This is a genomic window from Streptomyces sp. SAI-127, from assembly GCF_029894425.1.
Taxonomy (GTDB): domain Bacteria; phylum Actinomycetota; class Actinomycetes; order Streptomycetales; family Streptomycetaceae; genus Streptomyces.
This window is the reverse complement of sequence record NZ_JARXYJ010000001.1, coordinates 5,822,640-6,053,325: the sequence shown is the minus strand read 5'-3', so window position 1 is coordinate 6,053,325 and position 230,686 is coordinate 5,822,640. Positions and strand designations below refer to the sequence as shown.

The following is a 230,686-nucleotide window of genomic DNA, read 5'->3' as shown; positions in this document are numbered from 1 at the left end:
CAGGTCGGCGCGGATACGGCGGCCGGAGCGGCGGGAGGCGGCGGCGGGCGGCATGAGCAGGACGCCGGCGCCGCCGTCCTTGAGGCGGGCGAGTGCGTGCTGGACCCAGGCGAGCTCGGACTCGGTGCGGGCCGGGAAGCCGTACTCCCAGCGGGGGTCGTAGGCGAGCTCGTCGTGGCCCCAGTTGCGCTCGTTGAACGGCGGGTGGCACAGGACGGCGTCGGCGCGCAGCCCCGGGTGGGCGTCGGCGCGCAGGCTGTCGCCGACCGCCCCGCGCACGGTGGACCAGGTCTGCAGGGCGAGCCGGAGCGTGGTGAGCGCGGCGAGTTCGGGGGCGCTGTCCTGGGCGTGGAGCTCCTGGTCGGGGCGGGTCGCGGCGGCCCGCAGAAGGGCGCCGGTGCCGCAGGCCGGGTCCAGGACGGTGCGGGCGGGGCCGGCGAGGTCGGCCATGAGAGCGGCCAGGTCGGCGGGGGTGAGCGTGTACTGGCGCGGGTTGGCGTCGAGGTGCCGGCCGAGCAGGAACTCGAAGGTCTGCCGGGCACCCAGCTCGGCGGCCAGCTCGGCGACGCCCCGCAGGAGGGGGGCGGAGGGGAGGAGTTCCGGGACGGTGGGGAGGCGAACGGCGGGGTGGGTGTTCACGGCGGCGGGGGTGTTCACGGCGGAGGGGGTGTGAACACCGGAGGCGGGGGGCGCTGGATTCACGACATCCGGGGCGTCTACGGCGTTCGGGGCGTTCACGGTGTTCACGGCGTCCAGGGTGTTCACAGCGGGCGGGGTGCTCATGGCCGCCTCGGGTCCGAATCGCGGTGTGAACACCTCCCGCAGCGCCCCCGGCAGCATCTCCGAGAGCCGCTCGTCGGAGCCGGCGCCCACCTCCAGCCAGACCGTCGGGCGATCGTGGATCAGCAGCAGGAGGCAGCCCGCGTGGGTGAGTGCGGTGACCGGGCCCTCAGGATGGCCGGAGAGCTGCTGCCAGACGCGTTCCCGCAAGGGGACCTCAGCGAGCTTTCCCTGCTTGCGCAGCCAGGACTCGACCTCGGCGAGCGCGAAGGACGGGCTGGTCTCGGTGCCGCCGACAGGTCTCGGGAAGTCGGCGTGCCGACGGCGCCAGTTGCTGACGGCCGCGCGGCCCACGCCGGCCAGCCGTGCGATACCTGCGGCGGTCACCTCAGTCGCGTTGTCCTGCACCCGCACGCTCCCCTCGTCGTACCGCACCAGCACTGCGCCACGCGTGTGACGCCGAGCATACCGATGTATGCAAGATCTACCCATTCACGGCCGTGTACACGAGGAGAGCTGTGAATCATGTTGACTCGGTTCACAGGCTCTGCTCTCATTGACCCAGCGAACGAGCGACCGCCGAGCAGCGGGGGTCGTCGCGTCGGGAGGGGGAGACAGCCATGGGCATGAAGGGCAAGGTCGCGCTGGGCGCCGTCGTGGGAGTCGTCGTCATCGGAGTCGTGTCGGCGAACGCCGGGGACAACGGGGACGGCGGCACCTCCGGCGGCACCGGCAAGGACTCTTCGGCGTCCGCGGAGCGCGAGGCCGGGGGCAATGAGGGCACCAAGGACACCGAGGACACCAAGGACACCAAGGACACCGACAAGGCCGCGGTCGCCGAGAAGAAGGCCGCGTTCGCGGGGGACGGCGACTTCCAGGTCGGTTCGGACATCAAGCCCGGCACGTATCGCACCACCGGCAACAGCGACGGCATGTGCTACTGGGAGCGGGCCAAGGACGCCTCGGGCGAGATGGACTCGCTGCTGGCCAACGACAATGTCACCGGCACCAGTTACGTCACCGTCAAGGCCACCGACAAGCTCTTCAAGTCGAGCGACTGCAACGACTGGGAGGCCGTCGACGAGAAGGCGAAGGGCTCCCCCGCCGCCCGGATGTCCGGCGACGGCGGAATGTTCGCGGTCGGCGCCGACATCGCCCCGGGCACCTACAAGTCCACCGGGAATACCGACGACTCCTGCTACTGGGAGCGCACCAAGGACGCCGAGCACGGCATCGAGTCGATCCTCGCGAACGACAACGTCAACGGCACGGCCGTCGTCAGGCTCAGCTCCTCGGACGCCTACTTCAAGACGACCGGCTGCAAGGACTGGAAGAAGACCGGCTGACCCGGCCGGACCGCTTCCGCCTCCGTTCACTCACCACGAGCGGCGCGACCCACGCACGGCGCGCCCCGCACCATCACCTCACCGCATCCCCACCAAGGAATCACCATGCGTCGTACCGCACTTGCCGCTCTCTGCATCGCCGCCGCGGCCACCGCAGGACTCACCGGCTGCCAGCCGGGACAGGACAAGGCGGACAGCAGGACGAGCACGTCCAGCGCATCCGCCGAGCGGGGCAAGTCGGCCGCGAAGAAGGAACCGTTCGCCGGGCTGACCGGCGGCGACATAGCCGACCGGGCCACAAAGGCCACGACCGGCGCCTCTTCGCTGCGAATGAAGGGCGCCATCCCCGACGACGAGAGCGGCGGCACCATCAGCCTCGACGTCCTGCTGAACAAGAAGGGCGAGTGCGCCGGCACCATCGGCATGGGCGGCAAGGGCAAGGCCGAGCTGATCAAGACCGGCGACATCGTGTACATGAAGTTCAACGAGGCGCTCCTGCGTGAGCAGAGCGAGGGCGAGTCGAAGGCGGACACCGACGCGGCCGTGGCCATGCTGGCCGGCAAGTGGACCAAGACGAAGGCGACGGGTCAGGACGCCAAGGAGTTCGAGGACTTCTGCGACCTGGGCGCGGTGCTCGACGGCGCCGAGGACAGCAACTCCGACGCGAGCCGCGGCAGCACGGCCACCGTCGACGGGGCGCCCGCGATCACCCTGCACGAGAAGGACGGCAAGGACCGCTACACGCTGTATGTCGCCACCGAGGGCAAGCCGTATCTGCTGCGGATCGACAGCACGGCCGGAGCGGACCAGGGGTCCGTCACCTTCAGCGACTTCGACGAACCGGTCCCGGCGAAGAAGCCGGCCGGCGAGATCCTGGACCTCGACGCCCTGGGCGGCTGAGCCACCGGAAGCGCACGCCGCACTGGGACACACCAGGACGCAGCAGGATGCGGCACGCTCAAAGGGCGTGCCGCATCCACACGTTGGGCTCGACGTACACCGCGTACCCGCGCTCCGGCTCGCACCGCACCGGCACCAGCGCCCCGGGCACCTCGATGTCGCCCTGGGTGTCGAAGGGCAGTCCGGTCCAGCGGCGCCACTGCTCCACCGAGCCGGACACCGTCATGGAGGCCGGTGCCACCGCGTGGACGACGCCGCCGACACGGGCGTGGACGCGCAGCCAGGGGTCGTACGGCAGACCGTCGGGTCGTACCCGGTAGGCGTACTCCTGGATCGGCGTATGCGGTTCCAGGTGCTTGGCGCTGGGGCGGACCGGCGCGACGACCTCGCTGAAGCCGTGGGCGCGGGCGTTGTCACGCATCGCCGAGAGCATCCGGCCGGAGAGGCCGTGGCCCTGGAGGCGCGGGGCGACGACGACCGAGATCGCGCTGACCGTGTCGGGCCGTACGCCATGACGCAGATCCTCGAACGCCCACACCAGCATCTCGTCCCAGCCCCGGGCGGGCAGTTCCCCGCGGTCCTCGGCATGGAGGGCAAAGGGGACGCTGTGGGCGTGCGCGACGATCTCGCCCCGCTCGTCCTCGGCGAACAGCACATGCTCGGGGAGTTCGGCGGAGATCCGTCCGTAGTGGGCGTTGCCCACGAGGTCCTCGGTCACGAACTCCGGCCAGCTGTTGGCCATGCCGAGAACGCGCTCCCGCATCTCGGGACGCTCGGCGAGACTCGACACCTTCAGCTCCATGCGATCACCGTAGGCGCGGTCCCGCCCACCGGAAAGCGCATTTCCCGCCCGCCCGCGAGCCCTGAGGGCTACGACCGTCGCGAGGGTTCAGTCCGCGTGGAACCGCGGCGGCGCCGCCGTCGGATTGCCGCCGGCCGGAAGCTTCTGGCCGGGGCAGCCCGAGAGGACCTTCTCCATCGCGGACTTCTCGGCGGCCGTGACCCACAGGTCGTACTTCTTCTTCACGGCGACCTGGGCGGCCACATACGTGCACCGGTACCCCTTGTTCGGCGGCAGCCAGGTCGCCGTGTCACCGTCCCCCTTGGAACGGTTGGTGCTCGCGTCGACGGCGAGGAGGTTGAGGGGGTCGTTGGCGAGAGCTATCCGCTTGCTGGGCTCCCAGTACTTTGCCCCCTTCTGCCAGGCGTCGGAAAGCGCGACCACGTGGTCGATGTCGACCTGGCTGCGACCGCGCCGGTAGGTCACCTCCTTGCCCGAGTACGGGTCCGACTCGAGCACGCCGTAGGACACCTTGCAGTCCCCGCGGGTGAACTTCACGTCCTCCAGATCGCGTTTGAGTATGTCGTCGCGGGTGTCGCAGTCGTTCGAGTCCGTGTCCGCCCACGCGGTGCCGAACCTGTCGCGCCCGTAACCCGTTTTGGGCGCCCGCCCCTTCACGGTGAGCGACTCGGCGGCGGTGAGGGCCGCGCCCGAACCACCCGCGCCCCCGGTCTCCTCCGGCCCGCCGGAACCTGTGGTCGTCTCCGCCTTGCACCCGGCCACGGCGAACACCAGCACGACGGCGGCCGCGGCCCCGCCCCTCAGACGCATCACGTGCGCCCCTCCCCTTGCAACCCGGTCCGGCCCCCGCAGGGAGCGCTTTCCCCCGTACGGCGTCGCGCACACCGTAAACGAGCGGGCGCACCGCGGCATTCAGGAGGTCCAGACCACGGCCCTTCCGGGTGGGCAATGCGGACATATCAGCCGTATCGTCGTTTCTGAGTCACCTCCGGAAGGAGCTCTGGATGGGCATCTTCGACAGGTTCAAGAGCAACCGCCAGGCGCAGGACAAGACCAAGGAAATGTCCGACGTGGCGGAACGGAAGGCCAACGAGCGGACGGGCAACAAGTACGAGAGCCAGGTCGACGACGCACAGCAGAAGATCGAAGGGTCGCTCGGCATGGATCGCGACAGGCCCGAGCAACCGTAAGGCCGAAGACCCATGGAGGACCGTCCGCGGAGGTTCGCCTCCCGCGGGCGGCTTCACTTCACAGGCCACGGCAGCACCCTGAGCTCGGGCCATTCCTCCTTCCAGCGCGCGGCCTTCGCCTCGTAGACCTCTCTCGGAGCGAGCACGGGGTTGGGGCGGACCACGAGGTTGAACACGTCGGACAGCCCGTGGGGTGCGTAGACGCGCCACGTCCCGTCGGGTTCGAGCCGCACGCCCAGACAGCAAGTCGTCGCGGCGAAGCGGTCGATGGCGGACTCGGTGGAGTCGTACGGCGGGCAGGGCACTCCGAACTTCCGCTCGTACCAGAGGTGCACCCGGGCCTCGTTGCGGATCTCCACCTCGGCTTGCAAGCCTGCGAACACTTCCTGTCCCGCCTTGATGACGGCGTCCTCGGCCGCCCAGGAGAGATCGGTGTCGTCGAAGTAGAAGACGTCGTAGTCCCTGATGCCCCGGGTCGGGGGTCTGCCGGTGGCCACGTTCCACACGGTCTGGAACAGGCAGCCCGCCGTCACGTACCAGCCCGGCAGGTCAAGCGTCGCCGTCCTGGCCATCACCTCGGTCAGGGTCTCGTTCCGGCCGAGCGCGGAACGGAACGCGTCCAGTTGCTCCTCAAGCGGAAGTTGTCCGAACATCCGTCCTGACTATCACGGTCAGACCTTGCCGATGCCCAGGGTCGTCTCCGACGGAAGCAGCCCGGAGGACAGCACCGCGACCCAGAAGTCGCCGAGCAGATCCGCGAGCCGGGCCGTGTCGGCCGCCCCCAGCAACTGCCAGGGTGCGGCGGCGAGTTGGTCGGTGTGGCGTTCCACGCGGTGACGCAGGTCGCGGCCGGCTTCCGTGGCCTCGCCGGTCTCGTCGAGCAGGCCACGGGCCGTCAGGCGCCCGCGCGCGGCCTCCCATTCCGTCGCGCTCCAGCCTCGGCTCCCGAAGCGTTCCACGGACGCGGCGCCGATCGCGGCGAAGGAGACGAGCGACTCGACCGGGTCGAGGCCTGCCACGAGCAGGGCCGCTATGTGGCCGTCGCCGCGGTGCTCGCGCAGGATCGTCGCCGCCTGCCACAGCTGGAGATGAGGGGCCTCGGGCCACTCCAGCGCGACGTTGGCCGCGGCGAGCGGACGGCCCGCGGTGTTCACCGCCTCGGCCGCGCGCCGGGCGAGGCCGGCGGCCTCCACCAACTCGGGGCTGTCGACGCGGTCACCGAATATCGCGCGGTAGGCCCGGTCGATCCCCCGCAGCCTCGCCGCCAGCACCGCGCCGGGCTCGGCGGCCGCCCACGCGGAGTCGATGTGCTCGGCGACCATGCGGGGGCTGAAGCTGTAGAAGGCGGACGCCACCTGCTCGGCGCCGACCGGCCCCAACGGTGCAGCGCGCAGGGGGAAGTAGCTCGGCCAGCGCTCCTTCGTGACGTAGCCGAGCGCTGCCGCCTCCTCGAAGACCTCCGGCGCGTAGTAGAGCACCGCGTGCAGGGGTTCCAGCAGGTGCCAGAGCTGGCGCACGCGGGCCGGCTCCACAGCCTGCCCCGCCCCGCCGGTCTCCACCTCGGTCCCGCCGTCGTGCTTCGACATGACATGCCTCCCCGTCGTCAGCGAAGTCCCCTCGAACCCTCCAGGGAACTTGACACTGACTAGATTGCCCCGGCAGCCCGAACTTGTCAATGCCTAGATCGGGCGTACGCTCTGTCCATGGCATCCGCGGAAACCGACAGGCCGAACCACCCCGACAAGCAGCACCGCCCCTACCACCACGGCGATCTCCGCCGCGCGATCCTCACCGCCGCCCTCGACGTCATCACCGCCGACGGTCCCGCCGGGCTGAGCCTGCGCGATCTGGCGCGCCGCGCCGGTGTCTCGCACGCGGCGCCGGCCCACCACTTCAGGGACCGCACCGGGCTCCTGACGGCGATCGCCGCCGAAGGCTTCGCGCTGCTCGCGGCCGCCCTCAACGACGCCTCGGACCTCAAGGACGCGGGCGTGCGCTATGTGCGCTTCGCCCGCGAACACCCGGCCCACTTCCAGGTGATGTTCGCGCCCGGACTGCTGCGCGCCGACGACCTCGAGCTCACCACGGCCCGCGCCCTGGCCACCGACGCCCTGCGCGCCTCGGTCTCAGGCGTTCACGCCGAGGACTTCGGCATCGACAGCCGCCTCGCGGGGGTCGCCGCCTGGTCCCTCGCCCACGGCTTCGCCACCCTGCTCCTCAGCCACAACCTGGACGGCCCGGTCGGCGGCCGTGACCCCGAGGAGGTGTTCCGTACCCTCGCGACCACCTTGTTCCGCACGCCCTGAGCACACCGAGTGGCCCGACCGCGCCTCACATCGCCGAAGCCACTCGGTCACGGTCCCCCGCCGTCACGACCCCAGGATCGACGTGAGGAACTCGCCCACCCAGCCGAGCAACTCCCGCCCGACCAGCGGCTTTCCGCCCACCTTCGCCGTCTTCGGGCGTGGCACCAGCACCTGGTGCGCGGCCGGCTTGATGACCGTGCCCGGGTAGAGCCGCTTGACCCGCAACTCCTGCGATTCCCGCAACTCCACCGGCGCGAAGCGGATGTTGGTGCCCTGGAGGACGATCTCGCCGACGCCACACGCGCGTGCGAGCATCCGGAGCCCCGCCACCAGCAGCAGGTTCTCCACCGGCTCGGGCAACTTGCCGTAGCGGTCGACGAGTTCCTCCCGCACGGCCTTGACGTCCTCCTCGGTGTTCACCGAGGCGATGGCGCGGTAGGCCTGCAGACGCAGCCGCTCGCCCGGCGCGTAGTCGTGCGGGACGTGCGCGTCGACCGGGAGCTCGATCTTGACCTCCAGCGGCGGCTCCTCCTCGACACCGCCCTCCAGAGAGGCCCGGTAGTCCGCCACGGCCTCGCCGACCATCCGGACGTACAGATCGAAACCGACGCCCGCGATGTGCCCGGACTGTTCGCCGCCGAGGAGGTTGCCCGCGCCGCGGATCTCCAGGTCCTTCATCGCGACGTACATGCCCGCGCCCATCTCGGTGTGCTGGGCGATGGTGGCGAGCCGCTCGTGCGCGGTCTCGGTCAGCGGCTTCTCCGGCGGGTACAGGAAGTAGGCGTAGCCCCGCTCGCGGCCGCGCCCCACCCGGCCGCGCAGCTGGTGCAGCTGGGACAGGCCGAAGTTGTCGCCGCGCTCCACGATCAATGTGTTCGCGTTCGAGATGTCGATGCCCGACTCGACGATCGTGGTCGACACCAGCACGTCGAACTTCTTCTCCCAGAAGTCGACGACGACCTGCTCGAGGGCCTGCTCCGACATCTGGCCGTGGGCGGTCGCGATGCGCGCCTCGGGGACGATCTCGCGCAGGCGCGAAGCCGCCCGGTCGATCGACTCGACGCGGTTGTGGATGTAGAAGACCTGGCCCTCGCGCAGCAGTTCACGACGGATGGCCGCGCCGATCTGCTTCTCCTCGTACGGCCCGACGAAGGTGAGCACCGGGTGGCGCTCCTCCGGGGGTGTGGTGATCGTCGACATCTCGCGGATGCCGGTGACCGCCATCTCCAGGGTGCGCGGGATGGGGGTCGCGGACATGGTCAGCACGTCGACGTTCGCGCGGAGCTTCTTCAGCTGCTCCTTGTGCTCGACGCCGAAGCGCTGCTCCTCGTCGACGACGACCAGGCCGAGGTTCTTGAACTTGGTCTCCGAGGAGAACAGGCGGTGGGTGCCGATGACGACGTCCACCGAACCCTCGCGCAGCCCCTCCAGGACGGCCTTCGCCTCGGTGTCGGTCTGGAAGCGGCTGAGCGCCTTCACGACCACCGGGAACTGCGAATACCGCTCGGAGAACGTCCCGAAGTGCTGCTGCACCAGCAGGGTCGTCGGTACGAGGACGGCCACCTGCTTGCCGTCCTGTACGGCCTTGAAGGCGGCCCTGACCGCGATCTCGGTCTTGCCGTATCCGACGTCGCCGCAGACCAGGCGGTCCATGGGGATCGACTTCTCCATGTCCTCCTTGACCTCGGCGATGGTGGTCAGCTGGTCGGGCGTCTCGGCGTACGGGAAGGCGTCCTCCAGCTCGCGCTGCCACGGGGTGTCCGGGCCGAAGGTGTGCCCGGGGGCCGCCATGCGCGCGCTGTACAGCCTGATCAGGTCGGCGGCGATCTCCTTGACGGCCTTCTTCGCGCGCGCCTTGGTCTTGGTCCAGTCGGCGCCGCCGAGGCGGTGCAGGGTGGGGGCCTCGCCGCCGACGTACTTGGTGATCTGCTCAAGCTGGTCGGTGGGGATGTAGAGCCGGTCGCCGGGCTGGCCGCGCTTGGCGGGGGCGTACTCGACGACGAGGTACTCGCGCGTGGCGCCCTGCACGGTCCGCTGGACCATCTCGATGTAGCGGCCGACGCCGTGTTGTTCGTGGACGATGTAGTCGCCCGTCTCCAGGGTGAGCGGGTCGATCGTCTTGCGGCGCCGGGCGGGCATCCGGGCGCCGTCCTTGCCGGCCGCCTTCTGGCCGGTCAGGTCGGTCTCGGTCAGCACGGCGAGTCTCAGCGCCGGGTCGACGAAGCCGTACTCGATCGAGCCGCACGCCACGTGCACGACGGACGGGCTCAAGGACGCGAGCTCCGCGTCCAGGCGGGCCGCGATGCCCTCGCCGCCGAGCACCTCGACGGTACGGGCCGCGGGGCCGTGCGCCTCGGTCACGAAGACCGCGCGCCAGCCGTCGGCGAGCCAGCCCTTGGTGTCGGCGAGGGCCTTGGCGGTGTCGCCGCGGTAGGTCTCGGGGGCGTGCATGCCCAGCTGGAGGGTGTCCGCCTCCAGTTCGAGATCCGCCGCGAACGGCGACACCGACCACCACATCATGTCCAGCTCGCGCGCGCGGTCGCGGACGTCGGCGATGGACCACAGGGAGGCCGCGCCGACGTCGATGGGCGCCTCGCCGCCGCCCGCGGTGGCCGCCCAGGACGCCTGGAGGAACTCCTGCGAGGTGGCCACGAGGTCGGACGCACGCGTGCGGACCCGCTCCGGGTCGCACACGACGGCCATGGCGCCCTTGGGCAGGACGTCGATCAGGAGCTCCATGTCGTCGACGAGGACGGGGGCCAGGGACTCCATGCCCTCCACGGCGATCCCCTCGCCGATCCTGCCGAGCAGTTCGCCGAGCTCGGGGTGCTCCTCGGCGAGGGCACGCGCGCGGGCACGTACGTCGTCCGTCAGGAGCAGTTCGCGGCAGGGCGGGGCCCACAGGCCGTGTTCGGCGACTTCCAGGGAGCGCTGGTCGGCGACCTTGAAGTAGCGGATCTCCTCGACGTCGTCGCCCCAGAACTCGACGCGCAAGGGGTGTTCCTCGGTGGGCGGGAAGACGTCGAGGATGCCGCCTCGTACGGCGAACTCGCCGCGCTTCTCGACGAGCTCCACACGCGCGTACGCGGCGGCGGCGAGAGCCTCCACGATGGTGTTCAGGTCGGCGGTCTGCCCCGTGCGCAGGGCGACCGGTTCCAGGTCGCCGAGGCCCTTGACCTGCGGCTGGAGCACGGACCGTACAGGTGCGACGACCACGGAGACCGGACCGGTCTCGGGGTCGTCGGGGCGGGGGTGGGCGAGACGCCGCAGGACGGCCAGACGGCGGCCGACGGTGTCGCTGCGGGGGCTGAGACGCTCGTGCGGGAGGGTCTCCCAGGACGGGTACTCCACGACCCCCTCCGACGGGAGCAGGGAGCGCAGGGCCGCAGCCAGGTCCTCCGCCTCGCGGCCCGTCGCCGTCACCGCGAGCACGGGCCGGCCGGCCTCCCGCGCGAGGGCGGCGACCGCGAAGGGACGGGCCGCCGGTGGGCCGACCAGGTCGACGTGCATGCGGTTGCCGTCCTGGGCCGCCGTGATCGCTTCCGCGAGGGCGGGGTCCTTGACGACGGCGTCGAGCAGACCGTGCAAGCTCATTCTGGGCGGCTTTCGTCCGGGGGGTTTCTGGGAGGTGGGCAACGCGAAGGGCCCGACACAACGAAGGGCCGGGGGGTCTCCAGCCTACGACGGCCTCGGCCCGGCCGTCGGAGCCTGTGGACAACCCCGCCCCGCCCGCGGCCACCCTGTGGACAGCGAAGAGCCCGCAAGCCGCTCCCTGTGGACAACGAAAAACCCGGCGCCGAGAAGTCCCCCTGACTTCTCGGCGCCGGGCGTTCCCCCGTCCCCAGGGTGGTTATTCGGTCGCGATCGCCTTCAGGACGTTCATCCGGCCCGCCCGGAACGCCGGGATCAGGGCGGCGAACAGGCCCACGAAGGCCGATCCGACGAAGACGCCGATGATCGTCGGCCAGGGGATCTCCAGGACCTTCAGGCCCTCCAGGGCGAGGAGCTTCTGGGCGGTCGCGCCCCAGCCCATGCCGAGGCCCAGGCCGAGCAGTGCGCCGAAGAGCGCGATGACCACCGACTCCATGCGGATCATCCGCCGCAGCTGGCGCCGCGAGAGGCCGATCGCCCGCATGAGGCCGATCTCCCGGGTCCGCTCGACCACCGAGAGCGCCAGGGTGTTCACGACACCCAGGATCGCGACGATGATCGCGAGGGCCAGCAGGCCGTAGATCATGTTCAGGAGCTGCCCGATCTGGTCCTTGAACGCTTCCTTGTAGTCGGTCTGGTCGCGCACGGTGTACTGCGGATAGTCGTGCAGCGCCGACTTCAGCGACTTGTACGCGGCGTCCTGCTGCCCGTCCTTGGCGTTGGCGAAGACCAACTGGTCGAGCGGCATCTTGTCGGCCGGCACGTACTTGGCGAGCGTGGCGATCGAGATGTACTTCGAACCCGCGTCGATGACGACGTCACTGCTGGTGATCGCCCGGACCGTCAACTCGGCGGTGGCGCCGTCCTTGAAGGCGACCTTGATCTTCGAACCCAGGTGGATGCCGTGCGCCTTGGCGAACTTCTCGTGCACGGACATCGAGTCGGGCCGGTAGGCGTCGGCGAGCTTCCCCGCGACGGTCTTGGTCTGCAGGTCGGTCGCGTAGGACGGGTCGGCCGCCGTGATGTCGGTGTCCTTGAGCGTCTTGCCGTCGGGGGTCGTGTAGTCGGCCTCCGTGATCCTGTACTCGGTGACCCGCTCGAGGCCGGGCGTGTCCTTGACGGCCTTCACCGCGGCCGGCGTGACCAGCTGCCCGCTGTCGGACTGGATGATGAAGTCCGTACCGACCGTCTTGTCGAGCTCGTCCGTGGCCGAAGCGACCATGGACGAACCGACGACCGACAGACAGGCGACCAGCGCGAGGCCGATCATCAGGGCGGCGGCCGTGGCTCCCGTACGACGCGGGTTGCGCAGGGCGTTGCGCTCGGCCATGCGGCCGACCGGGCCGAACACCCTGAGGACGACCGCGCCCAGGACGCGCACCACACCGCCCGCGAGGAGCGGGCCGATCACGACGAAGCCGATCAGGGTGAGCACCACGCCGAGGCCGAGCCACAGGGAGCCCTCCTTGGCCTTGTCCGCCTGGGTGACCAGGTAGAGCGCGTAGCCGCCGCCACCGGTCAGGAGCGTGCCCAGCAGGACCCGTACGCGGCCCGCCCTGGCGTCGGCGGGGGCGCCCGCGTCCCGGAGGGCGGCCATGGGCGAGACCTTGCCCGCGCGGCGGGCCGGCAGCCAGGCGGCCAGCACGGTGACGACCACGCCGAGGAGCAGTCCGACCACCGGGGTCGTCCAGGCGATCGTCAGATCGCTGGTCGACAGGTGTATGCCCAGGGAGCCCATGAGTTTCATCAGGCCGACCGCGAGGCCGACGCCGGCGCCGACCCCGAGCACCGAACCGGTCACGCCCAGCAGCAGCGCCTCGACCAGCACGGAACGGTTGACCTGCTTGCGGCTGGACCCGATGGCCCGCATCAGGCCGATCTCACGGGTCCGCTGCGCGACGAGCATCGAGAAGGTGTTGATGATCAGGAAGATGCCGACGAGGAAGGCGATCCCGGCGAAGCCGAGCATCGCGTACTTCATGACGTTCATGAAGCCCTCGACGTCCTTCTGGTTGGCGTCGGCGGTCTCCTTGGCCGTCTGCACCTTGTAGGCGCCGCCGAGCTCGGCGGCGACGTTCTTCTTGAGCTGTGCGTCGGTGACCCCGGACGCGGCCGTGACGTTGACGTTCGTGAACACGCCCGTCTCGCCGACCAGCGTCTCCTGGGCGGTCTTCGTGTCCAGGTAGAAGATCGCGGCACCGGGGTTGGTGACCTCGAACTCGGCGACGCCGGAGATCTTCGCGGTGTGCGTGCCGACCGCGCTGATCACGCCGATCTCGTCACCGAGCTTCAGGTGGTGCTTGTCGACGGTGTCCTTGTCGACCATGACCTGGCCGGAGTTCTTCGGCGCCGTACCGGAGGTGATCTCCATGGTGCGGGCGTCGTTGCGGTTCCAGTTGCCGACGATGGTCGGGCCGCCGCCGGACGGCGAGAGGCTGTCCTTGTCGGCGTCCACGACGGTCACCGAGGTCGAGAAGACGGTCCCCTCCGCCGTCTTCACGCCCTGCGCCTCGCGCACCTTGCCGAGCACGGAGGCCGGCATGACCGGCGGCTTGCCGTTGTCCGAGGTCGTCTCACCGCTGTCGGAGGCGCCCTTGGCGCTCACCGTCACATCCGAGGACGTGGCCGCGAAGAGCTTGTCGAAGGTGGTGTTCATCGTGTCGGTGAACACCAGCGTCCCGCAGACGAAGGCGACCGACAGCAGGACCGCCACGGCCGACAGGGCCATGCGTCCCTTGTGCGCGAAGAAGTTGCGCATGGAGGTCTTCATGACGGTCATGACGTACGCCCCCGGGCGTCGAAGTCCTTCATGCGGTCCAGGACGGCCTCCGCGGTGGGCTTGTACATCTCGTCGACGATCCGGCCGTCGGCGAGGTACAGCACACGGTCCGCGTACGAGGCGGCCACCGGGTCGTGCGTGACCATCACGATGGTCTGCCCGAGCTCGTCGACGGACTTGCGCAGGAAGCCCAGGACCTCGGCACCCGCGCGCGAGTCGAGGTTTCCGGTCGGCTCGTCACCGAAGATGATCTCGGGACGCGCGGCCAGGGCACGGGCCACGGCGACCCGCTGCTGCTGTCCGCCGGAGAGCTGGGTGGGCCGGTGCCTGAGTCGGTCGGAAAGTCCAACTGTGTCCACCACGCGTGCGAGCCACTGCTTGTCGGGCTTGCGCCCGGCGATGTCCATGGGCAGCGTGATGTTCTCGAGCGCATTGAGCGTCGGCAGCAGGTTGAACGCCTGGAAGATGAATCCGACCCGGTCCCGGCGCAGCTGTGTGAGCTTCTTGTCCTTCAGGCCGGTGATCTCGGTGTCGTCAAGGTAGATCTGACCGCTCGTCACGGTGTCGAGACCGGCGAGGCAGTGCATGAGGGTGGACTTGCCGGACCCCGAGGGGCCCATGATCGCGGTGAACTGCCCGCGAGCGATGTCCACGTCCACATGGTCAAGGGCGACGACACGGGTCTCACCGGACCCGTACGCCTTGACGACCTGCCGCGCCCGCGCGGCAACGGCCGTACGCCCTCCAGTGCCCCCGTGCCTGGTGATGGTTACAGCCGATGTCACGGTATGTCTCCTATGTCGGTCAGTGATTCAACAGCCGATCTGTAGGGCGATCGGTTCGTTGCTTGGGTACGGCGTTCAGTCTGGTGCCGCGAGACGGTCCGGCGCGCTGGTGCTCAGCACCCTCTTCTACGGGGGAAAACCCCACCCCCGCCGATCCGGTCGTCCCCTCCCCCACCGCTCCCCAGCGGCGTAAAGCCAGGTTAAGGACGGACCATCGCCCTTCTCCTCCTCCGGGGGTACGAACCCTCCCCGAGCCGTAGTACGGAGGGACCCCTAGGGGCAGTCCACCGCCAGGTGGAGGCGATCTAGGGGATCGGCTCCACCCTCCGGTGCAGTGAGGCTGCACCCTGCCGCCGCGTGAGGGTCAAGTGGGAGAGTGGTCGCCGGCAGATAGGTGCAGGGGGAAGGAATCCGCGTGGACGACACGAAGCCGGCGATACGGGAGCCCGCGCGGAACGTCTCCACGAACCGGCGCGGGGCTGTCGTAGCGGCCCTGATGCTGGCGATGGCCCTTGCGGCCCTGGACGCCACCATCGTCTCCACGGCGGTCCCGCAGATCGTCGGCGACCTGGGCGGCTTCTCGGTCTTCTCCTGGCTGTTCTCCGGCTATCTGCTGGCCGTGACGGTGACGCTGCCGGTCTACGGCAAGCTCTCCGACACCTTCGGGCGCAAGCCGGTGCTGATCGCGGGCTCGGTGGTGTTCCTGCTCGGCTCGCTGCTGTGCGCGGTGGCGTGGAACATGGGGGCGCTGATCGCGTTCCGGATCATCCAGGGGCTGGGCGGCGGCGCTCTGCAGGGCACGGTCCAGACGCTCGCCGCCGATCTGTATCCGCTCGAGGAGCGCCCGAAGATCCAGGCCAAGCTGTCCACGGTGTGGGCGGTGGCGGCGGTCGCGGGACCGGGCATCGGCGGGGTGCTCGCCGCGTACGCGGACTGGCGGTGGATCTTCCTGGTCAACCTGCCGATCGGCGCGGTGGCGCTGTGGCTGATCGTCCGTCACCTGCACGAGCCGCAGCGCGCCGAGAAGACCTCCACGCGCGCGCGTGTCGACTGGGCGGGCGCGCTCGCGGTGTTCGCGTGCGGGGGCGTGCTGCTGACGGCGGTCGTGCAGGGCGGGGTGGCCTGGGCGTGGCTGTCGTGGCCGTCACTGGGCCTGTTCGGCACGGGACTCGCCCTGGTGGCCGCCGTGGTCCTGATCGAACGCCGGGCGGCGGAGCCGATCATCCCCGGCTGGGTGTGGCGCCGCCGCACGATCGCCGCGGTGAACCTGGCCCTGGGCGCCCTGGGACTCCTCATGGTCGCCCCTACGGTCTTCCTGCCGACGTACGCCCAGTCGGTGCTCGGTCTCACCCCGGTAACCGCCGGGTTCGTGCTGTCCGTATGGACGTTGAGCTGGCCGGTGTCGGCGGCCCTGAGCCAGCACGTGTACCGGCGCATCGGCTTCCGCAACACGGCGATGCTCGGCATCGGTACGGCGGCCCTGATCCTGTTCGCCTTCCCCTTCCTCCCCTACCCGGGCGCGGCCTGGCAGCCGACCCTGCTGATGCTGCTCCTGGGCGCCGCGCTGGGTCTGTTCCAACTCCCCCTGATCGTCGGGGTCCAGTCGACGGTCGGCTGGGCGGAACGCGGCACGACCACGGCGTCCGTCCTCTTCTGCCGTCAGACCGGCCAGACGGTGGGCGCGGCGGTCTTCGGCGCGGTGGCCAACGGCGTGCTGGCCACACGCCTGGGCGGCGCGAGCGACCTCGACTCCGTCACGCGCGCGTTGGACGCCGGAACGGCCCCGGAGACGACCCGCGCGGCCATCGCGGACGCGGTGCACACGGTGTACGTGGGGGCGGGGTGCGCGGCGGCCCTGGCGTTCGTGGTGCTGCTGGTGCTCGCGCCGCGACGGTTTCCGGTGCTCGAGGAGCAGTGAGCGAGCCGTCGGCCAGCGACTGACGCGCACCGGAAGTGAGGGCCCGTGCACGCTCCGGTGAGATGAAAAGTCTGAGTTAACGGGGGTAACACCGCAGGTCAGAGAAGTAAGCGCATACCGACCGATCAGTTTGTCGAAAAGGCTGTACAACTCCGAACCGCCGAGTAACGTGCGGGGCTCCGCTCCCCCGTCCACCCCCCAACTCCCTGCGGTCCGCCACGTCGGGCCCGAGCCTCGCAAGGAGCACCGGGTGTCTTACGACCCGTCACAGCCGTATTCCACCTACCCCTGGCAGCCACCCCCCTCGCCGCCCGAACCGGTCACCCGGGACGTGGGCCACCGCTCCCCGCTCGGCCACCACAGCGATCTGCGGATCCTGCGCAGCGCCTACCGCTGGCAGCGGCGCACCGCCACGCTCACCGCACTCGGGTACTTCACGCTCTTCCTGGTGCTGTCCGCGTACGCGCCGTCCTTCATGGCGAGCAGCGTCACCGACGGACTGCCCACCGGCCTGCTCCTCGCGCTGCTCCAACTGCCCGTCACCTGGCTGGCGATCGGCGTGTACGAGCACACCGCGCGCCGCTACGTCGACCCGCTCGCGGACCGCATCCGCAAGCAGTCCGAGGTGGACGCCAGGCGCGGGGCGGGCGCCCGATGACCGGCTTCAGCGACTCCGCGCAGGCGATGAGCCTGGTGGCGTTCTCCGCCGTCGCCACCATCACCCTCCTGCTGTGCGTGATGACCGGCCCGGACCGCGACGACCTCGACGAGTTCTACACCGGCTACAGCTCCCTGTCCGCCATGCGCAACGGCCTCGCCATCGCGGGCGACTACATCTCCGCCGCGACCGTCCTCGGCACCGGCGGGGTCATCGCGCTCTACGGCTACGACGGCATCGTCCTCGCGCTGAGCACGGTCCTGTCGCTGATGCTGCTGATGTTCCTGCTGGCCGAACCCCTGCGCAACGCGGGCCGGTTCACCATGGGCGACGCGCTCGCACGCCGGATGCCGGGCCGTGCGGTGCGCATCGCCGCGTGCCTGGTCACCCTCGCCGCGCTGATGCCGCTGATGCTGGTACAGCTCGCCGGCACCGGCCAACTGCTGGCGTTCATCCTCGGATTCTCCGGCGACTCCCTGAAGACGGGCTTCATCATCGGCCTGGGCATCCTGATGATCAGCTACGCGGCCATCGGCGGCATGAAGGGCACCGCCCTCATCCAGATCCTGAAGATCGTCATGCTCCTCGGATCCGGCGCCGTGGTCGCCGTACTGGTCATGAACCGGTTCGACTGGAACCTCGCGGCGCTGTTCGACACGGCGGCCCGGCAGAGCGGGGTGGGGCCTGACTACCTGCGCTCCGGCCTGGAGTTCGCGGGTGGGCCGTACCCGCGCCTCGACATGATCATCTCGCAGCTCGCGGTCGTCATCGGCGGGGCGTGTCTGCCGCACGTCACCATGCGCATGTACACCGCGTCCAGCGCACGTCAGGTGCGCCGTTCGATGTCCTGGGCGGTGTCGTCGGTGGCCGTGTTCGTCCTGGTCATCACGGTCGTCGGGGTCGGGGCGACGGCGATGATCGGACGGACGGTGATCGCGGAGGCGGATCCGCAGGGCAACACGGCGTATCTGCTGGGCTCCCGGGCGGTGTTCGGGCCCGAGGTGTCGACCGGAGAGACGTTTCTCTTCACCACGGTCACCACGGCGCTCTTCCTCACCCTCCTCGCCTCCGTCGCCGGCATGATCCTCGCCTGCGCCAACTCCCTTGCGCATGACGTGTTCGCGGCGCGGGCACGGTCGATGCCGGCGCACCGCGAGATTCTGCTGGCCCGGGTGTCCGCGCTGGCGGTCGGCGTCCCCACGATCTTCCTCGCGACGCTTATCCAGCACCGGAGTCTGCAGCCGCTGGTGATCCTGTCCTTCTGCGTCGGCGCGTCCGCGTTGGCGCCGGCGCTCGTGTACAGCCTGTTCTGGCGGCGCTACACGCGGACGGGGCTGCTCTGCACGCTGATCGGCGGCACGCTGACGGTGCTCTTGCTGATGCCGGGCACGAATCTCGTGTCGGGGTCGCCTGTGTCCGCGTTTCCCGAAGCCGACTTCAACTGGCTGCCGTTCACGACGACCGGGTTGGTGTCCATTCCGGCGGGCTTCCTGTTCGGGTGGCTGGGGACGGTGATTTCCGGGCGGCGGAAGGCGGAGGAGCAGCGGCGGCAGTACGAGGCGGTGGAGGGGTGGATTTTGGCGGGGGCCGTGCGGAGGGGGTGAGCCGGGGGCGGTCGTGTGTCGGGTGCGGGTCGGTGGGGGTGAGCCGGGGGCGGTCGTATGTCGGGTGCGGGTCGGTGAGGGTGAGCCGGGGGCGGTCGTATGTCGGGTGCGGGTCGGTGAGGGTGAGCCGGGGGCGGTCGTATGTCGGGTGCGGGTCGGTGGGGGCTGGTCGTATGTCGGGTGCGGGTCGGTGGGGGCTGGTCGCGCAGTTCCCCGCGCCCCTGGGTGGGTGCAGGCGGCCGGCATCAGGCCTGCGCCCCTGGTCGGCTGCCGTGACAGCCCAGCTGTCCTGGCTGGCGCGGCTGCCCCGGCCGCCCGGCTGCCCTGGCCGTCCCACTGCCCCTGCTGCCTTGACCGCCCCAGCTGGCCTGGCCATCCCTCTGTCCTGGCTAGCCCAGCTGCCCTGACCGGCCCTGACTGCCTTGACTGCCCCGGCCGTCCCGCTGCCCTGGCTGCCCCGGCTGCCCCGGCTGGCCCAGCTGCCACGGCTACCTTGACCGCCCCAGCTGCCCTGACTGTCCCGGCCGCGCCGGCTGCGCTGGCCGTCCCACTGGCCTGTCCTGGCCGCCCCGTTTGCCCCTTACTGCCGACTGCCCGGCTGTCACTCCGTTGCCGCTCTCCCTGTGAGTGCTGTCAGGCTGCTGCGTACGTGGTCCATCTGTGCCTGGACCTCGTCGCGGTGCTCCGCGTGCTTGCACAGCACCCGCTCCGTCTCACCGGCGATCCGCTCCTCCTGGATCCGCGCCTCCGCGACGATCTCCGCCGCACGCGCGCGTGCGTCCTCCTCGCGCTGTCCCACCGAGGCCTCCGCCGCCGCGAACTCCCGCTTCGCGTCCGACAGCGCCGCCTCCGCCCGCGCCGCCCGTTCGGCGACCCGCGCCTCCGCCTCGGCCGCCCGCTTCTCCTCGGCCCGCTCCACCTCGGCCCATCGCTCCGCATGCTCCTTGGCCTGCTCGGCGAGCATCCCGATGGTGCGCTGCCGTACGTCGCGCAACGCGGCGAGCGCTTCCCCGCGCCCCGCTTTCACCTCACGCCGGGCGGCGACACGGATCTCGTCGGCCTCGGCGCGCGCGACGAGCAGCCGCTGACGGGCGCGTTCGTCGACCTCGGCGCGCACGGCGTCGGCGTGCGCCTGCGCGGCATCCTGTACGCCGTCGGCGTACGCCTGAGCCTCGTCCGCGAGGCGCTGCGCCTCCTGTCGCGCCCTGTCCCGGACGTCCGCGGCCTCCTCCTGCCCCAGTTCGAAGAGCCGCCGCGCACCCTCGCCGAGTGCCTCGTACGCCTGAGGCGTCAGCCCCGCCACGACCTCCCGCAGACACACCAACTCCGCCTCCATCTCCCTGGCGAGCACGGTGAGACGGGCGGCCCGTTCCCAGGCGGCGTCACGGTCCCGGGACAGGGCGGCGGCGTACGCGTCGACCTGTTCGGGACGGTAGCCGCGCCCTCGTACGGCCACGAACCCCTGCGGCGACACCGGTGCGCTGCTCATCCTGGAACCCCTCTCCGCCGAAACAACACGAACGGACACGAAATGATGATTTCGCGCACATCTTGATGTATCGGACAGAAATGTTCATAACGCGACACTCCGCGTACAGGCCCGGTAGGTCCCGGTCATGACGGTCGTCAGTCACACACATGTGAAAGGGCCGGGCCCGGTCACACGACCGGCCCGGCCCTCCACGCACACGTGCGGATCAGCGGCGGGGCGTCACAGCAGCCCGTCCCACATCTGCTCCAGCAGCACCGACCACCAGCTCTCCGGCGAACCCAGCGCCGCCGGATCGAGCGAGGCCAGCTGGGCCTGGAAGTCGACGGTCCATCGACCCGCCTGCTCCTGGTTCAGACCGAAGCGGAGCCGCCACATCCGGCCGAGCAGCGCCAGGCAGCGCTGGAACTCGGGCAGGCCCGTGTTCACGAACTGCGGCGGTACGGGAGCACCGCCGGGGCCCGCCTCGACGGGTACGGCGACGATGTTCGCCGTCCCGTACTGCACGCAGATCGCCTTGCCGAAGTCGCTGCCCATGACGAGGTACGAGCCCGCGTCGGAGGCCGGCTGCACTCCGCGCTCGGCCGCCAGCTCCGCCAGCGTCGGCACGGGACGCCCCGGCTGGGCCTGCGCCCAGAAGAACGGGCCCATGTCCAACGGCAACCCCGCCACGACCAGCGAGTGCGCGACGACCGGCGGTACGCCCTGGCGGGACACCGCGGCCTGCTCGAACCTGAAGATGCCGGGGCCGAAAGCCCCCGCCAGCTCCTGCGCCACGCCCTCCGGCGGGATCGGCGGTGCGGCCTGGACGGGCGGCAACGGCGCGCGCACCGGCGCGGGGCGGGCCGGCCCGTCCGCCACCTGGTGCAACTCGCCCTGGTGCGCCAGGAGTTGCTGCATGCCCTGCTGTCGGCTCGCGTGATCCGTGCCGTACGGGGCGATGCTCGCGATCCGCGCCTGCGGCCACTGCTCCCGGATCATCCGCGCGCAGTACGCCCCCGGCAACTCGCACGACTCCAACTCGGTGTGCAGCTCCAGCACTTGATCCGGGGGCACGTTCATGCCGCGCAGCTCGTGGAAGATCTGCCACTCGGGGTGCGGCGTCCCCGGCGCCGACCGCCGGATCAACTGCTGCTCCGACCCGTCCTGCGCACGGTAGCGAAGGACGGCCTGATACCCGGGCCCGACGGTGGGCTGCGCCTGCTGGGGGTAGCCGTAGGCCGGAGGCTGACCGGGGCCGGACTGGCCGGGCGAGGACTGACCCGGCGCGGGCTGGCCTGACATCGGCTGCCCGGACAGAGAGTGCCCCGGCGCGGGCTGTCCCGGTGCGGTTTGTCCCGGTGTGGGTTGTCCCAGCAATGGTTGCCCGGACAGAGACGGTCCCGGCGCAGGCTGTCCCGGCGCAGGCTGTCCCGGCGCGGGCTGTCCCGGCGCGGGCTGTCCCGACATCGGCTGCCCGGACAAAGGCTGCCCGGGTGCGGGCTGTCCCGGCGCCGGCTGTCCCGACAACGGCTGCCCGGGCGGAGGCACCGGGCCCGGGGACGGTACGGCACCCGGAGGCGGGGGCGGCATCGTGCCGGGCGGCATCGGCTGCGGAGCGCCCGGAGCCGCTCCAGGGGCGCCGGGGATCCCAGAAGCCCCTGGAGCACTGGGAGATCCCTGGGGTCCGGGGGTGCCAGGAGAGCGGGGGGCTTGCGGCGGCGGAGGAATGCCGGGGCCGCCCGCCGGGGGCGAGGACAACATGGTTTCCGCGTGGTGCAAGGCCCCAGGCGGGGTCCGCGGAACACCGGGGGCACCAGGAGGCTGCGGCGCGCCGGGAGCACCCGGCACACCCGAAGCCTGCGGACCACCCGGAGCACCCGACCAACCCGGCGCACCCGAAGCCTGCGGTCCACCCGGAGCACCGGGCGGCTGCGGAGCACCAGACCCACCCGGCACACCCGAAGCCTGCGGACCACCCGGAGCACCGGGCGGCTGCGGAGCACCCGACCCACCCGGTACACCCGGAAACTGCGATGAACCCGGGCCACCGGAAACCTGCGGCACGCCCGGAGCGCCGGACCCCGGTGCACCCGGGAACCCCGGACCGCCGGACGGATTCGGCGTACCCGGAGCCCCAGGTGGAGGCGGAGTCGGCGCACCGCCAGAGGGCACCGCCAGCGGACTGTGCGCCCGGAGGCTGCGGTGCTCCCGATCCCGAAGGCCCCTCGACACCCGGTGCCGACACGAACTGGGTGGGCACATACCCGCCCCCCGGCGCACCAGGAGCGGGCGGCGGAGCCGAGCTCCCCGGCTGCGCACCGGGCACCCCGGGAGGACCCGGCGGAGGCGGCGGGGTCGGTCCCCCGGCCTGCGCCCCCCGCGAGGGAGGTGCCAACTTGCTGGTGGCGACATCGGCGATGTCCCCGGCGCTCGGCGCGGGCCCCGGAGCACCGGGAGCGCCAGGCACACCCGGCGGCTGAGGCGCCCCAGCACCACCACCGGGCACCTGCGGATATCCGTACGAGGACGCCCCCGGCGGAGGCGGAGGACCAGCCGCACCGGAAGCACCCGACCCCTGCGGATTGCCGTACGAAGAGGCACTCGGCGCAGGCGCAGGACCAGCCACACCCGACCCACCCGACCCCTGCGGATACCCGTACGAAGACGCCCCCGGCGCAGACGGAGGCGGAGGCGTGACACCAGCCTCCGGGCCACCCGCAGCAGCCGCACCCGAAGCGCCGGCCCCCTGCGGATACCCGTACGAAGACGCCCCCGGCGCAGACGGAGGCGGAGGCGTGACACCAGCCTCCGCGCCACCCGCAGCAGCCGCACCCGAAGCGCCGGCCCCCTGCGGATAACCGTACGAAGACGGACCCGGCGGCATGGCCCCCCGCCCACCCCCCGAAATCCGCGCAGTCCTTGAGTCCAAGACCTCCGAGGTTTCCGAGGCTTCCGAGTCCTCCGAGACCTCCTGGACGTCCACGCCCTCCGAGACCTCCGCGACCTCCGAGCCCTCCAAGGCCGACGAAGCCCCCTCCTCCGTATCGCTACCGCTACCCCCACCGCTCACCGGCGCCGAGAACACCGTCTCCGGCAACGCCACGGAGAGGTCCTCACCCCCGTTGGTGTCGGTCCCGGTCCACGGCCTCGCCCCCGAAGGCACCCCCGGCGCGGCACCCGAATCAGCCCTCGACCCGACATCCGCACCCGCACCCGCAGGCCCACCGTCCCGAGCCCCGGCAGAAGCCCCCTCCCCGGCGCCACCGATCCCCAACTTGTCCGCCGCGTCCTGCAACCACTCCGGCGGCGTCAGAAGAAACGACGTCTGGTTCAGATCGACCCGGGACGCCGCGGACGCGCCCCCCGCATCCTCGACTCCGTCCTCCCGGCCGTACGTCTCCTCGTAGCGGCGGATCACCTCGCCCACCGGCAGCGAGGGCCACAGCGTGGCCTCCCCGCTGTCCCGGGCGATCACCAGCCGCTGCGCACCGCCGTCCGAACGCGGTCCCTCCGCACGGTCCTCGGCCCACACCACGAACCCGAGGTCGAACTCCCGCACCCGCACCTCACGGTGCTGATACGACGGCACATCCCCGTTGATCCACTCTTCCGCGCGCTCCTGCGCCTGCGCGAACGTCACCATCGGTCAGTTCACTCCCCCACCGAGGACACCGGAACGGACCGCGCGAAACCGCCGTCCACCATCAGGTTCGCCACCGTCTCCAACTCCGGCGGATTACCGGCCAGTCGGGACAGGAACACATCGAAGTCCGCACCGCAGGGCAGCAACAGCCGCTGCACGCGCTCCGCCGGCGGCAGCGAGGGATCGACATCCCGCGCGTCGTCGTAGGCGCAGAACCAGACCGAGCCGGTCCCCTCGCCCCTCACCTTCACAGCCAGCAGACCGCCCTGGACGAAGCCGACACCGAGGTAGTCCTTCGTCAGATGGTCGCGCAGACACTTGTTGACGTACACGAGGTCGTTGACCGCCGCCTCGTCCCGCACCGTGAAGAACGGCTGGTCGACCAGGAGGCCCAACTCCGCGTCCAGCGCGGCCCCCACCGGCGCCGATCCGCCCGCCGCCTTCAGGAACGACCGGTACGCGCCCGGCAGCCGGTACCCGAGATCCTCCTCGACCCCCTGCACCTGCGACTCCGTCACCGCCACCGACGACTTCGGGAGCCCGAAATGCGCCGGACGCGTCTCCTGCAACGGCCGCGTCCCCCGCTTGTTCTGGTCGACACGTGTCGTCGCGATCCCGCCGTGATGCCGCAGCAGCGCCTTCACCTCGACCGGGATCAGCTCGAGCCGTCGCGAACCCACCACGTGGTGCCACGTCCAGCCGTGCGGCGTCGCCACCGCAGGCACCGTGTCCCACAGCTCGTGACCGGTCGCCGACAGTGCCGCGTTCGCCGACACGTAGTCCGTCAGCCGCAGTTCGTCGACCCCGAAACCCTCCGGCGGCTCCGCGATCTCGGCGGCGGCCCGCGCGTAGGGCGAAAAGTCGGGGTAGCCATGCTCGTCCACCCGCACCCCTCTGGGATGACGCGTGGCCCGGACCGGATCCGGGAAATGCACGACCTGCCCGGCATAGGCCGCGTTCGGCGGCGCGGCTTGTTGCCCGAGCCGACCTGTCGTCATGGCGAAAGCCCCCTGCGGCGCTCTGGTACGACCCGCGGCGGCCCCTTGGTCAAAGCAGGGCCGCCACGCGCCGTATCGACTGTCTCGTCCGTCTCCACGCGTCAACCGCGCGCATCGCGGCAACCACTTGGATCGCGGTGCCGACAGCCTATGCGGTACGACGACACCGGTCACCGGGCACCGGTCAGCCCCCCTCCGCTTCCGTGACCAGGCGTCACCCCGCTGTGACGGCCCGCCCGAACCCGGGCGTGTCGCACCGCCCCAGCTTCCGCACCAGCCCCGCTGTTTGGCAGTCTGTGACATCCGGGGGGATGCTCGGGAGGGGATGACGATCATGAACACGACGCAGACGGGACCGCACACAGGACCGCACACGGGCACGACGACCGGCGCGAACGGCAGCCCGCACGCCGGCCTCAACGGCGATCCCCGCATCGGCTGGAGCAGCGCCGAGAGACCCCACGCGCCCGCTCTCCGGCACCGCCGCGACGGCATACTGCCCACGGTCGCCGCCGCCCTCTCCGTCCGTGGCGCCACGCTCACCTCCACCGCGGCCCGCGGCGATCAGGTCCCGCCGCTGCACCCGCTCGTCCAGGACTTCCTCGACACCCTCGGCAGCGACCGGCGCGACCGCTTCACCGGCCGCTGCGCCGAGACCATGCTCATATCGCGGCACATCGCCGCCGCCGACGCCGCCCGCAGCAAGCGCGCCGGCCGCAAACCGATGACCAACGGCGAGGCCCGCCGCGCTCTCAAGCAGGCCAAGCTCACCGCCCGCCGCATCCGCGAGGACGGCGACCCGCTGCACGGCAGCTTCGCCGCCCCCTGCCGCGCCTGCACCGCTCTGAGCGCCCACTTCGGCGTACGCATCGTCGACCCGACGGCGAACGGCGGCTGACACCCCCCACCAGTACGACCCGTACCACCCGTACGACGGCGCCGCCGTGCACCACGGCGCCCACCCATGACCTCGACGAACGCGAAGGGCAGATGCACCCCGACCGCACCGGCACCACCCGTTTCCCCGTCCCCGTCGACGCCGTTCTGCGCGCCGCCGGCTGGCAGCCCGGACGCTGGGACATAAAGCAGGCCGAGATCTGGGCCGACGCCCTGCGCGACCACACCTCACCGGCCGGACACCGGCACGCCGTGTTCCCGGCCGCGGTCGAGGCCTGGGCCGAGTTCGGCGGACTGCATCTGACCCCCACCGGCCCCGGCCGCCAGGTCGCCCCCGCCCACCTCCACCTCGACCCGCTGCACGGTCTCCACATGGCCCGCACCCTCGCCGACCTCGGCCGCGCCCTCGGCACCGAGGTATGCCCGCTCGGCGCCGAGACCGACTCCCAGGCCATCCTCTGCATCGACACCGAGGGCCGCGTCTACGTCCTCGACCACACCGGCGACTGGTACCTCGGCCCCGACATCGACCAGGCCCTCGCCGGGCTCGTCTCCGGCATCGAACCGACCCGGCTCATCGCGGGCTGAGCCCCAGGGCCCAGAGGCCCCAGGTCCCAGGCCCCAGGCCTCAGATCCCCACGACGGTCACGCCGCCGGAATCACCGCCGACACCCGGAAACCCCCCGCCTCCGTCGGCCCCGACACGAACACCCCGCCCAGCGCGGAGACCCGCTCCTTCATCCCCACCAGGCCGTTGCCCCCCGACGGCAGTCGCGCCGACGCGAGCGACGGCACCTCCGGCGGCGGTTCGTTCTCCACCTGCATCGCGATCTCCGACGCCCGGTGTGCCAGCCGTACGTGCGTCTTGGCGCCCGCCGCGTGCTTGTGGACGTTCGTCAGCGCCTCCTGCACCACCCGGAACGCCGTCTGCTCGATCTGTGCGGCATACGACCGCACGTCACCCTCCACCGACAGATCCACGGCCATCCCCGCCGCGGCCGACTGCCCGATCAACGTCTCCAGATCGTCCAGACAGGGCCCGTCGGCCTCCTCCACGGCCCGCGAGGCCGCCACGGCCGCCGCCACCCCCACCGCGACGAGTGGCACCGCGGCCCGATCCTGCCTCCCGAAGCCGTCCCCGCTGCGCAGCACCCCGAGCATCTCCCGCAGTTCGGTGAGCGCCTGCCGTCCCATGTCTCCCACCAGCGCGGCGTTCTTGACGGCCTTCTCGGGATCCTTCCGGGCGACGGCCTGAAGCGCGGCCGCGTGCACCACCATCAGGCTCACCCGATGGGCCACGACGTCATGCATCTCGCGAGCGATACGGGTCCGCTCCTCGTTGCGCGCCCACTCGGCCCGCTCCTCGGCCCGCTCGGCGAGCAGCTGGAGCTCCCGTTCCAGATCGTCGGCCCGCTCCCGCAGGCTCTCCATGAGCCGGCGCCGAGCGCCCACGTACAGCCCGAGCAGCAGCGGCGGCGCGGTCATCCCGATGGCCGTGGTGATCGACGCGAAGGGGACGAACCAGTCCCCCAGGTCCAGTTCACCGTGCGCCATGTCCTGGCGTACCCGAACGAACATCACGATCAGCATCCCGACCAGTGACATCCCCGCCAGCGAGCCGATGATCCGGCGCGGCAGCTCGGACGCGGCGAGCGTGTACAGGCCGACGATGCCCATGAGGTAGCCCATCTGGGCGGGCGTGATGGCGATCGAGACGAGTACGACGGCGATCGGCCACTTGCGCCGGACGACCAGCACCGACCCCGCCAGCACACCGAAGACGATCCCCGCGGCCATCGGGATCCCGGCGTCCTCCGCGAAGCGGATCCCCTCGAACGCACACTCCACCGCGGACGCCGACGCCAGGCCCACGTCCAGTACCGCACTACGCCACCGTGCCCACCACCACGGCCCCGTCTGAGCCGCGGTGGTGTCTTCCCCCGTCGTGGTCATGCCTCCAGCCTACGTTCGGCGGTGGGAGGTTTTCCGGTGCATTTCGCCGACTGGCCTACACCACCTTGAGTGACCGATCGACCACGAAACCGCCCGATATCCTCGGCATCGGCGTTCGAAGGGGCGCCGATCTGTACCGTCGCGTCGAAGGCGCCCGGTACGGCATAGTAGGAGCCGCCACTCGGCGACCTGACTGAATGTCCGGTTTCGCCGACATTCCCCCGTGGTGTAATTGGCAGCACTGTGGCTTTTGGTGCCATCTGTCCGGGTTCGAGTCCTGGCGGGGGAGCCGCACCCTGTTCGGGCCCTGACAGCACTGTCAGGGCCCACTCTCATGTCCCCCAAGAAACGCCCCGGTATCCTGCGGATGTCACCCCACCCCCTCCACAGCCGAAGGGCATCCCGTGAGCGCCATTCGCCCGGCAGCCGTCGTCGTTCTCGCAGCGGGTGAGGGCACCCGTATGAAGTCGGCCACACCCAAGGTCCTGCACGAGATCTGTGGCCGCACCCTCGTCGGGCATGTGCTCGCCGCCGCCCGCGAGTTGGACCCCGAGAACCTCGTCGTGGTCGTGGGGCACGCCCGGGAGCAGGTCACCGCTCACCTCGCCGGCACCGACGCCGACGTACGAACGGCCGTGCAGGCGCAGCAGAACGGCACCGGGCACGCCGTACGCATGGCGCTGGAGGAGCTCGGTGGCCGCATCGACGGGACCGTCGTCGTCGTGTGCGGGGACACCCCTCTGCTGACCGGCGAGACCCTCAACACCCTTGCCGCCACGCACTCCACGGACGGGAACGCGGTCACCGTGCTGACCGCCGAGGTACCGGACGCGACCGGGTACGGGCGGATCGTGCGGGACCCGGTGTCCGGTGCGGTGACCGAAATCGTCGAGCACAAGGACGCCTCCGAGGCGCAGCGGGCCGTCCGTGAGATCAACTCGGGCGTCTTCGCCTTCGACGGGCAGCTCCTCGCCGACGCGCTGGGCAAGGTGCGGACCGACAACTCCCAGGGTGAGGAGTACCTCACCGACGTTCTCGGGATTCTCCGCGAGGCCGGACACCGCGTCGGCGCTTCCGTCGCCGTCGATCACCGCGAGATCGCCGGGATCAACAACCGTGTGCAGCTCTCCGAGGCGCGGCGGATCCTCAACGACCGGCTGCTGACCCGCGCCATGCTCTCCGGCGTCACCGTCGTCGACCCGGCCACCACCTGGGTCGACGTCGACGTCACCTTCGGCCAGGACTCCGTCGTCCACCCGGGCACGCAGCTGCACGGCTCCACGCACGTCGGCGAGGGCGCCGAGGTCGGTCCCCACAGCCGGCTCACGGACACACATGTCGGAGCGGGGGCCCGCGTCGACAACACCGTCGCCTACAGCGCCCACATCGGCGACCACGCGAGCGTGGGACCGTTCGCCTATCTCCGCCCCGGCACCCGGCTGGGCGCGAAGGGCAAGATCGGGACGTACGTCGAGACGAAGAACGCGAACATCGGGGAGGGGACGAAGGTCCCGCATCTCTCCTATGTCGGTGACGCGACGATCGGCGAGTACACGAACATCGGTGCCGCGAGCGTGTTCGTGAACTACGACGGCAAGGACAAGCACCACACGACGGTCGGGTCGCACTGCCGCACTGGTTCGGACAACATGTTTGTGGCGCCTGTCACGGTCGGGGACGGCGCGTACACCGCCGCGGGGTCGGTGATCACGAAGGATGTGCCGCCCGGTTCGCTGGCCGTGGCCCGTGGCCAGCAGCGGAATATCGAGGGCTGGGTGGCCCGGAAGCGTCCGGGGAGCGCGGCGGCGAAGGCGGCCGAGGCGGCTTCCCGGGAGGGCGCGAGCGAGGACTGACCGGAAACAGGTGCGCCGAAGTCGTCGTACCGTGATAACTGCACACCCAGTTGAAACACCTCTGAGGAGACAGCTGTGACCGGGATCAAGACGACCGGCGAGAAGAAGATGATGTTCTTCTCCGGCCGCGCCCACCCCGAGCTTGCCAAGGAGGTCGCCGAGCAGCTGGGTGTCGGGGTTGTCCCGACCAAGGCCTTCGACTTCGCGAACGGCGAGATCTACGTCCGCTACCAGGAGTCGGCGCGCGGTGCGGACTGCTTCGTGATCCAGAGCCACACGGCTCCGATCAACCAGTGGATCATGGAGCAGCTGATCATGATCGACGCGCTGAAGCGTGCGTCGGCCCGCTCCATCACGGTCATCGTGCCGTTCTACGGTTACGCGCGGCAGGACAAGAAGCACCGCGGTCGTGAACCGATCTCGGCGCGACTGATCGCGGACCTGATGAAGACGGCGGGTGCGGACCGCCTGCTCACCGTCGATCTGCACACGGACCAGATCCAGGGCTTCTTCGACGGGCCGGTCGACCACCTCTTCGCCCTTCCGCTGCTGGCGGACTACGTGGGCCGGAAGGTCGACCGGGCCAAGCTGACGGTCGTGTCCCCGGACGCGGGCCGGGTACGGGTCGCGGACCGCTGGTGCGACCGGCTGGGTGCGCCGCTGGCGATCGTGCACAAGCGGCGTGACAAGGACGTGGCGAACCAGGTGACCGTCCACGAGGTCGTGGGTGAGGTCAAGGGCCGGGTGTGTGTCCTGGTCGACGACATGATCGACACGGGCGGCACGATCTGCGCCGCCGCGGAAGCGCTGTTCGCGCACGGCGCGGAGGACGTCATCGTGACGGCCACCCACGGTGTGCTGTCCGGACCGGCCGCGGACCGGCTGAAGAACTCCCGGGTGAGCGAGTTCGTGTTCACGAACACCCTGCCGACGCCGGGTGAGCTGGGTACGGACCTGGACAAGCTGACGGTCCTGTCGATCGCGCCGACGATCGCGAGCGCGGTGCGTGAGGTGTTCGAGGACGGTTCGGTGACGAGCCTGTTCGACGAGCAGTAAGGGTTCTGCGGAAGATCCTTTTGGGTCTGGCCTCCCTCTCCGAGTAGACTGCCCCAGTTGCTCGGCGAGGGAGGCCGTACCTGTTCACACAGGTGTCGGCTGTCCGTTATCGACGCGCTCTTCGTAGCAGGCCGATTGTTTGGCCGGGTGACCACCTTCCCCAACTGTCCTACGAGGAGTGACCATGGCCGACGTCAAGCTCGCCGCCGAGACCCGTACCGAGTTCGGCAAGGGTGCCGCCCGCCGTATCCGCCGTGACAGCAAGGTTCCCGCCGTGGTCTACGGCCACGGTGCCGAGCCGGTGCACATCACGCTGCCGGGCCACGAGCTTCAGCTCGCCCTGCGTACCCCGAACGTCCTGATCACCCTGGACATCGAGGGCAAGACCCAGCTGGCGATCCCGAAGGCCGTGCAGCGTGACGCCATCAAGGGCTTCCTGGAGCACGTCGACCTGCTCGTGGTGACGCGCGGCGAGAAGGTCAACGTCGAGGTCTACGTCCACACCGAGGGCGAGCTCGCGCCGGGCGCCTACCTGCTCGAGCACGTGCTGAGCACGCTGAACGTCGAGGCCGAGGCCACGCACATCCCGGAGTCGGTCACCGTCTCCATCGCGGGCCTGGAGGCCGGCGACTCCATCCTCGCCAAGGACATCCCGCTGCCCGAGGGCACCACGCTGGTGACCGACGAGGACGCGGTCGTCCTCCAGGTCCTGGCCGCCCAGGCCGAGGAGGCCCCCGCGGAGGGCGAGGCCGAGGCCACCGAGGCCTGATCGTCTCCGTAACACCGGCTGTCGGCCGCCGCTCCCTCCGGGGGCGGCGGTCGGTGCGTATCACCCAGACCGGGTATCACGGAGACCGCGTATCAAGGAGACATGGACGTGATGACCGATGCCAACGGGCCCTGGCTGATCGTGGGGCTGGGCAATCCGGGGCCGGAGTACGCGAGCAACCGGCACAACGTCGGCTTCATGGTGGCCGATCTGCTGGCCGAGCGGGTCGGGGGCCGGTTCAAGCGGGCCGGGAGGGCGCAGGCTCAGGTCGTGGAGGGGCGGATCGGGCCGCCGGGGCCGGGGAACCGGCGGGTGGTCCTGGCGAAGCCGATGTCGTTCATGAACATGTCCGGCGGTCCGGTGAACGCGCTCAAGGACTTCTACAAGGTGCCGGTCTCCAACATCGTGGCCATCCATGACGAGCTGGACATCGACTACGGCACCCTGCGGCTGAAGCTGGGCGGCGGGGACAACGGTCACAACGGGCTGAAGTCGATGACCAAGGCGTTCGGGTCGGAGTATCACCGGGTGCGGTTCGGGATCGGGCGGCCTCCGGGCCGGATGCAGGTCGCGGACTTCGTGCTGAAGGACTTCTCGTCGAGCGAGCGCAAGGAGCTCGACTACTTCGTGGACCGGGCGGCCGACGCGGTGGAGGCTCTGGTGATCGAGGGTCTCGAGCGGGCGCAAAGCACGTACAACTCCTGACTTGTCCGTCCGGTGGCCGGGGCGGAGTTGACCACGCGCGGGGCCATGGCCAATGATCCCGGCCATGCCTGCCACAGCCCTCACCTCCCGCCAGGCCTCGGTCGCCGCGCTGCGGTTCGGACGGCTCGCGTCGATGGGGGTGGTCGTGGTGCTGATCCTGATCGCGGGGGTGTGGGCGTCCTGGGGCAGCGCGCAGTACGTGATGCTGACCAAGGGGCGGGAGCGCGGCACGATCGAGGTGGCGCGGTGTGCGCAGGACGTGTGCAGCGGCCCGTACACGCCGATGTCGCACGGCTCGCAGGCGCGGGGCCGGGTCGTCATCGAGAAGACGGTGGCCGTGAAGAAGAGTCGGACCTACACGGTGGTGGTGAAGCCCGGCAGTGCCGATGTCGTACGGTCCGGGCCGGCCGGGGTGCTGTACGCGTGGGTGCCGATGGGCGGGGCGCTGCTGCTCGCGTCGGTGGTCGTGGCGGGCGGGCTGCGCCGGACACGGCTCGCGTGGGTGCTGGCGGGGTCGGGGATCGCGCTGCTGACGGCGGCTTTCGTGACCATCTGACAGCTTTCGCCGTTCTCCGCTTCTGTGGAGAGCGGGAGTGTTGTCTGTTCGTGATTGACCAGAGGTCAGTCACAGCTGGATGCTGAGCCACACCCTCCACATCTTCCCGTTTGACTCTCGAAGATGGACTACTGCCCCATGCGTATCCTCACCCGCGTCAGCGCCGTGTGCGCCGTCGCCTCGGCGGCCTTTCTGGTCGCTCCGGTCGCCCACGCCACCACTCCCGGTGACAACGGAACCGTGAAGATCCACGACGCCACCACGGGCGAAGAGCTCCGTAAGAACGAGCCGCACGTCTGCACCTTCTACCTCGACGCCTTCGGATTCGACGCCGTCCAGGAGGTCGACTGGCACATCGAGGCCTGGGCCCCGACGGCCGACGTGAAGGGCGAGACCGTGAAGTCCGGCGAGATCGCCCTGGACGCCGAGGGTCACGGCCGCACGGACGACCTGTCGCTGCCCGACGGGCACTACAAGCTGTTCTGGAACTTCGAGGGCGAGAACGGCGCCGCCAAGCACAAGGTGTTCTGGACGGACTGCGAGGACGAGGAAGGCGGCGGCGGTACGACGGCCACGCCCACCGCGTCGGCCTCCGGCACTCCCGGGTCGGGCGCATCCGCCTCCCCCAGCGCCGAGCCCAGCGATTCCGCTGAGGCCGGGGCCTCCTCGTCGGCCTCTCCCTCCGCTTCCGCTTCCGCGCAGGGTTCCACGGGTGACCTCGCGGAGACCGGGAACGGCGCTCCTGTGGGCCTGCTCTCGGGTGTCTCGGCGGCGCTGCTGGCGGCCGGCGCCTACCTCGTCGTCAGGCGGCGCCGGGCCTGACGTAGAACCGAAAAGCGGTGCCCCCGAGCCGGCCGGCTCGGGGGCACCGCTGTGTGCACGGGCTCAGCCGGTGTTGCGCAGGCCCGCGGCCACGCCGTTGACCGTGAGGAGCAGGGCGCGGGCGAGCAGCGGGTCGGGCTCTTCGCCCGCGGCCGCCGCGTCGCGCTGGCGCTTGAGCAGCGTCACCTGGAGATACGAGATCGGGTCCAGGTAGGCGTCGCGGATGGCGAAGGTCTGCTTGAGGACCGGGGTGGCGTCGAGGAGTTCGTCCTCGCCGGTGATCTTCAGGACCTCGCGGACGGTCAGCTCGTGCTCGGCCTCGATGTCGGCGAAGACGTGCTGGAGCTCGGCGGGGACGAGGGTCTCGACGTAGTGGCGCGCGATGCGCAGGTCGGTCTTCGCGAGCGTCATCTCGACGTTGGAGATGAAGTTCCGGAAGAAGTGCCACTGCTCGTGCATCTCGTCGAGCACAGTGTCCAGGCCTGCCTCGCGCAGCGCCTTCAGGCCGGAGCCGACGCCGAACCAGCCGGGGACGATCTGCCGGGACTGGGTCCAGCCGAACACCCACGGGATGGCGCGCAGTCCGTCGAGGGAGACGCCCGAGCCGGGGCGGCGGGAGGGCCGTGAGCCGAGGTGCAGGTCGGCGAGCTGGTCCACCGGCGTCGACGCGAGGAAGTACGTCGGCAGGTCCGGGTCCTCGACGAGCCTGCGGTACGCGGCGTGCGCGGCGTCGGAGACCACGTCCATCGCGGCGTCCCAGCGGGCCAGCGCCTCGTCGGACTGGCGGGGGGCGGTGTGCAGGGCGGACGCCTGGAGCGTGGCCGCGACCGTGAGTTCCAGGTTCTCCCGGGCCAGCGACGGCACGAGGTACTTGTCGGAGATGACCTCGCCCTGCTCGGTGACCTTGATCTCGCCCTCCAGGGTGCCCCAGGGCTGGGCGAGGATGGCGTCGTGGGAGGGGCCGCCACCGCGGCCGACGGTGCCGCCGCGGCCGTGGAACAGCCTCAGCCGCACCCCATGGCGGTGCGCCACGTCACGCAGCCGACGCTGCGCCCGGTGGATCTCCCACTGGCTGGTGGTGATGCCGCCGAACTTCGAGGAGTCGGAGTAGCCGAGCATGACCTCCTGGACGTCCCCGCGCAGGGCCACGAGCCTGCGGTACGACGGGTCGGAGAGCATGTCCTCCAGGATGGTGTCGGCGGCCTTGAGCTCGTCGGTGGTCTCCAGGAGCGGCACGATGCCGATCTTCGCCCAGCCGGCGTGCAGGTCGAGCAGGCCGGCCTCACGGGCGAGGACGGCGGCCGCGAAGACGTCGTCGGCGCCCTGGCACATCGAGATGATGTACGACTCGATGACCTCGGGTCCGAAGACCGCAAGGGCCCGCTTCACGGTCTGGAAGACACCGAGGGTCTTCTCGCCGGCCGCGTCGACCGGTGCCGGGGTGGGCGCGAGGGGCCTGCGGGAGCGCAGCTCCTTCGCGAGCAGCTTGGCGCGGTACTCGCGGGGCATGTCCACATAGCGCCAGGACTCCTCGCCGAGCCGGTCGAAGAGCTGGCCGAGGGCGTGGTGGTGGGCGTCGGCGTGCTCGCGGACGTCCATGGTGGCGAGCTGGAGGCCGAAGGCGGACAGGGTGCGGATGGTGCGGTCCATCCGGCCGTCGGCGAACAGGCCGCCGCGGTGTTCCCTGAGCGAGGTCTGGATCAGGGTCAGGTCGCTCAGGAGCTCGCTGGTGCCGAGGTAGTCGCGTCCGTCCTCGTGCGGGATGCCCTTGGCCAGGCGGGTCTTGGTGTTCTCCAGCTTCTGCCGGATGCAGGTGGCCTTGAGGCGGTACGGCTCCTCGGCGTTGAGGCGCTTGTAGCGGGGGCTGATCTCCGGCAGGCGCTCCAGGTCGGCCTTCAGGGACTCCAGGAGCTCCTCGGTGGCGCCGGTGTAGCGGATGGAGTTCGACAGGAAGCCGCGCAGCTCGTCGATGAGCTCCAGGGCGTCGTTGATGCCGTGCTCGTGCTGGAGGATCAGGACGTCCCAGGTGACCTGGGGCGTGACGTTGGGGTTGCCGTCGCGGTCGCCGCCGATCCAGGTGCCGAAGGTGAGGGGGCGGGTGGCGTCGGGGATCCGGACGCCGACGCGCTCCAGCTCGGCCGTCAGGTCCTCCAGGACGTCGCCGACGGCGCCGGCGTGCAGCTCGTCGAGGTAGTAGATGGCGTTGCGGGCCTCGTCGGCGGGCTCGGGGCGGACGACACGCAGTTCGTCGGTCTGCCAGACGAGGTCGATGTTCTCGGCCAGACGGGTGTCGTAGCGGCGGCGGTCCGCCTCGATGACCGGTGTCTCCAGGAGGGCGGCGATCCGGCGGAGCTTGTTCAGCACCGAGCGGCGCGCGGCCTCGGTCGGGTGGGCGGTGAAGACCGGGCGGACGTTGAGGTTGGCGACGCTCTGACGCAGGTGCTCGGGGTCGGCGTCCTTGAGGCGGTCGGCCGTACGGGCGAGGAGACCGCCCTCGGCGGCGCGCCTGGCCCGCAGTTCGCGGCCGCGGTGGACCTGCTCGGTGACGTTGGCCAGGTGGAAGTAGGTGGAGAAGGCGCGCACCAGCTTGGCGGCGGTCTCCAGTTCGATGCCGCGCAGCAGCTCGGCGGCGGCCTCACCGTCCTCACGGGTGAGGCGGCGCACCTTCTCGACGAGTTCCAGCAGCTCGGGGCCCTCCTGGCGGACGAGGGTCTCGCCCAGGAGGTCGCCCAGCCGGCGGATGTCGGCGCGCAGCTCACTACTGGTCGACGTGGCGCTCGTAGTCAGGTCGTCGGCACTGCTCACAGGTGCGGCTCCTTGCAGTGTTGAAGCTCGTCCGGGAGGGGAACCCGGAGTGCGGTCCTGCGGCAGCCGCCGCATACGGGCCGGACATCCGGGAAGAAATCAGAGCGGACCGCGCTGTCCGACCGACTCCAAGGATAGGTGTCCATGCGGACGCGCAGACTCTCGGGCTCTTGCCGCCGGGCGCCGCGCTGCCATACTTACGACGCCGTAGGTTACGGAACCGTAGGGATCGTCGTAACGGAACCCGGAAAGGATTCCCGCAGCCCGGCACCTGTCTCCAATCCTCGAAACCCCACAGGGGACGCCCATGACCACGCGCTCCGATGTGATCGCAGACGCCCCGAAGGCGACCGACGGCTCGACACCCCCTTCCGCGACGCTGGGCGGTGAGCAGAAGCGCTCACTCGAACAGATCACGCTGCTCCTCTTCATCACCGTCCCGTTCCTCGCTCTGCTCGCGGCGGTGCCGCTGGCCTGGGGCTGGGGTGTGAGCTGGCTCGATCTGAGCCTTCTGGTCTTCTTCTACTACCTCGGCTGCCACGGCATCACGATCGGTTTCCACCGCTACTTCACGCACGGCTCCTTCAAGGCCAAACGGCCGCTGAGGATCGCGCTGGCGATCATGGGGTCGCTGGCGGTCGAGGGGCCGCTGGTGCGGTGGGTGGCCGACCACCGCAAGCACCACAAGTTCTCCGACGCCGAGGGCGACCCCCACTCGCCGTGGCGGTTCGGGGAGACGGTCCCGGCGCTGATGAAGGGCCTGTGGTGGGCCCACATCGCCTGGATGTTCGACGAGGAGCAGACGCCGCAGGAGAAGTACGCGCCTGATCTGGTCAAGGACCCGGCGATCCGGGCGATCTCGCGCCAGTTCATCTTCTGGACGATGCTCTCGCTGGCGCTGCCCGCCGTGATCGGCGGTCTGGTGACGATGTCCTGGTGGGGCGCGTTCACCGGGTTCTTCTGGGGCTCGCTGGTCCGGGTCTGCCTGCTGCACCACGTGACCTGGTCGATCAACTCGATCTGCCACGCGGTCGGCAAGCGGCCCTTCAAGTCGCGGGACCGCTCGGGCAACGTGTGGTGGCTGGCCGTGCTGTCCTGCGGTGAGTCCTGGCACAACCTGCACCACGCCGACCCGACCTCGGCGCGGCACGGGGTGATGCGCGGCCAGGTGGACTCCTCGGCGCGGATCATCCGCTGGTTCGAGATGCTCGGCTGGGCGTACGACGTGCGCTGGCCGTCACGCTCGCGTATCGATTCCCGCCGGAACACGGACGGGGACGGCTCCCGGCGCAAGAAGGAGGCCGCCGAGGCGGCATGATGGACGCCGTGGCGACCGACTCCAGCAGTACCCCGAGCAACGAAGCGAAGCCGCGGCGTGCCCGGCGCACCCGGATGACGGGCGCCGAGCGGCGCGCCCAGTTGCTGGAGATCGGTCGCACGCTCTTCGCCTCGAAGGGCTTCGAGGCCACGTCGGTGGAGGAGATCGCGGCGAAGGCGGGCGTCTCGAAGCCGGTGGTGTACGAGCACTTCGGCGGCAAGGAGGGCCTGTACGCGGTGGTGGTGGACCGTGAGATGCGGCGCCTGCTGGACATGGTGACGAGTTCCCTGACCGCCGGCCACCCCCGCGAACTGTGCGAACAGGCGGCCTTCGCTCTCCTCGACTACATCGAGGAGTACACCGACGGCTTCCGCATCCTGGTCCGTGACTCCCCGATCCCCCAGTCCACCGGCTCCTTCGCCTCGCTGATCTCGGACATCGCCACGCAGGTCGAGGACATCCTGGGCCGCGAGTTCAAGAGGCGCGGCTTCGATCCCAAGCTGGCCCCGCTGTACGCCCAGGCGCTGGTCGGCATGGTCGCCCTGACCGGCCAGTGGTGGCTGGACGTGCGCCGCCCGAAGAAGGCGGAGGTGGCGGCGCATCTGGTGAACCTGGCCTGGCACGGCCTGGACGGGCTGGAGGCGAAGCCGCGCCTGATAGGACGCAGAAAGAGCTGAGCCGGCGCGGCCGGTCGCGACGAACCCGCGACCGGCCACGCGGCCCCCGCCCTACGGCGGTCAGCGCACCACGGTCCCGAACGCGACACCCGCCGCGGGCAGGCCGCCCGAGCCCGGCGCGTAAGTGACCGCACTCTCCGCACCGCCGTCGGTCACGTTCCCCCACGGCACCGCGTAGGCGCTCCCGTACGTACCCGGCCCCTTGGGCATGCCCACGTACAGGTGCGTGCCCCCGGCGAAGATGGCGGAGCCCATGAGCTGCCCCGCACCGGACGTCCCCGGCACCCCCGCCCTGCCGGGCTCGACGACCACCTCGGTGTCGCCGGGCGCCCCGATCGGCGTGAAGACGGTCACGGATCCCGCGTCGGCGGCGGTACCGATGTTCTCGCCCGGGACACCGACCGCGATCAGCGTGTTCTTGGTCGAGGCGACGGCACCGGGCGCGAGGGAGACCGCGGAGACCTGCTCGCCGAAGCGGTCGTTGGCCTCGGGGTCGCCGCTCACGTTCGTCGAGCCCTGGTTGAACTCGGGAAGCTCGCTGACGGCACCGGCGGCGGTGATGCGCAGGTTCACCACCCGGCCGGTGTCCGCGTCGGTGCTGTTGTCCTCGCCGGGCGAGCCGATCGCGAGGATCGAGTCGGTCGCGGCGGTGGAGGCGGAGGCCGTGGGCCGGTAGGAGGCCATCGCGAGGGAGAAGCCGAACTTGTCTCCGGCCTCCGAGGCGCCGCTGATCTCGGGCGCGGTGCCGTCCTGGTCGACGCCCGCCAGCGGGGTCGGGATGCCGTCCGCGCTCAGCGTGTGGCTGAGGATCTCCAGGCCGCCGGAGTCGTCGTCGGTGCCGATGGCCTCGTACGGCGTGCCGATCGCGAGGTGCTGCGGCGAGGCGGCGACCGTGGTGCCGAAGCGGTCCTCGGCCTCGACCGTGCCGTGCACGCCGACCGCGCCCTGGTTGATCGCCCGGTTGGTGCTGCCTCGCAGGTAGAAGCTGCTGCCCGCGTTGGCGAGGCCGTCGAGGTCCTCGCCGGGGACGCCGATGACGAGGTAGGGATCGCCGGCCGTGGTGACTCCGGCGGCGAGCGCGTGGCCCATGCGGTCGCCGGCCTCGGAGGCGGACGCGAGGATGGCGCCGGCGCCCTCGCCCTGCACCAGGGAGAGTTCGGCGGGGCCCTTGGTGAGGCCATCGGCAGAGCCGTAGAGCACCTGGACCAGGCCTGCGTCGGCAGCGGTGCCGACGTCCTCGGCCGGGGTGCCGACGACCAGGTCGGTGTAGCCGTCGAGGTTGTGGTCGACCACCGCGAGCGCGGAGCCGAACTGGTCGTTCGCCTCGGCGCCGCCGCCCACACCCGCGGTGTTCTGGGAGAGGGCGAGGGTGCCCTTTCCGCCGCCGAGGACGACGTGGACCACGCCGGCCTTGGTGACGGTGCCGACGGTGGCCTGCGGGTCGGCGATCGCGGTGTCACGTACGCCGTCGCCGTTGAAGTCGGTGACACGGGCGGCCTGGACGCGGGTGGTGACCCAGTCGCGGATGTCGTCGAGGCGCGTGCCGACGGCGCCGGTGCGGGTCTCCGTGGAGTTGAAGCAACCGCCTTGCCAGGAACGGCTGTTGACACCGGCGAGCTGCGGGCTGCCGTTGACGGTACGGAACAGGGGACCGCCGGTGTCGCCCGCGCAGATCGCGTCGCCGTTCTTGCCGGTGACGGCGAGGGTGTCCACGCCGACGGTGTCGAGCGTGAAGTCGCCCTGGTGCATGCGCAGCGGCGCCCATTCGGTGGCGGTGCGACCGTATCCGGTGCTGACGAGGCTCTCGCCGGTGACCGGCATACCGGAGGCGACCGTGGCCGGGGTGATGCCGGTGACGGGGCGGTTCAGCCGGGCGAGGACCAGGTCACGGTCGGTGCGGGGGACGAGTTCGACGACCGTGCGGGACTGCCCTGTGCTGGTGGTGGTGTCGGTACGGCCGACGACGGCGGTGGTGGCCAGGGCCGGCTTGCCCGCGCGGACCTGGAAGCTGCTGGAGGGATCGTCGGCGAAACAGCTCGCGGCGGTCAGCACCCAGTAGGGGTCGACCAGGGCGCCCGAGCAGCGGCGGGCGCCGTCGCCGATGTCGAGGCGGGTGGTGAAGGCGTACGCGCCGTCGGCGGCGGGGTCGCCCACGACGGCGTGCGCGGCGGGCGCGAGGCCGGTGACGCCGATCGCGGCGGACGCGACGATCAGGGCGCCGGTGAGCGCTGTACGGGGTCTGCGGTGTGCCACGGTGAGGTTGTCCTAGCGTGTCGGGGCCGGCGTACGCGGACGGGGGTCGTGCCGTCAGGACGTACGGCGGTGGCGTACAGGAGAAGGGCGGACCGGCCGGGTCAGCCCGTGACCCGGAGTTCGAGCAGGATGGTCGGCGCGTCGCCGACGCCCTCGCCGACGCCCTTGAACTCGCCCTTGGCGACGTCGACGACCTGGCTCTGGCCCTCCGCGCTCAGTTCGGCGCGCACGGCACGGGTCTCGGTGGCGAGGGCGTACACCTCGGGGATCTCCAGGGTGAGCCAGCCGGTGGTGGCGGTGGCGCGGAAGCAGAACTTGCCGTCGCCGCTCTTGCGGGTCCAGACCTCGATCTGGTCGGTGGCGGCCGCGTCGCAGGTGGCGAGGGTGATGCGGCCGTCGCCGCGCTTGAGGGTGATGCCCTGCTCGGCGAGGATCTTCGCGGCGCCGGGGTAGTTGAAGTCCTCCACGGCGACCGGGGGGACGTCGTCGGCCGCGGCCCGGACGGCGGTGGCCGGGGCGGCGACGGCGTAGGCGGCCGCACCGACGAGGGCCGCGGCACCGGCGAGACCGGCGCACAGCAGCCTGCGGGTTCTCGATATCACAGCGATTTCCTTCTGACGAATGCGCGAAATAGCGCGCGGCAGGACACGTCCAGGGAAAAGGAAAAGAAAAGTGATATACGCCACTCGCCATGCGGAGCGAACGACGAAAGCCCCCTCATCCCCCTCCGGTCGCGTCAACGACCGCTTCCCCGTTGCGATTAGCGAACATAACAAAGCACAGACCAAAAACAAAACGTTCACAAAGCAGAGGCAAAGCGTATGCTCTCCCGGTCGAGATCCGACCCCCGGCCAGGGGAATGGCCGGGAAGCGGAAGGTTGCTTCTCAATTGAGAAATAGACTGCTCGGCAGGGGGAGACGGCTGACCACGGCCGTGGGTCTCTCCCTGCTGCCGGCCCTGTTGGCAGGGCTCCTGTCCGCCGCGCCCGCCGTGGCCGTGGACGATCCCGTCGAACCCGAGCCGACCGGTCTGGAGCACATACCGGCCACCGACCGCGGCAAGGTCGTCGAGCTGTGGAAGACCGGCGGCCCGGGTGTCCGCGCGGCCGCGGAGGTGGCGCTGACCGGGAGCGACGCGGAGGTGCGGCGATTCCTGGACCAGGATCGGGCGATCGCGCAGCTCAGCGACGACCGGGTCGCCACCGTGCAGATCCTGTCGATGGGCGGCCGGGCGGTGCGCGCGGCGGCCGAGACCGCGCTCTCAGGCCCTGCCGAACAGCTGACGGCGTTCCTCAAGGACGGCTGGAAGCAGCCGCTGGAGGAGGACCAGCGGGTCGAGGCCGCGCGGATCGTCGCCTTCGGGGGCCGAGAGGTGCAGGCCAAGGGACGGGCGGCACTGAACGGGACCATCGAGGACGTCCGGACGTTCCTCGACCAGGGCCAGTACGCGGCCCGCGACAACGACGACCGCGTGGCCGTCGTCCAGATCATCAGTACCGGCGGCCAGGCCACCCGCGAGGCGGGCCGGGCGGCGCTGGACGGCACGATGGACGACATCCGGGAGTTCCTCGCCGTCGGCCAGCACATCGCGCGCGCCCGTGACCAGGAACAGGCCACCATCACCCAGCTCGCGGAGCAGGCGACGGAGGCCGGCCGGCAGGCCGCCGAGGAGACCGAGGCCGCCAAGGACGCCTCGGCGAAGGCGATCGCGGCGACCAAGCTCGCCAAGGAGGCCGCCGAGAAGGCCGCGCAGGAGACCGAGGCCGCCAAGGACGACGCCCAGCGGGCCTCCAGCGCCGCCGGCCGGGCGGCGGACGCGGCCCGGGGTGCGGCCCGCGCCGCCGAGCAGGCCATCGCCTCCGCGCGCGCCGCCAACACCTCGGCGCGCATCGCCGCGAACGCCGCCGCGCAGGCGGCCTCGGCAGCCGCCGCTGCCGCCCAGGCCGCGTCGAGCGCGCGCTCGGCGGCTGCGGACGCGGCGACCGACGCGACCAAGGCGGACGCCGCCAACAAGGCCGCGGCGAAGGCCCGGGACGCGGCCAAGGGTGCGAAGAAGGCCGCCGAGGCGGCGAATCACGCGGGCGTGGCCGCCACCGAGGCCGGCAAGGCGGCCAAGGCCGCCCTCAGCGCCGGCGCCAACGCGGACGCGGCCGCTGCTGCGGCGACGGCCGCGAGCGGATACGCGGGCGTCTCCGACGCCCAGGCCCAGCGGGCCCGGGACGCCGCCGCAGACGCACGCCGGCACGCGGCGAACGCGACCGCCGCCGCCAACCGGGCCGAGGCGCTCGCCGCACGCTCCGCGCAGGCCGCCTACGAGGCGCGGGACGCGGCCAACTCGGCCGCCGTGCACGCCGAGAACGCGGCCACCGCCGCCGAGGAGGCCGCCAAACACGCGGGCGACGCCGCCAAGGCCGCCGAGGAGTCCACCAAGCACGCCAACGCCGCCACCGAGGCGGCGAACGCGGCGACCGCGGCCGTGGCCAAGGCCCGTACGACGTTCGACCTGGCCCGCGAGGTGGAGGCGGCCGAACTCGCCGCCCGCAGCGCGCAGTCGACAGCCCGCGCCGAGTACCTGAAGAGGCTGACCGAGGAACGCGAGGCGCGCGAGCGGGCCAAGGCCGAGGAGGCCAGGGCCAAGGACGCCGAGGCCGCCGCCCTCGCCGAGGAGGCCGCGACCCCCGGCGTGGACGTGGCCGAGGCCGCCGCCAAGGGCCGCAAGGTGGCCCTGCACATCGCGGACACCCGCGGCCCATGGAGCGTGACGGCCGCCGAGGTCGCGCTGTCCTCTGCCGACGCGGAGGTCGTGGCGTATCTGCGGACCGGCCTGGAGCGGGCGCAGGAACAGGACGAGCGGGGCCGGGTCGACCAGCTGGCCACCGACGCTGACTCCGCGGGCGTGCGCACGGCCGCCGAGACGGCGCTGGACGGCGACACCGCCGCGATCCGCGCGTTCCTGGCCACCGGCCAGCACCGGGCCGCCGCGAACGACTACCGGGTGGAGATCACCAAGCTCCTCGACGGAGCAGGCCCCGGCGTCAAGAAGGACGGGGAGGCCGCACTGGACTCCGACTCCACCGACCGTATGCGGGAGTTCCTGACCACGGGCTACTTCACCGCCCGTACGAACGACGAGCGCGTACGGGCCGTGCAGCTGATGGAGAGCGGGGGGCCCGAGCTGTCGGCGGCCGCCGAGGTCGCGCTCGCCGGACCGCCGGACGTGCTGCACGCGTTCATCCAGGCCGGGCAGTACTCCGCCCTGCGCGCAGACCGGCTGACGGCCACCCATGTGGCCCGGGTGCAGGGGCTGATCGCGGGCGCGGCCCGGGTGGCGTGGACCGCCCAGGAGAACGCGGCGCTCGCCCAGAAGGTCGCCGCCGAGGCCCGCAAGGCCTCCGAGAAGGCCGCCGAGTACGCCCAGCAGGCGAAGGACTCGGCCGCGCAGGCCGGGGTGTACGCGGATCAGGCGCGCGCTTCGGCCGCGGCGGCCGAGAAGTCGGCGGCGGACGCGGCGGCCTCGGCCCGTACGGCCCGCGCGGCCGAGGCGGACGCCCACGCGGCGGCCCGCCGCGCCTCCAACTCCGCGGCACAGGCGACGGCTTCGGCCACGGCGGCGCAGGGGTCGGCCGGTGCCGCGTGGCAGGCGGCGAACGAGGCACGGGCCTCCGCGAACGCGGCCGGGAAGTCCGCCGAGGAGGCGCAGAAGGCCTCCGACGAGGCGATCCTCATCACCGCGATCAAGATCTGGCAGGAGGCCGAGGCCGACCGCAAGGACGCCGAGTACCGAAAGGACGCGGCCGAACTCCAGGAGCTGGAGGACGCGTTCGCGGACATGGCGGCCGAGGAGGACAGCGACTGGTGGGACTACGTCTCCGGCGCCGGTCACCTGGTCCTGGACGCGGCAGGCGTGGTCCCGGGCTTCGGCGAGGCCTTCGACCTGATCAACTGCGGCTGGTACGGAGCCGAGGGCGACGCCTGGAACTCCGGTCTGTCCTGCGCGGCAGCGATCCCGATCGTCGGCTGGGGCGCGACCGGCACGAAGTGGGGCAAGGCCGGGTACTCGGCGGTCGAGGCGTTCGCGAAGTCGATGCGGGCGAACGGGCAGGTGCCGCACATCTGGGCGATCCCGCGGGGCGCCGCCAACGCGCCGCACGTCAAGACGCCCGCCAGGAACGCCGCGAAGCACTGGAGTGACCACAAGGCGGAGTTCCCCGAGCTGGGCTCGGCCCGTGAGTACGTCGAGATGGCCCACGGCATGCGGTCGATGAACAAGACGCCTCCGCCCCCCGGCTACCGCATCTGGGACCGCAACAACGGGGGTTACGTGATCTATGAGAAGAACACCAACACCCTGGCCGTGTACACCCCTGACGGCCTGCCCATGTCGATGAACCGTCCGGGGCCGAGGAGCCCGAGCAACCCCCGGGGCTTCGACCCGAACATCTACCGTGACCTGGATGACTACCTCAACCGACAGGGCACGGAACGCTGATCCCGAGCCGATGTGGGAGGAAAGGAGCAAGCGATGCCGTCCGAACCGGGAAGCCCGCCGGGCCCCGAGTGGGAGACCGTCTGCCGCGTCTGCGGTTACGACGACGGGGTGGAGCCCTTCTGGGAAGCGGGCTGGCCCAATGAGGGCGCCATCTGCCCGTGCTGCGGCAATGAGCCCAGCATGAGCGACGTCAGCGTGATGGGCCTGCGCAACCTGCGTGGCTACTGGCTCGGCCGGGGCGCCTGCTGGGATTCGCCGAGTTCCCGCCCGAAAGACTGGGACATCCTGGAGCAGGTGAAGCACATCCCGGCCGAGTGGCGCTGACTCGTCACCGGGCCCGTACGACGGCCCGTGCACCCCGAGGGTGCACGGGCCGTCCGTTTGCGTACCGTCAGTGCTTGAAGGTGTCCTTGGTCTTCTCCTTGGCCTGGCGCGCGTCGCCCTTGGACTGCCCCATGCGGCCCTCGGCCTCCATGCGCTCGTTGCCGACCGCACGGCCCATGGCCTCCTTGGCCTTGCCCTTGGCCTGTTCCTTCTTGGCCTTGCCCTTCTGGTCCTTTGCCACCGGTCTCACTCCCAGCGATAGCCGACTCCGCTGTCATCACAGCGGGTGACCCGGCCCGCCCCGGTCAAACAAGGAACTCCAGCCGGTTGCCTACGGGGTCGTACGAGTAGAAGCGCCGGCGTCCCGGCAGGGCGGAGTCCCAGCGGACCGTCGCGCCGTGCGCCTCCAGCCGGGCGGCGTACGCCGCGATGTCCGTGACTTCCAGCCCCGGGTGGGCCTTCTTCGCCGGTCTGAAGTCGTTCTCGATCCCCAGGTGCAGCTCCACGGCCCCCGCCCGGAACCAGCACCCGCCCCGCGCCGCGAGCACCGGCGGCTTGGGGATCTCGGTCATGCCGAGGACGTCGACGTAGTAGGCGCGCAGCAGGTCCTCGGAGCCGGGCGGCGCGGCGAGCTGCACATGGTCCACGGCCGCGAGCATCAGCGCTCCTTGCGGGCGACGGCGAAGATGCGGCGGAAGGGGAACGGCGTGCCGTGGGGCCCCGCCGGATACGCCTCGCGCAGGGCCGTCCGGTAGGCGGCCAGGAACTCCTCCCTGGCCGGTGGGTCGTCGGCGAGGGCGGTCAGGACCGGCCGCAGACCGGTCCCCTTGACCCAGTCCAGGACCGGGTCCTGGCCCTGCAACAGGTGCACGTACGTCGTCTCCCACGCGTCCACCTCGCAGCCCAGGTCGGCCAGCGCCGCCAGATAGGCCTGGGGCGCGAGGACGGCGTCGTCGTGGCGCAGTGTCTCCGCGAGGCCCATGGACCCGGCGAGTTCGCGCATCAGCCGGTGGCTCGGGGAGCCGAAGTTGCCGGGCACCTGGAAGGCGAAGGTGCCGCCCGGTGCGAGACCGGCGATCCAGTCGGCGAAACGCTCCACGTGCCCCGGCACCCACTGCAGCGTCGCATTGCTGACGATGAGGTCGTACGGCTGTGCGGGCGCCCAGGTGCGCACGTCCGCGTGGGCGAAGTCGAGGTGCCCGCCGCCGGACGTGGGGCCCGCGTACTCGACCTGCGCCTTGTCGAGCATCTCGGCCGAGTTGTCGTAGCCGGTGATCCGGGCCGTGGGCCAGCGTGCGGCGAGCACCGCCGTCATGTTGCCGGGGCCGCAGCCCAGGTCGGCGATCAGGGGCGGGTCCCCCGGGAGGTCCGGGACGCGGGCGAGGAGGTCGGTGAAGGGGCGGGCGCGGTGGTCCGCGTGGCGGAGGTACTGGGTGGGGTCCCAGGTGGGGGTCGTCATGTCCCTCACTTTCCCCGTCCATATATCTTGATGTCAAGAGACTTGACATCAAGAGACTTCACGTCGACACAACCACTACACTGATCGTCATGGAGGACGAGGTCGATCGGCTGGTCGCTGCGTGGCGCCGGGAGCGCCCTGACCTCGACGTGGAACCGCTCGAGGTGCTCAGCCGGGTGAGCAGGCTGGCCCGGCACCTGGACCGCGCACGCCGGCTGGCCTTCGCCGAGCACAGCCTGGAGCCCTGGGAGTTCGACGTGCTGACCGCGCTCAGGCGCGCGGGGACGCCGTATCAGCTCTCCCCCGGACAGCTGCTGACACAGACACTGGTCACCTCGGGCACGATGACCAACCGCATCGACCGCCTGGCCAAGAAGGGCCTGGTGGAGCGGCTGCCCGACCCGAGCGACCGGCGAGGGGTGCTGGTCAGGCTCACGGAGGACGGCAAGGACCGCGCGGACCAGGCCCTCGCCGGACTGCTGGAGCAGGAACGCGCGATCCTCGCCGAGCTCTCCCGCGCCCAGCGCGGGGAACTGGCCGGGCTGCTACGCCAGCTGACCGCCCCGTTCGACAACATCCCCGGCTAGGTCGACCGGTCCCACGCCCGCGCGGCGCGCCAGGGCGACGGCGGCCAGGGTGGAGTGGACGCCCAGTTTGCCCAGGACGTTCTGCATATGTGTGCGCACGGTGTGCGGGGAGAGGAACAGTCTCTCCGCGACCGCCTTGCGGCCGAGCCCGGCCACCATGCAGCGCAGCACCTCCCGCTCGCGCGGGGTGAGGGACTCCACCAGCTGCTCGCTCTCGGTGCGGTGCTTACGGGCCGCGGTGAGCTCCCTGAGCACGCCGGTGAGCAGGGCGGGCGGCAGATGGGTCTCCTCCCGCAGCACCCCCCGGATGACGGTGAGCAGCCGGGACAGCGAGCAGTCCTTGGCGACCCAGCCCGAGGCGCCGGCCTGCAGGGCCAGCGCGGCCCGCCGCGGGTCGTCCTTCTCCGCGAGCACGACGATACGGACCGCCGGCTGTCCCGTACGGACCCCGGCGACCAGCGATATGCCGTCGACCAGCCCTTCTTCGTTGCCGTCCGGTACGGAGACGGCGGGCCTGATGCCCTGGACGTTGCCGCCCAGATCTGCGTCGACGAGCAGCACGTCGAAACGGCGGCCCTCGGCGGCCGCGCGCTCCAGACTGCGCAGCGCGGCGGGACCGCTGCCGGCCGCGGAGACCTCCACGTCGGGCTCGGCCGCCAGCGCGGCGGCGAGCGACTCGGCGAAGATGCGATGGTCATCGACGACCAGGACTCGGATACGAACCACGAAACCCCCTTCCCCAAGCTCTCGAAGAGCAGGGGATACCCATCGTCATCGTCTGAGGACGACTCGGGAGACGACACCGCCGCGGGTACGACTCACGAAGCACGATGGCCGCACGGCCGTCGCCGTGCAAGAACTGCTACCCCCACTTCGGGCGCCGTACCCGACTGTCTCGCCCCCTGATCAGCACCGGCCCCCACCGGTGCTGTTCATCAGGGTACGGCCGGGGGGCAGGAGCGGAAGGTTATTTGCAGAACTGGCTGTCCGGTGCGTTTATGGTGAGCCGCATGTTTCGTCTGGAGACAGAAGTCGACAAAGCCCGACGCGATCTGCTGCGCTCCCGGCTGCGGGAGACGAACACGGCGGCCTCCCCGATCCTGCGCGCACTGCGCGGAACCCCAGGTGAACGGGAACTTCCGCTCCATGTCTGGGCGTTGGACGACTCCGGTGCCCTCGCGGGCGGACTGGTCGGCCACACCTGGACGAGCTGGCTGCACGTGACCTATCTGTGGGTCGACGAACGGCACCGCGGCGCGGGTCTGGGTTCGCAGTTGCTCGCACGGGCGGAGCGCATGGCCCGTCGCGGCCGGGGCTGCACCTCCGTACGTCTGGAGACATGGGACTTCCAGGCACCGGAGTTCTACAAAAGAAAGGGATACGAGGTGGTGTGCGTGATCCCGGACTATCCGCCGGGGATCACGGAGTACACGCTGACCAAGCGCCTCACCGCCTGAACCGCCAGGAGCCCGGCTCGTCCGCCGGCGCCAGACCCAGCTCCCCGGCGATGCCGGCCGCGCGGCGATGGGAGACGTCGGGGTAGTGACCGGGGTGGACCTCGACGAAGCCGTGCGCATCGGCCGACGCCGTGCGCAGGGCCTCGCGGAGCGTGTGTTCCTGCTCCGCCAGCCGGGTCCGTTCCTCCCGCTGCCGTACGACGATCGCGCCCCGGCGGGCCGTGGCCGCCACGATGCCGAGCGCGAGCAGCGCGAACGCGCCCACGCCCATGACGGTCCCGGTCGCGTCCGCGTCGCCGGGGGTACGGGGGCGCAGCACGCCCGCCGGGTCCGCGAGCACCGTGATGGTCTGGCCGACGGCGAAGGTGCCGGACCGGGCCTGGAGGGCGGGGCCCCGGACCCTGGTGCCGTCACGGCGCGCGAGTGCGTAGTCGTAGGTGTCGACCTCCCGCCCCGGGTTCGGGTCGAGCCACTCCCGTACGACGGTGGCGGTGATCCGCTCGCCCCGCCGCTCCAGGGTGAGGTCGTCGCGGGCCAGGTCGGCGAAGTACACCGCCACCAGGGAGGCACCGACCACGACCAGCGCCGCGGAAACACCCGTCTCGTCCGCGGCGAGCTTCGTCAGCAGCACGGCGAGGAGCACGCCGTGCGCGATCCACAGGGGCACCAGGAGACCGGAGCCATGGTGGCCCGCCAGGAGGAAGAAGCCGACGATCGCGGCCAGCGCATAACAGCCGATGCCGATCGCCGACAGGATGCGATGGCGCCCTCGACTCACGCTCCGACGTTACTGGGGCGTATGTCAGGGAGGAGCCCGGCTTTCCCCAAGTTCGGATCAAGCCGGGCAAAACAGCGGTCAGCCGGTCTCAGACCAGGCGCCGCGCCCCTGCCGAGGGCACCGCTTCGAACACCCGCGGAGCGGTGAACTCCGCTGCGGCGAAGGCCTCTTGGACCGCCTTGGTGAGGGGCTCCACGTCGGCCGCCTCCGCCAGCACGATCGCCGAGCCGCCGAAGCCGCCGCCGGTCATCCGGGCGCCCAGGGCACCCGAGGCGAGGGCGGTGTCGACCACCAGGTCCAGCTCCGGGCAGGAGATGCGGAAGTCGTCGCGCAGCGAGGCGTGGCCGGCGACCAGCACGGGGCCGATCGCGCGGGTCTCGCCCGACTCCAGCAGGGCGACGGTCTTCTCGACCCGCTCGTCCTCGGTGACGATGTGGCGGACCAGGCGGACCGCTTCCTCGTCGTCGCCGAGCCTCTCGAGGGCCGCGTCGAGTTCGCCGTAGGGGATGTCCCGCAGCGCGTCCACGCCCAGCAGCGCCGCACCCCGCTCGCAGCCCGCGCGGCGCTTGCCGTACTCGCCCTCGCTGTGCGAGTGCTTGACCCGGGTGTCGACGACGAGCAGCACCATGCCCTCGGCGGCGAGGTCGAAGGGGATCTGCTTCTGGGAGAGGTCCCGGGTGTCGAGGAACAGGGCGTGGCCGGCCTCGCAGCAGGCGGACGCGGTCTGGTCCATGATCCCGGTGGGGGCGCCGACGTAGACGTTCTCGGCGCGCTGGCACAGGCGGGCCAGCTGCCAGCGCTGGAGACCGAGGTCGTACAGGTCGTTCAGGGCGAGCGCGACGACGACCTCCAGGGCCGCCGAGGAGGACAGGCCCGCGCCCGCCGGGACCGTCGAGGCGAGGTGGACGTCCGCGCCGGTGACCGGATGTCCGGCCTCGCGCAGCGCCCAGACGACACCGGCCGGGTACGCGGTCCAGTTCCTGTCACTCTCCGGTGCGAGGTCGTCGAGGCGCAGCTCCACGACCCCGCCCTCGACATCCGAGGAGTGCAGGCGCAGGACGCCGTCCGTGCGCCGGGAGACGGCCGCGACCGCGGTGTGCGGCAGCGCGAAGGGCATCACGAAGCCGTCGTTGTAGTCGGTGTGCTCACCGATGAGGTTGACGCGGCCCGGCGCCGACCAGACACCTTCGGGCTCGGTTCCGTAGAGCTCGGCGAAACCGTCCCGGACCTGCTGTGCCGCCACTACTGCTCCCTAGCCGTGCTGATGTTCTGAGCGAACTCCCACGCGTCCGCGACGATCCCCGCGAGATCCGCGCGGGACGGGTTCCAGCCCAGCTTCTCGCGGGCGGTGGCGGCGGAGGCGACCAGGGTGGCCGGGTCGCCGCCGCGGCGCGGGGCCACGACCTCGGGGATCGGGTGGCCGGTGACCTGGCGGACCGTCTCGATGACCTGGCGGACGGAGAAACCCTCGCCGTTGCCGAGGTTGCAGATGAGGTGCTCGCCCGCGGTGGCGGCCTTGATGGCGAGGAGGTGGGCCTCGGCCAGGTCGGCGACATGGATGTAATCGCGGACGCAGGTGCCGTCCGGGGTCGGGTAGTCCTCGCCGAAGACGGAGATCGCCTCCCGCTTGCCCTGGGCGACCTGGAGGATCAGCGGGATGAGGTGCGACTCGGGGTCGTGCCGCTCGCCCTGCTTGCCGTACGCGCCGGCCACGTTGAAGTACCGCAGGGACACGGCACCCAGCCCGTGCGCGTTCGCCTCGCTGGTGATCATGAAGTCGACGGCGAGCTTGGAGGCGCCGTACGGGTTGGTGGGCCTGGTCGGCGCCGACTCGACGATGGGCACCTCCTCGGGCTCCCCGTACGTGGCGGCGGTGGAGGAGAAGACGAGTCGGCGCACGCCGGCCTCGCGCATGGCGCCGAGCAGCGCCATGGTGCCGCCGACGTTGTTGTCCCAGTACTTCTCGGGCTTCACGACCGACTCGCCGACCTGCGAGGAGGCGGCGAAGTGCAGGACGCCGTCGAAGGAGGAGTCCAGCCACTTGGCCGCGTCGCGGATGTCGCCCTCGATGAAGGCGGCTCCGGCTGGGACGCCCTCGCGGAAGCCGGTGGAGAGGTTGTCGAGGACGACGACCTCGTGCCCCGCCTCCAGCAGGTGCTGGGCCACGACACTGCCGACATACCCCGCGCCACCTGTCACCAGGTACTTCATGAACTCGCTACCTCTCGCAGTCGCTGTGCCGCGGCCTCCGGTCGGATGTCATTGATGAAGACGTTCATGCCCGACTCGGAACCCGCGAGGAACTTCAGCTTGCCGGACGTACGGCGAATGGTGAAAAGCTCCAGGTGCAGCGCGAAGTCGTCACGCTGGACGCCCTCGAACTCCTCGAGCTGGCCGAACGGCGCCTGGTGCCAGGCGGCGATGTACGGCGTCGGAGACTCGCTCTCCCCGAATATCCGGTCGAAGCGCCTCAAGAGTTCCAGATACACCTGGGGAAACTCTGTGCGGGCGTCCTCGTCGAGGCCGAGCAGATCCGGAACCCGGCGCTTCGGGTAGAGGTGCACCTCGTACGGCCAGTGCGCCGCGTAGGGCACGAAGGCGACCCAGTGCTCGGCCTCCAGGACGACCCGCTCGTCGGCGAGTTCGCGCTCCAGGACGGCGTCGAAGAGGTTCTGGCCTCCGGTCGCCTCCTTGTGGGTGGCGAGAGAACGCAGCATCAGGGCGGTGCGCGGCGTGGTGAACGGGTAGGCGTAGATCTGGCCATGCGGGTGACCCAGGGTCACACCGATCTCCGCACCCCGGTTCTCGAAACAGAAGACCTGCTCTACGGAGGGCAGATGCGACAGCTCCGACGTCCTGTCGGTCCATGCGTCCAGGACGAGCCGCGCCTGCTCCTCCGTGAGGTCGGCGAAGGACGCGTTGTGGTCCGAGGTGAAGCAGACGACCTCACAGCGCCCCGAGTCGCCCGCCAGCGAGGGGAAACGGTTCTCGAAGACCACGGCGTCGTACCACGAGTCCGGGATCTCACTCAGCCGCTCACCCTGCGAGGGGCACAGCGGGCACTCGTTCGCGGGCGGGTGGTAGATGCGCCCCTGTCGGTGCGAGGCGATGGCCACGGAGTCGCCGAGCAGCGGATCCCGACGAACCTCGGACGTGGTGACAGTCCGGTCCAGCGGACGCCGGTCCACGGCGTCGCGGACGGTGTCGTCGCGCAGGTCGTAGTAGATGAGCTCGCGACCGTCGGCCAGCCGGGTCGAGGTCTTCTTCACCGCTGGACTCCTTCACTCAAACATAACTAAACACAAGTAACCATAACCCCCCACCCACGTCAACATCAGAATCAAACAAAGCGCATCAGTCGAGGTGTTCACTTGTTGACTATGCAAACCCCCACAAAAAGCGCATACCTGGCAGCCGAGCTCCGGCTCCCCACCAACTGGCTCGACTACACGATCCTGGGGATCTACTTCGTCGTCGTCCTCGGCATCGGTTTCGCGGCCCGCCGCTCGGTCAAGACGAGCCTCGACTTCTTCCTGTCGGGCCGCTCGCTGCCGGCCTGGATCACCGGTCTCGCCTTCATCTCGGCCAACCTGGCCGCCACGGAGATCCTGGGGATGGCCGCCAACAGCGCGCAGTACGGCGCCTACACGGTCCACTGGTACTGGATCGGCGCCATCCCGGCCATGGTCTTCCTGGGCCTGGTGATGATGCCCTTCTACTACGGCAGCAAGGTGCGCTCGGTCCCCGAGATGCTGCTTCTGCGCTTCGACAAGTGGGCACACCTGCTCAGTTCGGCCCTGTTCGCCTTCGCGGCCATCCTGATCGCGGGCGTGAACCTCTACGCCCTGGCGATCGTGGTCGAGGCCCTGCTGGGCTGGCCGCAGTGGGTGGCGATCGTGGTGGCGGGCGCCTTCGTCCTCGCGTACATCACCCTCGGCGGCCTCTCCTCCGCGATCTACAACGAGGTCCTCCAGTTCTTCGTGATCCTGGCGGCCCTCATTCCGCTCTCCGTGCTGGGCCTGAAGAAGGTGGGCGGCTGGGACGGCCTGACCGACAGGCTGACGGCGGAGCACGGGGCGAACTTCACGACGGCCTGGGGCGGCACGGGCATCGGCAGCGCGAACCCGCTGGGCGCGAACTGGCTGACGATCGTCCTGGGCCTCGGCTTCGTCCTGTCCTTCGGCTACTGGACGACGAACTTCGCGGAGGTCCAGCGAGCGCTGTCGGCGAAGAACCTGAGCGCGGCCCAGCGCACCCCGCTGATCGCGGCTTTCCCGAAGATCTTCATCGTGTTCCTGGTGATGATCCCGGGCCTGACGGCCGCGGCTCTGATCCCCGGCTTCGGCACCTCCGACTCGGGCTACCAGTACAACGACGCCATCCCCTATCTGATGGAACAGCTCCTGCCGAACGGAGTCCTGGGCATCGCGGTCACCGGCCTCCTGGCCGCCTTCATGGCGGGCATGGCGGCGAACGTCTCGTCCTTCAACACGGTGTTCACCAACGACATCTGGGCCCGCTACGTGGAGAGGGGCCGTGACGACGGGTACTACGTCCGCTTCGGCCGCCTGATCACGGTGATCGGCGTCTGCGCGTCCGTCGGCACGGCGTTCCTGGCGTCCTCGTTCTCGAACATCATGAGCTACCTCCAGACGCTGTTCTCCTTCTTCAACGTGCCGATGTTCGTCGTCTTCATCGTCGGCATGTTCTGGAAGCGCGCGTCCGTGAAGTCGGGCTTCTGGGGACTGCTCGCCGGCACGGTGGCGGCGATGGTGAACTACTTCTGGATCTACAAGCAGGGCATCATCGACATCCCCTCCGACCAGGGCGCCAACTTCGTCTCCGCGATCGTGGGCTTCGTGGCCGGTGCGGTGGTCATGGTCGCCGTGTCGCTCTTCACGGCCCCCAAGCCCGCCGAGGAACTCCAGGGCCTCGTCTACGGCACGACGTCCCCCGGCATGTCCGAGCCCCCCGCCGCCGGCGACGACGCCTGGTACCGCAGGCCTGCCCTGCTGGGCTGGGGCGCGATCGTCCTCGCGGCCGCCTGCTACATCCCGTTCTCGTTCTGACCGCGGGAGAATTGAGGAACCATGTCCGAGCCCCACGGCTACTCCGAACACGACGTCCAGCGGGAAGTCACCGAACTCCAGGCCAAGTCGGCCACCGCGGCCCGCATCTTCGACCTGCGCCGCATCATCGGCGGCCTGTTCGTCCTCTACGGCATCATCGTCACGATCGCCGGCATCAACCCCTCCGACTCCTCCCTCGACAAGTCGGAGGGCATCAACATCAACCTCTGGACCGGCCTCGGGATGCTGCTCCTGGGCGTCTTCTTCCTGGTCTGGCTGAAGATGCGCCCGACTCCGCCGCCGGTACCGGAGGTGACACCGGGGGAGGAGCCGACCGAGTAGGGACAGCGCTACGGAGGTGCCGGGTCGGATTGTCGGGCGGGGGCGGGTGCGCTACGCGCGCCCCCGCCGGGCCGCACAGGCCTCCGCAGGCATTCAGGGGCGCGGGGAACTGCGCACAACGCCCGCCCCCACCCAACCCGCACCGGCCGCCGCAGGCATCACGGCCCAACCGCCGGAGGCCCTCCCACCGGTCCCGCCCGGTCCAGCAACCCCGTCCGAGCCGCCAGCGCCGCCGCCTCCAGCCGGGACCCCACCCCCAGCTTCATCAGCACGCGCTGCACGTGGGTACGGGCGGTGGACGGCGCTATCCCCATGCCCGCCGCGATCAGCCGTGTGTCCTCGCCGTCGGCCACCCGCACCAGCACCTCCACCTCCCTGGGTGTCAGCATCTGCAGCAGCCGCTGCCCCTCGTCGTCCGGCTGGGCAGCAGGGTTCAGCAGCTCACTGAACGCCCCCTGAAGCAGCTGCGGAGCAACCGCCGCCTCCCCCGCCCGGGCTTTCATGATCGCCCGCTCGACCCCCTCGATCCGCTCGTCGTGCCGCACATAACCGGAGGCCCCCGCGGCGAACGCGGCGGCGATCCCCCGAGGGCTGGGCACCGGGCCCAGCACCAGCACCGCCACCTGCGGCCGCTCCCGCTTGATCCGCACGACCGGGTCGAACATCCCCGGCTCGGCCGGCGTGGCCGTCCCCAGCAGACACACCTCGGGCGCCCGGCTGATCACCAGCTCCGCCGCCCCCGCGGCAGGCGCCGCCGCCGCGAGCACCCGGTGCCCGCGCAGTTTCAGCGCCGAGGCCAGCGCCTCGGCGAGCAATCGGTGGTCGTCGACCACCATGAGCCGAACTCCCATCGAGCAACCCCCCAGTCCCCCCATGGATCCGCGTGAAGGCCCCACTATGGATGCCCACTGATCCGCACGGACAGAGGCACTCTCCCAGCACCCCCGCCCTTCATGCCCCCGGAAGCTACACGCTAGTTCGACGTTGCGCTTCCCCTACCGGTGAGAAGTGTCCCGGAAGAGCTTAATTCCTGGCTTTCCTGTCATTCGAGGATGATGTGCCGCACCTTCACGCGTCCTCGGCCAGCTCCAGCCACCGCATCTCCAGTTCCTCCCGCTCCCCGGCGAGATCCCGCAGCTCGGCGTCGAGGGAGGCCACCTTCGCGAAGTCGGTGGCGTTGTCGGCGATCCGAGCGTGCAGCTTGGTCTCCCTCTCGGAGAGCTTGTCGAGCTGCCGCTCGATCTTCTGGAGCTCCTTCTTGGCGGTCCGCTGATCCGCGGAGCTCTTCTCGGCCACCGGCTTCACCACCACCGGCGCCGAGGCCGCGGCCGCCTCCTCCATCCGCTGCCGCCGCTCCAGGTACTCGTCGATTCCGCGCGGCAGCATCCGCAGGGTGGCGTCCCCGAGCAGCGCGAAGACCCGGTCGGTGGTGCGCTCGACGAAGAACCGGTCGTGGGAGATGACGACCATGGAGCCGGGCCAGCCGTCGAGGACGTCCTCGAGCTGGGTCAGGGTCTCGATGTCGAGGTCGTTGGTGGGCTCGTCGAGGAAGAGGACGTTGGGCTCGTCCATCAGCAGCCGCAGCAGCTGCAGCCGCCGCCGCTCACCGCCAGAGAGGTCCCCGACCGGCGTCCACTGCTTCTCCTTGTTGAAGCCGAACGTCTCGCACAGCTGCCCGGCGGTCATCTCGCGCCCCTTGCCGAGGTCGACGCGCTCCCGCACCTGCTGGACGGCCTCCAGCACCCGCAGCGCGGGGTTGAGTTCGGCGACCTCCTGCGAGAGATAGGCGAGCTTGACGGTCCGGCCGACCACGACCCGCCCGCCCACGGGCTGGGTCTCGCCTTCCGTCCACGCGGCCTCGGCCATGGCCCGCAGCAGGGACGTCTTCCCCGCGCCGTTGACCCCGACGAGACCGATCCGGTCACCCGGACCGAGCTGCCAGGTCACATGCTTCAGCAGCACCTTCGGCCCGGCCTGGACGGTCACGTCCTCCAGCTCGAACACCGTCTTGCCCAGCCGCGACGAGGCGAACTTCATCAGCTCGCTGCTGTCCCGCGGCGGCGGCACGTCCTTGATGAGCTCGTTGGCGGCCTCGACCCGGAAACGCGGCTTGGACGTCCGCGCGGGGGCGCCGCGCCTGAGCCACGCCAGCTCCTTGCGGACGAGGTTCTGCCGCTTGGTCTCCTCGGTGGCGGCGATCCGCTCACGCTCGGCACGCGCGAAGACGTAGTCGGAGTACCCGCCCTCGTACTCGAAGACGTCGCCCTTCTGCACATCCCACATGCGCGTGCAGACCTGGTCGAGGAACCACCGGTCGTGGGTGACGCACACGAGCGCCGAGCGCCGCTCGCGCAGGTGCTTCGCCAGCCAGGAGATGCCCTCGACGTCGAGGTGGTTGGTGGGCTCGTCGAGGACGATCAGGTCCTGTTCCTCGATGAGCAGCTTGGCGAGGGCGATACGGCGGCGCTCGCCACCGGAGAGCGGCGCGATGACGGTGTCGAGGCCCTGCGGGAAGCCGGGCAGGTCGAGCCCGCCGAACAGTCCGGTCAGCACATCGCGGACCTTGGCGTTGCCTGCCCACTCGTGGTCGGCCATGTCCCGGATGACCTCGTGCCGCACGGTGGCCGTCGGGTCGAGGGAGTCGTGCTGCGTGAGGACGCCCAGCCGCAGTCCGCCGGAGTGCGTGACGCGCCCGGTGTCGGCGTCCTCCAGCTTGGCGAGCATGCGGATCAGAGTGGTCTTGCCGTCGCCGTTGCGGCCCACGACGCCGATGCGATCGCCCTCGGAGACGCCGAGCGAGACACCGTCCAGCAGGGCACGGGTGCCGTACACCTTGCTGACGTTCTCGACATTGACCAGATTGACGGCCATTTCTCTCCTGCCCAGGGGGATCGATCGACCCTCCAGGGTAGTCCGGCGCACGACATCCCCTCGCCGCGCGGCTCTCCTGCCGGATCAGACCACCGTCGCACCCGGCGCGGGGCCCGACGCGACGCGCACCGTCCGGCACGTGCCGGAGGCGCGCAGTGCGTCCGCGATCTTCGCCGCCGACCCGGTGTCACGGGCGAGGAAGGCCGTGGTCGGGCCCGAGCCGGAGACGAGTCCGGCGAGGGCGCCCGCGGCGCTGCCGGCCGCGAGGGTGTCGGCGAGCTCCGGGAAGAGCGAGAGGGCGGCGGGCTGGAGGTCGTTGGAGACGGCGGCGGCGAGCGCGTGCGGGTCGCCCCCGGCCAGCGCGTCGAGCAGGTCCTCGGAGGCGACGGGCTCGGGGACGTCGAGGCCCTCGGTGAGCCGGTCGAACTCACGGAAGACGGCCGGGGTCGACAGCCCGCGTTCCGCCATCGCGAACACCCATGAGAAGCCGCCGCCGACCTCGAGGGTGCGCAGTTTCTCCCCGCGGCCCGTCCCGAGCGCGGCCCCGCCCACCAGGCTGAACGGCACGTCACTGCCCAACTCGGCGCAGATCTCGAGAAGTTCCTCACGGGAGGCACCCGTCCCCCACAGCGCGTCGCAGGCCAGCAGCGCACCGGCCCCGTCCGCGCTGCCGCCCGCCATGCCGCCGGCCACGGGGATGTCCTTGGCGATGTGCAGGTGCACGGCGTGGTCGAGCCCGCGGCGCTCCGCGAGGGCGATCGCCGCGCGGGCCGCGAGATTCGTACGGTCGAGGGGGACCTCGGCGGCGTCGGGTCCCGCGCAGGTGATGCGGAGCTCCTCGGCGGGCGTCACGGTCACCTCGTCGTAGAGGCCGACCGCGAGGAAGACGTTGGCCAGGTCGTGGAAGCCGTCGGGGCGGGCGGCGCCCACCGCGAGCTGGACGTTGACCTTGGCGGGGACGCGGACGGTGACGCTCACTGCTGACCGCGCTCCTTCGGGGGTTCGGGGGTCGTCCCCCGAGATGACGCAGCCTCGGCGATGCGCGCGAACTCCTCGACGGTGAGCGACTCACCGCGGGCCTGGGGCGAGACCCCGGCCGCCACGAGGGCCGTCTCGGCGGCCGCGGCCGAACCCGCCCATCCGGCGAGCGCGGCCCGCAGCGTCTTGCGGCGCTGGGCGAAAGCGGCGTCGACGACCGTGAACACCTCGCGCCTGGACGCGGTGGTCTTGATCGGCTCGGTCCTGCGGGTCAGCGCGACGAGCCCGCTGTCCACGTTCGGTGCGGGCCAGAAGACGGTGCGGCCGATCGATCCGGCCCGCTTGACCTCGGCGTACCAGTTGGCCTTCACGGACGGGACGCCGTACACCTTCGAACCGGGCGGTGCCGCGAGCCGGTCGGCGACCTCCGCCTGGACCATGACGAGGGTGCGTTCGATGCTCGGGAAGGTGTCGAGCATGTGCAGCAGCACGGGTACGGCGACGTTGTACGGCAGGTTCGCGACCAGTGCCGTCGGCGCGGGGCCGGGGAGCTCGGTGATGTGCATCGCGTCCGAGTGCACGACGGCGAAGCGGCCGGCCCGGTCCGGCATGCGGGCGGCGATCGTCGCCGGCAGTGCGGAGGCGAGTACGTCGTCGATCTCCACGGCGGTGACGCGGTCCGCCGCTTCCAGCAGCGCCAGGGTGAGCGAGCCGAGCCCGGGCCCCACCTCCACCACCACGTCGTCGGGGCGGACGCCCGCGGTCCTGACGATACGGCGGACCGTGTTCGCGTCGATCACGAAGTTCTGGCCGCGCTGTTTGGTGGGGCGCACCCCTAGGACGGCCGCGAGTTCACGGATGTCGGCGGGGCCGAGGAGGGCGTCTGGGGAGGGGCTGCTGCTCACGGCCCCAAGGGTACGGGGCCGTGGCTGCCGCACTCACCCGTGCAGGCGAGCTCCGCAGTGCGGCCACGGGCTCGCCCCGCGCCGCACGTACAACTTCTTCGCGCGGAACGTCTGCTCCGCCGCAGGCGCGTCCTGCGGTCGTCCCGAGCCGCCCAGCCCCCGCCAGGTCCTGGTGTCGAACTGGTACAGCCCGCCGTACGTCCCCGAGGAATCCACCGCGTTCGGCCGCCCCCCGGACTCGCACACCGCGAGCCCCTGCCAGTTCAGATGGTCCGCTCCCCGCACGGACGTGGGCATCGGCTTCGTGCCCACCCTGACCGTCTGTACCCGGGGCTCCCGCACCAGCTCGACCCTGATCCGCCGCGGCTTCTGCCGGACGCCGTTGACGGTTCGCAGGGAGTACGTGATCCGTCGCACCCCCGGCACCCCCGCCTGCTCCACGACCTCCGTGCCCTTGAAGAGGGAGGAGTCCTCGCTCCGCTCCTCCCGGAACGGGATCTGCTCCTCGCGCACTTCCTTCGTCCCGGTGATCCGCAGCACCGTGACGGTCTGCCCGTCGCGCGGGAAACTCCCCGGCGCCACCGACGTGGTGTCCATGCCGCTCAGCGTGACCCCGGCCGCCTCGACGGCCTCGCCCACGGTCGCCGCGTTGGTACGGATCGTCCGCGCCCGGCCGTCCGCCATGATCGTCACGGACCGCTCGGTCCGCACATCCAGCGCGAGTCCCTCCCGCCCGATCGGCCGGGAGCGCGAGGTGGACACGTACGCGCCCTCCGCGCGTACCCCCAGCTGTTCGAGCGCCCCGTCCACCGTCCGTGCCGTGGTCCACACCTCACGCCGGTGCCCGTCGAGCGTGAGCCGTACGGGACGCCCGTAGCGCACCGCGACCTCGTCCCCGCTGGCGAGCTGTTCGCCGGGGGCGGGCGCGATGACGTCGTGCGCTCCCACCGCGACTCCCTCCTCCGCGAGCAGTTCGGTCACGTCGTCCGCGAAGGTGTGCAGGGTCCGCGGCCTGCCGTCGACGCTGAGCTCGATCGCCTTGTCCTTGGCGACGAACGCGGTGGTGCCGCCCGCCAGGAACGCGACCACCAGCGCCTGCGGAAGCAGTCGGCGCATCGCGTTGTCCGGGCGCTCCGCGTACCGCGCCCTGCGCCGGCGCGCGGCCCGGCCCACTTCGTCACGCGGGAACGGCATGGGTACCGGGCCCGGTACCTCGTACGCGGGCCGGTACGTGTCCTCGTACGGCAGCGTCCGCGCCGGGTCCGGCGCTCCGTACAGCCCGTATGCGAGCGTCTCCGCGGTGTGCGGATCGGCCGGGGTCGGGCCGTACGGCTCGTAGGGCCCGTACGTCTCGTAGGTCTCGTAGTGCGAGTTGCTCACGCCGACACGCTCCAGGGGCCGAGGGGTCCAGAGGGGTCCGGATCGGGCCCACAGAACCTAGCGGAGCGTTCGTCACTCTCCAAAGTGACACGACTACCCGGAGTTACGTTCGATGGGGTCAGTACCCGAAGGCGCGTGCGGTGTTGGCGGCGAGTGCCGTGGCCAACGCGTCCTCGTCGATACCGCGCACGGCGGCCATGGCGCGCACCGTGACCGGAATGAGATAAGGGGCGTTGGGCCGTCCGCGGTACGGCACCGGCGTCAGGAAGGGCGCGTCGGTCTCCACGAGCAGGAGCTCGAGCGGCGCCACGGCCACCGCGTCCCGCAGGTTCTGGGCGTTCTTGAACGTGACGTTCCCGGCGAAGGACATGAAGTATCCGGCGCCGGCGCAGATCTGGGCCATCTCGGCGTCACCGGAGTAGCAGTGGAAGACGGTGCGCTCGGGAGCACCCTCTTCCTTCAGCACGCGCAGGACGTCCGCGTGGGCGTCGCGGTCGTGGATGACGAGCGCCTTGCCGTGCCGCTTGGCCATCTCGATGTGGGCGCGGAAGGACGCCTCCTGCGCCTCCTTGCCCTCGGGCCCGGTGCGGAAGTGGTCGAGGCCCGTCTCGCCGACGCCCTTGACCTGCGGGAGCCCGGCCAGGCGGTCGATCTCCGCGAGCGCCTCGTCGAGCGCCGGCATGCCCCCCGCCTGGCGCGCCCCCTGCCGGGACCACCCGTCGGGGTCGCCGTGGACGATCCGGGGTGCCTCGTTGGGGTGCAGGGCGACAGTGGCATGGACGGCGTCGTACCGGTCCGCCGTCTCGGCCGCCCAGCGGGAGCCCCGTACGTCGCAGCCGACCTGGACGACCGTGGTCACCCCGACCGACGCGGCTTTCGCGAGCCCCTCCTCCACGGTCCCGTCCTGCATGTCCAGGTGGGTGTGGGAGTCGGCGACCGGCACCCGGAGGGGCTCCGGGAGCGGCGGCGCCGCGTTCTTCTCGCGCGGGCTGTTCGAAGGCATGCCCCGATCCTACGAAAGGGGCATGCCCACCCGGCTGCCGGAGGCGGTCAGCTCGCCTTGCGCTGGAACACGTGCAGCAGGTCGGCCAGGTGCCAGTGGTGCTCTTCGCCCGACTCCTCGCCCCCGGCCGCCGGCGCCTCCACGGGCCCGGCGGGGGGCGTGCGGTGCTGCTGGTTCGCCGCGTCACGGGCGGATGCGACCCGGCCGGGCCGCATGATCCGTACGACGTGGTGGTCGCAGTTCGCGCACGCGGGCCTGGAGAGCGGAGAGGGCACGACCTGTCCGTCCACCACGTACTGCACGAATTCCCGGCCGTCGCCGTCGATGTGGTGCTCTATCTCGTACGACTGCTCCCACCCGTGCCCGCAGCGCATGCAGGCGAAGGAATAGGACTCGTTGACGACAGCTGTCGCACCGGGGTGCCCTGCGATCTCGCTCATGCCAGCTCCTGGGTGTCCGCTGGTTCGAAGGACGGGTACGTCCCTCACCCCAGTGGACGCCTCCCCGGACCCGAACGCGACGACCCTGTCGACTGTTGGAGGCGATTTGGGCGTTCCTTGCCAAACCGCCCCGCGAGGCCGCGCGGAGCTTTGCATTCCGAGACACCGCTTTGCCGGCACATGGGGCGCACGCTCAGAAGTCATGCGCCCTGCTCAGAGCGGGTGTGACCCACCTCATGCGGCGCGTCAGGAAGGGGCGTTCTTCGCCGCGACCACCGCATCGAAAACAACCCTCTTGGGGACCCCCGCCTCGACGGCCACCGCGGCGATCGCCTCCTTGCGCCGCTCGCCCGCCTCCTCCCGCACCCGCACCCTCCGCACGAGCTCGGCGTCGTCGACCTCCTCGGCCCCCTTGTCGGGCGCCCCCTCGACCACGACGGTGATCTCCCCCCGGACCCCTTCCGCGGCCCACTCGGCGAGAAAGCCCAGCGTCCCCCGCTTGACCTCCTCGTACGTCTTCGTCAACTCCCGGCACACCGCCGCCCGCCGCTCCGCCCCGAACGCCTCGGCCATCGCCGCGAGCGTGTCGTCGAGCCGATGAGGAGCCTCGAAGTACACCAGCGTGCGCCGCTCACCGGCGACCTCCCGCAGCCGCGAGAGCCGCTCACCGCCCTTGCGCGGCAGGAACCCCTCGAAGCAGAACCGGTCGACGGGCAGCCCGGACAGCGCGAGCGCGGTGAGGACGGCGGAGGGTCCCGGTACGGCCGTGACGCGGACGTCCTTCTCGACCGCCGCGGCGACCAGCCGGTACCCGGGGTCGGACACCGACGGCATCCCCGCGTCGGTGACGAGCAACACACGTGCGCCGCCGAGGAGTTCGTCGACGAGTTCGGGCGTACGGGCGGCCTCGTTGCCCTCGAAGTACGACACGATACGGCCCTTGGGCGTCACGCCCAGCCCCTGTGTCAGCCGCCGCAGCCGCCGGGTGTCCTCGGCCGCGACCACGTCGGCCCCGGCGAGTTCCGCCGCGAGCCGGGGAGGGGCGTCCGCGATGTCGCCGATGGGGGTGCCCGCCAAGACAAGGGTTCCAGTCACACCCCCATCCTCCCAGGGGCGCCCCGAACCGGACGCATCCGCCCATGCACGGGACTCACACAGCGCCGTTCCTTACGATGGCGCGGTGACCAGTACCGCGTCCTCCACGGACACCCGGCAGGACCAGGCCCCCCAGGACCGGCGGCCGTCGTGGCAGCAGAGGCTGCGCCGTTTCGGCTACACGGCCGAGGCCAGAAGCGACGTGCGCGAGCGCCTGGTGCCGCCCTTCGTCGCGCCCAGTCCGCGGATGTGGCAGGCCCTGGGCGTGCCCCGGGTGCTCGCCGAGCGGATCGCGCGCTGGTCGGGCTGGCTCGGGCCGCTGCTGGTGACGCTGGTGGCGGGGCTGATGCGGTTCTGGAACCTGGGCAGCCCGAAGAAGGTGATATTCGACGAGACGTACTACGCCAAGGACGCGTGGGCGCTCGTCCACCGCGGCTTCGAGCTCAGCTGGGACAAGAACGCCGACAGCCTGATCCTCAACTCCAACGGGAACGTTCCGCTCCCGACGAACGCCGCCTATGTCGTGCACCCGCCGGTCGGCAAGTACGTCATCGGACTCGGCGAGCTGATGTTCGGGTTCAACCCGTTCGGCTGGCGGTTCATGACGGCGTTGCTGGGGACGCTGTCGGTGCTGATCGTGTGCCGGGTGGGCCGCCGCATCTTCCGCTCCACGTTCCTGGGCTGCCTGGCGGGCGCGCTGATGACCGTGGACGGCCTGGCCTTCGTGATGGCACGGACCGCGCTGCTCGACGGTGTGCTGATGTTCTTCGTGCTGGCCGCGTTCGCCTGCCTGGTCATCGACCGTGACCGGGCCCGGGAGAAACTCGCCGCCGCGCTGCCGGTCGACTCCTACGGCCTCGTGCGCCCCGACGCGCACGTCGGGGACACCCTGCGCCTGGGGTGGCGCCCCTACCGCTGGCTGGCGGGCCTGCTCCTGGGTCTGGCCATCGGCACCAAGTGGAACGGCCTGTTCTTCCTCATCGCCTTCGGGATCATGACGGTCCTGTGGGACGTCGGCTCCCGCAGGGTCGCGGGCGCGCGCCGCCCCCACGAGGCGGTCCTCAAGTACGACCTCGGCATCGCGTTCCTGGCCATGGTGCCGGTAGCGGTCGTCACCTACGTCACCTCGTGGATCGGCTGGATCCTCTCCCCCGCGGACGGCTCCGGCGGCTACTACCGCAACTGGGCCGCGAACGACGGCAGGGGCGGCAGCTGGACCTTCCTGCCCGACTGGTGGCGCAGCCTGGTCCACTACGAGCACGAGGTCTACAAGTTCAACGTCGGCCTGTCCTCGCCGCACACGTACATGTCCAACCCGTGGAGCTGGATCGTCGACGGCCGCCCGGTGTCGTACTTCTACGAGTCCCCCGCGCCCGGCACCGACGGCTGCCCGGCCGACGCGGGCGAGAAGTGCGCCCGCGAGGTCCTGGCGATCGGCACGCCGCTGCTGTGGTGGGCCGCCTGCTTCGCGATCCTCTACGTCCTGTGGCGCTGGTTCTTCCGCCGCGACTGGCGCGCGGGCGCCATCGCCTGCGGTATCGCGGCCGGTTATCTCCCCTGGTTCAACTACCAGGAACGCACGATCTTCTTCTTCTACACGATCGTCTTCCTCCCCTTCCTCTGCCTGGCCGTCGCGATGCTCATCGGCGCCCTCGTCGGTCCTCCGGGCTCCCGGGACACCCGCCGGGTCGCGGGCGCCACGGCGGCCGGAGTGCTGGTCCTCCTGATCGCCTGGAACTTCATCTACTTCTGGCCGCTGTACACCGGCACGAGCATCCCGATCGACGACTGGCGGTCGCGGATGTGGCTGGATACATGGGTCTAGACGGCCGATATTCACGTATGTGATTGAGCACCTGCTTCAGGGAATCAGGAAACTCTTACCCCGCCTGTCACACCTCCCGCTTAGAGTTCCCACAACAACGGGGTAATCGGGGAGGGGGCCAGACCATGGCCAAGGGGGTGAAGGTCGCTGTCGTCAGCACGGTGTTCGCCGTGATGGTCGGCGGGGCCGGGTACGGGGCGTACAACTTCGTGTCGGCGATGAGCGACGACGGGAGCGGCGGGGTCGGGGACGCCAAGCGGAGCGGGCCGCCCACCGAGGACGAGATCACCGAGACGTCGAAGGACTTCTTCGCCGCCTGGGAGAAGGGCGACGCGGCGAGCGCGGCCGCCTTCACGAACAACAACGCGGCGGCCGAGGTGCTGCTGGCCGCCTACGGCGCGGACGCGCACATCGGCGCTGTGCGGATCACGCCCGGCAAGGCGACCGGCGCCACCGTGCCGTACAGCGTGAAGGCGACCGTCTCCTACGACGGGAAGTCGAAGCCGCTGGCGTACCGGAGCAAGCTGACCGTCGTACGGGGGGTGACCACCGGGAAGGCGCTGGTGGACTGGCAGCCCTCCCTGGTCTATCCGAAGCTCCAGCGGGACGACCGGCTGGTCACCGGCGAGTCCGCGAACCCGGCCATCGAGGCGGTGGCCCGCGACGGCAGCGTGCTGACCAAGGAGAAGTACCCCTCGCTGGGCCCGGTCCTGGACGCCCTGCGCGAGAAGTACGGGACCGAGGCCGGCGGCACCCCCGGCATCGAGCTGGTCATCAAGCACCCGGACCAGACCCCCGACACCTCGCTGCTGACCCTCGCCGAGGGCAAGGCGGGCAAGCTGGAGACCACGATCAGCGCGAGCGCGCAGGCGGCCGCCGAGAAGGCCGTGAAGCTGTACGGGCAGTCGTCGGTCGTCGCCGTCAAGCCGAGCACCGGTGAGGTGCTGGCCGTGGCCAACAACCGCACGGACGCCTTCAACGCGGCCTTCGAGGGCACCAAGGCCCCCGGCTCCACCATGAAGATCATCACCGCCGCGATGCTCATCGACAACGGCGTGACCTCGATGAACGGCCCGGCGCCCTGCCCGCCCGACGCCGTGTGGCAGGGACAGACCTTCAAGAACCTCACCGGCATGCAGCCCAACGAGGGCGCCTCGCTGGCCAACAGCTTCATGCGGTCCTGCAACACCGCCTTCATCAAGCTGATCGACGAGAAGCCGCTCACCGACGAGTCGCTGACGCTGGAGGCCCAGAACCGGTTCGGGATCGGCGAGGACTGGAAGACCGGCATCGTCTCCTTCGACGGGAAGGTGCCCGCCGTCAGCGGTCCGGACCGCGCGGCGAACGCGATCGGCCAGGGCCAGGTCCAGATGAACCCGCTGAACATGGCCTCGGTGACGGCCACCGCGATCACCGGCGCCTTCCGCCAGCCCTACCTGGTCTCGCCGAAGCTCGACGACCGCGAGCTGGCCACCGCGAAGGGGCTGCCGTACAACACCGCCTCCCAGCTGAAGCAGATGATGCGGCTCACCGCGACCCAGGGCACGGGGGCCAAGGCGATGGCGGGGCTCGGCGGCGACATCGGCGCGAAGACCGGTTCCGCGGAGGTCGACGGGCAGCAGGTGTCCAACAGCTGGTTCACCGGTTTCCGCAACGACATGGCCGCGGCGGCGATGACCGAGGAGGGCGGCCACGGCGGCGACGCGGCGGGCCCGATTGTCGCAGCTGTGCTACGAGCGGCAGGCTGACGTCACCCGTGCGGGACAGGGACTCTAGGCTGTGGCCGTCGTTGGGATGGATGAGGGCAACGGGGACCCTGGGAACTGGCGGAGGAAACGGAAGCCGTGGGTAGCAGAAGGCGCGTCGCCGAGCGACGGAAGACCAAGCCCGCCGTGATCGGCGGGATGATCGCCGTGGTCGTCGCCGGCGCCGGCCTCGGCGTCTACGCGCTCTACGGTGCCGGGGCCGCGGCCGACGACCGGACGCAGAACACGTCCGCGTCCTCCGCGGACCAGAAGCCGAAGGTCAAGACCGGACCGCTGTCGGCGACCGAGGTCACCACCACCGCGACCACCTTCCTGACCTCCTGGCAGCAGGGCAAGGTGAGCACGGCCGCCGCCGCGACGAGCGACAGCGCGGCCGCCACCACCCTCCTCACCGGCTACACCAAGGACGCCCACATCACCGGCGTCACCCTCACCCCGGGCACCCGCACCGGCGACAAGGTGCCCTTCTCCGTGAAGGCGACGGTGACGTACAAGGGCACCAGCAAGCCGCTGACGTACGGCAGTTCGCTGACCGTCGTCCGCGACACCGCCACCGGCAAGCCCCGGGTCGACTGGACCGCCTCGGTCGTCCACCCCGATCTGAAGGACGGCGACACCCTGGTCACCGGCGAGTCCGGGACCCCGCCGATCAAGGCGGTCGACCGGGACGGCGGTGAGATCACCGAGGCCAAGTACCCGTCGCTCGGCACGGTGCTGGACGGCCTGCGCGAGAAGTACGGCAAGAAGGCCGGCGGCAAGGCGGGCATCGAGCTGCGGGTGATCCGCGGGAAGGGCTCCAAGTCCTCCGACAAGACGCTGGTGGAGCTCAGCAAGGGCACGCCGGGCACCGTGAGGACGACCCTGAACCCGACGCTCCAGGCGGCGGCCGAGGCGCAGGTCGCCAAGCGGGCGCGGTCCTCCGTGGTCGTGCTGCGGCCGTCGACCGGCGAGATCCTCGCGGTGGCGAACGCGAGCCACGGCTTCAACACCGCCTTCCAGGGTTCCCTCGCCCCGGGCTCCACGATGAAGGTCATCACCTCCTCGCTGCTGATCGACAAGGACCTCGCGTCGGCGGACAAGCCGCACCCGTGCCCGAAGTACTTCACGTACGGCGGCTGGAAGTTCCAGAACGACGACAAGTTCGAGATCAAGGGCGGCACCTTCAAGGCGAGCTTCGCCCGCTCCTGCAACACCGCCTTCATCAGCCAGGCGGGCAAGCTGGACAACGACAGCCTGACCCAGCAGGCCCAGCAGGTCTTCGGCCTGTCCATGAACAACTGGGCGATCGGCGTACCGTCCTTCGACGGCTCGGTGCCGGTGCAGAGCGCGGCCCAGAAGGCGGCCTCGCTCATCGGCCAGGGCGGGGTCCGGATGAACCCGCTGAACATGGCGTCCGTCTCCGCCACCGTCGAGTCGGGCACCTTCAAGCAGCCCTACCTGGTCTCCCCCTCGGTCGACAACCGCACGCTGGCCACCGCCTCGCGGACGATGTCCTCGGGCACGCTGTCGCAGCTGCGTGAGCTGATGGCGTACACGGCGGGCTACGGCACGGCGGCCGAGGCGATGTCCGGGGTCTACGGCAACGTCGGCGCGAAGACCGGCTCCGCGGAGGTCGACGGCCAGAAGAAGCCGAACGGCTGGTTCACCGCGTACCGGGGCGACCTCGCGGCCGCGGGCGTCGTCCAGGCGGGCGGGCACGGCGGTGACACGGCGGGGCCGATCGTGGCGGCCCTGCTGAAGATGGGCGGCTGACCCCGCACCGCTAATTCCGCACGGCTGCCGTGGCCGTGTACGTCCGCCGCAGGAACCTGAGCAGTGCCTTCTGCTCGAACTGCACCACCGACACCCCTTGCGGGGAGTGGAACTCCACCACGGCCTGCACCCGGCCGCACGGCCACACCCGCACCTCACCGCTGCCGACCGGCGCCCTGAGCCCCTGTTCCAGCAGCGCCCGCGAGAAGGTCCACTCGTGCGTGCCCGGCAGGCCGATCCGTACCGAGCGCGGGTCGGTCTCCGGGTCGTAGCGCAGGACCACCGGAATCGCCTCGTCCTCCGCGATGTCCACGTCCGAAACGATGTGGGCTCGTGCGTACTGTTCGACTACAGACATCGTGACGGGCCTCTCACGCTGTGTAACCTGTGTGGAAGCTGTGCGTCCGCTCCCCTCCCAGCGTCGCACATTTCCCGTGTTCCGCCCCCTGGACCGAAAGCCTGCGAGTTGCTGTTCGCGGCTAGGCCCTCTTGCAAAGGGTTCGCAACAAGCCACTATCATCGAACGGTGCATGTGCCTGACGGATTCATAGACGCCCCCATCTCGGCAGCGACCGGAGTCGTCGCCGCGGCCGCCGTCGCGGTGAGCCTGCGCGGCGCCCGCCGCGAGCTGGACGAACGCACCGCGCCCCTGGCCGGCCTCGTGGCGGCGTTCATCTTCGCCGTGCAGATGCTGAACTTCCCCGTCGCCGCGGGGACCAGCGGACATCTGCTCGGCGGGGCACTGGCCGCGATCCTCGTGGGCCCCTACACCGGGGTCCTGTGCGTCTCGGTCGTCCTGCTCATGCAGGGCATCCTCTTCGCGGACGGCGGCCTCACCGCGCTCGGCGTGAACATCACCGACATGGCCGTCGTCACGACGGTCGTGGCGTACGCCGTCTTCCGCGGGCTGGTGAAGGTGCTCCCCAGGAAGCGCGGCTCCATCACCGCCGCCTCCTTCGTGGCCGCCGTACTCTCCGTGCCCGCCGCGGCCGTCGCCTTCACCCTGATCTACGCCGTCGGCGGCACCACCGACGTCTCCATCGCCAAGGTCGCCACCGCGATGATCGGCGTCCACGTCCTCATCGGCATCGGCGAGGCGGTCATCACCGCGCTGACCGTCGGCGCCGTCATCGCCGTACGCCCCGACCTGGTGTACGGCGCCCGCGGCCTCCAGCAGAAGCTGAAGCTGCGGGTGGACGGCCAACTCGTCGACGTGCCCGCCGAACCCGCCCCGGTCACCGCCCGGTCGCACCGCAAGGTGTGGATCACCGGCCTGGTCACCTCCCTGGTGCTCGCCGGCTTCGTCAGCTTCTACGCGTCCGCCGACCCGGACGGGCTGGAGAAGGTCGCCGCCGACAAGGGCATCGACGCCAAGACCGAGAAGCACGCCACGGCGGACTCGCCGCTCGCCGACTACGGCGTGAAGGACGTCGAGGACGCCCGCCTGTCCGGGGGGCTGGCGGGCGTGATCGGCGTCGGCGTCACCGTCGTCGCGGGCAGCACGGTGTTCTGGGCGGTGCGCAGGCGCCGTACCGCCGACACCACCCCCGTCGGCACGGGCGTCTGACATGGGCGCCGGACACGCGCACAGGCTCTACCGGCACGGACACTCGCCGGTGCACGCCCTGCCGCCGCACACCAAACTCGCGGCGGCCTTCGGCTTCGTGGTGGTCGTCGTCTCGACCCCGCGGGAGGCGATGTGGGCGTTCGGCCTGTACGCCGTCCTCCTGGGCGTCGTCGCGTACGCCGCGCGCGTGCCGGCCGGCTTCCTGCTGAAGCGGCTCCTGATCGAGGTGCCGTTCGTGGCGTTCGCCGTGCTGATGCCGTTCGTCGCGGAGGGCGAGCGGGTCGAGGTGCTCGGGGTCTCGCTCAGCGTGAGCGGCCTGTGGGGCGCCTGGAACGTGCTCGCCAAGGGCACGCTGGGGGTCGCCGCGTCGGTGCTGCTGGCGTCCACCACCGAACTGCGCTCGGTGCTGCTCGGACTGCAACAGCTCGGACTCCCGCCGCTGCTGGTCCAGATCGCGTCCTTCATGATCCGCTACGGCGATGTCATCACCGACGAGATGCGGCGGATGCGGATCGCGCGGGAGTCGCGGGGGTTCGAGGCGAGCGGCGTCAAGCACTGGGGCGTCCTCGCGAAGTCGGCCGGCGCGCTGTTCATCCGCTCCTACGAGCGCGGCGAGCGCGTGCACCTGGCCATGGTCAGCCGGGGGTACGCCGGTTCCATGCCGGTCATCGACGAGGTGACCGCGTCCCGGGCGCAGTGGTCGTACGCCCTCGCGCTCCCCGTCGCCGCCCTTGTCGTCTGCGTGTTGGGATGGGCCCTGTGAGCACTGCTTCCCTGGAGGTCTCCGGCCTCGCCTTCGCCTACCCGGACGGGCATCAGGCCCTGTTCGGCGTGGACTTCTCCCTCGCGCGCGGCGAGCGGGTCGCGCTGCTCGGCCCGAACGGCGCCGGCAAGACGACCCTGGTGCTGCACCTCAACGGCATCCTGAGCGGCGGGGTGGGCACGGTGAAGGTCGCCGGGCTGCCCGTGGACAAGAAGCACATGGCCGAGATCCGGCGCAAGGTCGGCATCGTCTTCCAGGACCCCGACGACCAGCTCTTCATGCCGACCGTGCGCGAGGACGTGGCGTTCGGACCGGCGGCGGCCGGGCTCAGGGGGCCCGAACTGGAGGAGCGCGTGGACCGGGCGCTGACCAGGGTCGGCATGGCGGAGTTCAAGGACCGGCCCCCGCACCACCTCTCCTTCGGCCAGCGGCGCCGGGTGGCGGTGGCCACCGTGCTGGCGATGGAGCCGGAGATCCTCGTCCTCGACGAGCCCTCCTCCAACCTCGACCCGGCCTCCCGCCGCGAACTCGCCGACATCCTGCGCTCGCTGGACGTGACGGTCCTGATGGTGACGCACGACCTGCCGTACGCGCTGGAGCTGTGCCCGCGCTCGCTGATCCTGAGCGAGGGCACCATCGCCGCGGACGGGAAGACCGCCGAACTCCTCGCCGACGACGAGCTGATGCGGGCCCACCGGCTGGAGTTGCCCTTCGGATTCGATCCGCGGTCCGTGACAATGGGCGCGTGACGAACGAAGAGGACGCCGGTTCACTGCTGCTCGACGACCAGTTGTGCTTCGCGCTGTACGCCGCCCAGCGCGCGGTGACCGCCGCGTACCGGCCGCTCCTCGACGAGCTCGGGCTCACCTACCCGCAGTACCTCGTGCTGTTGGTGCTGTGGGAACGCGGGGAGACGAGCGTGAAGGAGCTCGCGACCGCCCTGTGCCTCGACTACGGCACGGTCTCGCCGTTGCTCAAGCGGCTGGAGAGCGCGGGGTTCGTACGCCGGGAGCGCGCGGCGAACGACGAGCGCTCGGTACTGGTGGCGTGCACGGCGCGAGCGGAGGAACTCAGGGAGCGCGCGGCAGCCGTCCCCGGCGCCCTCCTCTCCGCGACCGGGCTCGACACCACGGAGGCCGCGAGACTGCGCGAGGACTTGTGGGGGCTCGCGAAAAGAGCGCAGGAAGCTTCCGAGCGCCCCCGCTGACCTTCTGTTACCCGAGGTTGCTACCCCCTGGTAGACCGGAGCCGACCTACCGGCCGGTACCTTGTGCACGATGTACTTGCGCGCACTTCTCCGGGGGGAGATCAGCCATGCCTGAGGAAACCGCCGTCGACACCCGGCCGACGAAGATCATGTATGTCGCCGAGGCCACGGCACACGGCGGCCGGGACGGCTATGTCACCAGCCTGGACGGCCAGATCGAGCTGAAGGTCGCGATGCCGCCGGCGCTCGGCGGGGACGGCAACGGCACCAATCCGGAGCAGTTGTTCGCCGCCGGGTACAGCGCCTGCTTCCACAACGCGCTGATCCTCGTCGGCAACCGCGAGGGCTACGACCTGACCGGGTCCACGGTCGCCGCGAAGGTCGGCATCGGCCCCAACAAGCACCGCGGCTACGGCCTCGCGGTCGCCCTGAGCGTCTCGCTGCCGATCCTCGACGCGGGCCTCGCGGCGAAGCTGGTGGACGCGGCCCACGAGGTGTGCCCGTACTCGAACGCGACCCGCGGGAACATCGACGTGACGATTCTGCTTGGCTGAGGGGGGCACCGAGCGGCAGCAAGGGGAGTACGGGCGTGGACGTGAACGGCACAGTCGCCGAGGGCTTCGAGCCGGTCAGGGATGTGTTCGCGCGGAACTTCGAGGCGCTCGGTGACCGGGGCGCGGCGGTCGCCGTGTACCGGGACGGGCGCAAGGTGGTCGACCTGTGGGCCGGCACCAGGGACATCGACGGCACCGAGCCCTGGCGGCACGGCACCGCGCAGGTCGTGCGCTCGGCGACCAAGGGCGTCGCCGCCGCCGTACCCCTGCTGCTGCACCAGCGTGGGGAGCTGGACCTGGACGCGCCGGTGGCCGAGTACTGGCCCGGATTCAAGGCGCGCGGCAAGGAGCGGGTGCTGGTCCGGCACGTGCTGAACCACCGGGCCGGGCTGCCGGTGATCGACCGGCCGCTCACCCCCGAGGAGGCCCTGGACCCGCTGAAGGGCCCCGAGGCGGTCGCCGCGCAGGCACCCGCCTGGGAGCCCGGCACGGACCACGGGTATCACGCGCTGACGTACGGCTGGCTGCTGGACGAACTGGTGCGCAGGGTGACCGGGCTCGGGGCCGGTGAGTGGATCGCGCGGGAGATCGCCGGGCCGCTGGGGGCCGAGTTCTGGCTCGGGCTGCCGCAGGCGGAGGAAGCCGCCGGGCGGACGGGACGGGTCGGACGGATCGAAGGCCCCGAGCCCACCGGCGGCCTGCGCGCCCGTCCCAAGCGGTCCGTCACCGAGGCCTACGACGATCCCGGCTCCCTCACCCGCCGCGCCTTCGCCGCGATCACCCCCTTCCCCGACCAGAACGCACCGGAGTACCGGGCGAGCGCCCTGCCCGCCACCAACGGGATCGCGACGGCCGACGGGCTGGCGCGCGTCTACGCGGCGATGGTCGGTGAGGTCGACGGGGTGCGGCTCTTCGATCCGGCCACGGTCGAACTCGCCCGCACCGAGGAGTCGGCGGGCCCGGACCGGGTGCTCGTCGTGAACACCCGTTTCGGACTGGGCTACATGCTGCACGGCAGCGCGTCGCCGTTCCTCGGGGCGGGCTCCTTCGGGCACCCGGGGCGCGGTGGCTCCCTCGGGTTCGCCGACCCGGAGACGGGCATCGCCTTCGGCTATGTCACCAACGGGTTCCGCAAGACGGTCACGGCGGATCCGAGGGCTCAGGCTCTGGTCAGGGCGGTGCGGGCGGCTCTGTGAGGGCTACACGTTGATCGTGTGGGACGTCCGCCCGGACGCCTCGTCGATCTCGTCGTGCGCCTTGGTCAGCAACTGCATCGCGAGTTCGTTGAGCGCCCGCGCCCCCGCGACCTCCTCGCCGACCCTCGGCTGATTCGTGTCGCTGCGGTGGCGGCTGGCGTGTCCGCGCGCCCGTACCTCGCTCCCGTCGGGCAGGCGCACCAGCGCGACCGCTTCCGTGTGCCGTTCGTCCTCCCGGAACTCCAGCTCGACGTGCCATCCGACTGCGGTGTGCGTCATGGGGATCACCTCCGGAGACCTCTGCTTCCAGAGTGCTCCTCCCCGGGCCCCGACGCACGGGACCCGGTCCCCTGGCGGCGGTCCGGATCCCGGCCGGGGCGGGTGCGCCCCGGCCGGACCGGGCTGTCAGCCGTCGGACTCCGCCGACGGCAGGTACGCGCCGGGTACGTCGCTCGGCGCGTAGACCTTGCTGTCGCCGGGGTACGGCTTGGTCCAGGCGTGCGTCTGGTACCAGGTGTAACGGTTCATCTGCTCGGCGTTGGCGTAGTCCGGCACGGCGTGCGCGCCGGTCAGCCGCTGGTGCGAGGCCCAGGTCTTCCACTGCGCCGCGAGCCCCTGCTCGGCCTGCGGCACCGCGGCGGACGTCGGAGCGGGGGCCGCGTCGGTGTCCTGGGCGGCCGGGGTGTCCGCGCCGCAGGAGGGCGTGGGACTCACCCCGAGGGTCAGCGAGGTGCGGTTGGGGACCGCCGTGAACGGTGTGGTGTCCGCCTTCCCCGTGAACGCCCCGAACATCGGTGTGGCCGCGCTGTCCTTCTGGTTCATCGGGTGGATCCCGAGGATCTGCTCGACGGTGCGGATCATCGTGATCTGCGAGTAGTAGTGGTTGTCGACGGTGGCGTGCTGGGCGTAGGGGCTGATGATCTGGACCGGCGCCCGGTGGCCGTCGACGTGGTCGAGGCCGTTCTGGGAGTCGTCCTCGACGACGAAGATCGCCGAGTCCTTCCAGTACTTGCTGTGGGAGATCTTGTCGACCATCCGGCCGACCGCGAGGTCGTTGTCGGCGACCTCGGCGGACGCGTTCGCCGGTCCTCCGGTGTGGTCGTTGGAGAACCAGAACATGTTCAGGTTCGCCGGGCCGTTCTTCTCGAAGTCCTGCTGCCAGATCTGTTCCTTGTAGATGTCCGGGACGTCGAGGTCGAACATCGGGAAGCCCTGCACCGACACCTTGTTGAGCGAGGGGATCGCCGAGCCGGTCTGGATGGGGTACTGGGTCTGCGCCCCGGTCGCGGCCATGTTCTTGCTGTCGCAGTACAGGTTCTGCCAGGTCGCGCCGGACGGCTTGGACTCGGTCGACTGGAACTCGCCGAAGTCCTTGACCGACTTCCCGGCCGCCTGCGCTCCGGTCCAGATGAAGCCGGACTTCTGGTGGCCGAGGACGTCGTTCTCGGTGTCGTAACTGCGCGTGTACTCACCGGCGGAGGACTCGGTGTACTCCGGGTTGTCCGACTGCATCAGCCAGTTGTGGCCCTCGGCGGAGTTGGTGCCGATGTCGTAGAAGTTGTCGTAGAGGCCGAACTGCTGGGCCAGGGCGTGCTGGTTGGGCGTCACGTTCGCGCCGAAGGTCGTCAGGGCCGGGTCGCCGTCGCCCTGCGGGAGGTCGCCGTAGACCTGGTCGTAGGTGCGGTTCTCCTTGACGAGCAGGAAGACGTGCTTGATCGTCGAGGGGTCGCCGAGCCGTGCCGGGACCGGGACGGGCTTGGCGTGGCTGTCGCCCTTCGCCGTCGTGACCGAGCCGGGCGTCCAGCCGTTCTGCTGGAAGACCTTGGCCGTCTGGGATCGAATGACGAGGTCGCTCGGCAGCGTGAACCGGGTGAGGCTGGACGTGGTGTCGTGGGTGCCGTGGCCGGAGGCGGTGGTGGGGCGGCGGGCGTCTATGCCACGGGTGTTGGAGACGACGACCTCCTTGCCGACCGTGGTGATCTCGGCGGGGAAGTAGTCGGTGGGCAGCAGGCCGACGTAACTGGCGGGCTCCTGCGCGGACTTGTACCGGTAGACGGCGACCGCGTTGGCGCGCCCCAGCGTCACCAGCAGGTGCCCGTCGTCGGTGAGGGTGACCGCGTCGGGCTCGTAGCCGACCTTCGCCTCGGGCCACGGCTGCGTGGCGATGGTCTGGACGACCTTGTCCTTGCGGGTGTCGATGACCGACACGCTGTTGTCGGCGGTGTTGGTGACGAACACCGTGCCCTTCTTCGCGTACACGGCGGTCGGGTGCAGACCTACGTCGATGGTCCGGACGGCCTTGTCCGCGCGGGTGTCGATGACGCTGACCGTGCCGGTGGTCGAGGCCCCGGTGTCGGGGTCGGCGGGCACCTGGGTGCCGTACGAGTTCATGGTGGTCTCGCCGGCCCTGGCCGGACGTCCGCCCTCGTTGCTGACGTACAGCTTGCCGTCGACCAGGGCGAGGCCGCGCGGGGCGTTGCCGACGGCCCAGCTCTGCGTGACGGTCCCGGTGGTGGCGTCGAGGGCGACGACCCGGTTCTGGCCGTTGACCGCGGAGTACACGGTGGAGCCGTCCGCCGAGAACACCGCGGCGCCCACGAGCGCGTGCTGGGTGCCGACGGCCGGGATGGGGACGGCCGTCGGATCGGCCAGGGTGCCGTCCGCGTTCACGGTGAACCTGGTGTAGCCGTCGGCCTGTCCGAGCCACAGCTGCTTGCCGTCGGGCGAGTAGGCGGGGCCCTCCTGGCCGACCGCGGCGCTGCTGATGCGCAGGTCGTCCGCGGCGTTGGCGCCGATCTTCTGCTTCACCTGCCCGGTCGCGAGGTCCATGATGACCAGTGCCGCGTCGCCGTCGGTGACCGCGGCCGCGAGGTGGGTGCCGTCCGGGCTGACCGTGGACGACATGATCTTGCCGTCGTTGATGACGGTCCGGCTGCCGTACGGCTTGAGGTACTGGTCGCTGGAGATGACCTCGCCCTTGGCGGTGTTCTGTGCGACCTGCTCGGTGCCGAACTGGTAGGTGGAGGCGACCGCGGTGCCGGTGACACCGAGGGCGACGGCGATACCGGCCGTCACCAGCGTGGTCCGGCGGCTGAGGCGTCTGACCTTCTCGCTGCTCCGGCGCCGGCGTGTTACCTGCATGGGACTATCCCTTCGAGGTGGTGTCCAGCAGCTCGACGTTGCCGTCGAACTGCCACAACGGGTTCGGTGCGTCCCCGGTGGAGGTCCGCACCAGGAAGTAGCCGTTCACTTCCTTCGGTCCGTCGCCGTCGGCGACGAACCGCCCGTCCGATCCGACGTCCAGCTGATAGACAGCCGTCCCCGCCACCGGGACGCCGGGCAGGTGCCAGGTCACGACACACCGCCAGTCATTGCCCGCCCCCTGTTGAGCGGCCTGGCCGTCGCTCTTGGTGCACGCCGCCGAGGCCCTGATCCGGTCCTCGGTGACGGCGGGGCGGTGGAGTTGTTCGGTCTGCAGGCGGTAGAGGTGGGCGAAGGCCGTGGCGAGGGAGCGCTGGACCTTGACCTGGGTGATGCCCGTCGAGTCGGTCGCGACGGCGATCCCCCCGACGGTGAGAGCCATCAGCGCGGCCAGGGGCAGCACACCCACGGTGAACGCGCGGCGCCCGCCGCCGTCGTAGGCGAGGTTGGTGAAGTCCCGCCGGAGGAACAGCAGATGGGCCAGTACGGTCGCGAGCACGGCCCACGCCAGGCTGACGGCGACGCCGATCAGGAGCGGGGAGAGCTGGGCCGGGGCGGTGAACAGGCCGTTCCAGGAGATGAAGGCGTAGCCGGGCAGGGCCAGGCGTACGGCGACGGGCAGCGGCAGCATCTGGGCGACCTGCATGCCGAGCGCGACCAGCGGGGGCAGCAGCAGCCCCATCGGGGAACGTCCGAGGGCCACCGACCCGAGCAGTCCGATCGCGGCGAGGGCCAGGGTCGGGGCGAGGGCGGCGACCCAGGCGAGCAGGACCCTCCCGGCGGCATCGGAGGGGGACAACAGGTGGCCGTCGAGGCCGACGAGCGGCTGGTTGCCGACGGAGGCGAGCCCACCCACGGCGCTGGAGCAGGCCAGCCCGGTCACGAGCAGCAGGATGACGGTGAGACTGGCCAGCACCTTCGCCAGGAAGATCCGCCGCGGTGAGCGGACCGCCACCAGCAGGTGCCGCCAGGTGCCGAGCCGGTCCTCGGCGGCGAACACGTCACCGGCGACCACCGAGGTCAGCAGCGGAAGCGCCCAGGTACCCGCGAAACCGAGCATCACCAGCGGTCCGGCCCAGCCGGTGGCGTGCATCCAGCGGCCGAAGAGGGTGTCGGAGGGCAGCGTGCTCTGCTCGCTCACCCCGGCGACGAAGAGCCCCGGCAGGATCCAGCAGACGAGGACGAGGAGGCGGATCCGCCACTGCGAGACGAGCTTGACGAGTTCGAAGCGGTAGCTCCGCGGGACCGAGACGGGCCGCACGGGGGTGGGGGACGCGGTGATGGTGGTGGTCATCTGCTGATCTCCTGGTCCTCGGTCAGGGCCAGGAACGCGGCCTCCAAGGGCGAGACGACGGGTGCGAGTTCGCGCACCGCGACACCCGACGTCACGAGCCGCGCCACCAGTGCGTCGAGAGCGGGCACCAGCGCGCGTACGACGAGCACGTCGGCGTCCCGTGTCTGCCGTCCGGTGTCGTCGGCGATCCGGATGCCGTCCGTGGCGTCGGCCAGCCGCCGCGCGGCCTCCGGGTCGGACGTCCTTACCCGGTAGTCGAGTTCACGGCTCTCGGCGGCCAGTTTGCCGAGCGGGCCCGAGAACACGACCCGCCCGGTGGCGAGGATGGTCACCTCGGAGCACAGCGCCTCCAGGTCGTCCATGCGGTGGCTGGAGAGCACGACACTCGTGCCGTCCGCGGCGAGCCGGTTCAGGACGCCGTGCACATGGCGTTTACCGGCCGGGTCCAGGCCGTTGGACGGCTCGTCGAGGACCAGCAGCCGTGGCCGGGTCAGCAGTGCGGCGGCGAGCCCGAGCCGCTGACGCATGCCGAGGGAGAAGCCGCGGGTCCTGTCGTCGGCGACGTCGGCGAGCCCGACCTGCTCGAGCACGTCGTCGATGTCGGCCGTATGCCCCTCCCGGCCGCGGAGTTCGGCGAGCGCGGCGAGGTTCTGCCGGGCGGTGAGCGAGGGGTAGAGACCGGGCCCGTCGACGAATCCGGCGACTCCGTCGGGAGCGGCGAAGGCCCGCCCGACCGGCACGCCCAGGATCTCCAGTTGCCCGCCGTCGGCGACGGCGAGGCCCAGCAGGAGCCCGAGCAGTGTCGTCTTGCCGGCGCCGTTCGGCCCGACCAGGCCGTGGATCTGTCCCCGCGTCACATCCAGGTCGACGCCGTCGAGTGCCACGACGTCACCGAAGCATTTGGTGATCCCTCGCGCCCGGACTGCGTGGAGTGCGTCCATGAGTCCCTTGCGTCCCTTCTTTCGCGGTCCGCTGGGACCTTAGGGACGACACACGACCCGGGCGCAGACGTCCGCCTGAACGCCCAGGGAACGGACCGTCAAGGCATCGGCAAGTAGCGCAAACGAATAGCCGACGTTGGGCCGGACTTGGGCAGCGCTTGGGACAGCCCCCTGAAACGGACGCCTAACCGGCGTGCAGCATCAGCCCGATGCCCGCGACCAGCAACCCTGCCGCGACGATCCTCGGCGCCCCGAACCGCTCCTTGAAGAACACGGCGCCGATGGCAGCGCCGACGATGATCGAGGATTCGCGCAGGGCGGCGACGGGGGCGAGTTCGGCCTTGGTCTGGGCCCACAGGACGAGCCCGTAGGCGGCCACGGAGAGGGCGGCGCCGACGAGCCCGACCCCTGCGAACGGCCTCAGTACGGCGACGAACCGACCGCGCCAGCGCGCGAGGGCGTACACCGGGATCACGACCCCCTGCACCGCCATCAGCCAGGCGATGTACCCGAGCGAGGAACCGGAGGCGCGCACGCCGAGTCCGTCGACGACGGTGTACGCGGCGATGGTCAGCCCGGTCGCCAACGCGGCGCCGATCGCCGACCAGTCGGTCCCACGGCCGCGCAGCCCCCACAGCGCGACGCCGGTCAGTCCCGCGCAGGAGAGGGCGATGCCGGCGGCGGCCCACCCGTCCGGCACCTCGTGTGCGAAGAGGGCGGCCAGCACGGTCACGACCAGGGGGGCGGTGCCGCGCGCGATCGGATAGGCCTGCCCGAAGTCCCCGAGCTGGAAGGACTTCATCAGCAACGCGTAGTAGGCGATGTGGATGCAGGACGAGGCGAGGAGATACGGCCACGCGCCCGCCGCAGGGACCGCCGCGAACGGGATGATCGCCGTCCCGATGAGCATCCCCCCGCCCGAGATCAGCGTGAACCCGACCAGCTTGTCGGTGATCTGGTGCGCGATCGCGTTCCAGCTGGCGTGCGTGACCGCGGCGAGGAGAACGGCAGCGGTGACGAGCGGCGTCACGCGATGCGCTCGCGGACGTCCACGAGAGCGGCACCGGCCTGGGCGACCAGGTCCTTGGGCGCGATGGGGAACACGGCGTGCGGATTGCCGGCGGCGGCCCACACCAGCTCGTGTTCGAGCAGCGAGCGATCGGCCAGCACCCTGGTCCTCGTACGGTGCCCGAAGGGCGGCACGCCCCCGATGGCGTACCCGGTCGTCTCCCGTACGACATCGGCCTTGGCCCGGGTGACCTTGCCGGCGCCGAGCTCCTCCCGGACCCGGTCGAGGTCGACCCGCGAGGCCCCGTCCATCAGCACCAGCACGGGCACGCCGTCCGCCGCGAAGATCAGCGACTTGCAGATCTGACTCAGCTCGCACCCGATGGCCGCGGCGGCCTCGGCGGCGGTACGGGTCGCGTCCGGAAAACGGCGGACCTGCGAGGCGAGCTCACCGAGCCCCAGCTCGCGCAGTGCCTCGGCGAAACGGGGATGGGCTCCAGAGTCCGAAAGCGTCATGCCCGGCAGATTAGCTGCCGGATACAAACGTCACGAACGATTTCACCGTCGGAGGGCGTGGACCGGGCTTGTTGTAACGTCCTGGTCGTGACCGGGAGTTCGGGCACCGGCGTCGAGGGGAGTGCTCATGTCGGCCAACTGGTTCTTGCTGATACCTGTCGCCGCTCTCGTACTGTTCGTGCCCGGTGCGATCGCCGTGCTGAAGCTGCAGAAGGCCTCGCTCAGGCGCATGGGGTCCATGGCGGTGACGGCGTCGCCCGCCGCGGATCGGACGGGATTCCAGCAGTCGTCGCAGGAGAGCCGAGAGGAATTCGTCCGGAGGCACTGGCAGCGCTCCGGCCTGGTCGCCGACGGCGTGACCCTGGTCGATCTCTACGACCGTATCCAGGCCCTGGAGGAACGCGTCGCCCGGGCCGAGCGGCGGTCCGCGTCACCGCCACCGACCGACTGATACGGCGGCCTCGTTCCCCTGCCCCCTCCCGTCATGCAGGATGCTGCGATGACCTCGTCTCCCGCCGTACGCCCCTACCGCCCCCAGGACCGCGACGCCCTCGAGGACATCTGCGTCCGCACCGCCCACGCGGGCCGGGACAGCCGCCCGCACTACAAGGACCCCGGCGTCTTCCCGGCGGCCTTCGCGGCGCCGTACGTCCATCTCGAACCGGAGCTGGCGTTCGTGCTGGACGACGGGGAGGGACATGCCGTCGGGTACATCCTCGGGACCGCCGACACGCCCCGGTTCGTGGCGGACTACCGCGCGAAATGGCTGCCCCTCGTGACCGACCGCTATCCGGAGCCCCGCCACGAACCGCGCACCCCCGACGAGGAGATCGTCGCGCTCCTGCACCGCCCCGAGCGGATGCTCGTGCCCGAAGTGGCCGCCTACCCCGCCCACTTGCACATCGACCTGCTCCCCGAGTGGCAGGGGCGCGGATACGGGCGTGCGCTCATGGAGAGCTTCCTGCACGCGCTGCACGAGCGGGGCGTGGCCGCCGTACACCTGTCGATGGTGTCCGCCAACGCGCCCGCCCGTGCCTTCTACGACCGTCTCGGCTTTCATGAGATCGCCGTACCGGATCCCGGGCCCGTCACCTATCTCGGCCGGTCCACGGCAGAAGAAGGCCGGTGAGGGCATCCCCCTCACCGGCCGACTCCTCTCACGCGGTGTGCGTCAGACGCGTACCAGCTCCCGGTCCTCGTCCGGATCCGCGTCCTTCTCCGCCTGGGTGCGCAGTCCCTCGCCCTCGACGTCGACGTTGGGCAGCGCGCGGTCCAGCCACTTCGGCAGCCACCAGGCCCGCCGTCCGAGCAGGGCGAGGACCGCGGGGACGATGGCCATGCGCACGATGAACGCGTCGAAGAAGACGGCGATCGCGAGGCCGAAGCCGATCATCTTGATCATCGACTCGCTGGAGCTGATGAAGCCTCCGAAGACGGCCATCATGATGACCGCGGCGGCGGCCACGACCCGGGCGCTGTGCTTGAACCCGGTCACGATGGCCTGGCTCGCGGACTCGCCGTGGACGTACGCCTCGCGCATCCGGGTCACGAGGAACACCTCGTAGTCCATCGCGAGCCCGAAGACGACGCCGACCATGAAGATCGGCATCATCGACATGATCGGGCCGGTCTCCTCGACGCCGAGCACACCGCCGAGCCAGCCCCACTGGAAGACCGCGACGACGGCACCGAGCGCGGCGAGCACCGACAGCAGGAAGCCGAGGGCCGCCTTCAGCGGGACGAGGATCGAGCGGAAGACCACGATCAGGAGGAGGAAGGCGAGGCCCACGACCAGGCCCAGGTACGGGATCAGGGCGTCCGAGAGCTTCTGCGAGAAGTCGATGTTCATCGCGGTGGTGCCGGTGACCAGGACGTCCGCACCCGTGTCGGACCTGATCTCGGCGCCCTGGTCACGGATGGAGTGGACCAGGTCCTCGGTCTGCACCGAGGACGGCTTGGAGTCCGGGATCACGGTGATGGTCGCGGTGTCACCGGCCTTGTTGAAGGTGGCCGGGGTGACCGTCACGACGTCCTTGAGCCCCTTGATGCCGTCGGTCACCGAGGTGGCCGCGGCCTTGGGGTCGTCGCTGTTCTTGGCGTCGACCACGATCATCAGGGGACCGTTGAAGCCCGGGCCGAAGCCCTCCGAGAGGAGGTCGTAGGCGCGGCGCTGGGTCGTGGACGTCGGCTGCGAGCCGTCGTCGGGCAGGCCCAGTTCCAGCTGGGTGGCCGGGAGGGCGATGGCGCCCAGGCCGAGCACACCGAGCAGCAGCACGGCGGCGGGACGGCGGATGACGAAGCTCGCCCAGCGGGTGCCCATGTTGGGCTTCCCCTTGACGTCCGCCTTCGCGTCCGTCTTCTTGCGCTTCTCGCCCACCGGCCGGACCTTCCGGCCCGCGTATCCGAGCAGCGCCGGGATCATGGTCAGCGCGATGAGGACGGCCACCACGACCGTGCCCGCCGCCGCCAGGCCCATCTTGGTCAGCATCGGGACACCGACGACCGAGAGGCCGGCCAGTGCGATCACGACCGTGAGGCCGGCGAAGACCACCGCGGAGCCGGCGGTACCGGTGGCCCGGCCCGCGGCCTCCTCGCGGTCCCGGCCCTCGGCGAGCTCGGCCCGGTAGCGGGAGACGATGAACAGCGCGTAGTCGATGCCGACCGCGAGACCGATCATCAGCGCGAGGGTGGAGGTGGTGTCGCCGAGGTCGAGCGCGTTGGCGAGGGCGGTGATGGTGGAGACGCCGATCCCGACGCCGATGATCGCCGTCAGCAGCGGCAGTCCCGCCGCCACCAGCGAGCCCAGGGTCATGACCAGGACGACCGCGGCGATGGCGAGACCGATGACCTCACCGACGGCTCCCGGCTCGGCCGCGGCCTGCAGCGCGTCACCGCCGACGTCGACGGTCAGCCCGGTGGCCCGGGCCTCGTCGGCGGCCTTCTCCAGGGCGTCCCTGGTCGCGTCCTTGAGTTCCATGGCGGGGGCGTCGTAGCGCACCGAGGTGTAGGCGACCGTGCCGTCCTTGCTCACCGCGTTGGTCGTGAACGGGTCGGTGACGGAGACGACCTCGGAGCCGTCACCCAGTTCCTTGACGGTCTTGGCGACGGTTGCCTTGTTGGCGGCGTCCGTCATCTTCTCGCCCTCGGGCGCCTTGAAGACCATGCGCCCGGTCGCGCCGTCGGCGCTGGCCCCGGGGAAACGCTGTTCCAGCAGGTCGAAGGCCTTCTGGGCCTCGGTGCCCGGGATGGAGAAGGAGGTGGATCCGGCGGCGGGCGCACTGGCCGCGCCGACGCCCGCGAGGGTCAGCAGGGCCACCCATATCAGGGCGACGAAGTGCCGTCGCCGGAAGGCGAGGCGGCCGAGTTTGTAGAGGAAAGTGGCCACGAAGGCGTACTCCCGGTCAGGTCGTGGGGTCTAGGGCGACACGGCCCAAGGGCAGGGATGATCAGCCCGACGACGTGAGCGGTTACGTCAGGTGGAGGGCTTGCTGGGGAGACTGTGGGTCAGTCGGTGGCAACGCCGAGGGCGGGGAGGACCACGGCGTCGATGTACGAAAGGAGGAAGTCCTGGGTCGGCGGCAGTTCGTCGATCATCGTGCGGGCCGCGAACCCGCCGATCATCATGTGGATCATGAACTCGATCGCCGGGTTGTCGGGGCGCACCTCGCCCCGTTCGACCGCCCGCTGCACCACTCGGCGGAACTCCGCCATCTCGGGTTCGATGAGATGCTCGCGGAACGCCTTCAGGAGATCCGGGTTGCCGTGGATCGCCATGGCCAGGCCCCGCATGAGCGCGGAGTTCTGCTCCATCGTGCAGTCGTCCGAGCGCATGGTGAGCGCGTGCAGGTCGCCCTTGAGCGACCCGGTGTCGATCTCCTCGAAACCGAGACCGCCCGGCTTGGTGTGCCGCACCGCCTTCGCCACCAGCTCGGCCTTGCCGCCCCACTGGCGGTAGAGCGTGGCCTTGCTGGAACGGGTGCGCGCGGCGACGGCGTCCATGGTGACGGCGTCGTAGCCGACCTCCCGGAGCAGTTCGAGCACGGCCTCGTACAGCTCGGCCTCACGCTCGGGGGTGATGCGGCTGCGACGCGCGGTCGAGACCTCGGTCATGTCACTCACCCTTTCCGCTACGGGACTTCGAACGAGACTGTTTCGTACGACACGAATGTAGCGCATTCTCCAGCGAAACGAAACGGTTTCGTTCGTGTTGTGGGTCACCCCAGGTCGCGGCACGTCACCTCTGGCCGATTTTTCATAAGTTGCTCCGGTCCATGACCAGGAAAAGCATGGGGAGGTGAGCTATCTGTGCCTTCCGCATCTGAGCGGCGACCTGTTGTGCTTCGTGGCCGAGGACGACCTCTGGCTGGCCCCTCTCGACGGTCCGGGCCGGGCCTGGCGTCTGACCGTCGACCGCACCAAGGTCGGCCATCCGCGCTTCTCGCCCGACGGCCGCCACATCGCGTACACGAGCTGGCGCAGTCTCGTGCCCGAGATCCACCTGGCGGACGTGGACGGCGGGCCGGGCCGGCGGCTCACCTACTGGGGCAGCGCGGACACCCAGGTCTGCGGATGGACGCCGTGCGAAGGAGGCAAAGGGGCCACCATCCTCGCCGTCGCCTCCCACGGCGAGCCCTTCTCCTACTTCACCTGGGCGTACAAGGTCCCCACCGACGGCTCCCCGGGCCGCAAGCTTCCCTGGGGTCCGGTCTCCGACATCCAGGTCGCCGACCGCAGGACCCTCCTCCTCACCGGTACCCCACCGCACGAGCCGGCCGCCTGGAAGCGCTACCGGGGCGGCGCCACGGGCCGGCTCTGGCTGCACGGCGAACGTCTGCTGCCCGGCCTCGGCGGCCACCTCCACTCCCCCATGTTCGTCGGCGAACGGATCGCCTTCCTCTCCGACCACGAGGGCGTGGGCAACCTCTACTCCTGCGCCCACGACGGCTCCGACCTGCGCCGCCACACCGACCACGACGCCTTCTACGCCCGGCACGCCTCCAGCGACGGCACCCGGGTGGTGTACCAGTGCGGGGGCGACCTGTGGATGGTCGACGACCTCTCGTCCGAGGCCCGCAGGCTCGACGTACGGCTGAGCGGTCCGCGCGCGGGACGCCGTACGTACCAGGTGCCCGCCTCTCAGCACGTGGACGGCATCTCGGTCGACGAGACGGGCCGCGCGAGCGCCGTCGTCGTCCGCGGCAGCCTCTACTGGCTGACCCACCGGGACGGCCCGGCCCGCACGATCACGGACACCCCGGGGGTACGGGTCCGGCTCCCGGAGATGCTCGGCTCCGTCGGCCAGGTCGCGTATGTGACGGACGCGGAGGGCGAGGACGCGATCGAGATCGCCTATCTGCCGCGGGCGACAGGGGACCGCGAACCGCGCAGGCTCGCCTCGGGAGAGCTGGGGCGGGTCCTGGAGCTGGTCTCCGACCCGCAGGGCGAGCGCCTCGCCCTCGCCTCGCACGACGGACGGCTCCTTCTGCTCGATGCGACGGAGGACTCCGACGGCGAGGTCACCGAGCTGATCCAGTCGGTCAACGGGCCGGTGCGGGACCTGGCCTTCTCACCGGACGGCTCGTGGCTGACCTGGTCGCACCCGGGGATCGGCCGCACCCTGCGCCAGATCAAGATGGCCCGAATTTCCCCGAAGGGAGGAGGGGACCGGTTGATCGTCGACGTCACCAACGGCCGCTTCGAGGACGAGAACCCGGTCTTCACCCGGGACGGGCGCTACCTGGCGTTCCTCTCCTGGCGGGGCTTCGACCCGGTGTACGACGTCCACACCGGCGACCTGTCCTTCCCGCTCGGCTGCCGGCCCTACCTGGTCCCGCTGTCCTCGGCGACCCCCTCCCCCTTCGCCCTGAACCCTGAGGGCCGCCCGGCCGCCGGAGGCCTGGACCCGGTCGAGGACGAGAGCGGCGAGGGCGGGGCGGTGACGGTCGAACTCGAAGGGCTGGAGAGCCGGGTGACCCCGTTCCCGGTCACCGCCTCCAAGTACTCGGCGCTGCACCCGGTCGCGGGCGGTGGCCTGGTCTGGCTGCGCTGGCCGATCTCGGGCGCCCTCGGCGAGACCTTCGTGAACCCGGACGACACCTCCGAGCGCCCGACCCTCGAACACTTCGCCATCGGCAAGGCGAAGAAGACCGAGCTGGTCGAGCACCTGGACTGGTTCGCGGTCAGCGGCGACGGCTCCCGGCTGGTCGTGGTGGACGAGGGCGACCTGCGCGCGACCCCCGCCACGGAGTCCGGCGACAGCGACACGATCGTCTGGATCGACCTGCGCCGCATCCTCCACGAGGTCGACCCGGCGGCCGAATGGCGCCAGTCGTACGAGGAGGCGGGCCGCCTGATCCGGTCCTACTTCTGGGAACCGGGGATGTGCGGGATCGACTGGGACGCGGTGCTCGACCAGTACCGCCCGCTGGTCGAACGGGTCGCCTCCCCCGACGAGTTCGCCGACCTCCTGCGCGAGGTCCTGGGCGAACTGGGCACCTCCCACGCCTATGTCACCGCCGCCCGCCGCAACGAGGGCCCACCGCACTACCAGCGCCGCCAGGGCCTGCTGGGTGCGAACCTCGTGCTCAGGGAGGGTGGTTGGACGGTCAGGCGGATCCTCCCCGGCGACTCCTCGGACTCCAAGGCACGCTCCCCGCTGGCCGGCACGGGCATCCGCGAGGGCGCGGTCCTCACCCACGTGGACGGCCGCGCGGTCGACGCGGTCGCGGGCCCCTATCCCCTGCTCGCGGCGGCGGGCGGTACGACGGTGGAGCTGACCTTCGCCCCAGCCGGCGGAGGGGCCCGCCGGGTGGCGGTGGTCCCGCTCCTGGACGAACGCCCCCTGCGCTACCAGGACTGGGTGGCCAAACGCCGTGCCGTCGTACGGGAGTTGAGCGGCGGCCGGTGCGGCTATCTGCACATCCCCGACATGGGCGGCTCGGGCTGGGCCCAGTTCAACAGGGACCTGCGGATGGAGGTCTCCCGCCCCGCCCTCATCGTCGACGTACGCGGCAACGCCGGCGGCCACATCAGCGAGCTGGTCGTGGAGAAACTGACCCGCACGATCCTCGGCTGGGACCTGACGAGAAACGCCCAGCCGGTGTCGTACGCCTCGAACGCCCCGCGCGGCCCGGTGGTCGCCCTGGCCGACGAGGCGACCTCGTCCGACGGCGACATGATCACGGCGGCGTTCAAGCTGCTGAAGCTCGGTCCCGTGGTGGGCCAGCGCACCTGGGGCGGAGTGGTCGGCATGACCGGCCGCCACCAGCTCGGCGACGGTACGGTGATCACCGTACCGATGAACGCGGCATGGTTCGACGCGTACGGCTGGTCCATCGAGAACCAGGGCGTACCCCCGGACCTGGAGATCCTCCGCACCCCACTGGACTGGGCGGAGGGCCGCCACGCCCAACTGGACGACGCGGTGACGCTGGCGCTGAGCCTGCTGGAGACGACACCTCCGGCGACGCCGCCCAACTACCGGGACGTACCGGACAGATCGAGGCCGAAGCTTCCGCCGAGGTCTTGAGAGGCATACAGCAACGCAGGGTGCCCTCCCACGAATGAGAGGGCACCCCACGCGTCAAGCAGTGACTACATCTCGTAGTCGGGGTCGAGCCGCTCCTGCTCCTCGCGCTGGAGCCGCTCGGTCTCCTCGTCCCGCATGCGGTCGCGGTCGGGGCCCTGGCCCTGACGACCCCGCTGGCCCTGCTGCTTGGCCTGCTCGGCCTTCTGCTTGGCCTGCTGCTGCCACTGCTCGGACTTGTCCTGGAACTGGTCCTTCATACCCATGTGGGTTCACTCCCGTGGGGGTGAGGGGAAAGGCCCCTGGCCGGGGCCTCGACCAGATTCACACGCCCGGACAAAGAACGCATTTCGATCAGTCACGGTGCGTAGCGCGAGCCTCCTCATCCGCGGCCCCACCTGCACCGACGAGTCCCACCCGCATACCCTCCAACCGTTCCCCGAACCGCCGCATCTCCCGCTGCCCGACCGTCCCGATGAGCCCCGGCAGATACCCGCGCATCCCCTGCATCCCGCGCAGCCACCCCTGCCCGTACACATGGCTCGACCGCCGCTCGATCCCGGCCACGATCCGCTCGACGGCCGGCCCCAGCGGATACGTCTTGTTGGCCGGCCACGGCAGCCGCTGCCTGAGCTCCCGCATGACGTCGTCCTGGTCGGCCCCGCGCACCATGTCGGTGTCGGTCCACGACAGATACCCGACCCCGACCCGCACGCCCTTGTGTCCGACCTCGGCGCGCAGGCTGTGCGCGAACGCCTCCACACCGGACTTGGACGCGCAGTACGCGGTCATCATCGGCGCCGGGGTGATCGCGGCGAGGGAGGCGATCTGCAGCAGATACCCCCGGCTCTCCATCAGCACGGGCAGGAACGCCCTTGCGGTGACGGCCGATCCGATGAGGTTGACCTCGATCACCCGCCGCCACGCCTCCGGATCGGAGTCGACGAAGGGCCCGCCGGTGGCGACACCGGCGTTGGCGACCACGATGTCGACCTTCCCGAACCGCTCCTTGACCTCCCGCGCGACCCGGGCCATCGCCTCGTGATCGGTGACGTCGGCGTGCCAGTGGTCGCTGTCGCCGTGCAGCCGTCCGGAGAGCTGCTTGAGCGCGTCCGGCTCCAGGCCGACCAGCGCGACCTTCGCCCCGCGCGCCGACAGCTTGCGGGCGAGCAGCTCGCCCACGCCCCGCGCGGCCCCCGTGACGACCGCGACCTGTCCCTCGAGCCCGACCCTGCTCATGCGCCCTCCTTGACCTGTACGTAGGTGGTGACCAGTTCACGGATCCGTGCGGTGACCGTCTCGGGCGCCTCGATGGGCGTCATGTGGCCGACGCCGGGCAGCTCGGTCACTCCGAGGCAGTTCGGCAGGGCGGCGGCCAACTGGTGTGCGTGCACGGGCGGGGTGAGCCGGTCGGCCGTACCGACGACGACGGCTGTCGGCACGCCGAGCTGCCGTACGCCGTGGTCCAGATCGAGCAGATCGAGGACCTGCGACCAGGCGTGGCGCACCTTGCGCGGGCAGGCGTGCACGATCCGCGCGCACGCCTCCACCATGTGCGGAGCCGAACCGGGGCCCCATCGTCCCGTACTTGAGGATCCGCCGGGCCAGCGGCGTGACCGGTCCGAGCGGCGCCCGCGCCCCGAGGACGTGCCGGGTCAGCCAGGTGCGCAGCCGCCCGGCCCGGATCGGTACGACGGTCGACTCGGCGACCAGCCGCGACGAACCGGTGCTGCACAGCAGGACGGCGGCCGCGCGCGCACGGAACGTGGGACGCTCCGCGGCGGCCATGACGGTCATCCCGCCCATGGAGTGACCGACGATCACCGCCTTCCCGCCTGCCCCGAGGGCCGCCTCCAGTACGGCTTCGAGGTCGTCGGCGAGCATGTCCGCACTGCAGGCGGGGCTCGCCGGACTGCGTCCATGGCCGCGCTGGTCGTACGCGATGACCCGGTGGTCGGCACGCAACTCGCGGATCTGGGCGGCCCAGAAGGCGGTGGAACAGGTCCAGCCGTGGGCGAGGACGACGGGGGGCGCGTCGTCGGGACCGTGCACCTCCACGTGCAGGCGGGCGCCGTCGGCGGACAGGGCGGTGAGCTCGCGCACCGGGACGGGTGGGGCGTACGGCCCGGAGATCACGTGCGTCGGACGGCTCATACGGCGGTCGCCTCCGCGTGTGCCGGCACCCGCAGCACCTCGTACTCGGCGAGATCCACCCGCCGGGTGGCCCGCCGGAACTCGGTGGTCGTGCCGGGCCAGATCGTGCTGTTGCGGCCGTTCGCGTCCAGGTACCAGCTGGTGCAGCCGCCGGTGTTCCACACCGTGCGCTTCATGCGCTCCTGCACCCGGTCATTCCAGTCCCGCACGGCGGAGGGCCGGGCGTCGAGGGCCACCCGGCCGCCGAGGACGTCGAGTTGCCGTACGAAGTCGGCCAGGTAGTTCAGCTGGGACTCGATCATGAGGATCATCGAGGAGTTCCCCAGACCGGTGTTGGGCCCGATGATGGTCATCCAGTTGGGGAAGCCGGCGGCGGAGGCACCCCGCAGCGCCTCCATCCCGCCCTTCCACGCCTCGGCGAGCGTCCGCCCGTCCGCGCCGACGACCCGGTCGGCGATCGGCATGTCGGTGACATGGAAGCCCGTACCGAAGACGATCGCGTCGACCTGGGCCTCGGTGCCGTCGGCGGCGACGAGTGTCGACCCCTCGACCCGGCTGAGCCCGCTCGCGACCACGTCCACGTTGGGCTGGGCGAGCGCCGGGTAGTACGTGCTGCTCAGCAGGATCCGCTTGCAGCCGATGCGGTAGTCGGGGGTGAGCTTGGCGCGCAGGGCCGGGTCCTTGATGGCACGGGCCATGTTGCGCTTGGCCAACTGCTCCACCGCACCGAGCTCGTTGGGCCGCTTGGTGAACGCCTGGACCTGCAACTCCCGGATACCCCACAGCAGTCCGCGACGGGCCTGGGTGGTGAAGGGCAGCTGCCGGTGCAGCCAGCGCTCGGCGCCGCTGATCGCCCGGTCCATGCGGGGCATCACCCAGGGCGGGGTGCGCTGGAAGAGCGTGAGCCTCCGGGCGAGCGGCTGGACGGCCGGGACGATCTGGATGGCCGAGGCGCCGGTCCCCACCATGGCGACCCGCTTGCCGCGCAGGTCGTAGTCGTGGTCCCAGCGGGCGGAGTGGAAGACCTTGCCCGGGAAGGAGTCCAGGCCGGGAACGTCGGGGATCTTGGGATCGGAGAGCGGCCCGGTGGCGGACACGACGAAGTCGGCCGAGAGACTGCCACTGGAGGTCTCGATGTCCCACCGCAGCTTCTGGCTGTCCCAGGTCATCCGCTTCACCTCCGAGTTGAGGCGGATGTGCGGGCGGAGCCGGAAGACGTCGGTCACATGCTCCAGGTAGGCGCGGATGTGGTCCTGCCCGGAGAAGGTGCGCGGCCAGTCCGGGTTGGGCGCGAAGGAGAAGGAGTACAGGTGGGAGGGCACATCGCAGGCACACCCCGGATAACTGTTGTCCCGCCAGGTACCACCCACACTGGCGGCCCTCTCCAGCACGACGAAGTCGGTGACACCCTCGCGCCGCAGCCGTACGGCGGCCCCCAGCCCGCCGAATCCGGACCCGACCACCGCCACCCGCACATGCTCGTGTTCGGCCATGCCGATGCCTTCCCTGCCCGACTCTGCCAGTGAACACTGGCGCAATGGGAGGGTAGAGCAGCTCCGTACCGATGGGTAGGGGTCGGGGAGAAAGAAAGTTACCCGGGGTACGACATAGGCTGCGGCCGTGACGGACAAGCGCGAATACCGCATGGAGGAACTGGCCCGCCTGGCCGGCATCACAGTGCGCACCCTGCGCTTCTACCGCGAACGCAAACTGATCCCGCCGCCCCGCCGCGAGGGCCGTATCGCCTGGTACGACGACCACCACCTGGCCCGACTGCGCACGATCGCCGCGCTCCTGGAACGCGGCCACACCCTCACCGGCATCGCGGAACTCGCCGACGCCCTCGAACACGGCCGGGACGTCGCCGACCTCGTCGGCCTCGACACCCCCACCGAGGAGGAGCCGGTCCGCCTCACCCCCGAGGAACTCGCCGCCCGCTTCGAGGGCGAGGTCACGCCCGAGAACCTCGCCGCCGCGATGGAACTCGGCTACCTCGGCACCGACGGCGACGAGATCGTCCACATCAGCCGCCGGCTCCTGGACGTCTCCTCGGCCCTGGTCCGCGAGGGCATCCCGCTGGCAGAGGTCCTGACCGCCGGCAAGCGCGTCCGCGAACACGTCGACGCCCTGGCGGAGATGTTCGCCGAACTGGTCCTGCGCCACGCGGGAGAGGACGACCTCCACCGCCTGCGCCCGCTGGCGCGGAGCGTCGTGGAGGCGGAGCTGTCACTGGCGTTGGACCGGCGGTTGCGGAAGCGGGACTAGGCCCAGCCGTCCGGCAAACCCGCCACGTTCACTCCATCGAGGCAGTTTCCCTCGATCGACGACCACAATGACGTTCGGACTCCGAGAGTGAGATCGAAAAGGCCCCGGCGACTGTGCGACCAGTCCCGGGGTGTGGCCGACACTTTCGAGGAGCGTCGACGTGCCCAAGCCTAGTCCTCAGCCATCACAACCGGCTTCGACTTCCGCTGAACACCCGCGAGCTCTTGGCGCCGTGCGCCTTAGCAACGTGACCACGGTGACCACCTCGCCCGGCAGGCAGCGCGCCTGCATCCGACAGCGCACCGAGCAGTTGGGTTTCGCCTTGATCGCCGAGGCCACAGATCTGGGGGTGTCCGCACGCGAGATGTCACCGTTCGAGAGGCCTTCCCTGTCACCCTGGCTGCGGCGCCCGGACGCATACGACGCCATCGTGTGGTCACATGTGGACCGCGCCGTACGCTCCGTCGCTCACATGTCCGAGTTGATCGAATGGGGTCAGCAGCATGCGACGACACTCGTCTTCGGGATGCCCGAAGAACATCAGCCGCTCGTAGTGACACCGCAGGCACATGGCGATGCCGTTCGCCGCTGCATGGACCTGGCCTACGCTGCCGAACAGGAGTCTCGGGCGCTTTCTGCCCGCCTCACCGGCGCTCACGCGGTGCTGCGCGCGACGGGCCGCTATGGCGGCGGCCTTGTGCCGTTCGGGTACAAGAAGGCACCTCACCCCTCCGGCGTCGGCTGGTGCCTTGTGCCCGACCACGAGACCGTCTCCGTCGTCCGCGCAGTTGTCGACGACGTGCATTCCGGACTGTCCCTGGTCGCCATCGCCCACAAACTCGAAAGCGCGGGCGTTCTGGTGCCGCGAGACCGACACGCCCAACTGCAGGGGCGTCCCACAGGCGGGCGGCGTCACGGACGCGAATTCGAGCGATTCCGCTGGACAGCGGGCAGCCTGTGCAAGATCCTCCGCACTCCAGCGCTGATGGGCCACCGGGTACACAAGGGAGAGTCCGTCCGCGACGCTGACGGCTCGCCCGTGCTGATCGGTCCCCCGCTGATGACCGAAGAGGAGTTCAAGGCCCTCCAGGATGTTCTCAGCGCCCGCTCGAACGGCATCCACCCCAAGCGCCGGGGGACTTCACTGCTGATCGGCGTGGCGCACTGCGCGGGCTGTGGTGGCCGCATGTACTTCGCCGCGCGGAAGGCCTACAGCTACGGCGACTACGGCTGCCGCGCAGCTGCCCGCGGCACGATCTGTCTCGCCCCCGCCGCGATCCGCGCTGACTGGCTGGATGAGTACACCGTCAACCGCTACCGCGATGCGTTCACCGTGGACGGCGAGGTGACGCGGGAGCAACTCCTCAACGACGGAGTTCGCGTCACCGTCGCCAAGGGGCGGTCGGGCGGCGGACGGGAGCGTCTAGCGGGCCCCGACACCTCCCGCTTGACCTTCACGATCGGGTCACGCCCCTGATCTGGCCTACACGCCACGTGTGGGGGTGTGTCAGACACTGGCGCACCCCCACGGCCCGCGTCACCTGTCGAAGACGACCGTCACGGGAGCGTGGTCCGACCACCGCTCATCATGGCTGGCGGCCCGCTCCACGAACCCCTTGACCGCCCTGCCTGCGAGGCCTGGGGTCGCAACCGCGAGATCAATCCTCCAACCCGCATTCGTGTCGAACGCCCGCCCCCGGTACGACCACCACGAATACGGCCCCTCGACGTCCGGGTGCAGTGCGCGCACGACGTCGATGTAACCGCCGTCCGTCTCGTCGAACACCCGGCTCAGCCAGGCCCGCTCCTCCGGCAGGAACCCGGAGCTCTTCTGGTTGGCGCGCCAGTTCTTGAGGTCGGCCTGCTGGTGGGCGATGTTCCAGTCGCCGCAGACGACGACCTCGCGGCCGTCGGCGGCGGCGCGCTCGCGCAGGTTCTTCAGGTACCCGAGGAACTCGTCCATGAAGCGGACCTTCTCCTCCTGCCGCGCGGTACCGACCTCGCCGGAGGGGAGATAGAGGGAGGCGACGGTGACACCGGGCAGGTCGGCCTCGACGTACCGCCCGCTGGTGTCGAACTCGGCCGACCCGAAGCCGATCTGGACACGGTCCGGCTCCCGGCGGGTGTAGAGGGAGACACCAGCGCGCCCCTTGGCGGCGGCGGGCGCATGCACCACGTGCCAGCCCTCAGGGGCTCGGACCCCCTCGGGCAGCTGCTGCGGCTCGGCGCGCACCTCCTGCAGGCAGAGCACATCGGCGGAGGTGTCCGCGAGCCACTCCACGAAGCCCTTCTTCGCGGCGGCGCGCAGTCCATTCACGTTGGCGGAGGTCACAGTGAGCACCCGCGAACGATACCGGCACACTGGGTCGGACCCTGCTGCCGATCTGATCAATTTATGGTGATGAGCATGCACATACGCCAGGTCCCCTTCGACCACCCGGACGCCGTGAAGCTGAACGACCAGGTACAGGCCGAGTACCACGTCCGCTACGGCGACGGCGGCGACGCCACGACCCTGGCACCGGAGGACTTCGAGCCGCCCACCGGCATCTTCCTCATCGCGTACGACGAGATGGACTCCCCCGTGGCCACGGGCGGCTGGCGTGCCCGGGACGCGAACGGCGAGGGCAACCTGGACGGCGACGCCGAGCTCAAGCGCATGTACGTCGTCGACGTGGCGCGCGGCCGGGGCCTCGCCCGCCGCATCCTCACCGCCCTGGAGGACGACGCCCGCGCGGCCGGCCGCCACCGCATGGTCCTGGAAACCGGCACCAAGCAGCCGGAGGCCATCGCCCTGTACACGTCGAGCGGTTACGAGCCGTGCGTGAAGTTCGGCTACTACCGCTTCCACGAGGACAGCAGGTGCTTCGCGAAGCCGCTGTGAGCATGTGTTGCTGTAGTCCGCTGCTGTACAGCACAACCCGGAGGCCTGACCTCTACGCCTACGGCAGGCCTCCGACAGGGACTGTCAGCGCGCTCGCCTCGGCCTCGGTCTCCGGGGTCACGGCGCTGTCGGGTGTACGGAAGCGGTAAAGCAGAAGCAGGGCCACGGCGGGGACAACGAGGTAGAGGAGCAGGACGATCAGGGCCTGTGTAGTGCCGTGGCCGTCGAAGTAGATCGTGTTGCGGAGCAGGATGTAGGCGTTGCGCGGTGGCAGGAATGGGCCGATGGCGCGCCAGAACGCCGGTAGGTACGGGACTCCGTTGGCTCCGCCTGATGACGGGTTGCCGAAGAGCATGACCACGATGACGGTCACGAGGGTTCCGGCGGCTCCGAGGAGCTTTTGCAGGACGGCGGCGACGACGGCGACCGCCGCGATGATCAGGGCGAGGATTGGCCAGACGATCCAAAACTTCTGTGCCGGGTAGCCCTTGAGCCAGGTACAGACGACGACGTTGACCAGCAGGGCGGCGAGAACGGCGAACCCGGCGAGTGCGGGCAGACGCCAGCGTCCGACCGAGGTCCCGGTCGTAGCTCTGAGCATCGTCGCGGCCAGGTAGCCGCCGACAAGCAACGGGACCAGCATCAGCGACTCGACCAGCCCGAAGGGGTCCTTCTTCGCCAGTGGGTGGGGCGCGTACTGCTCGACGTGGAGCGGCTGTCGGAGCTTCTTGGCGGCCACTTCGAAGTTCCCCGCCAGATCGAGGGGGGCGACATCGCTCAGGGAGGGGACGACGAGGAGCGTGTTGGATGTCGTTCCAGGGATGAGCGCGCCGTAGATCTTGGCCTGGTCGATCGCGTCCTTCACGGCGCTTTCGTCGGAGTACTGGGTGACCTTGAGGGAGAGGTTCTTTCGGGCCGCGTTCAGGACCGGTGACGCTCCGGTGGTCCCGATCGGGAGGTCGGTCGCGACGGGCTCGTGTGCGGAGCTCATGTAGTTAGCGGTGAACAGACACTGCATCACCGCGGCGACGGCCAGCGCGGCCAGGACCGCTACGACAGGGCGCCTAGAAGGCGACTCCGGCGTGGAGCCCGCCCGGTGGGAAGGGGCTTTGCCATCGATCTTCTTGACGGGCCGCCAGCGGCCCAGGTAACCGATGATGACGGCTCCGCCCAGCGCGTACAGGCCGAGGACGATGAGCGGCGTCGTGATGTTGTTGCCGTCGAAGTAGATGACATTGCGCAGCAAGGTGACGGCTTGCTGCGGCGGGAAGATGGCGCCGATGTGCTGCCAGTAGACGGGCAGCAGGAAAAGCCCGATCCCGCCGGCCGCGGAGCCGCCCACGATGATGAACAGGGTCGCCACCAGGAGCGTGCCCAGCGGTCCAACCAGGCGCTGGAAGGCTGCGGCGGCGAGCGTGACGGAGACGGCGATCAGGATGAAGCACAGCAGCAGGGGCCAGAAATGGCTGTTCTCGTAGGCGCCGAGGCCCGGCCCGGCGATGAGGTCGGTCAGGACGGCGCCGACCGTCGAGTAGCCGACGAGCATCGCAACGTGCCACGGTGCGGCGGCCGTCTTGGTCGCCTTGAGCACCAGGACGGCGGCGAGATACCCGCCGATGAGCAGCGGAATCAGGAGCAGCCCGACGACACCGCCGAGACGGTCGCTCTTCGGCAACGGCTTGACGGTCTTCACCGTCAGGGGCCTGTGGAGCTTCTTGGCCGCGTCGCCGAACGCGGCTTCCAGCTCGACGCGGCCGAAGAAGCTCTTGGCCGGGACGACGATCAGGGTGTCGCTCTTGGGGCCGGGCAGGTAGGCGCCGTAGAGCTTGCTCTGGTCGATCGCGTCGAGCACGTCCGACTCGTCCTGGTAGCTGAACGTCTGGAGGGAAACCTTCGACGTCACCGCCTTCACGACCAAGGACGGGCCGGTCACTCCGATCGGGGCGTTGCGCAGCACCAGCAGTTGCAGCGAACTGACCAGACAGAGTGCGAAGAGGCTTTGCAGGACCAGCACAACGCCGAGCGCGGCCAAGATCTTCTTCATCACGGGAACACCACACGCCCCGCAACAAGCACGCGGCCCACATCTCGGATGGATCGATTGAGCACGCGTCGAGCCGACACCCCAGGCCTGCGGGTGACGCCTCCAACCTCGACCGGACATAGTCGTTTCGCGCTCATGCACGCACGCTACGTATCCACCACGGGTCGGGCACTCCGAGCCAGGCAACAGGATGAATCGCCTCGCCTCTCCTGCCAGTGGATGTGTGCACTGCTTGCCGCCCGCAGAGAAGAGACGCGGTCGGCGTAGCGACTTTGGCCGGGAGCTGCTTTGGCGCGAGTGACCGGCACGTCGGGCAGTCCGTGGACCTGCCCCACGCCGTCATCCGCCTCGACGGCCCTGACGGCCCCGAGTCGGCCCCGCCGTCCTGGGCCTCGGTCGACCTGCCGCTGCCGCAGATCTGCGTTACGGCTCTACAACTCCGCCTGAAGGAGCGGGAGTTGGCCAAGCGAGCGGCCGGTGAGTTGTGGACGGACTCCGACTTCGTGTTCACGACCCGTTACGGCACCCCGTACGAACCCCGCAACTTCAACCGGCTGTTCGTCGCTCGGTCGGCCAAAGCGGGCGTCCACCCCCGCGGCATGCCAAAGCCCCTACCGGTGATCACCAGTAGGGGCTTTGAGATGCGTGGACCTGAGGGGATTCGAACCCCTGGCCCCCTCGATGCGAACGAGGTGCGCTACCGGACTGCGCCACAGGCCCTTGCAACGAGTGAAACTCTAGCATCCCCGTCCGGGTGCTTGGAAATCCGTTCCCGGCTGGTCAGGGCGCGGTGATCCCGCCCCCGTCCGTCACTCGTTGGCCGCGCGCGGCCGGTCGCCTTCCTCGTACTGGTCGAAGAGTGGCGTACGGCCACGCTCACGTGCGCGGCGGGCGGAGGCGGCGCGGCGGGCGTCGCTGCGGCCGCCCGCCGCCGGCTTGTCCTCCGCGTCGTCCGGCAGTTCCTCCGATCCCTCGTCCTCCGCGACGGGCGTCGCCTCCTGGCCCGACTGCTCCGGAGTGGCGGCACTGCTGGACCGCGCAGAGCTCCACGCGTCGGGGGCCCCGAGGTCCACGTCCGAGGTGGCCCGCGGAGCGACCGGCGCGGTCACGTACGTGGGCAGCGGCACCGGTACCGGGTCCCAGCTGTCCCCGTGGCCCGGCCGGTGCTGCCGCTCGCGCTGCTGGTCGATCCACTCGGCGTGATCGGTCTGCTCGACGAGGGCACGCCGGTCGGCGGCGAGCGCCGAGAGCCCGGGATCGGTCTCCGTCCCTGGTCCCTCTTCCGGTTCGTCGGCGTCCACGCCGGTGCTCACGGACGCGCGGCGGCGCGGCTGGCGCGCGCGTTCCCGCAGTCGCTGTGCGGCGGCCTCGGCCCGGCGCCGGTCCATCTGGTAGGCGAAGCGGCGGCGTTCCTGGGAGCGCAGGTAAGCGATGTACGCGCTGAGCATCACGGCGGGCACACCGGGCGCCCACAGGAAGGCGAGTCCCCCGACGGCGGCGACGATCGTGCCGAGCGTGAAGGCCAGGAAGAGCATCACGGTCGTACGCCGTCGGCGCGCGAGTACCTTCACACGCCGGGCGCGCGCCGCGGCCGCTTCCGCGGCGGCCGTGCGCCGGGGTGCGGGGGCATGCGTCTGAGCCTGGGACTGCGCCGAAGCGGCGGGTGCGGGCGCCTGCTTGCGCGTCGGCGCGCCACCGTGTTCGGGCGCGGGCTCGCGCGTCGCCTCCCGGCGCTCCGAAGCCGACGGCTGGACCGCCGCCTGGGCCTGCGGACGTGTCGGAGGCATGGCGAAGGCCCGGACGTCCACCGACTCGGTGACGGCATCCGGTTCGTCGGCGCCGTGCTCCCCCTCGTCGGTGGAGCGCGCGCGCAGGTCCTTGGCGTACCGACGCTCCATGCCCGCCCGTCCGGACAGCAACCGGATGGCCGTGCTGAAGCGTTCCGTCGGACGGGCCTCGTTCAGCTCGTCCTGCCTACGGAGCCACATCGGCACCAAGTAGGCGGCCCAGGCCCCGACAATGACTGCGTAGATGAGGCCGCTGCTGCTCACGCCTCACACGGTAGAGGGGTTTGCGTGAGGCCATCTGCCAATTGCGCCGGTGTGTCGCACGATCTGGCTGATATTTCGAGCTTTTTTTGTGACCGATCCGATCAGCAGGCCGCATGAGTCGTGAATTCAATGGCCCGAGACGGTCATGCACCGATCATTTTCGAACAGATATTCCATTTCCGGTGCCAAGGTGCCGGCCGGGCTTCCCGGCTATGCGGGATTGTCGTGCGGTGTGCTCCTGGAGCGTGCCCGCTGCCAGCGTCGGAGCAACCCGTCGGGCACCTCTTCCGCGGTGAGCGCGAACACGAGATGGTCGCGCCAGGCGCCGTCGATGTGGAGATAACGCGGCCGCAGTCCCTCCTCGCGGAATCCGAGTTTCTCGACGACCCGGCGGCTCGGCCCGTTCTCGGGGCGAATGCAGACCTCGATGCGGTGCAGGCCGACCGTGCGGAAACAGTGGTCCACGACAAGCGCCACAGCGGTCGGCATCACCCCGCGCCCGGCCACCGACTGGTCCACCCAGTAGCCGACGTGCCCCGAGCACATCGAGCCCCAGGTGATTCCGGCGACCGTCAACTGCCCGACCAGTTGCCCCCGGTACTCGATGACGAACGGCAGCATCCGCCCCGCGTTCGCCTCGGCCCTGAGGTGGCGGACCATCTGACGGTAGGTCGGCCGGTGCGCGATCGGCCCGCTCGGGGTGGGCGGCGGAATGGTCGCCTCCCAGGGGCGCAGCCAGTCCCGGTTGCGCCGGTTGACCTCACGCCACAGCCGCTGGTCACGCATCTTTATCGGCCTCAGGACGACATCGCCGTCCGCCAGTACGACGGGCCAGGATGGGCTGTTCAGCTCGCACCCCCACTGCCGGGGCCGGGTCTCGGGTGGTCGCCGCCGCGGACCTGGTCGACGGCGTGCATCAACAGGGGCTCCAGAACGGCCAGTCCGTCCTTCACCCCGCCACTGGAACCCGGCAGGTTGACGATCAGTGTGCGTCCGGCCACCCCGGCCAGGCCCCGGGAGAGCGCGGCGGTCGGTACCTTCTCCCGGCCGAACGCCCGGATGGCCTCCGCGATGCCCGGTACCTCGTATTCGATCACCGCGCGGGTCGCCTCGGGGGTGCGGTCGGTGGGTGAGATGCCGGTGCCGCCGGTGGTGACGACGACGTCGTATCCGGAATCGACAGCGGCCTGCAGGGCCGCCTCCACGGGGCGCCCGTCGGCCACGACCCGCGGCCCCTCGACGGTGAAACCGAAGCGCTTCAGACCGTCGGCGATCAGCGGGCCGCCCTTGTCCTCGTAGACCCCGGCGGCGGCCCGGTTGGAGGCGGTGACCACAAGAGCGCGATACGTCATGCCCGGCTCCAGTCGCCCGACTTGCCGCCCGTCTTCTCCTCCACCCGCACGTCCGTGATGACCGCTCCCTTGTCGACCGCCTTGACCATGTCGATCACGGTGAGCGCGGCGACGGAGACCGCGGTGAGGGCCTCCATCTCGACGCCCGTGCGGTCCGTCGTCTTCACAGTGGCCCGGATCTCCACGGCGTCGTCCGCTACCGACAGGTCCAGTTTCACACCGGACACCGACAACGGGTGGCACAGCGGGATCAGGTCCGGCGTGCGTTTGGCGCCCATGATGCCCGCGATCCGCGCGGTGGCCAGCGCGTCGCCCTTGGGGACGCCCCCGCCGCGCAGCAGCTCGATCACTCGGGGTGAAACGAGAACACGTCCACTGGCACGCGCGGTGCGTGCGGTGACGTCCTTGCCGGAGACATCGACCATGCGGGCGGCTCCCGCTTCGTCGATGTGCGTCAGTCGGTCCTGCGTACTCATGGTTGTGCGGCGCTCCCGGTCCGGCCTGTTGTGCGCGACACGGTACCGCCAACCAGGGGTACTCAGCCGAGCTGGACCACTTCGACCTCGGTCCCGGGCTCGACGGACTCCACGTCCTCCGGTACGACGATCAGCGCGTTGGCCTGCGCGAGGGCGGCCACCAGATGGGAGCCGGCGCCACCGACGGGGGCGACCGAGCCGTCCGCGTAGGCACCGCGCAGGAACTGCCGGCGTCCCTTGGGCGAGGTCAGCGCCTTGTCGGCGGTCAGGGTCGCCCTGGTCCGCGGCCGGTGGACGTCGTCGAGGCCCATGAGCGTGCGGATCGCCGGGCGGACGAACAGTTCGAAGGAGACGTACGACGACACCGGGTTGCCCGGCAGGGCCAGCAGCGGGGTGTGGTCGGGGCCGATGGAGCCGAAGCCCTGCGGTTTGCCGGGCTGCATGGCGAGCTTGCGGAAGTCGACACCGCTGCCCGGCTCGTCCTCGTCGCCCACGGAGGACAGCGCCTCCTTGACGACGTCGTAGGCCCCGACGCTCACACCGCCCGTGGTGACCACGAGGTCGGCGCGGACGAGCTGGTCCTCGATGGTGGAGCGCAGGGTCTCGGCGTCGTCGGCGACGGCGCCCACGCGGTAGGCGATGGCGCCGGCGTCGCGGGCGGCCGCGGTGAGGGCGAAGCTGTTGGAGTCGTAGATCTGGCCGGCGCCGAGGCTCTCGTCGGGCTGGACGAGTTCGCTGCCGGTGGACATGACGACCACGCGCGGGCGCGGGCGCACCCGGACGGTGCCGCGGCCGATCGCGGCGAGCAGGGCGATCTGCGGGGGGCCGAGGACGGTGCCGGCGTCCAGGGCGCGGTCGCCTGCCCGCACGTCGCTGCCCTCGGCGCGCACGTGCGCGCGTGCCTCGGCGGGCCGGTACACGTGCACATGTCCTTCGGCGCCCTCGGGGGCGAGACTGCGGGCGCGCATCCCGGTCACCGGGCCCTCGCCCAGGCCTCCGTCGGTCCACTCGACGGGGACGACGGTCTCGGCGCCGGGCGGCAGCGGGGCGCCGGTCATGATGCGGGCGGCCTGCCCGGGACCGACCTGCAGCGGCCCCGCCTGGCCCGCCGCGACGTCCCCGACGACGTCCAGGACCGCCGGGAACTCCTCGCTCGCGCCCGCCACGTCCGCGACCCGCACCGCGTAGCCGTCCATGGAGCTGTTGTCGAACGGCGGCAGGGACACCGGGACCGTGACGTCCTCGACCAGGACGCAGCCCTGGGCGTCGAGCAGCTGCAGCTCGATGGGTTCGAGGGGGCGGACGGTCGCGAGGATGTCCTCCAGGTGTTCGTCCACCGACCAGAGGTGGTCCTGGTCGGTGGGGCGGGTCGCGGCGCTGCTCAACTCGCTACATCTCCTCGGCTACGAAACTGCGAAGCCAGGTCCGGAAGTCCGGGCCCAGGTCTTCACGTTCGCACGCGAGTCTGACAATGGCACGCAGATAGTCGCCGCGGTCCCCGGTGTCATAGCGGCGGCCCTTGAAGACGACGCCGTGCACCGGGCCGCCGATCTTCTCGTCCTGTGCGAGCTGCTGGAGGGCGTCGGTGAGCTGGATCTCGTTGCCCCGGCCCGGCTCGGTCTTGCGGAGTATGTCGAAGATGTGCGGGTCGAGGACGTAGCGGCCGATGACCGCGTAGTTCGACGGGGCGTCGGACGCCTCCGGCTTCTCGACGAGGCCGCCCACCCTGACGACGTCGCTGTCCTCGGTCTCCTCCACGACGGCACAGCCGTAGAGGTGGATCTGCTCGGGCGCGACCTCCATGAGCGCGATGACGCTGCCGCCGTACTGCTCCTGCACCTCGATCATCCGCTTGAGCAGGGGGTCGCGGGCGTCGATCAGGTCGTCGCCGAGGAGGACGGCGAAGGGCTCGTGGCCCACGTGGGGGGCCGCGCACAGGACGGCGTGGCCGAGCCCTCGGGGGTCGCCCTGGCGCACGTAGTGCATGGTGGCGAGGTCGCTGGACTCCTGGACCTTGGCGAGCCGGCCGGCGTCGCCCTTCTTCTGGAGGGCGGACTCGAGCTCGTAGTTGCGGTCGAAATGGTCCTCCAGGGGGCGCTTGTTGCGTCCCGTGATCATGAGGACGTCATCGAGGCCCGCCGAGACGGCCTCCTCGACCACGTACTGGATCGCCGGCTTGTCGACCACCGGCAGCATCTCCTTGGGAGTGGCCTTGGTGGCCGGCAGGAAGCGGGTGCCGAGCCCTGCTGCCGGAATGACAGCCTTGCTGATCCGAGGGTGCGACTGAGTCATGTTCGCCACCCTATCCGGTGCCTTTGCCTGGAATCTGGGGCTCCGGTTAATAAGCTCTTATATGAGCGTATTAGAAGGGTATGGGTGCAGACTTTGAGTCACATTGGACGTCCCACCAAGCCTGACAAGCGAACATTGCGGCAAGAATACCTGGCAGTGAGGAGCAGGTTGACGGCCGATGACGTGCGAGAAGCCGCGGCCGCGCTGGCCGACCGGGCCCTTGAGCTGCCCGAACTGGCACGTGCGCGCACGGTGGCGGCGTACGTCTCGGTGGGGACCGAACCCGGCACGCTCACGCTCCTTGACGCGCTGCGCGAGCGGGGCGTGCGTGTTCTGCTCCCGGCGCTTCTTCCGGACAACGATCTGGACTGGGGCGCCTACACCGGCGAGGGGTCTGTCGCGCGCGTCCAGCACGGCGGGAAGATGGCCCTCTTCGAGCCCTCCGGTGAGCGGCTGGGCCCGGACGCCGTGACCGGCGCCGACGTCGTGCTGCTGCCGGGCCTGGCGGTGGACGGGCGCGGGATGCGCCTGGGGCGCGGCGGAGGGTCGTACGACCGGGTGCTCGCGCGCCTGGAGCGCGCGGGCGCACGACCGGCGCTGGTCGTGCTCCTGTACGACTCCGAGGTCGTCGCGCACGTCCCGGAGGAGGCGCACGACCGGCCGGTGCACGCGGTGGTGACGCCGTCGGGTGTGCGCCGCTTCCGTAGCGCATGAACATCCGCTCCTCCTCGCGTACGAAGGGGCCCGCCACACGCGCGTGTGGCGGGCCCCTTGTTCGCTCTAACGCCGGAGGCTCACGGCTTCAGCACCAGTGTGTCGGTCGTGCTCTTGTCGACGGCGTCGTCCGAGAACGACCAGTCCAGCAGCTCGCCCTTGGTCCACTTGCCGGTCTGGTCGGTGTAGTGCGCGCTGTAGGCGTGCCCGGAGGCGCCGGTGAGGTTGATCCACTTCGACTTGTCGAGGTCGCCGAGGTTGACCACCATGCGCATCGACGGCACCCAGACGACTCCGTAACCGCCCGCGGCGTTCCAGCCGGTCGCGTTGACCGTCGCCTCGCCGCCGCTGAGCTTCCAGGGGCCGCGGTTGAGCATGTACTTCACGATGTCGGGGCCTTCGGTGCCCAGGGTCTGGTTCTTCAGGAAGAGGCGGTGCAGCCGGCCCCAGCTCCATGTGTCGATGTCCTTGCCGAGCTTGGCGGTCAGCTCCCAGCGGGCGTCGATCATGGCGCGCTCGAACAGCTCGTCCCGGTTGTTGGCCTCGGGACGGTCGCCGACGCCCTTCGGGGTCTTCCACCAGTCGCTGTTCTCGTCGTCCATGAGCTTGCGCACGACCTCGAACCAGCGGTCGCCGCCGTCGGGCTGCGCCTGGTCGGCGTCACGCTGGCCGCACTCGCGGACCTTGTCCGCCTCGTCCGCGGGCCCGGTGGTGTTGATGGGGTCGACCCACAGGCACTGGCCCTTGACCCGCAGCTCCTTGGGCAGCTTGTTGCCGAAGGCGAGCTTGAGGATGTTGCGCCAGACGGCGTTGAAGTAGGCGGCCGCCGCCGAGTCGGCGTCCTGGGTGTAGTCCCAGCCCTCCAGCAGCTCCTGCGCCTGACGGACGTCCTTGTCCTTGATGTCGATCTTCAGCAGCTTGGGCACGAGCAGCTTGGCGATCTCGCTGCTGTTGTCGAGCTGCATCTGGCGCATGTCGTCGGTGGAGACCTTGCCGCCGCCCTTGATCTTCTGCTCGATCAGGTCGGTGATGCGCTGGCTGCGGGTGCCGTAGCCCCAGTCCGTGGTGAGCGTGTAGGGGTACTTGTCCTTGTCGATCACGGCCTGGTTGGCGGTGACGATGTAGCCGCGCGACGGGTTGTACTCGTAGGGCAGCTCGTCCTGCTGGATGTACTTGCCGGTCCAGGCGTACTTGGGGTCCCAGCCCGGGGCCGGGATGGCGCCGGTGTCGCCCTTCGCGCGGATCGGGATGCGGCCGGGCAGCGTGTAGCCGATGTTCTCGGAGTCGGCGTAGACGAGGTTCTGCGAGGGCACGTCGAACAGGGCCGCCGCCGCGCGGAACTCGCTCCAGTTCGACGCCTTGTCCATCGCGAACACGGCGTCCATGGAGGTGCCGGGGTCGAGCGCGGTCCAGCGCAGGGCGACGCCGTAGCCGTCGCCGCGGTCAGGGGCGGCGTTGTCGACGGTGGCCTTCTTGCCGACCTTCACGAGTTCGTCGTAGCGGTCGGAGAGCAGGGGGCCGTTGTTCGTCTCACGCACGACGATCTTCTTGGACTCGCCGCCGGCGACCTTGATGGTCTCCTCGCGCGTGGTGAAGGGCTTGGTCTTGCCGTCGTAGAGGTAGCCGTCGCCGGAGAGCTTCTCCAGGTAGAGGTCGGTGACGTCGACGCCGGAGTTCGTCATGCCCCAGGCGATCTTCGCGTTGTGGCCGATGACCACGCCGGGCATGCCCGCGAAGGTGTAGCCGGAGACGTCGTACTGGCACTTGCTGGAGACGGTCCGGCAGTGCAGGCCCATCTGGTACCAGACGGACGGCAGGGAGGCCGACAGGTGCGGGTCGTTGGCCAGCAGCGGCTTGCCGGTGATGGTGTGCGAGCCCGCCACGACCCAGGAGTTGGAGCCGATGCCCTGGCCGTTGACGCCGACGGCCGTGGGGACGTCGTCCAGGACGTTGTAGAGGCCCGAGAGCTGGCTCTGGAGCGCCGAGGCGGTCGAGGAGGAGGCCGACGACGCGGTGGAGCCCGAGGTGCCCGAGGTGCCGGTCGTGGACGTTCCGGAGCCGCTCGAGGAAGTGCCGGTGCCGGTCGTCCCGCTGTTCTCCGTGCTGCCGTTCTGCTCGAAGGTCCGGGTCAGTTCGTTGTACTGGCCCTCCTGGACGATCGTCTGGTTCCGGCTGTACGGGTACCCGGGGTACAGGTCGGCGATCTGCTTCGGGCCGAGGCGGCTCGTCATCAAGGCCCGGTCTATCTCGTCCTGCATGTTGCCGCGCAGGTCCCAGGCCATGGCCTTCAGCCACGCGACCGAGTCGACGGGGGTCCACTTCTCGGGCTTGTAGTCGTTCTTGAAGCCGAGCGCCGCGTACTCCAGGGAGATGTCCTTGCCGCTCTTGCCCTGGAGGTAGGCGTTGACTCCCTTGGCGTAGGCCTGGAGGTACTTCTTGGTGGAGGCCGACAGCTTGGTGTCGTACTCCTTCTTCGCGACCCGGTCCCAGCCCAGTGTGCGCAGGAACTCGTCGTCGTCGACCTGGCCCTTGCCGAACATCTCCGACAGGCGCCCGGAGGTCATGTGACGGCGTACGTCCATCTCGTAGAAGCGGTCCTGCGCCTGGACGTAGCCCTGCGCCATGAACAGGTCCGCGTCCGAGGAGGCGTAGATCTGCGGGATGCCGTAGCTGTCGCGCTTGACGTCCACGGGGCCCGACAGGCCTTCGAGCTCGATCGAGCCCTTGGTCTGCGGGAAGGAGGCACGGACGGTGCTCACCGACCAGTAGCCGCCGTAGGCGAAGCCGGCGATGACGGCCATGACGAGGACGAGAACGATCAGACGGGCTCTTCGCCCCTTCTTCCTGCCGGACTTGCCGGGCTGCTGACCCGATGAGGCGGTGGTGGTGGGGGGCATCGCTGTCCTTGCTGTCCTAACGCGAGCGGCAGGGCGGGCTGTGCTTTTCACGGGGAGCCTGCGTCACATCCCCGGCCGGAGCAGCGCGCCGCGCGCCCGGCCGGGGATGTGACGCAGGCTCTGCGCGCTGGAGCAACCATAGGCGCAGGGCCCAGGCGGACTTGACGCGGACTGGGGAACCAGCGCGGACGAGCGTTCGATCCTGCCTCGCGAAGCGTCAAGAAATCGTCAAGAGTTAGGTAAGGTAACGAAGTACTTGGATGCGTAGTCCCACCACTTCGTGTCCTATGTACGTGAGCTCACGCGCGCGTGATGCGGGTGAGCCAGGGAAGGGAACGGCCGCTGACTGTCCACCACCTCAACCAGCTCCTGCTCGTCTGCTCGCTCGTCCTGCTCGTCGCCGTGGCAGCGGTCCGGATCTCCTCGCGCAGCGGGCTCCCCAGCCTGCTCGTTTACCTGGGGATCGGCATCGCCATGGGCCAGGACGGCATCGGCGACATCCACTTCGACAACGCCGAACTGACCCAGGTCATCGGGTACGCGGCCCTGGTCGTGATCCTGGCCGAGGGCGGCCTCGGCACGAAGTGGAAGGAGATCAAGCCGGCCCTGCCGGCCGCCACCGTGCTGGCGCTGGGCGGGGTCGCGGTGAGCGTCGGGGTCACGGCGACGGCCGCGCACTACCTGATCGGCCTCGAGTGGCGTCAGGCGCTCATCATCGGGGCGGTCGTCTCCTCGACGGACGCGGCGGCGGTCTTCTCGGTGCTGCGCAAGATCCCGCTCCCCACGCGCGTGACGGGCACGCTGGAGGCCGAGTCCGGCTTCAACGACGCCCCGGTGGTCATCCTGGTGGTCGCCTTCTCCCAGGCGGGCCCGGTCGAGCACTGGTACGTGCTGATCGGCGAGATAACCCTGGAACTGGCCATCGGCGCGGCCATCGGCATCGCGGTGGGCTGGCTGGGCTCCTGGGGCCTCCGGCACGTTGCCCTGCCCGCCTCCGGCCTCTATCCGATCGCGGTCATGGCGATCGCCGTCACCGCGTACGCGGCGGGCGCGCTGGCACACGGCAGCGGCTTCCTCGCCGTCTATCTCGCCTCCATGGCGATGGGCAACGCCAAGCTGCCGCACTGGCCCGCCACCCGCGGCTTCGCCGACGGGCTCGGCTGGATCGCCCAGATCGGCATGTTCGTGCTGCTGGGCCTGCTGGTCACCCCGCACGAGCTGGGCGACGACGTACTGCCCGGGCTGGTCATCGGGCTGGTGCTGACCATGGTGGCGCGGCCCCTGAGCGTCGTGCTGTGCCTGACGCCGTTCCGGGTGCCCTGGCAGGAGCAGACGCTCATGTCCTGGGCCGGCCTGCGCGGCGCCGTGCCCATCATCCTGGCGACGATCCCCATGGTGAGCGGTGTCGAGAGCAGCCGTCGCATCTTCAACATCGTCTTCGTCCTGGTCGTCGTCTACACCCTCGTGCAGGGTCCGACGCTGCCCTGGCTGGCGCGCAAGCTGCGCCTGGGCGGGGACGCAGAGGCAGCCGCCGACCTCGGCATCGAGTCGGCGCCCCTGGAGCGGCTGCGCGGGCACCTGCTGTCCGTCGCTATCCCCGAGGGGTCCCGGATGCACGGCGTCGAGGTGAACGAGCTGCGACTGCCGGCCGGGTCCGCGGTCACCCTCGTCGTCCGTGAGGGGAAATCGTTCGTTCCGCTGCCCACCACGGTGCTGCGGCGCGGGGACGAACTGCTCGTCGTCGCCACCGACCCGGTCCGCGACGCCGCGGAACGGCGGCTGCGCGCGGTGGGCCACGGCGGCAAGCTGGCCGACTGGCTGGGTACGGACGGCGCCGACGGCGCACGTTAAGAGCGTGTTACGCGCTCCCTGTACGATGTGCTCGCACCCCTGATCGAACCAACTCTGCCTGACGCAGAGCTGGCGCGACCGTATGGCGGCCGAGACGTCCCTGAGCAGTCGGATTCGGCATCTACCGCAGTCCGCGCAAGAGGACAGCTCTCGGCGCCGCCCCTTCGGAAGGGGAGACGCGCTACCAGGCGGCAGAAAGGCACGGGCCGTGGCATCCACGGTCACCTCCTCCCGCCCCGGATACGGGCAGCTGCTGCGTACCCGCGGCGCCTGGACGTTCCTTCTCCCCGGCTTCGCCGCGCGCCAGCCGTTCGCGATGCTCACCCTTTCCCTCGTGCTGCTCGTGCAGCACACCACCGGCTCGTACGGCGCGGCGGGCGCCGTCGCGGCCGTCACCGGTGTCGCCATGGCGCTGTTCGCGCCCTACAGCGGCCGTCTCGCGGACCGCTGGGGCCAGCGCGCCGTGCTGATCCCCGGCGTGCTGGTGCACACCCTTTCGGGCTTGTCCCTGACCGCCCTCGCCCTCGCGCACGCGCCCCTGTGGGCGTTGTTCGCGGCGGCCGTGCCCACGGGTGCCTCGGTGCCGCAGATCGGGCCCATGGTGCGCGCCCGCTGGGGCGTGAAGCTGCAGGGCTCGCCCCTGATGACCACGGCGGCGGCCTTCGAGTCCGTCACGGACGAGCTGACCTTCGTCTTCGGCCCGCTGCTCGCCACCGCCCTGTGCACCGCCGTGCACCCGGCCGCGGGCCTGCTGACCGAGGCGTCCCTGACACTCCTCGGCGGCCTGCTGTTCGCCGCACAGAAGAGCACGCAGCCGTCGGTCACGGCCGTCGACGGGCACGCACGCGTGGAGCACGCCTCGGCGCTGCGCATCCCCGGGGTGCGGGTCCTGATCGTGACGTTCCTGGGCATCGGTTCCGTCTTCGGCGGCATGCAGGTCTCGCTGGCCGCGTTCAGCGAGTCGATCGGCGAACCCGGCCTGAACGGTGTCCTGTACGGCGTCTTCGCCGCGGGCAACATGCTCTCCGGCCTGGTCTGCGGCGCCCTCGCCTGGAAGGTGGCCCCCCAGCGGCGCCTGATCATCGGATACGGCGCCCTCGCGCTGACGGCCTCCGGCCTGTGGGCCGCGCACTCGGTGCTCGTCCTGGCGGGCCTCGGCCTCCTGGTCGGCATGTGCATCGCGCCCGCCCTGATCACCGGCTACACCCTGGTCGAGAGCCTGGTCCCGGCCGGCGCCCGCACCGAGGCCTTCACCTGGCTGACCGGCGCGGTGGCGCTCGGCCAGGCGGCCGCCGTCACGATCGCCGGGCAGCTGGAGGACCGCTTCTGGGGCGGCGCCGGGTTCCTGGTGCCGATGGGGGGCACTCTGCTCGCCCTGGCGACTCTGCTGGCGTTGCGTTCACACCTCGTGGCGCGGCCCCGCGGCCGGACCGTCGCACGTGGCGTCGGTCACCGAGTGCCGGTGGCAGTGGACTGATCCCCGGGAATACGTCACTATGGACCATCGTTAGCACTCATTGAGTGAGAGTGCCAGGAGGAAGACAGTGCCCACCTACCAGTACCAGTGCACCGAGTGCGGCGAGGGCCTCGAGGCGGTGCAGAAGTTCACCGACGACGCTCTGACCGAGTGCCCCAACTGCCAGGGGCGCCTCAAGAAGGTGTTCTCCGCGGTCGGCATCGTCTTCAAGGGCTCCGGCTTCTACCGCAACGACAGCCGCGGCTCCTCGACGAGCAGCTCCCCGGCGTCGTCGTCCTCGAAGCCGTCGACGTCCACCTCGTCGTCGTCCGAGTCGTCCTCGTCTTCTTCCTCGTCCTCCTCGGACTCGAAGTCGTCGAGCTCGGGCTCCTCGTCCAGCAGCAGCTCCGCCGCGTAGGTCTCACTTCCGGGACCCTGCCGTCGTACGACGGCGGGGTCTTCGGCGTTTCCCGGGCCCGGCCGCCGGGGGTTTCCGGGGCCGGATACTGTGCTGGTCATGGCGAACGCAGAGATCGGTGTAATCGGCGGCTCCGGCTTCTACTCGTTCCTCGAGGACGTGACCGAGGTCCAGGTGGACACCCCCTACGGTCCGCCCAGCGATTCCCTCTTCCTCGGCGAGGTCGCCGGCCGACGGGTCGCGTTCCTGCCCCGGCACGGACGCGGCCACCATCTGCCGCCGCACCGGATCAACTACCGGGCCAATCTGTGGGCGCTCAGGTCGGTGGGGGCACGGCAGGTCCTCGGCCCGTGCGCCGTGGGCGGGCTGCGCCCCGAGTACGGCCCGGGCACGCTGCTCGTGCCGGACCAGTTGGTCGACCGTACGAAGTCCCGGGCGGGAACGTACTTCGACGGGCTGCCGCTGCCGGACGGCGGTGTGCCGAACGTGGTGCACGTGTCGCTGGCCGACCCGTACTGCCCCGTCGGGCGGGCGGCCGCACTGAAGGCGGCTCGCGGCCAGGACTGGGAGGCGGTGGACGGCGGCACGCTCGTCGTGATCGAGGGGCCGCGGTTCTCGACCCGCGCCGAGTCGGTGTGGCACCAGGCCCAGGGCTGGTCGGTGGTGGGCATGACCGGCCACCCCGAGGCGGCGCTCGCCCGTGAACTGGAGCTCTGCTACACGTCGTTGACCCTGGTCACCGATCTCGACGCGGGCGCCGAGACCGGCGAGGGCGTCTCGCACGACGAGGTGCTGCGAGTGTTCGCGGCGAACGTGGACCGGCTGCGGGGCGTGCTGTTCGACGCGGTGGCGGCGCTGCCTTCGAACGGGGAACGGGACTGCCTGTGCGTGAACGCGCTGGGCGGGATGAATCCGGGGTTCGAACTTCCCTGATCTCGGACTTCCCTGATCTCGAACTTCCCTCGCGGGGACGGAAGTTCTCGTTCGGGTGAGGGAGTTTTCCACAACCGGTCGGTAGTCCACCGGCCTCGGCGGGATCCGGCGCGAAGCCTCATCGTGGCAGCGCAAGCCGATGTCTCGTCGCTGGTGGTGGTCCTCATGTCCTTCGCTCCGTCCCCCTCTCCCCTCGTTCCCCTCCCGCTGGGTACCGACGCTCCCCCGACCTGCGAGGTCCCGCATTTCGCGCCGGTGCGGGTGCGCGGCGGGCGCCGGCAGCTACGACGGTTCGTACGGCACCGCGGGCGGGCCCTGGCCCTCGGTCTGGCCGTCACCGCGGCCGCGCTGGTGGCGGCGGGCCCGCGGGGCGACGACGGGGCGCGGGGGCATCCGGCAACCGACCAGGTACGCGAGCGCCGTGCCGTGGAGACGGTGTCGGCGCCGGTGCGGATCGCCGACGGTGCGACGGTCCGGCTGCTGCGCCCCGGGGACCGGGTCGACGTCATCGCCGCCGAGGAGTCGGCGCTGGGCGGGGATGCCCGGGTGGTCGCGCGCGGGGCGCGGGTGACGAAGGTGCCGGAGCCGCTGGACGGTGTGACCGAGGGCGGGGCACTGGTCGTGCTCTCGGTGCCGCGGTCGACGGCGGCACGCCTCGCGGGCGCGAGTGCGACGGCACGGCTGGCGGTGACGCTGTGTTGAGCTGTGCGACCCGTCCGTTGCGGGAGTCTCGGTCAAGGGCCGCTTTCGAGCTACCCAATTGGACAGGGTCACCTCGCGTTGACGTAGGTTGCGGAGCTGTTTGTTCCACAACCTGTGCGTGCGAGAAGAGGCATCTAGGTGAGCGAGAAGAAGCCGAGCGTCCTGGAGGGCTTCAAGGCCTTTCTGATGCGCGGGAACGTCGTCGATCTGGCTGTCGCGGTGGTCATCGGCGCAGCCTTCACCAACATCGTCAACTCGGTGGTGAAGGGGATCATCAACCCGCTGGTCGGAGCGATCGGCACCAAGAACCTCGACAGTTACAGCTCGTGTCTCGAGGCCCCGTGCAAGGTCGCGGCGGACGGCAGCGTGCTGAGCGGCATCCCGATCAGGTGGGGCTCCGTGCTCGGCGCCACGCTCAGCTTCGTGATCACCGCGGCCGTCGTCTACTTCCTGATGGTCCTGCCGATGTCGAAGTACCTGGCTCGGATGGAGGCCCGCCGCAAGGCGAAGGAGGGCACGCACGAGGTCATCGAGGTGACCGAACTGGAGGTCCTCAAGGAGATCCGCGACGCCCTGGTCGCGCAGCGGGGCTCGGGCCACGACGGGCGCTAGCGAGGTGGGCCGGACGCCTCACTCAGAGGTGGTGGGGCGGCTTCTCGTCGAGGAAGCGCTTCAGGTCGGCCGCGCTGTCGGTGCGCGGCCGGTCGCCCCAGCCCCGGTCGGTGTCGTCCGGGGACTGCTGGTCCAGCGGATCGTCGAAGACCAGCGCGGGCTTCGGCGCGGAGGGCGCGGGGTCGGGGGCGGTACTCACAGGTCCAGGGTACGGCAGCGGTCCCGACCGCTCGTATGACGCGGATCCCGCTCCCGGGCGGCTTGTGAACGGGTGCAAGGGAATTTCCGGCCGGTATCTGCTGTGCTTGGGCCATGACGTCCAGTCCGACGCGCAGTCCACTGCGCAGACTCACCGCCCGCGGCCGGGACGAGGCCCACAGGGTCGCCTCGCCCCTGGAGCTCTTCTTCGACCTGTGCTTCGTCGTGGCCATCGCCCAGGCGGGCGTGGGCCTCGTGCACGCCATCGCCGAGGGCCACGCCGGCGAGGGGATCCTCAACTACGCGATGGTCTTCTTCGCCATCTGGTGGGCGTGGATGAACTTCACGTGGTTCGCCTCGGCGTACGACAACGACGACGCGCTCTACCGGGTCGTCACCCTGGTACAGATCGCCGGTGTCCTGGTGCTGGCGGCCGGGGTGTCCCGGGCGTTCGAGGACCACGAGTTCCTGGCCGTGTTGCTGGGCTATGTGATCATGCGGCTGGCGCTGATCACGCAGTGGCTGCGGGTGGCGCGTTCGAGCGAGGGCCCGGAGCGGACCATGGCCCTGCGGTACGCGTTCGGCGTGCTGCTGTGCCAGGTCGGCTGGCTGGGGCTGGTGGTGCTGCCAGAGGGCGGCCGGGCCTGGGTCTTCCTGGTGATGGCGGTGCTGGAGATGTGTGTGCCGCCCTTCGCCGAGAGGGACCATCCGACGTCGTGGCATCCGCACCACATCGCGGAACGGTACGGGCTGTTCACGATCATCGTGCTCGGCGAGACGATCGCCGCCGCCACGGTCGCCGTGAAGTCAGGCATCGACGAGAACGACGCGCTGGACGAGCTGCTGCCGATCGCCATGGGCGGACTGCTGATCATCTTCGCCGCCTGGTGGATCTACTTCGTGGTGCCCATCCACGGCCATCTGCGCTCCAACAAGCAGGCGTTCCTGTGGGGATACGGCCACTACCTGGTGTTCGCCTCGGCCGCCGCGATCGGGGCGGGCCTGGAGGTGGCGGTGGAACAGACCGTCGGCAAGGCACACATCTCGACACTGGCCGCGTCGGCCGCGGTGACCCTGCCGACCGCCCTCTATCTGCTGACCGTCTGGGCCCTGCACTCGCGGTATTTCAAGGTGGGCATCGCGCAGCAACTGGTGTTGCCGGTCACGGCGTTGCTGGTGATCTGCTGCACCTTCCTGGGCGACTGGGCGGTGCTTGCTGCGGGCATCGTGGCGACGCTGGCGGTGGTGACCGGGACGACGTTGACCGCACGTATGGCGGCCAGGGAGCGCGGGGAGCCGGTTGGGGCTGCGTGACCTGGTCCGGCCCGGGCCACCTCGGTCGGCTGGGCCGCGAGGGGTTCGGACCGCCGGTTCTGAGGAGTGCGGCGGGGCTGGACGAGACTGGTTCCATGACAGTTGACGCTCTGACGGATGTCGCCGGGGTGCGCGTGGGGCACGCGACGCGCACCGGCGACGGTTGGCTCACCGGCACCACCGTCGTGCTCGCCCCGGAGGGCGGAGCCGTCGCCGCGGTGGACGTACGCGGTGGAGGTCCCGGCACCAAGGAGACCGACGCGCTCGATCCGCGCAACCTGGTGCAGAAGGTCGAGGCGATCGTGCTGACCGGGGGCAGCGCGTACGGGCTCGACGCGGCCTCCGGGGTGATGGCCTGGCTGGAGGAGCGGGGGCGGGGGGTGCGGGTGGGGCCGGATCCCTCGCATGTGGTGCCGGTCGTGCCTGCCGCGTGCGTCTTCGACCTGGGGCGGGGCGGTGACTTCCGGGCCCGGCCGGACGCGGCGACCGGGCGGGCCGCCGTCGAGGCCGCCGCGGCGAGTGCGTTCGGTGCGCAGGTGCCGGAGGGATGTGTGGGGGCGGGGACGGGGGCCGCGGTCGGGGCGATGAAGGGCGGGGTGGGGACGGCGAGCGTCGTCCTCCCCTCGGGGATCACCGTGGCGGCGTTGGTGGTGGCCAACGCGGTGGGGGCGGTGTCCGATCCGGAGACGGGAGTGCTGTACGGGGAGTTGTTCGACGGGCGGGTGCGGTATCCGGAGGAGGGGGTGCATGACGCCGCGCGCCGGCGGCTCGCCGAGACCGCGGCGAGGAGTGCGCCGCCGCCGCTGAACACCACGCTCGCGGTGGTGGCCACCGACGCGGACCTGTCGAAGGCGCAGGCCCAGAAGGTGGCCGGGACCGCGCACGACGGCATCGCGCGAGCCGTGCGGCCGGTGCACCTGCTGCATGACGGCGACACGGTGTTCGCCCTCGCCACGGGGATGCGCCCCCTCGACCCCGGGGATCCGCTCGCGCTCAACCCCGTGCTCGCCGCGGGGGCGGATGTGGTGACACGGGCGATCGTGCGGGCCGTGCGGGCGGCGGAGTCGGTGGAGGGGGTGGGTGGAGTGTGGCCGGCCTACCGGGAGCTGTACGAGGCGTGATGCCTCCGGCGGTTGGGCGGGGGTGCCTGCGGCGCCTGTGCGGCTGGGTGGGGGCGGGCGTTCTGCGTGCGGCTGGGTGGGGGCGGGCGTTCTGCGTGCGGCTGGGTGGGGGCGGGCGTTCTGCGCAGTTCCCCGCGCCCCTGAGTGCCTGCGGCGGCCCGTGCCGGTTCGGTGGGGGCTGGTGTAGCGCGTGCGGGTGTGTTGGGGGTCGGGGCCGTACGCGGCCAACGGCCCGTCGTAGCGCGCGGTGCGGCCAACGGTCCGTCGCGGCGAGGGGTGACTGCACTCCCCAGGGGCGCGGGGAACGGCGCGACCGGCCCCCACCGGCCTGCACACGCCCGACGACCCCTACCCGGCACCCCCATAGGCGCCCAGGCCAACCTCAAGCGCACCCCAGCATTCCGTCCGGGTTCTGTCACGGCATGGCATTCGTCGCGTTGTCAGGGAACCCGGGCGGGGACCGGGTCCCTCTTTCTTCACGGAGTGGAGCGGACAGCGCACATCACAAGAATCTGGAGCATCTCGTGACAACGCCGGACATAGCAGCGCGGCGCGCACTGGGGGCCTGTGCCGTCCTGATGGTCGGCGCCCTCACCCTTACAGCGTGCGGAGGCGGCTCCGACGCCAAGAGCGAAGGCAAGGGCGGCAAGGACCCCGCGAAGACCTCCGCGGCGGATATCGCCATCTCCGCCAAGAACGGTTCGACGGGCGCGTCGATCAACTCGACCGGCGTGAAGGTCAGTGACGGCACGCTGACCGGCGTGAAGATGACGGTGGCGGGCACGGGGCAGGACGTGCCGGGGTCGTTGGCCGCGGGCGGAAAGAGCTGGAAGCCCACGGAGCAGTTGGAGCGCGGGACGAAGTACCAGATCGCCGCCACGGCGAAGGACTCGGACGGCAAGTCCGTGACCGAGAAGTCCGTCTTCACGACCGTCTCCAAGGCGAACAGCTTCATCGGGACGTACACGCCGGACAACGGGACGACGGTCGGCGTGGGGATGCCGGTGTCGTTCAGCTTCGACAAGGCGATCAGCGACAAGAAGGCCGTGCAGTCGCACATCACGGTGACGTCCAGCAGCGGGCAGCAGGTGGTCGGGCACTGGTTCGGGACGCAGCGCCTCGACTTCCGGCCCGAGGAGTACTGGAAGGCCGGCTCCAAGGTCACGATGAAGATCGACCTGGACGGGGTCAAGGGCGCCAACGGCGTCACCGGTGTGCAGGAGAAGACCGTCAGCTTCACGATCGGGCGCTCCCAGGTTTCCACGGTGGACGCCGACACGCAGACCATGAAGGTCGTACGGGACGGGCAGACCATCAAGTCGGTGCCGATCTCGACGGGCAGCCCGGAGTTCACCACGTACAACGGGCAGATGGTGATCTCCGAGAAGTACAAGAAGATCCGCATGGACAGCCGGACGGTCGCCCTGGCCAACGCGTACGACATCCCCGATGTCCCGGACGCGATGCGGCTGACGCAGTCCGGGACCTTCATCCACGGCAACTACTGGTACAACAAGGGCAATCCGCCGTTCGGGCGCCAGGGCACCAGTCATGGCTGCGTCGGGCTGCAGGACGTGAAGGGCGGCCAGGGGGACACTCCGGCGAAGTGGTTCTTCGACAGCTCACTGATCGGGGACGTGGTGATCGTGAAGAACTCCCCCGACAAGACGGTGGCGCCCGACAACGGGCTGAACGGCTGGAACCTGTCGTGGAACGAGTGGGTCGCGGGGAGCGCCGTCAGCACCTCCTGATCATGGCAAAGCCCTTCTGACCGGGGCTTTTTGACGGATCTTCGGGCCGCGTGGGAACTTCCCGCGCGGCCCGGGCGTTTTCCGGGCGTACGTTTTCTCGGTTCCCGGACATGATGTCCGACCGAGGGGCTACGGTATGCACCCACAAGGTGACATGCAGCAACGCCGGGAGAAACCTTGAGCGTTCCGTACGAGACGGCAGCGTACGAACAACCCGAGTCGCCCGAGTCTCCGGAGGAGCACCTCGCGCGGCTCCTGGGTCGTGCCCTGAACTCCTTCGAGCTGCCCGACGAGACGATTCGGCGACTGGACTGCGCGCTGGCGCACGACAGTTCGCTGCACTCCGCGCACCACAGCGCGGGGCTGCACCGTGAGACGTACCGGCACACGTGGCTGCTCGCCGACGGTTCGGCGCTCACTCTGTGGGAGCTCGTCCACAACACCGCGCGGGACAGCGTTCCGCAGCACGAGGTGTACGTCGACGAGGAGGAGGTGCGTGCGGCGACCGCGCGGCTGCCGTTACCGCCGGACACCCCGGACTTCGAGCTGCCGGTGACGGTGCAGCTCGCAGCCGTGCAGACACCGCGGCACGCATACGCCCCGGACGACTCGGCGGACCACGCGCGCCGGCTGCTGCGCCGCGCGGAGAACGCGGACCGGCCGGGGCCGGAGACGGCCGCGCTGCTGACCGAGGCGTTCGCGCACCAGATCACGCAGGCGTTCGGGCGCCCGAGCCGGGCGGGGCGCGCCGGACTGGGCTTCTCGCTGTACGAGCACGCGTTCCTGCTGCGCGACGGCGCGGAGATCTCCCTGTGGGAGGTCGAGCACACGGCGACGCCCGACGGGCGGCACATGTGCGAGGTGTACGTCACCGAGGACGCGGCCCGCGACGCCATGGAGCGGCGCGCGGCTCAGGTCTCCTGAAGGGCTCACGCCCCCGCACGAGCGCCCACGTACAAATCCCCGTAGGCCCCGCTCCGGCGCCCGGGTCAGCGGCCGCCGCTGAGCTGTCGTACCAGACCCGCGAACGCGTCCTCCTCCGCCGGGGTCAGCTCGACGGACTCGCGGCCGGGGCCGGTCTGTCGCTGGTGGGGCAGGGCGGGCAGGCCATGGCCGGAGCGCCACAGCGCGGCCTCTCGGCGGCCGCGGCGCAGCATGACGGCCAGCCCGATCACCCAGGCGACGGCCACCAGGACGAGAAGGGTCATACCAAGCAACTGGTAGACGGACACATGCTCAGGCATGCGTTCCAGTAGACACCACGGCCCGGGACGATGGTCCCGGACCGTGACGTATCTCGCAGGTGCCGTGAACAACTCACAGCCGCCCCAAAGGGGCAGGGGTTACGCGGCGACCGGCTGCTTCTGCTCGGCCGTCGGGGCGCCGGCGGCCTCCGTCGCCGCGGTGGCCGCTGTCCCCGCGGCCGGCTTGCGCATGCTCTTCAGGACGACCACCAGACCGGTCGTGACGCACACGCCCGCCGCGATGGCGATCAGGTAGAGGAACGGGCTGCCGATCAGCGGGACCACGAAGATGCCGCCGTGCGGGGCGCGCAGGGTGGCTCCGAAAGCCATCGACAGGGCGCCGGTGACCGCTCCGCCCGCCATGGAGGCGGGGATGACGCGCAGCGGGTCGGCCGCGGCGAACGGGATCGCGCCCTCGGAGATGAAGGAGGCGCCCAGGACCCAGGCCGCCTTGCCGTTCTCGCGCTCGGTCTGGGTGAAGAGCTTCTTGCGGACGTTCGTTGCCAGCGCCATGCCCAGCGGCGGGACCATGCCCGCGGCCATCACGGCGGCCATGACCTTCATCGCGGAGTCGCTCGGGTCCTGCACGGCGATGCCGGCGGTGGCGAAGGCGTACGCGACCTTGTTGACCGGGCCGCCGAGGTCGAAGCACATCATCAGGCCGAGGAGCACGCCGAGCAGGATGGCGTTGGAGCCGGAGAGGCCGTTGAGCCAGTCCGTCATGCCCTTCTGGGCCTCGGCGATGGGCTTGCCGACCACCACGAACATCAGGAAGCCGACGATCAGCGAGGAGATCAGCGGGATCACCACCACCGGCATGATGCCGCGCAGCACCGGTGGGATCTTGATCCGCTGGATCGCGAGGACCACACCACCCGCCAGCAGACCGGCGACCAGGCCGCCCAGGAAGCCGGCGGCGATCTGCGAGGAGATCATTCCGCCGACGAAGCCGGGGACGAGACCGGGGCGGTCCGCCATGCCGTACGCGATGTATCCGGCGAGGACCGGGATGAGGAAGCCGAAGGCGACCCCGCCGATCTGGAACAGCAGGGCGCCCCAGCTGTCGATCTCGGTCCAGGAGAAGTGCTTCATGACCGAGGGCGCGTCGGCGATCTTCCAGCCGCCGATCGCGAAGCCGAGAGCGATCAGCAGACCGCCCGCGGCGACGAAGGGGACCATGTAACTGACGCCGGTCATCAGCCACTTGCGGAGCTTGGTGCCGTAGCTGTCGCCGGACTCGCCGGCCCGCTCGACCGGCGTGGAGCCGGGTCGGCCCGCCGCGCTGACCTCGCCGCGCTCGGCCTTCCCGCGGACCTCGGTGATGAGTTCGGCCGGGCGGTTGATGCCCGCTTTCACACCGACGTCGACGGTGGGCTTGCCGGCGAAGCGGTCCTTGTCGCGTACGGGGACGTCGTGCGCGAAGATCACGCCGTCCGCGTCCGCGATGACCGCCGGGTCGAGCCGGGTGAAGCCGGCCGAGCCCTGCGTCTCGACGACGAGTTCGACGCCCGCCTCGCGGCCGGCGTTCTCCAGCGACTCGGCCGCCATGTAGGTGTGGGCGATGCCGGTCGGGCAGGACGTGACGGCGACGATCCGGAAGGGGCGCGTGTCCCGCGCCGGCTCGGCTGCCGTAGTGGCCGTTGCGGCATCGGCGGAGGCCGCCGCCGATGCCGCAACGGAGTCTTCACCGGCACCCGCGGGGGCCTCGGTGGCCGCCTCCGCCGGTGCCTCGTCCCCGCGGATCAGCGCCGCGGCGCTCTCCGCGTTCCCCGCCGACCGCAGGGCGTCCGTGAACTCGGCGTTCATGAGCTGGCGCGCGAGCGAGGACAGGATGGTCAGGTGGGCGTCGTCCGCGCCGGCCGGTGCGGCGATCAGGAAGATCAGGTCGGCGGGACCGTCCGCCGCGCCGAAGTCGATGCCGGCCGAGCTGCGCCCGAAGGCGAGCGTCGGCTCGGTGACGTGTTCGCTGCGGCAGTGCGGGATGCCGATGCCGCCGTCGAGGCCGGTGGGCATCTGTGCCTCGCGGGCGGCCACGTCGGCGAGGAAGCCCTCCAGGTCGGTCACCCGGCCCAGGGCGACCATGCGCTCGGCGAGGGCACGCGCCGCGGCTTCCTTGGTGTCGGCGGACAGGTCGAGATCGACCAGGTCCGCGGTGATCATGTCGCTCATCGCGGGCTCCTTCGCACGCGTATCGCCCGGGGAGTGGGGTGGGCGGTGGGGAGGGGGACGGGGGTGCAGCGGTGTGGGGGTTCGGGGGTGGTGAGAAACACCACCGTGGTGGAAAGCATCGGGCGGGTCACGACACCGGCTCCTTCAGCACGCGGTCCATCGGCACCTCGGCCGTGACCGTCACCGCGGCCGGGTCCAGGTCGTCCGGCGTCGGCATCTCGCTGCCGGGCAGCTGGACGGCCGCCGCCCCGTGCGCGACCGCGGAGGCGAGGGCCTCGGGGCCGCTGCCGCCTGCGATCAGGAAGCCGGCCAGCGACGAGTCGCCGGCGCCGACATTGCTGCGTACGACCTCCACGTGCGCGCTGCCGAACCAGGCGCCCGAGCCGTCCACGAGCAGCTGCCCGTCGGCGCCCAGGCTGGCGAGCACGGCGCGCGCGCCCATCTCCCGCAGTTCCTCGGCCGCCTTCACGGCGTCGCCCACCGTGGCGAGGGGGCGCCCGACGGCCTCCGCGAGCTCCTCGGCGTTCGGCTTCACGACGTCGGGCCGTTCGCGCAGCGCCTCAAGGAGCGCGCGTCCCGAGGTGTCCAGCGCGATCCGCGCACCACCGGCGTGCGCCCGTGCGACCACCTCGGCGTACCACGACGGCGCGAGCCCCCGGGGCAGGCTTCCACAGCACGCGATCCACGAGGCGTCGCGCGACTGCTCGCGCACGGTCTCCAGCAAGAGCTCCTGCTCGGCGGCGGACAACTCCGGACCCGGCGCGTTGATCTTCGTGAGCACCCCGTCCGACTCGGCGAGCGCGATGTTCGAGCGGGTGGCGCCCGCGACCGGCACCGGCGCGACCTCGATGCCCTGCGCGTCGAGCAGGTCGGCGACGAGCGCCCCCGGCGCTCCACCCAGGGGCAGGACGGCGACCGTGCGCTGCCCGGCGGCCGTGACGGCGCGTGAGACGTTGACGCCCTTGCCGCCGGGGTCCATGCGTTCACCGGTGGCGCGGATGACCTCGCCGCGCTCCAGGGACGGGACCTCGTACGTACGGTCCAGGGACGGGTTCGGGGTGACGGTGAGGATCATGCGCGCACTACTTCCGTGCCGCCGCGCTCGATCACGGCGGCGTCCTCGGGGCTCAGCCCGCTGTCGGTGATCAGCAGGTCCACATCGCTCAGGTCGCCGAAGCGGGCGAAGTGCTCCTGGCCGTGCTTGGCCGAGTCGGCGAGCAGGACCACCCGGCGGGCGGCGGCGATCGCCGCGCGCTTGACCGCGGCCTCGGCGAGGTCGGGGGTGGTGAGACCGTGATCGGCGGAGAAGCCGTTGGCCGCCACGAAGAGGACATCGGCCCGGATCTCGCCGTACGCCCGCAGCGCCCACGCGTCGACCGCGGCGCGCGTACGGTGCCGTACGCGCCCCCCGACGAGGTGGAGCTGGATGCCGGGGTGGTCCGCGAGGCGGGCCGCGATCGGCAGGCTGTGGGTGACGACGGTGAGCGAGGCCTCCAGCGGGACGGCGGCGGCCAGGCGGGCGACGGTCGTACCGGCGTCGAGGATCAGGGTGCCCTCGGTCGGCAGTTCCGCGAGGGCCGCCTTGGCGATGTGGTCCTTCTCGTCGGCCGCGGTGGTCTCGCGCTCGGCGAGGTCCGGCTCGAAGTCGAGGCGCCCTGCCGGAATGGCCCCGCCGTGCACCCGGCGCAGCAGCCCCGCACGGTCGAGGGCCTTCAGGTCCCGGCGGATCGTCTCGGCCGTGACCTGGAACTCCTCGGCCAGTGAGACGACGTCGACCCGCCCGCCGTCACGAGCGAGCCGGAGGATCTCCTGCTGACGCTCCGGTGCGTACATGTCCGTTCGCCTCCGATCCATGCCCGAACGTGTGGTTTCAGACGGAGGCTACGCCTACATTTCTGGAAAGTAAACAGGTTCGGGCACGATCCGGGCATGAACGGACTTCCGGTTCTGTCCGCGCGGGACGGAAGACGACGTCAGAAGGGCCCGGCACCTGACGACAGGTACCGGGCCCCACACCGAGCGACCCCTACACGAGCTCGGGCGCCTTCTCCTCCACCACGTCAAGCTCCGCCCCGGCGTCGGCCCCCTCCACGTGCTGCGCGGGCCGCTTCGGCAGCGCGAACATCAGCAGGAAGATCACGCCCATCACCGCCGCGACCCATCCGAGCGCGTGCTGGAAGGCGTCCACGAAGGCCGGGCCCACCTGAACGGGTCGCAGGTCGTCGCCGATGACGCCGAAGAACACCACGGACACCAGCCCGAGTCCGAGCGCGTTGCCCATCTGCTGCACGGTGTTGATGAGCCCCGACGCCGAACCGGCGTGCTCGCGCGGCACCTCCGAGAGCACCGCGTCCGTCAGCGGCGCGACGATCAGACCCATGCCGACACCCATCACGACCAGCGGCAACGCCATCTGCCATGAGCTGATCGCCATGCCGTACCGCTCGGCCTCCCAGAGGTAGAGCAGCACACCCACCGCCATCAGCAGCGCACCGGCCTGGAGCACGTTGCGCCCGAAGCGCGGGACGAGCTTCTGCACCGACAGACCCGCCGCCACGGAGACGGCGATCGAGAACGGCACCCCCGTCAGCCCCGCACGCAGCGGGCTCCAGCCCAGCCCGGTCTGCATGTACAGCGTCCACACCAGGAAGAAGATGCCGAGCCCGACCCCGAACACGGTCTGCACCGCGATGCCGGCCGCGAAGCTCTTCACCTTGAACAGCGACAGCTCGACCAGCGGCGACCCGTCCCGGGCGCCCTTCCGCTTCTCGTACGCCACCAGCGCGGCGAAGACGAGGGGCGCGGCGGCCATCGACACGTACCCCCACAGCGGCCAGCCCAGTTCCTCGCCGCGGGTCAGCGGGTAGAGCAGCAGCAACAACCCCACCACCACGAGTCCGACGCCCACCAGGTCCAGCTTCAGTGCCCGCGGAGCCTTGGACTCGGTGATGAAACGGCTGCCGAGCACGAGCCCGACGATCCCGACCGGCAGGTTGATGAGGAAGATCGGCCGCCACTCGAGCCCGAACAGGTTCCATTCGGTCAGCAGCGCGCCGAGCAGTGGACCGGAGACGGCCCCGAGCCCCACGATCGCGCCGAAGAGTCCGAACACCTTCCCCCGCTCGTGCGCCGGAAAGGTCGCGTGCACGATCGACAGGACCTGCGGCACCATCATCGCCGCCATGCCGCCCTGCAGGATCCGGGCCGCGACCAGCATCTCCGGGTTCGCGGCGAACCCGCACAGCGCCGACGCGAGCGTGAACCCGCCGATGCCGACGAGGAACAGCCGCTTGCGCCCGTGGATGTCACCGAGCCGCCCGCCCGTGATCAGTCCCGCGGCGAAGGCGAGGGCATAGCCGGCGGTGATCCACTGGATCTGGCTGACGGAGGCACCGGCGTCCTGCCGGATGGACGGGATGGCGATGTTGACGATGGTGACGTCGACGAGGTCCATGAAGGCCGCGGTCATCACGATGGCGAGGGCGAACCAGCGACGCCGGTCGCCCGTGGCGGGAGGCGCGTCGAGGGTGCCCGAAAGGGTGGTCCCGGTGGAGGTCATGCCTTGAAACTACGACCCCATTAGGTCAGATCATGTCCTAGTTCTACGGCATCCTCGAACTCATGACGACGGACACCCCGGCACGGCTCCTGACGCTCCTCTCCCTCCTCCAGACGCCCCGTGAATGGCCCGGCGGTGAGCTCGCCGACCGCCTCGGGGTCTCCCGCCGCACGGTCCGACGGGACATCGACCGCCTCCGCGAGCTGGGCTATCCCGTCCAGGCGACGAAGGGCTCCGACGGCGGCTACCGGCTCGTCGCGGGCAAGGCCATGCCCCCGCTCGTCCTCGACGACGAGGAGGCGGTGGCCATCGCGGTCGGGCTGCGGGCGGGGGCGGGGCACGCGGTCGAGGGGATGGACGAGGCGTCCGTACGGGCGCTGGCGAAACTGGAACAGGTCCTGCCGTCCCGCCTGCGGCACCGCGTGTCCACCCTCCAGGCCGCGACGACTCCGCTGACCAGCGGGGACGGGGCGAGCATCGCGACCGAGACCCTGACGGTGATGGCGTCCACGGTGGCCGGGCACGAGCGGCTGCGGTTCGCCTACCGGGCGAAGGACGGGGCGGAGTCCCGACGCGTCGTGGAGCCGTACCGTCTGGTCTCCACCGGGCGACGGTGGTACCTCGTCGCCTACGACCTCGACCGCGGCGACTGGCGGACCTTCCGGGTCGACCGGGTGAACGATCCCTTCGCCACGGGGGCGCGGTTCGCACCGCGGGAGTTGCCGACGGGGAGTGCGGCGGAGTACCTGCGGCAGTCGATGTACCGCCGTCAGGAGACGTACGAGATCGCCGTGACGTTCGAGGCGGATGTGACGGTGGTGGGGGCCCGGCTGCCGGCGTGGATGGGGGTGCCGGAGCCTCTCGGGGAGGGGCGGTGCCGGTTGCGGGCGACTGTGGGGGACGCGGTGGAGTGGATGGCGGTGCGGTTGGCGATGACGGGGGTGGAGTTCCGTGTGGAGGAACCGGCGGAACTGGTCTCTGCGGTACGGGAGTTGGGTGAACGGTTGGTCCGGGCGGGTCGCGTGCGCGGGGCTTGAGCCGGGCGCCTAGGGTGCTGCAGTCACCCGCACCACGAACGGACCGATCCTCACCCTCTCGCACCACGACGGACCTGCTCACAACCGGCGCACCATGCCGATGTGACAGAATCTGCCGTCCGGTGGGTCACCCCGTGGTTCAGGTACGGGGTGACCCACCGTTCGGTTTTGCGGGGGCGCAAAAAGAGCCGGACCCCGGCGCCCGGGGGGAGGGGCGCCGAAGTCCGGCTCGGGGAGAGTCCCGGCGCCGGGGGGGGATTGCGTCGGGACTTGGTTCAGGAGGGTCCGAAGGCTCCGGAGGGGTGACCTCCGGGACCCGAACACCTGGACCCTGAAGTCTTGTTCCCAGGGTCCGCCAGGTTGAAGCGGCCTAGTACAGCCATGTTTACGCGGTCTTTCGCCACCCGGCGTACGCGGGCAGACCCGCCTACGCCGCCGCGTCGAACCCGGTGTCCCGCGCCAGCTTCTTCAGCTCCAGCAGGGCGTGCTTCTCGATCTGCCGGATCCGCTCGCGGGTGAGCCCGTGCTCCTTGCCGACCTCGGTCAGCGTGCGCTCGCGCCCGTCATCGATGCCGTACCGCATCTTGATGATGGAAGCGGTGCGCTGGTCGAGGCGGCCGATGAGGTCGTCCAGTTCCTCGCTGCGCAGCAACGTCAGCACCGACTGCTCCGGCGAGACCGCCGAGGTGTCCTCCAGCAGGTCACCGAACTGGGTGTCGCCGTCGTCGTCCACCGACATGTTCAGCGAGACCGGGTCGCGGGCCCAGTCCAGGACGTCGATCACGCGCTCCGCGTTGGAACCGAGCTCCGCGGCGATCTCCGCGGGCTCCGGGTCGCGGCCGTGCTCGCGGTTGAACTCGCGCTGCACACGGCGGATGCGGCCCAGTTCCTCCACGAGGTGGACGGGCAGCCGGATGGTGCGGGACTGGTCGGCGATGGAGCGGGTGATGGCCTGACGGATCCACCAGGTCGCGTACGTCGAGAACTTGAAGCCCTTGCGGTAGTCGAACTTCTCGACCGCGCGCACCAGGCCGGCGTTGCCCTCCTGGATCAGGTCGAGCAGGGGCAGACCGCTGCGGGGGTAGCGGCGGGCCACGGCCACGACCAGGCGGAGGTTGGAACGGATGAACACGTCCTTGGCGCGCTCACCCTCCTCCACCAGGGCCTCCAGCTCCTCGCGGGTGGCGTCCGCCTTGGCTTCCTCGTACCCGTCGAGGACCTGTCGGGCGAACACACCCGCCTCGATGATCTGGGACAGCTCGACTTCCTTGGCGGCGTCGAGCAGCGGCGTACGCGCGATCTCGTCGAGGTACATGCCGACCAGGTCGCGGTCGGCGATCTCGCCGCCATGGACGCGAACACTGCGCGCCGCGTCGGTCGACCCGCCGGTGGCGGACTTACGACGGGCGACGGCACGGGTTGCCATGCGTGCTCCCTTGCGATGTTTGGGTCAGCGGGTGGTCCTTCGGACGCTGGGTCCCGGCTCCGGTTGCTTCCGGACTCTCCTCGGGTGCCCTGCATCCGATGGAAACAACGACTGGAAACCGGACAGAATTCCCAAGGCGTGCCGCTATTTTTCTGATCTTGCAGTACCCTGTCCGGCCACACGAGGAGGCGTGATGTCGTCGCAACCTACAGAGGTGCAGGTCAGGCCGGGAGCCGAAAGCGACCTCAAGGCCCTCACCGACATCTACAACCACTACGTTCGTGAGACGCCCATCACATTCGACACCGTCGTCTTCGCTCCGGAAGAGCGCCGCCCTTGGCTGCTCTCCCACCCTGAAGACGGCCCGTACCGCCTGAAGGTTGCCACCGACACGGACCCGACAGGAACCTCACAGCGGATCCTCGGGTACGCCACATCCAGCCCCTTCCGTGCCAAGCCCGCGTACGCGACCTCCGTGGAGGTCACCGTCTACCTCGCCCCGGACGCGGGCGGCCGGGGCATCGGCACCCTCCTCTACAAGGCCCTCTTCGAGGCCCTGGCCGACGAGGACCTGCATCGCGCCTACGCGGGCATCGCACAACCCAACGAAGCGTCCACGCGGCTGCATGAACGCTTCGGCTTCCGGCACGTCGGCACCTACCGGGAAGTGGGCAGGAAATTCGGCCGCTACTGGGACGTGGCCTGGTACGAAAAGGCCCTCCAGACCCCGCGAGAGGACGTCAGCCGAACTGCACCGACCGCTTCGCCATCCCGAACCAGAACCCGTCGATGACGGACTTCTGCGCGTCCAGCTCGCCGCTCACGTCCGCCGCGCCCATCGTCACGAACAGCGGCGCGAAGTGCTCGGTGCGCGGATGGGCGTAGCGCCCGGCCGGAGCCTTGTTGAGGAAGTCCAGCAGGGAGTCCACGTCCCGCGTCTCCAGCGCCCGCCTGCCCCAGTCGTCGAACTCCGAGGACCAGGTGGGCACTCCGGAGCCGACGTGACGCAGGGCGGCGAGGTTGTGGGTGAAGAAGCCGGAACCGACGATCAGGACGCCCTCGTCGCGCAGCGGGGCGAGCTTGCGGCCGATCTCCATGAGCCTGACCGGGTCGAGGGTCGGCATGGAGATCTGCAGGACGGGGATGTCGGCCTCGGGGAACATCTCGACGAGGGGGACGTACGCGCCGTGGTCCAGTCCGCGGTCCGGGATGTCCTGCACGGGGATGCCGGGGGCGCGCAGCAACTTGCGTACGGACTCGGCGAGTTCGGGGGCGCCGGGGGCGCCGTACGTCACCTGGTAGTAGTGCTCGGGGAAGCCCCAGAAGTCGTAGACGAGCGGGACGGTCCGTACCGCGCCGAGGGCGAGGGGGGCCTCCTCCCAGTGGGCGGAGACCATGAGGATCGCCTTGGGGCGGGGCAGGTCCGCGGACCACGCGGCGAGCTCGCCGGGCCAGATCGGGTCGTCGGCGAGCGGCGGCGCGCCGTGACTCAGATAGAGGGCGGGCATGCGCTCCAGCGTGTCGGCGGACATGGCGGGGACTCCTCCGGTACTTCCGTTGCGGGTGGTGCTTCAAATTTAAAGCTTCTTGATATGACTGTACGCCTCATTTGTTTAAGCTTCAAGGAGAGAGCTCGTAGAGTGGGATACATGAACACGGCATCCGTCCCCGACGAGGAGCCCCAGTGGCTCGACGACGAAGAGCAGCGCATCTGGCGTTCCTATGTGCACGCCACGACCCTCCTCGAGGATCACCTCGACCGCCAGCTCCAGCGGGACGCCGGCATGCCGCACATCTACTACGGGCTGCTCGTGGGGCTGGCCGAGGCCCCGCACCGGCGGCTGCGGATGACCGAGCTGGCCATGAAGGCGAAGATCACCCGGTCCCGCCTCTCCCACGCGATCGCCCGTCTGGAGCGCAACGGCTGGGTGCGCCGGGAGGACTGCCCGGACGACAAGCGCGGCCAGTTCGCGGTGCTCACGGACCCGGGCCTGAAGATGCTGCAGGGCGCCGCTCCCGGCCATGTGCGGGCCGTACGCAACGCCGTCTTCGACCGGCTCACCCCGGAACAGCAGAAGTCCCTCGGCGAGATCATGCAGATCGTCGCCGAGGGACTCCAGCCGAACGAGGCGGGCGCGGATCTGCCCTGGCTCCGCTGAGCCGCTCACTCAGCAGGACCAGGGCAGTTCCTGGGGTCGTACGTACGGGGCGTCCCCTTCCCCGTACGTACGTGGTTCTCGAAGGGGTACGACCGGCCGGCCGCCGTCAGTGGGCGACGACCGGGATCGCCAGCTCCTCCTCGGCGCCCTCTCCGGACCCGGCCACGGTGGCCGTGTCCGTGCGGCCGGCGTTGACGAGGGTCACGACGATCACCGCGGCGAGCACCAGCATGCCGACGGCGAACCAGATCGCGTTGGTGTAGCCGTGCACCTGGCCCTCCAGCGTCACCAGCTGCTGCTGCGACCTGGAGGTCGCGGAGCCGATGTGGTCGGCGATGTAGGAGGTCGTGGCCGACGCGGCGATCGTGTTCAGCAGGGCCGTACCGATCGCACCGCCCACCTGCTGCGAGGTGTTGACCATCGCGGAGGCGACACCGGCGTCCCGGGGCTCGACGCCCAGGGTGGCCAGGGACATGGCCGGCATGAACGCCGTACCCATGCCGAGACCGAGCAGCAGCATCGCCGGCAGGATGATCGAGGCGTACGACGAACCGATCTCCAGCTGGGTCATGAGGAGCATGCCGACCGCGGCGACCAGGAAGCCGGGGCCCATCAGCAGCCGCGCCGGGACGCGGGTCATCAGACGGGCGCCGATCTGGGTCGAGCCGACCATCATGCCGACGATCATCGGCATGAAGGCGAAGCCGGTCTTGATCGGCGTGAAGCCCTTCACGATCTGGAGGTAGTAGGTGAGGAACAGGAAGGTGCCGAACATCGCGATGATCGCGATACCGAGCGAGAGGTAGATCCCGCCGCGGTTGCGGTCGGTGATGACGCGCAGCGGCAGCAGCGGGGCCTTGGTACGGGCCTCGGTGACGACGAACGCGATCAGCAGGACCGCGGAGGCGACGAACATGCCCACGGTCAGGGAGTCGCCCCAGCCGTTGGACTCGGCGCGGGTGAAGCCGTAGACCAGCGCGACCAGGCCCAGGGTGGACAGCAGGACGCCCGGGATGTCGAGCGGGTTGCGGTTGCGGCTGCCCTCGGGCTCACGGATGACGAAGTACGCGCCGAGCGCGGCCACGATCGCGAACGGGATGTTCACGAAGAAGGTCCAGCGCCAGTCCAGGTACTCGGTCAGCACACCGCCGAGGATGAAGCCCACGGCACCGCCACCACCGGCGATCGCGCCGTAGATGCCGAAGGCCTTGGCGCGCTCCTTGGCGTCCGTGAACATCACGGCGAGCAGGGAGAGCGCGGCGGGCGCGAGCAGCGCGCCGAAGACGCCCTGGAGGGCACGGGCGCCGAACATCATGGCGCCGCTGGTGGCCGCGCCGCCCAGTGCGGAGGCCAGCGCGAAGCCGATCAGGCCGACCACGAAGGCGTTCTTGCGGCCCCACAGGTCGGCTATGCGGCCACCGAAGAGCAGGAGACCGCCGAAGGCGAGGGCGTAGGCCGTGACGACCCACTGACGGTTGCCGTCGGAGATGCCCAGGTCGGTCTGGGCGGACGGCAGGGCGATGTTCACGATGGTCGCGTCGAGGACGACCATCAGCTGGGCGAGCGCGATGAAGACGAGCGCTTTCCAGCGGTTGGCGTCACCGGACGTGGCCGGTGCGCCGGGAGCCTTTGCGGCTGTTTCAGACATGGGGGTACCCACTCCGGTACTTCGGGACGGAAAAAAGATGTCTTGAGGGGACGGTCCGTCTTCGGTGACGGCCGGTCGAAAGTCGTGGTAAGTGACTGTTCTCGCGCTCTGAACTAATCGGTTCTCGTCGGATCAGGCCTGGCGGAGGTCCTCCATGGTCAGCGCCGCACCCGGCAGATGGGACCGGGCCGGGGCCCGCAGTCCGTCCAGGAACAGCTGAAGAGTGCGGTGCACGAACCCGTCGAGGGTGAGGCAGCCGGTGCCGGCCGGGGGCCGGGACAGCTGGGCCACGGCGACCATCAGGTCACCGACGCTCACGTCGCCGCGCAGCTGACCGGCCGCCCTGGCCCGGTCCATGAGCTGCTCGACGAGCTGCTCGATGCGTACCCGTGCGGCCACCAGGTCGGGGTGGTACTGGTCGAAGGTGCCCTGGACCATCGGGCACAGTGCGGTGATCCGCTCGTCGGCGGCGGTGTGCACGAAGCGCTCCAGCGCGCCGAAGGCGTCCCCGGTCGCCGCGAGCGCGAGCTCGGCCGCCTCCGCCGTCCGGTCCAGGACGGAGCAGACGACCTCACGGACGAGCGCGTCGCGGTCGGGGAAGTTGCGGTACACCGTGGCGTTGCCCACGCCGGCCCGGCGGGCGATCTCGTCGAGCGGCACGTCGGGGCCGAACTCGGTGAACATCTCGCTGGCGGCGGTGACGATCCGCTCGCGGTTGCGCAGGGCGTCGGCGCGGGGCCGGGGCGCCTTGCGCTGCGCGGTCGTCGTGGCGGTCACGGTGCTCTCCCCTCGGGGTCTGGTTTTGCGATCCGGGGATTCGGTCCCCGTTTCGCTCGGACACACGTCTAAACGGGGAGACGCTCCCCGGTTATTTCGGGTTGAGGAGAAAACATGTTGTGACCTGAGTCACAGGTCTGGCGGTACCCACGTTCGGTCTCCTCCAGCGCGCGTCGGCCCCTCCCCCGGCAGAGGGTGATCGAAAAGGTGCAGCCTTGTGACCAGCGGCTGCCGCGCTCCGAAGGGTGCCCGCATGCCGTGGACCAGTCGTCGCATACGCCCGCGCCGTGCCGCCGCCCTCGTGTTCGTGACCGCGCTGACCCTCGCGGTCAGCACCTCGGCCGGCACCGAGCGCCTCGCTCCGGATACCACGACCGCCGGTCCGATCGCCGTGACCCGCTCCGACGCCCACGGCGCCTGTCTGATCAGCGGCGGCCCGGCCGTCCAGATGTCCGAGGGCCTGCCCACACCCGGCGGCTACTCCCGCTCCACCGGCACCGTCCACGCCCTCACCCTGATGATCGACTTCTCCGACGCACCCGGCTCCGGGGCCGCGCTCGACCGGTTCCGGGAGTTCTTCCCGCAGACCCAGGACTGGTTCCGCACCAGTTCCTACGGCCGTCTCGACTACCGTCCCGAGGCCCCGATCACCGACTGGCTGCGCATGCCGAAGTCGTTCCAGGCCTACGGCATAGAGCGCGGCGCCCCCTTCGACCCGGGCTACCGCCGACTGGTCCAGGACCTCGTGGCCGCCGCCGATCCCCAGGTGGACTTCCGCTCCTACGACTTCCTGAACGTGCTGGTGACCCCCAACGCCGGTCCCTCCGCCCTCGACACGGTCCTGTCGGTGAGCTTCGCGGGCAACATCGACGCCCCGGTCGCCGACGGTGTCCCGGTCGCCAACGCCTCCTTCGTCTACTCCCGCCAGGACGACGGCTCCGGCTCCTACGCGCGGACCGGCTACCGGGTCCTGCCCCACGAGAACGGCCATGTATTCGGCCTGCCCGACCTCTACACCCAGGCGGGCGGGGGCGCGGTCGGCCACTGGGACATCATGAGCGAGGACTGGGGCGCCAACAACGACCTCCTCGGCTGGCACAAGTGGAAGCTGGGCTGGCTGGCCGCGACGCAGGTCAACTGCGTGACCGCGCACGGCACTTCGGAGTACACCCTGACCCCGCTGGCCCGGCCCGGACTCGGCACCAAACTCCTCTTCCTTCCCCTGGGCAGCCGCACCGGCTACGCGGTCGAACTCCGCACCCGCGAGGGCAACGACGAGACGGTGTGCCGGCCGGGGGTCCTCGTCTACAAGGTCGACGCGGACGTGGACACCGGGCGGGGCCCGGTGCGGGTGTACGACTCGCGGCGCAACAGCGGGGGGTGCACGCGGAGCCCCAACGTCCACGCGGAACTCTCGGACGCGTCGTTCGCGGTCGGCGAGGAGTTCCGGGATCCGGGCCAGGGGGTCCGGGTGCGGGTGGTGGGGGAGGACGGGGACGGCGACTACCGGGTGCGGGTCACGCGGGAGTAGGCGCGGGGCGAAGGTGCCGAGCCGGGTGGCCGTGGGCGTGCCGTGACCGGCGTTCGGATTACCGTAGGCGTCCCGCGACCGCCGTACCGGAGAACCGATGCCCGCTGACACGACCACATCCCTGCCGGTGCCGGAGTCCGCAGTGCCGGCCGAGGCGGTCGCGCCGCTGATCCGGGGGGTCGGGGTGCTGCGGGAGCTGACCGAGGCGGGCGGGACGCTGAGCCCGAGCGGTCTGGAGCGGGCGACGGGCCTCGCGCGTTCCACGGTCGACCGCATCACCTCCACGCTGGCCCGCATGGGATACGTCCGCCTGGACGGCCGGGACGCGGTGATCACCCCCCGGCTGATGGAACTCGGCAACGCCTATCTCGCCGCCCTGCGCCTGCCCGCTCTGCTGTCCGGGCGGGCCGACGCCCTCGCCGACGAACTGGACGAGTCGGTGTCGCTGGCCGTCGCCGACCGCGACGGCATCCGCTTCATCCACCAGGCCACCCGCCGCCGCGCGATGTCCCTGAGCTTCCGCATCGGTGACCTGCTCCCCGCCGAACGCACCGCCCCTGGGCCCCTGTTCGCATCCGAGTGGACCGACGCCGACTGGCGGGCCTGGCGCGAACGCCGGGCCGCGGACCCGGAGGACCGGGGCTTTCCCGCCGTACCGCCTCGGGAACTCCCCGCCGGGCAGGGGGAGTTCGAGGCGAAGGCGGCGCAGGCGGGAAGGGACGGCTGGGCGCTGGACGACCAGCTGATCGAGCCGGGGCTGGTGGCGGTCTCCGTCCCCGTACGGGACCCGCGCACGGCCCGGATCGCCTGCGTGGCGAACGTCGTGAGCCACACCAGCCGCCACACCGCGACGGACCTGCGCGAGACCCTCTTGCCGCGGCTGCGGGCGACGGTGGCGGAGATGGAACGCGAACTGGCGTCCGCCCCGGACCCGGACCCCGGCCCGCCCCCCTCGGGATCGGCCTCCTGGATCGGCGCGGCCAAGAACGAACTGGGCCGGGAGTTCATCGAGTCCCTCGCCCGCGGCCTGACGGTCCTGACGGCGTTCGGCGAGGGCAGGGCCGCGCTGACCCTGACGGACGTGGCACGGGCGACCGGCCTGGCCAGGGCGACGGCCCGCCGGGCCCTGATCACCTACGAACACCTGGGGCTGGTCCGCCAGCAGCCGGAGTCCCGGACCTTCGGCCTGACCCCCCGGGTCCTGTCCCTGGGCTTCCCGCCCCTCTCCCGTACGACCCTCCCGCGCATCGCGGCCCCGCACCTGGCCGACCTCTCGGCACGGGTGCGGGAGTCGACGGCACTGGCGGTCCTGGTGCCGCCGGGATCGGGCGAGGGGGCGGAGATCCAGTACACGGCGAGGGCCGTGTCCCCCCGGATCATGGGCGTGGACATCAGGACCGGCACCCGCCTGCCGGCCTCGGCGACCTCCCTGGGCCGGGTCCTGCTGGCCGACAGGGAGGGCCCCGCCGACCTCGACCGCGTCCGCACCCAGGGCTACGCCCTGCTCGACGAGAACTGGGAGGACGGCCTTCGTACCATCGCGGTCCCTGTCCGCGACCGTACGGGCCGGGTGGTCGCCGCCGTGAACGTGGCCCTGCACGCGGCGGGCCGCACGGCCGAGGAGTGCGTGGCGGAGATCCTCCCGGAACTGCGTCTCACGGCGACCCGCGTGGAGACCGAACTCCGCGCGGCGAGCCACTTCACCCGGGTCCCCCTCCTCTGACGCCCCCGAGGTCAGCCGCTCTTGCCCGAGGGCGGTGCGGAGGTGCCCTGGCCGGCGCGGAGCATGGCCTTGTAGAGGGGTTCGTGCCCGGGTGAGGCGGGCAGGGGGCCGCGCGCCGGGGCCTCGAGGGACTGGATGATCAGGGCGACGACGCGTCGCCAGGCGTCCGGGGCGGCGTCGCCGGTGGCGTTGACGACGCCGGCGTTGGCCATGTGGATCAGCACCAGGTCCGAGGGGTCGAAGTCCTCGCGCAGGCGGCCGGTGGCCTTGGCGCGGTCGATGAGGACCAGCATGCCCTCGTACGCCCGGTTGCGGCGCTCCTCCAGGACCTTGGCGGTCGGGAAGGTCATGGTCAGGACGTCGGCGAAGCCGTTGTCGGCGGCCTGCATCGCGCAGGCGGTCTCGATGTACCCCACGAACCCGTTCCACGGGTCGGGGTCGTCCAGGGCGGCGGTGACCACGTCGACATAGGCACCCATGCGGTCGGAGAAGACGGCGTCGACCAGTTCCTCCTTCGTGGGGAAGCGGCGGAACATCGTCGCGATCCCCACGCCCGCCTCGCGGGCCACGGAGGCCATGGAGGCGTTCAGGCCGTCGCGCGCGAACACCGTGCGGGCGGCGGCGATGATCCGCTCCCGGTTGCGCTCGGCGTCACTGCGCAGCGGCTGAGCGGCGGGGCCGTCGGGATGCTGTGCGCCAGGGGTCATGTCGGCCACCCTAGCAATCGGACTGCCCTATCCATTTTGTGCTGTGCACACCGCTGCCGGCTCGCGTCAGTCGAGCGGAACGCCTGTGTGCCTCTCCAGGAACCGGATGAGGCGCGCCTGGAACTCTTCGTCCCGGGCCGCCGGGTGCGGTGTCTGCGTCTGCCGGTGGAACCAGTAGCCGCCGGTGCTCGGCGTCACGTCGTCGTGCGTGGCGAGCCAGACCTGTGTCCGGTGCCCTTCGGTCAGATCGTCCGGTGCGCCGGCGCCGCCCATCCGTGTGGGCACCCACCCGGGGTCGACCGCGTGGCTCGTGGTCCCTTCCCACCGGGACGCGACGGCGAGCGCGAGGGTGGTGACCCACAGCTTGCTGTCGTCGTAGGACGCGGAACCTGCGGCCAGCCGTCGCAGATCGGTGGAGCCGGTGCGGTGCATGGAGCTGCTGAGGTGGACGAGCCTGGCCGGCTTGGCCATCAGGGCCGTCAGCACATAGGGCGCGACCGTGTTGACCGTGCCCGCGTCACGGGTGTTCATGGTGCCGGCGTTGTGGATGACGGTGTCGAAGCGGCCGAACGCGCCCGCCTGCCGGGCGACGTCGCGGATCTCGTCGAGATCGGAGAGGTCCCCCGTGATGACGCCCTTCCACCGGCCGGTGTCCTCCGCGCCGCCGAGCCGGGCCGGGCTCCGGACGTGGACGACGACGTCGTGCCCGTCGTCGGCCAAGGCGTCCGCCGTGTCGCGCCCGAGCCCACCGGCTGCGCCGGTCACCAGGATGAGTGCCATGTCAGGGGTGATACCCGTTGCCCGGACAGTCATTGCTCTGCCGTAGACGCCCAGTGCTTACTCACTCATCATGCGCGCCGACCGCGACTGCAGGTGCCTGCCCAGTGCCGAGGGCACCCTCGGCACCATCCGTGCGAGCGCCGATCCGGTATCGTGTGGATCGAGCGCCCTGGCGGGCGCTGCGGCGTGCGACGCGGGCTCTGCTCGCCTCTTCGCCTCAGCGGTCTGCTCCCGGTCGCTCAGGGCTTGACCGAGGAACCTGCCGCGACCCGTACACCGAGTTCCGCCCAAGGTTTCGCACAAGCCCCGCCTTCGTAGCTCAGGGGATAGAGCACGGCTCTCCTAAAGCCGGTGTCGCAGGTTCGAATCCTGCCGGGGGCACAGAGAAGCATCTGGTCAGAGGCCCTTCCGTCCGTCGGACGGGAGGGCTTTCGTACTAGCTCACACATGCGGCTGCTCCCCGGCCAGGATCCGCGGGATCGGCACGCCTGCGGCCATGGCACGAACCATGACCGCGCCATGCGCGAGGCCCCGATGGGTTCTACGGTTGAAGGAAGGCCCACACCTACCGCGGAACTCCTTTCCTTCCGCCTCATATCTCCCTCGGGCTCGAAACTCACCAGGAGGGCATGCGACATGTCCACTACATCCGACACCCCTGTCCTGGACACCCTCGCCGCCATGACGGTCGACTCGATCGAACGATGCGGGCTGGCCCCGGACATGCTCATACTCACGCGCATCGCGGCACTCGCCGCCTCGGACGCCCCGCCGATCTCCTACGCGGCCCATATCGACCCCGCCCTCAAGGCCGGACTGACCGCCGAAAAGCTGCAGGACGTTCTGGTAGCCGTCGCACCCATCGTGGGCACCGCCCGCGTCATGACGGCAGCAGGCAACATCGCCACGGCACTCGGCATCGCCATCGCCGTCGCCGATGCCCAGATCGAGGCCCAGGGCTGAGACCGGACGCCCACCGGCATCAATATCCGCACGGCCGAGGTCGGACACGGCGAACCGTGCGGGGTCACCCTGGCGCGCAGGCCGGTCCGGCAACCGCTCGACCGCGCATTCGTGGACGCTGTCCCTCTCGCCCTTCTCGCACCGCGACGACTCCCACCCAAGGTGACTGAGCTGACCTCGGTCCGCCAACCGGTCGACCCCCGGGGCGGGTCGCGGATCGCCCTTCGGGGCGGCTGGGACGATGCGCGCATGGCACCCAGGGCAGGCACGAGTGAGAGTTCGGCAACGGCACGCATCGTCCTGTCGGCACTCGCCGCCGGTCAGTTCCTCATGGCACTCGACAGTTCGGTCATGAACGTCTCGATCGCCACGGTGGCCGAAGACGTGGGCACGACGGTGACGGGTGTGCAAGGCGCCATCACGGCCTACACCCTGGTCATGGCGATGTTCATGATCCCAGGCGGCAAAGCAGGGGCGCTGATCGGCCGCAGACGCGCGTTCATGATCGGCTGCGTCATCTACGGCTGCGGTTCACTCACCACGGCGCTCGCGCCGAACCTGCCGGTGCTGCTGCTCGGCTGGTCGTTCCTCGAGGGGATCGGTGCGGCACTCATCCTGCCCGCGATCGTGGCGCTCGTGGCGAGCAACTTCGCCACTGAACGCCGTCCTGCCGCCTACGGTCTCGTCGCGGCCGCAGGGGCCGTGGCCATCGCGGTCGGGCCGCTCGTCGGGGGTGTTGCGACGACGTACTTCTCCTGGCGGTGGGTCTTCGCCGGGGAGGTCGTGATGGTGCTCGGCATCCTGGTGCTCGCCGGCCGCATCACTGACGCACCGATCGGCGAACGCCCTCGCATCGACCTCGTCGGCACCGTGCTGTCCGCGCTCGGGCTCGGGATCTTCGTCTACGGCGTACTGCGCTCGGACGAATGGGGCTGGTTCCAGCCGAAGCCCGACGCGCCCTCGTGGCTCGGGGTCTCGCTGGTCGTCTGGCTGATGCTGGCCGGTCTGCTCCTGGTCTGGCTCTTCCTCCGCTGGGAGGCCCGCATGGTGAAGCGGCACACGGAGCCACTCGTAGACCCGGCCATGCTGCACAACAAGCAGCTCACCGGCGGACTGACGATGTTCTTCTTCCAGTACCTCGTCCAGATGGGCGTCTTCTTCGTCGTACCGCTCTATCTGTCCGTCGCCCTTGGCCTGTCCGCGCTCAAGACCGGCGCCCGCATCCTGCCGCTCTCGGTGACGCTGCTGGCGGCCGCCATCCTGATCCCCCGCTACCTCCCGGACGTCTCACCGCGGCGGGTGGTGCGGCTCGGGACTCTCGCGTTGCTCGCGGGCGCGGTGGCCCTGATGGCCGCACTCGACGCGGACGCCGGCGCGGAAATCGTCACCATCCCCCTGCTGTTGATCGGGCTCGGCATGGGCGCACTGGCGTCCCAGCTCGGGGCGGTCACCGTGTCCGCGGTGCCGGAAGCACAGAGCGCAGAGGTCGGCGGCGTGCAGAACGCCGTCACCAACCTCGGCGCCTCGATCGGTACGGCACTCGCCGGGTCGATCATGATCGCCGCGATGACGACGTCCTTCCTCACCAGCGTGGAGCAGAATCCGGCGATCCCCTCCGAGGTCAAGAGCCAGGCGACCGTCGAACTCGAAAGCGGCGTACCGTTCCTGTCGGACGCCCAGCTCGAGTCCGCGCTCGACGACGCGGGCACGAGCAACAAGGTGACCGAGGCGGCACTCGACGCGAACGACGAGGCCAGGATCGACGGTCTGCGCGCCGCACTGGCCATCCTGGCCTTCGCCGCGCTCCTCGCGATGTTCTTCACCTCACGGATCCCGAAGACGCAGCCTCGTTCGACGGGCCCATAGCCGCGGGATGGCCAGGCATCCCATCCAGCACCACCGGGCTCACGAGGAACGGCCCCGGACTCCTCGTCCGGGGCCGTTCCGCGTGTCAGTGGTCGGAGTAGCTGAAGTCGCCCACGGTCCAGGCGCTGACGTCCTCGATCGCGACGCGGTACATCCCGCCCGTCTCCGGGATCCCCACCGTGCCCTGAAGGATCCGGGCGACGTGGAAGTGCAGATGCGTGGGCGGCCCGTCCTTCTTCACGGGGGTGGCGAAGACGGCGGAGAACTCGCCCAGGTCGGAGGAGTCCGTCAGCACCTCCGACACCCGCTGCCTCCACATGGCTTCGGGAGCCAGTCGACCGGTGATGACGGCACCACCGGTGACCACGGTCAGGGACATGTGACTGCTCCGCCCGGACTCCACAAGGGCGGCGATGTCAACGATCAGCTCGTCAGGGTTCGGCATGGGACCGGATTCTATGCACCGTCCCCGGCGGCGTGGCCGGGGGAGGTCAGCCGCCGCGGGTGTCGTAGTCCTGGTGGCTGCGTTCGATGTCGGGGTTGTGCTCGATGGCCCACTCGGCCAGGGTCACGGCGGGCTCGATCAGCGTGCGGCCCACAGAGGTGAGTTCGTACTCGACCCGGGGTGGCACCTCGGCGTAGGCCGTACGCCCCACCAGGCCGTCGCGTTCCAGGTGGCGCAGGGTCAGGGTGAGCATCCGCTGGGAGATGCCGGGGATGCGGTGGAGCAGTTCGGTGAAGCGCATGCGTTCGCCGTGGAGGGTCGCGACCACCAGGAGCGTCCACTTGTCCCCGATGCGGTCGAGGACGCCTCGGATGGCGCGGCCGCCGTCGCCGCGGATCAGGCAGGTCTTCTCGTACTCCGACATCGCGCTCCTGGTGACGGTCACACACACGGGTGTGCCTTTTGTAAGCCCTCCGACAGTGACCCACCATGGCCCTCCTTACAAGAGGTAACCATTGGAGGGTGACGCCATGACCGTCGCGTACTGGATCATCGCCGGGCTGCTGGGTGTCTTCTACCTCTACGCCGGCGGGAAGAAGATCGCCCAGAGTCGGGAGCGGCTCGCGCCGATGATGGGGTGGGTCGACACCGTCCCGATGCCCGCCGTACGGGCTGTCGGCGTGGTGGAGGTGCTCGGCGCGGCCGGGCTGATCCTGCCGCCGGCGACCGGGATCGCACCGGTTCTGGCGATCCTGGCCGCGGTCGGCTTCGTGGTGCTGCAGATACTCGCGGCCGGGCTTCACCTGTCGCGCGGGGAGGCGAAGGACACCGGCCTGAACCTCGTGCTGATCCTCCTCGCCGCCGTCGCCGCGTGGCTGGCCACCGCGTTCTGAGGCCCGGGCACGGCCGTCAGGGAGTGGTGAGAACGACGAGTTGTTGCGTCGCCCGGGTCATCGCCACATAGCGGTCCACCGCTCCCTCGATGCCCTCGCCGAAGTTCTGCGGGTCGACGAGGACCACCAGGTCGAACTCGAGGCCCTTCGAGAGTTCTGGAGGAAGGGAGCGGACCCGGGGCGTCGCCCGGAAGGCGGGGTCGCCGATGACGCAGGCGATGCCGTCGGGGTGGGCGGCCAGCCAGGTGTCCAGGGTCGGGGTCAGGTCGGCGGTCGAGCCGTGGGTGACGGGGGTGCCGGTGCTGCGGATGGAGGTCGGGACGTTGGCGTCGGGAAGGACGGCGCGGATGACCGGCTCGGCCTCCTTCATGATCTCTTCCGGGGTGCGGTAGTTGACGCTCAGGGACGACAGGGTGATGCGGTCCAGGCCGATCCGTTCGAGGCGTTCCTGCCACGACTCGGTGAAGCCGTGCCTGGCCTGGGCGCGGTCCCCGACGATGGTGAGGCTCCGGGACGGGCAGCGCAGCAGCAGCATCTGCCACTCCGCGTCGGTCAGTTCCTGCGCCTCGTCCACGACGACGTGTGCGAAGGGGCCGGCGAGCAGGTCCGGGTCGGCGGTGTGCAGGGCGCTCTCGTCCACCAGGGCGTGGTGAAAGTCCTCGCCGCGGAGCATCTTCACCAGGCCCATGCCGTACTCGTCGTCGGCGACCGCGCTCAGGTTGTCCACGACCGTGGCCATGTGCTCGCGTTGGGCGGCGAGGGTGGCCTCGTTGCGGCGCCTGCGGAGCGAGTTCCGCGGGTCGCCGAGCCGCTGCCGGGCCGCGTCCAGGAGCGGCAGGTCGGACACCGTCCAGGCCTGGCCGTCCGCGCGCTGGAGCTTGCGCACGTCGTCGCGGTCGAGCCAGGGCGCGCACATCCGCAGATAGGCGGGGACCGTCCACAGGTCCGAGACCACGTCGGCCGCCTCCAGCAGCGGCCACGCGCGGTTGAAGGCCGTGAGCAGCTCCCGGTTCTGGCGTAGGGACTTGCGGAGCAGGTTCTCCGGGGCGTCGCCCTCGTGCCTGTCCACCAGGATCGTGAGCAGTTCGTTCCAGACCTGGTCGCGTGCGTCGTTGTGCGGGGCGCCTTCCGCCGCGTCGAACGCCTCGGCCCAGTCGGTGGCGGTCAGTGGGATGTCGGACCAGTGGGTCGTGACGGTCATGCCCTCGGTCGGCGGCTCCTCGTAGAACCTGACGGCCTTCTCGATCGCCTTCACCAGGTCCGCGGAGGACTTCAGCCGGGCCACCTCCGGGTCGGTCTCGACCCCTGCCGTGGCTCCCTCGGCCACGAGATCCCGCAGGACGCAGGTCTGTACGCCCTCCTCGCCCAGGCTGGGCAGGACGTCGGAGACGTAGGCCAGATAAGGCCGGTGCGGGCCGACGAACAGCACGCCGCCGCGGCGGTGGCCGAGGCGCGGGTCGGCGTGCAGGAGGTAGGCGGAGCGGTGCAGGGCGACCACGGTCTTGCCGGTGCCGGGGCCGCCGTCGACGACGAGCGCGCCGCGGGATCCGGCGCGGATGATGGCGTCCTGGTCGGCCTGGATGGTGCCGAGGACGTCCCGCATCCGTTCCGAGCGGTCGCTGCCCAGGCTGGCGATGAAGGCGGACTGGTCGTCGAGGGAGGCGTGGTGCCCGGCGAACCCGTCCGGGGCGAACACCTCGTCCCAGTAGTCGCCGATCCGGCCGCCCTTCCAGCGGTACCTGCGGCGGCTGGCCAGCCCCATCGGGTTGGCGTGGGTGGCCCCGAAGAACGGCTCGGCCGCGGGCGACCGCCAGTCGACGAGCAGCCTGCGGCCCGTGCTGTCGGTGAGGCCGAGCCGTCCGACGTACACCGGCTCGGGGCCGTCGGCGGCGACCATGTGCCCGAGGCACAGGTCCAGGCCGAAGCGGCGCAGGGTGCGCAGCCGGGCGCTGAGCCGGTGGATCTCCGTGTCCCGGTCCATCGCCTCCTGGCCGATGCCGCCGGGTGCCCTGCGGGTGGCGTCGAGGGTGGCGGACAGTTCGGCGATCGTCTGCTCCAGGCACTCCGCGATGGCCGCGAAGTGCCGCTCGTCGGCGGCGGTCAGCGTCGGGTCGGCCTTGGCGGCGAGGCGGTCCGGGAGATCGAACACGCTCGTGGGCAGGGAATTCAAGTCAGCAGCTCCGGTTTCGGGTACGGCCGGTAAGTGTGCGCCCACCCCGGGGCCTTGCCGCAAGCCCCCCAGTACGCTATACGTTGAACATGGCAAGGAGGTGCTGACCTCCCTGCCTTTTTCTTTTGCCTCAGCCATCCGGAAGGTCTTCGAAACATTCGAAGGAATACATCGGTTCTTTGAGGCTTCACAAAGGAAAGATGATCAGGTATCTCCAGCTCACGGGCTGCCGAATCATTCGAAACATGTGCCGAAACTGTTGACGCTTGACAGGGGCAGACCAAAACTGTGGGGCATGAATTCCACACCCGCACACCCCACGCGCCGCAGCGTCTGCGGCCTCCTGCTGGCCACCGGGGCCACCCTGGCCCTGCCCGGCACCGCCGAGGCGGCCACGGTCATCACCACGAACCAGACCGGAACCAACAACGGCTACTACTACTCGTTCTGGACGGACGCCCAGGGCACGGTCTCCATGACCCTGAACTCCGGCGGGAACTACAGCACTTCCTGGCGCAACACCGGCAACTTCGTGGCCGGTAAGGGCTGGAGCAACGGCTCCCGCAGGACCGTGAGCTACTCGGGCAGCTTCAACCCGTCCGGCAACGCCTATCTGGCCCTCTACGGCTGGACCTCGAACCCGCTCGTGGAGTACTACGTCGTCGACAACTGGGGCACCTACCGGCCCACCGGAACGTACAAGGGCACCGTCACCAGCGACGGCGGCACGTACGACATCTACCAGACCACCCGGTACAACGCCCCGTCCGTGGAAGGCACCAAGACCTTCAACCAGTACTGGAGCGTCCGGCAGTCGAGGCGGACCGGCGGCACCATCACCACCGGCAACCACTTCGACGCGTGGGGCCGCGCCGGCATGCCGATGGGCAGCTTCAAGTACTACATGATCCTCGCGACCGAGGGTTACCAGAGCAGCGGCAACTCGAACATCACGGTGTCCTGATGAGGGCCCGGTCGCACCTCCCGTTACTGGCCGCCGCCTCTCTGGCCGCCGCCGGCACCCTCGCGGTCCCCGCCGCCGCTGCCCCCACGCAGGCCGCCGCCTGCACCGGGTACGTCGGACTCACCTTCGACGACGGCCCGGGCAGCGGCACCACCACCCTGCTCAACTCCCTGAAGCAGTACGGCCTCAGGGCCACCATGTTCAACCAGGGCCAGTACGCCGCCGCCAACCCGGCGCTCGTCAGGGCCCAGGTCAGCGCCGGGATGTGGGTCGGCAACCACAGCTACACGCACCCGCATCTGACCCAGCAGAGCCAGGCCACGATCGACTCCGAGATCTGGCGCACCCAGCAGGCCATCGCGAACGCGGGCGGCGGCACGCCCAGGCTGTTCAGGCCGCCGTACGGCGAGACCAACGCGACGGTGAAGGCCGTGGAGGCGAAGTACGGGCTGACCGAGGTCCTCTGGCAGGTCGACTCGCAGGACTGGAACAACGCCAGTACCGACGCGATCGTCGCGGCGGCCGGGCGGCTCGGCAACGGGCAGGTCATCCTGATGCACGACTGGCCCGCCAACACCCGCGCGGCGATCCCGCGCATCGCGCAGACACTGGCCGCCAAGGGGCTGTGCTCCGGCATGATCTCGCCCCAGACCGGCCGCGCGGTGGCGCCGGGCTGATCCACGGCCACGGCGAACCGCCTCGGCGCGGCGGCCGTACCCCCTCGGGCCGCCGCGCCGAACGCGGCTCACCGCATCACCGCGCGCGTACGACGCCCACAGCGCTCAGCGCTTGCGCCCCACCCCGCAGTAGGCGTCCACCCCGGCCGGGCCGGACTCCTCCGGCCGCCACTCCGTCACCCGCACCACCCCCGGCTCGACCAGCTCCAGGCCGTCGAAGAACGCGGCGATCTCAGCCACGGGGCGTACGTGGTACGGCACCGCCCCGCTGGAGTTGTACGCCTCCGACGCCGCGATCATCCCCTCGCTCGTAGCGGTGCTGTCGCTGATGACCAGGTAACTGCCGGACGGCAGGCCCGACATGAGCCGCCGGACCAGGCCGACGGCCCGGTCGTGGTCGGCGACGTGGCCGAGGGTGTTGAGGATCATCAGGGCGACCGGCCGGGACAGGTCGAGGGTGTCCGCGGCCGCCTCCAGGACGGACTCGGGGTCGTACAGGTCGGCGTCCAGATAGGCCGTCCTGCCCTCGGGTGCGCTGGTGAGCAGGGCGTTCGCGTGGGCCAGCACGATGGGGTCGTTGTCGACGTAGACGATCCGGGCGTCCGGGGCGACGCGCTGGGCGACCTCGTGGGTGTTTTCGGCGGTGGGCAGTCCGGTGCCGACGTCCAGGAACTGCCGTACGCCCTGCTCCCCCGCGAGATGGCGGACCGCGCGGCCCAGGAACCGCCGGCTGGTGACCGCCACGTCGACGAGGCCGGGGAAGATCTCCTTGATGTGGTCGCCGATCTCCCGGTCGACCTCGTAGTTGTCCTTGCCGCCGACGAAGTAGTTCCAGAAGCGGGCGGAGTGCGGCTTGCTGGTGTCGATCGGGGTGTGCGGCACGGCAACTCCTGCGGACGAGGGGCGGGGCCCCGTTCGGCTGTGAATGCTGCGATTCCCCCCGCAGGACGCGGAGTTGACGTAATCATGGGCGACGTCGGGGCGAGCACGTCCCACTGAATGCCAACGAAACCTCAACGCACAAGATCTGCCACGTACTTGACGCGTTTTCGACGCACCCCCGGAGGGAACCTCAGCCATGGCCACACCCCTGTCCGCCGCGAAGATGCTCGCCGCACTGAAGGCCGAGGGCCTCACCGTGCACGAGCACGCAGGCTGGAAGACCCACAACCGCGACGCCGCGTCCGGGAAGTCCTTCGGTCCCGTCATCGGAGTGCTGATCCACCACACCGGCGGCCACAACGACAAGGAGCTCTGCTACAAGGGCAGATCCGACCTGCCGGGACCGCTGTGCCACGCCTGGCTCGGCAAGACCGCCGGGCTGTGGATGATCGGCAACGGTCGTACCAATCACGCCGGTTACGCCGACATCGATGTCCTGAACGCGCTCCGCGAGGAGAAGCCGCTCCCCCACGACGACGTGGCCAGGGCCGACGGCAACGACTGTCTGTACGGACTGGAGATCGAGAACCTCGGCAAGGGCGGGGACCCCTACCCGAACGCGCAGTACCGGCAGGCCGTGCTGTGGGCGGCGGCGATCTGCCGGGCCCACGGCTGGAGCGAGAAGTCCGTCGCCGGGCACAAGGAGTGCCAGCCGGGGAAGATCGACCCGAGCTTCGACATGGACGACTTCCGGGCCGCCGTGAAGAAGCAACTGGCGGCGGGGCCCGGCAAGACGGAGACGACGAAGCCGGCGGGCAAGCCCCGCGTGGACCTGTCCCGGCTGGTCAAGGCCGCGAAGACCGACCCCGGGGCAAAGCAGGGCCACGTCAGCTACATGTCCGGCACCAACCTCACCGAGGCCGCCCTCGTCGAACTCGGCTATCTCTCCCGGAGTTACGCGGGCGACGGCTCCTTCGGCACCACCACCGTCGCCGCCTACGCCAAGTGGCAGCGCCACCTGGGCTACAGCGGCGCCGACGCCAACGGCATCCCGGGCAAGACCTCGCTGGCGAAGCTGGGCGAGAAGACGGGACTGTTCACGGTCGTGGCCTGACCACCGGTCCGCCGCCGACCCGCCACCGGGGCTCCGAGTTGCGGGTCGGCGCGGTCCCTGCGGTACTGGCTGACTACCGCCCGCCGGCTCTCGAGAGCTACCTGAAGGAGACCGGGGAGCAGTACGTACGTCGAGACGGTCCCCCTCACCGCCGCCGAAGGCGCGGTCGCCACTCCGTAGGGTCCGACGACCGCGCCCCGGGGCCTCGCGCTCCCGGTCGCCGTTCACCCGGTGCCGGTCGCCTCCGCGGCGGTCGGCACACCGGCATCCGGCTGCCGCTCCTCGCGCCTCTCCAGCGCGAAGAGCGTCAGGGTCACCGCGACCGACGCGGTCGCCATCAGCGTCATCGCCGTGGCCGGGGAGGTCAGTTGGGCCAGGGTGCCGGCGAGGACGGCGCTGATGCCCTGGAGGGCGACCATGCCCGTGGTGTGCAGGCCGAGGGCCTGGCCCGCGAGGTCGTCGGGGGTGAGGGACATCAGGCGTTCCTGGAGGACCAGGCTCGCGGCGAACCCGACGGAGGCGACGGTGGCGGCCACGACCGACAGTGCCACTGACGGGCGTAGGAAGAAGAACAGGTAGGGCGCCGCCAGCAGCAGGCGCAGCGGGGTCGCCAGACGGGGGCGCAGCGCGGGCGTCACCAGGCGGCCGACCGCCATGTCGCCCACGAACATGCCCAGCGCCCCGCACGCGTACATCGTGCCGGCGGCCGCGGGAGCGTAGGAGACGTAGAGCGAATCGCTGCCTACCACCAGGCCGTTGGGGACCCACAGGCCCAGGTACGCCAGGCGGCGGGGGTGGGAGGACCACAGGAGGGCGTTGGTGCGCCAGGTCGCGGAGAAGGACGGGCGGCCGGCCGAGCGCGGCGGGCGGGGCGTGAGGCCGACGTGATTGACGAGGGCCGACGCCACGTAGAACGCCGCCGCGAGGAGCAGACAGACGCGGGGAGACAGCAGGGCCAGCAGCGCGCCGCCGGTCGCGAAACCGGTCACCTGCACCAGGCCCCAGAGCATGTTGAACACCGAACGGCCCAGGACATAGCCGTCCTTGGGCAGGATCTCGTTCATCAGTCCACCGCGCACGCCCCCGCCGAGCGACGCGACCAGGCCCTGCAGGAGCAGGACGACGAAGACCGCCCAGACCGGCAGACCGGGCAGCGCCAGCACCGCCGTACCCGCCGCGAAGGCGAGGGAGATCACGGTCAGGATCGCGCGCGGGGGCAGGCGGTCTGCGCCGGAGAGCAGGAAGGCGGCCCCCAGTAACTGCGCCAGCTGCGGTCCGAACATGCTCACCGCCGACAGGAGCGGGGAGCCGGTGGCCCGGTAGACCAGCGTGGCCAGGGCCAGGCCGGCGATCGTCTGGGCGGCGGCGTAGGCGGCGAAGGACAGGAGGAAGGGGGCGTATTCCGGGGTGCGGAAAAGGGTGCGGTAGCTGCGCATGCGGGGGAGTCTCGGAGCGGTCGGCGGCTGACGGTTAGTGTTTCGCGCGGTCGCGAAACCAAGGGGGGTCCATGGGCTGGTGGCAGGTCAACGCGGACACCCTCGTCCGCAGCCGGTTCGTGGTCTGCCCGTTCACCGAGACCTTCGCGACCCTGCGGCTGCTGCACACGGGCACCGCCGCCCACCCGGGCGAGGAGGCCTGGCTCCGCACCCACCTCCCCGGCTACCGCGCGCGCCTCGCGGCCGACCCGGTGACCGCGCTGCTGGTGCGTTCGGCGATGGGCACGTCCTGGATCGCCGACTTCCTCGCGCCGCTGCCGCGCGACGGCACGCCCCTGGAGGCGACGCTCGCGCGGATCCGGGCGACCGACCCCGCCGAGGCCCGCGCGAACGTCCGGGTCTCCCTGCGCGGCCCGCTGCCCGCCGCCCTGGAGCGCGACGACCTCCCGGAGCGGGCCGCCGCGCTCCTCGCCTACGTCTGGACGCGGACCGTACGGCCGTACTGGGACCGTCGGCGGCGGATCCTGGAGGCGGACGTGGTCGCCCGGACCGCGCAGGTGAGCCGGGGCGGCTGGGCGGCCGTCATCGACTCCCTGACCCCGGGCCAGACCCGCTGGCTCGGCGACAACCGGCTCCAGGTGAACCAGCTTGAGCGTCCGCCCCGCGAGATCTCCGGCGCCGAGCTCGTCTTCGTCCCGGTCACCCCGGGCCGCGGCTGGGCGACATGGGAGGAGCCGCGGCGGTACGCCATCGTCTACGGCTGCACGGGCACCCTCGCCGACCCGGGTGCCCGGAGCGTGCCCGCGAGCCTCGGCACCCTGCTCGGCACCGCTCGGGCCAGGGTGCTGGTCCTCCTCGACTCCCCCCTGAGCACCAGCCAGCTCGTCGTCCTGACCGGGCAGGGGCTGGGCTCCGTGGGACGGCATCTGCGGGTGCTGCTGGACGCGGGCCTGGTGGAGCGGCGGCGGGCCGGGCGGTCGGTGCTGTACGCGCGGACGGCGGCCGGGGAGGTGCTCGTGGAGGCGTCGGGGGCCGCTACCGGTGAACGGGGGCCGGAACCGGGGATTCACTGAGCGGAGTTAGCATCCGCTCATGACGACTACAGATGGTTCCTCTCCCCTGGACGTCGAGATCGGTGCCCTCACGGGCGGTTCCGCCGACCTCGGCCAGTACGCCGGCAAGACCGTCCTCATCGTGAACGTGGCTTCCAAGTGCGGGCTCACCCCGCAGTACAACGGCCTGGAGAAGCTCCAGGAGCGCTACGCGGAGCGGGGCTTCACCGTGCTCGGCGTGCCCTGCAACCAGTTCCTGGGACAGGAGCCCGGCAGCGCCGAGGAGATCGCGGAGTTCTGCTCGGCGACGTACGGGGTGACCTTCCCGCTGACCGAGAAGGTCGAGGTGAACGGCGAGGGGCGGCACGCGCTCTACGAGCGTCTGGTGGGCTTCGCCGACGCCGAGGGACACACCGGGGACATCCGCTGGAACTTCGAGAAGTTCCTGGTCGGCCGGGACGGGTCCGTGGTGGCGAGGTTCTCCCCGCAGACGGAGCCGGAGTCGGACGAGATCGTCACCGCCGTGGAGGGTGCGCTGGCGTAGGCGGCTGCGGGTCCGTCGTGGCTGGTCGCGCAGTTCCCCGCGCCCCTGGGCGGGTGCGGTCACGCTTGCCTGGCTGTGCCCACCTTTAGGGGCGCGGGGCTGTGACATCAGCGGCTCCGCCGCGGGGCGCGACCAGCCCCCACCGGAGCCGCACCCGACACACAACCCCCCGGCCGAAGCTCCGCAGGCACACGCCGAGCCCCCTCGGCAAGGACGGCGATCTGGTCGAGAGGGCTCTGTGGTGGTGCTTGTGCTGTTGTCGCGAGCAGTTGTGGTGTGAAGTTGTGGATGAACGGGACGGGGATCAGACCGGTCCGCCCCTCACACCTTGACCGAGGCCACGAAGGCGCTCCACGCCTCGGCGGGGAAGGCCAGCTTGGGACCCTCGGGGATCTTCGTGTCGCCGAGTTCGAGTGCTTCCTCTTCGGTCGACCTCACCATCAGGCACGCCCCGTTGGCGTTGGTGTAGGTGGAGGTCGTCCATGTGTCCAGGTCGCCCAGACGGATTGCCATATTCGCTCCGTAGCCAGATGTGCAGTGTTCGGATCACGCCAACCTTTATTGATCGTTGGCGTGATCGACGCTACTCGCCGACTTCCTCTTTCGGAGCAGTCATTCACTCTTCTGGCGGCATATTCCAGTGGACTCTTCCAGACGGACGGGGCCGGGGTGTACTATCCGGCCCGCCCTGTCCGGAAGCGCTTCAACGGGCGTATTCCCGGGCGTACTCCTTGGCGATGTCCTCGATCAGCTGACGCGACTGGTCGACGTTGAGCGCCTGCGCCCTCAAGTGCTCGTACATCACGGTGTACCTCTGCACGTCGTGCGCCTTCTCCAGGTACAGGTCGCTGGTGACGCCCTCGATGTAGACGACGCTGGAATCGGCCGCGTCCGAGAACTCCAGAATGGAGTACTGGCCGCTGAGTCCGGGATGGGCGCCGACGTCGAACGGCAGTACCTGCACGGTGATATGGGGCTGCTGGGACATCTCGACGAGGTACTCCAGCTGCTCGCGCATCACCTGCCGGCTGCCGACGACCCGGCGCAGGGACGCCTCGTCCAGAACCACCCACAGCCGCAGCGGATCCCGCTCGGCCGCGACCCGGCTCTGCCGCCGCAGCCGCACCTCGACCCGCTTGTCGTTCTCCGTCTCCGTCGCCTCGGGCGCGCCGCCGCGCACGATGGCCTCGGCGTACGGCCGAGTCTGCAACAGGCCGGTGATGATCTGGGGTTCGTACACCCGCAGCGACTCGGCGTCGGTCTCCAGACCGATGTAGACGCTGTACGGGATGTCCCCGAAGGCATGCCACCAGCCCTGCTGCCGCGAGTCCTTGGCCATCTGCATCAGGGAGTCGACGATGCGCTGGTCCTCGACCTCGTAGACCCCGCACAGGTCGCGGACATCGCGCTGGCTGATGCTGCGCCGGCCGTTCTCCAGCCGGCTGATCTTCGACTGCGACACGAGCAGCCGCTCCGCCACCTCTTCGGCCGTCATGCCCTTGAGCTCGCGGAGCCTGCGCAGCTCCTGGCCCAGCCGGCGCCGCCTGACGGTGGGATTGACATTGGACGCCACGGGACGTGCACCTCCGGCTGCGTGCCTCGTTCTTGACTTTGCGTATCTGCTGTTGAGCAGACTGCCACCAAGGTGCTCATTACCGCTGGGAAACGGTGTATATGCGCTGCGTACACGTCAGTCGAGGGACGGCCGGGCCGACTGTGCCCGCACATGCGGCCGCGCGGGGCGGCGGAACCCGGCGACGCCCGATGTACGGACGTACGGTTCCGTCGCCCCGCGCGGACCAGCGGCTCCCGGACCGGTCTTTGGGGACTGACGGTGCGGCGGCTGAGTGGTGCGTGGTGCGGTTCGTGCTGCCGGCGGTGCGTGCCGTGGAACTGCGGCTCAGTGAGCCACGGCGCGCGCCATCGGTCCTCGGCGCGGTTGCATCGGAACGCCGCGAGCGGGTTCCGGTGCGGGCCTGGCCCCCGGGGCGGCCTGACGGCCGGCGGGTGCCGGGCTACGACGTGGCTGTGCGGCCACACCGTTCTGGACGTCCATCACGGCGTGCGCGACGAGACCGCCCATCGGGTCGTGCCTGATGAGGTCCCGCAGCCGGGACCTCGAGGACCGTCCCTCGTTGCCCGGATACAGGTGCTTGCCGAGGCCGACCGCGTGTGCCAGGGCGGCGAGCGCGGCGGTCCGCGGGTCCGGCGGTACGCCGGTGCGGATCGCCGAGTCCAGTCGGGACTTGATCTCCCGGCTGATCTCGTTGTCCGTCGCCTGGTAGCGAGTCGTCGGCAGCACTCCGCACATCTGACCCGCCACGGCATGAACCATGCCGCACCGCTCCAGATGCGAGAGGTATGTCTGGCGGAGCCCCAATCGCGGCCCGCCGATCCAGTTCACTGCCCGCACGGGAGCGCCACGCCTTCGCAGCAACTCCAACGCGCAGTCCAAAGTCGGATCTCCAGTCGGCCGTGGGGCTACCACGGCGATACGATCCCCGTCTGGGGCTATCCGTCCGGCCAGCGCCAGCTCCACTAGCTGTGCTCCGGCCAGACCGAGGTCGAGCGACTGCGGCTGTGCGGTGGTACCCGTGGTCGGGTCCAACGCCAGCAGCAGAAGCTCCTCCGGAAGTGTTCTGCGGCTCCTGCCCATCCATGCCTCCCCGCGTGGATGAAAGACAGGGTGACCCCTCTCACATTGGTCTGTCGAGGGTGCGTGACCTCTTTGTAGTGGAACCGGTAGGTATGTCGTTCTCGTCTACCGCTTGGGACAGGGCCACACACAGGACACTGGTACATGGTTCGGACAGCGTGGTGTGGCGGCTGCCCGGGCGGCGATTCAACGGTTCGGCAGGCGCAGGGTGACGGATACCGATCACCCGCGGCACATGGAGGAGGCATCGGTGGCGGGCGAGTCCCCCGACAGGTCGAAGCAGCGCGAGTCGTCGGCAGAACCGACGTCGGGGAGCGCGAGTCCGGTTCCCGAGGCGAGGAGTTCCGCCCGCGATCCCCGGCTCGCGGTGGCACGGGAGTCCATCTCTCTGGGGGGCGTCGACACGGCCACGAGGGTCTTCTCGGTACGTGACCTCCCGAAGACCCCCGAGAAGCCCGACGAGAGCCCCGCAGAGGCCGGAACGGGCGGATCCGACACCGGGGAGCCCGACGACGCCCCCTCGGCCGCGGAGACGCGCCCTGAGGGCGCCGGCGGGGCGGAGGGTCCGGAGGAGGACCGGGAGGACGATTCGGCCACGGCAGAGAGCTCCGGCGACGCCGACACGGACGATTCCGGTACGGCTGAAAGCGCCGGCGACTCCGACGCAGCGAAAGACCGGGACGACACGGACGCGACCGACGAACCGGATGATTCCGGTACGGCCGAGAGCCCCGGCGACTCCACACCGGGGGGAAACCCGGCCGACGCGGACACGACCGACGAACCGGTTGATTCGGCCACGGCTGAGAGTTCCGGCGACTCCGACGCGCCCGACGCACGGCTGCGGGACGCGGTGGCGGCGTGGGTCCGCACAGGGGACGAGAAGACCGGGCCCGAGGGCAAGGGCACCGAGCCCGCCGACGATGCCTCCGAGGACGAGTCCGCCCCGGACACCGAGTCGAAGACCCGCGCGGACACCGACGCGGCAACCGAGACCGACGCGGCCGAGACGGCCGTAGCCGACGACGAGGACCACGTTCCGGACACCGCCGACTCGGACTCCCCGGACGACCCCGACGAGGAGTCCCGCCCGGACACCGACAAGTCCGACTCCCCAGGGGCGCGGGGAACTGCGCGACCGGCCCCCGCCGACCCGCAGACCGACGACGAGCCGGACGACGACGGCGAGGCCCCCGAAGGCGGTGGGTCCGATGGCGCGGGCGTGAGCGACAAGCGTCCCGTCGACCAGCCCACCGCCGTGTTCAAGGCACCCCGGCCCCCCGTGGACCAGCCCACCACCATGCTGAAGCTCGGCAAGGCGGCGGACGCGGCGGACGCGAAGACGGCCGAGCCCAAGGATGCCGAGGCACCCCGCAAGCCCGAGACCCCCGCCGAGCGGACGAGCAAGTTCGTCGCGTTGAAGGCCCTCGACGAGCCGCGCGAGTCGCGGCCGAAGGCGGACGTGACCGCCGCCGTCCCCCAGGTCGGCCAGGTCGGCCCGGAGCGGACCACGCAGCAGCCCCTGCCGCCGAAGCCGCCCCTCGACCTGCTGGCGGAGCTCACCAACACTCCGCCGCCCCCGCCCAGCCCTCTGCGCACCCTCGGCCGCCGGGTCAAGATCTGGACCCCGATCCTCATCCTCCTGGTCGTCGCGTTTGCGATCGCGCAGTCCCTGCGCCCGCTGCCGACCCCCACGCTCAGCCTCACCGCCGAGGACTCCTACACCTTCGACGGCAGCAAGGCGCCGCTCCCCTGGCCCACCCAGGGCCAGGGCTGGCTGGACGTCAACGGCGTCGGCACGATGGGGAACTTCGGCAAGCAGACCCCCGTCGCGATCGGCTCCGTGGCCAAGGCCATGACCGCCTACATCGTCCTGAAGGACCACCCCCTCAAGTCCGGCGAGGAGGGCGCGAAGATCACCGTCGACGCGCTCGCCGAGAAGGAGGGCGGCTACAACAAGCAGGGCGAGTCCACCCTCAACACCGTCAAGAAGGGCGACGTCCTCACCGAGCGGCAGGCGATCGCGGCGATCATGATCCCGTCCGCCAACAACATCGCCCGGCTGCTCGCCCGCTGGGACTCCGGTTCCGAGGCGGCGTTCATCAAGAAGATGAACGACACCGCCGAGGAACTCGGCATGAAGAACACGAAGTACACCGACGCCTCGGGCCTGAAGGAGACCACCGTCTCCAGCGCCGAGGACCAGGTGAAGCTCGGCAACGAGCTGGTGAAGATCCCGGCGCTGATGGAGATCACGTCCATGGGACAGTGGATCGATCCGTCCGGACAGAAGTGGTACAACTACAACTATCTGGTCCCCTACACCGGCATCGGCATCAAGACCGGCACCACCACCGCCGCCGGCGGCAACCTCCTCTTCGCGGGCCGCAAGGAGGTCGGCGGGGAGAGCGTCACCGTCGTCGGCGCGATCCTCGGCCAGCACAAGGCGCCGATCATCAAGACCGTCAACGACGTCAGCAAGGTCGCGCTGCTCGCGGCCGAGGACGCCCTGACGTCGGCGAAGATCCTGAAGAAGGGGGACGTCGTCGGGTACGTGGACGACGGCCTTGGCGGCCACACCCCCGTCGTGCTGACCAAGGACGTCACCGCCGTCGGCTGGGCCGGCTTCAAGGTGAAGCTGTCCTTCGCCGCCGACGACGTACCGCACACCGCGAAGGCCGGTACCAAGGTCGGCAGCCTCACCGTCGGTGACGGCGAGGGCGGCGCGGTCAAGGTGCCGGTCACCCTGCAGAAGGATCTGACGGAACCGGGATTCACCGACAAGCTGACCCGCGTCGGCTGATCCGGAACCGGGACGGACACCTCACGCGGCCCCCGGCCGGACCCCGCCCGGGTTCCGGACGGCGGGCCGCGTGCTAGCGTCACGAACCGGGGCAGGTCGACGCTGGGGCGCGGCCGGGAAATGAAGACGGGACACCACGGGGAGTGCCTTCAGGTGGCCACTGCGGAGCCGACACGCGCCGACGACACCGACCCGGGCCCGGGTACCGGCCCGCGAATACGCGAGCCCGCAGAACCTGAGACCGAGCACGGCAGCCCTCCCACGGGCCTCAGAGCCAGGATCTGGACCGTTCTCCTCGCGCTGCGCGAGCGGCTGCTGCGCCACCCCGTCCTCTCCATGACCGCGCTCTCCGGCGTCCTCCACATCGTCTGGTTCTTCACGTTCGCGAACAGCGGCGGCGACCTCGCGGCACAGGACGCGTGGGCCGAGTTCGTCGGCCGGCACCCGGACTCCGCGTACAACCTGGCCTGGTACGGCGGCATGCACCCGGTGTCGTACAGCATCGTCTCGCCGTATCTGATGTCGGTCCTCGGCGTCCGTACGACGATGATGCTCGCCGGGACCGTCTCGGCCGGGCTGCTGACGCTGGTCCTCATCCGCAGCCGGTCGGTGAAGAACCCCCTGTGGGCCTCGCTGGCGGGCGTGTACGCCTTCCTGTGCAACGCGGCCTCGGGCCGGGTGACCTTCGGACTCGGCACGATGTTCGCGCTCGGCGCGGTCGCCGTCGTCTTCTGCTGGCCGCACCGCTGGCGCTACAAACGCTGGGCGAAAGCCCTGTGCGCTGCCACGCTCGCCGCGCTCGCGACCATGGCCTCACCGGTCGCCGGGCTGTTCGTGGGCCTCGTGGCGGTCGCCCTCTTCCTGCAGAAGCGGCGGCCCGGCGCCTGGGCGCTGGGCATCGCGCCCACGGCCGTCGTCGCCCTGTCCGCCTGGCTCTTCCCGTTCGCCGGCACCCAGCCGATGAAGATCGCCTCGGTGCTCCTGCCGCTGGCCTACGGCCTCCTGGTCCTCCTCCTCGTCCCGCGCGAGTGGACGACGGTCCGGATCACTGCCGGGGTCTACAGCCTGTCGGTCGTCCTGGTCTGGCTGGTGAGCTCCCAGATCGGCTCCAACATCTCGCGCCTGTCGATGCTGTTCGCGGGGGTGGCCCTGGCGGCCGCGCTGCCGTTCGCGGTGCCGCGCAGCCGCAAGTGGTACGCCATCGTCATCGCCTTCGCCGGGTTCACCACCTGGATCGGCTTCAAGTCCGTCGACGACGTCGTCCACACGACCCCCACGGCGTCCTGGGCACGCGAGCTGGCCCCCCTGGTCAACGAGCTCCAGGAGGTCGGCGCCGAGAAGGGCCGCGTCGAGGTCGTACCGGCCGCCTCCCACCGCGAGGCGTCCGCGCTCGCGCCGTACGTCAACCTCGCCCGGGGCTGGAACCGCCAGGCCGACATGGAGCGCAACCCGCTCTTCTACGACGACACCCTGAACTCCGCGAACTACCACGAGTGGCTCCAGCGCTGGGCCGTGCACTTCGTGGTCGTGCCGAAGGACGAGCCCGACGGGGACGGGGGCGAGCGGGAGCGGGAGCTGGTCCAGCGCGGGATGCCGTATCTGAAGCAGATCTGGGGCGACGCGAACTGGCAGCTGTTCCAGGTGACCGACCCGGCGCCGCTCGCCTCCCCGAACACGGTCGTCGACCGGGCCGCGCAGGGTGAGATGACCATGCGGGTGAAGAAGGCCGGGCGCATCCTCATCCGGATCCCCTACTCGCCCTGGCTGTCGATCGTGGACGCGGAGGGCAACAAGCTGAAGCCGCCGCAGGAGACGGACGCGTCGAAGGAGCGGGAGGACGGGGAGCCGAAGACCTTCGACAACGTCAACGGATGTCTGATGGAGACGCCGGAGGACGCGGACGGGGACAAGTGGACGATGCTGATCGCTCCGCGGGCGGGGACGTATCGGTTGGCGGCGCCGTATACGGTGCCGCGCGGGACGCCCTGTCCGGACGAGCTGAAGTGATCAGCGCAGTGTGATCAGCGCAGTTGATCCACGTAGGTGTCCGTGCCCGGGACGGTCGGGACGAAAGGCGCCAGCAGCTCCACCCGTCCGAGACCTGACTCCGCGACCTTCTCCTCCAGGCCCGTGAACCACGGGTCCCAGCACTCCCTCGGGTCCGTCTCCAGGAACCACAGCAGCGTGAGGCGGGTGTCGACGCCCTCCACCTGCTTCACGTAGGTCATGCGGTCGCCGGGGAGGGGGGTCGGGCGGAAGACGGTCACCATCGCCGCCGGGGAGCCCGTCACGCTCTTCGGGAGGTGCCGCGAGACCAGCCACTCCAGCAACTCCCCTCGCCGCTCCGGGGATTCCGCGTCGATCACCTCCAGCACCAGGCCCCGGTACGGGTGGTCCAGGGCGTGGAAGTCCCTCGGGCCCGCCGCGCCGTCGCGGTAGACCGTGGACTCGTGGTCCTGGAAGGCCGTGAAGACGTGGGTGCGGTCGCGGTAGACGCGGGCGTCGCGGTTGAGGCGCTTGTTGATGGCCACCGTCCACTTCATGTGGTCGTCGTAGCGGCCGTCGGTGACCCAGTAGGTGGAGAGATAGCAGCCCGCGGTCACCGGCTGGGCAACCGCCGACTTCTCCGGGACGCGCAGGAGTTGGAGGTCCCGGGTGGCCACCCAGCGGCGTCCCGCGTACATCCAGGGCATGGCCATCGCGCCGGCGTAGTAGTGATCGTCCTCGTACCAGCGGTTGTAGGCGTACTCGTGGCCGGGATGCGGTTCGACCATGGTGATCAGCGCGTGACCGGGGCGGACTCCGTAGGGTCCGACGGCGGCCAGTTCGGCGTACGTCTCGCTGTGGGTCTCTTCTGACATGGGACCTTCCCTCCTCCAGCACTCGCCCATACTCTGACGCCCCGTCAGATAATGCGCCAGAGCAGGGAGGCCGCCGGTATGTCACTTCTCTCCGGGAAGACCGTCGTCGTGTCGGGCGTCGGCGCCGGGCTCGGTCATCAGGTCGCCGCGGCCGTCGTACGGGACGGCGGGAACGCCGTGCTGGGTGCGCGGACCGAGGCGAACCTCGCGAAGAGCGCCGCCGAGATCGATCCGGACGGGGCGCACACGGCGTACCGGTCGACGGACATCACCGACGAGCAACAGTGCGTGCGGCTCGCGGAGTTGGCGGTGGAGCGGTTCGGGCGGCTGGACGCGGTCGTCCAGGTGGCCGCGTGGGACAGCTACTTCGGGGGGCTCGAGGACGCGGACTTCGCGACCTGGCAGTCGGTCATCGACGTGAACCTGCTGGGGTCGCTGCGGATGACCCGGGCCTGTCTGCCGGGGTTGAAGGCGGCGGGCGGCGGTTCGGTGGTGTTCGTCGGGACGCAGTCGGCCGTGGCCGCCCCCTCACAGGTGCGGCAGGCCGCGTACGCCGCCTCGAAGGGGGCGCTGACCAGCGCGATGTACTCGATGGCGCGGGAGCTCGGGCCGTACCGGATCCGGGTCAACACCGTGTTGCCGGGCTGGATGTGGGGGCCGCCGGTGCAGGCGTACGTGCGGTTCACCGCTCATACGGACAAGGTGCCGGAGGCGGACGTGCTCAAGCGGCTCACCGACCGGATGGCACTCCCCGATCTCGCGACCGACGGGGATGTCGCGGACGCGACCGTGTTCCTGGCCTCGGACCGGGCGCGGGCGATCACCGGACAGTCGTTGCTGGTCAACGCCGGGGAGCTGATGCGATGAGTTCACGTAGGTGAACGTAGGCCATCATCTCGAATATCTTTACCTCCCTTTGACCCTACACCAGCTTGTCGTGTCCACGCGGTGGCGCCCACGATGAGCGCCGGGCTGATCCCTGGGAGGGCGCATATGAACGGTCTCGACTGGGCCGTGCTCATCGGCTATTTCGGCGTGATGGTCGCGATCGGCGTGTGGTCGCACAAACGGGTGGACGACGTCAGCGACTTCTTCACGGCCGGCGGCAAGATGCCGTGGTGGCTGTCGGGCATCTCGCACCACATGTCGGGCTACAGCGCGGTGATGTTCACCGGGTACGCGGGCATCGCCTACACGTATGGCGTCACGTCGTTCGTCACCTGGTCCTTCCCCATCGCGCTCGGCATCGCCATCGGCTCCAAGCTGTTCGCGCCGCGTATCAACCGGCTGCGCTCACGGCTCCATGTTGCTTCCCCGCTCGAATACCTCAAGAACCGCTACGACTTGAAGACCCAGCAGGCGCTGGCCTGGTCGGGCATGCTGCTGAAGATCGTGGACGTGGGCGCGAAGTGGGCCGCGATCGCGACCCTGTTGTCCGTCTTCACCGGGATCTCGCTCAACCAGGGCATCCTGATCACCGGCGGCATCACGGCCGTCTACTGCACGATCGGCGGCCTGTGGGCCGACGCGCTCACGGAGTTGGGCCAGTTCGTCATCCAGCTCCTCGCCGGCATCGCGATGTTCATCGCCGTGGTCCTCAAGCTCAACGACAAGGGCATCGGCTTCTTCGGCGCCTGGGACGAGCCTGAACTCCAGGGTCACGGAGAGCCGCTGGTGGGCCCGTACGGCACGGTCTTCCTGCTCGCCTTCCTCTTCATCAAGCTCTTCGAGTACAACGGCGGCATGCTCAACCAGGCCCAGCGCTACATGGCCACGGCGAACGCGCACGAGGCCGAGCGCTCGGCCCGGCTGTCGGCGATCCTGTGGCTGGTGTGGCCGGTCGTCCTGTTCTTCCCCATGTGGATGTCGCCGCTGCTGGTCGAGTCGCAGAAGACGGACGGCTCCGACTCCTACGGCCTGATGACCGAACAGCTGCTCCCGCACGGCCTGTTGGGCCTGGTGATCGTCGGCTTCTTCTCCCACACGATGGCCATGTGCTCCTCCGACGCCAACGCGATCGCGGCCGTCTTCACCCGGGACTGCGCACCGGTGGTGTGGCGCAGGGCGCGCAGCTGGAGCCAGGGGCAGGGCCTGCGGGTCGCGCGCATCACGACGGTCGTCTTCCTCGGCCTGTCGATGGCGGCGGCGACCCAGGTCAACTCGCCCACCTTCAAGGACATCATCACGGTGGTCATCAGGTGGGTCGCCGGTCTGATGGGCCCGATGGCGATCCCGATGATGCTCGGCCTGCTCCGCCCCTTCCGCCGCTCCGGTCCCACGGCCGCGCTCACCAGCTGGTCGATGGGTCTGCTCGCCTTCTGGCTGGTCAACTACCCGATCAGCTGGAACGTCGAGGGCGGGGTCCCGCTCCAGTACCAGGTCTCCATCCCCCTGGCCGTCTCCCTGGTCCTCTACATCCTCATCGGCTTCATCAAGCCCGAGGACACCCCGGAGCGCCTCGCGATCATCGAGAAGATCAACACGGACGGGGACGGGGACGGGGCCGCGGCCGCGGCGATCCCGACTCCGGTGGGCGGTGTGGAGGACGTGATCGGTACGAAGGTCAAGGACTAGAAGTCTCGACCGGACCGGTCTAGGCCCTCGGATAGCGGGCCAGCCACCCCGGCGACGCCCCGGCCGGCCCGTGCAGGGCCGGCCCCTGAGTCATCTCCATGGCGAAGTCGTCGGCGAGTTCCAGCAGGGTGGGACGGCCCTCCAGCTCGGCCAGCCAGGCCGGCGGGAGGGCCGTCTCGCCGTGCAGGGCGCCCAGCAGGCCGCCGGTGAGGGCGCCGGCCGCGGCCGAGGGGCCGTCGTGGTTCACGGCGAGGCACAGACCGTGCCGTACGTCCTCCCCCACCAGCGCGCAGTACACGGCGGCGGACAGCAGCCCGTCCGCCGAACCGTCGGCGGCGAGTTCCTCCACGCGTGCCGGGGTGGGCATCCCCTGCCGTACGGCACCCAGGGCGTGCTGGAGCGCGTCCGACACGGGCTCGTGCCCGGGCCGCGCGGCCAGCAGCGCGAGCGCCCGCTGCACCGCCCCGTCGAGACTGTCGCCGAGGGCCAGCGCGTGCACGATCACGGCGTACGCGCCCGCCGACAGATAGGCGACGGGGTGCCCGTGGGTCTGCGCGGCACACTCGACGGCCAGCTGTACGACGAGCTGCGGCTCCCACCCGACCAGCAGCCCGAAGGCCGCGGACCGGGCGGTGGCCTCGGGCCCGAGTTCGTCCGGGTTCTTGGGCGACTCCAGCGTCCCCATGGTGTCGTCGCCGAACCCGAGGAGCAGGGACCGGGTCGGGTCGCGGCGGGCGTACAGCCACTCCTCCCGGGCCAGCCAGCCATCGTCCTTGCGCCGCTCGTCGGGTCCCCAGTCCCGCTGGGTGGCGGCCCACCGCAGATAGGCCCGGTGCAGGTCGGTGGGCGGATGCCAGGCGCCGGTGTCCCGGCGGACCTGGGCCCGTATGAGCCCGTCCACGGTGAAGAGGCTGAGCTGGGTGAGATGAGTGACGGCGCCGCGGCGGCCGTACCCGAATCCGAGGTCCACGAGCCCCTCGGCGCCGTACGCCTCCCGGATCTCGTCCAGTCCGAGCCCGTCGACCGGCGCGCCCAGCGCGTCACCCACGGCCACCCCGAGGAGCGTCCCACGCACCCGGCTACGGAAGTCCTGCTGCTCGGCACGCCCCCAGACGACGGCCCCGGCTGTCGCACCCACCAAGACCTCCCACGGCGACCGTCCGTATGTACGACGCTCAGCACTGTAATCGACGGGGGGGTGGGAGGTTCAGGGGGCGTGTGGGTATGCGAGGTGCGACCCGGTTGGTCCTCGAAGTACGGCTATCACCCGGAAATCGCAGGTCACCGGAAGACGGAGGCGTTGCGGGCCGCCCAGTCGGCGAAGGCGCGGGGCGGACGGCCCAGTACCCGCTCGATGTCCGGGCTGACGCGGCGCAGGCCGGGTGACGGGTTGCCGAGGATGTCGAGGGTGGCGTCCGCGATCGGCTCCGGCATGAACCGCACCATCTCCGCCCTGGCCTCGCCCCGGGTCTGCTCGACGAACCGCACCGGCTCGCCCACCGCGTCCGCGATCGCGGCGGTCTGCTGCCGGGGGGATATCGGGGCGGGCCCGGTCAGTTCGTGGATACGGCCGGCATGGCTGGGGTCCCGCAGCGCCACGGCGGCGACCTGGGCGATGTCCTCCGGATCGACGGTCGGCAGTGCGACGTCCCCGAACGGCGCCGCCACCGTGCGCTCGGCGCGCACCGCACCGGCCCACTGGAGGGCGTTGGAGTGGAACCCGCCGGGCCGCAGCATGGTCCATTCGAGCCCCGACCGCCTTACGGCGTCCTCCAGTTCGGTGGGATGGTCGCCGGTGGCGACGCCCTGCGAGGACAGCAGCACGACTCGCCGAACACCGCCGGCCCGGACGACTTCGAGGACGTCGTCGAGGTTGCCGCCCTGGGCCACGAAGTCGCCGGAGGTCAGGAGGAAGAGCGCTTCGGCCCCTTCGAGGGCGGGCTTGAGGGTCTGGGGTGCGGCGAGGTCGGCCTGGTGATGCCGTAGCCCTGCCGGGTTGTCACGGGGGCTTCGCCGGGAGACGGCAGTCACCTGCTCCCCGGCCGCGAGGAGTTCCCTCACGAGGGGCCGCCCGACGTTCCCCGTAGCACCGGTCACCACGATCATGTTGCTCCCCTTTTCCGAGGTCCTGGTCCGAGGTCCTGGACTGATTCCTGTGGACACACGGCGAAGCTACTATCGGGAAGCCAGTAGGTACCTAGAGGAAAGTAATGGACGGAGAGGGTTGATGTGACGGAGACCACAGCGCGCGGCCGCGGGCCCAGGACCGGTGTCCCTCCGGAGAACGCCTGCCCCATCGCCCCCGTCGTCGACATCGTCTTCAGCCGCTGGACCACACCGATCCTCTGGGCCCTCCACGAGTACGGCCGTCAGCGCTTCGTGGAAGTGGAACGCCGGATCGCCACCATCACCCCCAAGGTCCTGACCCAGCGCCTGCGCCAACTGGAACGCGACGGCCTGGTCCACCGCACGTACCACCCGGAGGTCCCGCCCCGCGTGGAGTACGAGATCACCGAACTGGGCCGCAGCCTGGCCCCGTTGTTCGCGACACTGGCGGATTGGTCACCGAACCTGGAGAGGGTGGAGGAGGCCCGGCGGGCTTATGACGCCAGGGACGGGGGCGGCGGGCGGGCGGGGTGACTCCCTTTCCTCAGTTCCTCGCAGCCCACATGGCCTGAATCGCGTCCCTCGCCTCGGTCACCGCTGTCAGGTATGTGGTGGCGTGGGAGGGAGGGCCCGGGGCAGGAGCGGTCACGAGTTCGGCGAGGATGCCGGCCAGGGTCGCCAGGTCGTCCCATTCCGGGGTGAGGGTGAGGAGTTCGGACAGGCCCGCGTCCGCCGTCGGGTCGTCGGACAGGGCGCAGCCCAGGAAGCAGTGGGCCTGGGCTCGCATCACGGGTGTCATCTCGGGGTCCTGCTCGACCAGGTGGGACAGGTCGCGCCAGAGGGGTTCGGCGGCGGCCGGTCCTTCGGAGCAGTGGACCGTCATGGCCAGTTGGAAGGTGCCGACGAGGGGGTCCGTGGTGCGCAGGCGCTCGGCGAGCGCGCGGGCCTGCGTCCACTCGCCGTGGTGGCGGTGGAGTTCCGCCCGGACGTCGTCCAGTTCCGCGGAATCGGTCGCCGACAACCGCTCCCCCGCCTCCTCCCCTCGCCCGCACCACATCAGCAGCTCGATCGCCGCGCCCCGCTCCCACGTCACCTCGGCGTCCAGCGCCGCACAGCGGTCCAGGTCCGACAGAGCCTGCTCCGTGCGGCCGATCGCCAGACACACCCGGCCCCGCCGGCCGTAGGCCCAGGCGTACTCGGGGTCGGCCGCCACGGCGCGGTCCAGGTGGTGGAGGGCCTCCTCGTAGGACTTGCGGGTGTGGTGGATCGCTCCCAGTCCGGCCAGGGCGGTCTCGTGGGCGGGGTCCTGTGCCAGAACAGCCTGGAGGGCGGCCGACGCCTCGTCGTGCCGCCCCGCTGTCCAGTACGCCCAACCCAGCTCGGCCTGGATCCACAGGGCGTCCGGCTCCGCCCCGACGGCCCGCCGCAGGTCCTCGAACATGCCGTCCTGGTCGTCCAGCCGACTCCTCACCCGGGATCTCATCGCCAGCGCCCAGGCGTAGTCGGGGATCAGCTCGACGGCCCGGTCGAAGTCGGCCAGCGCCGCCTCGTACCGGCCGAGTTCGTACAGGGACTGGGCGCGGCTCGCCAGCGCCGACGCGTAGCCCGGCTCCAGGGTGACCGCGCGCCCCAGTTCCGCCACCGCCTCCTCGTGCCGCCCGGCGAGCCGGTACGCGTCGCCGCGTTCCGACGCGACCCAGGCCAGCTCGGGCGCGAGCGCGGCCGCCCGGTCCAGGTCGGCGAACGCCTTGTCCAGGTCGCCCCGCGCACGGTGCAGCCGGGCCCTGCGCACCAGCGCCCACAGGTACTCCGGGTCGATGCTCAGCGCACGGTTGAAGTCGGCGAGCGACTCGTCGAGCCGGCCCATGCTGTGCCGGCACACCGCCCGCCCGGTCAGGGCGATGTCGTCGGTGGGGTCGAGGGCGACGGCACGGCTGAAGTCGGCGTCCGCCTCCTCGAGACGGGACGCCAGACGGTAGGTCTCGGCCCGCTCGGCGAGGATCCACCCGTTGTCGGGGGCCAGTTCGACGGCTCGGTCGAGCGCGGCCAGGGCCGCCGGGTAGTCCTCCAGCAGCTGGTGGGTGACGCCCCGGCCGTAGTGGGCCAGCGGTTGGTCCGGGTCGAGCTCGGCCGCACGGTCGTACTCCTCGAGCGCCTGCGCGTACTCCTGGCGGTTGCGCAGGTCCCTGCCGCGCAGCGCGTGCGCCTCCGCCCGCCCCGCCGGGTCGAGACCGGGACGGGCCAGGAGCAGGTCCGTCGCCCTGGTCACCCCGCTCTCCTCGTCCGCGAGCGCCGCGGCCAACGACCGCCCCCACTCGCGCAGTACGGCGTTGTCCGCCGCGTCGCCCGCCTCCTCCAGCATCCGTGCCCAGCGGCGGGCGACGACCTCGTCCTCGCGGCAGGCCACGACGAACCCGCGCAGCGCCTCGGCGAGCGCCGCGGGCGGGCGGGCGCACAGCAGGTGGTACATCTCCTCCAGGCGCAGCTCGCACCATTCCTCGTCGGCCCACAACTCCTTGGCGCGGCGGCCGAATCCGGCGTCCTCGCGCCACTCGGCGAACGCCTCCGCGAGCCGGCGGTGCCGGGTCGTCCACTCGGTCCGGGACCGGCGCCGCTCCAGCCGGAGCATCTGCGCGCGTACGACGTCGTGGTACTGGAGCCGGTCCCCGCGCTGTGCGACGAACGGCAGCCCGGTCAACCACGTGTACTGGGCGTCCAGTTCGTCTTCGGGGGCGGCGACGAGCACCCGGAAGACGTCCGCGTCCAGCCGTCTCGGCAGCGCGCAGGCCTTGGCGACCTTACGGCGGGCCTCCGGTTCCGGCTTCAGGAAGCGTTCCACCGCGGTCTTGCTCGGGTCGATCACGTCGTCCGGGCCGTCGGGGCGTCTGGCCGCGAGCGTCGACACGAGGACCGGGAGGCCGCCCGTCAGGCGAAGCACCTCCTCGACGACCGGCTCGGCCACGACGCCCCGCGCGGCGAGCAGGCGGCGCGACTCGGCCTCGGTGAAGGGGGCGAGCGGCACCTCCGCCACCGAGTCCAGGCCGCCCCAGCGGGCACTGTCCAGGGGCCGCTGCCCCGCGGTAACCACGACGACGGCGGCGGGCAGCCGGCCGTGCTCGCGGGGCTTGGTGAGGACGTCGTACAGCCACGGGTCGAGGAAGGGGCCGGTCCGCTCGTACGTGTCGAAGAACAGGGCGATCCACGGTACGGCGGAGGCGGCGGCCCTCAGTTCGCCGAGCAGTACGGGGGTGAGGATCCGCTCCGGGGTGAGCACCAGGTCGACGTCGTCGAGGTTGCGGAAGCGGGCGCCGAGGCCGGCCCGCAGCCGGTCGGCCCCCTGGGCGAGCCGGTCGGCGGGAAGGGCCCGGGTGACCAGGCCGACGCCCGGCAGGGCGGCCTCCAGTGCGCCCAGGCCGACGTCCACCGCCATCCTGCTTCCGGCCGACGCCGGCTCCGTCGAGGACTCGGGCGCGAGCGCGGCGAGGGTGGCCGCCTCCGCCTCGCGCCGCCGCTCCCGCCAGGTCGCCAGGCGCCGTTCCAGATCCTTCAACCGCCGTCCCTGGTCGGCGAATTCACGGCACAGGGTCTCCATCGCCTCCGGCACGCTGCCGACACTGTCGTCGACGTAGGCGGTGAGCGCCCCGCGTTCACGGGCGAGCTGCGCCAACTCCTGGACCAGGGAGGTCTTTCCGATGCCCGCGCTGCCGTGGACGTGGAACCGGAAGCGGTGCCGGGCGTCGGTGGCCGGGATGTCGAAGTTCCGCAGGAACGTGGCTCGTTCGCTCTCGCGGCCCACGAACCCGGCCCGTGTGCGCCGCAGGATCAGCTCCTGCGCCGACGGCTCCGCCTGCGTCATGCGTCCGTCCCCTCGTCGCGGCCCGTCCGCCTCTCATTCTGACGCAACCGATCTGGATCACGCCGTCCCGCGCGGGGAAGATGGCCCCCATGGCATCGACACCCCCACGCACCACACGCAGCGCACTCCACCTCTCCGCCACCCTCCTCACCGCGAGCGTCGCGCTGTACATAGCGCTCGTGGCGTTCGGGAACATCACGGACTTCGGGACCAACCAGGCGTTCGTACAGCACGTTCTCGCGATGGATACGACGTTCAAGGACGACGATCTGATGTGGAGAGCCGTCACCAGCAAGGGACTTCAGAACACGGCGTACGTCGCGATCATCGTCTGGGAGACGCTCGCGGCGCTCGTGCTGATCTACGGCACGTGGCTGTGGGTGCGCGGGGACGATCCGCGTGCCCGGCGCTTCTCCACCTACGGCCTGCTCATGCTCATGCTGCTCTTCGGCGCCGGGTTCATCGCGATCGGCGGGGAGTGGTTCTCCATGTGGCAGTCGGACACCTGGAACGGCCTGGACGCGGCGCTGCGGGTGTTCGTGCTCAGCGGGGTCGTGCTGCTGGTGGTCAATCTGCCGGACCGCAGCGCTAGTTGACGACGACGACCTTCGTCCCCGTCTCGCCGAACGTCCACAGTGCCGACCCGTCCGCCGTCTTCATGCGGATGCCGCCGGTCTGGGCGCCGTTCGCGGGCGGGGGCGAGGAGCCGTCCACCGCGTTGGAGAAGGCGACGTTCACGCCGCCCACGGCGGTGAAGTACACGATGTGCTCGATCCGCACGCCGTCGGACCCGGTCGTCGGATCTCCCCGGCGCAGCGAGACCGAGTAGGTGCCGGGGGCCGGGTCCACCGTCCCCGGCCAGACGGCGAAGGTCCGCCGGGCCGCCTCGCTCGCGTCGATCAGCCAGACCCGCTTGTCGCCGAGCGAGTAGACGATCCGGCGGCCGGTCCCGGAGGCGTCCGGGACCGCGGTCGCCGACGGCTCGGGCTGCGCGGACGCGCGCGGGGACGCCGAGACGCTCGGCCGGGCGGTGGCGGCCACGGTCGGCTTCGTTCCCTTGTCGGCCTGTACGGCCAGGGCGACGACGGCGGCTATCGCCCCCACGGTCAGACCCGTCACCCAGACCTTCGGGGCTGGCACGGCACGCATCTCCTCGGCTAAGGATCCCCGTCGAACGGGGGTCGGATCATCGTACCGGCCCCCGCCGAGACACCTCTCCCGTCAGTCCAGCACCGGCAGCAGCTCCGGCAGGTGCCCGTCGGAGACCTGCGCCGCCTTCTGCCGCTCCTCGGACACCTCCCCGTACAGCGTCGTGCGCGGACGTGCGGGACGGCCCGCCGCCTCCGCCACCGCGATCAGGTCCTTCACCGACTTGTACGAGCCGTACGACGAACCCGCCATCCGCGAGATCGTCTCCTCCATCAGCGTGCCGCCCAGGTCGTTCGCCCCCGAGCGGAGCATCTCCGCCGCACCCTCCGTACCCAGCTTGACCCAGCTGGTCTGGATGTTCGGGATCCAGGGGTGGAGCAGCAGGCGTGCCATCGCCGTCACCGCCCTGTTGTCCCGCATGGACGGGCCCGGGCGGGCGATGCCGGCCAGGTACACCGGGGCGTTGGTGTGGATGAAGGGGAGCGTCACGAACTCCGTGAAGCCGCCCGTGCGTTGCTGGATTCCGGCCAGTGTGCGCAGGTGGCCCAGCCAGTGGCGCGGCTGGTCCACATGGCCGTACATCATCGTCGACGAGGACCTGATGCCGACCTCGTGCGCGGTCTCGATCACCTCGATCCAGGTCGCCGTCGGCAGCTTGCCCTTGGTCAGCACCCAGCGGACCTCGTCGTCGAGGATCTCGGCGGCCGTGCCGGGGATGGAGCCGAGGCCGGCCTCCTTGGCCGTCGTCAGCCACTCGCGGATGGACATGCCGGTGCGGGTCGCGCCGTTGACGACCTCCATCGGCGAGAACGCGTGCACATGCATGCCGGGGACCCGCTCCTTCACCGCCTTCGCGATGTCGAAGTACGCCGTCCCCGGCAGGTCCGGGTGGATCCCGCCCTGCATACAGACCTCCACCGCGCCCACCTCCCAGGCCTGTTGGGCCCGGTCGGCCACCTGATCCAGGGACAGGGTGTACGCGTCGGCGTCCGTGCGTCGCTGGGCGAAGGCGCAGAACCGGCAGCCCGTGTAGCAGACGTTGGTGAAGTTGATGTTCCGAGTGACGATGTACGTCACGTCGTCGCCGACCACCGACTTGCGCACGTCGTCGGCCACTTGACACAGGGCGTCCAGGGCGGGCCCGTCCGCGTGCAGCAGCGCCAGCGCCTCGGCGTCGGTCAGCCGCGTGGGGTCGTCGGCGGCGACCCGCAGCGCCTGCCGTACGTCCGTGTCGATGCGCTCCGGCACCATTCCGGGTGCGGCCGCCTCGCGCAGGGCGCCCCAGTCGCCGTAGACCTCGTCGAAGTCGTCGCGGCGGTCGGACGTACGGCCCTCGGTGTCGATCGTGGCGTGCAGATCCGTACGGCCGGACGGGACGAAGACCTCCTCCGGCTCCTGCCAGGGCAGTCCCCGCGGCAGGGCGTCGGGGCGGGCGAGGCCCGTCTCCGGGTCCGCCAGCGCCGCCACGTGCGGCCGCAGCCTCGGATCCAGCCAGGGCTCGCCGCGCTGCACGAACTCGGGGTACACGCAGAGACGTTCCCGCAGCTCGAAACCGGCCGCCGCGGACCGTTCGGTGAGCTCCTCGATCTGCGGCCAGGGCCGCTCGGGGTTCACATGGTCGATGGTGAGCGGACTGACCCCGCCCCAGTCGTCGATCCCCGCCCCGATCAGCCGCTCGTACTCGCTGTCGACGAGGTTCGGCGGGGCCTGGATGTTGGCGGCCGGGCCCATGATGAGGCGGGCCACCGCCACCGCGGCGACGAGTTCGTCCAGTTCCGCGTCGGGCATGCCGCGCATCGCGGTGTCCGGCTTGGCACGGAAGTTCTGGATGATCAGTTCCTGGACGCTGTGGTACGCCCGTGCTGTGCGCCGGAGCGCGAAGAGGGACTCGGCGCGCTCCTCGTACGTCTCCCCGATCCCGAGGAGGATGCCGCTCGTGAAAGGCACCGACGAACGCCCGGCGTCCTCCAGCACCCGCAGCCGCACGGCGGGCTCCTTGTCGGGGGAGCCGTAGTGCGGTCCGCCGGGCTCGGACCAGAGCCGCTCGGCGGTCGTCTCCAGCATCATGCCCATGCTCGGGGCGACGGGCTTCAGCCGCTGGAAGTCGGTCCAGGACAGCACGCCCGGGTTGAGGTGGGGCAGGAGCCCCGTCTCCTCCAGGATCCGGATGGAGATGGCCCGGACGTACGCGATGGTGTCGTCGTAACCGTGCGCGTCCAGCCATTCCCTGGCCTCCGGCCAGCGGTCCTCGGGCTTGTCGCCGAGGGTGATCAGCGCTTCCTTGCAGCCCAGCGCGGCGCCCTTGCGGGCCACGTCCAGCACCTCGTCGGGGGACATGAACATGCCGTGGCCGGCCCGGCGGAGCTTGCCGGGCACGGTCACGAAGGTGCAGTAGTGGCACTTGTCCCTGCACAGCCGGGTGAGGGGGATGAAGACGCTCTTCGAGTACGTGATGACACCGGGGCGGCCGGCCTGTGCGAGGCCCGCGTCCCTGATGCGGGCGGCTGAGGCGGTGAGGTCGTCCAGGGCCGGGCCGCGGGCCTGGAGCAGCACCGCGGCCTCGGAGACGTCGAGGGCGACGCCGTCCCGGGCACGTTTGAGAGCGCGACGCATGGAGTTCTCGGTGGGGCCGGTACCGCCGGGGCGGTCGGTGGGGCCGGTTCCGGAGGTCGCGGAAGTCGTCATCCTTCGAGCATACGAGCGGTGTGATCAGGACAGAGGGGCTGACCGAAGGTGGGTGACGTCACACACCCTCACCATCACCCTGGACATAACGGTCATACTCGTCAAGCACCTTGAGTACCTCGGCCTCCCCCGCCGGGGGCAGCTGCAGCACGACCTCCTCGATCCCGAGCTCGGCGTAGTGGGCGAGCTTGCCCGGGGTGGGGACGACGGCGTACGGGACGACCTGGAGGGCGGCCGGGTCGCGGCCCGCGTCGGTCCAGGCGGTGCGCAGCACGGGCAGGGCCTCGGTCAGACCGCGTCCGCCGATGGGCAGCCAGCCGTCGGCGTACTCGCAGATGTGGGAGAACAGCTTCGGCCCTGCGGCACCGCCCACGAGGGTCCGCTTCCGGACGGGCTTGGGGAAGGCGTGGCTGGCCCGGACACTCCCGAACTGCCCCTCGTAGGCGGTCGGTTCATCCGCCCAGAGCGCCTGCATGAGCGCCATCCGGTCGCGGACCAGCTCCCTGCGCGTCCGCCACTCGACGCCGTGGTCGGCGGCTTCCTCGACGTTCCAGCCGAACCCGAGTCCGAGCGTGAACCGTCCGCCGGAGAGGTGGTCGAGGGTCGCGATCTGCTTGGCGAGGTCGATCGGGTCGTGCTGGGCGACGAGCGTGATGCCGGTGCCGAGACCGAGCCGCTCGGTGACGGCGGCGGCCTGGCCGAGCGCGACGAAGGGGTCGAGGGTGCGGCCGTACTCACGCGGCAGGTCGCCGCCGGCCGGGTACGGGGTGATCCGCTCGACGGGGATGTGGGTGTGCTCGGGCAGATACAGCCCGGCGAAGCCCCGCGCCTCCAGCTCACGGGCGATCCGGGTCGGGGTGATGGTCTCGTCGGTGAGGAAGATCGTCACGGAAATTCGCATGACTGCATCTGTACCGGGCCGGGGCGGGGATGTCCATACCGACTGGTCGGCATCTGTGGGGCGTATCGGAAGGACGGCCGCTGTCGGTCGTCTGTCGGGGCTGTCGGTCCGATGTCGGCGGCGTGTCGGCCGGGGCCCGGAGGCTTGTCGCAGATCCCGCCGGGTGACCGCCCGCCGGGCCTGCGACCTCTCGGGAGTCACCATGACCAGCCACGTCACGATCATCGGCGCCGGACTCGGCGGCCTGACACTCGCCCGCGTCCTGCACGTCAACGGCATCCCGTCCACCGTCTACGAGGCGGAGTCCTCGCCGGCGGCGCGTTCGCAGGGCGGGATGCTCGACATCCATGACTACAACGGCCAGCTCGCGTTGGAGGCGGCGGGCCTGATGGAGGAGTTCCGCGGTCTCGTTCTGGAGGGGCGTGAGGCGACGCGGCTGCTCGATCTGGACGGGACCCTCCTGTTCGAGAAGGCCGACGACGGCACCGGCGACCGTCCCGAGGTGCAGCGCGGCGAGCTGCGGCAGCTCCTGCTGGACTCGCTGCCGGCCGGGACGGTCCGCTGGGGCCACAAGGTCAGCGGCACCCGTGCGCTCGGCGACGGCCGCCACGAGGTGACCTTCGCCGACGGGAGCACCGTCGTCACCGGTCTGCTGGTCGGCGCGGACGGTGCCTGGTCACGGGTGCGGCCGCTGCTCTCCGCCGCGAGGCCCGAGTACACCGGCATGTCCTGCGTCGAGGCGTACCTGTACGACGCCGACACCCAGCACCCGGTCAGCGCGAAAGCGGTCGGGAGCGGGGCCCTTTTCGTGCTCGCGCCGGGCAAGGGCTTCGTGACGCACCGGGAGAGGGGCGGCAACCTGCACACCTACGTGATGTTCGCCCGCCCGCAGGACTGGTTCGCCGCGATCGACTTCACCGACTCCGCCGCGGCCACCGCCCGCATCGCGGCGGAGTTCGACGGCTGGGCTCCGGAACTCACCGCGCTGATCACCGACGCCGACACCGAACCGGTACTGCGTCCCTTCGCCGCCCTGCCCGTCGAACACCGGTGGGAGCGGGTGCCGGGAGTGACGCTGATCGGCGACGCCGCCCATGTCGCCGCCCCGAACGGCGAGGGCGCCAACCTCGCCATGCTCGACGGCGCGGAGCTCGCCCAGTCCCTGGCAGCCCACCCCGACGACACCGAGACCGCGCTCACCGAGTACGAACGCGCCATGTTCCCCCGCAGCGCCGCAACCGCCACCGAGGGCATCGAGCTCTACGCCCTCATGTTCGGCGACAGCACACCGCACGGCCTGATCGACATGTTCACCGGACACGAACAGGGCGAGTGAGCCACTCGGGCCGGCTTCAACGGCTCGGTCATGCGTTGAGGTAGTGGTACCTGCCGTCGCTCGGCGAGACGAAGAGTTGGCCGTCCCGAACCTGCCATTCGGTCGTGCCGTCGACTTCATGGCTGGCGAGGAAGAGGCCTGTTACGCGGTCTCCGTCCTCGTTGGCCGGGATCCTCGCCATGTCCCGAATCTGACGAACGAGCCAGTCCAGACCCGACTCGCGGATGTCGGCGCCGTAGAACAGGTAATGAATCCAGTTGACGTGCCGATGGGGAGTGCCCCATCCGTTGGAGTAGTGGTCGTCTTCGTGGGACGAGATGATCTCCTGGGCTGCGGCGAGTTGTTCCTCGTCGCACTCCAGCCATCCTCTGACCGACACGTAGATGCCCATCGATGTTTCCTCTCTCCACGTTCACGTACCGCCGCCTCCGCCACGGGCATCTTCCAGGGCCGTCATGATTGCGGGCGAGTTCCTGATCAGGACCCGGTGCCGGTAGGTCCGGACCACCGCGGCGGCGCCCGCGAAGTCGTTGGTCGGCGAGGCTCCTACGGCCGCCGCAAGCTCCGCCTCGAAGCGCTCCCGGTCGCCGGGGAAGCCGTATCGGCTGAGTGCACTGCGCAGGTCGTCCACGGTCCGGATCTCCGGGAGGGCCCGGCTCACCACCCCGGCACCCCGCACTCCGCCCACAGCAGCTTCCCGCCCTTCGACGCGCCCAGTTGCCGCAGTACCGACACGCCCGTCGCGTCGGCGCAGGCCCGGACCAGGTGCAGGCCGCGGCCGTTCTCGGCGTCCGGGGCGGCGGGAGGCTTGTCGGTCGTGAAGCCAGGTGGGACGCGGGGGTCCGTGTCCCAGACCGCGACCCGGACCCGTCCGGGGGCCGGTGACAGGAGGCGGAAGGCGTACGGGCCCTTCGTGTGGCAGTGCGCGTTCGTCAGCAGTTCTGCTGCGAGCAGCTCCGCTGTGGGGGTCAGGTCGGGAAGGTCGTGTGCGGCCAGGATCAGTCTGAGGGCGCCCCTCGCGATACCCGGTGCGCGTGGATCGTGCGGGAGATGCAGGGTGTAGTTCCAGGACGGGGATACGGTGGCCATCGGAAGTCTCCGGTCACTGAGGGGAGTTGGACAGATGCCTGGTGTCTCTGCCGTGGCGTCCCACGGTGCGCTTCCAGGTGGGGTGGCGCCTGAACATGACGATAGGGGGTTCGCAAAGGTGCTTTGCGGCACTTCGAAGGATCTCGGCCTCTTCTCCCTCGTGTGGGTGACAAACCCGCTGGACGCCCGGTAGGAGGAGATCCAATGACACCCCGGCCCGCGCCTACGGCTCGACGCGTCCGACTCGCGACGGAGCTGCGCAAACTCCGCGAGCGGGCCGGTCTGACCTCGACCGAGGCCGCACAGTTGCTCGGCACGAGTTCGGGTCAACTCAGCAACGTCGAGTCCGCCCGGTTCGGCGTGAGCCCGGAGCGCGTGCGCGCGATGGCCGCGCTGTACTCCTGCACGAACCAGCCCTACGTCGACGCCCTGGCCGACATGGCGGCCGAGAAGTCCCGCGGTTGGTGGTGGGAGGCGTATCGCGAGGTACTGCCCTCCGGGCTCCTCTCACTGGCCGAGCTGGAGCACCACGCCACAGCCGTCCGCACCGCCTTCACCGCCCACATCCCCGGCATGCTCCAGACCACCGAGCACGCCCGGGAGATCTTCAGCCAGGCGATCCCGGCTCCCACGCCACCGGCGGTGGAACACCGTGTCTCGCATCGGATCAAACGGCAGGACTTCGTGTTCCGAGCGGACCCGAATCCGTACAGCACGGTGATCCATGAGGCCGCCCTGCACATGCGGGTCGGCGGCCCGCGGGTGGCACGGGATCAGCTTCGGCATCTGATCGACATGAGCCTGCGAGAGCACATCACCCTGCGCGTACTCCCCTTCGACATCGGGGCGTTCCCAGGGTCGGGACAGTCGATCAACTACCTCTGTGGCCCCGTACCGCCCCTGGACACCGTGCAGTTGGACCAATTCCACGGCCCGGTGCTCCTCGACGCCGAGGCACATCTGGAGAAGTACCGGCGCCTCCTGGACGTCGTGGAGGCCATCGCCCTCAGTCCCGCAAAGTCCCGCGATCTGATCCACTCCATCATCCACAGCCTGTGAAGGAGCCGAGATGTCCACGCACGCCTGGCGGAAGTCGACCTACTGCCAAGAGGGCGAGGCCTGCGTCCACATATCCACCGACCGCAACAAAGTTCACATCACGGACTCCGACGCCGCCCAAACCATCGTCACCGTCAGCCACGCCGCCTTTGTCGCCCTGGTGAAGTCACTCTGACCCGTCCGCCAGGTCCGCCACCACCGCCGCATGGTCCGACGGCCAGACCCCGTCCACCGGACCGTCGCCCGCGCGCCGGACGCCCAGGACATGACCCAGCCCCCTCGGCCCCGGCGGGCCCACGTGGATGTAGTCGATGCGGACCGGTGGGTCCACGCGGACGTACGGGTTCGCCGGGTCCCAGGTCGCCGAGGGGGCCGTAGGGTCCGCGTACTCCCAGGCGTCCAGGAAGAGTTGGTCCGGGGCGGCTGGGGCCGTCTTGTAGCCGCCGAAGAGGCGGACCTCGTCGGAGTCGGGCCAGGCGTTGAAGTCGCCGGTGATCACCGGGGGGAAGTCGGTGCCGGAGCGGTGCGCGGCCACGAACTCCGCCAGCTCCGTGACCTGTTGGCAGCGGATCGCCGACGCGGTGGGGGCCGAGGTGAGGTGGGTGGTGAAGAAGGGGATGTCGTACGACGGGCCGGCCAGCCGGGTGTGGAAGGCTAGGCGGCCGTCGTCCAGCTCCTCAGGGGCCGGCAGCCGCAGCACGGCCTCGTCGACCACCGGCCAGCGGCTCAGTACCGCGTTGCCGACCTCCACCCCCGGGTCACCGATCCGCCGCTGCCAGCGCTCCGAGGCGGGCGACGCGGCCCAGGCCCAGTGCAGACCGAGCTCGCCCGCGAGCCACTCCGCGAGGTTCTCGCCACCTGAACCGTCCGCCGACCACACCTCCTGGAGGCCGACGACATCCGGCCGCAGCTCCCGCAGCACCGCCAGGATCGCCTTCTGGCGTTCCTCCCATGGGCCGAAGCGCCACCACAGGTTCCAGGTCACCACGCGCATCGCCGACACCCTTCATCCACCCGGCCGCACCCTGAGATCATCGAGTCCGTCGGTCAGGTTACGGAAGACCGGAGCGAAGACCAGAGACAGGAGTCTCACCACCCATGTCCCGCAACGCCGAGCGCAAGTACCGCGCAGCCACGGCCCTCCAGCGCCGCTTCAACCCGATCATGCGCCGACTGCCGCTCCAGACCGTCCTGGAGACCACCGGCCGCACCTCGGGCCTGCCCCGCCGGACCCCGGTGGGCGGCAAGCGGGTCGGCGGGTCCTTCTGGCTCGTCTCGGAGTTCGGTGAGCGGTCGCAGTACGTCCGCAACATCAAGGCCGATCCGCGGGTGCGGGTGCGCATCCGGGGGCGGTGGCACACGGGGACCGCCCATCTCATGCCGGACGACGACACCGCCGTACGACTGCGCTCGCTGCCCCTGATGAACAGCGCGGCGGTACGGGCTATAGGGGCCGGTCAGTTGACCGTACGGGTGGATCTGGACCATTGAATCCTCCCCCTCGTAAACGAGGGGGATTCCTGGCTCAGGCTGCCTGGCGGAACAGCGTCCCGCCAGGTCTTGCGCCATCAGCACCAGCCGGGTTGAGACCAGCCCGGACCAGCATCACACGGGCGGAGTTCTTGTCTCTGGGCGAGACGGTTCCACACGCGGCGCAGGCATAGGTTCGTTCGGACAGCGGTAGTGCGTGCTTGGTTCTCGCTCCGCACCGGGCGCAGTCCATCGTGGTGTGCGCCGGATGGACCAGGTGCACGATCCTGCCGTGCTTGCGGGCCATCTCCGACCCACCGGCACCGGTCCCACTCCGCCAGCAGCGCACGCTCAGCGGTCGACGACACACGCAGCCGGAACGTCCACCGGGCATGCCCGACGGCCCCGCTCTCCTTCACCCCCGACACGACATCCCCCCTCCCACACCCCGCCCGATCGCCGCAGCTTCCCTGAAGAGACCGTACGTGCGACACGCGCACATCCGTACCCCACTACGGCGAAGCCACCCCCACCAGCGAACACGGGCACACCCGTTCGCCTTCCGGCTCCGTCAGCGGCTTCGCGGGCGCTCCGCGTCGCCATCCACGGGATGCGATTCCTCCCCGGCGTGAACGCCGGGGCATCCTCGCAAGAATCAGGTGAAGAGATACGGTGGATTCGCCGACCGGACATCCCTCGGCATGTGTCTCGTTCGCGGAGGATGAGAGAAGGATGGACCGGGCGCTGCTGGCCGACTTTCTCCGGGCACGCCGGGAGGTGCTGCAACCGGAGGACGTGGGGCTTCCCCGCGGGCCACGGCGTCGTACCGGGGGACTGCGGCGCGAGGAGGTCGCCGCGCTGGCCGGCATGTCGGTCGACTACTACAGCCGGATCGAGCAGCAACGCGGTCCGATGCCGTCCGAGCAGGTACTCGCCGGACTCGCCCGGGGCCTGCACCTCAGCCTGAGCGAGCGCGACCACCTCTTCGACCTCGCCGGGCACTCGGCGCCGCGACGGCAGCTGCGCGACGACCACGTCAGCCCCACCATGATGCGGATCGTCGAACGGCTCGCGGACACACCGGCGTTGGTGATGTCCCGGTTCGGTGAGACGCTGCTGCAGAATCAACCGGCGGTCGCCCTGCTGGGCGACTACACCCGCTTCAGCGGAATGTCCCGCTACCTGGTCTACCGCTGGTTCACCGACCCCGCACAACGCGACCTCTACCCCGCCGAGGACCACGCCCTACGAGGCAGGGTCTTCACCGCGGAGATCCGGACGGTGCACACGGCGGAGCCCACGGGCCGGGCCGGCGAGATCGTCGCCGCGCTGCTGGAGGTCAGCCCCGAGTTCGCCGAGGTCTGGCGATTGCACGAGGTGGACGTCACCCACCACAACGACCTCAAGCGCTACCGCCACCCCGAGCTGGGCGAACTGGAGCTGTACTGCCAGCGCCTGATCGACCCCGACCAGGCTCAGGAACTGCTCGTCTTCTCCGCCACACCCGGCTCACCCAGCTACGAAAAGCTCCAACTCCTGCCCGCCGTACGGGACTAGGCCGTGTTGTGAAAGTTGGTCTCGTCCCGAGCTTGTGCCGTGATGATCTCGGTGTGGGGCGAGGGGATCTCTCCGACGAGCAGTGGTCGGTGCCGGAACCGTTGTTGCCGGTGGTGGTGTTGGGCCGGCCGTCGGTGGGGCAACGGAAGCTGATCAACGGGATCCGGTGGAGGGTGCGGACCGGTGCTCCGTGGCGGGACCTGCCGCAGGAGTACGGCCGTGGCAGACGGTCTACGGGCTGTTTCGCCGCTGGCAGCGGGACGGCACCTGGTCTTGCTGACCAGGTTGCAGGCGCGGGCAGATGCGGCCGGGCTCATCACATGGGAGGTCAACGTCGACTCCACGATCTGCCGGGCCCATCAGCACGCCGCGGGCGCCAGCCGTCATGGACAAGCTCAGAAGGAGCCGCCGGGTGGGGTTGAGGCCGAGCCCGGAGATCACGCCCTGGGCCGGTCCCGGGGAGGCTTCACCACAAAGATCCATCTGGCCTGCGAGCAGGGTCAACGGCCGCTGGCCCTGCTGGTGACGGCCGGTCGGCGGGGCGACAGTCCGCAGTTCACGACCGTTCTGGAACGCGTTCGGGTGCCGCGCATCGGACCTGGCCGGGGAAGACCACGGCGCGGGTGAAGAAGTCGCACAGGGCCCCGAACAGCTCCGGGTCCGGGTGGCGGCTGCGGCCATCGCGTGCCTTGATGGCGCAGTTCAGGACAACCACGTGCGCGCGCCGGGCCCGTTCCGCAGCGTCCGGCCCGTTGGCGTCACTGGACCCATGGGCGGCAACCCGTGGGCCGGGTCTCGGTCCGGTTCACGGGAAGTCACGTAGGTGAAGTGCATGTGGACGAAACCGTTGACGGAATCATTACCCCCGCTTATCTTCTGACCGAATTTGCGAACAAGGTTCGAAATTACGGACAGGGACGGTCCCGCATGCCAAAGATGTCAGAGCAGCCCCCCGCCAGACGCCACAGGTCCCTGATCCTGTGTGTGCTCGCCGTACTGATCGCCATGGTGTCGGCGACGACCCCGGCCACCGCCGCCGAGGGCCGCCCATACACGAACCCGGTCAAGTCGGTCAAGGGGGCCGACCCCTGGCTCGAGTACTACAACGGCAACTACTACCTGGTCACCACGTCCTTCACCGGCGTGCTGACCATGCGGAAGTCGCTGACCCTGGCCGGACTCTCCACCGCTGCCAGCGTCCAGGTCTGGAGTGACACCACCTCCACCCGCAACACCAACATCTGGGCGCCCGAGCTGCACTTCCTCGACGGCCACTGGTACCTGTACTACTCCGCGGGGCAGAGCGGTGTCGCCTGCTGCGACTCCCAGCGCACCCACGTCCTGGAGAGCGCGGGCACCGACCCGATGGGCCCGTACACCTACAAGAACCAGCTGAGCGGCTCCAACCTCACCCCCGGCGGCTGGCTCATCGACGCCACCGTCCTCAAGGCCAACAACAGCCTGTACCTGATCGGCAGCGGCTTCATCAACGGCAGCAAACAGAGCCTGGTCATCGCGCCGATGAGCAACCCGTACACGCTGGCCAGCAACACCTTCACCATCATCTCCAGCCCCACCGCGAGCTGGGAGACCTCGGGCGCCGCGGTCAACGAGGGCCCGGAACCGCTGTACCACGACGGCCGCACCTTCCTCACCTTCTCCGCCAGCTACTGCCAGACCGCGGACTACAAGCTGGGCCAGCTGGAACTGACCGGTACCGACCCGCTGAACCCCGCCTCCTGGACGAAGAAGTCCACGCCGGTCTTCCAGCGCAACGACGCGGCGAGTGTCTACGGCCCCGGCCACAACGGCTTCTTCACCTCGCCGGACGGCACCGAGAACTGGATCGTCTACCACGCCAACGACACCGCGAACGGCGGCTGCGGCAACGGCCGTACGACGCGGGCGCAGAAGTTCACCTGGAACGCGGACGGCACGCCGAACTTCGGCACCCCGGTCGCGCTCGGCACCACGCTGCCCGGCCCCTCGGGCGAGACCGCGGCGACCCCGACCGCGTACACCCTGGTGAACCGCAACAGCGGCAAGTGCCTGGACGTGGAGGGCGGCAACACCACGGACGGCACCAACATCTTCCAGTGGAGCTGTACCGGCGGCGCCAACCAGAAGTGGCGCGTCGAGGACCTCGGCAACGACACCAGCCGACTGGTCAACGTCGCCACCGGCAAGGTCATGGACACCGCGAACTGCGCGACGGCCGACGGCACGGACATCGCCCAGTGGTCCTGGCTGAACAACAACTGCCAGAAGTTCCGACTGGTCTACACGGCCACCGGCGACTACGTGCGGATCGTGAACGAGAACAGCGGCAAGGTCGCCGACGTCGCCAACTGCGGCACCACGAACGGGACCGACGTACGGCTGTGGACCTGGCTGAACAACAACTGCCAGCAGTGGCGCCTCGTCCCCACGACCTGACCTCCCTCCGCACCCCGTGATCTGGAGAAACCCCTTGAGACGCAACGCCGTACGGCTGCTCACGGCCGTCCTCTTCGCCCTGGTGGGCTGCCTCGCCGGGCCCGGCACCGTCGCCCACGCGGCCGTGCCCGCCTCCCCCGGCGTGACCTACACCAACCCGATCGCCGAGAAGCGCGCCGACCCGCACATCTTCAAGCACACCGACGGCTACTACTACTTCACCGCAACCGTGCCCGAGTACGACCGCATCGTGCTGCGCCGCGCCACCACCATCCAGGGCCTGTCGACGGCCCCCGAGACCACGATCTGGACCAAGCACGCCAGCGGCGTGATGGGCGCGCACATCTGGGCGCCGGAGATCCACTTCATCGACGGCAAGTGGTACGTGTACTTCGCCGCGGGCTCCACCAGCGACATCTGGGCGATCCGGATGTACGTCCTGGAGGGCACCGGAGCCAACCCGCTCACCGCCACCTGGGCCGAGAAGGGCCAGATCAAGACGACGTGGGAGAGCTTCTCCCTCGACGCGACCACCTTCGTCGTGGGCGGCGTCCGCTACCTCTCCTGGGCCCAGCGCAACCCGGCCGAGAACAACAACACCAGCCTGTTCATCGCCAAGATGGCCAACCCCTGGACGATCACCGGCACTCCGGCGGAGATCTCCCAGCCGACGCTGTCCTGGGAGACGATCGGCTACAAGGTCAACGAGGGCCCGGCGGTGATCCAGCACGGCGGCAAGGTCTTCATGACCTACTCGGCCAGCGCGACCGACGCCAACTACTGCCTCGGCATGCTGACCGCCTCCGCGACGGCCGACCTGACCAGCCCGGCGTCCTGGACCAAGGGTTCGCAGCCGGTGTTCAAGTCGAGCGACGCGACCTCGCAGTACGGGCCGGGCCACAACTCCTTCACCGTCTCCGAGGACGGCAAGTCCGACATCCTCGTCTACCACGACCGCAGCTACAAGGACATCACCGGCGACCCGCTGAACGACCCCAACCGCCGTACCCGCGTCCAGAAGGTGTACTGGAAGGCCGACGGCACCCCCGACTTCGGCATCCCGGTCGCCGACGGTGTCACTCCGCAGCGCTTCTCGTCGTACAACTTCGCGGACCGCTTCATCCGCCACTTCGACTACCGCGGCCGGATCGACGCCAACGTCAGCCCGCTGGCCGACTCGCAGTTCAGGGTGGTCACCGGCCTGACCGGCAGCGGCACCGTGTCGCTGGAGTCGGCCAACTTCCCCGGCTACTACCTGCGAAGCAACGCGAGTTTCGAGGTCCGGCTGGAGAAGAACGACGGCACGGCACAGTTCGCGTCCGACGCCACCTTCTCCAAGCGGGCGGGTCTGTCCGACTCGGCCGGCGTCTCCTACGAGTCGTACGGCTCACCAGGCCGCTACCTCCGCCACTTCAACTACCTGCTGTACGTGCAGACACCGAGCACGGCCACGGACCGGGCGGACGCCACGTTCTACGCCCAGTAACACCTGCGGACGGCTCTCACCGGGGCCGCGGACCGGTGTCGAAGGCAGCCTCGATGGGGCGCTCGTCGACCGGGACGCTGCCCTGGGGCGGGCCGTTCAGTACCGCGCGTACTGCGGGTCCGATCGGAGGAGACGAGGATGCCGAAGCCGCCCGCCCGGCGGCCGGCTTCGACGTGCGCGCCGAGGTCACTGACGACCACGCACTCAGACGGGGCCGTGCACACCCGTCCGACCGCCAGAGGATCAGCCCCGGCTCCGGCACCTGGTAGTGGCAGCCGTCGTCGGGAGCGTGCGGACACGCCCCCTCACACGTCGAACGGGCCGGCAGGTCGTCGACCCGCCGCTCGACGGCGGACCTCGGCGTCGGTGAACACTCCGCGCGCCACACCGGACTGTTCGGTGACGAATCGCGGATCTCCGCTGCCGCGCCGCTGATCGCCTGATCGATGCCCAACTGCACTCGGGTGGCCAGCAGGACGGAGCCGACCATGTCGTCGGTGAAGCCGCGAGGGCTCGTCCGGGAGGCCACCAGCCTGCGGTGGGTGAACTCGTCGAAGCCGACCTTGCCGCCGTTCGCGCCGCTGCCGGAGTTGCCGAAACCTCTGCCAGGCGGTCGCACTGATCCCGGTCGCGTGGCCTGGACGGGCGGTGACGCCACGGGACGTCGCCGGTTTCTCCGATCTCCACCAAATCCTGACGGTGGCCACCGTCGGCGGTTCGTGGATCTTCGGCGTGTTCCCGGGCGCGGGCCCTGCTCACCTTCTTCGACGTGGACGTGAACAGCCCGGGCAGCCGTGTGGTTTCTCGGGGATGGACCTCATGATGGCCTGCATAGCGGGCGGGATCACCGCGACGATCGTCTCCAACAAGGTGAGCACACGGCTCCGCGGAGCGGCCGGGCCGCCGGGCGGCTCCGACCGGGGGGACAGCGGAGACAGCGCCGACGTGGACTCGGGCGGCTTCGACGGCGACTGAGCGGCGACGCTGAGCGCGATCCGGATCCCCCGGCTGGGACTCGGGCGCCCATGACGAGCGCCACGCCGTCGAAATGCGGGATCGACCGCCGCACGGCTGTGACAAGCACTTTCGAAACACGCCCTGGTCGTACGAGTCGTCTCCACCTGCCCCGCTCGCTCTGCCACGGACAACTTGTCCGTGGATAAGTCATGCCTTCATCCGGGTTCCGACTCACGCCACGCTTGCTCAGTCGAACAAGGGAGGCTGAGATGGACCGGGCGCTGCTGGCCGACTTTCTCCGGGCGCGCCGGGAGGTGCTGCAACCGGAGGACGTGGGGCTTCCCCGCGGGCCACGGCGTCGTACCGGGGGACTGCGGCGCGAGGAGGTCGCCGCGCTGGCCGGCATGTCGGTCGACTACTACAGCCGGATCGAGCAGCAACGCGGTCCGATGCCGTCCGAGCAGGTACTCGCCGGGCTCGCCCGGGGCCTGCACCTCGGCCTGAGCGAGCGCGACCACCTCTTCGACCTCGCCGGGCACTCGGCGCCACGTCGGGTCCTGCGCGAGGATCACGTCAGCCCCACCATGATGCGCATCGTCGAACGGCTCGCGGACACACCGGCGTTGGTGATGTCACGGTTCAACGAGACGCTGCTGCAGACCCGTCCGGCCATCGCTCTGCTGGGCGACTACACCCGCTTCACCGGCATGTCCCGCTACCTGGTGTACCGCTGGTTCACCGACCCCGCGCAACGCGAGCTCTACCCCGTCGAGGACCACGCCCTGCGCGGGAGGGTCTTCATCGTCGACCTCCGCGCGGCGTACACCGCGGACCCGCAGGGCCGGGCCGGCGAGATCGTCGCGGCGCTCCTGGCCACCAGCGCCGAGTTCGCCGAGGTCTGGCGTGCACGAGGTGGACGTCACCCACCACAACGACCTCAAGCGCTACCGGCATCCCGAGCTGGGCGAACTGGAGCTGTACTGCCAGCGCCTGATCGACCCCGACCAGGCCCAGGAACTGCTCGTCTTCTCCGCCACACCCGGCTCACCCAGCTACGAAAAGCTCCAACTCCTGCCCGCCGTAGGCGGTTAGGCATCGCACGACCCAAGAGTGCTTCGAAAGGATTTCCCATGAAGGCAGTACGTTTCCACGAGTACGGCGACCCGAGCGTCCTGCGTTACGAGGACGTCGAGCAGCCAGTACCCGGCGACGGGCAGGTTCTCATCCGGGTCGCCGCGACGTCGTTCAACGGTGTCGACGGCAACATCCGCGGGGGCTTCATGCAGGGCCCCATCCCGGTGACGTTGCCGCACACTCCCGGCATCGACGTCTCCGGCACGGTCGAAGCGCTGGGTGAGGGCGTGACCGGCCTCGAGACCGGCGATCAGGTCGTCGGCTTCCTGCCGATGGCGGGCGTCGGCGCGGCCGCGGAGTACGTGGTGGCTCCGGCCGAGATTCTGACGCCGGCGCCCCGGAGCATCCCGCTGCCCGACGCCGCCGCGCTGCCGTTGGTGGGTCTCACTGCCTGGCAGGCCCTGTTCGATCACGCGAAGCTGGCGCCGGGGCAGCGCGTGCTCATCAACGGTGCGGGCGGCGCGGTCGGCGGCTACGCCGTGCAGCTGGCCAAGAACGCCGGCGCGTACGTGATCGCCACGGCCGGCCCGCGCAGCAGCGAGCACGTCGGGACGGCGGGTGCGGACGAGGTCGTCGACCACACCGCCACCGAGGTGACCGCGGCGGTGACCGAGCCGGTCGACGTCGTGCTCAACCTCGCGCCGATCGACCCGGCGCAGCTGGCCGCGCTGCTCACGCTGATCGGTTCCGGTGGAGTGCTGGTGAACACCACGGTGTGGATGCCCGCGCCCAGCGACGAATCACGCGGTGTGCGCGGCATCGACCTGTTCGTCAACAGCGACGCCGAACAGCTGTCGCGGCTGGTGGCGCTGGTCGACTCCGGCGAGCTGCGCGTCGACGTGGCGCAGCGAGTGCCGCTGGCGGAGCTGGCGGCAGTCCACACCCGGGCCGCCACGGGCGAGCTGCACGGCAAGGTCGTCATCGTCGCGCCCGGCACCTGATCCTCACCCGACCGTCCCTTGAAGGAGACGACCCCGATGATCCCCGACGACGACCCGTCCCGCTCGCTGACCGTGGCGAACCCCGACGATCCCGGCACGACGTACATCTCTCTGGTGGGCAACACGTACGCCATGCTGGTCACCGGCGAGCAGACCGACGGCCGGTACTGCCTGATCGACATGCGCGTCCCCGACGGCGGCGGCCCGCCGCCGCACCGGCACGACTTCGAGGAGATGTTCACCATCCTCGAGGGCGAGATCGAGTTCACCTTCCGCGGCGAGAAGCACACCGTACGGGCCGGGTCCACGGTCAACATCCCGGCCAACGCCCCGCACAACTTCCGCAACGTCTCGGGTGCGCCGGCCCGCATGCTGTGCATGTGCACCCCCGCCGGCCAGGACGCGTACTTCACGCGCATCGGCGATGTCGTCGCGGGCAAGGACGCGCCGCCACCCCACCTGTCGGAGGACGAGCTCGCGGAGCGCCGCCGCCGCGCGGCCGAGTTGGCCTCGGCCTACCGGAGCGAGTTTTTGTGAGGGGCAGGAGCACATGAGCGAGCGGTGCGGCGGCGGCCCCCGCTCCTGCGGGGAGCCGCCGCCGCACCGTTCAGAGGGTCACGTGTGTCACTTGGCCGGCTTGTAGAAGGCGTACGTCGCGGTGTACGCCACGCTCACCTGGTCCGTGCCGGTGCAGGCGGTGGCCGGGGCGACCCCGCCCGTGGTGTTCAGGCGCTGTATGTAGGAGACGCCCGCGAAGACGCCCGTGCCCCGGGTGGCGGTGGCCTGGAGCAGGAGCTCGGGGATGGTGCCGGTCTTGGGGGAGCTGGCGATCGCCGCGGCGTTCACCGCGCTGCCGTCCACCGTGGAGACCCACACGGGGCCACGGGAGTGCAGGGCGACCGTGCGGCCTCTCCTGTCCGACAGGGTGGCGGCCGGCTCCAGGAGCTTCCAGGCACCGTCGGTGCAGGTGTAGGTCTGCACGCCCCGGGCCGGGTAGACGCCCGTCAGCTTGTTGCCGTCGGGCACCTTGAGGGTCGCGGGGGCCTTCACGGGCTTGAGCGCCGCATCGGCGGGGGCCGCGTTACCGGCGGTCGTCCCCAGGAAGGCGGTCGCGGCGGCGAGGGCCGCGGTGGTCAGGGCGAGTCGTTTGGTGAGCTTCAAGTCGGTTCTCCGGAAGGGTTCTTGACTGGTTTTCAGTTCAGCGACATCGATGTCGCCGCCCCCGGTCCGGGACTCTACGGGCCCGCCCGAGGGTTACCGGCCAGTTGGCCGAACCCCGTCCCGGTAAGCCGCCTCACCCCGGCCAGACGATCGACTGCACCTCGCTGTAGGCATGCAGCGCGTACGACCCGCAGTCCCGTCCGACCCCGCTGCTGTGGAAGCCTCCGAACGGCGCCTCCATGTTGCGGCCGACCGTGTTGACCCCCACTCCCCCGGCCCGTAGCCGCCGTGCCACCCGGAAGGCGCGGGCCACGTCCGCCGACCAGACGTAGTCGATGAGGCCGTAGTCGCTGTCGTTGGCGAGCGCGATGCCCTCCTCCTCGTCGTCGAAGGGCGTCACGGTCACGACCGGGCCGAAGATCTCCTCGCGGACCACCCGCATCTCCGGGCCGCAGTCGGCGAGCAGGGTGGGGGCGACGTAGAAACCCCGTTCCAGAGCGGGGCGTTCACCTCCCACGATGACGGAGGCGCCCTCCTTGCGGCCGAGTTCGACGTACGACTCCACCCGCTCCCGGTGCGCCGCCGAGATCACCGGCCCGACGACCGTCCCGGCCCCCCTGGGGTCGCCCACCTTCAACCGGCCTGCGTATTCGGCCAGTTGCTCGACGAGCCGCTCGTAGACCCCCCGCTGCGCCAGCACCCGCGTCGGTGCCGTGCAGATCTGTCCGCTGTAGAAGGAGAAGGTGGTCCCGATCCCGGCCACGGCGGATCCGAGGTCCGCGTCCTCGAAGACGACCGCCGCTCCCTTCCCGCCCAGCTCCATCAACTGCCGTTTCACGGAGCGCCCGCACACCTCGCCGATGCGCTGTCCGACGGCCGTGGAGCCGGTGAAGCTGACCATGTCGACGTCCGGGGAGTCGACCGCGGCCTCACCGACCTCCACGGAACGGCCGCTCACCACGTTCACGACCCCGGGCGGGACCCCGGCGGCCTCCAGAGCCTCCGCCATGCGGTAGACGGAGAGGGGGTCCTGCGGGGCGGGCTTCACGACCACCGTGTTGCCCATGGCGAGCGCGGGGGCGATCTTGCCCGCCGGGTTCGCCCAGGGGTTGTTGTACGACGTGATGCAGGTGACGACCCCCACGGGCTGCCGGACGGCCAGCGCGCCCATCACCGCGGCCTTCCCCATCGGCCCTGCCTCGTTGATCTGCGGCGGGATCGCCCACTCGGCGGGCTCGACCTGCGCGTACCGCCGGAAGCGGGCGACGGCGACGCCGACCTGCATCGCGCGGGCCGTGGCGGTGGTCGCGCCGGTCTCGGCCTGGGCGAGTTCGGCGTACGGCACCAGGCGGGAGCGCATGAGGTCGGAGGCGCGGGCGAGGATCGCCGCCCGCTCCCCCGCCGGCGTACGCGACCACGGCCCGAAGGCCTCGCGGGCCGCGGCACAGGCCGCGCGCACCTGATCCCGCGAGGCCTCCGGCGCCCACCCGACGGTCTCCTCGGTGGCCGGATCGACCACCGCGTAGTGCCCACCGTCCGGCACGACCCACTCGCCGCCGACGAAGAGCCGCTGACCGGTCGAGGGGCCGATCGAGGGATCGGCCGCGGGGCCGACCGCGAGCCCGATCAAGGGACCGGACGAGGGGCCGCCCGAGGGCCCGCCCGATGACCCCACCGAGGGACCATCCGCAGCGCCGGCCGAGGGACCGCTCGACGGACCGGCCGCGGAGCCGATCAAGGGATCGGTCGACGGACCGTCCGAGGGCCCGCCCGACCGACCATCCGCAGCACCGGCCGAGGGACCGCTCGACGGACCGGCCGCGGGACCGATCAAGGGATCGGTCGACGGACCGTCCGAGGGCCCGCCCGACCGACCATCCGCAGCACCGGCCGAGGCACCGACCCGCCCCCCGCCCGCCGAACCCGCCGAACCCACCGAACCGACCGAATCCACCGAGGACCCGACCTGCGCCCCCGCCGAAGAGCCCTCCCCGGAGCCCACCTCGTCCCTTCCCCCGCCCGCGGAGCTCACTTGGTGCTCACCGTCCGCGTGTCCCGCCCCGACCGCAGCACCCGGCCCGGTACGGCCCCGCTCACCACGTCGTCCCGGATCGCCTCGACTCCGTTGACCCATACCGCCCGTATCCCGATCGCCTTGGAGTCCAGCCGTGGACTGTCACCCGGCAGGTCGTGCACCAGGGTGGCCGTGCCCGCGGCGATCCGTTCCGGGTCGAAGAGGACGAGGTCCGCATGGAAGCCCTCCTCGATCCGGCCGCGCTCGCGCAGGCCGAACAGCCGGGCCGGGTCGTCGGTGAGCATCTTCACGGCCTGCTCCAACGACGTCAGCCGGCGCCCGCGCAGACAGTCCCCGATGAAGCGGGTCGTGTACGGCGCCCCGCACATCCGGTCCAGGTGCGCGCCGGCGTCGGACCCGCCGAGCAGCACGTCCTCGTGCTGCCAGGCCTCGGCACGCATCGCCCAGGACGCCGGGTCGTTGTCGGTGGGCATGGGCCACAGGACCGTACGCAACGAGTCGGCCGCGCAGATCTCGACCAGCGCGGCGAACGGCTCCTGCCCGCGCTCGGCCGCGATGTCCTCCACGACCCGCCCGCTGAGCCCGCGGTTCGTCTCGCTGTAGGTGTCGCCGATGACGTACCGCCCGAAGTTGGTCAGCCGCCGGAAGACCCCGGCCTCCTTGGCCTGGGACTGCCTGAGCAGTTCCTTCTGTACGTCGGGGTCGCGCAGTTTCTCGATCCGCTCGGGGACCGGCAGTGCGAGAACCGGTCCCCAGCCGGGGATCAGGTTCAGCGCGCAGAAGGTGCCCAGCGACATGTTCATCGGGGTGAGGATCGGCATGGTCAGCGCCACCACCCGGCCGCCCGCCTTCCGGGCCTGCTCGCTCGCGAACAGCTGCCTCGGCACCCGCTCCGGCACGGACGAGTCGATGGTCAGCACGTTCCAGTTCAACGGCCGCCCGGCCGCCGCGCTCATCTCCACGAACAGTTCGATCTCGGCATCGCTGAACTGATCGAGACACCCGGCGACGATCGCCTCGATCTGCGTCCCCTCGTGCTCCCCGACGGCCCGCGACAGGGCGAGCAGCTCGGCGGGGAGCGCGTGCCGGGACGCCACGGGCTTTCCGTCGCCGTCGGAGTGCGTGGACGACTGGGTGGTGGAGAAACCCCAGGCGCCGGCGTCCATGGCCTCGTGGAACAGCCGCAGCATCTGAGCGAGTTGCTCCTCGGACGGCTGTCCCCCGATGGCGTCCGGCCCCATGACGTACCGCCGCAGCGCGCAATGGCCCACCATGAAACCGGCGTTGACCGCGGTCCGGCCTTCGAGGGCGTCCAGGTACTCGCCGAAGGAGTGCCAGCTCCAGGGTGCCCCCTCCTCCAGGGCGACCAGCGACATCCCCTCGACCTTGGACATCATCCGGCGGGTGTAGTCGGCGTCGTCCGGGCGGGCCGGGTTCAGCGGCGCCAGGGTGAAGCCGCAGTTCCCGGCGGCGACCGTGGTGACCCCGTGGTTGAGGGAGGGGGTCGCGTACGGGTCCCAGAACAGCTGGGCGTCGTAGTGGGTGTGGGGGTCGACGAACCCGGGGGCGAGGACGAGTCCGGTGGCGTCCTCGCTGCTGCGGGCCTCCCCGGCGACACCCCGGCCGATCACGGCGATACGACCGTCCCGGATCCCGACGTCGGCGGTGAAGGCGGGCGCACCGGTCCCGTCGACAACGGTCGCACCCTTGATGACGTGATCGAGCATGGAACCGAGCCCCCTTATGCGGATTCGCGGAATCGGGTCGTCCGGTGCACCGGATCCGTGTCGATCTTCGGAATCACGTGCTCCCCGATGAGCCGGATCGTCTGCAGCGTCTCCTCCTTCGGCACCCCCACCGGCAGCCCGAAGCTCAGCTGGTCCGCCCCGGCCTGCTCCCACCGCTTGCACTGCCGGGCCACCTCGTCGGGATCCCCGCAGATCAGCAGCTCCTCCTCGATGAGCACCTCGACGAACTCCGCGGTGTACTCGGGCAGCGTCTCCGGCCACACCGGGAACCCCTCGGGCCGCGGGAAGGTGTCGTGGTACCGGAACACCAGGGACGGCAGATAGTGCAGCCCGCCGTTCACGGCGATCTCGATCGCCTCGGCGTGCGTCGGCGCGCAGATGGCCGTCGTCGTCACCATCACGTTGTCGTTGACGAAGTCCCCGATCGGCTCGGCGTCGACCACCGCCGTCTTGTACTGCTCGAGGACCCACTCCATGTCGGAGACCTTCTGCACGCTGAAGCCCAGCACCCCGAGGCCCTTGCGCGCGGCCATGGCGTACGACGGCGGCGACCCGGCCGCGTACCACATCGCGGGGTGCGACTTCCCGTACGGCTTCGGCAGCACCTTGCGCGGCGGCAGCTGCCAGTGCTTGCCCTGGAAGCCGGTGTACTCGTCCTGGAGCCACATCTTGGGGAACTCCGCGATGGTCTCCTCCCAGATCTCCTTGGTGTAGTTCATGTCGGTCACGTCCGGTATGAACCCGAGGATCTCGTGCGATCCCGCCCCGCGCCCGCTGCCGAACTCGAAGCGGTTCTCGGTGAGATGGTCGAGCATGGCCACCTTCTCGGCGACCTTCACGGGGTGGTTGACCTGGGCGAGCGGGTTGAAGATCCCGGAGCCGAGATGGATCCGCTCGGTCGCGTGCGCGAGGTACCCGAGGAACACGTCGTTGGCGGAGAGGTGCGAGTACTCCTCCAGGAAGTGGTGCTCGGACGCCCAGGCGTACTTGAAGCCGGACCGGTCCGCCTGGATGACGTACTCGGTCTCCTCCATCAGCGCCTTGTGCTCGGCCAGCGGGTCGGTCTCGGCACGCTTGCCCACGTATCCCTGTACAAAGAGCCCGAATTCCAAGGAGGTTCACCGTCCCCAGTCTGTCTCTGACACTCCTGTTTCTGACGCATCGTCAGATTCCTGATCTGCCGCCGACTGTGGCACCGGGCGCATACACCGTCAATAGCTGACGGCCAGTCAGATGTTCCGTCAGATGACGGAGACCCCGGCGAGCCACCCGCCGTCGATCACGAACGGCTGGCCGGTGATGTACGAGGAGTCGGCGGAGGTCAGGAAGAGCGCGAGCGCCGCCACCTCCTCCGGCCGCCCGATCCGGCCCAGCGGGACGACCTTGCGGTAGAACCGGTCGAGCCCCCGGGATGCCTCCTCGCCGTCCGCCGACGGGTCCAGGACGGCCGGGTTGGACATGGCGGTGTCGACGGCACCCGGGCACATGGCGTTGACCCGGATACCGCGCGGTGCCAGCTCCAGCGCGGCTACCCGGGTGAGCCCGAGGATCGCGTGCTTGGAGGCCGCGTAGGCGCCCACCCCCGCCATCCCGGTCACCCCGGTGTAGGAGGCGGTGTTGACGATCGTGCCGCCGTCGGACAGGACCGGCGCCACGGTCCTGATGCCGAGGAAGCAGCCGACCTGGTTGACGTTCACGATCTGCATGAACTCGTCGAGGGGGGTGTCGAGAAGGGAGTTGAAGCGCAGGATGCCGGCGTTGTTGACGAGCCCGTCGACCCGGCCGTACTCCTCGACGACGGCCTGTGCCGCCCGCCGCCAGTCGGACTCCTGACTCACGTCCAGGTGGACGTACAGCGCCCCGATCTCCTCGGCGAGCGCCTTCCCCTGCTCGTCCAGCACATCGCCTACGACGACCTCGGCGCCCTCCTCCCGGAACAGCCGGGCCTCCTGCTCGCCCTGCCCGCGCGCCGCGCCGGTGACGAGGACGACACGTCCGTCCAGCTTGCCCATGCGGTGACTCCTCAGAGGTGGGGGGCGGTGTCGGCGCCGAACGCCGAGATCTGGTCGATGAGTTCGGCTCGGTCGCGGCTGCGGAAGCGCACCTGGATCTGGTCCACGCCCATCGCGCGGTAGGCACGCAGGGACTCGGCGAGTTCGTCGGGCGCGCCGCTGAGCGTCCGGCGGCCGACGTCCCAGGTGGGCGTGCCGACGTAGAGCGGCTCGGCGATGGCTCCGACGCTGAACGGCCCGTCGAGGCCCGCCTCCGCCCGCAGCCGCCGTATCCGGTCGATCTGCGCGGGCAGCCGGTCCCGGGGGTCTCCCTGGGGCAGCCACCCGTCGCCCTTGAGCGCGGCACGGCGTACAGCGGCCGGGGAGGACCCGCCGACCCACACCGGTACGCGGGACTGCGCGGGCCGGGGACGCTGACCGAGACCCTCGAAGTCGTAGAACTTGCCGTGGTGTTCGGGGAACTCCTCGGGCCCCAGGGCCTTGCGCAGGGCGTCGATCGACTCGTCCAGGACGGCACCGCGACCCGCGAAGTCGACCCCGAGCGCCTCGAACTCCTCCTGCACATGTCCCGCGCCGACGCCGAGGATCAGCCGGCCGCCGCTCAGATGGTCGAGGGTGGCGTACTGCTTGGCGGTGAGCAGGGGGTGCCGCAGCCCGACCACCGCCACATGACTCAGCAGCCGCACCCGTTCGGTCACGCCCGCCAGGAAGGCGAGGGTGGCGACCGGGTCGTACCAGACCGTGCTCATCGCGGAGGCGAGGCGCCGTGGGACGGCCACGTGGTCGCAGGCCGCTATGTACGCGAACCCGGCGCGGTCGGCGGCCCCGGCCACCTCGGCGAGGTCTTCGGGCCCGGCGCCGGCCTCCCAGGGCTCGGCGTAGATCGTGCTCTGGGACTGGACGGGGAGCTGGATGCCGTACTCCATCACTTCGGACCGTCCCAGAGGCCGTCCGGGGTGAGGCCGAGCAGGTCGATGGCGTTGCCGCGGACGATCCGCTCCACCACGTCGGCGTCCAGGTGCCCCATCTGGGCCTCCCCGACCTCGCGGGACTTGGGCCAGGTGGAGTCGGAGTGGGGGTAGTCGGTCTCGTAGAGGACGTTGGCGACGCCGATGGAGTCGAGGTTGCGCAGCCCGAAGGCATCGTCGAAGAAGCAGCCGTAGACGTGCTCGGTGAAGAGCTCGGACGGCGGGCGGTGGACCTTGTCGGCGACGCCGCCCCAGCCGCGGTTCTCCTCCCAGACCACGTCGGCGCGCTCCAGGATGTAGGGGATCCAGCCGATCTGGCCTTCCGCGTACATGACCTTGAGGTTCGGGAAGCGCTCGAACTTGCCGCTCATCAGCCAGTCGACCATCGAGAAGCAGCAGTTGGCGAAGGTGATGGTGGAGCCGACGGCGGGCGGGGCGTCGGCGGAGGTGGAGGGCATACGGCTGCTGGAGCCGATGTGCATCGAGATGACCGTGCCGGTCTCGTCGCAGGCGGCGAGGAAGGGGTCCCAGTCGTCGGAGTGGACGGAGGGCAGGCCCAGGTGCGGGGGTATCTCGGAGAAGGCGACGGCGCGGACGCCCCGGGCGGCGTTGCGGCGAACCTCCGCCGCCGCCAGTTCGGCGTCCCACAGCGGGATGAGGGTGAGCGGAATGAGCCGGCCCTGCGCGTCGGGGCCGCACCACTCCTCCACCATCCAGTCGTTGTAGGCCTGGACGCAGAGCAGGCCCAGTTCGTGGTCCTTGGCCTCGGTGAAGGTCTGGCCGCAGAAGCGCGGGAAGGTCGGGAAGCAGACGGCCGACTGGACGTGGTTGACGTCCATGTCGGCGAGGCGGGCGGGAACGTCGTACGACCCCGGGCGCATCTGCTCGTAGGTGATGACCTCCAGCTTGATCTCGTCCCTGCTGTAGCCGACCGCGGTGTCGAGGCGGGTGAGGGGGCGCTGGAGTCCCTCGTACAGCCACCAGTCGCCCAGGGGTCCGTCGTCCCCGGGGGCGCCCATCACGGGCTTGAAGCGGCCGCCCAGGAAGCTGATCTCCTTGAGCGGGGCGCGGACTACGCGAGGGCCGGTGTCGAGGTACTTCTTCGGGAGCCGGTTCTGCCAGACGTCGGAGGGCTCCACCGTGTGGTCGTCGACGGAGATGATCTTCGGAAGTGCCGTCGTGGTCTCCATGGCGCTCACGGTAGCGCCGATCTGACGGTCCGTCAGCTGGGTGGGGGGCGGCCGATGACGACGGTTCCTGTGCGGAAGTGTGCGGAGAGAGGGTGAGGACCTTGTGACTTACCGCGCGCCCATCTGTGATCAGCCTCTCCACAGCTGACGCATCCGCCATGGACAAGGCAAACTGACGGGGTTGTAAACAGGCCCTAGGGGGACGGCGATGGACGGTGTACCGCGGGTGCCGGAGCAGAGGCGTCCCGGCTCCTCGGCGGGGGCCGGGGAGGACACGGGCCCGGCGGCGGGAGCCGGGCAGCACATGGGCCTCGCGACGGGGGTCGGGGAGGGCCCGGACCCCGCGAGCGGAGCCGTGCAACATGCGGGCGGCGTGGCGGGAGCCGGGCAACACACCAGCCCCGCGGCGGGAGTCGGGGAGCAATTGGACCCCGCGGCGCGAACCGGGCAGCACACCAGCCCCGCCGGCGGAGCCGAGCACCACACCAGCCCCGCGACGGGAGTCGAGGAGGACACGGGCCCCGCGACCGGAGCCGGGCAGCACACCAACCCCGCCACCGGAGCCGAGCGACACTCCAACCCCGCCACTACGCCCGCCCCGTTGCGCTTCAGTGTGCTCGGGCCCGTGCGTGCCCGGCGTGGGGACGAGGTGCTGAACACCGGCTCGCCCCAGCAACGTGCCCTGCTCGCCGCCCTGTTGCTGCGTGAGGGACGTACCGCGACCGCCGCCGAGCTGATCGACGCCCTGTGGGGGGAGGAACCGCCCTCCCAGGCCCTGGCGGCCGTTCGCACGTACGCCTCACGGCTACGGAAGATTCTCGACGCCGGGATCCTGGTCAGCGAGTCCGGCGGTTACGCGATCCGTGGGCTCGGTGAGGACGCGCTCGACCTGGCCGCCGCCCAGGAACTCGCCACCCGGGCGGAGAAGGCCCGCAGCGCCGGGGACCTGTGCCAGGCGCGGGACGCGCTGACCCGGGCGCTGGCCCTGTGGGACGGCGAGGTACTCGCGGGAGTGCCGGGGCCGTACGCCGAGGCACAGCGCGTGCGCCTTCAGGAGTGGCGGCTGCAACTCCTCGAAACCCGCCTCGACATGGACCTCGAGCAGGGCTGCCACGCCGAGGCGGTCTCCGAACTCACCGCCCTCACCGCCGAACACCCCCTGCGCGAACGCCTGCGCGAGCTGCTCATGCTGGCCCTGTACCGCTCCGGCCGCCAGGCGGAGGCCCTCGCCGTCTACGCCGACACCCGCCGCCTGCTCGCCGAGGAACTCGGCGTCGACCCCCGCCCCGGCCTGCGCGAACTCCAGCAGCGCATCCTCCAGGCCGACCCCGGCCTCGCGGCCCCCGCCTCCCCGCAGCCCGAACCGGTCGCCGCCCCCGTCCGGCCCGCACAACTCCCGGCCACCGTCCCGGACTTCACCGGCCGCGCTTCCTTCGTCACCGAACTGAGCCAGGTGCTCGCCTCCGGATCCGAGGGCCGTGTGATGGCGGTCTCCGCGCTGGCCGGCATCGGCGGCGTCGGCAAGACCACCCTCGCGGTGCACGTGGCCCACCAGTGCCGCGCGGCCTTCCCCGACGGGCAGCTCTACGTCGACCTCCAGGGCGCGGGCTCCCGGGCGGCCGAGCCGGAGACGGTCCTGGGCGCCTTCCTCAGAGCCCTCGGCACCGCCGACTCCGCGATCCCGGACTCCCTCCAGGAGCGGTCCGCCCTGTACCGCTCGGTCCTCGACGGCCGCCGGGTCCTCGTCCTGCTCGACAACGCGCGCGACGCGGCCCAGATACGGCCCCTGCTGCCGGGCACGGAAGGCTGCGCGGCCCTGGTGACCTCCCGGGTCCGCATGGTCGACCTCGCCGGGGCCCACCTGGTCGACCTGGACGTGATGTCCCCCGACGAGGCCCTCCAGCTGTTCACCAGGATCGTCGGCGAGGAACGGGTCGCCTCCGAGCGCAAGGCCGCCCTCGACGTGGTCGCCGCCTGCGGGTTCCTCCCGCTCGCCATCCGCATCGCCGCCTCCCGTCTGGCGGCCCGCCGCACCTGGACGGTCTCCGTCCTCGCGGCGAAGCTCGCCGACGAACGCCGCCGCCTCGACGAACTCCAGGCCGGCGACCTCGCGGTGAAGGCCACCTTCGAACTCGGCTACGGCCAGCTGGAGCCCGCCCAGGCCCGCGCCTTCCGCCTGCTCGGCCTCGCCGACGGCCCGGACATCTCGCTGGCCGCGGCCGCCGCGGTGCTGGATCTCCCCGCGGAGGACACCGAGGACCTCCTGGAGGCCCTGGTCGACACCTCCCTGCTGGAATCGGCGGCGCCCGGCCGCTACCGGTTCCACGATCTCGTACGGCTCTACGCGCGTGCGTGCGCGGAACGCGACGAGTGGCCGCCCAGCGAGCGGGAGGCGGCGCTGTCGCGGTTGCTGGACTTCTATCTGGCGACCGCGGCGGCCGTGTACGCCATCGAGCGTCCCGGCGACCGGCTGGTGAATCATCTCGCCGCCACGGAGTATCCGGGGCTGACCTTCCCGGACCGCCGGGCGGCGCGGGACTGGCTGTACACCGAGGCGAACTGCCTGCTGTCCTGCGCCCGCCAGTGCGCCGGCCGGCCGGACACCCTCCGGCGGGCCGTCGACTTCCTGTGGGCCGCGGTCGACCTCTCGGAGTCCGGGGCCAACTCCAAGGAGTACGAAGCCACCGCGAAGGCCCTGCTGGACGCCGCCCGGAAGATCGACGTACCGCAGGTGGAGGCTCGGGCGCTGATGACCCTGGCGCACGCCCACCTCGACGGCGGACGGTTCGACATGGCCGACCAGGAGGCCGAGAGGGTGATACGCCTCGCCCACGAGGCCGACGACCTCCTGCCCGTCTGCTGGGCCCACAACGCCCGGGGCGTCATCGGTTTGTACCAGGGCCGCAACGCGGATGGCGAGAAGCACCTCTCCCAGGCCTTGGAGCGCTTCCGCGCACTCGGCGACCGTCCGGGCGAGGCCAGCGCGCTGTGCAATCTCTCCCGGATCCACCTCGCGACGGAACGCACCCGCAGTGCCGTGGCCCTGGCCCAGGAGGGCATGGAGATCTACGACGTCACGGGCAACTCCATGCGCGGCGCGAACGGCCGGTACGCCCTCGGCATGGCACTCACGCAGAGCGGGCGGCTCGACTCCGCGGCCGATCGGCTCCTCGAAGCGCTGGAGGTCTTCCGCGACAGTAGGCAGCGACTGTGGGAGGGCATGACCCTGTTCCGCCTGGCGGAAGTCGACATCGCCGGGCGTCGCTACGCCCAGGCCGCAGCGAACGCCGAGATGGCGCTGACGGTACTGCGCGGTATCGGCGGAGAGTGGCGGCGCGGCAACGTTCTCACCGTGCTCGGCCATGCCCTCACCGGTATCGGTCACACGGGCCGCGCCCGGGTGTGCTGGGAGGAAGCCATCCGGATCTACGAGGCGTTGGGTTCTCCGGAGGCGGCAGCCGTCCGTGCGCTGCTGGCTCCTGTGCAGGCCGCCTGACAAGCCCGCCCGGCCTCCGGTTCGGCGTTCATCATTCGTTTATCGCCGACGTCCATCCTCAAGGGCAGTCGATCCGTCGCGTCGGGGGGCAGACGGATCGGCGCGCAGGGGCCGCACACCGGCGAATTAGAGTGAGCGGCCCAAGGCCCGCCCGGCCACCCTCGGGGGAGTGACCGGGCGGGCTCTGCCGATCCATACACGAAGCACACCAAGCGGGGAGCGAATGACCATGAGTGACAAGTCGATCGTCAAGCCTGAAGACATCCACGCCACGTCGGAGCCCGCCGAAACCGAGGTCGCCGACGGCGAAGTGACCACCCTGGGCGACATCCACGCCACCGACGAACCCACGAAGACCGACGACATCCACGCCACCTCGGAACCGACGAAGTAAGCCTTCCTCGCACGGGGATCGGCCGCGGCGGCGCGGAGGGGGAGCCGTCGCGGCCGAGGCGCGTCAAGGGTGCCCTTCATGCCATTTCCTGACTCAAAACATTCGATCGACTCGAACAATCGTCCCCCTTGAAGCTAGCGTCACTTGCTGCCCGTAGGTCCCCTCCCAACAGGAGACGAAGTGACCCGTAGCAAGAAAGTCCTCGCCACCATCGCTCTGGTACTCGGCGCCACTGCCGCCGCCGCGAGCCCGGCACTGGCCGACAACCACGCCACCGTCTCACCGCAGGACAACCACGCCACCATCGTGACTCCGCAGGACAACCACGCCACCATCGTGACTCCGCAGGACAACCACGCCACCTGATCGCGCTCTGAACGATCGGCTGGTGGGGCCGAGCCAAGTCCGGCCCCACCAGCGGGACCGCCGCTGAACTGTCGACTTCGCAGTCCAGGGCCACCGGGCTTAGGTGACCTAGCGGACCCGGCCTCGCAGCTCCCCCTTCACCACCTTCCCGCTCGCGTTCCGCGGCAGCCCCGTCACGAACTCCACCGTTCTCGGCACCTTGTAGTTCGCCATCTCCCGACGGGCCCAGGCGATGAGGTCGTCGGCGGTGAGGACCGAGCCCGGGCGGCGGACCACGTACGCCCTGCCGACCTCGCCGAGCCGTGCGTCGGGCACACCCACGACCGCCACGTCGGCCACCGCCGGGTGCAGCCCGAGCAGTTGCTCTATCTCCGCCGGGTAGGCGTTGAAGCCGCCCACGATGAACATGTCCTTCAGCCGGTCGGTGATCCGCAGGTTTCCGGAAGCGTCCAGGACTCCCACATCCCCCGTGCGCAGCCAGCCGTCCTCCGTCACGGCCTCCGCGGTGGCCGCCTCGTCCTCGTAGTAGCCGCGCATCACGTTGAAGCCGCGGACCAGGACCTCGCCGGGCTCGCCGGCCGGCGCCTCGACCCGCACCTCCGTCCCGGGGATGGCCCGCCCGGACGTCGACGCGATCACCGGCAGCGGGTCGCCGCGCCGGCACATCGTCACGATGCCGCTCGCCTCCGAGAGGCCGTACGCGGTCAGGACCGTCTCCACGCCCAGCTCGCCGTGCAGTTGCTCGACCAGCCTGAGCGGCACCACCGCCGCGCCCGTCACCACCAGGCGCAGCGCGGACAGGTCGTGGGAATCCCGCGCCGGATGGTCGAGGAGCGACTGGTGGAGGGTCGGTGGGCCCGGCAGCACCGAGACGCGTTCCGCCGCGATGTTCGCCAGCACGGTGTCGACGTCGAACACCGGCTGCGGGATCATCGTCGCCCCGCGCATCAGACAGGCGATCACCCCGGCCTTGTAACCGAAGGTGTGGAAGAAGGGGTTGACGATCAGGTAGCGGTCGCCCTGCCGCAGCCCGGCCAGTTCGCACCAGACCTCGTAGGCCCGCAAGGTCTGTTCGTGGGTGATCACCGCGCCCTTGGGGCGGCCGGTGGTCCCGGAGGTGAAGACGATGTCCGAGGGCCAGGACCCCTCGACCGCCGAGGCCCTCGCCCGTACCTCGGACCGACCGACCCCGTCCCCGCTCGCCAGGAAGTCCTTCCAGGTGCGGAAGTCCGCCGGGGCGTCGTCCGACAGCACCACCACCTGTTCCAGCTCCGGCAGCTCCGGCCCCTCCGCGACCGCCCGGCGCAGGGACGCCACGTACGACGTCCCCAGGAAGGTGCCGGTCACGAACAGCAGCCGGGTCCGGCTCCGGCGCAGCACGTCCGCCGCCTCGGCGCCCTTGAAACGGGTGTTGAGGGGCACCAGTACCGCGCCCGCCGACACCGCGCCCAGCGCCGAGACCATCCAGTCCAGGGAGTTGGGGGCCCAGACGGCCACCCGGTCGCCCGGCCGCACGCCGTTCGCCATGCACGCGGCCGCCGCCCGCTCCACGCGGGCGCCCAACTCGCCGTACGTGACCCGGTTCCGGCCCTCCACGACCGCCTCCGCGGCGGCGTACCGCTCCGCGGCCCGGGCGACCAGATCCGGGATGCTCCGCCACTCCATGTCGGCCTCCCCGAAAGCGGAAACACGTTAGCTGACTACCCGTCAGATTAGCTGTAGCCTGACGGGCTGTCAGCAGGCCTCACAGTGTGCGGAGGTGCGTGCAGCGTGACCCTCAAGGACGCCACGGCGATCGTCGGCATCGGACGGACTCCCTTCGCCAAACGCCTCGCCGAGGACGAGAGAACCCTGGCCTGCCGGGCTGTTCTCGCCGCCCTCGACGACGCCGGGATCGCCCCCGGCGAGGTCGACGCCCTGGCCTCGTACACCATGGAGGAGACGGACGAGGTCGAGCTGGCCAAGGCCGTCGGCCTCGGCGACCTCACCTTCTTCAGCAAGGTCGGCTACGGCGGCGGCGGTTCGTGCGCGACGGTCGCGCATCTCGCGGCGGCGATAGCGAGCGGCCAGGCCACGGTCGGCGTCGCCTGGCGGTCCCGCAAGCGCGGCTCGGGCCCCCGTCCCTGGACCAACACCAGCGTCCAGCTGCCGACCCCGGCCCAGTGGACGAGACCCTTCGGCCTGCTCCGCCCCGCCGACGAGATCGCCATGCTCACCCGCCGCTACCTGCACGAGTACGGGGCCACCCGCGACCACCTCTTCAACGTCGCCCTCGCCTGCCGCAACCGCGCCAACCAGAACCCCGCCGCGATCATGTACGACCGCCCCCTGACCCGCGAGATGTACATGTCCTCCCGCTGGATCAGCGAACCCCTCTGCCTCTTCGACAACTGCCTGGAGACGGACGGGGCGTTGGCCTGTGTGCTGGTCAGCCGGGAGCGCGCCCGCGACTGCCCGAACGCCCCCGTCTACGTCCACTCCGCCGCCCAGGGCCTGCCCGCCCAGCACCACGGCATGGTCAACTACTGGAACGACGACCCGCTCACCGGCCCCGCCTGGACCGCCGCCCGGCACCTGTGGAAACACGCCGACTTCACCCCGCAGGACGTCGACGTGGCCCAGATCTACGACGCGTTCACCTCCCTCGTCCCGCTCTCCCTGGAGGGCTACGGATTCTGCGGTCGCGGAGAGGGCGGTTCCTTCACGGAGGGCGGGGCCCTGGAGATCGGCGGACGGCTGCCGATCAACACCGGGGGCGGGGGGCTGTCCGAGGCCTACGTGCACGGCTTCAACCTCATCGACGAGGGCGTACGGCAGCTGCGCGGGACCAGCACCGCCCAGGTACCGGACGCCACCACCTGCCTCGTCACCGCCGGCGAGGGCGTCCCCACCTCCGCCCTGCTGCTGACCAACAGGAGCTGACATGCTCGAACCGGTGAAGGACACCACGGGCGTCCCCTTCTGGGAGTACGCCGCCCGGGGTGAACTGCGCGTCCAGGCCTGCGCCGACTGCGGGGAACTCCGCTTTCCGCCCCGGCCCTGCTGCCCGCACTGCCGGTCGTTCGCCGAGGAGTGGCGCCCGGTCTCCGGGCGTGGCCGCGTCTGGTCCTACGTCGTCCCCCACCCGCCCCTCCTGCCCGACTACGCGGCCCAGGCGCCGTACAACGTGGTGGTCGTCGAGTTGGAGGAGGCTCCTCGGATACGGCTGGTCGGGAACCTGGTCAGCGCGGCCGGGGCGCCGCTGAACTCCCTCGATCCGGGCCGGATCCGGATCGGCGCCCGGGTGCACGTGGTGTTCTCCGACGGGCTTCCGCAATGGGTGCTGTCGTGACCGGCCTGCGGGTCACCGCCGACAAGGACACCGGTGTCGCCGTCGTCACCCTCGACCGGCCGCACCGGCTGAACGCCATCGATCTGGACATGCGGGACGAACTCGTCGCCACCTGGCAGCAGTTGCGCTTCGACGACTCCGTACGGGCGGTGGTCCTGACCGGTGCCGGGGAGCGGGCCTTCTGCACGGGCCTTGACCGGGACGCCGAGGTTCCGCAGCCCAACTCGCCCTACATGGCGGATGATCCGCTCCTCCGCATCGGGCCGAAGTCCAACGACCTCTGGAAACCGGTCATCGCCGCCGTGAACGGGATGGCCTGCGGTGGCGCCTTCTACCTCCTGGGTGAGAGCGACTTCCTCGTCGCCGACCCGGCCGCCACCTTCTTCGACCCGCACACCACCTACGGGATGGTCAGCGCCTACGAGTCGGTGCTCATGGCGCTGGTCATGCCGCACGGGGAGGCCGCGCGGATGGCGCTGATGGGGACGGCGGAACGGCTCTCCGCCGAGCGCGCCCACGCCGTCGGGCTCGTCACCGAACTGACGTCACCGGGCGGGGCGCCGGCGGCCGCGGTCGCCGCCGCCGAGGTCATCGCCGGGTATCCGCCGGAAGGGGTGCAGGGCACGGTCCGCGCGCTCTGGGCCGCCAAGGAGGCCGCCGTGAAACAGGGCTTCGCGCAGGCCCCGCACCTCGTCTCGCTCGGGAATCTCCCCCCGGACCGGCAGACCGAACTGTTCCGTTCCCGGCAGTCCGGCTTCAGGTCGCGCTAGCGCGTGACCAGATCGGCTTCCGGCTCGACCTGGCAGTGGTCGAGCTCGGCCAGGAGGGACTGACCCGCCTTCACCTGGACGTTCGACGTGCCCCTCGCGGGCACCGAGATCTTATTGGTCTGCGAGCTCAGCGACTTGCCTGCCGCGTCCACGAAGGCGAACTCGACCTCGAAGGTGGCCTGGCGGCTGTTCGGGTTGGTGACCTCGACCGTCGCGTAGGGGATCGCCTTCGTCGCGCAGCTCACCACCAGCGCGGTGCCGTCCTGGAGTGCCGAGCTGCGGCGGGTGCTGGTGCTGCGCGGTGTATAGCTGTCGTGTTTCTGGCTGGAGCTGCTGCAGCCACCGCCGCTGTCACTGTCCCTGTGGCTGCTCTTGTGCCGCCCGCTGCTCTTGTGGCCGCTGGAGAAGCCCGTCAGCGCGAGCACCACCGTCGCCATGACCGCCGTAAACCTGAGAACACGCCCCCGTGAATGCATGCGATCACTCTAACGGGGGCCTCTGCCTCACGCTCAGGTGGCCCTGGCCGTTCCCGTCCCCTTCTCCGCGTCCAGCGCGTACACGCACCGGTCCTTGCTGCACGCGTACACGACCCCGTCCTTGACCACCGGCGACCCGGTGATCTCCCCGCCGGTCGCGAGCTTCCAGCGCAGCCGGCCGTCGTCGGCCTTCAGGGTGTAGAGCAGATGGTCCGTGGACCCGAAGTGGATCCGCCCCTCGGCCACCGCGGGCGCCCCCACGATGTCCCCGCCCGCCTGGAACCGCCACTTCGGCGTCCCGGTGACCGCGTCCAGCGTGTACAGCCCCTTGCCGCTGCCCACGTGGACATGTCCCCCGGCCACCAGCACCGGCTCGACCGACGCCCGGGCCTCGGTGGCGATGCGCCAGCGGTCGCGGCCGTCGGTCGCGTCGAGGGCGTACACCGTGCCGAGGTAGTCGGCGAGGTACACCCCGCCGCCCGTGACCGCGGCCCCCGGGACGAAGGTCGGCGGGCACAGGAAGACCGCCGGGGCCTCGAAGTGCCAGCGCACCCGTCCGCTCGCCACGTCGAGGGCCATGACGCGGGTCCCGGCCGAGATGTACACGAACCCGTCGTGGGCCTGGGCCACCCGGACCGGCACCCCGCCGCAGGAGGCCGCGTCGCCGATGGGGAACGCCCAGCGCTCCTCGCCGGTGCGGGCGTCCAGGGCCCGCAGGCGGCCCTCCTGCCAGATGTAGACCGTGCCCTCGTGGAGCGCGGGGCCGGCCTCGGGGGACTCGAAGTCGGTCTGGCAGCCGGTCAGCTCCCAGAGCTTCTGTCCGGTGGCGGCCTCCCAGGCCTGTACGCCGCCGCCGCGGGTCCCGGTGATCACCGTGCCCCGTTCGGCCTTGAGGGAGTACACCCACGCGTCCGTGTTCAGCCGCCACTGGTCGGCGCCCTCGCGGGCGTCGAGGGCGAAGAGCGTGGGGCCGTCGGAGGCGTGGATACGGCCGTCCGCGACCGCCATCGACCAGGCCACGTCCCGCGTCTTGAAGCGACGGCGGCCGGTGCCGACGTCGAGGGCGTGCACCTCGAAGGAGGTGACGTAGACGAGGTCCCCGGCGACGGCCGGGGTGCCCCACACGTCGTTCGACATGCGGAACCGCCAGGGCCGCCAGCCGCCCGAGTTCTCCGGCGGCGCGGGCGGGGGCGCCGGTACGGCGGGGCCCACGGCGGGCTCCGTGCCGTTGACGCCGGGGCGCGGCCTGGACCAGGTGGCGACCAGGCCGGCCTCCGGCGGGGGCGCCTTCACGGCGGCGGCACGGGCGTCGGCGACGCGCGGTCCGGGCCCGATGGGCACCTGGGCACCGGCGAGCCGCACGGGACCGGTGTCGGGGGCGCCGACGGGGACGGGAGCGGGCTGCGGCGGGTCGTAGGCGGGCGGCGGCGGTACGGCGGGTCGGCCGCCTCCGCTGCGGGCACCGCCGGCCTGGGTGGGCACCGGGCGCCCGCCGCGCCGCGTCTCGATCATGGCCACGGCCTTCTCGGGCAGCCACGCCGAGGCCGTACCGCTGTCGTCGGAGCCGGAGCCGAAGAGGTGGGGTGCCAGCTGGGCCTGGAGGTCGGCCGGGTTGGGACGCCCCGTGGCCTCCATCTGCATACAGGACTCGATGAGCGGACGCAGCTCGTCCGGGAGGCCTTCGAGGTCGGGGCCCTCACGCAGCAGCATGAAGACCGTCTCGACCGGGTTGGCGCCGTGGAAGGGCGGGTGGCCGGTGGCGGCGAAGACCAGCATCGAGCCGAGCGAGAAGACGTCGCTGGCGCCGGTGACGCTGCGGGAGTCCTTGGCCTGCTCGGGGGACATGTAGGCGGGGGTGCCGACGGCGACGTTCGTCATCGTCAAACGGGTGTTCGAGACGCCGGACGCGATACCGAAGTCGATCACCCGGGGGCCGTCCTCGACCACCAGCACGTTGGAGGGCTTGAGGTCACGGTGGACCAGCCCGGCGCCGTGGATGGACTGCAGCGCCTCCGCGACGCCCGCCGCGAGCCAGCGCACCGCCTGGGCCGGGAGCGGCCCGCAGTCGTTCACTATCTCTTCGAGGGAGGGCGCGGGGACGTACGCCGTGGCCAGCCACGGCACGGCCGCGCGCGGGTCGGCGTCGACCACGGCGGCCGTGTAGAAACCGGAGACCGCCCGGGCCGCCTCCACCTCACGGGTGAAGCGGACCCGGAAGAGCTGGTCCTCGGCGAGTTCCGTACGGACCGTCTTGATCGCCACCCGCCGGCCCGACGCCGAGCGCGCGAGATAGACCAGCCCCATGCCGCCGGCACCCAGCCGTCCCAGCACCTCGAACGGCCCGATCCTGCGCGGATCGTGCTGCGTCAGCTGATCCACCACTCTGCCTGCCACCTCCCCGTACAAGCCGCGCCACCCACATATGTACGCGACCCCGTGCAGCGTCTCACCACCGCACCGCCATGGCGGCACGCAACCCTGATTCTTCCTGGCCGGAGGCCTGGTGGCGAACCCGGGGTCAATTGGGGTGTCTCACCTCAAAGCGGAATCTTCTACCGCTCCGATCGCTCCAGAACGGCGAACGACGCTCCCTGATTGTCGGTGACGACGGCCACTTTTCCGTACGACGTCTCGAATGGCGGCGCCTGGACCCGCCCGCCGAGCCGGACGACCGTCCCGAGCACGGCCTCGCAGTCCTCGACGCCGAAGTGCACGAGGAAGTGGGGCGGCATCTCGGCGGGGAACACGCCGGAGACCGGGGCGCGGCCGAAGTCGGGGTGGGCATCGGGTCCGAAGAGGGCGTCGTGGAAGAGCCCGCCGTAGAAGGTGTTGGCGGCCTCGGTGTCCCGCGCGTACAGCTCGGCCCAGGCGAAGGTGCCGGGCTCGTGCCGCACACCGAACCCGGGGTGGCTGCCCGGCTCCCAGAGACCGAACACGGCCCCCTCCGGGTCGGTGACCAGCGCGGACGTACCCAGCTCCGCCACCGGCATGGGCGCGGTGACGACCTGTCCGCCGGCCGCCCAGATCCGGTCGGCGAGGCCCTCGATGTCCGGGGTGGCGAAGTAGACCGTCCACACGGTGGGCATCCGGCCGTCCGTCTTGTGGGCGAGGGCGGCGACGGGGCGGCCCTTGTGGTGGGCCCACACGGAACCTCCGTGGGTGTCCGGCCGGTCGTGGAAGGTCCAACCGAAGAGCTCACCGTAGAACCGCTGCCCGGCGGCCACGTCGGGAAGCTGCGCGTCCAGCCAGCAGGGGACGCCCTCGCCGTATCCCGTTCCGTCTGCGGATGCCCTGTTTTCGGCCATACCGTCAAAGTAACGGCGACGCACGCACCCCGCAGGACCAGGCACACCCGTCTCCCCGGCCCCGTGCACCCCATTTGCAGTCGGCCGAATCGCGCTCCGATCACCCCTCGGTAAGCTGACGGCATGACAGGACAAGTGCGTACCGTCGACGGCCGTGTGGCCGGCCGGCGTGGGCAGGCGACCCGGCAGAAGCTGCTCGACTGCCTCAGCGAGATGCTCAGCTCCTCCCCTTACCGGGACGTCAAAGTCATCGATGTCGCCCGGAAGGCGGGCACTTCACCCGCGACCTTCTACCAGTACTTCCCGGACGTCGAGGGCGCCGTCCTGGAGGTGGCCGAGCAAATGGCCACCGAGGGCGGTCAGTTGACGCAGCTCCTCGAAGGCCGGTCGTGGGTCGGCAAGGCGGGATGGCAGACCGCGCAGGAACTCGTGGACGGTTTCCTGGAGTTCTGGCGCAAGAACGACGCGATCCTGCGCGTGGTCGACCTCGGTGCCGCCGAGGGCGACAAACGCTTCTACAAGATCCGCATGAAGATCCTCAACTCGGTGAACAACTCCCTCGTGGACGCGGTCACCGAGCTCCAGTCCAAGGGCAAGGTCGACAAGGACGTCAACCCGGCCGCGGTCGCGGGTTCCCTCGTCGCGATGCTCGCGGCGGTGGCCTCGCACCAGAAGGGCTTCCAGACCTGGGGCGTCAAGCAGGCCGAACTCAAGCCGAATCTGGCGCTGTTGGTGCACCTGGGCGTGACGGGCAAGAAGCCGACGAAATAACGGCCCTACTCGAGTCCTGTCTGGCAGGCGGCTGTTCACACGGGTGGACAGCCGCCTGTCGTGCGTCCGGCTGTCACTTCCGGGTGATCCGGAAGAGCCGTATCTCCCGCTCGACCCGTGCCTGATAGGTGGCGTACGGCGGCCAGAACGCCAGCGCGGTCTTCCACACGGCGGCCCGCTCCTCCCCCGTCAGCAGTGTCGCCGTCACGTCGATGTCCCGCCCCTTCCAGCTGACCGAGGCCTCGGGGCGGGCGAGGAGGTTGGCGGTCCAGGCGGGGTGGCCGTCGCGGCCGAAGTTGGAGCCGATGAGGATCCAGGTACGGCCCTCGTCCTCGGGCATGCAGGCGAGCGGGGTCCGCCGGGGCAGCCCGCTCCTCGCCCCCGTCGAGGTGAGTACGACCCCCGGCAGCATCTGCGCGCTGAGCAGGAACTTCCCCCGGGTGATCCGGTGCACGGCCCGGTCCAGGGCCGGAATCACATGCGGCGCCACCTTGGCGAAGCCGCGCGTGGACGACACCCGCTGGACGACCCTCGCCCCGATCACACCGACACCTCCGCCCGCTCGAAGAGCCGCGCCGCGTCGGCGGCGTGCGCCCGCAGCCGGTGCGCGGGGCCGAAGAGCAGTTCGTCCGCGGCGGCGCGCTTGAAGTACCGCTGCGCCTCGTGCTCCCAGGTGAACCCGATGCCTCCGTGCAGCTGAATGCCCTCGGCGGCGGCGGTGCGCAGGGCTTCGAGGGCCTGGGCGAGGGCGAGCCCGCCGACCCGCCGCTCGTCGTGAACGGCGGCCCAGGCGGCGAAGTAGGCCGCGGAACGGGCTGCCTGAAGCTGGACGTACACATCGGCGAGCCGGTGCTTCACGGCCTGGAAGGACCCGACCGCCCGCCCGAACTGCTCCCGCTGTTTGACGTACTCGACGGTCGTCTCCAGCACACGGTCGGCGGCCCCGACGGCCTCACAGGCGAGGACGGTGGCGGCGGTGTTGCCCGTGCGGGCGAGGGCACCCAGGACATCGGCCCCGTCGTCGTCACCGAGCAACTCAGCTTCGACGTCCCGCAGTTGGACGCGGGCCTGCGGGCGGGTGGCGTCGAGGGCGCGCTGCCGGGTGCGCACGAGCCCGGAGGCATCACCGGGGACGAGAAAGAGGAGGGTACGGGACCGGGCGAACCCGCCCGCATGGGCGGCCACGAGCAGGAGGTCGGCGCTGTGGCCGTCGAGCACCTGGTCGACCTCGCCGTACAACCGCCAGCCGGGAGCCCGGGGTTGCTCTTCGGGACCCGACCTCCCCGTCCCCTCCGTAGCGACGACACCCCCACCCGCGCCGCCGGACCGCCGGGCCTGGACCCCGCCCGCACGTCCTCCGCCCGCCCACTCGGCCCGGTTGTCGCCGGTGAGTCCCAGTGCCGCCCCCGTTGGCACGGCAAGGGCGGCGGTCAACGTGCCGGAAGCCATCCGGGGCAACAGACCGGCGCGCTGCTTCTCCGTCCCCAGGGCCAGCACCAGCGGGGCCACGAGAACCGCCGTGCCCAGCAACGGCGTGGGCGCCAGCGCCCGCCCCGTCTCCTCGCAGGCCAGCGCCAGCTCCGTCAGCGAGCACCCCACACCGCCGTACGCCTCGGGCAGCGCCAGCCCCGGCAGTCCCAGCTGTTCGGCGAGGGCCGTCCACAGCGCCGGGTCGTAGCCGGCCGGAGTGTCGACCGCACTCCTCGACTCCTCGGGCCCGCAACGCCTGCGCAGCAGTTCCCCGCAAGGCACTTCGGATCTCGTCCTGTTCGGCGGTGAAGCGAGCGTCCATGGCTCTTCCTCTTCCCTCCCGATCTGACGGTCCGTCATATTAGGAGCGCCCGCACCAGATGCCCAGAGGCAGGAGGCCCTCATGCCCCCCGGGAGCCGGAAAGTCGCGATCACCGGCGTGGCCCTGGCCGACTGCGGCCGCGTGAACGACGCGACCCCCTACGCCCTGCACGCCCAGGCCGCCCGCCGCGCCCTGGCCGACGCCGGCCTGGACCGCTCGCTGGTCGACGGCCTCGCCTCGGCCGGCACCGGCACCCTCGCCCCCGTCGAGATCGCCGAGTACCTGGGCCTGCGCCCCACCTGGGTCGACTCGACCTCGGTCGGCGGGTCCACCTGGGAGGTCATGGCGGCGCACGCGGCCGACGCGATCGCCGCCGGACACGCGAACGCGGTCCTGCTCGTCTACGGCTCCACGGCCCGCGCCGACATCAGGGCGGGCCGCCGCACCGGCACCCTCTCCTTCGGCGCCCGCGGCCCGCTCCAGTTCGAGGTGCCCTACGGCCACACCCTGATCGCCAAGTACGCGATGGCGGCCCGCCGCCACATGATCGAACACGGCACGACCATCGAGCAGCTGGCGCAGATCGCGGTCCAGGCCCGCGCCAACGCCGCCCTCAACCCCGACGCGATGTTCCGCGACCCGATCACCGTCGACGACGTCCTCTCCGGCCCGATGATCGCGGACCCCTTCACCAAGCTGCACTGCTGCATCCGCTCCGACGGCGGCGCGGCGGTACTGCTCGCGGCCGAGGAGTACGTACGGGACTGCCGTACCGCTCCCGTCTGGGTGCTGGGCACCGGGGAGTACGTCTCGCACGTCAGCATGTCCGAGTGGCCCGACTTCACCGTGTCCCCGGCGGCGGTGAGCGGACGGCTGGCCTTCGAGCGGGCGGGGGTGCGGCCCGAGGAGATCGAACTCGCCCAGATCTACGACGCGTTCACCTACATGACGCTGGTGACGCTGGAGGACCTCGGTTTCTGCGCCAAGGGCGAGGGCGGTGCCTTCGTGGAGAAGGGACGCCTGAAGGTCGAGGGCGGGGACCTGCCGGTGAACACGGACGGCGGCGGGCTGTCCGCCCAGCACCCGGGCATGCGCGGGCTGTTCCTGCTCGTGGAGGCCGTACGGCAGTTGCGCGGGGAGGCGGGCGCACGGCAGGTGCGGCGCCCGGACGGGTCGGCGCCGGGGCTGGCGGTGGCGTCCGGGACGGGGGGCTGGTTCTGCTCGTCGGGCACGGTGGTGCTGGGGCGTTAGGGTCCGTCTACGTATAACTCCCATGCCTGATCAGCGAGTTCAAGGTCCACGGAGACCGCCAATTACCGTGGCCGAAGGGGGCATTGGCACTCCTCGGCCACAGGATTCCCTTGAGCCGCTTTCCGCGCAGCGCTCACTCTGATCACTGGCTTCCGCTCACCAGGCCGGAAGCGTCGTCAGTGTTCAGGGGAGGACGCCACCCATGCGAAGACACCACGCCTTCTGGGCCGTGGCAGGAGCGGCCGGACTGCTCACGGGCGCGATCACGCCCGCCGCGGCCGGTTCCGGATCGCAGGTCACCGCACCGGAATCCACGCCCGTGCGGAGCGGCGCCGGGACCGGTGCGACGAGTACGCAGACCGTCACCCTCATCACCGGTGACACCGTGTCCCTCAGCGCCGGACCGGACGGCAAGCACGCCGTCGACATCCAGCGCGGCAAGGGCCGCGAGGCCGCCACCTTCCTGTCCAGCGAGAAGGACGGCGAGGTCAGTGTCCTACCGTCGGACGCGATCCCGCTCGTGAACGCGGGCCGTCTCGACCCGGCCCTCTTCAACGTCACCCAGCTGGTGAAGCAGGGGTACGCCGACGCGAAGACCGGCGACACCCCGGTGATCGCGACGTACACGAAGGGCAACGCGACCCCCGACGGCGCTCGCCGGATACTCAAGCTGCCCACGATCGACGGCGCCTCGCTCAGCGCGGAGAAGTCGACCGCCTTCTGGAAGGACATCGCCCCCGCGCTCGGCACCGAACCGACCACGAAGGCCGCACGGCGGCTCGGCGAGGGGATCGACAAGATCTGGCTCGACGGCAAGGTCGAGGCGTCCCTCGATGTCAGCGTGCCGCAGATCGGCGCGCCCGAGGTGTGGAAGTCGGGCTACGACGGCAAGGGCGTCAAGGTCGCCGTCCTGGACACGGGCGTGGACGCCGGTCACCCGGATCTCGCGGGGAGGATCGGGGAGGCGCGGAGCTTCGTGCCGGCCGAGGCGGTGCAGGACGGACACGGCCACGGCACCCATGTGGCGTCCACGATCGTCGGCTCGGGCTCGGCCTCCGACGGCAGGCGCAAGGGCGTGGCGCCGGGCGCGGAGCTGCTGGTCGGCAAGGTACTGAACAACGCGGGCAAGGGTCAGGACTCCTGGATCATCGCGGGCATGGAGTGGGCCGCGCACTCCGGCGCGAAGATCGTGTCGATGTCGCTGGGCGGCACCGCGTCCGGCCCCTCGGACGTGCTGAGTGAGACGGTCGACGAGCTGTCCGCGTCCACCGGCACCCTCTTCGTGATCGCGGCGGGCAACTCGGGCCCGTCCGAGCAGACCGTCGGCACCCCGGGCATCGCCGATTCGGCGCTGACGGTGGGCGCCGTGGACAAGTCCGACAAGCTGGCCTCGTTCTCGAGCCGGGGCCCGCGCATCGGCGACTCCGCGGTCAAGCCGGAGATCACCGCACCGGGCGCGGCCATCACGGCGGCCCGCGCGGCCGGTACCACCATGGGCACGCCGGTCGACGACTACTACACGACGTCGAGCGGCACGTCGATGGCCACCCCGCACGTCGCGGGCGCCGCGGCGCTGGTCGCGCAGGCCCATCCGGACTGGACGGGCCAGCAGATCAAGCAGGCGCTGGCGACCACCGCGAAGACGAACACCGTCAACTCCGTGTTCGAGCAGGGCGACGGCCGGGTCGACGCCGTACGGGCTGTCCAGCAGGGCGTCTTCGCGACGCCGGCGCTGAGCTTCGGCACGTTCGAGGAGAGCGACACCGAGACCGCCGGCAAGGACATCACCTACACCAACACCACCGACAAAGCAGTGGGGTTGAAGATCTCCTCGTCGCTCCCCGAGGCCGCCCCGAACGCGGACACCGTGACCGTCCCGGCGAAGGGCACCGCCACGGTCGCCGTCACCGTCGACCCGGCCGAGGAGGCGACGGGCCGGTACACGGGCCACATCACCGCGAGCGCCGACGGCGTCCAGGTCACCACCGCCGTCGGCTTCGAGAAGCTGGCCAAGACGTACGACCTGAAGCTGTCGCTGGTGGGCCGGGACGGCAAGCCGTCCACCTCGGCGTCGATCTTCACCCTGCAGGAACTGAACGGCGCGTACGAAACCTACGGGTACCTCGGCAGCGGATACACCTTCAAGGTGCCCGCCGGTACGTACTCCACGGCGTCCTGGATCTCGCAGCGGGACGCGGCCGGTCTGGAGGTCGGCACCTCGGTCGTCGGCGATCCGCAGATCAAGGTCGACAAGGACACCGAGGTCGTCCTCGACGCCCGCACGGCGGTCGAGATCAAGCCGAAGACCAAGGAGGACTCCGAGTTCCAGGGCTTCAGCACCACCTGGCACCGAGAGGGCCCGGGCAGCAACTGGGGCCTGACCTACAGCCAGGGCTGGTGGACCGACCACGTCTACGTGGCGCCCACCGAGAAGGTCACCGAGGGCACGCTGGAGTTCTCCTCGAAGTTCCGTCTGTACGCCAAGGAGCTGACGGCGAGCGTCACCAGCCCCGAGAAGTACGCGCTGCCCCTCGACTACGCGCAGACGTCCAGCGGGTTCCCGGTGAAGTTCAGCGGTGCCCGCACGGTCCGTGCGGTGGACGCGGGCAGCGGCAGCGCTGCCGACTTCGACGGACTCGATGTCCGGGGCAAGGTGGCGGTCGTCCGGGTGGCCGCCGGTGCGACGGCGGACGAGGCACTGGCCAACGCGACCGCGGCCGGGGCCGGTTACGTCCTCGCTTACCACGAGACGCCCGGGTACTGGATCTCCTGGGTGAAGAGCGCGGCCATCCCGCTGATGACCGCCACCGGCGAGGACGGCGCGAAGCTCGGGGCCCTGCTGAAGAGCGGGAAGAAGGTCAAGCTGAAGCTGGACGGCACCGCGGTCAGCCCGTACGTGTACAGCGTGATGTTCACGCAGACAGGTGCCGTCTCGGACCGGCAGACGTACCACCTGAACAGCTCCAACACGGTGAAGCAGACGGTGCGCTACCACGGGGCCAAGGCCGGTCAGGTCGGCAAGGACGCCGTGTACAGGTTCCGTCCCGGGCAGAAGACCGACATCGCGACCACCAACAACGTGCGGCTCGGCACGGAGCGCACCGAGTACTACAACGTCTCCGACAACCGGATCTGGCACGCCGTCTATCCCGACTCGAAGGCGAACAAGCCGCAGTGGGATTCCCTGCAGACCTTCGACAAGGCGGGCAGGCTGCCCACCGAGGACTGGCTGCGCCCGGTCGTCCGCCCGGCGACCGTCGAGCAGTACGCCCTCTCCCAGCGCACCGGCGACAAACTCACCTTCGCCGTCCCGGAGTTGAGCGACTCCACGCCGGGCCACTACGGGTCGGTGGACAACCTCCAGGACACCGCGAAGGGCACGCTGTACGCGGACGGACAACTGGTCGGCGACACCGCGCTCGGCGGACTCGGCACCTTCGACGTCCCGGCGGCGAAGACCTCGTACCGCCTCGTGCTCGACGCCCGGCGCACCGCCGACTGGGCCACGTACTCCACCGGCACCCACACCGAGTGGTCCTTCGCCTCGGCGCACACGGACCGGCAGACGGCGCTGCCGCTGCTCTCGGTCGACTACGACGTGGACGGGCTCGACCTCCTGGGCCGTGCCGAAGCGAGGCACACGTCGAAGCTCGCACTCTCCGTCCGGAACCAGTCGGGCGGCGTCACAACCGGTGACCTGAAGGTCTGGGTCTCCTACGACGACGGCACGTCCTGGAAGGAGGTGAAGGTCAAGCGGGGCGAGCTGGAACTCAAGCACCCGAAGGGCGCCACGTTCGTGTCGCTGCGCGTGCGGGCCGCCGACAAGGACGGCAACAGGGTCGATCAGACCGTGCTGCGGGCGTTCGGCCTGAAGTAGACGGCCTGAAGTGAACAGCCTCCCAGTCCGGGACAAACAGCCTTAACAAAGATCGCCTACCGTGCCGAGCCATGGTGAACACGGCGTACGACACGGCAGGGCAGACCCCCGCCGCGAGCCCCTGGGCCGCGGTGGGGGTCTCCGCGTTCGACGAGCTGCTGTACCAGGCCATCCTCAACCAACCCGACGCCGGCGCGGCCGGCTGGGCGTTGCTGACGGGTGCCTCCCCGGGCCGGGTCCGTGAGGCCTGCAACCGGCTGCTCACGCTCGGGCTGCTGCAACCACCGGACTCCATGGGCGGGTTACGAGCCGTCGACCCCCGGGGTGGCGATCCGCGCGCTGATCCGGCGGCGCGAGACGGAGTCCGAGCTGCTGGCCGCCACCGCCGAGGAGATGGCGACCGCGTACGAGGCGGGGCTGCTGCGCGAGGAACCGTCCCGGCTGGTCGAGGTGGCCTCCGGCGAGGGCGCCATCGCGGCACGCCTGGAGGAGATGTACGCGCGCGCGGAGCACGAGGTGTGCCTTTTCGACACACCGCCGTATCTCGCCCCGGCCGGTCCGCAGGTGGACCTCCAGGCCGATCTGCTCCGCCGCGGGATCCTCTCTCGTGGGATCTACTCGGCGACCGGCCTGGAGGATCCGAAGATCCTGTCCCGCGCCTTCAGGATGGTCGAACTCGGCGAGCAGGCTCGGGTGTTGCCGTCCGTGCCTCTCAAGCTGCTGGTGGTCGACGGATGCCGGGCGCTGCTGCCGCTGACCGCCTCCGCGGCCGGCGGCTACTGTGCCGTCGTGGTGTGGCACTCGGCGGTGACCGAGGCCCTGCAGAAGCTCTTCGAACTGGCCTGGCAGCAGGCTGCGCCGCTGGGTCAGGCGGTCGACGACGGTGGGCTCTCCGAGAGCGAGAGGACGTTGACCCGGCTGCTGGCGGCCGGAATGAAGGACGAGGCGGTGGCTCGCCATCTGGGAGTGAGTCTGCGGACCCTGCGGCGGCGGGTCAGCGAGCTGCAGGAGCGGCTGGGTGCGGCGAGCAGATTCCAGCTGGGGATGCGGGCGTCCCAACGGGGGTGGGTGTAGCAGCGGTACCGTGAGTTCATGGCGGCGTATCACCCCGCCATGAGCCACCATCCGATGATCTTTGAAGACGGCCTCTAACGCACCTCTAATGCACGACTCTGATGGTCGCCTTGTCGTTGGCGGTGTCCGGGTCCCTGCGGCCCACGTCCCACGGGCTGGAGGAGTTCTTCTCCAGGAGGCTCAGGGTGCCCTCGCCGGGGGCGCCGAGTTCGGCCGTGAACTCGAAGGAACGGGTCTCGCCCGGCTTCAGGTCGGGTACCTCGCAGGTGTAGGTGAAGCCGTTGTTGTCGCAGTACGCCCGGTAGACGCCGTCGTCGTACTCCTCCATGGGCTCCTTCACCACCCGCAGCTCGAAGGGCGGCTCGAAGACCAGCTCGGCCGCGGTGCCGGCGTCGGCGGGCCCGTTGTTGCGGACCTCGATACGGAAGGTGCGCCGGGTGCCGGGACCGCCGCGCAGTTCGACGTCGGAGACCTGGTAGTCGGCGTGGGTGTCGACGACGAGCTGGGTGGATCCGCCGCCCTTGACGAAGGTGCCCTCGGTCCCGGCGGTGGGCTCGGCCTCCAGGGCCGGTCCGTCGCCGGGGCCGCCGCCCTTCGTATAGCTGTGGTACTGACCCGGGCCCATGTCCAGGGCCCAGACGTCCCGGCCGTAGGAGGGGTACATCTGCGCGGCGGGGACGCGCAGTCTCATGGCGGGGCGGACGACGAGCGTCTCTCCCGGGTCGATCGTCACCTCCGGCAGCTCGCACACCGCGAGATGGCCCTTGCTCAGCTCGGGGTAACGGCAGTTGTCGTACCGCTGCGTGAACTCCGTCCCGTCGGCGCTCATCGCGATCCCCAGCCCCTTGACCGGCACCTCGCCGGTGTTCCGCACGACGAGCGGGGAGAGCAGCTCGGAGCCGGGCCGCAGAAGCTCCTTCGCGTACGCGGGCACCACCGCCTCGACCACCGGCTCCCCGATGACGAACCGGGTCCGTGCGGTGAGCTTTCTGCCGTTCTTCGTGGTGTAGGTGTAGCGGACGACGGCCGTGGCACCGGCCTCGGCGCCCTTGACGGCGTGCGGCTGCGCACGGGCGTTGTCCGCCCAGTTGCTGTAGTCGCCGTCGACCTCGCAGGTCAGATGCGCGGAGTCGCCCTCGCAGGGTCCGTACTTCTTCAGCCGGACCACGTCCCGCCCGTCGGGGGCCACCTCCACCGTGAGCCGGCGGACCCCGGGGCCGTTCCCGTCCTCGGCCGTCACGGAGAAGGGCATCTTGTCCTTCGGGCCGGACTTGTCGCCGTAGGGGCGCAGGTAATAGAGCTCGGGGACGGTGAGGGACGCGTGCGCCGCTCCGGAGTCGCAGGCGGCGAGGGACGCGAGCAGAAGTACTCCGGCGGCGCCAACTGCCGTACCGGACAAGTGATTCACCGACCCTCCCTCCCTCAGGTGTGCGAAGTACCCTGAACTGTATGGCCCTGACTCGTGAGCAACGTGAACAGTTCCTGGCCGAGCCGCATATCGCCGCGCTGGCGGTCGACGCAGGAGAGGGGCGCGCGCCGCTCGCTGTGCCGATCTGGTACCAGTACAAGCCCGGTGGTGACATCTGGATCATGACCGGGCGCGATTCCCGCAAGCACGAACTGATCCGGGCGGCCGGCCGTTTCTCCCTGCTGGTCGAGCGCATCGAGCCCACCATCCGGTACGTGTCCGTGGAGGGGCCGGTCGTCGACACCCGGCCGGGCACCATCGAAGACCTCCGGGAGATCTCCGCCCGCTACCTGCCGGCCGAGAAGGTGGACGGGTACGTGGAGTTCGCCTCGAAGAACCACGGCGAACAGGTGATCATCCGGGTGCGGCCCGAAAGGTGGGTGACGTCCGACCTCGGTACCGTCTGAGGCATGGCAACCGATCTTCACGAACTGCTCAGGTCACTGCGGGTGTGGGACCCGGAGGTCACCTCGCTGCCCTCCTTCGACCCCACGACCGCGCCCGCGACCCCGCTGGAACTCTTCACCGCCTGGTTCGCGGAGGCGGTGGCCGCCGGGCAGACCGAGCCGCACACCATGTCTCTCGCGACGGCGGACGCGGAGGGCCGGCCGGACGTCCGCACCGTGATGCTGCACGGTGCGGACGAGGACGGCTGGGCCTTCGCGAGCCACTCCCACAGCCGCAAGGGAGGGCACCTGTCGGTACGGCCGTACGCCGCCCTCGGCTTCTACTGGCCGGTCCTCGGCCGGCAGGTGCGGGTGAAGGGGCCGGTGAGCGCCGCGCCCTCCGAGGAGGGGCAGGCCGACCTGCACGCCCGCTCGACCGGCGCGCTGGCCGCCGCGCTCACCGGACGGCAGAGCGAAGTACTGGGCTCGCTCGGGGAGTTGGCGCGGGTATCCGAGGAGGCCTGGGAGCGGGCGCAGCGGGAGCCGGAGGTGCCGGTCCCGTCCTGGACGCTGTACCGGCTCCTTCCGGACGAGGTGGAGTTCTTCCAGGGAGACGAGCGCAGGCGGCACGTCAGGCTCAACTACCGCCGCGCGGATCAGGGTTGGACTCATGAACTGCTCTGGCCCTGAAAGTCGTACACCGCGAAATCCGCCACCGGCCGGTAACCGATGCGCTGGTAGAGGCCGTTGCTGGTCGGGTTGGCCAGGTCGGTGAAGAGCAGCACCTCGTCGGCGCCCCGCTCCCGTGCCAGCCGGCTGACCTCGGCGGTGGCGGCACCGGCGTACCCGCGGCCGCGGAGACCGGCCGGGGTGTAGACGGGGGCCACCCGGATCTGGCCGGCGACCGGCGGCGTGAGGCCGGCCATGGAGACGGGGGTGCCGTCAGGGACCTCCCACAGGGTGACGCCGCCGTAGGCGAGGCGGGCGTCGGCCCAGGACTCGGCCCGCACGGAGTCGTTCTCGCTCTCTCCGATGTCCCGGACGAACTCCCCGAACCAGCGCACCAGCAGCTCCCGGTCGCCCTCCCCCGCGACCCTCGGCCGCCCCTGCGGCACCGGCTCCGGCTCGGTCAGCGTGTCCAGCCGGTACAGCCGCTGGCGCTGATACGGCACGGCCTCGGCCCCGGTCCGGCGCCGCCAGGCCTCGGCGAAACCTTCCGCGGTCGCGGCCTCGCCACTGACGCCGGGGACGGCATCGCCCAGGGCCGTCAGATGGGCGGCGAGGGAGTCGGCCCCCGCGGGCGTCAGGGGCGTGAGATACAGCCGGTACGGCGGTGTCCGGAAGTAGGCCCCCCGCACGCTCCCGTCCTCCTCCAGCAGCCCGAAGAGGGGCGCCTCGTCGCCGTACGCGTGGAGCCCGCGGGTGCGCAGCCCCTCGGTCACGGTGAGGACGACGGTGTGCAGGTCCGGGCGGGAGCGCAGGAAGTCATGGGCGCGGGTGAGGAACTCGTCGAGGTCTTCGGTGGAGTACCAGGCTGTGGGACGCATGTCTCATGATCCTGCGCGACCGCGCCGGACGCCTCCGAATTACGACGGTTCGGGGTCCGTCGCCAGTCGGGCGTGCAGGTGGACGTCCCGGAACGCGTCGTGCCGCCCCGCCTCGAACATCGCGCCCCGCAGCGTGCCCTCGTAGCGGAAGCCGCAGCGTTCGGCGACGGTGCAGGAGGCCCCGTGGCCGAGGGCGTGCCCCAGTTCCAGCCGGTGCAGGCCGAGGTCGGTGAGGGCCCACTGGGCGCCGAGGCGGAGGGCGCGGGTGGCCACCCCGTGGCCGCGGGCCTCCGGCAGCACCCAGTAGCCGACGCGGGCGGTGCGCAGGACGTGGTCGATGACGTTGATACCGAGGTGTCCGAGCGTCGTACCGCTCGACTCGTCCGTGATCCGGTACGACACGCTCGTGCCCTGCGCCGCCTGTTCGGCCCTGCGTCGCATGCCGGCACGGGCGCCGTCGAGGTCGTGGATCAGGGTGAGAGGGGTGTTCCAGCGCCCGAACTCGGGGTCCAGCGCGCCGCGCAGCCACTCCTGGGCCTGGGCGTCGGAGTCGGCGTCCCAGGCGCACAGGCGCAGGCCGTGGCCGTGCAGCGGGGTGAAGGGGCGGATGAGGTGCTGATCGTCGACGTCGGTCATCCGCCCATTCAAACCGCCCCGGACGTCCCGCGCGGCCTGAATTTCGCCACCCCGTCCGGAAAAACCGCCTCCAGGTCCAGCCCGGCCCGCAGCTCCTCACAGGCACAACCGACCGCCTCCGCCACCACCAACAGATCCCCGGCAAGGCCGACGCCCGTCACTCACCCCCAACCGCCACAGACCCCCCGCGCGGCCTGAACCGCGGCGCCCCGTCCGGAAAAACCGCCTCCAGCTCCAGCCCGGCCCGCAGCTCCTCGTGTGCGCAGTCGACGATCTCCGTCATCATCCGGGGGCCCTCGGCGAGGTCGACGACCGCGGCGACGTACGGGGTGCGGTCCTTGAAGGGCGGCAGGTCGTTGCGGTGGACGACGGACCAGGTGTGGAGCGTGGCGTGGCCGGTGGCCGCGGACCAGGAGACGTCCTCGCTCCAGCAGCGCGGGCAGAACTCGCGGGGGTAGTGGTGGACCCGGTCGCATGTCCCGCAGTGTCTGAGCAGCAGGACGCCCCGCGCCGCCGCGTCCCAGTAGGTCCGCGTGAAGGCGTCCGCCTCGGGCAGGTCGTACCTCGCGCCCATCAGAACCAGCCCAGCGCGGCGTCGAGCGACCACGTCTGCCAGGACATGGCGAACAGGGCCACGAGCGAGATGAGGGCCATCATCGAGTTCTGCCCCTGCTCGGCCCAGTCGTGGATCATGAGCGTGAAGTAGAGGACGTTCAGGAGCAGGCCGCCGACCAGCGCGAGCGGGGTCAGGAAGCCGAGGATCAGGCCTGCGCCGAGGGCGAGTTCGGCGTAGGCGACGACGTACGCCATCGTCCTGGGGCGGGGCGCGACCAGCACGTCGAAGCCGCTGCGGACCGGGGTCCAGCGGTGCTTGGCGGCGATGTCCGCGGCCCAGGTGATGCCGCCGCCCTCGAACCACGTTCTCTTGTCCTTGTGCCGCCAGCTCTCCAGCCACCACAGCCCTAGGCCGATGCGCAGGACGGCCAGCCATTGCGCGCCGGTCAGCCAGATCGTGTCCATGGAATCTGACGGTACGTCAGATCACGGAGCCCGGGAAGACCGCGGCAGCGGTGAGACCGCCACGGCGCCGAGGCCCGCACCCCGCGGACCCGGCGCCGTGGCCTTTCCCCGTGACTTTTCCGTACACGCACAACCAGGTGACCTACGCCACAGGTCCCACCCACCCCTCCTACAGCCGTGATCGATCCGCAACCAATTCCCGTCTTGACCGAGACCCATCAACGCGCTGCCTGATTACGCTCGCGCTCATGGCCGACTCCGCACCCGCAGACCGCCCCGACCAGCCCGATCGCCCCGTCTACGTCGTCGGCGGCGGTCCGGCCGGCCTCTCCGTCGCGCACGCGCTGCGCGCCCGGGGCATCCGCGCGGTCGTCCTGGAGAAGTCCGAGCACGTCGGTGCGTCCTGGCGGCGCCACTACGACCGGCTGCACCTGCACACCACCCGCCGCCTGTCGGCCCTGCCGGGCCTCCCGATGCCCCGCCGCTTCGGCCGCTGGGTCGCCCGCGACGACGTGGTGCGCTACCTGGAGAAGTACGCCGAGTTCCACGAGCTGGAGACCGTCACCGGCGTCGAGGTCTCCCGCGTCGAGCGCACCGCCGACGGCACCGGCTGGCTGCTGCACGCCACCGGCGGCCGCGAGCTGACCGGCGCCGCGGTGGTCGTCGCCACCGGCTACAACCACACCCCGCTGCTGCCGGACTGGCCGGGCCGCGACACCTACAAGGGCGAGCTCCTGCACGCCGGCGCGTACCGCAACCCCGAGCCCTACGCCGGCCGTGACGTCCTCGTCGTCGGCGTGGGCAACACGGGCGCCGAGATCGCCGTGGACCTGGTCGAGGGCGGCGCCTCGCGGGTACGGCTGTCGGTGCGCACCGCCCCGCACATCGTCCGCCGCTCCACGGCCGGCTGGGCCGCCCAGTACACGGGCGTTCTCGTACGGCGGCTGCCGGTCGGCCTCGTGGACCGGCTGGCCCGGCCCATGGCGAAGCTCAGCGTGCCCGACCTGTCGGAGCACGGACTGCCCCGACCCGACACCGGGCTCTACAGCCGGGTCAAGGAGGGCGCCATCCCGGTCCAGGACGTCGGCCTCATCGACGCGATCCGCACGGGCAAGGTCGAGGTGGTGGCCGCCGTGGAGGGCTTCGAGGACGGCGAGGTGCTGCTCGCCGACGGCACCCGCGTCGGCCCGGACGCGGTGATCGCGGCCACCGGTTACGCCCGCTCGCTGGAGGGCCTGGTCGGCCACCTCGGCGTCCTCGACGCCCACGGCAGACCGGTCGTCAACGGCTCCCGCTGCCCCGACGACGCCCCAGGACTGTTCTTCACCGGTTACGTCACTCCCATCAGCGGCACCTTCCGCGAGGTCGCGATCGACGCGGAGAAGATCGCGAAGGCCGTGGCGAAGGACGGCGCGGGCAGGCTCTCGCGGCTCCCCGTCTGACGTAGAAAACCTCAACTCTCTTCAGTACGACTCCCGTTACTCATGTGCCAGATGTGGCGGGAGCGTTGTCGTGTGCCCCCGCGCGGGGCCAGAATGTGAACACTTCTCATGTTCTAGCTCCACACTCTCTCCACTACGGAGGACGCACGTGGCACGCGAAAGACAGCTCCCCCCGCTCTCCCGGCGCTCCCTGCTCGGCGGTGCCGCCGCGGCGGCCGGTGCCGTCACTCTCACCGGCACCGCCGCCTCCCCCGCCTCCGCCGCCACCCGTGACGTGGACGTCGCGATCGTCGGCGGCGGTCTCGCCGGGCTCACCGCGGCCCGTGACCTGGTCGCGGGCGGAAAGACCGTCGCCGTCCTGGAGGCCCGTGACCGGGTCGGCGGCCGGGTCCTCAACCTGTCCCTGGCCAACGGCGGTGTCACCGAGGGCGGCGGCGAGTTCATCGGCCCCACCCAGGACCGCATCAAGGCCCTTGCAGACTCGCTCGGGGTGGGGACCTTCGCCACCTACAACACCGGCAAGAACCTGCTCTACAAGGACGGCAAGAAGACCGCCTACGCCACCGACGGCCTCCTCGGCTCGGTCCCGCCGATCGACGCGGCCGGTCTCGCCAACGCGGCGATCGTCCAGGCCTCCCTCGACGACATGGCCAAGACGATCCCGCTCGACGCGCCCTGGACCGCCGCCAAGGCCGAGGAGTGGGACCGGCAGACCTTCGAGACCTGGCTGCGCGCCAACGCCGTCATCCCGTCGGCCAAGTTCCTCCTCGACGTGGCCTGCACGTCGATCTTCTCGGCCGAACCCCGTGAACTCTCCCTCCTGTTCGTGCTCTTCTACATCGCCGCCGCCGGCAACGAGTCCACTCCCGGCACCCTGGAACGCCTCACCGAGACCGCGGGCGGCGCCCAGGAACTGCGCTTCGTCGGCGGCTCCCAGCTGGTGCCGATCAAGCTCGCCGCCACGCTGGGCGACCGGGTGGTGCTGAACGCCCCGGTGCGCACGATCGCCAGGTCCGGCTCGAAGTACGTCGTCACGGCCGACGGGGTCACCGTCACGGCCAAGCGGGTCGTCGTCGCCGTACCGCCGCCGCTCGCGGCCCGCATCACCTACGACCCGCTGCTGCCCGCCGCCCGCGACCAGCTCACCCAGCGCCTCCCGATGGCCTCGGTCGGCAAGGCGATCGCGATCTACGACACCCCCTTCTGGCGGGCAGACGGCCTCAACGGCCAGGTCGTCAGCGACACCGGCGTGATCAGCTCGACCTTCGACAACTCCCCGCCCGACGCCTCCTACGGCGCCCTGATGGGCTTCATCGAGGCCGACGAGGCCCGTAAGTACGACGCGGCGAGCGAGGCGGAGGTCAAGGCGGCCGTCCTCAAGGACTACGTGACGTACTTCGGCTCGAAAGCGGCCTCCCCCACCTCCTTCGTCCTGCAACGCTGGAACAACGAGGCCTACACCCGCGGCGGCCCCGTCTCCATCGGCGCGCCCGGAGTGCTCACCCAGTACGGTCCCGCCCTGCGCGCCCCCGTCGGCGGCATCCACTGGGCCGGTACGGAGACGTCCATCCACTGGATGGGCTTCATGGACGGTGCGGTGCGGTCGGGCGAGCGGGTGGCCAAGGAGGTGCTGACGGTGCTGTAGCCGGGGCCGCTATCGGCAGAGGTCGGTAGTGGCACGGCTCAGTAGCGGTAGTGGTCCGGCTTGTACGGGCCGCCGACCTCGACGCCGATGTACGCCGCCTGCTCCGGGCGCAGCTCGGTCAGCTTCACACCGAGCGCGTCCAGGTGGAGGCGGGCGACCTTCTCGTCGAGGTGCTTGGGCAGCACGTAGACGTCGGTCGGGTACTCGTCGGGCTTGGTGAACAGCTCGATCTGGGCCAGGGTCTGGTCCGCGAAGGAGTTGGACATCACGAACGACGGGTGGCCGGTCGCGTTGCCCAGGTTCAGCAGACGGCCCTCCGACAGCACGATGAGCACCTTGCCGTCGGGGAACTTCCAGGTGTGCACCTGCGGCTTGACCTCGTCCTTGACGATGCCCGGGATCTTGGCGAGACCGGCCATGTCGATCTCGTTGTCGAAGTGACCGATGTTCCCGACGATCGCCTGGTGCTTCATCCTGGCCATGTCCGAGGCCATGATGATGTCCTTGTTGCCCGTCGTGGTGACGAAGATGTCGGCCTTGTCGACGACCTCGTCCAGCGTCGTGACCTGGTAGCCGTCCATCGCCGCCTGCAGAGCGCAGATCGGGTCGATCTCGGTGACGATCACGCGGGCGCCCTGACCGCGCAGGGACTCCGCGCAGCCCTTGCCCACGTCGCCGTAGCCCAGGACGACCGCGGTCTTGCCGCCGATGAGAACGTCGGTGGCGCGGTTGATGCCGTCGATCAGGGAGTGACGGCAGCCGTACTTGTTGTCGAACTTCGACTTGGTGACCGCGTCGTTCACGTTGATCGCCGGGAACAGCAGACTGCCCTCACGCTGCATCTCGTACAGCCGGTGGACGCCGGTCGTGGTCTCCTCGGTCACGCCGCGGATCTCCGAGGCGATGGCGGTCCAGTCGAGGGTGCTGCGCTCCAACAGGGCGCGGACGACGGCCAGTTCCTCGTTCTCGGCGGCGGGCAGGCTGCCCGTCTTGCGGTACTCGACGCCCTGGTGGACGAGGAGGGTGGCGTCACCGCCGTCGTCGAGGATCATGTTCGGACCGGCGTCACCGGGCCACGTCAGAGCCTGCTCGGTGCACCACCAGTACTCCTCCAGCGTCTCGCCCTTCCAGGCGAAGACCGGGATACCGGCCGCGGCGATCGCTGCTGCCGCGTGGTCCTGCGTGGAGAAGATGTTGCAGGACACCCAGCGCACCCGGGCGCCGAGCGCGACCAGGGTCTCGATGAGGACGGCCGTCTGCACGGTCATGTGGAGCGAACCGGTGATGCGCGCGCCGGCGAGCGGCTGCGCCTCGGCGTACTCCTTGCGGATCGCCATCAGGCCGGGCATCTCGTGCTCGGCGAGAGTGATCTCCTTGCGGCCGAACCCGGCCAGGGACAGGTCCGCGACTTTGAAGTCCTTGAAGTCCTTGGGGTCAGCGGCCGGCTGCGAGGGCATGTGCACTCCTTGAGTTCTGGATGTTCCGGTGGATCTCGAGCGTCGCGGTGGACTTGTTGAGGGTGATGTAGTGCAGGCCGGGCGCGCCCTCGGCGAGCAGCCGGTCGGCCATGGCGGTGGCGTGTTCGACGCCGATCCGGTGACCGGCCGCCGGATCGTGCCTGGCCGCCTCCAGGCGGTGGGCCAGGTCCTCCGGGAAGGTCGCACCGCTGAGTTCGGCGAAGCGGCTGATCTGACGTACGTCGGTGGCGGGCATGATCTCCGGGATGACCGGGGTGTCACAGCCCGCTGCGGCGACCCGGTCACGCAGCCGCAGGTAGTCCTCCACGTCGAAGAACATCTGTGTGATCGCGTAGTCCGCGCCGGCCCGGCACTTGGCCACGAAGTGCCTGATGTCGCCGTCCCAGTCGCGGGAGCGCGGATGCCGCTCCGGGAAGGCGGCCACGCCGATGGTGAACTCGCCCAGAGAACGCACGAGTTCGACGAGCTCATAGGCGTACGTGAAGCCGTCGGGGTGAGGTCGCCAGGGTCCCGTGGGGTCGCCCGGCGGGTCCCCGCGCAACACCAGGACGTCACGGACCCCGGCGTCGGCGTACTGGCCGATGATGTGCCGCAGTTCGGCCACCGAGTGTCCGACGGCGGTGAGATGGGCGACCGGGCGCAGGGTCGTCTCGGTCACCAGGCGCTTGGTGACCTCGATGGTGCGGTCACGGGACGAACCGCCGGCGCCGTAGGTGACGGACACGAAGTCGGGCGCGAGCGGTTCGATACGGCGGATCGCCTGCCACAGTGTCCGCTCGCCCCTGGGCGTCTTCGGCGGGAAGAACTCGAAGGAGAAGGTCGTCATGCGCGGCCTCCCGCGTTGAAGTAGCTCGCCTCGGGGTGGTGGACGACGATCGCGTCGGTGGACTGCTCGGGGTGGAGCTGGGATTCCTCGCTCAGGTGGACGCCGATCCGCTCGGGCTGGAGCAGGTCCACGATCTTCGCGCGGTCTGCGAGGTCGGGGCAGGCCGGATAGCCCAGCGAGTACCGGCAGCCCTGGTACTCGGTACGGAACATGCCGTCGAGGGAGTCCGGGTCGTCGCCCGCGATGCCGAGTTCGGCGCGCACCCGGGCGTGCCAGTACTCGGCCAGCGCCTCGGCCAACTGGACGGACAGGCCGTGCAGTTCGAGGTAGTCGCGGTAGGAGTCGGCGGCGAAGAGCTCGGCGGTCGCCTCGCCGATCCGGGAGCCGACGGTGACGACCTGAAGGCCGACGACGTCGGTCTCCCCGGACTCCTCCGGGCGGAAGAAGTCGGCCAGGCAGAGCCGGCGGCCGCGGCGCTGACGGGGGAAGGTGAAGCGGGTGCGTTCGTTGCCCTGCTCGTCCAGGATGATCAGGTCGTCGCCCTTGGAGACGCAGGGGAAGTAGCCGTGGACCACGGCTGCTTCGAGCAGGTTCTCGGTGCGCAGCCGGTCGAGCCACATCCGCAGCCGGGGTCGCCCCTCCCGCTCGACGGTGTCGCCCCTCAGGCCCCACTGGCCCTTGAACAGGGCCGCCTCGTCGAGCCACGAGGCGTACTCCTTGAACTGGATGCCCTTGACAACCCTGGTGCCCCGGAAGGGCGGCGTCGGGACCGGGTTACCGGTGGCCACGTCGGAACGGCCGACGTCCCGGGGCTCCTCGAAAACCAACTCCCTTTGCGCGACCCGGCGTTGCTTGAGCGGGGGCAGGGTCGCGCCCGGGACACCGCGCTTGACGGCGATGAGGGCGTCCATGAGGCGCAGGCCCTCGAACGCGTCGCGGGCGTAGCGGACCTCGCCCTGGTAGATCTCGTGCAGGTCCTGTTCGACATACGCCCGGGTCAGCGCGGCTCCGCCCAGGATGACCGGGAAGTCGGCGGCCATGCCGCGCTGGTTGAGCTCCTCCAGGTTCTCCTTCATGATCACCGTGGACTTGACCAGCAGACCGGACATGCCGATGACGTCGGCACGGTGCTCGGCGGCGGCCTCCAGGATCGCGGAGACCGGCTGCTTGATGCCGAGGTTGACCACGTTGTAGCCGTTGTTGGACAGGATGATGTCGACGAGGTTCTTGCCGATGTCGTGGACGTCGCCGCGGACGGTGGCCAGCACGATGGTGCCCTTGCCGGCCTCGTCGCCCTCGACCTTCTCCATGTGCGGTTCCAGGTAGGCCACCGCCGTCTTCATCACCTCGGCGGACTGGAGGACGAACGGCAGCTGCATCTGGCCGGAGCCGAACAGCTCGCCGACCACCTTCATGCCGTCCAGGAGGGTGTCGTTGACGATGTCGAGAGCGGGACGGGAGCCAAGGGCCTCGTCGAGGTCGGCCTCCAGGCCGTTCTTCTCGCCGTCGATGATGCGGCGCTTGAGGCGCTCGTCCAGGGGCAGCGCGGCCAGTTCCTCGGCGCGGCCCGCCTTCAGGGACTTGGTGGTGGCGCCCTCGAACAGGGCCATCAGCTTCTGGAGGGGGTCGTAGCCCTCGGCGCGGCGGTCGTGGATGAGGTCGAGGGCCGTCTGGACCTCTTCCTCGCTGAAGCGGGCGATGGGCAGGATCTTCGACGCGTGGACGATCGCCGAGTCCAGGCCCGCCTTGACGCACTCGTCGAGGAAGACCGAGTTGAGCAGGACGCGGGCGGCCGGGTTGAGACCGAAGGAGATGTTGGACAGACCCAGCGTGGTCTGGACGTCCGGGTGGCGGCGCTTGAGTTCGCGGATCGCCTCGATGGTGGCGATACCGTCCTTGCGGGACTCCTCCTGACCGGTGCAGATGGTGAAGGTCAGGGTGTCGATGAGGATGTCCGACTCGTGGATGCCCCAGGTGCCGGTCAGGTCCTCGATGAGCCGCTCGGCGATGGCGACCTTGTGCTCGGGGGTGCGGGCCTGGCCCTCCTCGTCGATCGTGAGGGCGATCAGCGCGGCGCCGTGCTCCTGAGCGAGCTTGGTGACCTTCGCGAAGCGGGACTCCGGACCGTCGCCGTCCTCGTAGTTGACGGAGTTGATGACCGCGCGGCCGCCGAGCTTCTCCAGACCCGCCCGGATGACCGGGACCTCGGTGGAGTCCAGGACGATCGGCAGGGTGGAGGCGGTGGCGAAACGGCCGGCCAGCTCCTCCATGTCCGCCACACCGTCGCGGCCCACGTAGTCCACGCAGAGGTCCAGCATGTGGGCGCCCTCGCGGATCTGCTCACGGGCCATCTCCACACAGTCGTCCCAGCGGGCCTCCAGCATGGCCTCCCGGAACTTCTTCGACCCATTGGCGTTCGTGCGCTCGCCGATGGCCAGGTAGGAGGTGTCCTGACGGAACGCCACCGTCTGATAGAGGGAGGCGGCGCCGGGCTCGGGCTGCGGGGTGCGCTCGGAGGGCGTGAGCTCACGGACGCGTTCGACGACCTGGCGCAGGTGCTCCGGGGTCGTGCCGCAGCAGCCGCCGATCAGGGAGAGGCCGTAGTCGCGGACGAACGCCTCCTGGGCGTCGGCCAGTTCGGCCGGGGTCAAGGGGTAGTGTGCGCCGTTCCCGCCGAGGACCGGGAGGCCCGCGTTCGGCATGCACAGCAGCGGGATGCGGGAGTGCCGGGCGAGGTACCGCAGATGCTCGCTCATCTCGGCCGGGCCGGTGGCGCAGTTCAGGCCGATCATGTCGATGCCGAGCGGTTCGAGGGCCGTCAGCGCGGCGCCGATCTCGGAGCCGAGCAGCATGGTGCCGGTGGTCTCGACCGTGACCGAGCAGATCAGCGGCAGGTCGGTGCCGGTCGCCTCCAGGGCCCGACGGGCGCCCAGGACGGCCGACTTGGTCTGGAGCAGGTCCTGGGTCGTCTCCACCAGCAGGGCGTCCGCGCCGCCTGCGATCAGGCCTTCCGCGTTGCGCTGGTAGGCGTCGCGGAGCACGGCGTAGGGGGCGTGGCCCAGGGTCGGGAGCTTGGTGCCGGGGCCCATGGAACCCAGGACCCAGCGCTGCCGGCCGTCGCGGGCGTCGAAGGTGTCCGCCGTCTCGCGGGCGATGCGGGCACCCGCCTCCGACAGTTCGTGGACCCGCTCGGGGATGTCGTACTCCCCCAGCGCCGCGTGGTTGGCGCCGAAGGTGTTCGTCTCGACGCAGTCCACGCCCGCCGCGAAGTACGCCTCGTGGACCGAGCGCACGATGTCGGGGCGGGTCACGTTGAGGATCTCGTTGCAGCCCTCCAGCTGCTGGAAGTCGTCGAGGCTCGGGTCCTGGGCCTGGAGCATGGTGCCCATGGCTCCGTCGGCGACCACGACTCGGGTGGCGAGTGCCTCACGAAGGCGCGCACTGCGGGAGTCCGTCATGGTGTGCCGTCCAGGGCGGGGGCGAGTTCGTGGGCCGCGTCGGTGCCGTAGGCGTGTGCGGCCGTGGTCAGGAGGTGCTCGCGGTCGATGCGGTACGACTGTGAGCCGACCGTCGACAGGGCGGTCGCCGCGACCGTGCAGCCCAGACGGGCGGCGGCGGTCAGGGGCAGGCCGTGGCCGAGTGCGGCGAGGAAGCCGGCCCGGAACGCGTCGCCGACGCCGGTCGGGTCGGTGACCGGTGCGTCGGGGACGGCCGCGACGGTGAGCGGGGGCAGGTCCGCACGGTCGACGCGTACGCCCTCGCCACCCAGGGTGGTGACCCAGGTGCCGACGCGGTCCAGAACCTCTTCGCGGGTCCAGCCGGTGCGTTCGAGGAGCAGGGCGGCCTCGTACTCGTTGGTGAACAGCCAGTGGGCGCCGCTCACCAGGTCGCGGACCTGGGGGCCGTCGAGGCGGGCGAGCTGCTGGGAGGGGTCGGCGGCGAAGGGCAGGCCGAGGTCCCGGCACTGGCGGGTGTGGCGGAGCATGGCCTCCGGGTCGTTCGGGCCGACGAGGACCAGGTCGGGGCGCGGCCGTCCGTCGAGCACGCGGCGCAGGTCGATGTCGCGTGCCTCCTGCATGGCGCCCGCGTAGAAGGACGCGATCTGGTTGGCGTCCTCGTCGGTGATGCACATGAAGCGTGCGGTGGCGCGCCGGGCGGAGACCTGGACGGCGCCGGTGTCGACGCCATGGGCCTTGAGCCAGACCTCGTACTCGGCGAAGTCGTCGCCCACGGCACCGACGAGCAGGGGGTCGAGCCCGAGGCCGCCGAGGCCGTAGGCGATGTTGGCCGCGACCCCGCCCCGGCGCACCTCCAGGTCGTCGACGAGGAAAGACAGGGAGACACGGGCGAGCCGGTCGGGGATGAGCTGCTGCGTGAACCGGCCGGGGAAGACCATCAGATGGTCCGTGGCGATGGATCCTGTCACGGCGATACGCACATGAACTCCTGTGCTCCTGTTGGTTGCTGAGGTCAGATTCCCGCGGCGGTCCGGAGCGCCCCGGCCCGGTCGGTGCGCTCCCAGGTGAACTCGGGCAGCTCGCGGCCGAAGTGGCCGTACGCCGCCGTCAGGGAGTAGATCGGGCGCAGCAGGTCCAGGTCGCGGACGATGGCGGCCGGGCGCAGGTCGAAGACCTCGGTGACGGCCTTCTCGATCCGCTCCTGGCCGACGGTCCCGGTGCCGAAGGTCTCCACGAACAGCCCGACGGGTTCGGCCTTGCCGATGGCGTAGGCGACCTGGACCTCGCAGCGGGAGGCGAGTCCGGCGGCGACGACGTTCTTGGCGACCCAGCGCATCGCGTACGCCGCCGAACGGTCCACCTTGGACGGGTCCTTGCCGGAGAAGGCGCCGCCGCCGTGCCGGGCCATGCCGCCGTACGTGTCGATGATGATCTTGCGGCCGGTCAGGCCGGCGTCGCCCATCGGGCCGCCGATCTCGAAGCGGCCGGTGGGGTTGACCAGGAGGCGGTAGTCCTCGGTCTCCAACTTGATGCCGTCCTCGGCGAGCCGGGCCAGGACGTGCTCGACCACGTGGGTACGGATGTCGGGGGTCAGCAGTCCGTCCAGGTCGATGCCGGCGGCGTGCTGGGAGGAGACGACGACGGTGTCCAGGCGGACCGGCCGGCTGCC

At 70.6% G+C, this 230,686-nt stretch carries 197 protein-coding genes, 3 tRNA genes and 6 pseudogenes (2 of these 206 only partly in view); 96 read left to right on the top strand and 110 right to left on the bottom strand.

Features of this window, described 5'->3' with window-relative positions; genetic code table 11:
* On the bottom strand, positions 1-1,188 hold the 5' portion of the coding sequence (locus M2157_RS27790; RefSeq protein WP_280866472.1) for an N-6 DNA methylase. 999 nt of this gene lie to the left of the window's left edge; the window shows 1,188 of its 2,187 coding nt (coding positions 1-1,188); its start codon is at positions 1,186-1,188; its stop codon lies off the left edge, out of view.
* 212 nt (positions 1,189-1,400) lie between these two features.
* Here M2157_RS27790 and M2157_RS27785 point away from each other — a divergent pair, with 212 nt between their 5' ends.
* Both M2157_RS27785 and M2157_RS27780 read left to right on the top strand, forming a co-directional pair.
* Positions 1,401-2,126, top strand: a complete 726-nt coding sequence (locus M2157_RS27785; RefSeq protein WP_280866471.1) for a hypothetical protein — start codon at positions 1,401-1,403, stop codon at positions 2,124-2,126.
* A 105-nt stretch (positions 2,127-2,231) separates the two neighbouring features.
* A complete protein-coding gene (locus tag M2157_RS27780) occupies positions 2,232-3,026 on the top strand; it encodes a hypothetical protein (protein WP_280866470.1) in 795 nt (264 codons plus the stop codon).
* Positions 3,027-3,084: 58 nt separating this feature from the next.
* Here the strand turns inward: M2157_RS27780 and M2157_RS27775 are convergent, their stop codons facing one another.
* Complete coding sequence (locus M2157_RS27775; protein WP_280866469.1) at positions 3,085-3,828, bottom strand: GNAT family N-acetyltransferase; 744 nt, start codon at positions 3,826-3,828, stop codon at positions 3,085-3,087.
* A gap of 87 nt (positions 3,829-3,915) precedes the next feature.
* A complete protein-coding gene (locus M2157_RS27770; RefSeq protein WP_280868280.1) occupies positions 3,916-4,638 on the bottom strand; it encodes an HNH endonuclease family protein in 723 nt (240 codons plus the stop codon).
* Positions 4,639-4,832: 194 nt separating this feature from the next.
* Between M2157_RS27770 and M2157_RS27765 the strand changes: the two genes are divergently transcribed.
* A complete protein-coding gene (locus M2157_RS27765; RefSeq protein ID WP_280866468.1) occupies positions 4,833-5,018 on the top strand; it encodes an antitoxin in 186 nt (61 codons plus the stop codon).
* Positions 5,019-5,071: 53 nt separating this feature from the next.
* On the opposite strand, the gene M2157_RS27760 is transcribed toward M2157_RS27765, so the two are convergent.
* Together M2157_RS27760 and M2157_RS27755 are read right to left on the bottom strand one after the other, a co-directional pair.
* Positions 5,072-5,671: a nucleotidyltransferase family protein gene (locus tag M2157_RS27760; RefSeq protein ID WP_280866467.1), complete on the bottom strand. Its 600-nt coding sequence runs from the start codon at positions 5,669-5,671 to the stop codon at positions 5,072-5,074.
* 18 nt (positions 5,672-5,689) lie between these two features.
* Positions 5,690-6,604 (bottom strand): hypothetical protein, encoded by a 915-nt coding sequence (locus M2157_RS27755; protein WP_280866466.1) that lies wholly within the window; start codon positions 6,602-6,604, stop codon positions 5,690-5,692.
* Positions 6,605-6,721: 117 nt separating this feature from the next.
* On the opposite strand from M2157_RS27755, the gene M2157_RS27750 reads away from it, so the two are divergent.
* Entirely contained in the window at positions 6,722-7,324 is a 603-nt protein-coding gene (locus M2157_RS27750) for a TetR/AcrR family transcriptional regulator (RefSeq protein WP_280866465.1), read from the top strand.
* Positions 7,325-7,387: 63 nt separating this feature from the next.
* On the opposite strand, the gene mfd is transcribed toward M2157_RS27750, so the two are convergent.
* The 3 genes from mfd to M2157_RS27735 all read right to left on the bottom strand — a co-directional run bounded on the left by mfd (position 7,388) and on the right by M2157_RS27735 (position 14,539).
* Entirely contained in the window at positions 7,388-10,918 is a 3,531-nt protein-coding gene (gene mfd, locus M2157_RS27745; RefSeq protein WP_280866464.1) for a transcription-repair coupling factor, read from the bottom strand.
* 256 nt (positions 10,919-11,174) lie between these two features.
* Positions 11,175-13,754, bottom strand: a complete 2,580-nt coding sequence (locus M2157_RS27740) for an FtsX-like permease family protein (RefSeq protein ID WP_280866463.1) — start codon at positions 13,752-13,754, stop codon at positions 11,175-11,177.
* Positions 13,751-14,539, bottom strand: coding sequence for an ABC transporter ATP-binding protein (locus tag M2157_RS27735; RefSeq protein WP_059206461.1), 789 nt, complete (start codon positions 14,537-14,539; stop codon positions 13,751-13,753). The genes M2157_RS27740 and M2157_RS27735 overlap by 4 nt, the downstream gene beginning before the upstream one ends.
* A gap of 415 nt (positions 14,540-14,954) precedes the next feature.
* On the opposite strand from M2157_RS27735, the gene M2157_RS27730 reads away from it, so the two are divergent.
* From M2157_RS27730 to M2157_RS27720, 3 genes are all read left to right on the top strand, one after another.
* A complete protein-coding gene (locus M2157_RS27730; protein ID WP_280866462.1) occupies positions 14,955-16,457 on the top strand; it encodes an MFS transporter in 1,503 nt (500 codons plus the stop codon).
* A gap of 250 nt (positions 16,458-16,707) precedes the next feature.
* Positions 16,708-17,115: a DUF485 domain-containing protein gene (locus M2157_RS27725; RefSeq protein WP_280866461.1), complete on the top strand. Its 408-nt coding sequence runs from the start codon at positions 16,708-16,710 to the stop codon at positions 17,113-17,115.
* Positions 17,112-18,719: a cation acetate symporter gene (locus M2157_RS27720; RefSeq protein WP_280866460.1), complete on the top strand. Its 1,608-nt coding sequence runs from the start codon at positions 17,112-17,114 to the stop codon at positions 18,717-18,719. The genes M2157_RS27725 and M2157_RS27720 overlap by 4 nt, the downstream gene beginning before the upstream one ends.
* 601 nt (positions 18,720-19,320) lie before the next feature.
* Here the strand turns inward: M2157_RS27720 and M2157_RS27715 are convergent.
* The 3 genes and pseudogenes from M2157_RS27715 to M2157_RS27705 form a co-directional block, all read right to left on the bottom strand.
* The gene (locus tag M2157_RS27715) at positions 19,321-20,208 is read right to left on the bottom strand and encodes a cellulose-binding protein (RefSeq protein WP_280866459.1); all 888 of its coding nucleotides are present in this window, start codon (positions 20,206-20,208) and stop codon (positions 19,321-19,323) included.
* A 222-nt stretch (positions 20,209-20,430) separates the two neighbouring features.
* Positions 20,431-23,833 (bottom strand): annotated as a pseudogene (locus M2157_RS27710) (SUKH-4 family immunity protein).
* A gap of 8 nt (positions 23,834-23,841) precedes the next feature.
* A complete protein-coding gene (locus tag M2157_RS27705; RefSeq protein WP_280858154.1) occupies positions 23,842-24,831 on the bottom strand; it encodes an SMI1/KNR4 family protein in 990 nt (329 codons plus the stop codon).
* Positions 24,832-25,156: 325 nt separating this feature from the next.
* Between M2157_RS27705 and M2157_RS27700 the strand changes: the two genes are divergently transcribed.
* Together M2157_RS27700 and M2157_RS27695 are read left to right on the top strand one after the other, a co-directional pair.
* Positions 25,157-25,729 (top strand): YwqJ-related putative deaminase, encoded by a 573-nt coding sequence (locus tag M2157_RS27700; RefSeq protein ID WP_266518279.1) that lies wholly within the window; start codon positions 25,157-25,159, stop codon positions 25,727-25,729.
* A gap of 92 nt (positions 25,730-25,821) precedes the next feature.
* A complete protein-coding gene (locus tag M2157_RS27695) occupies positions 25,822-26,316 on the top strand; it encodes an SUKH-3 domain-containing protein (protein WP_280858155.1) in 495 nt (164 codons plus the stop codon).
* 57 nt (positions 26,317-26,373) lie between these two features.
* Here the strand turns inward: M2157_RS27695 and M2157_RS27690 are convergent, their stop codons facing one another.
* A complete protein-coding gene (locus tag M2157_RS27690; RefSeq protein WP_280858156.1) occupies positions 26,374-27,681 on the bottom strand; it encodes a histidine kinase in 1,308 nt (435 codons plus the stop codon).
* A 217-nt stretch (positions 27,682-27,898) separates the two neighbouring features.
* On the opposite strand from M2157_RS27690, the gene M2157_RS27685 reads away from it, so the two are divergent.
* From M2157_RS27685 to M2157_RS27655, 7 genes are all read left to right on the top strand, one after another.
* Positions 27,899-27,970 (top strand) — tRNA-Gln (locus M2157_RS27685).
* Positions 27,971-28,085: 115 nt separating this feature from the next.
* Positions 28,086-29,534, top strand: a complete 1,449-nt coding sequence (gene glmU, locus M2157_RS27680; protein ID WP_280858157.1) for a bifunctional UDP-N-acetylglucosamine diphosphorylase/glucosamine-1-phosphate N-acetyltransferase GlmU — start codon at positions 28,086-28,088, stop codon at positions 29,532-29,534.
* Between the two features lie 75 nt (positions 29,535-29,609).
* A complete protein-coding gene (locus tag M2157_RS27675) occupies positions 29,610-30,590 on the top strand; it encodes a ribose-phosphate diphosphokinase (protein WP_280866458.1) in 981 nt (326 codons plus the stop codon).
* Between the two features lie 184 nt (positions 30,591-30,774).
* Complete coding sequence (locus M2157_RS27670; protein WP_280858159.1) at positions 30,775-31,359, top strand: 50S ribosomal protein L25/general stress protein Ctc; 585 nt, start codon at positions 30,775-30,777, stop codon at positions 31,357-31,359.
* A 102-nt stretch (positions 31,360-31,461) separates the two neighbouring features.
* Complete coding sequence (gene pth / locus M2157_RS27665) at positions 31,462-32,064, top strand: aminoacyl-tRNA hydrolase (RefSeq protein ID WP_280858160.1); 603 nt, start codon at positions 31,462-31,464, stop codon at positions 32,062-32,064.
* Between the two features lie 52 nt (positions 32,065-32,116).
* A complete protein-coding gene (locus M2157_RS27660) occupies positions 32,117-32,620 on the top strand; it encodes a hypothetical protein (RefSeq protein ID WP_280866457.1) in 504 nt (167 codons plus the stop codon).
* A gap of 138 nt (positions 32,621-32,758) precedes the next feature.
* Positions 32,759-33,442, top strand: a complete 684-nt coding sequence (locus M2157_RS27655) for an LPXTG cell wall anchor domain-containing protein (RefSeq protein ID WP_280866456.1) — start codon at positions 32,759-32,761, stop codon at positions 33,440-33,442.
* Between the two features lie 63 nt (positions 33,443-33,505).
* Here M2157_RS27655 and ppc read toward each other — a convergent pair whose 3' ends face one another.
* Positions 33,506-36,247 (bottom strand): phosphoenolpyruvate carboxylase, encoded by a 2,742-nt coding sequence (gene ppc, locus M2157_RS27650; RefSeq protein ID WP_280858163.1) that lies wholly within the window; start codon positions 36,245-36,247, stop codon positions 33,506-33,508.
* A gap of 307 nt (positions 36,248-36,554) precedes the next feature.
* On the opposite strand from ppc, the gene M2157_RS27645 reads away from it, so the two are divergent.
* Positions 36,555-37,565, top strand: coding sequence for a fatty acid desaturase (locus M2157_RS27645; RefSeq protein ID WP_280858164.1), 1,011 nt, complete (start codon positions 36,555-36,557; stop codon positions 37,563-37,565).
* Positions 37,562-38,242 (top strand): TetR/AcrR family transcriptional regulator, encoded by a 681-nt coding sequence (locus M2157_RS27640; RefSeq protein WP_057610408.1) that lies wholly within the window; start codon positions 37,562-37,564, stop codon positions 38,240-38,242. The genes M2157_RS27645 and M2157_RS27640 overlap by 4 nt, the downstream gene beginning before the upstream one ends.
* 60 nt (positions 38,243-38,302) lie before the next feature.
* On the opposite strand, the gene M2157_RS27635 is transcribed toward M2157_RS27640, so the two are convergent.
* Both M2157_RS27635 and M2157_RS27630 read right to left on the bottom strand, forming a co-directional pair.
* Entirely contained in the window at positions 38,303-40,495 is a 2,193-nt protein-coding gene (locus M2157_RS27635; protein WP_280858165.1) for a trypsin-like serine protease, read from the bottom strand.
* A 101-nt stretch (positions 40,496-40,596) separates the two neighbouring features.
* Complete coding sequence (locus M2157_RS27630) at positions 40,597-41,097, bottom strand: hypothetical protein (protein WP_280858166.1); 501 nt, start codon at positions 41,095-41,097, stop codon at positions 40,597-40,599.
* A gap of 287 nt (positions 41,098-41,384) precedes the next feature.
* Between M2157_RS27630 and M2157_RS27625 the strand changes: the two genes are divergently transcribed.
* Positions 41,385-44,984, top strand: coding sequence for a hypothetical protein (locus tag M2157_RS27625; RefSeq protein ID WP_280866455.1), 3,600 nt, complete (start codon positions 41,385-41,387; stop codon positions 44,982-44,984).
* A gap of 33 nt (positions 44,985-45,017) precedes the next feature.
* Positions 45,018-45,308, top strand: a complete 291-nt coding sequence (locus tag M2157_RS27620) for a hypothetical protein (protein WP_280858168.1) — start codon at positions 45,018-45,020, stop codon at positions 45,306-45,308.
* Positions 45,309-45,375: 67 nt separating this feature from the next.
* Here the strand turns inward: M2157_RS27620 and M2157_RS27615 are convergent, their stop codons facing one another.
* The 3 genes from M2157_RS27615 to M2157_RS27605 all read right to left on the bottom strand — a co-directional run bounded on the left by M2157_RS27615 (position 45,376) and on the right by M2157_RS27605 (position 46,767).
* Complete coding sequence (locus tag M2157_RS27615) at positions 45,376-45,549, bottom strand: CsbD family protein (RefSeq protein ID WP_280858169.1); 174 nt, start codon at positions 45,547-45,549, stop codon at positions 45,376-45,378.
* A gap of 64 nt (positions 45,550-45,613) precedes the next feature.
* Positions 45,614-45,967: a VOC family protein gene (locus M2157_RS27610; RefSeq protein ID WP_280858170.1), complete on the bottom strand. Its 354-nt coding sequence runs from the start codon at positions 45,965-45,967 to the stop codon at positions 45,614-45,616.
* Entirely contained in the window at positions 45,967-46,767 is an 801-nt protein-coding gene (locus M2157_RS27605; protein ID WP_280866454.1) for a trans-aconitate 2-methyltransferase, read from the bottom strand. Before M2157_RS27605 ends, M2157_RS27610 begins: the two co-directional genes overlap by 1 nt.
* Positions 46,768-46,856: 89 nt before the next feature.
* On the opposite strand from M2157_RS27605, the gene M2157_RS27600 reads away from it, so the two are divergent.
* Positions 46,857-47,354, top strand: coding sequence for a MarR family transcriptional regulator (locus M2157_RS27600; protein ID WP_007382615.1), 498 nt, complete (start codon positions 46,857-46,859; stop codon positions 47,352-47,354).
* Here M2157_RS27600 and M2157_RS27595 read toward each other — a convergent pair.
* On the bottom strand, positions 47,313-48,080 hold the full coding sequence (locus tag M2157_RS27595) for a response regulator transcription factor (protein ID WP_059206483.1): 768 nt from the start codon (positions 48,078-48,080) through the stop codon (positions 47,313-47,315). The two genes, M2157_RS27600 and M2157_RS27595, sit on opposite strands and share 42 nt — an antisense overlap.
* A gap of 272 nt (positions 48,081-48,352) precedes the next feature.
* Here M2157_RS27595 and M2157_RS27590 point away from each other — a divergent pair, with 272 nt between their 5' ends.
* Entirely contained in the window at positions 48,353-48,811 is a 459-nt protein-coding gene (locus tag M2157_RS27590; protein WP_280858172.1) for a GNAT family N-acetyltransferase, read from the top strand.
* Here M2157_RS27590 and M2157_RS27585 read toward each other — a convergent pair.
* From M2157_RS27585 to galT, 4 genes are all read right to left on the bottom strand, one after another.
* Complete coding sequence (locus M2157_RS27585; RefSeq protein WP_280866453.1) at positions 48,801-49,589, bottom strand: hypothetical protein; 789 nt, start codon at positions 49,587-49,589, stop codon at positions 48,801-48,803. The two genes, M2157_RS27590 and M2157_RS27585, sit on opposite strands and share 11 nt — an antisense overlap.
* Before the next feature lie 88 nt (positions 49,590-49,677).
* Entirely contained in the window at positions 49,678-50,832 is a 1,155-nt protein-coding gene (gene galK / locus M2157_RS27580) for a galactokinase (RefSeq protein WP_280858174.1), read from the bottom strand.
* Positions 50,832-51,800 carry a UDP-glucose 4-epimerase GalE gene (gene galE, locus M2157_RS27575; RefSeq protein ID WP_280866452.1) on the bottom strand — a complete coding sequence of 323 codons (969 nt, stop codon included), beginning with the start codon at positions 51,798-51,800 and terminating at the stop codon, positions 50,832-50,834. The genes galK and galE overlap by 1 nt, the downstream gene beginning before the upstream one ends.
* Complete coding sequence (galT, locus tag M2157_RS27570; protein ID WP_280858176.1) at positions 51,797-52,858, bottom strand: galactose-1-phosphate uridylyltransferase; 1,062 nt, start codon at positions 52,856-52,858, stop codon at positions 51,797-51,799. Before galT ends, galE begins: the two co-directional genes overlap by 4 nt.
* 111 nt (positions 52,859-52,969) lie before the next feature.
* Between galT and M2157_RS27565 the strand changes: the two genes are divergently transcribed.
* Positions 52,970-54,658, top strand: a complete 1,689-nt coding sequence (locus M2157_RS27565; protein WP_280859044.1) for a sodium:solute symporter family protein — start codon at positions 52,970-52,972, stop codon at positions 54,656-54,658.
* Between the two features lie 21 nt (positions 54,659-54,679).
* Complete coding sequence (locus M2157_RS27560) at positions 54,680-55,000, top strand: hypothetical protein (RefSeq protein ID WP_280866451.1); 321 nt, start codon at positions 54,680-54,682, stop codon at positions 54,998-55,000.
* A gap of 158 nt (positions 55,001-55,158) precedes the next feature.
* On the opposite strand, the gene M2157_RS27555 is transcribed toward M2157_RS27560, so the two are convergent.
* The 8 genes from M2157_RS27555 to rsmI all read right to left on the bottom strand — a co-directional run bounded on the left by M2157_RS27555 (position 55,159) and on the right by rsmI (position 63,672).
* Positions 55,159-55,851: a response regulator transcription factor gene (locus M2157_RS27555; RefSeq protein WP_266384267.1), complete on the bottom strand. Its 693-nt coding sequence runs from the start codon at positions 55,849-55,851 to the stop codon at positions 55,159-55,161.
* A 217-nt stretch (positions 55,852-56,068) separates the two neighbouring features.
* Positions 56,069-57,871, bottom strand: a complete 1,803-nt coding sequence (locus tag M2157_RS27550) for an ABC-F family ATP-binding cassette domain-containing protein (RefSeq protein ID WP_280858179.1) — start codon at positions 57,869-57,871, stop codon at positions 56,069-56,071.
* Positions 57,872-57,955: 84 nt separating this feature from the next.
* Entirely contained in the window at positions 57,956-58,849 is an 894-nt protein-coding gene (locus tag M2157_RS27545; protein WP_280858180.1) for a 4-(cytidine 5'-diphospho)-2-C-methyl-D-erythritol kinase, read from the bottom strand.
* A complete protein-coding gene (gene rsmA, locus M2157_RS27540) occupies positions 58,846-59,754 on the bottom strand; it encodes a 16S rRNA (adenine(1518)-N(6)/adenine(1519)-N(6))-dimethyltransferase RsmA (RefSeq protein ID WP_280866450.1) in 909 nt (302 codons plus the stop codon). Before rsmA ends, M2157_RS27545 begins: the two co-directional genes overlap by 4 nt.
* A gap of 33 nt (positions 59,755-59,787) precedes the next feature.
* Entirely contained in the window at positions 59,788-61,134 is a 1,347-nt protein-coding gene (locus M2157_RS27535) for a resuscitation-promoting factor (protein ID WP_280858182.1), read from the bottom strand.
* A gap of 118 nt (positions 61,135-61,252) precedes the next feature.
* On the bottom strand, positions 61,253-62,137 hold the full coding sequence (locus tag M2157_RS27530; protein WP_280858183.1) for a TatD family hydrolase: 885 nt from the start codon (positions 62,135-62,137) through the stop codon (positions 61,253-61,255).
* Positions 62,138-62,184: 47 nt separating this feature from the next.
* Positions 62,185-62,577, bottom strand: a complete 393-nt coding sequence (locus M2157_RS27525; RefSeq protein WP_280858184.1) for a hypothetical protein — start codon at positions 62,575-62,577, stop codon at positions 62,185-62,187.
* A 246-nt stretch (positions 62,578-62,823) separates the two neighbouring features.
* Positions 62,824-63,672, bottom strand: coding sequence for a 16S rRNA (cytidine(1402)-2'-O)-methyltransferase (rsmI, locus tag M2157_RS27520; protein ID WP_266518221.1), 849 nt, complete (start codon positions 63,670-63,672; stop codon positions 62,824-62,826).
* Positions 63,673-63,757: 85 nt separating this feature from the next.
* On the opposite strand from rsmI, the gene M2157_RS27515 reads away from it, so the two are divergent.
* The 3 genes from M2157_RS27515 (at position 63,758) to M2157_RS27505 (ending at position 69,015) form a co-directional block, all read left to right on the top strand.
* Complete coding sequence (locus M2157_RS27515) at positions 63,758-65,497, top strand: phospholipid carrier-dependent glycosyltransferase (RefSeq protein ID WP_280858185.1); 1,740 nt, start codon at positions 63,758-63,760, stop codon at positions 65,495-65,497.
* 125 nt (positions 65,498-65,622) lie between these two features.
* Positions 65,623-67,245 (top strand): penicillin-binding transpeptidase domain-containing protein, encoded by a 1,623-nt coding sequence (locus tag M2157_RS27510; RefSeq protein WP_280858186.1) that lies wholly within the window; start codon positions 65,623-65,625, stop codon positions 67,243-67,245.
* 96 nt (positions 67,246-67,341) lie between these two features.
* Positions 67,342-69,015: a penicillin-binding transpeptidase domain-containing protein gene (locus M2157_RS27505; protein WP_280858187.1), complete on the top strand. Its 1,674-nt coding sequence runs from the start codon at positions 67,342-67,344 to the stop codon at positions 69,013-69,015.
* A 10-nt stretch (positions 69,016-69,025) separates the two neighbouring features.
* Here the strand turns inward: M2157_RS27505 and M2157_RS27500 are convergent, their stop codons facing one another.
* Positions 69,026-69,373: an SsgA family sporulation/cell division regulator gene (locus M2157_RS27500; RefSeq protein WP_280858188.1), complete on the bottom strand. Its 348-nt coding sequence runs from the start codon at positions 69,371-69,373 to the stop codon at positions 69,026-69,028.
* A gap of 168 nt (positions 69,374-69,541) precedes the next feature.
* Between M2157_RS27500 and M2157_RS27495 the strand changes: the two genes are divergently transcribed.
* The 6 genes from M2157_RS27495 (at position 69,542) to M2157_RS27470 (ending at position 74,302) form a co-directional block, all read left to right on the top strand.
* Positions 69,542-70,582, top strand: a complete 1,041-nt coding sequence (locus M2157_RS27495; protein ID WP_280858189.1) for an energy-coupling factor ABC transporter permease — start codon at positions 69,542-69,544, stop codon at positions 70,580-70,582.
* Position 70,583: 1 nt separating this feature from the next.
* Positions 70,584-71,345: a cobalt ECF transporter T component CbiQ gene (gene cbiQ, locus M2157_RS27490; RefSeq protein WP_280866449.1), complete on the top strand. Its 762-nt coding sequence runs from the start codon at positions 70,584-70,586 to the stop codon at positions 71,343-71,345.
* On the top strand, positions 71,333-72,094 hold the full coding sequence (locus M2157_RS27485) for an ABC transporter ATP-binding protein (RefSeq protein ID WP_280858191.1): 762 nt from the start codon (positions 71,333-71,335) through the stop codon (positions 72,092-72,094). The genes cbiQ and M2157_RS27485 overlap by 13 nt, the downstream gene beginning before the upstream one ends.
* Positions 72,091-72,552, top strand: a complete 462-nt coding sequence (locus M2157_RS27480) for a MarR family transcriptional regulator (RefSeq protein WP_280858192.1) — start codon at positions 72,091-72,093, stop codon at positions 72,550-72,552. The genes M2157_RS27485 and M2157_RS27480 overlap by 4 nt, the downstream gene beginning before the upstream one ends.
* Positions 72,553-72,659: 107 nt before the next feature.
* Positions 72,660-73,106, top strand: coding sequence for an organic hydroperoxide resistance protein (locus M2157_RS27475; RefSeq protein ID WP_280858193.1), 447 nt, complete (start codon positions 72,660-72,662; stop codon positions 73,104-73,106).
* Positions 73,107-73,141: 35 nt separating this feature from the next.
* Positions 73,142-74,302, top strand: a complete 1,161-nt coding sequence (locus tag M2157_RS27470; RefSeq protein WP_280866448.1) for a serine hydrolase domain-containing protein — start codon at positions 73,142-73,144, stop codon at positions 74,300-74,302.
* Positions 74,303-74,305: 3 nt separating this feature from the next.
* Here the strand turns inward: M2157_RS27470 and M2157_RS27465 are convergent, their stop codons facing one another.
* The 6 genes from M2157_RS27465 to M2157_RS27440 form a co-directional block, all read right to left on the bottom strand.
* The gene (locus tag M2157_RS27465) at positions 74,306-74,581 is read right to left on the bottom strand and encodes a DUF1876 domain-containing protein (RefSeq protein ID WP_062044205.1); all 276 of its coding nucleotides are present in this window, start codon (positions 74,579-74,581) and stop codon (positions 74,306-74,308) included.
* A 126-nt stretch (positions 74,582-74,707) separates the two neighbouring features.
* Complete coding sequence (locus M2157_RS27460) at positions 74,708-77,443, bottom strand: phosphoesterase (RefSeq protein WP_280866447.1); 2,736 nt, start codon at positions 77,441-77,443, stop codon at positions 74,708-74,710.
* Positions 77,444-77,447: 4 nt separating this feature from the next.
* Positions 77,448-78,797, bottom strand: a complete 1,350-nt coding sequence (locus tag M2157_RS27455) for an ABC transporter permease (RefSeq protein ID WP_280858196.1) — start codon at positions 78,795-78,797, stop codon at positions 77,448-77,450.
* Positions 78,794-79,738, bottom strand: coding sequence for an ABC transporter ATP-binding protein (locus M2157_RS27450; protein WP_280866446.1), 945 nt, complete (start codon positions 79,736-79,738; stop codon positions 78,794-78,796). Before M2157_RS27450 ends, M2157_RS27455 begins: the two co-directional genes overlap by 4 nt.
* A 184-nt stretch (positions 79,739-79,922) precedes the next feature.
* Positions 79,923-80,768 carry a DMT family transporter gene (locus tag M2157_RS27445; protein ID WP_280858198.1) on the bottom strand — a complete coding sequence of 282 codons (846 nt, stop codon included), beginning with the start codon at positions 80,766-80,768 and terminating at the stop codon, positions 79,923-79,925.
* Entirely contained in the window at positions 80,765-81,262 is a 498-nt protein-coding gene (locus M2157_RS27440) for a YbaK/EbsC family protein (RefSeq protein ID WP_280858199.1), read from the bottom strand. The genes M2157_RS27445 and M2157_RS27440 overlap by 4 nt, the downstream gene beginning before the upstream one ends.
* 127 nt (positions 81,263-81,389) lie before the next feature.
* On the opposite strand from M2157_RS27440, the gene M2157_RS27435 reads away from it, so the two are divergent.
* Positions 81,390-81,713, top strand: a complete 324-nt coding sequence (locus M2157_RS27435; protein WP_280866445.1) for a hypothetical protein — start codon at positions 81,390-81,392, stop codon at positions 81,711-81,713.
* Positions 81,714-81,761: 48 nt separating this feature from the next.
* The gene (locus M2157_RS27430; RefSeq protein WP_280866444.1) at positions 81,762-82,391 is read left to right on the top strand and encodes a GNAT family N-acetyltransferase; all 630 of its coding nucleotides are present in this window, start codon (positions 81,762-81,764) and stop codon (positions 82,389-82,391) included.
* A 42-nt stretch (positions 82,392-82,433) separates the two neighbouring features.
* Here M2157_RS27430 and M2157_RS27425 read toward each other — a convergent pair whose 3' ends face one another.
* Together M2157_RS27425 and M2157_RS27420 are read right to left on the bottom strand one after the other, a co-directional pair.
* Complete coding sequence (locus tag M2157_RS27425; RefSeq protein WP_280858202.1) at positions 82,434-84,647, bottom strand: MMPL family transporter; 2,214 nt, start codon at positions 84,645-84,647, stop codon at positions 82,434-82,436.
* A gap of 119 nt (positions 84,648-84,766) precedes the next feature.
* Complete coding sequence (locus M2157_RS27420) at positions 84,767-85,372, bottom strand: TetR/AcrR family transcriptional regulator (protein WP_280858203.1); 606 nt, start codon at positions 85,370-85,372, stop codon at positions 84,767-84,769.
* Between the two features lie 184 nt (positions 85,373-85,556).
* On the opposite strand from M2157_RS27420, the gene M2157_RS27415 reads away from it, so the two are divergent.
* Positions 85,557-88,790 carry a S41 family peptidase gene (locus tag M2157_RS27415; RefSeq protein ID WP_280866443.1) on the top strand — a complete coding sequence of 1,078 codons (3,234 nt, stop codon included), beginning with the start codon at positions 85,557-85,559 and terminating at the stop codon, positions 88,788-88,790.
* Between the two features lie 65 nt (positions 88,791-88,855).
* On the opposite strand, the gene M2157_RS27410 is transcribed toward M2157_RS27415, so the two are convergent.
* The 4 genes and pseudogenes from M2157_RS27410 to M2157_RS27395 form a co-directional block, all read right to left on the bottom strand.
* The gene (locus M2157_RS27410; RefSeq protein WP_280858204.1) at positions 88,856-89,053 is read right to left on the bottom strand and encodes a hypothetical protein; all 198 of its coding nucleotides are present in this window, start codon (positions 89,051-89,053) and stop codon (positions 88,856-88,858) included.
* A gap of 88 nt (positions 89,054-89,141) precedes the next feature.
* The gene (locus M2157_RS27405) at positions 89,142-90,026 is read right to left on the bottom strand and encodes an SDR family oxidoreductase (protein WP_280858205.1); all 885 of its coding nucleotides are present in this window, start codon (positions 90,024-90,026) and stop codon (positions 89,142-89,144) included.
* A pseudogene (locus M2157_RS27400) lies at positions 90,023-90,941 on the bottom strand (alpha/beta hydrolase). The gene M2157_RS27405 and the pseudogene M2157_RS27400 overlap by 4 nt, the downstream one beginning before the upstream one ends.
* The gene (locus M2157_RS27395; protein WP_280866442.1) at positions 90,938-92,434 is read right to left on the bottom strand and encodes an NAD(P)/FAD-dependent oxidoreductase; all 1,497 of its coding nucleotides are present in this window, start codon (positions 92,432-92,434) and stop codon (positions 90,938-90,940) included. Before M2157_RS27395 ends, M2157_RS27400 begins: the two are co-directional and overlap by 4 nt.
* 127 nt (positions 92,435-92,561) lie before the next feature.
* On the opposite strand from M2157_RS27395, the gene M2157_RS27390 reads away from it, so the two are divergent.
* Together M2157_RS27390 and M2157_RS27385 are read left to right on the top strand one after the other, a co-directional pair.
* The gene (locus tag M2157_RS27390) at positions 92,562-93,206 is read left to right on the top strand and encodes a MerR family transcriptional regulator (protein ID WP_280866441.1); all 645 of its coding nucleotides are present in this window, start codon (positions 92,562-92,564) and stop codon (positions 93,204-93,206) included.
* Between the two features lie 247 nt (positions 93,207-93,453).
* Positions 93,454-94,683: a recombinase family protein gene (locus tag M2157_RS27385; protein WP_280866440.1), complete on the top strand. Its 1,230-nt coding sequence runs from the start codon at positions 93,454-93,456 to the stop codon at positions 94,681-94,683.
* 60 nt (positions 94,684-94,743) lie between these two features.
* Here the strand turns inward: M2157_RS27385 and M2157_RS27380 are convergent, their stop codons facing one another.
* Complete coding sequence (locus M2157_RS27380; protein ID WP_280866439.1) at positions 94,744-95,547, bottom strand: exodeoxyribonuclease III; 804 nt, start codon at positions 95,545-95,547, stop codon at positions 94,744-94,746.
* 66 nt (positions 95,548-95,613) lie between these two features.
* Here M2157_RS27380 and M2157_RS27375 point away from each other — a divergent pair, with 66 nt between their 5' ends.
* Positions 95,614-96,090, top strand: coding sequence for a GNAT family N-acetyltransferase (locus M2157_RS27375; protein ID WP_280858210.1), 477 nt, complete (start codon positions 95,614-95,616; stop codon positions 96,088-96,090).
* A 58-nt stretch (positions 96,091-96,148) separates the two neighbouring features.
* On the opposite strand, the gene M2157_RS27370 is transcribed toward M2157_RS27375, so the two are convergent.
* From M2157_RS27370 to galU, 8 genes are all read right to left on the bottom strand, one after another.
* Positions 96,149-98,134, bottom strand: coding sequence for a hypothetical protein (locus M2157_RS27370; protein ID WP_280866438.1), 1,986 nt, complete (start codon positions 98,132-98,134; stop codon positions 96,149-96,151).
* 646 nt (positions 98,135-98,780) lie between these two features.
* Positions 98,781-98,854: transfer RNA gene (locus M2157_RS27365), tRNA-Ala, on the bottom strand.
* A gap of 89 nt (positions 98,855-98,943) precedes the next feature.
* The gene (glpR, locus tag M2157_RS27360; RefSeq protein WP_280858211.1) at positions 98,944-100,185 is read right to left on the bottom strand and encodes a gephyrin-like molybdotransferase receptor GlpR; all 1,242 of its coding nucleotides are present in this window, start codon (positions 100,183-100,185) and stop codon (positions 98,944-98,946) included.
* Positions 100,186-100,395: 210 nt separating this feature from the next.
* Positions 100,396-101,034: a GNAT family protein gene (locus tag M2157_RS27355; RefSeq protein ID WP_280859045.1), complete on the bottom strand. Its 639-nt coding sequence runs from the start codon at positions 101,032-101,034 to the stop codon at positions 100,396-100,398.
* On the bottom strand, positions 101,031-101,537 hold the full coding sequence (locus M2157_RS27350) for a MogA/MoaB family molybdenum cofactor biosynthesis protein (protein ID WP_280858212.1): 507 nt from the start codon (positions 101,535-101,537) through the stop codon (positions 101,031-101,033). The genes M2157_RS27355 and M2157_RS27350 overlap by 4 nt, the downstream gene beginning before the upstream one ends.
* Positions 101,534-102,013, bottom strand: coding sequence for a cyclic pyranopterin monophosphate synthase MoaC (moaC, locus tag M2157_RS27345; RefSeq protein WP_280866437.1), 480 nt, complete (start codon positions 102,011-102,013; stop codon positions 101,534-101,536). The genes M2157_RS27350 and moaC overlap by 4 nt, the downstream gene beginning before the upstream one ends.
* A 62-nt stretch (positions 102,014-102,075) precedes the next feature.
* A complete protein-coding gene (glp, locus tag M2157_RS27340; RefSeq protein WP_280858213.1) occupies positions 102,076-103,398 on the bottom strand; it encodes a gephyrin-like molybdotransferase Glp in 1,323 nt (440 codons plus the stop codon).
* Positions 103,399-103,402: 4 nt separating this feature from the next.
* Positions 103,403-104,305, bottom strand: a complete 903-nt coding sequence (gene galU, locus M2157_RS27335) for a UTP--glucose-1-phosphate uridylyltransferase GalU (RefSeq protein ID WP_280858214.1) — start codon at positions 104,303-104,305, stop codon at positions 103,403-103,405.
* A gap of 168 nt (positions 104,306-104,473) precedes the next feature.
* Here galU and M2157_RS27330 point away from each other — a divergent pair, with 168 nt between their 5' ends.
* On the top strand, positions 104,474-105,019 hold the full coding sequence (locus M2157_RS27330) for a 5-formyltetrahydrofolate cyclo-ligase (RefSeq protein ID WP_280858215.1): 546 nt from the start codon (positions 104,474-104,476) through the stop codon (positions 105,017-105,019).
* 80 nt (positions 105,020-105,099) lie between these two features.
* On the opposite strand, the gene M2157_RS27325 is transcribed toward M2157_RS27330, so the two are convergent.
* Entirely contained in the window at positions 105,100-107,916 is a 2,817-nt protein-coding gene (locus tag M2157_RS27325) for a penicillin acylase family protein (protein WP_280866436.1), read from the bottom strand.
* 312 nt (positions 107,917-108,228) lie between these two features.
* On the opposite strand from M2157_RS27325, the gene M2157_RS27320 reads away from it, so the two are divergent.
* The 6 genes from M2157_RS27320 to mscL all read left to right on the top strand — a co-directional run bounded on the left by M2157_RS27320 (position 108,229) and on the right by mscL (position 113,888).
* Positions 108,229-109,767 carry a potassium/proton antiporter gene (locus M2157_RS27320; protein WP_280858217.1) on the top strand — a complete coding sequence of 513 codons (1,539 nt, stop codon included), beginning with the start codon at positions 108,229-108,231 and terminating at the stop codon, positions 109,765-109,767.
* Between the two features lie 208 nt (positions 109,768-109,975).
* Positions 109,976-111,244: an MFS transporter gene (locus M2157_RS27315; protein WP_280858218.1), complete on the top strand. Its 1,269-nt coding sequence runs from the start codon at positions 109,976-109,978 to the stop codon at positions 111,242-111,244.
* A gap of 67 nt (positions 111,245-111,311) precedes the next feature.
* A complete protein-coding gene (locus M2157_RS27310; RefSeq protein ID WP_280866435.1) occupies positions 111,312-111,641 on the top strand; it encodes an FmdB family zinc ribbon protein in 330 nt (109 codons plus the stop codon).
* A gap of 99 nt (positions 111,642-111,740) precedes the next feature.
* Entirely contained in the window at positions 111,741-112,574 is an 834-nt protein-coding gene (locus M2157_RS27305; protein ID WP_280858220.1) for an S-methyl-5'-thioadenosine phosphorylase, read from the top strand.
* Between the two features lie 165 nt (positions 112,575-112,739).
* On the top strand, positions 112,740-113,276 hold the full coding sequence (locus M2157_RS27300) for a hypothetical protein (protein ID WP_280859046.1): 537 nt from the start codon (positions 112,740-112,742) through the stop codon (positions 113,274-113,276).
* 138 nt (positions 113,277-113,414) lie between these two features.
* The gene (gene mscL, locus M2157_RS27295) at positions 113,415-113,888 is read left to right on the top strand and encodes a large conductance mechanosensitive channel protein MscL (RefSeq protein ID WP_266518113.1); all 474 of its coding nucleotides are present in this window, start codon (positions 113,415-113,417) and stop codon (positions 113,886-113,888) included.
* Positions 113,889-113,910: 22 nt separating this feature from the next.
* Here the strand turns inward: mscL and M2157_RS27290 are convergent, their stop codons facing one another.
* Positions 113,911-114,087: a hypothetical protein gene (locus tag M2157_RS27290; protein ID WP_266518110.1), complete on the bottom strand. Its 177-nt coding sequence runs from the start codon at positions 114,085-114,087 to the stop codon at positions 113,911-113,913.
* 113 nt (positions 114,088-114,200) lie between these two features.
* On the opposite strand from M2157_RS27290, the gene M2157_RS27285 reads away from it, so the two are divergent.
* The 4 genes from M2157_RS27285 to M2157_RS27270 all read left to right on the top strand — a co-directional run bounded on the left by M2157_RS27285 (position 114,201) and on the right by M2157_RS27270 (position 119,196).
* A complete protein-coding gene (locus tag M2157_RS27285) occupies positions 114,201-115,400 on the top strand; it encodes a low temperature requirement protein A (protein WP_280866434.1) in 1,200 nt (399 codons plus the stop codon).
* Positions 115,401-115,495: 95 nt separating this feature from the next.
* Entirely contained in the window at positions 115,496-116,521 is a 1,026-nt protein-coding gene (locus M2157_RS27280; RefSeq protein ID WP_280866433.1) for a P1 family peptidase, read from the top strand.
* 524 nt (positions 116,522-117,045) lie between these two features.
* Positions 117,046-118,272 carry an Ig-like domain-containing protein gene (locus M2157_RS27275; RefSeq protein WP_280858224.1) on the top strand — a complete coding sequence of 409 codons (1,227 nt, stop codon included), beginning with the start codon at positions 117,046-117,048 and terminating at the stop codon, positions 118,270-118,272.
* Positions 118,273-118,449: 177 nt separating this feature from the next.
* A complete protein-coding gene (locus M2157_RS27270) occupies positions 118,450-119,196 on the top strand; it encodes a DUF6227 family protein (protein WP_280858225.1) in 747 nt (248 codons plus the stop codon).
* A 65-nt stretch (positions 119,197-119,261) separates the two neighbouring features.
* On the opposite strand, the gene M2157_RS27265 is transcribed toward M2157_RS27270, so the two are convergent.
* From M2157_RS27265 to M2157_RS27245, 5 genes are all read right to left on the bottom strand, one after another.
* Positions 119,262-119,516, bottom strand: a complete 255-nt coding sequence (locus M2157_RS27265; protein WP_280858226.1) for a hypothetical protein — start codon at positions 119,514-119,516, stop codon at positions 119,262-119,264.
* Between the two features lie 99 nt (positions 119,517-119,615).
* Positions 119,616-121,685 (bottom strand): fructose-specific PTS transporter subunit EIIC, encoded by a 2,070-nt coding sequence (locus M2157_RS27260; RefSeq protein WP_280866432.1) that lies wholly within the window; start codon positions 121,683-121,685, stop codon positions 119,616-119,618.
* A 127-nt stretch (positions 121,686-121,812) separates the two neighbouring features.
* Positions 121,813-122,760: a 1-phosphofructokinase gene (gene pfkB / locus M2157_RS27255; RefSeq protein ID WP_280858228.1), complete on the bottom strand. Its 948-nt coding sequence runs from the start codon at positions 122,758-122,760 to the stop codon at positions 121,813-121,815.
* Positions 122,757-123,518 carry a DeoR/GlpR family DNA-binding transcription regulator gene (locus M2157_RS27250; protein ID WP_266563544.1) on the bottom strand — a complete coding sequence of 254 codons (762 nt, stop codon included), beginning with the start codon at positions 123,516-123,518 and terminating at the stop codon, positions 122,757-122,759. The genes pfkB and M2157_RS27250 overlap by 4 nt, the downstream gene beginning before the upstream one ends.
* 193 nt (positions 123,519-123,711) lie before the next feature.
* Positions 123,712-125,244: an MFS transporter gene (locus tag M2157_RS27245; protein WP_280866431.1), complete on the bottom strand. Its 1,533-nt coding sequence runs from the start codon at positions 125,242-125,244 to the stop codon at positions 123,712-123,714.
* 62 nt (positions 125,245-125,306) lie between these two features.
* Here M2157_RS27245 and M2157_RS27240 point away from each other — a divergent pair, with 62 nt between their 5' ends.
* Complete coding sequence (locus tag M2157_RS27240) at positions 125,307-126,281, top strand: YafY family protein (RefSeq protein WP_280858230.1); 975 nt, start codon at positions 125,307-125,309, stop codon at positions 126,279-126,281.
* Positions 126,282-126,708: 427 nt separating this feature from the next.
* Here M2157_RS27240 and M2157_RS27235 read toward each other — a convergent pair whose 3' ends face one another.
* Positions 126,709-127,707: a sigma-70 family RNA polymerase sigma factor gene (locus M2157_RS27235; protein WP_280866430.1), complete on the bottom strand. Its 999-nt coding sequence runs from the start codon at positions 127,705-127,707 to the stop codon at positions 126,709-126,711.
* Between the two features lie 193 nt (positions 127,708-127,900).
* Here M2157_RS27235 and M2157_RS27230 point away from each other — a divergent pair, with 193 nt between their 5' ends.
* Positions 127,901-128,500, top strand: coding sequence for an N-acetyltransferase family protein (locus M2157_RS27230; protein ID WP_280866429.1), 600 nt, complete (start codon positions 127,901-127,903; stop codon positions 128,498-128,500).
* Here the strand turns inward: M2157_RS27230 and M2157_RS27225 are convergent.
* On the bottom strand, positions 128,448-129,239 hold the full coding sequence (locus tag M2157_RS27225; RefSeq protein ID WP_280858233.1) for a class III extradiol ring-cleavage dioxygenase: 792 nt from the start codon (positions 129,237-129,239) through the stop codon (positions 128,448-128,450). The two genes, M2157_RS27230 and M2157_RS27225, sit on opposite strands and share 53 nt — an antisense overlap.
* Positions 129,240-129,356: 117 nt before the next feature.
* Between M2157_RS27225 and M2157_RS27220 the strand changes: the two genes are divergently transcribed.
* Positions 129,357-129,866: a MarR family transcriptional regulator gene (locus M2157_RS27220; RefSeq protein ID WP_280858234.1), complete on the top strand. Its 510-nt coding sequence runs from the start codon at positions 129,357-129,359 to the stop codon at positions 129,864-129,866.
* Positions 129,867-129,972: 106 nt separating this feature from the next.
* On the opposite strand, the gene M2157_RS27215 is transcribed toward M2157_RS27220, so the two are convergent.
* Together M2157_RS27215 and M2157_RS27210 are read right to left on the bottom strand one after the other, a co-directional pair.
* Complete coding sequence (locus tag M2157_RS27215; RefSeq protein ID WP_280858235.1) at positions 129,973-131,514, bottom strand: MFS transporter; 1,542 nt, start codon at positions 131,512-131,514, stop codon at positions 129,973-129,975.
* A gap of 132 nt (positions 131,515-131,646) precedes the next feature.
* Entirely contained in the window at positions 131,647-132,291 is a 645-nt protein-coding gene (locus tag M2157_RS27210; protein ID WP_280858236.1) for a TetR/AcrR family transcriptional regulator, read from the bottom strand.
* 253 nt (positions 132,292-132,544) lie between these two features.
* On the opposite strand from M2157_RS27210, the gene M2157_RS27205 reads away from it, so the two are divergent.
* Positions 132,545-133,822, top strand: a complete 1,278-nt coding sequence (locus tag M2157_RS27205) for a M6 family metalloprotease domain-containing protein (protein ID WP_280858237.1) — start codon at positions 132,545-132,547, stop codon at positions 133,820-133,822.
* Positions 133,823-133,919: 97 nt separating this feature from the next.
* Positions 133,920-135,545 carry an IclR family transcriptional regulator C-terminal domain-containing protein gene (locus tag M2157_RS27200; protein WP_280866428.1) on the top strand — a complete coding sequence of 542 codons (1,626 nt, stop codon included), beginning with the start codon at positions 133,920-133,922 and terminating at the stop codon, positions 135,543-135,545.
* 11 nt (positions 135,546-135,556) lie between these two features.
* On the opposite strand, the gene M2157_RS27195 is transcribed toward M2157_RS27200, so the two are convergent.
* Both M2157_RS27195 and M2157_RS27190 read right to left on the bottom strand, forming a co-directional pair.
* Entirely contained in the window at positions 135,557-136,252 is a 696-nt protein-coding gene (locus M2157_RS27195; RefSeq protein ID WP_280866427.1) for a TetR/AcrR family transcriptional regulator, read from the bottom strand.
* 66 nt (positions 136,253-136,318) lie between these two features.
* Positions 136,319-137,032 carry an SDR family NAD(P)-dependent oxidoreductase gene (locus M2157_RS27190; RefSeq protein ID WP_280866426.1) on the bottom strand — a complete coding sequence of 238 codons (714 nt, stop codon included), beginning with the start codon at positions 137,030-137,032 and terminating at the stop codon, positions 136,319-136,321.
* A 308-nt stretch (positions 137,033-137,340) separates the two neighbouring features.
* On the opposite strand from M2157_RS27190, the gene M2157_RS27185 reads away from it, so the two are divergent.
* From M2157_RS27185 to M2157_RS27175, 3 genes are all read left to right on the top strand, one after another.
* Positions 137,341-137,413, top strand: a tRNA-Arg gene (locus M2157_RS27185).
* Between the two features lie 255 nt (positions 137,414-137,668).
* Positions 137,669-137,995, top strand: a complete 327-nt coding sequence (locus M2157_RS27180; RefSeq protein WP_280858242.1) for a carboxymuconolactone decarboxylase family protein — start codon at positions 137,669-137,671, stop codon at positions 137,993-137,995.
* Positions 137,996-138,244: 249 nt separating this feature from the next.
* Positions 138,245-139,861: an MFS transporter gene (locus M2157_RS27175; RefSeq protein ID WP_280858244.1), complete on the top strand. Its 1,617-nt coding sequence runs from the start codon at positions 138,245-138,247 to the stop codon at positions 139,859-139,861.
* Positions 139,862-139,946: 85 nt separating this feature from the next.
* Here M2157_RS27175 and M2157_RS27170 read toward each other — a convergent pair whose 3' ends face one another.
* On the bottom strand, positions 139,947-140,306 hold the full coding sequence (locus M2157_RS27170) for a hypothetical protein (RefSeq protein ID WP_059206563.1): 360 nt from the start codon (positions 140,304-140,306) through the stop codon (positions 139,947-139,949).
* 46 nt (positions 140,307-140,352) lie between these two features.
* The gene (locus M2157_RS27165) at positions 140,353-140,751 is read right to left on the bottom strand and encodes a helix-turn-helix domain-containing protein (RefSeq protein WP_348541808.1); all 399 of its coding nucleotides are present in this window, start codon (positions 140,749-140,751) and stop codon (positions 140,353-140,355) included.
* 85 nt (positions 140,752-140,836) lie between these two features.
* Here M2157_RS27165 and M2157_RS27160 point away from each other — a divergent pair, with 85 nt between their 5' ends.
* The gene (locus M2157_RS27160; RefSeq protein WP_280858246.1) at positions 140,837-141,199 is read left to right on the top strand and encodes a DoxX family protein; all 363 of its coding nucleotides are present in this window, start codon (positions 140,837-140,839) and stop codon (positions 141,197-141,199) included.
* Between the two features lie 16 nt (positions 141,200-141,215).
* Here M2157_RS27160 and helR read toward each other — a convergent pair whose 3' ends face one another.
* Complete coding sequence (helR, locus tag M2157_RS27155) at positions 141,216-143,369, bottom strand: RNA polymerase recycling motor ATPase HelR (protein WP_280858247.1); 2,154 nt, start codon at positions 143,367-143,369, stop codon at positions 141,216-141,218.
* Positions 143,370-143,664: 295 nt separating this feature from the next.
* Between helR and M2157_RS27150 the strand changes: the two genes are divergently transcribed.
* Positions 143,665-144,333 (top strand): glycoside hydrolase family 11 protein, encoded by a 669-nt coding sequence (locus M2157_RS27150; protein ID WP_280858248.1) that lies wholly within the window; start codon positions 143,665-143,667, stop codon positions 144,331-144,333.
* Positions 144,333-145,010 carry a polysaccharide deacetylase family protein gene (locus tag M2157_RS27145; protein ID WP_280858249.1) on the top strand — a complete coding sequence of 226 codons (678 nt, stop codon included), beginning with the start codon at positions 144,333-144,335 and terminating at the stop codon, positions 145,008-145,010. Before M2157_RS27150 ends, M2157_RS27145 begins: the two co-directional genes overlap by 1 nt.
* 105 nt (positions 145,011-145,115) lie before the next feature.
* Here M2157_RS27145 and M2157_RS27140 read toward each other — a convergent pair whose 3' ends face one another.
* Positions 145,116-145,892: an SAM-dependent methyltransferase gene (locus M2157_RS27140; protein WP_280858250.1), complete on the bottom strand. Its 777-nt coding sequence runs from the start codon at positions 145,890-145,892 to the stop codon at positions 145,116-145,118.
* Between the two features lie 196 nt (positions 145,893-146,088).
* On the opposite strand from M2157_RS27140, the gene M2157_RS27135 reads away from it, so the two are divergent.
* Entirely contained in the window at positions 146,089-147,006 is a 918-nt protein-coding gene (locus tag M2157_RS27135; RefSeq protein WP_280858251.1) for an N-acetylmuramoyl-L-alanine amidase, read from the top strand.
* 224 nt (positions 147,007-147,230) lie between these two features.
* Here the strand turns inward: M2157_RS27135 and M2157_RS27130 are convergent, their stop codons facing one another.
* Positions 147,231-148,442, bottom strand: a complete 1,212-nt coding sequence (locus M2157_RS27130) for an MFS transporter (protein ID WP_280866425.1) — start codon at positions 148,440-148,442, stop codon at positions 147,231-147,233.
* Positions 148,443-148,513: 71 nt separating this feature from the next.
* Here M2157_RS27130 and M2157_RS27125 point away from each other — a divergent pair, with 71 nt between their 5' ends.
* Together M2157_RS27125 and M2157_RS27120 are read left to right on the top strand one after the other, a co-directional pair.
* The gene (locus tag M2157_RS27125; protein WP_280866424.1) at positions 148,514-149,515 is read left to right on the top strand and encodes a winged helix-turn-helix domain-containing protein; all 1,002 of its coding nucleotides are present in this window, start codon (positions 148,514-148,516) and stop codon (positions 149,513-149,515) included.
* A gap of 19 nt (positions 149,516-149,534) precedes the next feature.
* The gene (locus tag M2157_RS27120; protein ID WP_280858253.1) at positions 149,535-150,038 is read left to right on the top strand and encodes a glutathione peroxidase; all 504 of its coding nucleotides are present in this window, start codon (positions 149,535-149,537) and stop codon (positions 150,036-150,038) included.
* A gap of 321 nt (positions 150,039-150,359) precedes the next feature.
* On the opposite strand, the gene M2157_RS27115 is transcribed toward M2157_RS27120, so the two are convergent.
* The 3 genes from M2157_RS27115 to M2157_RS27105 form a co-directional block, all read right to left on the bottom strand.
* Positions 150,360-150,551: a DUF397 domain-containing protein gene (locus M2157_RS27115; protein ID WP_280858254.1), complete on the bottom strand. Its 192-nt coding sequence runs from the start codon at positions 150,549-150,551 to the stop codon at positions 150,360-150,362.
* Positions 150,552-150,741: 190 nt separating this feature from the next.
* Positions 150,742-151,611, bottom strand: a complete 870-nt coding sequence (locus M2157_RS27110) for a helix-turn-helix transcriptional regulator (RefSeq protein ID WP_062044360.1) — start codon at positions 151,609-151,611, stop codon at positions 150,742-150,744.
* A gap of 327 nt (positions 151,612-151,938) precedes the next feature.
* A complete protein-coding gene (locus M2157_RS27105) occupies positions 151,939-152,694 on the bottom strand; it encodes a GPP34 family phosphoprotein (RefSeq protein ID WP_057608460.1) in 756 nt (251 codons plus the stop codon).
* 235 nt (positions 152,695-152,929) lie between these two features.
* Between M2157_RS27105 and M2157_RS27100 the strand changes: the two genes are divergently transcribed.
* Both M2157_RS27100 and M2157_RS27095 read left to right on the top strand, forming a co-directional pair.
* A complete protein-coding gene (locus tag M2157_RS27100; protein ID WP_280866423.1) occupies positions 152,930-155,497 on the top strand; it encodes a D-alanyl-D-alanine carboxypeptidase in 2,568 nt (855 codons plus the stop codon).
* A 153-nt stretch (positions 155,498-155,650) separates the two neighbouring features.
* On the top strand, positions 155,651-157,504 hold the full coding sequence (locus M2157_RS27095; protein ID WP_280866422.1) for an MFS transporter: 1,854 nt from the start codon (positions 155,651-155,653) through the stop codon (positions 157,502-157,504).
* A gap of 14 nt (positions 157,505-157,518) precedes the next feature.
* On the opposite strand, the gene M2157_RS27090 is transcribed toward M2157_RS27095, so the two are convergent.
* Positions 157,519-158,358, bottom strand: a complete 840-nt coding sequence (locus M2157_RS27090) for a hypothetical protein (protein ID WP_280866421.1) — start codon at positions 158,356-158,358, stop codon at positions 157,519-157,521.
* 78 nt (positions 158,359-158,436) lie between these two features.
* Here M2157_RS27090 and M2157_RS27085 point away from each other — a divergent pair, with 78 nt between their 5' ends.
* Entirely contained in the window at positions 158,437-159,225 is a 789-nt protein-coding gene (locus tag M2157_RS27085) for an SDR family oxidoreductase (RefSeq protein WP_280866420.1), read from the top strand.
* 126 nt (positions 159,226-159,351) lie between these two features.
* Complete coding sequence (locus M2157_RS27080) at positions 159,352-160,932, top strand: Na+:solute symporter (protein ID WP_280866419.1); 1,581 nt, start codon at positions 159,352-159,354, stop codon at positions 160,930-160,932.
* 19 nt (positions 160,933-160,951) lie between these two features.
* Here M2157_RS27080 and M2157_RS27075 read toward each other — a convergent pair whose 3' ends face one another.
* Both M2157_RS27075 and M2157_RS27070 read right to left on the bottom strand, forming a co-directional pair.
* A complete protein-coding gene (locus M2157_RS27075; RefSeq protein WP_266518008.1) occupies positions 160,952-162,070 on the bottom strand; it encodes an ADP-ribosylglycohydrolase family protein in 1,119 nt (372 codons plus the stop codon).
* A 143-nt stretch (positions 162,071-162,213) separates the two neighbouring features.
* Positions 162,214-163,038, bottom strand: coding sequence for an NAD(P)H-binding protein (locus M2157_RS27070; protein ID WP_280866418.1), 825 nt, complete (start codon positions 163,036-163,038; stop codon positions 162,214-162,216).
* 123 nt (positions 163,039-163,161) lie between these two features.
* On the opposite strand from M2157_RS27070, the gene M2157_RS27065 reads away from it, so the two are divergent.
* Positions 163,162-163,572, top strand: coding sequence for a helix-turn-helix domain-containing protein (locus tag M2157_RS27065; protein WP_280858260.1), 411 nt, complete (start codon positions 163,162-163,164; stop codon positions 163,570-163,572).
* Between the two features lie 10 nt (positions 163,573-163,582).
* On the opposite strand, the gene M2157_RS27060 is transcribed toward M2157_RS27065, so the two are convergent.
* Positions 163,583-166,894 carry an ATP-binding protein gene (locus M2157_RS27060; RefSeq protein ID WP_280866417.1) on the bottom strand — a complete coding sequence of 1,104 codons (3,312 nt, stop codon included), beginning with the start codon at positions 166,892-166,894 and terminating at the stop codon, positions 163,583-163,585.
* A gap of 89 nt (positions 166,895-166,983) precedes the next feature.
* Here M2157_RS27060 and M2157_RS27055 point away from each other — a divergent pair, with 89 nt between their 5' ends.
* On the top strand, positions 166,984-167,490 hold the full coding sequence (locus M2157_RS27055) for a DUF2165 domain-containing protein (protein WP_266517996.1): 507 nt from the start codon (positions 166,984-166,986) through the stop codon (positions 167,488-167,490).
* Here M2157_RS27055 and M2157_RS27050 read toward each other — a convergent pair.
* The 3 genes from M2157_RS27050 to M2157_RS27040 form a co-directional block, all read right to left on the bottom strand.
* Positions 167,483-168,043, bottom strand: a complete 561-nt coding sequence (locus M2157_RS27050; protein ID WP_280858262.1) for a hypothetical protein — start codon at positions 168,041-168,043, stop codon at positions 167,483-167,485. The two genes, M2157_RS27055 and M2157_RS27050, sit on opposite strands and share 8 nt — an antisense overlap.
* A gap of 72 nt (positions 168,044-168,115) precedes the next feature.
* Entirely contained in the window at positions 168,116-170,728 is a 2,613-nt protein-coding gene (locus M2157_RS27045) for a bifunctional FO biosynthesis protein CofGH (protein WP_280858263.1), read from the bottom strand.
* A gap of 58 nt (positions 170,729-170,786) precedes the next feature.
* Positions 170,787-171,629 (bottom strand): LLM class F420-dependent oxidoreductase, encoded by an 843-nt coding sequence (locus M2157_RS27040; protein ID WP_280866416.1) that lies wholly within the window; start codon positions 171,627-171,629, stop codon positions 170,787-170,789.
* Between the two features lie 202 nt (positions 171,630-171,831).
* Here M2157_RS27040 and M2157_RS27035 point away from each other — a divergent pair, with 202 nt between their 5' ends.
* Positions 171,832-172,965, top strand: coding sequence for an NAD(P)/FAD-dependent oxidoreductase (locus M2157_RS27035; RefSeq protein ID WP_280858265.1), 1,134 nt, complete (start codon positions 171,832-171,834; stop codon positions 172,963-172,965).
* Between the two features lie 28 nt (positions 172,966-172,993).
* Here the strand turns inward: M2157_RS27035 and M2157_RS27030 are convergent, their stop codons facing one another.
* From M2157_RS27030 to M2157_RS27020, 3 genes are read right to left on the bottom strand one after another with little or no spacing between them, the layout of a single operon-like run.
* A complete protein-coding gene (locus tag M2157_RS27030; RefSeq protein ID WP_280858266.1) occupies positions 172,994-173,356 on the bottom strand; it encodes a hypothetical protein in 363 nt (120 codons plus the stop codon).
* A 21-nt stretch (positions 173,357-173,377) separates the two neighbouring features.
* Positions 173,378-173,626 (bottom strand): hypothetical protein, encoded by a 249-nt coding sequence (locus tag M2157_RS27025; RefSeq protein WP_280866415.1) that lies wholly within the window; start codon positions 173,624-173,626, stop codon positions 173,378-173,380.
* Entirely contained in the window at positions 173,623-174,054 is a 432-nt protein-coding gene (locus M2157_RS27020; RefSeq protein WP_280866414.1) for an ATP-binding protein, read from the bottom strand. Before M2157_RS27020 ends, M2157_RS27025 begins: the two co-directional genes overlap by 4 nt.
* A gap of 204 nt (positions 174,055-174,258) precedes the next feature.
* Here M2157_RS27020 and M2157_RS27015 point away from each other — a divergent pair, with 204 nt between their 5' ends.
* Complete coding sequence (locus tag M2157_RS27015) at positions 174,259-175,113, top strand: helix-turn-helix transcriptional regulator (protein ID WP_280866413.1); 855 nt, start codon at positions 174,259-174,261, stop codon at positions 175,111-175,113.
* A 10-nt stretch (positions 175,114-175,123) separates the two neighbouring features.
* Positions 175,124-175,288 (top strand): DUF397 domain-containing protein, encoded by a 165-nt coding sequence (locus M2157_RS27010; protein WP_280866412.1) that lies wholly within the window; start codon positions 175,124-175,126, stop codon positions 175,286-175,288.
* On the opposite strand, the gene M2157_RS27005 is transcribed toward M2157_RS27010, so the two are convergent.
* Positions 175,280-176,107: an endonuclease/exonuclease/phosphatase family protein gene (locus tag M2157_RS27005; RefSeq protein ID WP_280866411.1), complete on the bottom strand. Its 828-nt coding sequence runs from the start codon at positions 176,105-176,107 to the stop codon at positions 175,280-175,282. The two genes, M2157_RS27010 and M2157_RS27005, sit on opposite strands and share 9 nt — an antisense overlap.
* A gap of 104 nt (positions 176,108-176,211) precedes the next feature.
* Here M2157_RS27005 and M2157_RS27000 point away from each other — a divergent pair, with 104 nt between their 5' ends.
* Positions 176,212-176,604: a nitroreductase/quinone reductase family protein gene (locus M2157_RS27000; protein ID WP_280858272.1), complete on the top strand. Its 393-nt coding sequence runs from the start codon at positions 176,212-176,214 to the stop codon at positions 176,602-176,604.
* Positions 176,605-176,638: 34 nt separating this feature from the next.
* On the opposite strand, the pseudogene M2157_RS26995 reads toward M2157_RS27000, so the two are convergent.
* Positions 176,639-176,893, bottom strand: a pseudogene (locus M2157_RS26995) (transposase); the annotation flags it as partial.
* Between the two features lie 422 nt (positions 176,894-177,315).
* Here M2157_RS26995 and M2157_RS26990 point away from each other — a divergent pair.
* The 4 genes and pseudogenes from M2157_RS26990 (at position 177,316) to M2157_RS26975 (ending at position 182,062) form a co-directional block, all read left to right on the top strand.
* Complete coding sequence (locus tag M2157_RS26990) at positions 177,316-178,140, top strand: helix-turn-helix transcriptional regulator (RefSeq protein WP_280858273.1); 825 nt, start codon at positions 177,316-177,318, stop codon at positions 178,138-178,140.
* Positions 178,141-178,193: 53 nt separating this feature from the next.
* A pseudogene (locus M2157_RS26985) lies at positions 178,194-178,731 on the top strand (IS5 family transposase); the annotation flags it as partial.
* 336 nt (positions 178,732-179,067) lie between these two features.
* Entirely contained in the window at positions 179,068-180,576 is a 1,509-nt protein-coding gene (locus tag M2157_RS26980; RefSeq protein ID WP_280866410.1) for a family 43 glycosylhydrolase, read from the top strand.
* A gap of 34 nt (positions 180,577-180,610) precedes the next feature.
* On the top strand, positions 180,611-182,062 hold the full coding sequence (locus M2157_RS26975; protein WP_280858275.1) for a family 43 glycosylhydrolase: 1,452 nt from the start codon (positions 180,611-180,613) through the stop codon (positions 182,060-182,062).
* 16 nt (positions 182,063-182,078) lie between these two features.
* Here M2157_RS26975 and M2157_RS26970 read toward each other — a convergent pair whose 3' ends face one another.
* On the bottom strand, positions 182,079-182,681 hold the full coding sequence (locus M2157_RS26970; protein ID WP_280866409.1) for a hypothetical protein: 603 nt from the start codon (positions 182,679-182,681) through the stop codon (positions 182,079-182,081).
* Positions 182,682-182,881: 200 nt separating this feature from the next.
* On the opposite strand from M2157_RS26970, the gene M2157_RS26965 reads away from it, so the two are divergent.
* From M2157_RS26965 to M2157_RS26950, 4 genes and pseudogenes are all read left to right on the top strand, one after another.
* Complete coding sequence (locus M2157_RS26965) at positions 182,882-183,037, top strand: hypothetical protein (protein ID WP_280858278.1); 156 nt, start codon at positions 182,882-182,884, stop codon at positions 183,035-183,037.
* 251 nt (positions 183,038-183,288) lie between these two features.
* A pseudogene (locus tag M2157_RS26960) lies at positions 183,289-184,111 on the top strand (helix-turn-helix transcriptional regulator).
* A gap of 38 nt (positions 184,112-184,149) precedes the next feature.
* On the top strand, positions 184,150-185,094 hold the full coding sequence (locus M2157_RS26955) for an NADP-dependent oxidoreductase (RefSeq protein ID WP_280858280.1): 945 nt from the start codon (positions 184,150-184,152) through the stop codon (positions 185,092-185,094).
* Positions 185,095-185,130: 36 nt separating this feature from the next.
* The gene (locus M2157_RS26950; protein ID WP_280858281.1) at positions 185,131-185,631 is read left to right on the top strand and encodes a cupin domain-containing protein; all 501 of its coding nucleotides are present in this window, start codon (positions 185,131-185,133) and stop codon (positions 185,629-185,631) included.
* An 87-nt stretch (positions 185,632-185,718) separates the two neighbouring features.
* Here the strand turns inward: M2157_RS26950 and M2157_RS26945 are convergent, their stop codons facing one another.
* From M2157_RS26945 to M2157_RS26915, 7 genes are all read right to left on the bottom strand, one after another.
* A complete protein-coding gene (locus M2157_RS26945; protein WP_280866408.1) occupies positions 185,719-186,255 on the bottom strand; it encodes a DUF3455 domain-containing protein in 537 nt (178 codons plus the stop codon).
* Positions 186,256-186,388: 133 nt separating this feature from the next.
* Entirely contained in the window at positions 186,389-187,846 is a 1,458-nt protein-coding gene (locus M2157_RS26940; RefSeq protein ID WP_280868279.1) for an aldehyde dehydrogenase family protein, read from the bottom strand.
* 437 nt (positions 187,847-188,283) lie between these two features.
* Positions 188,284-190,017, bottom strand: coding sequence for a D-aminoacylase (locus tag M2157_RS26935; protein WP_280858283.1), 1,734 nt, complete (start codon positions 190,015-190,017; stop codon positions 188,284-188,286).
* Positions 190,018-190,031: 14 nt separating this feature from the next.
* A complete protein-coding gene (locus tag M2157_RS26930) occupies positions 190,032-191,150 on the bottom strand; it encodes an LLM class flavin-dependent oxidoreductase (protein ID WP_348541807.1) in 1,119 nt (372 codons plus the stop codon).
* A gap of 129 nt (positions 191,151-191,279) precedes the next feature.
* Complete coding sequence (locus M2157_RS26925) at positions 191,280-192,050, bottom strand: SDR family oxidoreductase (protein WP_266517931.1); 771 nt, start codon at positions 192,048-192,050, stop codon at positions 191,280-191,282.
* Between the two features lie 11 nt (positions 192,051-192,061).
* Positions 192,062-192,976, bottom strand: coding sequence for an LLM class F420-dependent oxidoreductase (locus tag M2157_RS26920; protein WP_280858285.1), 915 nt, complete (start codon positions 192,974-192,976; stop codon positions 192,062-192,064).
* Positions 192,976-194,217, bottom strand: a complete 1,242-nt coding sequence (locus M2157_RS26915; RefSeq protein WP_280858286.1) for an amidohydrolase family protein — start codon at positions 194,215-194,217, stop codon at positions 192,976-192,978. Before M2157_RS26915 ends, M2157_RS26920 begins: the two co-directional genes overlap by 1 nt.
* Positions 194,218-194,416: 199 nt before the next feature.
* On the opposite strand from M2157_RS26915, the gene M2157_RS26910 reads away from it, so the two are divergent.
* The 3 genes from M2157_RS26910 to M2157_RS26900 all read left to right on the top strand — a co-directional run bounded on the left by M2157_RS26910 (position 194,417) and on the right by M2157_RS26900 (position 198,464).
* Positions 194,417-197,704, top strand: a complete 3,288-nt coding sequence (locus M2157_RS26910; protein ID WP_280866406.1) for a BTAD domain-containing putative transcriptional regulator — start codon at positions 194,417-194,419, stop codon at positions 197,702-197,704.
* A gap of 229 nt (positions 197,705-197,933) precedes the next feature.
* Positions 197,934-198,098, top strand: coding sequence for a hypothetical protein (locus M2157_RS26905; protein WP_280866405.1), 165 nt, complete (start codon positions 197,934-197,936; stop codon positions 198,096-198,098).
* Between the two features lie 180 nt (positions 198,099-198,278).
* Positions 198,279-198,464, top strand: coding sequence for a hypothetical protein (locus M2157_RS26900; RefSeq protein WP_280866404.1), 186 nt, complete (start codon positions 198,279-198,281; stop codon positions 198,462-198,464).
* Between the two features lie 108 nt (positions 198,465-198,572).
* Here M2157_RS26900 and M2157_RS26895 read toward each other — a convergent pair whose 3' ends face one another.
* Positions 198,573-200,129, bottom strand: coding sequence for a FadD3 family acyl-CoA ligase (locus M2157_RS26895; RefSeq protein ID WP_280866403.1), 1,557 nt, complete (start codon positions 200,127-200,129; stop codon positions 198,573-198,575).
* 105 nt (positions 200,130-200,234) lie between these two features.
* Here M2157_RS26895 and M2157_RS26890 point away from each other — a divergent pair, with 105 nt between their 5' ends.
* Genes M2157_RS26890 through M2157_RS26880 form a run of 3 tightly spaced genes read left to right on the top strand, consistent with a single transcriptional unit; the run spans position 200,235 to position 202,565 of the window.
* On the top strand, positions 200,235-201,386 hold the full coding sequence (locus M2157_RS26890) for a lipid-transfer protein (protein ID WP_280866402.1): 1,152 nt from the start codon (positions 200,235-200,237) through the stop codon (positions 201,384-201,386).
* Position 201,387: 1 nt separating this feature from the next.
* Positions 201,388-201,795, top strand: a complete 408-nt coding sequence (locus M2157_RS26885) for an OB-fold domain-containing protein (protein WP_280866401.1) — start codon at positions 201,388-201,390, stop codon at positions 201,793-201,795.
* On the top strand, positions 201,780-202,565 hold the full coding sequence (locus M2157_RS26880; RefSeq protein WP_280858291.1) for an enoyl-CoA hydratase/isomerase family protein: 786 nt from the start codon (positions 201,780-201,782) through the stop codon (positions 202,563-202,565). The genes M2157_RS26885 and M2157_RS26880 overlap by 16 nt, the downstream gene beginning before the upstream one ends.
* Here the strand turns inward: M2157_RS26880 and M2157_RS26875 are convergent.
* From M2157_RS26875 to M2157_RS26865, 3 genes are all read right to left on the bottom strand, one after another.
* Positions 202,562-203,002, bottom strand: coding sequence for a hypothetical protein (locus tag M2157_RS26875; protein ID WP_280858292.1), 441 nt, complete (start codon positions 203,000-203,002; stop codon positions 202,562-202,564). The genes M2157_RS26880 and M2157_RS26875 overlap by 4 nt on opposite strands.
* Positions 203,003-203,074: 72 nt before the next feature.
* Complete coding sequence (locus M2157_RS26870) at positions 203,075-205,423, bottom strand: PQQ-binding-like beta-propeller repeat protein (protein ID WP_280858293.1); 2,349 nt, start codon at positions 205,421-205,423, stop codon at positions 203,075-203,077.
* A 170-nt stretch (positions 205,424-205,593) separates the two neighbouring features.
* Entirely contained in the window at positions 205,594-206,346 is a 753-nt protein-coding gene (locus M2157_RS26865; protein WP_280858294.1) for a VOC family protein, read from the bottom strand.
* A 135-nt stretch (positions 206,347-206,481) separates the two neighbouring features.
* On the opposite strand from M2157_RS26865, the gene M2157_RS26860 reads away from it, so the two are divergent.
* Entirely contained in the window at positions 206,482-207,117 is a 636-nt protein-coding gene (locus M2157_RS26860; RefSeq protein ID WP_280859048.1) for a TetR family transcriptional regulator, read from the top strand.
* 73 nt (positions 207,118-207,190) lie between these two features.
* Here the strand turns inward: M2157_RS26860 and M2157_RS26855 are convergent, their stop codons facing one another.
* Together M2157_RS26855 and M2157_RS26850 are read right to left on the bottom strand one after the other, a co-directional pair.
* Positions 207,191-207,661 carry a nitroreductase family deazaflavin-dependent oxidoreductase gene (locus M2157_RS26855; protein ID WP_280858295.1) on the bottom strand — a complete coding sequence of 157 codons (471 nt, stop codon included), beginning with the start codon at positions 207,659-207,661 and terminating at the stop codon, positions 207,191-207,193.
* Positions 207,658-208,909, bottom strand: a pseudogene (locus M2157_RS26850) (acyl-CoA dehydrogenase family protein). Before M2157_RS26850 ends, M2157_RS26855 begins: the two are co-directional and overlap by 4 nt.
* A gap of 81 nt (positions 208,910-208,990) precedes the next feature.
* Here M2157_RS26850 and M2157_RS26845 point away from each other — a divergent pair.
* The 3 genes from M2157_RS26845 to M2157_RS26835 all read left to right on the top strand — a co-directional run bounded on the left by M2157_RS26845 (position 208,991) and on the right by M2157_RS26835 (position 215,111).
* On the top strand, positions 208,991-210,160 hold the full coding sequence (locus M2157_RS26845; RefSeq protein ID WP_280858297.1) for an acetyl-CoA acetyltransferase: 1,170 nt from the start codon (positions 208,991-208,993) through the stop codon (positions 210,158-210,160).
* Between the two features lie 202 nt (positions 210,161-210,362).
* Positions 210,363-214,037: a S8 family serine peptidase gene (locus M2157_RS26840; protein WP_280858298.1), complete on the top strand. Its 3,675-nt coding sequence runs from the start codon at positions 210,363-210,365 to the stop codon at positions 214,035-214,037.
* A 324-nt stretch (positions 214,038-214,361) separates the two neighbouring features.
* Complete coding sequence (locus tag M2157_RS26835) at positions 214,362-215,111, top strand: helix-turn-helix transcriptional regulator (RefSeq protein WP_280866400.1); 750 nt, start codon at positions 214,362-214,364, stop codon at positions 215,109-215,111.
* An 85-nt stretch (positions 215,112-215,196) separates the two neighbouring features.
* On the opposite strand, the gene M2157_RS26830 is transcribed toward M2157_RS26835, so the two are convergent.
* The gene (locus tag M2157_RS26830; RefSeq protein WP_280866399.1) at positions 215,197-216,519 is read right to left on the bottom strand and encodes a hypothetical protein; all 1,323 of its coding nucleotides are present in this window, start codon (positions 216,517-216,519) and stop codon (positions 215,197-215,199) included.
* 41 nt (positions 216,520-216,560) lie between these two features.
* On the opposite strand from M2157_RS26830, the gene M2157_RS26825 reads away from it, so the two are divergent.
* Entirely contained in the window at positions 216,561-216,986 is a 426-nt protein-coding gene (locus M2157_RS26825) for a pyridoxamine 5'-phosphate oxidase family protein (RefSeq protein WP_280866398.1), read from the top strand.
* Between the two features lie 3 nt (positions 216,987-216,989).
* The gene (locus M2157_RS26820) at positions 216,990-217,655 is read left to right on the top strand and encodes a pyridoxal 5'-phosphate synthase (protein ID WP_280866397.1); all 666 of its coding nucleotides are present in this window, start codon (positions 216,990-216,992) and stop codon (positions 217,653-217,655) included.
* Here the strand turns inward: M2157_RS26820 and M2157_RS26815 are convergent.
* The 4 genes from M2157_RS26815 to M2157_RS26800 form a co-directional block, all read right to left on the bottom strand.
* Positions 217,634-218,512: a GNAT family N-acetyltransferase gene (locus M2157_RS26815; protein WP_280866396.1), complete on the bottom strand. Its 879-nt coding sequence runs from the start codon at positions 218,510-218,512 to the stop codon at positions 217,634-217,636. The genes M2157_RS26820 and M2157_RS26815 overlap by 22 nt on opposite strands.
* A 39-nt stretch (positions 218,513-218,551) precedes the next feature.
* Positions 218,552-219,148: a GNAT family N-acetyltransferase gene (locus M2157_RS26810; protein WP_280866395.1), complete on the bottom strand. Its 597-nt coding sequence runs from the start codon at positions 219,146-219,148 to the stop codon at positions 218,552-218,554.
* A gap of 157 nt (positions 219,149-219,305) precedes the next feature.
* The gene (locus M2157_RS26805) at positions 219,306-219,722 is read right to left on the bottom strand and encodes an OB-fold domain-containing protein (RefSeq protein WP_280858305.1); all 417 of its coding nucleotides are present in this window, start codon (positions 219,720-219,722) and stop codon (positions 219,306-219,308) included.
* Complete coding sequence (locus M2157_RS26800; RefSeq protein WP_059206620.1) at positions 219,722-220,168, bottom strand: DoxX family membrane protein; 447 nt, start codon at positions 220,166-220,168, stop codon at positions 219,722-219,724. The genes M2157_RS26805 and M2157_RS26800 overlap by 1 nt, the downstream gene beginning before the upstream one ends.
* 248 nt (positions 220,169-220,416) lie before the next feature.
* On the opposite strand from M2157_RS26800, the gene M2157_RS26795 reads away from it, so the two are divergent.
* A complete protein-coding gene (locus M2157_RS26795) occupies positions 220,417-221,610 on the top strand; it encodes an NAD(P)/FAD-dependent oxidoreductase (protein ID WP_280866394.1) in 1,194 nt (397 codons plus the stop codon).
* 148 nt (positions 221,611-221,758) lie between these two features.
* On the top strand, positions 221,759-223,255 hold the full coding sequence (locus M2157_RS26790) for an FAD-dependent oxidoreductase (protein WP_280866393.1): 1,497 nt from the start codon (positions 221,759-221,761) through the stop codon (positions 223,253-223,255).
* Positions 223,256-223,293: 38 nt separating this feature from the next.
* Here M2157_RS26790 and ahcY read toward each other — a convergent pair whose 3' ends face one another.
* The 5 genes in view from ahcY to metK are tightly spaced (at most 32 nt apart) and all read right to left on the bottom strand, a layout consistent with a single transcriptional unit that may run on beyond the window.
* Positions 223,294-224,712 carry an adenosylhomocysteinase gene (gene ahcY, locus M2157_RS26785; protein ID WP_280866392.1) on the bottom strand — a complete coding sequence of 473 codons (1,419 nt, stop codon included), beginning with the start codon at positions 224,710-224,712 and terminating at the stop codon, positions 223,294-223,296.
* Positions 224,690-225,559: a methylenetetrahydrofolate reductase [NAD(P)H] gene (metF, locus tag M2157_RS26780; RefSeq protein WP_280858310.1), complete on the bottom strand. Its 870-nt coding sequence runs from the start codon at positions 225,557-225,559 to the stop codon at positions 224,690-224,692. Before metF ends, ahcY begins: the two co-directional genes overlap by 23 nt.
* The gene (gene metH, locus M2157_RS26775; protein ID WP_280866391.1) at positions 225,556-229,017 is read right to left on the bottom strand and encodes a methionine synthase; all 3,462 of its coding nucleotides are present in this window, start codon (positions 229,015-229,017) and stop codon (positions 225,556-225,558) included. The genes metF and metH overlap by 4 nt, the downstream gene beginning before the upstream one ends.
* Entirely contained in the window at positions 229,014-229,997 is a 984-nt protein-coding gene (locus M2157_RS26770) for a carbohydrate kinase family protein (protein WP_280858312.1), read from the bottom strand. Before M2157_RS26770 ends, metH begins: the two co-directional genes overlap by 4 nt.
* 32 nt (positions 229,998-230,029) lie before the next feature.
* Positions 230,030-230,686, bottom strand: the 3' portion of a protein-coding gene (gene metK, locus M2157_RS26765) for a methionine adenosyltransferase (protein WP_280858313.1). The gene runs 567 nt beyond the window's last position; only the last 657 of its 1,224 coding nucleotides appear in the window; the start codon falls outside the window, past its right edge; it ends in the stop codon at positions 230,030-230,032.

Excerpts from the sequence above, each read along its gene's own strand:
- M2157_RS26825 (WP_280866398.1), top strand. The coding sequence starts at position 216,561 with ATGGCCCTGACTCGTGAGCAACGTGAACAGTTCCTGGCCGAGCCGCAT.
- M2157_RS27785 (WP_280866471.1), top strand. The coding sequence starts at position 1,401 with ATGGGCATGAAGGGCAAGGTCGCGCTGGGCGCCGTCGTGGGAGTCGTC.
- M2157_RS27740 (WP_280866463.1), bottom strand. The coding sequence starts at position 13,754 with ATGACCGTCATGAAGACCTCCATGCGCAACTTCTTCGCGCACAAGGGA.
- M2157_RS27410 (WP_280858204.1), bottom strand. The coding sequence starts at position 89,053 with ATGGGTATGAAGGACCAGTTCCAGGACAAGTCCGAGCAGTGGCAGCAG.
- M2157_RS26920 (WP_280858285.1), bottom strand. The coding sequence starts at position 192,976 with ATGGAGTACGGCATCCAGCTCCCCGTCCAGTCCCAGAGCACGATCTAC.
- M2157_RS27265 (WP_280858226.1), bottom strand. The coding sequence starts at position 119,516 with ATGCCTGAGCATGTGTCCGTCTACCAGTTGCTTGGTATGACCCTTCTC.
- M2157_RS27485 (WP_280858191.1), top strand. The coding sequence starts at position 71,333 with ATGGGCCCTGTGAGCACTGCTTCCCTGGAGGTCTCCGGCCTCGCCTTC.
- M2157_RS27465 (WP_062044205.1), bottom strand. The coding sequence starts at position 74,581 with ATGACGCACACCGCAGTCGGATGGCACGTCGAGCTGGAGTTCCGGGAG.
- M2157_RS27530 (WP_280858183.1), bottom strand. The coding sequence starts at position 62,137 with ATGCCTTCGAACAGCCCGCGCGAGAAGAACGCGGCGCCGCCGCTCCCG.
- M2157_RS27015 (WP_280866413.1), top strand. The coding sequence starts at position 174,259 with ATGACACCCCGGCCCGCGCCTACGGCTCGACGCGTCCGACTCGCGACG.
- M2157_RS27250 (WP_266563544.1), bottom strand. The coding sequence starts at position 123,518 with ATGTACGCACCGGAGCGTCAGCAGGAGATCCTCCGGCTCGCTCGTGAC.
- M2157_RS27420 (WP_280858203.1), bottom strand. The coding sequence starts at position 85,372 with ATGACCGAGGTCTCGACCGCGCGTCGCAGCCGCATCACCCCCGAGCGT.
- M2157_RS27550 (WP_280858179.1), bottom strand. The coding sequence starts at position 57,871 with ATGGCCGTCAATCTGGTCAATGTCGAGAACGTCAGCAAGGTGTACGGC.
- M2157_RS27000 (WP_280858272.1), top strand. The coding sequence starts at position 176,212 with ATGTCCCGCAACGCCGAGCGCAAGTACCGCGCAGCCACGGCCCTCCAG.
- M2157_RS27565 (WP_280859044.1), top strand. The coding sequence starts at position 52,970 with ATGCAAACCCCCACAAAAAGCGCATACCTGGCAGCCGAGCTCCGGCTC.
- M2157_RS27130 (WP_280866425.1), bottom strand. The coding sequence starts at position 148,442 with ATGCGCAGCTACCGCACCCTTTTCCGCACCCCGGAATACGCCCCCTTC.
- M2157_RS26965 (WP_280858278.1), top strand. The coding sequence starts at position 182,882 with ATGATGGCCTGCATAGCGGGCGGGATCACCGCGACGATCGTCTCCAAC.
- M2157_RS26955 (WP_280858280.1), top strand. The coding sequence starts at position 184,150 with ATGAAGGCAGTACGTTTCCACGAGTACGGCGACCCGAGCGTCCTGCGT.
- M2157_RS27555 (WP_266384267.1), bottom strand. The coding sequence starts at position 55,851 with ATGGGAGTTCGGCTCATGGTGGTCGACGACCACCGATTGCTCGCCGAG.
- M2157_RS27655 (WP_280866456.1), top strand. The coding sequence starts at position 32,759 with ATGCGTATCCTCACCCGCGTCAGCGCCGTGTGCGCCGTCGCCTCGGCG.
- M2157_RS27115 (WP_280858254.1), bottom strand. The coding sequence starts at position 150,551 with ATGGCAATCCGTCTGGGCGACCTGGACACATGGACGACCTCCACCTAC.
- M2157_RS27190 (WP_280866426.1), bottom strand. The coding sequence starts at position 137,032 with ATGGCACTCATCCTGGTGACCGGCGCAGCCGGTGGGCTCGGGCGCGAC.
- M2157_RS27020 (WP_280866414.1), bottom strand. The coding sequence starts at position 174,054 with ATGGCCACCGTATCCCCGTCCTGGAACTACACCCTGCATCTCCCGCAC.
- M2157_RS27500 (WP_280858188.1), bottom strand. The coding sequence starts at position 69,373 with ATGTCTGTAGTCGAACAGTACGCACGAGCCCACATCGTTTCGGACGTG.
- M2157_RS27325 (WP_280866436.1), bottom strand. The coding sequence starts at position 107,916 with ATGCCCCCCACCACCACCGCCTCATCGGGTCAGCAGCCCGGCAAGTCC.
- M2157_RS26925 (WP_266517931.1), bottom strand. The coding sequence starts at position 192,050 with ATGGGCAAGCTGGACGGACGTGTCGTCCTCGTCACCGGCGCGGCGCGC.
- M2157_RS27040 (WP_280866416.1), bottom strand. The coding sequence starts at position 171,629 with ATGCGAATTTCCGTGACGATCTTCCTCACCGACGAGACCATCACCCCG.
- M2157_RS27770 (WP_280868280.1), bottom strand. The coding sequence starts at position 4,638 with ATGCGTCTGAGGGGCGGGGCCGCGGCCGCCGTCGTGCTGGTGTTCGCC.
- M2157_RS27050 (WP_280858262.1), bottom strand. The coding sequence starts at position 168,043 with ATGCGTGCCGTGCCAGCCCCGAAGGTCTGGGTGACGGGTCTGACCGTG.
- M2157_RS27780 (WP_280866470.1), top strand. The coding sequence starts at position 2,232 with ATGCGTCGTACCGCACTTGCCGCTCTCTGCATCGCCGCCGCGGCCACC.
- M2157_RS27170 (WP_059206563.1), bottom strand. The coding sequence starts at position 140,306 with ATGCCGAACCCTGACGAGCTGATCGTTGACATCGCCGCCCTTGTGGAG.
- M2157_RS27080 (WP_280866419.1), top strand. The coding sequence starts at position 159,352 with ATGAACGGTCTCGACTGGGCCGTGCTCATCGGCTATTTCGGCGTGATG.
- metH (WP_280866391.1), bottom strand. The coding sequence starts at position 229,017 with ATGACGGACTCCCGCAGTGCGCGCCTTCGTGAGGCACTCGCCACCCGA.
- M2157_RS26815 (WP_280866396.1), bottom strand. The coding sequence starts at position 218,512 with ATGCGTCCCACAGCCTGGTACTCCACCGAAGACCTCGACGAGTTCCTC.
- M2157_RS27600 (WP_007382615.1), top strand. The coding sequence starts at position 46,857 with ATGGAGGACGAGGTCGATCGGCTGGTCGCTGCGTGGCGCCGGGAGCGC.
- M2157_RS27690 (WP_280858156.1), bottom strand. The coding sequence starts at position 27,681 with ATGACCACGACGGGGGAAGACACCACCGCGGCTCAGACGGGGCCGTGG.
- M2157_RS27700 (WP_266518279.1), top strand. The coding sequence starts at position 25,157 with ATGACGATCATGAACACGACGCAGACGGGACCGCACACAGGACCGCAC.
- M2157_RS26880 (WP_280858291.1), top strand. The coding sequence starts at position 201,780 with ATGGGTGCTGTCGTGACCGGCCTGCGGGTCACCGCCGACAAGGACACC.
- M2157_RS27215 (WP_280858235.1), bottom strand. The coding sequence starts at position 131,514 with ATGTCTGAAACAGCCGCAAAGGCTCCCGGCGCACCGGCCACGTCCGGT.
- M2157_RS27100 (WP_280866423.1), top strand. The coding sequence starts at position 152,930 with ATGGAGGAGGCATCGGTGGCGGGCGAGTCCCCCGACAGGTCGAAGCAG.
- M2157_RS27715 (WP_280866459.1), bottom strand. The coding sequence starts at position 20,208 with ATGAGCAGCGCACCGGTGTCGCCGCAGGGGTTCGTGGCCGTACGAGGG.
- M2157_RS27045 (WP_280858263.1), bottom strand. The coding sequence starts at position 170,728 with ATGACGACTTCCGCGACCTCCGGAACCGGCCCCACCGACCGCCCCGGC.
- M2157_RS27370 (WP_280866438.1), bottom strand. The coding sequence starts at position 98,134 with ATGAAGAAGATCTTGGCCGCGCTCGGCGTTGTGCTGGTCCTGCAAAGC.
- M2157_RS26845 (WP_280858297.1), top strand. The coding sequence starts at position 208,991 with ATGCCCCCCGGGAGCCGGAAAGTCGCGATCACCGGCGTGGCCCTGGCC.
- M2157_RS27760 (WP_280866467.1), bottom strand. The coding sequence starts at position 5,671 with ATGTTCGGACAACTTCCGCTTGAGGAGCAACTGGACGCGTTCCGTTCC.
- cbiQ (WP_280866449.1), top strand. The coding sequence starts at position 70,584 with ATGGGCGCCGGACACGCGCACAGGCTCTACCGGCACGGACACTCGCCG.
- M2157_RS27225 (WP_280858233.1), bottom strand. The coding sequence starts at position 129,239 with ATGTCCGCCGACACGCTGGAGCGCATGCCCGCCCTCTATCTGAGTCAC.
- M2157_RS27645 (WP_280858164.1), top strand. The coding sequence starts at position 36,555 with ATGACCACGCGCTCCGATGTGATCGCAGACGCCCCGAAGGCGACCGAC.
- M2157_RS27235 (WP_280866430.1), bottom strand. The coding sequence starts at position 127,707 with ATGGCAACCCGTGCCGTCGCCCGTCGTAAGTCCGCCACCGGCGGGTCG.
- M2157_RS26840 (WP_280858298.1), top strand. The coding sequence starts at position 210,363 with ATGCGAAGACACCACGCCTTCTGGGCCGTGGCAGGAGCGGCCGGACTG.
- M2157_RS27435 (WP_280866445.1), top strand. The coding sequence starts at position 81,390 with ATGTCGGCCAACTGGTTCTTGCTGATACCTGTCGCCGCTCTCGTACTG.
- M2157_RS27405 (WP_280858205.1), bottom strand. The coding sequence starts at position 90,026 with ATGAGCAGGGTCGGGCTCGAGGGACAGGTCGCGGTCGTCACGGGGGCC.
- M2157_RS26795 (WP_280866394.1), top strand. The coding sequence starts at position 220,417 with ATGGCCGACTCCGCACCCGCAGACCGCCCCGACCAGCCCGATCGCCCC.
- pfkB (WP_280858228.1), bottom strand. The coding sequence starts at position 122,760 with ATGATCCTCACCGTCACCCCGAACCCGTCCCTGGACCGTACGTACGAG.
- M2157_RS27090 (WP_280866421.1), bottom strand. The coding sequence starts at position 158,358 with ATGTCAGAAGAGACCCACAGCGAGACGTACGCCGAACTGGCCGCCGTC.
- M2157_RS27560 (WP_280866451.1), top strand. The coding sequence starts at position 54,680 with ATGTCCGAGCCCCACGGCTACTCCGAACACGACGTCCAGCGGGAAGTC.
- M2157_RS26980 (WP_280866410.1), top strand. The coding sequence starts at position 179,068 with ATGCCAAAGATGTCAGAGCAGCCCCCCGCCAGACGCCACAGGTCCCTG.
- M2157_RS26895 (WP_280866403.1), bottom strand. The coding sequence starts at position 200,129 with ATGGAGTGGCGGAGCATCCCGGATCTGGTCGCCCGGGCCGCGGAGCGG.
- M2157_RS27525 (WP_280858184.1), bottom strand. The coding sequence starts at position 62,577 with ATGAGCGAGATCGCAGGGCACCCCGGTGCGACAGCTGTCGTCAACGAG.
- M2157_RS27180 (WP_280858242.1), top strand. The coding sequence starts at position 137,669 with ATGTCCACTACATCCGACACCCCTGTCCTGGACACCCTCGCCGCCATG.
- M2157_RS27175 (WP_280858244.1), top strand. The coding sequence starts at position 138,245 with ATGGCACCCAGGGCAGGCACGAGTGAGAGTTCGGCAACGGCACGCATC.
- M2157_RS27160 (WP_280858246.1), top strand. The coding sequence starts at position 140,837 with ATGACCGTCGCGTACTGGATCATCGCCGGGCTGCTGGGTGTCTTCTAC.
- M2157_RS27245 (WP_280866431.1), bottom strand. The coding sequence starts at position 125,244 with ATGACCTCCACCGGGACCACCCTTTCGGGCACCCTCGACGCGCCTCCC.
- M2157_RS27670 (WP_280858159.1), top strand. The coding sequence starts at position 30,775 with ATGGCCGACGTCAAGCTCGCCGCCGAGACCCGTACCGAGTTCGGCAAG.
- M2157_RS27150 (WP_280858248.1), top strand. The coding sequence starts at position 143,665 with ATGAATTCCACACCCGCACACCCCACGCGCCGCAGCGTCTGCGGCCTC.
- galU (WP_280858214.1), bottom strand. The coding sequence starts at position 104,305 with ATGACTCAGTCGCACCCTCGGATCAGCAAGGCTGTCATTCCGGCAGCA.
- M2157_RS26990 (WP_280858273.1), top strand. The coding sequence starts at position 177,316 with ATGGACCGGGCGCTGCTGGCCGACTTTCTCCGGGCACGCCGGGAGGTG.
- M2157_RS27105 (WP_057608460.1), bottom strand. The coding sequence starts at position 152,694 with ATGGGCAGGAGCCGCAGAACACTTCCGGAGGAGCTTCTGCTGCTGGCG.
- metF (WP_280858310.1), bottom strand. The coding sequence starts at position 225,559 with ATGACGACCTTCTCCTTCGAGTTCTTCCCGCCGAAGACGCCCAGGGGC.
- M2157_RS27300 (WP_280859046.1), top strand. The coding sequence starts at position 112,740 with ATGTCCTTCGCTCCGTCCCCCTCTCCCCTCGTTCCCCTCCCGCTGGGT.
- M2157_RS27620 (WP_280858168.1), top strand. The coding sequence starts at position 45,018 with ATGCCGTCCGAACCGGGAAGCCCGCCGGGCCCCGAGTGGGAGACCGTC.
- M2157_RS27750 (WP_280866465.1), top strand. The coding sequence starts at position 6,722 with ATGGCATCCGCGGAAACCGACAGGCCGAACCACCCCGACAAGCAGCAC.
- M2157_RS26950 (WP_280858281.1), top strand. The coding sequence starts at position 185,131 with ATGATCCCCGACGACGACCCGTCCCGCTCGCTGACCGTGGCGAACCCC.
- M2157_RS27590 (WP_280858172.1), top strand. The coding sequence starts at position 48,353 with ATGGTGAGCCGCATGTTTCGTCTGGAGACAGAAGTCGACAAAGCCCGA.
- M2157_RS27455 (WP_280858196.1), bottom strand. The coding sequence starts at position 78,797 with ATGACCACCACCATCACCGCGTCCCCCACCCCCGTGCGGCCCGTCTCG.
- M2157_RS26810 (WP_280866395.1), bottom strand. The coding sequence starts at position 219,148 with ATGACCGACGTCGACGATCAGCACCTCATCCGCCCCTTCACCCCGCTG.
- M2157_RS27070 (WP_280866418.1), bottom strand. The coding sequence starts at position 163,038 with ATGATCGTGGTGACCGGTGCTACGGGGAACGTCGGGCGGCCCCTCGTG.
- M2157_RS27395 (WP_280866442.1), bottom strand. The coding sequence starts at position 92,434 with ATGGCCGAACACGAGCATGTGCGGGTGGCGGTGGTCGGGTCCGGATTC.
- M2157_RS27640 (WP_057610408.1), top strand. The coding sequence starts at position 37,562 with ATGATGGACGCCGTGGCGACCGACTCCAGCAGTACCCCGAGCAACGAA.
- mfd (WP_280866464.1), bottom strand. The coding sequence starts at position 10,918 with ATGAGCTTGCACGGTCTGCTCGACGCCGTCGTCAAGGACCCCGCCCTC.
- M2157_RS27775 (WP_280866469.1), bottom strand. The coding sequence starts at position 3,828 with ATGGAGCTGAAGGTGTCGAGTCTCGCCGAGCGTCCCGAGATGCGGGAG.
- M2157_RS27660 (WP_280866457.1), top strand. The coding sequence starts at position 32,117 with ATGATCCCGGCCATGCCTGCCACAGCCCTCACCTCCCGCCAGGCCTCG.
- M2157_RS27085 (WP_280866420.1), top strand. The coding sequence starts at position 158,437 with ATGTCACTTCTCTCCGGGAAGACCGTCGTCGTGTCGGGCGTCGGCGCC.
- M2157_RS27135 (WP_280858251.1), top strand. The coding sequence starts at position 146,089 with ATGGCCACACCCCTGTCCGCCGCGAAGATGCTCGCCGCACTGAAGGCC.
- M2157_RS27305 (WP_280858220.1), top strand. The coding sequence starts at position 111,741 with ATGGCGAACGCAGAGATCGGTGTAATCGGCGGCTCCGGCTTCTACTCG.
- M2157_RS27125 (WP_280866424.1), top strand. The coding sequence starts at position 148,514 with ATGGGCTGGTGGCAGGTCAACGCGGACACCCTCGTCCGCAGCCGGTTC.
- M2157_RS27510 (WP_280858186.1), top strand. The coding sequence starts at position 65,623 with ATGGCCAAGGGGGTGAAGGTCGCTGTCGTCAGCACGGTGTTCGCCGTG.
- M2157_RS27755 (WP_280866466.1), bottom strand. The coding sequence starts at position 6,604 with ATGTCGAAGCACGACGGCGGGACCGAGGTGGAGACCGGCGGGGCGGGG.
- M2157_RS26910 (WP_280866406.1), top strand. The coding sequence starts at position 194,417 with ATGGACGGTGTACCGCGGGTGCCGGAGCAGAGGCGTCCCGGCTCCTCG.
- M2157_RS27430 (WP_280866444.1), top strand. The coding sequence starts at position 81,762 with ATGACCTCGTCTCCCGCCGTACGCCCCTACCGCCCCCAGGACCGCGAC.
- M2157_RS26865 (WP_280858294.1), bottom strand. The coding sequence starts at position 206,346 with ATGGCCGAAAACAGGGCATCCGCAGACGGAACGGGATACGGCGAGGGC.
- moaC (WP_280866437.1), bottom strand. The coding sequence starts at position 102,013 with ATGAGTACGCAGGACCGACTGACGCACATCGACGAAGCGGGAGCCGCC.
- M2157_RS27765 (WP_280866468.1), top strand. The coding sequence starts at position 4,833 with ATGGGCATCTTCGACAGGTTCAAGAGCAACCGCCAGGCGCAGGACAAG.
- galE (WP_280866452.1), bottom strand. The coding sequence starts at position 51,800 with ATGAAGTACCTGGTGACAGGTGGCGCGGGGTATGTCGGCAGTGTCGTG.
- M2157_RS27605 (WP_280866454.1), bottom strand. The coding sequence starts at position 46,767 with ATGACGACCCCCACCTGGGACCCCACCCAGTACCTCCGCCACGCGGAC.
- M2157_RS27475 (WP_280858193.1), top strand. The coding sequence starts at position 72,660 with ATGCCTGAGGAAACCGCCGTCGACACCCGGCCGACGAAGATCATGTAT.
- M2157_RS27285 (WP_280866434.1), top strand. The coding sequence starts at position 114,201 with ATGACGTCCAGTCCGACGCGCAGTCCACTGCGCAGACTCACCGCCCGC.
- M2157_RS27035 (WP_280858265.1), top strand. The coding sequence starts at position 171,832 with ATGACCAGCCACGTCACGATCATCGGCGCCGGACTCGGCGGCCTGACA.
- M2157_RS27200 (WP_280866428.1), top strand. The coding sequence starts at position 133,920 with ATGCCCGCTGACACGACCACATCCCTGCCGGTGCCGGAGTCCGCAGTG.
- M2157_RS27030 (WP_280858266.1), bottom strand. The coding sequence starts at position 173,356 with ATGGGCATCTACGTGTCGGTCAGAGGATGGCTGGAGTGCGACGAGGAA.
- M2157_RS27280 (WP_280866433.1), top strand. The coding sequence starts at position 115,496 with ATGACAGTTGACGCTCTGACGGATGTCGCCGGGGTGCGCGTGGGGCAC.
- M2157_RS27375 (WP_280858210.1), top strand. The coding sequence starts at position 95,614 with ATGCACATACGCCAGGTCCCCTTCGACCACCCGGACGCCGTGAAGCTG.
- M2157_RS27695 (WP_280858155.1), top strand. The coding sequence starts at position 25,822 with ATGCACCCCGACCGCACCGGCACCACCCGTTTCCCCGTCCCCGTCGAC.
- M2157_RS27120 (WP_280858253.1), top strand. The coding sequence starts at position 149,535 with ATGACGACTACAGATGGTTCCTCTCCCCTGGACGTCGAGATCGGTGCC.
- ahcY (WP_280866392.1), bottom strand. The coding sequence starts at position 224,712 with ATGCCCTCGCAGCCGGCCGCTGACCCCAAGGACTTCAAGGACTTCAAA.
- pth (WP_280858160.1), top strand. The coding sequence starts at position 31,462 with ATGGACGTGATGACCGATGCCAACGGGCCCTGGCTGATCGTGGGGCTG.
- M2157_RS26935 (WP_280858283.1), bottom strand. The coding sequence starts at position 190,017 with ATGCTCGATCACGTCATCAAGGGTGCGACCGTTGTCGACGGGACCGGT.
- M2157_RS26805 (WP_280858305.1), bottom strand. The coding sequence starts at position 219,722 with ATGGGCGCGAGGTACGACCTGCCCGAGGCGGACGCCTTCACGCGGACC.
- M2157_RS27005 (WP_280866411.1), bottom strand. The coding sequence starts at position 176,107 with ATGCGCGTGGTGACCTGGAACCTGTGGTGGCGCTTCGGCCCATGGGAG.
- M2157_RS27260 (WP_280866432.1), bottom strand. The coding sequence starts at position 121,685 with ATGAGCGACATGATCACCGCGGACCTGGTCGATCTCGACCTGTCCGCC.
- M2157_RS26820 (WP_280866397.1), top strand. The coding sequence starts at position 216,990 with ATGGCAACCGATCTTCACGAACTGCTCAGGTCACTGCGGGTGTGGGAC.
- M2157_RS27460 (WP_280866447.1), bottom strand. The coding sequence starts at position 77,443 with ATGCAGGTAACACGCCGGCGCCGGAGCAGCGAGAAGGTCAGACGCCTC.
- M2157_RS27450 (WP_280866446.1), bottom strand. The coding sequence starts at position 79,738 with ATGGACGCACTCCACGCAGTCCGGGCGCGAGGGATCACCAAATGCTTC.
- M2157_RS26800 (WP_059206620.1), bottom strand. The coding sequence starts at position 220,168 with ATGGACACGATCTGGCTGACCGGCGCGCAATGGCTGGCCGTCCTGCGC.
- M2157_RS27220 (WP_280858234.1), top strand. The coding sequence starts at position 129,357 with ATGAACACGGCATCCGTCCCCGACGAGGAGCCCCAGTGGCTCGACGAC.
- M2157_RS27350 (WP_280858212.1), bottom strand. The coding sequence starts at position 101,537 with ATGACGTATCGCGCTCTTGTGGTCACCGCCTCCAACCGGGCCGCCGCC.
- M2157_RS27720 (WP_280866460.1), top strand. The coding sequence starts at position 17,112 with ATGACCGGCTTCAGCGACTCCGCGCAGGCGATGAGCCTGGTGGCGTTC.
- M2157_RS27230 (WP_280866429.1), top strand. The coding sequence starts at position 127,901 with ATGTCGTCGCAACCTACAGAGGTGCAGGTCAGGCCGGGAGCCGAAAGC.
- M2157_RS27145 (WP_280858249.1), top strand. The coding sequence starts at position 144,333 with ATGAGGGCCCGGTCGCACCTCCCGTTACTGGCCGCCGCCTCTCTGGCC.
- M2157_RS27055 (WP_266517996.1), top strand. The coding sequence starts at position 166,984 with ATGGCATCGACACCCCCACGCACCACACGCAGCGCACTCCACCTCTCC.
- M2157_RS27610 (WP_280858170.1), bottom strand. The coding sequence starts at position 45,967 with ATGCTCGCGGCCGTGGACCATGTGCAGCTCGCCGCGCCGCCCGGCTCC.
- M2157_RS27320 (WP_280858217.1), top strand. The coding sequence starts at position 108,229 with ATGCGGGTGAGCCAGGGAAGGGAACGGCCGCTGACTGTCCACCACCTC.
- M2157_RS26885 (WP_280866401.1), top strand. The coding sequence starts at position 201,388 with ATGCTCGAACCGGTGAAGGACACCACGGGCGTCCCCTTCTGGGAGTAC.
- M2157_RS26875 (WP_280858292.1), bottom strand. The coding sequence starts at position 203,002 with ATGGCGACGGTGGTGCTCGCGCTGACGGGCTTCTCCAGCGGCCACAAG.
- M2157_RS27060 (WP_280866417.1), bottom strand. The coding sequence starts at position 166,894 with ATGACGCAGGCGGAGCCGTCGGCGCAGGAGCTGATCCTGCGGCGCACA.
- M2157_RS27240 (WP_280858230.1), top strand. The coding sequence starts at position 125,307 with ATGACGACGGACACCCCGGCACGGCTCCTGACGCTCCTCTCCCTCCTC.
- M2157_RS27010 (WP_280866412.1), top strand. The coding sequence starts at position 175,124 with ATGTCCACGCACGCCTGGCGGAAGTCGACCTACTGCCAAGAGGGCGAG.
- M2157_RS27705 (WP_280858154.1), bottom strand. The coding sequence starts at position 24,831 with ATGACGACAGGTCGGCTCGGGCAACAAGCCGCGCCGCCGAACGCGGCC.
- M2157_RS26905 (WP_280866405.1), top strand. The coding sequence starts at position 197,934 with ATGAGTGACAAGTCGATCGTCAAGCCTGAAGACATCCACGCCACGTCG.
- M2157_RS27205 (WP_280858237.1), top strand. The coding sequence starts at position 132,545 with ATGCCGTGGACCAGTCGTCGCATACGCCCGCGCCGTGCCGCCGCCCTC.
- M2157_RS27440 (WP_280858199.1), bottom strand. The coding sequence starts at position 81,262 with ATGACGCTTTCGGACTCTGGAGCCCATCCCCGTTTCGCCGAGGCACTG.
- M2157_RS27195 (WP_280866427.1), bottom strand. The coding sequence starts at position 136,252 with ATGACCCCTGGCGCACAGCATCCCGACGGCCCCGCCGCTCAGCCGCTG.